Raw genomic sequence first — 230,686 nt, forward strand, 5'->3', positions numbered from 1 at the left:
CACCCGCCGCCTGGGCACACGCCCAACTGTCCGCCCACGGACACAACCGCCGCGAGCACCTCAGCGAGGAGGCCCCCTAATGTCCGCGCCGCCATTCGACGACGCACCGAGCACCATCGAGCAGGAGGACCGTCCCATCCCCACCGCCACCACCCACGGCGAGGCACCGGCCGCCACCGCCGCGCAACCCGCCACGCTCCGGATCACCCCCACCCAGACCCTCCCGCCCGACGTCGCCAACGGTGTGTACGACCAGGTCGTCGCGACCGAGCCAGTGCGCGAGATCCCCTATAGCTGGGTCCAGTTGGTACGGCCGGGCGGCGAGCTCGTGGTGTCCTGGCGCAATCCCTTCGCCGGCCCCGTACGCGCCCGCCTGTCGGTCAGCGAGGACGGCCGCGCGGCCGGCAACTTCGTCGAGTGGACCGGATGCCCCGAGGGCGACGAGCACGCGGGCGTCATCACCGAGGCGGAGAGCGCGGTGCCGTGGTATCGCACCACGACCAGCCTCGACCCGCACGCCGTCTGGTCCGACCCCGCGGCGCTGTTCGCGCTCGGGATCAGGTTGCCCCGGCTGCGGTGGGCACAGACCGGTTCCAGCTACGTCGGCTCCCCCCGAACCGACGTCGCACGGGCCGACGCCTCGAGCGACGTCCACGACACCATGGCGGACTCGACACCGCCGAGCGCCAAGGACGACCGCACGGGTTCGGGCCCGTTGCGCTACTGGATCCACGACGAGGCGTCCTGTGCGTGTGCGCGGAACCTTCCCTCCGGTGAGATCCAGGTCGAGCAGCACGGACCCCGGCTGCTGTGGCGGGAGGTCGAGGCCGCCTACAAGTGGTGGGAGGAGCAGGACCATCCGGCGTTCGACCGGTTCGGCATCAGCGTGACGTCGTTCGGCCAGTTCGCCTGGCTCGGCCACCGCTGCTCGGGACGAATCTGGCGGATCTAGCGCTTCGGGACGGCTCCCCCGAAATCCTCTGGTTTGCCACGGGATGATTCCGGACAGACTTCGCAGCGATATGCGCATTCGGACAACGATGATCGTCTGCGCCCTGCGCATGGGCGCGGCGATGGCGGTCCGACTTACTGCCGGGGAATGACAACCGTGGACACAACTGTCCGGCATGGCCGGGCCAACAAGAACACCCGCGCCGCAACGCAGCGGCATCAGACCCGTCCCGCGACGTCGCACCTCACCGAGGGCGACCAGGGGACGGTGGAGGTCTCGATCGTCCTGCCCTGCTACAACGAGCAGGAGCACGTCCTCGCCGAGATCGAACGCATCACGTCGGCGATGGACGCGAGCGTCTACCCCTACGAGGTGCTCGCCATCGACGACGCGTCGACCGACGAGACGCTGGAGATTCTCCGTCAGGCCGAGGCCCGTTTCCCGCACCTGCGGGTGCTCGCGTTCGCCAACAACGGTGGTTCCGGCACCGCTCGGCGGATCGGCACCCAGCAGGCGCGCGGTCAGATCGTGGTCTGGACCGACGCCGACATGTCGTATCCGAATGACCGAATCCCCGAACTCGTCGAGATTCTCGACAAGGACGAGAACATCGACCAAGTGGTGGGTGCCCGCACCAGTGAGCAGGGCACCCACAAGGTTCTCCGGGTTCCGGCCAAATGGGTCATCCGCAAGATCGCCGAGCGGTTGACCAACACCAAGATTCCCGACCTGAACTCCGGTCTACGCGCTTTCCGCCGCGAGGTTTCCCTGCCGTACCTGCGGTTACTGCCGGCCGGTTTCTCCTGCGTCACCACCATCACCATGGCGTTCCTGCACAATCAACACGCGATCCACTACATGCCGATCGGCTACGCCAAACGATCCGGCACCTCGAAGTTCCATTTCGTGAAGGACGCCTACCGATACATCCTCCAGGTGCTGCGCATGGTGATGTACTTCAATCCGCTGAAGGTGCTGATGCCGCCGTCGTTGGCCCTGCTCGCCGTCGGCACCGGCAAGGCCGCCTACGACGTCATCAGTCAGCCCGTCCGGCTGGCCAGCAACACCCTGCTGATCCTGCTGACCGGGCTGATCATCGCCTCGCTCGCGCTGCTCGCCGACCTGATCGTGCGATCCAGAACGAACTGACCGGTGACAGTCTCCGACCCCAAGACCAAGCCGTTGGTGACGGTACCCACCGACGGCACCGGCAAGAATGGCCGCGGGCGGCACACTCCCCAGCGGGAGCGCCGCGCCCGGGTGCCCGGCCCCATCCGGCGTGTCCAGGAGGCCGTTCGGAGGTTGCCGGAACGGCGTCGCGTCGCCCTCCTCCTCGACGGCCTGCTCGCGGCCTCGGTTGCCGTGGTCCTGCTGCTCTACCGCATCCCGCCGTTCCCCTCCGACCAACTCAACTACTTCGACGCCGCGCGTGACTTTCCCGCCGCTCCGACGTACGCCGGGATGCACCAGTTCCTGCGCATCGGCCTCACCCTGCCGCTCCGGCTGGCGCAGGAGGTCTTCGGCTACTCCCAGGTCGCCTACCTCATCGTCCCGATGCTGGCCGGGTTCGCTCTGGTCATGTGCGTCTACGCACTCGGCACCATGCTCTTCCACCGGGCAGTCGGGGTGGCGGCGGCGACCCTGACCCTCGCCAACACGTTGGTCTTCCCCGACCTCACCGTTCCACTACCCGACCTGATGGCGACCGCCCTGCTGACCGCCGCGCTCGTCCTCGCGCTCGCACTCCGGCAGCGCCGGCGCTTCGTGTCGGCGACCACGCGACGGCAGGTCCTCGCGCTGCTCGCGATCGGGGCACTGCTCGGCTGGAGCTACCTCACCCGCGAGTACATCGTCTTCTGCTGGCCACTGGTCGGCCTGCTGCTCCTGCGCCGGGTGCCGCTGCGCCGGATGCTGTGGATCCTGGCACCACTCGCCGTCGTGGGGCTCGGCGAGAGCGTGCTGAACGCCCTCATCTGGCATGACCCGCTGGCTCGGCTCCACGCCTCGGCCGAGCACGGGTCCGGCGGAGCCCCTCCGGTCACCGACTACCTCAACCGCAGTCCACGCTGGTACGTCACCCGAATCCTGGTGGTGTTGGGCACGACTCCGGAGGGCATCTGGCTCAAGCTCGCCCTGGCGGGCACCGTCCTCGGCGCCTTCTTCTCCCGCCGACTCGCGTTCCTGCTGGTCTGGGCCGCGCTGTTCTATGTGCCGATCGTGACGTTGGGCGGGTTGCTCAACCCCGAGGCGCCGAGCCTGCGGATCCTGAAGGAGCGCTACTGGCTCCCCCTCGTACCGGCGTTGACGCTCGCGGCCATCGGCGGGGTGTGGCTCCTGGTCCGGCACCGGGCGCGGGAGTTGGCGTTCCTGCGCCGCCGCGCCACGGTGCTCGCGGGCGTGGCCGCCGTGTTGGCCGCCGCCGTACCGTCCGGCGTCGCGCAGTACGCGCGGAGCACCGACCTCGCCGACCCGATCAACGCGACGTACGCGGCGAACGGTGGCACGCAGTTGGAGGAGTTCCGGTCCTGGCTGTCCACCCACGCCGACGGTGTGCACACGATCTGGGCCGACCGGCGGACCATCCGCCCCCTCGCCCTCTTCGTCCAGGGACCGGCCGGCGGAGACTTCTGGCAGGGGCGGCTGCGCACCTGGTCGAAGACCAGCGGAGCGCCGGCGACCGGCGACCACGTCGTCGTCTACAGCGCCTACTCCCACGTGTGTGGACAGTGCCGGCTCCAGGCCGAGGCCATACTCGGTCGTCCGGTCACCCCGCCCAGTTCCTGGAGGCGTGTCTTCAACAGCAGGGACCGCGTGGTCGAGGTCTACCAGGTGCACTGAGCAGACCGCACGCTCACCCCGCTGACCGAGGCGCCACCCTCACCACACCCTGAGCGCCTCGGTGAAGATCCCCTCGAGGAGTTCGGCGTTGACGTCGACGGGCGCGATCGTGAGCAACCGCTGCTGCTGCAGGGCGCCACCGATCAGGTCGGCCACGTCGTCCGCGGCGTACCCGACGCCGGACAGACCGTTGGGCATGCCGGTGTCGCGCATCAGTCGGCTGATCGCCTCGGGCAGCCGCTCCCGCTCCTCGCCCAGATCGTCGGTCGCGGGGTCGAGAGCGTGTGCCGCCCACAGGTGCCGCTCCGGGTTGGCGTCGAAGGTGTGCCGGAACGCCGCGGGCGCGGTGAGCACGACGGACATGCCGTGCGGCACCATCGGCTCCTCGTCGGGGTAGTCGACCGGATGGAATCCGCGCACCCGACCAGCGATCGGATAGGCGCAGGCGTGCGGGATGTGCACCCCGGCGTTCCCGAAGCCAAGGCCGGCGAACAGCGCCGCCTGGAGCATGTCGGTGCGGGCGGCGAGGTCGTCGCCGTCACGGTAGGCCGTGCGGAACGACCGGGCGAGCAGCGGAAGCGTGTGCTGGATCCACACGTCGGAGACGGGGTTCGCGCCGCAGTAGGCCACCCGCTCCTCCGGGCGTCGCTTCGGGTAGGAGTCGTAGGGCCGGGCGGTGTAGGACTCCAGCGCGTGGCACAGGATGTCGAAGCCCGTCGCGGCGGTGACGCCGGGCGGCAGGCTGAGGGTCACCCGTGGGTCGACGACGGCGAGCACAGGACGCAGCCGCGGGTGGCTGATACCGGTCTTCACCCGCAGGTCGAGCAGGTCCATGATGCACACGGTGGTGCTCTCGGCCCCCGTACCCGCTGTCGTGGGGACGGCCACCAGCGGCTTGACCGGTCCCGCGGGCGCCTTGCCCAAGCCGATCGGGGCGTTGATGTAGTCGTAGAGGTCGGCCGGGTACGACGTCATCAGGTTGACGGCCTTGGCCGTGTCGATGGACGAGCCACCCCCGACCGCCACGAAGCCGTCCCAGTCACCGCCCTGCGCGAATTCGACGGCCTCCTTCATGCTGGCGTCGGTCGGTTCGACGTGGACGCCGGCGAACAGTTCGGCGTTCAGACCGGCCTTCCGGAGCGTCTCGACCACCCGGTGTGGCAGCCCGGTCGCGGCCACGCCCGGATCGGTGACCACCAGGACCCGGCTCGCGCCGAGTTGGGCGACGTCGTACCCGATCTCGTCCACCGCGTCGACGCCGAACTTCAGCGCCGGCCCACCCCAGGTGAACACGGTCTCCGGACCGTGCTCGGTCCCTGTCCCGACCGGTGTACTGGTCATGCGTGGCCGCTCCCATCCCGTCGTCGTTCGATCGCTCCCCGCGACAGTGGCCTACCCGGCCGCGGCGCGCAAGCCCGGGGAAGCCCCGGCCACCGGCCGGCCCGCCGGGCTGGTCACCCACACCAGGTACGGTCGGTCAGCGTGACAGACACCTCACAAGCCGATCTCCGCCCCGAGGCGGCCACGCTCCTGCGCGCCGACGCCGTCCTCCTCGACCTCGACGGCACCCTGGTCAACTCCACCCCCGCCCTCACCCGCGCCTGGACCCGCTGGGTCGGCGAGCACGGCGTGACCAGCGAGCAGTTCGCCCGGGTCGCGGGCGGCCACGGCCTCACCGCCTCCGCGCTCATCGCGGCGCTGCTGCCCTCGGACCTGCCCGCCGAGCGGGTTGCCGCCGCGCAGCAGCGGATCAGCGATCTCGAGGTCGCCGACGTCGAGGACGTCACCGCGCTGCCGGGTGTTCAGGCGTTCCTCTCCGCGTTGCCGGCCGGACGCTGGGCGATCGTCACGTCCGGTAACCGAGCGGTGGCGACCGCGCGTATCCGTGCCGCCGGGCTACCGATGCCGGACACCCTGGTCAGCGCCGACGACGTACACCGCGGCAAGCCCGACCCCGAGCCCTTCCTGCTCGGTGCCAAGCTGCTCGGGATGGCGCCGGAACGCTGCCTCGTGATCGAGGACGCCCCGGCCGGTCTCGCCGCCGCGGCCGCTGCCGGCATGCGGTCCATCGCCGTCACGACGCACCACCAGCCGGCCGAACTCGATGCCGACGTCGTTGTCGAGGACCTACAGAACCTCCGCGTCGAGGTTGACGGTGACGCTCTCACCATCGGGGTGGCCGGAGCGGCATGATCGGGGTAGCTCGCCCGCGTGACCATCAGGCATGCAGGGCACACCCACAGGAGGTAGCGATGGGGAGTCTCCCCCGACGCTTCGCGATTCTTCTCACCCTCGCCGTACTCGCCCTCACCGCCGCATGCTCAGCCGGCAGCGGAACCACCGGCGAGACGGCCGGGTCGGACACGAGCCTCGACGTCGGTTTCATCGCCGAACCCGCGAGTCTCGACTTCACCCGCAACGACGGGGCGGCGATTCCGCAGGCCCTGCTGGTCAATGTCTACGAAGGCCTGGTCAAGCTCGACGCCGAAGGCCGGATCGTCCCGCTGTTGGCGAAGAGCTGGCAGGTCAGCCCCGACCGCCGGACCTACACCTTCACACTGCGGGACGGCGTGACCTTCAGCGACGGCAAGCCCTTCACCGCGCAGGACGCGGCGTTCAGCATCGATCGCGTCAAGACGAGCTGGACGACCTCGCTCAAGACGGGGATGGACGTCGTGGCCCGGGCCGAGCCGGTGTCGGCAACGACGCTGAAGGTCACCCTGAAACGGCCGAGCAACTCCTGGCTGTTCGCGATGACCACCCGGATCGGCGCGATGTTCTCCCGCACCGGCGTGGCCGACCTCGCCACCAAACCGATCGGGACCGGCCCCTTCGTCGTCGAGAAGTGGACCCGCGGCGACTCGATGGTGCTGACCGCCCGCGACGGCTACTGGGGCAAGGCACCTGCCGTGCAACGGATCACCCTGCGGTACTTCAAGGATCCGACCGCCATGAACAACGCCATGCGCACGGGCGGCATCGACGTGATCAGTACCGTACAGGCGCCGGAAAGCCTGCCGGAGTTCAGTGACACCTCGAAGTACCACGTCATCGAGGGCACCAGCAACGGCGAGGTCGTGCTGTCGTACAACAACAGCAAGCCGCCATTGACAGACCGCCGGGTGCGGCAGGCGCTGTCGTACGCCATCGACCGCAAAGCCGTCCTTGACACCGCGTGGGCCGGGCACGGCACGCTGATCGGTTCCATGGTGCCCCCGACCGACCCGTGGTACGAGGATCTCTCGCAGACCTATCCGTACGACCCGGCCAAGGCCCGGCAACTCCTCGCCCAGGCCGGCCACCCCACCCTCACACTGCGGCTGCGGATCCCCAACCTCCCCTACGCCGTGGCGAGCGCCCAGGTCGTCAAGAGCCAGCTCGCGCAGGTCGGTGTCACCGCGCGGATCGACGTGCTGGAGTTTCCCGCACGCTGGCTGGACGAGGTCTACACCAAGGCCGACTACGACATGTCGATCATCTCCCACGTCGAACCCCGTGACATCACCTCGTGGGGCAATCCCGACTACTACTGGCGCTACGACAACCCGCGGGTCCAGCAGTTGCTGGCGCAGGCCGACTCCGGCACCGCGCAGCAGCAGGTCGACCGGATGAAGCAGGTCGCCCGCACCCTCGCCGAGGACGCCGCCGCCGACTGGCTCTTCCTGCTGCCCAACCTCATGGTTGCCGACCCGGGGGTGAGGGGTCTGCCGACCAACGTCGTCTCCGAGGCGTTCGACCTCACCGCCGTCTCCGTCGCCCGGTCCTGACCACCGTGCTGCTCCGCTTCCTCACCCGCACCGGCGTGTTCGTCGGCAGCGTCGCGGCGGCGAGCGTCGTCGTGTTCGGCTTCATGGCCGTCCTGCCGGGTGACCCCGCCCGGATCGCGCTCGGGGTCAACGCCACCCCGGCGGCCGTCGCCCAACTGCGGCGGGAGTTCGGCACCGACCGGCCGATGCTCGCCCAGTACGCCGACTGGGCCCGCGGCCTGCTCGTCGGGGACTTCGGCGAGTCCTACGTCACCCGCGCGGCCATCGGCCCGCAGGTGCTCGACCGGCTGGGCGTGACACTGTGGCTGGTGGGCGCGGCGATGGTGGTGGCCGTCCTCGTCGCCGTCCCCATCGGCACGGTGATGGCCGTACGACACCGGCGGCCCAGTGGGCTGGCACTGTCCGCGCTCAGTCAGTTCGGGATCGCGGTGCCGGCGTTCCTCACCGGCGTGCTCGCGGTCGCGTTGTTCGCCGTCCACCTGGGGTGGCTGCCGGCCGGCGGCTACACCCCTCCCGCGCAGGACCCGGTCATGTTCCTGCGCCAGCTCGTCCTCCCGGCGGGGGCGCTCGGGCTGGCGCAGGCGGCGATCCTCGCGCGCTACGTCCGGACCGCCGTCCTCGACGTGCTGCGCGAGGACTACCTGCGCACGGCCCGCGCCAAGGGCCTGACCCTCACCCGGGCACTGGTGCGGCACGGCCTGCGCAACGCCGCCATCCCGATCAGCACGGTGCTCGGTCTCCAGCTCGCCACCCTGCTCGTCGGAGCCATCGTGGTCGAGCGGGTCTTCGTGATCCCGGGCCTTGGCAGCCTGCTTCTGGACGGCGTGGCCAATCGCGACCTGCTGCTCGTCCAGGGCGTCGTCATGGTGTTGGTGGTCGCCGTCCTGGTGGTCAACTACCTCGTCGACCTCCTCTACGCCGTCCTCGACCCGCGGCTGCGGAGGGCGACGTGAGCGCACGCCACAGGTCTGTCAACCCGTCCCTGCTCGCCGGCGGCGTCCTCGTCGGCCTGGTCGTCCTGCTCGCCCTGGTGTCGTTCCTGTGGACGCCACACGACCCGGACCGCGTCGACAGCGCCCACCGGCTGCTCGGACCCGACGGGTCCTTCTGGCTGGGCACCGACAAGTTCGGCCGCGACATCACCAGCCGGCTCATGGTCGGCGCCCGGACCACGTTGTTCGTCGGTGTCGTCGCGGTCGGTGTCGCCGCCGTCCTCGGGACGCCACTCGGCATCCTCGCCGGCATGGCCCGGGGGTGGCGCGGCGGACTGCTCTCGCGGGCCACCGACCTCGCGATGGCGTTCCCGGCGCTGCTGCTCGCGATCATGTTCGGTGCGGTGTTCGGGGCCAGCACGCTCACCGCGATGATCGCGATCGGTCTCGCCACGGTGCCGGCGTACGTCCGCATCGTCCGCGCCGGCACGCTCGCCGTGATGAGCACGGAATACGTTCTGGCCGCCCGCGCGGCGGGCCGGTGTCGGCTCGGGATCGCGCTGCGGCACGTACTCCCGAACGTCGCCGGACTGGTGATCGTGCAGGGCTCGGTGTCCTTCGCGATCGCCGTCCTGGCCGAGGCGGGGCTGTCGTTCCTCGGCTTCGGCACCGCGCCGCCGACGCCCTCGTGGGGCCGGATGCTGCAGGAGTCACAGGAACTGCTGTTCACCCATCCGCTGCTGGCGGTGTGGCCGGGCGCCGCGATCATGATCGCCGTCCTCGGCTTCAACCTCTTCGGCGACGGCCTGCGCGACCGCTACGACCCGAGGCTGGAGCGACGGTGAGCAACCCGACCTTGACAGTGGCCGGCCTCGGCGTCCGGGCCGGTGGCGGCCCACTCGTCGACGACGTGAGCTTCACCATCGACCCGGGCGAACGCGTCGGCCTGGTGGGCGAGTCTGGATCCGGCAAGTCGTTGACCGCACTCGCCGTGATGGGCCTGTTGCCCGAAGGGTTGGTCGCGCAGGGCTCGGTCCGGCTCGCGGAGGAGTCGACGGACCTGCTAGGGGCGGACGAGCGCGCGCTGTCGAAGCTGCGGGGCCAGGCGATGAGCATGGTCTTCCAGGAGCCGATGTCCGCGCTCAACCCGGTCATGCGGGTCGGCGACCAGGTGGCCGAGGTGCTGCGGATCCACCAGCCAGGCCTGCACCGGGCGGCGTCCCGGTCACGGGCGGTCGATCTTCTGGCGAAGGTCCGCCTCCCCGATCCCGCCCGCGCGGCCCGCGCCTATCCGCACCAGCTCTCCGGCGGCCAGCGTCAGCGGGTCGTGATCGCGATCGCCCTCGCCAACGACCCGGACCTGCTGATCTGCGACGAACCCACCAGCGCGCTGGACGTCACGGTGCAGGCGCAGGTCCTCGACCTGATCGTGGCCGCCACGTCGCGCTCCAACACGGGCCTGCTGTTCATCACCCACGACCTCGCCGTGGTGGCCACCGTGTGCAGCCGGGTGCTGGTGATGCACGACGGTGTCCTGGTCGAGAACGGACCGGTCTCCGACGTCTTCCGGCAGCCGCGCCACCCGTACACGCGAGCACTGCTCGACGCCGCGGAACCCAGCAGCCCGGCACCCACCCGGCACCTGAATCCGACGCAGCGCCCCAGCCCGACACAGCCCGATCCGACGCCGCGACCGGACGGGACGCGGCCGGACGGGACGCGGCCGGACGGGACGCGACCGGACGGGACGCGGCCGGACGGGACGCGTCGACCTGATCCAGACGGCCTGGATTCCGCAGTGGAGCCGGCGGAGCCGGCACCGCACCCGGGGCCGGCGCCCGTCATCGAACTCCGTGACCTCTCTCGCGTCTACCGGCGACCCCGCACCTCGTTGCGTTCGGCACCCAGCTCGGTACCCGCGCTGCGCGACGTCAGCTTCGACATCGCCTCCGGGCAGCGGTTCGGCATCGTCGGCGAGTCCGGGTCCGGCAAGTCGACGCTCGTACGCCTGCTCGCCGGTCTGGACCAGCCGACCGCGGGATCGGTCCGGTTCGCCGGACGCCGCGTCGACGGCGTACCGGAACGCCGGCTGCGGTTCCTGCGCGAGGACCTGCAGTTGGTGTTCCAGGACCCGAGCGGCTCCCTTGACCCAAGGATGCGGGTGGGTGACATCGTGGCGGAGCCGCTGGTCGCGATGCGCGACTCGCGGCTGCGGCGCACCCAGCGTTCCCATCGAACCCGCGTCGACGAACTCCTCGCCGCGGTGGGCCTGCCCGCCGACGCCGCCGAACGCTATCCGCACCAGTTCTCCGGCGGCCAGCGCCAACGCATCTCGCTGGCACGTGCTCTCGCCCCCGCTCCGAAGGTCCTGGTCGCGGACGAACCCGTGAGCGCCCTCGACGCCTCCGTGCGCGCGCAGATCCTCGACCTGCTCGCGTCCCTCGCCGACACCTTCGAACTCACCCTGGTCTTCGTCTCTCACGACCTGTCGGTGGTTCGCCAGGTCTGCGACACGGTGGCCGTCCTGCACGAGGGACGGGTGGTCGAACTCGGGCCGACCGAGCGGATCTTCACCGCGCCGGAACACCCCTACACCCAACGGCTGATCGCGGCGGTCCCCAGCGTCTCGAGAGCTCTCTCGGGCACGACCGTGCATGACCTGACCGGCGACAAGGCGAGGCTCGAGGCTTCGCCGTAGGGGTCACGGTGAACGCGGACCGCGGTGGTCCATCCGCCTGCCATCCGTTGGCGCTCCTCCCCCATTCGCGCCCCGTCACGTGGCTTCGGCGCGGACGCTTCACCTCGGCGCGTTCGTCCTTCTCAGAAGGGCGGCGGGCCTGTGTCGTCGTTGGACGCGGCGGCGTTGGTGGTGCGGGTGGTGGTGCGGGTGGTGGTGCGGGTGGTGGTGCGGGTTGTGGTGGTGCGGGGTCGGTGAGGTCGGGTGGGTGGGTGTGGTGGTGTCTGCCGTGTGGGTCGGTGAGGGTGTAGTGGCCTGGGGTTGTTTGGTGGAGGGTCCAGGCTGACTCGGTCTTCACTGAATGGTGGTGGGGGCACAGGGGTGCGGTGTTCGTGGGTGTGGTGGGTCCGCCGTCCGCGTGGGGGGTGTTGTGGTCGAGGTCGCAGGTGGGGGCGGGTCTTCGACAGGTGGGCCAGATGCAGCGTTGGTTGAGGGCGTGGACGAGTTCTGCTTGTAGTCCGCGTGGGAACCGTTGGGGTAGTGGGTGTAGGTGCAGTAGTTGTCCGGTGATGGGGTGTGTGACGCCGACGGTGTAGCGGGCGTCGGGGTTGGTGAGCTGGTTGAGGGTCAGTCGGCGGGCGACCTCGGTGACGATCGGACCGAACCCGCCGAGTTCACCTGGCCGCTGCGACAGTCCCATCAGCGTGGTCAGCGGAACGTTCAACTGGATCCGCGCCCGCACCCCCACCCTGGCCAGACCACTCCCTTGCTCCACACTCGCGGCTGCATCAGCCGTCGTCGACGGATCGACTGCGGGTTCGGAGGCGGCTGCGGTTGGTTGCGGTGCACGCGGTGCGGGGACCTTCACCACACCACGGCGAGCCTGCTCACTCGATTCGCCAGCGGCCCTGTCGCCGTCACCCGGGTTGGGGTTGTGGATGTGGCTGCGACCCGACAGCAGGCTGGTGGCGATGTCCGCGCGGAGCTGCCCAAGCCGACGAGGATCGCCTGACTGTTTCATGGTGCGAGCGATCGCATCCACATACCCGAACGCCTCCGCCGCCTGATCAGCCGGCACACCACGCACCGCCAGATCCGCGGCACCATCGATCGCGGGATAGATCTCCACCTCCCGATCACGCACCCGACGTCGATGCCGCGCCAGGGCGGCATCGGGGTCGACCTTGATGACCTCCGCCTCCACCCGCATGCGAAGCAACCCAGCCCGCAACCCCAACACATCCGGGAACAGAGCGTCCTCCACCCGACGCCTCTCCGCCCCAGTCTTCAGTTCGGCGAGACGTTCGGCGATCACCCGGACCTCGCCGACCTCAAGCTCACCCCGAGCAAGAGCAGCCCGCGTGCGCGGCAACTCGGACAAGGTCAGAGCCAACGCGACGTACCAGTCAGCGTGATAAGCAGTCCACCCCAACAACGGCTCCAACACCGCAGGCGTATGCGGATCAACCGACCCCACCCGCACCGCCGGGTCGTCGATCAGACCGGGCGGGGTGTGCGCCAACTCCACCACCTCACCCAGACACCCCTCCTCCAACCAACAAATCAACCGCCGCCGCGCACGAACCAACTCCTCCAACTCAACCCCGTTACAGTCCCCCCGCGACACCGCCAACAAAGCCGACAACAACCCAGGACCCGGCAGCATCTCAGCGAACCCAGCAGGCAGCGGAGACACCCGCACCGACACACCACCAGACTCGCCCATACGTTCGATCCTACCGGCGACGAAGGCCCGACGCGAACCAGAAACCCCTTATCCACAAGGCAAAACAGCCCACCATGAGCAACCGCCCACCTGTCGGCGCCATGTGGTAAGAGGTCCCGACGACACCACGAGGACCTGACAAAGAGGCGGCCGCCGCCCGGCACGCCCGACCGACCGGCGGCCGGGCTGCCAGCGGCGGTCGAGTCCTCAGCTCCCGGCGAACGCCATGCCGATCTCAGCGAGAGCCTGCCGAAGCTGTCGGATCGCCTTCGGCCCCACGCCGTGCAGGCGCAGCAACTCCTGCTCGCTGACCCCGGTGAGGTGCTCGATGCGGCTGTAGCCAGCCGCGATGAGAGCGCGGCGGGCGGGTTGGGAGAGTGCGGCCGGCAGATCCTCGCCGCCGCGCTGGTTCCGCTCAGCCGACATGAATGCCCGCTCTCCGGATCGGCATCAGCGTGGGTCGAGCTTCGCTGGTCAGGAAATCGGAGACCAACCGAACGCACTCGTCGGGGCGCCCGAGCAGCAGCAGGTGTGAGGTTCCTGGCACGATCGCCAGTTGGGCGTCCGGCAGTGCGTGGTACAGCGCCACGGTGTGCTCCAGCCGCACGAGATCATCGTCGCCGGCCATGACCAGGGTGCGGCAGTTCACACCGGCCAGGTCGGCGGGCTCGAGTCCGTCCTCCTCGGCCACCGCGTCCACCACCTTCGCGATCACCGCAGGGAAGTGTCCGGCGCCGTCCGGCGACACCTCGGCGTAGGCCGCGACGAGCAGCGGTGGCGGTTCCCCTTCCGCGCTTGGCCGCAGGATCAACCCGTCGGTGTGGAAGGCACCACTGACAAGGACGAGGCGCTCGACCAGGTCCGGCCGGTCAAGCGCCACCCGGAGCGCCACGCCCGCACCCGCGCTGTAGCCGACGAGGCGCGCAGGCCCGCCGACCACGCGCTCCAGGAAGGCGACGATGTCCTGTGCCATCACGGCAAGACTGAGCGGTCCGGGCACATCGGCGGTATGGCCGTGGGCTCGGCATTCGGGAAGGAGGAGCCGGAACCCGCCGGCCAGGGTGTCGAGGTTTCCCGCGAAGTCCCTCGCGTCGCTGAGACCGCCGTGCAGGAGCACAACGGGCTCGCCCGCGCCGCGATCGTCGTACCACATGGACACGCCGTTCACCCGTACGTAGTCCGCCATCTGTCGCCCTCGTGATCTCGTGAGGTAGGTCGCACGCCGGTCGGTCGTGCGCTCACCTGCTCCTACGGGGCGGGGCGACGGAACTCATCGCTCACCGGGCAAGAAACTCATCAGTCCGGGCCCAGGGCCTGTCGATGCCGGTGGGCAGGCCGAAGAGCGGGAACAGTCGCTCGGCGTCGAGACAGGTCGTGGTCTCGGTGATCAGCCCATCGGCGACCTCGAGAACGAGGAGGGCGAACGGCATGTAGCGTCCGTCCGGGCCGCCCGGGCGGTACTGCGCGAACGCCGGAGCGCCGTTCGCCACGCACGGCAGCAGGCGCGCGCCCTCGCACGGGTTTCCGGCCGCGATCAGCGTCCGGCGGATGTCCGCGCGGCCGCGAAGCCACCACACGAACGGCGGCATCGACATCGTGGCGTCTTCGTGCAGAAGCGAGACGAGGGTCGCGACGTCGTAGTGCTCGAAGGCCTCGCAGTAACGGCTCAGGAGCCGCCGCTGGTCGGCGCCCATCGGCCGGAACGTATCGGCGGGCGCGAGATCGACGCCCTCCATGGTGGACCGTGCCCGCTGCAAGGCACTGTTGACGGAGGCGACGGTGCTCTCCAAGAGCCCCGCTGTCTCGGCCGCCGTCCAGCACAGCACGTCGCGCAGGATGAGCACCACCCGCTGCCGGGGTGGAAGGTGTTGGAGCGCCGCGACGAACGCCAGCCGGATCGTCTCGCGGCGCGCCACGAGGTCGGCCGGATCGCCGCCCTCCGCCGGCCCGATGACCAGGCTGTCGGGGACCGGCTGGATCCAGACGTTCTCCGACAGCGGTACGCCGAGCGCTGCCCCGACGGGCGATGCGGGACCGAGGTCCATCGCCCGGGCCCGACGTTGGGTGCTGCGCAGCATGTCGAGACAGACGCGGGTCGCGATGGTGAACAGCCACGTCCGCAGGGACGCTCGGCTCTCGTCGTAGCGGCCGAAGCTTCGCCAGGCCCGGAGCAGCGTCTCCTGTACGGCGTCCTCGGCCTCGAAGCCCGAGCCGAGCATACGGTAGCAGAACCCGGTCAGCTCGACCCGGTGGGTTTCCAGGCGCGGTTCCGTCGGCGTGGTCAGTCGAGCGTCCACCGCATCGTCCATCGACGTAGCGGCTCGAGGCCTTCGGGATCCGCGGCATAGCGCGCGGACAGGTCGGCCAGCATCATCTCGCCCGCCCACCGGTGGCAGGCAGGCGGAATCGAGGCCGCCTGCGGGCCGTAGCCGGCGATCCAGCCCCGGGTCAGCTCGTCGAGGAACGCACGCTCCTGCGCGGTCAGCATCGCGAGCATCGGGTTGATCGTCATCAGCGCGTGCGTCCGGGCGACATCGAGCAGTGGATGACCCGCACGCGCGTTGACCCAGTCGACGACGCCGCTCACCTTGTCCCCGTCGACCAGGATGTTCAGGGGATGCCAGTCGAGATGCACCAACGCGCTGCCCACGGGTGGGCCGAGGCGGTCCGACGTGACCGCTCCCCCGGACGCTCGAGCATCGAGGGCGTGGCCGTGCCAGACGGGTACGCCGGGCAGACCGGCAGGCGCGGGCACCTCGTGGAGGGCACGCTGGGCCTCACCCATCAGCTCGCCGAGCCGGTGAGCTCGGCCCGGCTCCAGGCGGAGCGCCTCGAGCACGGTCGTCCCGGGCAGCCAACTCGACAGCAGGATGTCCGATCCACCGTGCTGGGCGCGTCGGAGGATCTCCCCCACCGGCAGCCCGGCACGCCCGGCCGCGACCATCGCGGCCACCAGGGCCGTCGTTCCGGCGCCCGCCGGTGCGCACCGCAGGGCGAGCAGACCGTCGGGCGTGCGCACCTTCCACATCTCTCCGGTCGCTCCGCCCGCCAACTCCACGGGCGTGTCCGGTGGAAGGTCGACGCTCGCGAGCACCTCTGGCGCCAACGCGTGGGTCATGACGGGTCAGGCTACCGGCTCGGACGGTGTGGACGGCCTGGAAGCGTGGTTCAGCCGAGCGCCCTGCCGAAGAACACGAGATCGTCGGTGGGGATCCCGATCGACTGGGGACGCAGCACCGAGAACAGACCGGGGCCCCCGACGCCCTGGCTCGTCCCGGTCAGAATCGTGACCGAGCCGCGTCCGGCGTCCTCGTTGTCGGCGGAGACGATCAGCTCCGCCCGACGGTTGCGGTTGAAGTCACGGAAGGCCGCCGGCGACCCGAACAGGTCCGCGGCCTCGGCCGAGTCGGGCACGCCGGCGGTGTCCTGCGTGATCTCCTGCACCCGGGTGAGATCGAGTCCCGCCGCACTTCCCCGGACAACGGTGACCAGGCCGGCGTCCTCCCTGGTCCCGACGTCTTCGTACGGGACTCCCACGGCGAGGTCGGCCTTCCCGTCACCCTCGACGTCGCCGAGCGCGACGCTCAGGCCGAAGAGGTCGTCCTCCTCCGCCACGGCGGGAATCCCGGCCGTGTCCTGGCTCAGTCCCGTCGGTCCGCGGCGCACGTCGAGTCCGGTACTCGAACCGAACCAGACGCGGACCCGGCCCGCTTCGGTCCGGCCGCTGACGGTCGAACGTGGGTTGCCGATCGCGACGTCGGCATACCCGTCGCCGTCGATGTCGCCGATCGCCGCGGCGTCGGTCGTCTCTGTCGAGATCTTCTGGAACAGCGTCGTGTCGATGCCGTCCGGACCTCCGCGGTAGAGCAGCAGTCGGGTGGTCTGGTTGATGAGCTGGACGGTGAAGAAGACGTCGTCATAGCCGTCTCCGGTGACGTCACCGACAGCGAGTACGCGCCTGCCGTTCAGGTCCAGTCCCGTCGGACCGAAGGGGTGCAGGATGGGCGCGGCGAAGCCTGCCCTGCCGTACATCACGTAGGCCTGTTCCCATCCGAGGATCGCGAGGTCGGGATAGCCGTCCTTGTCGAAGTCGCCCGCGCCGACCTCATGACAGTTCGCCACCACGCGTACGCCACGGTTGAGTCCCACGGCACTTCCGAACAGCACCGTGAGCGAGCCCACGAACTTGAAGCCCGGCTCACTCTCCATCGGCGTGCAGACGGCGAGGTCGGCGTATCCGTCGGCGTTGAAGTCGGCGGAGGCGAGCGAGCCCCCGAACCCTTCTTCGCTCGCCGCTCCACCCGGCACCCAGGACAGGTCCTGCGTGATGCGCTGGCGGTGGGAGGGGGTGAGAAGGTCGCCGGCGCCGTAGACGACCCCGACCATCCCGGCGAACGGCCGGTCGCCGAGGAAGGCGGGCATCCCGATCGCCAGGTCGGCGTTCCCGTCACCGTCGAAGTCCGCCGGCAGTGCCGGTGGCGCGGCCGAGGCCGGGGTGGGCGGCGCGGCCAGCACCGCCGAGCACACCAGGCCCGCGGCGAGCCCACCCGTGAGGAGAAACCGACGAAGGCGCATAGCGGTACCTCGGAACGACTTCGGAGTTGTGGACAGTACCGAAATCGTCACACGAGAATGGCGTATTACGGCGCCAGATGGGCAAGCTCTCCCGAAAGGGTCAGTTGGGTTCGATTCGCCTCGACTCGGGCGTCAGCGGACGATGTGCCCCGCGTCGCGCAGGGCCGTCTTGACGTCGCGGATGCGCAGGTCGCCGAAGTGGAAGACGCTGGCGGCGAGTACGGCGTCCGCACCGGCCTCGATCGCCGGCGGGAAGTCGGCCGGGGTGCCCGCTCCCCCGCTGGCGATCAGCGGGACATCCACGACCTTGCGAATCGCCTCGATCATCGTGATGTCGTAACCCGTCTTGGTGCCGTCCGCGTCCATGGAGTTGAGCAGGATCTCCCCAGCGCCCAACTCCGCTCCACGGGCCGCCCACTCCACCGCGTCGAGGTCGGCCCCGCGGCGTCCGCCGTGTGTGGTGACCTCGAAGCCGGAGGGCATGTTCGGTGCCCGGCGCGCGTCGACGGACAGCACCAGCACCTGCGAGCCGAACCGTTTGGCGATCTCGGCCAGAAGCTCCGGCCGGGCGATCGCCGCTGTGTTGACGCCCACCTTGTCCGCACCGGCCCGCAGCAGCCGGTCGACGTCCTCGACGGACCGGACGCCACCGCCGACCGTGAGCGGGATGAAGACCTGTTCGGCGGTCCGGCGTACGACGTCATGGGTCGTCGCCCGACCCTCCGCCGAGGCCGACACGTCGAGGAACGTGAGCTCGTCGGCACCTTCGGCGTCGTAGATCGTCGCCATCTCCACCGGGTCGCCCGCATCGCGCAGGTCGGCGAAGTTGACGCCCTTCACCACCCGTCCGGCGTCGACGTCGAGGCAGGGGATCACCCGGACCGCGAGGCTGTTGCTCATGCCGAGACCCTAGCGACCACCCGCTCGACAGTGACGCGCGGCGCCCGCGCTCGCGGGTCCGCATGACCCTGGCCGCCCCGGCGCCCGATCCGACTAGCCGATCCCACCGGCGCCCGATCCGACTGGCGCCCGATCCCGCTGGCCAGGCCCGGACATGCACGCTCTGACCACGGCCTGGCAGCGACCGGATACCCAAGGTGGAGCCCAAGATCCCATCAGGTCGCCGTCCGCTGTTCACCCGGCGGCCGCGACGGCAGGCCAACCTTGGCGCTCGATCGATCCCAGAAGGAGTGACATGCGCGCACCCGCCCGCTTTGGTGTCGCGGCGCTTGCCGCCGCCGCGACCGTCGCCGTCTCCGCGGTCATCCCGGCCGTCCGGGCAGCCGACCCGGCTCCCACCGCCCCGGCCGCCGACATCTCCGCCGCCGCACCTCCCGTCGTCCGGCCGAACGACGTTCGGATGAACCAGATCCAGATCATCGGCGCCCACAACGCCTTCCACCGGGAGATGCAGGGTGCCGAGCTCGCGGAGTCGATCAAGATCGACCCCGGCTATCCCCAGTGGGGCTTCTACTCCCACGCCTCCGTCGGCGACCTGCTCGAGCGGCAGAACGTCCGCGCCCTCGAGTTCGACCTGCTGCCCGACCCGGACGGCGGCCTCTACCGCAACCCGCTGGCCCGTCAGCGCGCCGGGCTCGGTCCGATCGAGGACCCGGACATGGCCCAGCCGGGCATGAAGGTCATCCATGTCGCCGACCAGGACTACAACTCGACCTGCCGGACCTTCGTGCGCTGCATGGAGCAGGTGCGCACCTGGTCCCGCGCCAACCCTGGGCACGTACCGGTCTTCCTGCAGATCGAGCTCAAGCAGACCGACGACCGGTGGGAGAAGCTCGGCGGCGCCGTGAGCCCGCCCTGGACTCCGGAGCTGCTGAACGACATCGACACCGAGATCCGCTCCGTCTTCACCGAGGACGAGCTGATCACCGCCGACGACCTACGCCGGCCCGGCATGACGTTGGAGCAGTCGATCCTCACCCACGGCTGGCCCAAGCTTTCCTGGGCGCGCGGCAAGTTCATGGTCTTCTTCGACAACGCCGCCGACATCCGCGACATGTACATCGCGCACCGCCCCAACCTCGAGGGGCGTGCGGTCTTCACCCGCGGTCCCGAGGGCGCACCGGACGCCGCGATCACCCAGGTGAACGACCCGCGCGGCGCCAACCAGGCCGTGATCCAAGACCTCGTACGCAAGGGCTACATCGTGCGGACCCGGTCCGACGAACCGCTCAGCACGGTGAAGAACCGCGAGTACAGCCGGGTGCCGATCGCCCTCGACAGTGGGGCGCAGCTGGTGACGACGGACTTCCCGACAGTCGGGATGGCCGCGCGGTACGACAGCGACCTGGTGGCCGAGCTTCCCGGCAACGTGCCGGTTCGGTGCAACCCGGTGTCGGTTCCGAATGCCTGCAAGGACACCGGGCTGGAGCACTGAGCTCGACGCTTCTCGTCGGGGCCGCCGCACGGCGGCCCCGACGACGTTCGCGACAGGTGCGGCTCAGGCCTCGTAGATGGCGGTCAGCGTGGCCCGCGCGAGCGTGTGCCCGAAGAGGTTGAAGCCGAGCAACGCCGGGCTCGCGCCCTCGGGAAGCTCGAGTTCGGCCACGTCGAGCGCGTGGACGACGAAGAAGTACCGGTGCGGACCGTGCCCGGCCGGCGGGGCCGCGCCGATGTACTGGCGCACGCCACCGTCGTTGGCCAGGGTGACCGCCTGCGACGGCAGCGCGGAACTGCCCGGGTCACCCGCACCGGTCGGCAGGTCGGTGACCGTCACCGGGAGGTTGTAGACGGCCCAGTGCCAGAACCCGCTCGCGGTCGGGGCGTCCGGGTCGTAGACCGTGACGGCGAAGCTACGCGTCTGCTCGGGAAAGCCCGTCCACGCCAGCTGGGGTGAGGTGTCGGTCCCGCCCGCGCCGAACAGCCCGGACAACTGCGGCGTGCTCAGCGTCTCGCCCGCCGCGATGTCCCTGCTCGTCAGGACGAACTCCGGCACCTTCGGCAACGCGTCGTACGGGTCGAAACCGGCAGGCCTCTTCGCCTCGGTCATGAATCCTCCAGCCCTGTGAGGTGAGTCGACAGCACATCCCCAGCAGCGAGAGTAGCGACCCTGCCTGGATGCTCCTGGTCAACGGCTACTTCCAGGCGCCCCGCCGCTGGCCTTCCTCCGGAGGAGCCGTCTGCGCCCAGATGCGCCGCCACGACGCCACCGGGGGTCCGGACGGGTCGGGGGTCTCACCTCGGGCCGCGCGCCGGGCGGCGTCCCACCAGGTCGTCGCGTCCTCGTCGAGGAGCCTGGCCACGCCCTGTTGGATGCGCGGTGCGAAGGTCCGCGGCGCCTCACCCTCGGCCGGCCAGATCGGCTCACCGAACCGGACCCGGACCGGCAGCCGCCCCGGCCGGGGCCAACCGCGGCCCCTGGGCATGGCGGCGTAGGAGCCACGGATCCCGATCGGGATGACCGGTACACCGTGCTCGACGGCGAGCCACGAGGCCCCCAGGCGGAAACGTCCGGCCCAGCCGTCGACCGAGCGGGTGCCTTCGGGGAAGACCACGACGTTCCAGCCCTGGTCGAGCAGGTCGCCCGGTGTCGTCGACATGGTGCCGCCGCGGCGTTCGATCGGGAAGGTGTTGAACACCATCGCCGAACCGCTCGCCCGCCACCAGGTGTCGAAGAAGTAGTCGGCGGCGGCAGCGACGGCGGTCTGCCGCCGCCACTCGTCGGGAAGCGAGCAGAGGATGAGCGGGGTGTCGAGGTGCGAGGTGTGGTTGGCCACGAACAACACCGGCGGCTTCACCCGGGTCAGCACGTCCAGGCCAGCCGCCTGCGGCGTGACGGTCGAACGCAGCAGCGGCCCGAGGCCGAAACGCTGCACCGCGTCGCGCACGGCGTTGGCCGTGGGTGTCCGGGCCCACGCGGTCGGGAAGACAGACTGCTGCTTGGGCGGCTGGAACGGCTCCGCGCTCCCCGGCACCAGCGGTCGGCGACCCCAGCGCCAACCGCGTGCGACCATGCGTACTTCCTGCGCGGTCTCCCTGACGAACCGCACCGGGTTCTTCTCGCTCATGCCACGCTCACCGCACATCCGAGATGAGGTGCGGCGGGTTGTGGGTGTAGGTGATGGACGGCGAACGTCCAACCGTTCCGCTGACCATCTCCAGCGCGTCGGCGAGGGTCGAGGCGGCCCGGAAGCCCATCCGCTCCACCGATCGGCGGTCGGCACCCACCCACACGACGTCGCCCACGTGGTCCATCGCGTGCGCCGCCCAGTACCACATGTAGAACGGGTGGACGCCGTGGTAGGCGTAGGACGTGCGGTAGAGGTGGATGTACCACGGGTCGGTGGCGTACTGCTTCTCGAAGCGCTGCTCGATGACCGCGGGGTCGGTCGACTCCGCGAGCACCTCCTCGAAGAAGTCGACGTAGCTCGGGTGGTGCAGCTGGCTGAACTCGTAGGGCACCGGGTGGTAGAGGATGACCGCCCCGCCCTGACGCACCACCGGCTTGCCGCGGTAGGAGTTGAAGAAGTAGCCGAGGCCCATGCACGTCGCGAGGATGGGATTCATCGGGGCGTTGACGTTGTAGGGGCCGAGGTAGGGCACGCCCATGATCAGAACGTCGGACTGTCCCTGCACCTCGACGGCCTGCTGGCGGAAGACGTTGGCCAGGGTCTTCTCGTGCACGGCCTCGGTCTCACCAGCATGGACGCCGGTGATGCCGTAGGGCGCCTGGACGTTCTGGAAGATCTTCCGCGTGAGCCTCGACGGCGAGACGGCCAGACCGCGCCGCGCGGCCAGCATGGACGCCTGGTCCTTGAGACTCCACTCCCACTCGCGCTTGTTGAGGAAGTCGAAGGGCGAGGGGAAGACGTCGTTGTTCAGCGTCGTCTCGATGGTGAAGATCTTGACGTGGTCCTTGAGCAGCCGGCCCATCCGCCAGGCGGAGTGGTGCATCGCGGACTTCTTGTGGTCCATGAACGAGCGCGAGTTCACCATCGTGTGCGTGTTGTGGTGATGGCGCAGCGAGCGGTAGGACGCGAGCCCGATCGGCACCGACTTGTGGCCACCGTCCATCGGGACGATGTTGATGTTGACGTAGACCAGCAGGTCGGACTCGGCCGCCCGCTTGTTGATCTCGACCTCTTCGCCGTGGTCGGTCGTCCCGATGAACGCCAGGTTGTCGGGGTCCTCGGCGTCGTGGTTGTAGAGCAGGCCATCGGGCGCGAACGAGCGGTAGACCCGCTCGCCCAGCGCGTGCTGCAACTCGCTCGGCATCATCCGTCGGTGCAGCGCGAGCGCCGCGATGATCTGCACGTCGTCGACACCGGCCTCGGCCGCCATCGTGAGCACCTGCTCGATGACCCGCTGCCGGATGTCCGGCCGCTTCATCGGCGGCAGGGGCAGCGACACGTCGTCGAAGGCGATCGTGAGCTTCATGCCGGGGCGCAGCAGCGCGCGAAGCGGCTCGGAGTTCTCCGGCTGCTCCAGTGCGTGCCGGATGGCACCGTCGACGTCGCGGAGCCCAGGCAGCGACTCCGGCGAGTAGACCACGCGGGTGCCGAGGGGGAACTTCTCCAGCCGGAATCCCTCGCCGTTGTGCACGACGAGGGGTGGCGTACGGTCGTCGACCTCGAGTACGAATCCTGGTCGGCTCACCTGCTGCTCCTTAGATCGAACGCCACTTTGACGGTTCCCAGTCGGCCGGCCGAGTGGGCGTGGTCGAGGGCTTCCCGCCAACGGTAGAGCGGATAACGTCCGCCGACGACCCCGTCGAGGGGTGCGGCGGCGGCCAACTCGAACGCCTTCTGGAAGGCGTCCCGGCCCTGTGTGGCGTAGGTGCCGGCGACCTCGAGTTCACGGAACCAGACCGGGGAAAGATCCGCGCCCGCGGAGGGCATGCCGGACAGCACGACCCGACCGCCGGCGCGGGTGACCCGCAGCGCGGTGCTGAGGGAGTCCTTGCTGCCCACGGCGTCGACCGCGACGTCGACCCCGCCGAGCAGGAACTCCCCGGTGCGCTCGGGCACCAGCCGGAACGCCTGGGTCGCGCGCCGGACCCGTGCGGGCACCTCGTCCGGCGCGATCACGTCGGTCGCGCCGAACGCCTTCGCAAGCTCACGTTGACGGGGGTGCTTGGCGACCACGCTGATCCGACCGGCTCCGGTCAGTTCGCGCAGCGCGAGCGTCGCGAAGAGGCCAACCGCGCCCGCACCGGACACCAGGACCGAACCTCCGTCGGGCACCTGCGCGCGCTTCGCGGTGTGCACGGCGCACGCGAGCGGCTCCACCAGCACCGCGCGCTCGTCGGAGAGGCCGTCGGGTACGGCGTGCAGCTGGCTGCGGTGGGCCATCAGCTGGCCGCCCCACCCACCGCCGGTGTCGGCGCAGTACCCGGTCTGCAGGCCGGGCGAGACGTGCCCGACCGTGATGCGGTCACACCGGTTGGTGTGGCCGCTCGCGCAGGACTCGCAGCGCTCGACGCCGCGAGCCGCACAGGACAACACCGGGTCGAGGACGACGCGGGTGCCGGCGGGCAGGTCCTCGCAGTCGTCGAGGAGTTCGCCGACCACCTCGTGGCCAGGGACGAACGGCATCGAGACCAGGGCCGAGAAGTACAGGCTGGTCTGGCCGAACAACGCGCCGAGGTCGGACCCGCAGATCCCGGACAGGATCGGCTTGACCCTGGCCCAGCCCGGACCACTCGTACGCGGCTCCTCGCGGTTCACCAGCCGGACCGGCGCGGCCGGCCCGGTCAGGATGCCGGGGATCCGGCCGCCGACCGCGCGCGCCGCGATGTAGCGGGGCAGCGAGCGGTACATCTCCAACGCCAGCATCATGAGCTGCTCCCACCGTTAGCGCCCGGAAGGGTGAGCCGGGAGACCGAGCTGGAGGTCTTCCAGTCCTCCACCGGCCACCGGCCCTTGCGCGCCTCGCGCCACAGGGTGACGTCCGGGCTCACCGCGACCGGACGCCCGACGGCCCGCAGCATCGGCAGGTCGGAGTGGCTGTCGGCGTAGGCGTAGGACTTGGCGAGGTCGAAGTCGTTCTGGAGCGCGAAGCGCCGAAGCCAGGCCGCCCGTGCCTCGCCCACCAGCGGCGGACGGGTGAGGAACCCGGTGCACCGGCCGCGGTCGTCGATCGCCAGGTCGGCCGCGATGATCTCGTCGAACAACGGCTCCAACGGGCGCGTCAGTGGCCGGATCGCACCGGTGATGAGGACGGTCCGGTGACCCGCCGCACGGTGCTCCCGGACGCGACGCAGCGCCGCCGCGGACACGCGTTCGAGCACGTGCTGGGACAGCGAGTCGTCGACCAGGCGCTCCAGCTCCTGGAAGTCGGCGCCGGCGTACCTGCGGTAGACCGCACGCAGGAACCGCCCGCGGTCCTTGCGTTCGGCGTTGAGGAATCCGGGCATCCGGCGCAGCAGCGCGCCGACCTCGCGCGCCCGGCCCTGTCCGTCCAGCTCGGGCATCCGCAGCCAGAGGTAGGTCTCGACGACGTTGGAGGACAGCAACGTGCCGTCCATGTCGAACGCCGCGACGATGCCCTCGCCCTGCGGCAGCTGCTTCGCGACCTGGGGGGCGGAACGACCGCGCCGGCGCCGGATCACGTCGTACTTGCGCATCGACTCCGTGACGGCGGGACAGTGCAGCTCGACCAGGTAGTAGTGCCAGTCGAACGTCGTGATGTCGAAGGAGAACTCCCGCTGGTCCTCGGGGTCGAGGCCATGGAAGAGCGCCCAGGTGTTGTCGTCGGTGAAGACGAGCTCGGTCTCGAGGTAGGCGCGGTAGAGGTCGTGGTAGCGGCGCAGGAAGTCCAGCCGGCGTTGCTGCTGGTCGAGCTCGCGCGCCAGCTTGCGCACCCGGTCACCGCGCGGCGCGTGCGTGACGAGGAAGTCGGCGGCCTTGTGCGCACGCTCACCGAGGACGAGTGTCCGCTCGACGCGTTCGCCGCCCGGGAAACGCCAGATGGGCAGCCGGACCGCACCGCGTTCGCCCATGTCGAACGGGTTCTTGTCGAAGTACTCCCGGATGAGGTCGAACAGCCGCGCGAAGATCAGCGGGTTGCGCGCGCCGGAGGTGACCTGGAAGTACGCCGGAGTGCCCGGCTCGGGGAGGACCGAGGCGGCGGCGAGCGTCGCGTTGACCACGTGGTCGACCGGCACGACGTCGCACTGGGAGTCGGGGCTCGCGGGGAACTCCGGCAGCTCGCCGCGACCGTAGGCCAGGATCAGCGGCTCGGCCATCTTGAAGCCCTCGATCCAACCCGGGAAGGGCGTCTCGAGCGCGCTCTCGATGATGCTGGGCCGCATGATGGTGACCGGCAGCGGCGCGCCGACCTCCTCGACGACCCGCTCGCCCAGCGCCTTGGTGAAGGTGTAGACGTCGGTCCAGCCAAGCGAACGCGCGCGTTCGCCGCCGGCCTCGACGAGCTTCTTGTCGACCCACTCCTTGCGCCGGCGCTCGGTGTCCTGGGCCGAGGTGATCGGCCCGGCCCGCAGGTGGTCACGCTCGGCCGCGCGACGAAGCTTCGCCAGCACGCCCGGCGCACGTGACGTCTCCTCGATGCGGTCGCGCATGGCGAGGCCCCAGTGGGCTTCGGTGCGCCAGTCGGCGTCGTGCTCGACCGGGCCCTCCGGGATCGCGCCGCGGCGTCGACCGGAGACGTAGGCCGTCGAGACGTGGACGTAGTGGGCGTTGCTGCCGCTGTCCAGGATGCGCCGGAGCAGTTGCTCGGTGCCGAGCACGTTGGTCTGGAACGCCTGGTTGATCGGCGGGTCGAACGAGACGTCGCCCGCGCAGTGGATCACGATGTCCAGGTCGTTCGGCAGCGCCGGCACGTCGGACAGGTCACCCTCGAGCACGGTGACGCGGGCGTCGAGGAGCGCGGACAAGTCGCCGGCGTACCTCTCGCGTACCTGCTCGAAGATCGGCTTGTTGAGCACCTGCTCCATCCGCGAGCGCCCGCTGAGCGATCCCTTCCGACGCACCAGTGCCACGACGTGGGTGTCGGGAAGGTCGCGGAGAATGCGGTGCAGCAGGGCTTCGCCGACGAAGCCGGTGACCCCGGTGAGAAGCATCCGCTTCCCCTCGAGTCGCTCCCTGAGCTTCAAGCGCTCCCCCTCTGTGGACACTATGGACGGGACTCCCCCCCTGACCTGGTTCGCACACCCTATCCGGATGCCCTCCGTCATCGGGCGAACCCGTCCGTAACTCACCGTGTGATCGTCTGGTTACGCAGTGGTCGCCTCGGCGTCGTCCGGCCGGGCATCACGTCGCGCCCGGCCGGTGCCGGGTGGAGGGCACGGACCGGATCGCCGACGCTATCTGCCCCGGCGGTCAGTCGCGGGTGGTGGCCAGCGCCTCTTCGAGCGTGAAGGCCCCGGCGTACAACGCCGTACCGACGATCGCGCCCTCCACGCCGAGCGGCACCAGGGCGGCGATGGCACGCAGGTCGGACAGGGTCGACACACCTCCGGACGCGATCACCGGCCGGTCTGTCGCCGCGCAGACGGAACGGAGCAACTCGACGTTGGGCCCCTGCAGCATGCCGTCCTTGTTGACGTCGGTGACGACGTAACGCGCGCAGCCTTCGGAGTCGAGCCGGGCAAGCGTCTCGAAGAGGTCGCCGCCCTCCCGGGTCCAGCCGCGTGCCGCCAGCGTGCGTCCTCGAACGTCCAGACCCACAGCGACGCGGTCGCCGTACTTCGCGATCGCGCGGGCGCACCATTCGGGGTTCTCCAGCGCCGCGGTACCGATGTTGACCCGGGCGCAGCCGGTGCTCATCGCCCAGTCCAGCGCGTCGTCGTCGCGGAGACCACCTGACAACTCCACCTTGACGTCGAGGCGGTCGATGATGTCGGCGAGCAACGTCCGGTTGTCGCCGCGCCCGAACGCCGCGTCCAGGTCGACCAGGTGGACCCAGTCCGCCCCGGCTCGCTGCCAGGCGAGGGCCGCCTCGAGCGGACTGCCGTACTGCCCGCCGGTACCGGCCCGGCCCTGTACCAACTGGACGGCCTGGCCATCGACGACATCGACCGCGGGAAGCAGCGTGAGGCTCATGGTCGCCGAGATTACCGTCGGCCCCGCGGGTCGAGCGCAGCGAGGACCGCCGCACTCGAGGTCACCGTGCCGAGGCGGGGGAAGATGCTGGCCACGGCGAACTCGTGCTCGTGCGCCGCGAGCCCGCTCATCGCGTCCTCGACCAGGACCAGGCGGTAGTCGCGCTCGTCGGCGGCCCGGGCCGTCGACTCGACGCCCATGTTGGTGGCGATACCCGCGAGAACGATCGTGTCGACGGCACGCGAACGCAGCACCTCCTCCAGCGGCGTCTCGTGGAAGGCGCCCCAGGTGTGCTTCACGATCAGCGGGTCGTCCGGTCGCGTACCGACCTCCGGGACGGGCAACTGGTCCGGATCACCCGGCTCGAGCGCCTGCCCGGGCTTCGACCGGACGGCCACCACCGGCACCACGAGCGCACCGGCCGCCCGGAAGCCGTCGACGAGCCGCCGGGCCACCGCGACCACCTCGGCGGGGTCCGCGGCGCGGTCGGGAGCCCTACGACAGCGGGCTGCAGGTCGATGAGGACGAGCGCGGTACGGCGGGGGTCCAGGGCGAGGTCGAGTGAGTCGGTCGCGGCAACGGTCACGTTGCGACGTTAACTCCCCCGCCGCGACCGTCGCCCAGACACCCTGGCGCTACCGGAGCGAGCCGACCCAGTTGGCCAGCAGGTGCGCGCCGGCGTCGCCGGACTTCTCCGGGTGGAACTGCGTGGCGCACAGTGGGCCGTTCTCGACGGCGGCGACGAACCGGTCGCCGTCGTACGGCGTCCAGGTCACGGCCGGCTGCCGGAACCCGCCGGTGGCGTGCAACTCCCACTCCCGCACGGCGTAGGAGTGGACGAAGTAGAACCGCTCGTCCTCGACCCCGGCGAACAGCGTCGAGCCTTCGGGGACCTCGACGACGTTCCACCCCATGTGCGGAACGATCGGCGCCTTGAGACGCTCGACCGTGCCCGGCCACTCGGCGCAGCCCTCGGTCTCGACACCGTGCTCGACGCCGCGGTCGAAGAGGATCTGCATGCCGACGCAGATGCCGAGCACGGGGCGGCCGCCGGCGAGGCGCCGGCCGATCAGCCGATCGCCGCGGACGCCACGCAGACCTGTCATGCAGGCCTCGAACGCGCCGACTCCGGGCACGACGAGCCCGTCCGCCTCGGTGGCGGCGTCGTAGTCGGAGGTCACCTCCACCTGCGCGCCGGCGCGGACCAGGGCGCGTTCGGCCGAGCGCAGGTTGCCGGTGCCGTAGTCGAGGACGGCGACGCTGGGCTTGGTCGGACTCATCGGGTCGTCTCCCGCAGCCCGGCCACGAGGAACAGGACCGCGAGCAGAAGTACGACCACGGTCGCCCAGATCGGCCGCTTCTGTTGCCGGGTCGCGATTCCTCCGCCCACCAGGATCCCGGCCAGGGCGAAGTAGAGATACTCCACTACAACGCTCCCTTTGTGCTGGGTACGCCGCTCTCCCGCGGGTCCAGGGCCACCGCGTCACGCAGTGCGCGGGCGAGGGCCTTGAACTGCGCCTCCACGATGTGGTGCGGGTCGCGGCCGGCCAGCACGCGAACGTGCAGGCAGATCGCGGCGTGGAAGGCCAGCGTCTCCAGGACGTGCCTCGTCAACGACCCGGTGAAGTGGCCGCCGATCATGGCGTAGGCCTGACCCTCCGGCTCACCGGTGTGGACGCAGTAGGGCCGCCCGGCGACGTCGACGACGACGTGCACCAACGACTCGTCCAGCGGAACGGTGGCGTCGGCGAACCTGCGGATCCCCCGCTTGTCGCCGAGTGCCTGCCGGAACGCCTGCCCGAGCACGATGGCGGTGTCCTCGACCGTGTGGTGGACGTCGATGTCAACGTCGCCTTGCGCACGCACCATGAGGTCGAACAGTCCGTGCCGGCCGAGCTGGTCGAGCATGTGGTCGTAGAACGGCACACCCGTCGAGACGTCGACGCGCCCGCTCCCGTCGAGGTCCAACTCGACGACGATCTTGCTCTCCTTGGTTTCCCGCTCGATCCGAACGGCCCGGCTTCCCGATCCGCCCAGCTCCCGCTCCGGTCCGCTCACTGTGCCAGTACCTCCTGCAACGCGGCCCGGAAGGCCGCCATCTCCTGCGCGGTCCCGATCGAGACCCGCAGCCATCCGTCCGGCCCGGTCTCCCGGATCAACACACCCCGGTCCAACAGCCCCTGCCACACCGTGTGCCGGTCCGGGAACGTCCCGAACAGGACGAAGTTGGCATCGGAGTCGGCGACCTGATGTCCCTGGCCGCGCAGCCACTCGACCGTCTCGTCCCGCCGTCCCCGCAGCTCGTGGACGCGGGCGAGCAGCGCGTCGGCGTGCTTCAGGGCGATCCGCGCGACCGCCTGGGTCACGGCCGACAGGTGGTACGGCAGCCGCACGATCCGCAGCGCGTCGACGATCGCCGCGTCGGCCGCGAGATAACCGAGCCGGCCCCCCGCGAAGGCGAACGCCTTCGACATGGTGCGGCTGACCACCAGCCGCGGGTAGCGCGGGAGGAGCGTCAGCGCGCTCGGCGTACCGTCCCGACGGAACTCGCCGTAGGCCTCGTCGACCACCACGATCCCGGGCGCGGCCTCGCAGATCCGCTCCACCACATCGAGCGGCAGCGCGGTCCCGGTCGGGTTGTTCGGGGAGGCGAGCAGGACCACCGACGGCTGGTGCGCCGCGATCTGCTCGAGGGCGTGGGTGACGTCGAGGGTGAAGTCCTCGGCGCGCCGGCCGGTCACCCAGGTGGTGCAGCTGTCCCGCGCGTACTCCGGATACATGGAGTACGTCGGCGCGAACGACAGCGCCGTCCGGCCCGGTCCACCAAAGGCCAGCAGGATCTGCAGCATCACCTCGTTGGACCCGTTGGCGGCCCACACCTGCGCGGCGGTGAGGTCGTGGCCGAGGTAGGCCGCGAGGTCCTTCCGCAGCTCCAGGGCCTCGCGTTCGGGGTAGCGGTTGAGCGTCCGTGCCGCCTCGGCGACGGCGGTGGCGATGTCGGCCACCACCTCCTCCGAGGGCGGGTAGGGGTTCTCGTTGACGTTCAGCACGACCGGAACGTCGAGCTGGGGTGCGCCGTACGGCTCCTCACCACGAAGATCGTCGCGCAGCGGCAGGTCGGCCAGCGTCTGGCCCATCAGATCACCTTGACCATTCCGACCAAGGTCTTGGTGACCTCTGGGGTGCCGGCGACCAGAACCTCGAGCCCGGTCGCTGTCGTGACCCACTCCGCCTCGCCGCCGGCAGCCTCGACGAGGGCGATGCCGGCCGCGACGTCCCAGATGTTGACCCCGAAGCCGAGGTAACCCTCCTGCGCACCGAGCGCGACGGACAGCAGCTCGCAGGCCGAGGATCCGGTGCGCCGGTAGTCGCGCGCCTGACGCATCAGCTCACCCACGAACGCGTGCACGCGCACGCGTTGGTCCATCGGGGTCGGCAGGCCGATCCCGACGAGGGAGTCGGCGAGGTCGACGGCGTCGGAGACCTGCGGCGTGCCCTCCCGGGCGAACGCCTCCGGTCCGCCGGCCGCCGCCCAGTCGCCGTCGGCCGGACGCACGATCGCACCCGCGACGATCTGGCCGTCGCGCTCCACACCCACCGAGACGGCGTAGTCGCGGCGGCGGTGCACGAAGTTCATCGTCCCGTCGAGCGGATCGACCAGCCAGCGCACTCCACTGTCACCGTCGTGGACCCCCGACTCCTCCGCGAGAACGGCGTCTCGCGGACGAGCGGCCGAGACCAGGCGCAGGATCGCCGCCTCGGCGGCCTTGTCGGCAGTCGTGACGAAATCGGCGGGATGCGCCTTGGTGGACACCTGCAGCGCTCCGCCGCGCACCTCCCGAAGAATCGCGTGGGAGCCGGCGTGCGCGGCGGCGAGCGCGAGGTCGCGCAGATCCTGGTCGACGCTTTGGGAGTCGTAGGAGTTGCCGTTGTGCACCGGTCTGGTCATGACTGACTCATTTCGTTCGGAGCGGTCGCCGAGGCCCCGCGCATGCGGCTGCGGGCCATCAGGCATACCCATCGGTGCCGGGACCGAAGCGCACCTGGACGGCCTGCCCGTGTGCCGGGAGATCCTCGGCCTCGGCCAGCGCGACGACGTGCTTGGCGACGTCACGCAGAGCGGCCTGGTCGTAGTCGACGACGTGGACAGCCTTCAGATAGCTGCGGACCGACAGCCCGGAGGAGTGGCAGGCGCACCCTCCGGTGGGCAGGACGTGGTTGGAGCCCGCGGCGTAGTCGCCGAGGGAGACCGGCGACCACGGCCCGACGAAGATCGCCCCGGCGTTGCGGACCCTGGCGGCCCAGCGCGCGGCGTCCGTGGTGTGGATCTCCAGGTGCTCGGCGGCGTAGGCGTCGACCACGGCGAGGCCCTGTTCGAGGTCGTCCACCAACACGACGCCCGACTGCTCCCCGCGCAGTGCCTCGCCGATTCGCTGCACGTGCTTGGTGGCCGGGACCTGCCGCTCGAGCTCAGCCTCGACCGCCGTCGCGAGCTCGACGCTGGGTGTGACGAGGACGCTCGCCGCCATCGGGTCGTGCTCGGCCTGGCTGATCAGGTCGGCGGCGACGTAGCTGGGGTCGGCGGTGTCGTCGGCGAGGATGGCGATCTCGGTCGGACCCGCTTCGGAGTCGATGCCGACGATCCCCTTGACCAGGCGCTTGGCGGCCACGGTCGTGATCCGGCCCGGACCGGCGACGAAGTCGACCGGCTGGCAGAGCACCTCCGTGTCGGGGCCTTCGCCGGCCCTGGCGCCGTAGGCGAACATCGCGATGGCACCCGCGCCACCAGCGGCGTAGACCTCGTCGACGCCGAGGAGCGCGCACACCGCGAGGATCGTCGGGTGCGGGAGCCCGCCGTACTCCTTCTGCGGCGAGGACGCGAGCGCGATCGACTCGACGCCGGCCACCTGCGCGGGCACGACGTTCATGACGACACTCGACGCGAGCGGCGCGACCCCGCCGGGGATGTAGACGCCGGCCCGCCGGTAGGGCACCAGCCGCTGCGTGACGGTGCCGCCGGGCACCACCCGGACCTCGGTGTCGGTCTCGAGTTCGGCCTCGCTGACCGCGCGGAGCCGTCGGATCGACTCCTCGAACGCCGCCCGGACGTCGGGGTCGAGCTCATGCAGCGCCCTCGCCATCGCCTCGACCGGGACCCGGATGTCGGTGAGTTCCACACCGTCCCAGCGGGAGGCGTACTCGCGCAGGGCCACCGCGCCACGATGGCGGACGTCGTCCAGAGTCGGGCGTACGGCGTCGACGGCAGCCTCCACGTCGAACGGCGCACGCGGCACCACGGCGCGGTAGTCCAGGGCGGGCTCGGATGCGCGGCGTCCGCGCAGGTCGATACGACGGATCACCCCACCGAGTCTAGAGGGGCGCCCGTCGCGCCCGCCCGCGCAGTCGATTCCCGAGGCGGCGCCCGAGATGCGGGGGTTTCGACCGCTGGTCGCGCTTCGTTCCGCCCTTGACTCTGACACCTATGTGAAGCTTTAGCGTCGGCCCATGCACATCGGGATCTTCATCGGAAGGACCGACGAAACAATCCGGCCGGCAGCGCTCGCGGCAGCGGTCGAGGAGCGCGGTTTCGAGTCGCTCTTCGTACCCGAGCACACCCACATCCCCGCCTCGCGTGAGACACCGTACGAGGGAGGCGGCGAGCTCCCCCGCCCCTACTACCGCGTGCTGGACCCGATCGCGACCCTGGCCGCGGCCGCGACCGCGACGACCTCCCTGCGGCTGGGTACCGCGATGAGCCTGGTGGCTCAGCACGACCCGATCATCCTGGCCAAGCAGATCGCGACCCTGGACCTGATCTCCGGCGGCCGGATCGAGGTCGGGGCGGGCGCGGGTTGGAACCGCGAGGAGATGCGCAACCACGGCACCGATCCGCGCACCCGGACCCGGGTCCTGCGCGAACGCCTCCTCGCCATGAAGGAGATCTGGACCAGGGACCAGGCGTCCTTCCACGGCGAGTTCGTGGACTTCGATCCAATCTTCTCCTGGCCCAAGCCGCTCCAACGTCCACATCCGCCGATCCTGCTGGGCGGTTGGGGACGTACGACGCACGCGCGCTTGGTCGACCACGCCGATGGTTGGCTCGCGCCGTTCGACCTTCCGGTGGCGGAACTCGGCCCGGGGATGCGATCGCTCGAGGCGCTGGCCGAGGAGGCCGGCCGTGGCCGACTGCCCGTCACCGCGACCTCGTTCTCACCGAACCGGGCGCTGCTGGAGGAGTTCACGGCACTCGGCGTCGCCCGAGCCCTGCTCGGGGTGTCGGCCGAGGAACCCGCCGAGGTTCTCCGTCAACTCGACGAGTACGCCGGACTCCTGAGCGTTCGGCCGCCTTCGACCACACCCGGGCCTCGGTCGACCTCCGCCGCCGACGCCGGGGCGACCTCCCCCGCCACGCCCGCCGCGCCAGGTCGGGGAACGGAGTGAGGCCAGCCGTCCTCACCAGGTGCGGGACGTGACAGGCTGAGCGACGTGGCGAAGAAGGACGGGGCGAAGAAGCGAGCCTCCCAGGGGACACCGGCTGTGCTGGTTCTCCAGGACGCCGACGTTTCCCACACCCTGCATCCCTACGACCACGAGGCGCCCAGCGCAGGCGAGCGGCCCAACTACGGGCTGGAGGCCGCGCAGGCCCTCGGTGTCCCACCCGACCAGCTCTTCAAGACTCTGCTCGCCCAGGTCGACGGCCAGCTCGCTGTCGGGGTCGTACCGGTCAGCTCCTCCCTCGACCTCAAGGCGTTCGCCGCCGCGGTCGGTGGCAAGCGCGCCCAGCTGGCCGATCCGACGGTCGCCGAGAAGACGACCGGCTACGTCGTGGGCGGGATCAGCCCACTCGGCCAGCGCCGCCGGCTCCCCACCGTCGTCGACGACAGCGCGCTCGGCCACCCCACCGTCTACGTGTCGGCTGGCCGGCGCGGCCTCCAGGTCGAGCTGGCGCCCCAGGACCTCATCCGGCTGTGTGAGGCGACCGCGGCCGCCATCTCGGCCTGACCGGCACTCGACCTGACCGGCACTCGACCTGACCGGCACTCGACCTGACCGGCACTCGTTCTGACCGGCACTCGTTCTGACCGGCAGGACAGCGGTGGCGGACCCACCGAGACGGCAGGTGGGGCGGTGCCGGGCCTGAGCCCAACACCGCCCCACCGCGGCTCGATGCGACCGACGCGTGTCAGTCGAGCAACACCCGGATCGTGAACGTCCCGCCGGTCTCGTCGGTCGTCCCGGACATCCCGATCGCCTTCAGCGCCGCGACGTCGGCCTTGCTGTCGGCCGGAAGCTGACTCGCGTAGAGCTTCTCCAGCTTGTTCAGGTCGACGAACAGCCCGAACTGCGCCTTGTCGGCCTGGTCCACAGCCTGCTTGAACGTGTCACTGCTCGCGAGGTCTCCGCCCTTCACCAGCTCGTCCGCGTAGGCCTGGGTGGACGCGAGCACCATCGCGCCGGACCCGGTCGCCTTGCCGAGCTGGAAGTCGAGCCCGAGCCCGCCGACCAGCTGGTCGAGCTTCGGCAGCAGCGCCTTGGCCTTGGCCTCGTCGGTGGTCGAACGGATGCCGACCAGCGGGAGCTGCGGAGCACCGGAACCGCTCGCCTGCATCATCGTGTCGAGGCCACGCTCGTCCACCGCGATGGTGGTGTCCGTGCCCAACAGGGTGCTGACGTCGTCGGGAACCTTGATCCCGAACTGCTGCTCAGCGGCCTGCAGGAAGGAGTCCAGCTGCGCGGTCGCCCCTGCCGACTCGAGGGTCTTGCGAATCTCGGGCCAGGACTGGGCGAAGGCTGGTCCCGCACCCGCGACCGAGATCGCCGCCGCGGTCGTGTTGGGGAGTTCGCCGAGCTTGATTCCGCTCTGCTTGAGAGCGGGGATCTTCGCGCCGCGAGCCTTGGCGACCAACTGGACGGAGTTGCTGGTGAAGCTCAGACCACCGACCACTCGCCCCTGGGCGGCGACCTGTGCCGGTGCCATGCCGCTCCCCGTTCCGGAGAGCTCAGCCAGCTTCGGCAGGTCGGCCCAGAAGGACATGACGCCTTCGTCGACGGACCCCATGTCGTCGGTGAACGTCTCGTTCTTGGCCAGCGAGTTGTCCGAGACCGTCTTGGCGAGGTCGTCGGCGCGGGCCTGGGAGTCGGCGAAGATCACGTAGTCGCCGGTGAAGGCGAAGTTCTTCGCACCGAGCTTCTGCAACCCGGCGCGGGCCTTGTCCTCATCGGTCATCTGCGCCGCGAGAACGGCCTCGGGCTCCTTGCCGTCGGTGCCGGGCACCACCGCGACACCGGCGCGGTCGCCGAGCCAGGTGTCGATGTCCTTGGTGTAGTCGACGTTCTTGAGCTCGGGATCGGTCTGCTTGATGGCCTCGAAGACCGCCTCGCGGAGGTCGTCGCCCTCACCGAGGCGCTTGCTGGCGTCGGGGAACTTCCGCGCGACGCTGAAGATCGCGGCCTTCTGCTCGGCAGAGGGGTCGAGGTCGATCCGGAAGTATGCGAAGGCGTTGGCCGGTAGCACGTCGGCAGGCTGCGCGCCGCCACCACTCAGCGTGGTGATCGCCGCCCAGGCCCCGCCGCCGACCGCTACCACCAGAACGGCGGCGAGCGCGACGATCAACCAGCGCGGGCCCTTGCGCTTGGGCTCCTCGGCGTAGAAGCCGGGGCCGGCGGGCTGGCCGCCACCAGGCGTCCACTGTCCGCCACCCTGCTCGCCCTGGCCGGTCGGCTGGCCGTAGCCGCCCTGCTGCTGGGCGCCGTAGCCGCCCTGCGAAGGCTGGCCGTAACCACCCTGCGGAGCCTGCCCGTAACCACCCTGCGGGGGCTGGCCGTAACCACCCTGCGGCTGTCCGTAGCCCCCTTGCGGAGCCTGTCCGTAGCCGCCCTGCGGCTGCGTTCCTCCTGGCTGACCAGGGCGACCGTGGTGCGGCGGAGGACCCGCCGGTCCGCCCGGCTGCTGCCCATAGGGCTGGCCACCCGGCGGCTGACCCTGCGGTCGGCCCATGGGCGGTCCCTGGCGGTGCCCACCGCCCGGCGGTGGCGCGCCGAACCGCCCCGATTCGTTTGGTGTGCGATCGTCAGACAAGAGGCACCCCCGAAGCAACGGAATGTGTCGCCACAAATTAGCGCATCGCGGAGACAGCTCCCAGGCCCACCCAACTGACCTGTGGATAACTTTCGCGCCTACTCCTCGTCGCGGCTCCACCCGAGCCAGACCAGCGGAATGACGGGAGCCAGGGCGCCGATCGGCCAACTGAACAGGACGCCGTAAGCGTGCAGGCCGAGCGGTGCGGTGAGCGGGCTTCCCGGCGTGGCCTGTGGGTGCCAGGTCAGGACCACGGCACCGTTGGCCACCAGGCTCCCGGTCACGAACGCCACCACGGCGGCGAGGACGGCTCCGACCAGCAGTGCCACGACGACCAGGACGCCGTGCCGGAGATAGACGGTCGCGAGGACCGCACCCAGAAGCAGGCCGGCGACGGCACCGAGGGCGGCGTACCACGCGTCCATCGACACCTGGCGCGCCGCCTCGAGCTCGGTGTTGGGGAAGGGGCCCAGGTCGGTCATCGTCATGGCGACGTGGGGATTGAGGCGCGTCCAGACGAGGCCGACGACGACGCCCGCCACCACCATCACGGCCACGATCACCAGGAAGGCACGTGCGCGCCCGGGCACGGACGCACGCGACGCGCGCATCGGCGGGGTTCCGGGCGAGGGTGTCGCCGAATCAGGCGGGGTCGTCGTGTTCACCGCCCCAGATCCTACGCACCCTTCCCCGGAGCCGATCCTGGGTCTGCCGCCTCAGGAGCGGACGCAGCCAGGCCCGAGCAGCGCCTTGAGATCGCCCATCAGCGCGGTCGAGGGGGTGACCCGCCAGCGATCCTCCAAGCGCATGACCAGCGTCTTGCTCTCCGAGCGCAGGTGAAGGTGGATCTGCGTCATGCCCGGGTGGGTGGCGAAGATCTCCTTCAGCCGGTCGACCACGGGCGGGGTGCACCGCTCGCGGTTCAAGGAGATGGCGAAGGGTCCCGACTGCTGGTCGGTGGTGATGTCGGGGACCGACAGCTCCATCGCGATCAGCTGGGGTACGTCGTCGCGTCGGTCGAGGCGCCCCTTCACCACCACCACCGCGTCCTCGGTGAGCTGGAGCGCGGTGAGCTGGTAGGTGGAGGGGAAGAACATCACGTCGATGCCACCCTCGAGGTCCTCCAGGGTGATGATGGCCCACGGGTCACCCCGCTTCGTCATCTTGCGGTTGATCGCGGTGATGAGGCCGCCGACGGTGACGACCGAGCCGTCCGGTCGGTCCTCCCCGGTCAGCAGCGACCCGATGGTGCAGTCGGACGCGTTCGACAGGACGTGCTCGATGCCGAAGAGCGGATGGTCGGAGACGTAGAGCCCGAGCATCTCCCGCTCGTGCGCCAGCAGGGTCTGCTTGTCCCACTCGCTGATGTCGGGCACCTGCGGGGACATGAGCGCCTCGTCGGTCGAGTCGTCACCGCCGAACCCGAACAGCGAGTCCTGACCGATCGCCTCCTGGCGCTTCTGGTCGATGAAGTACTCGACGGCGTCCTCGTGCCACTGCACCAGCGCGCGGCGGCGGTGTCCGAGCGAGTCGAACGCACCGGCCTTCGCCAACGACTCGAGCACCCGCTTGTTACAGACCGGGGCAGGCACCTTCGCCATGAAGTCGCTCGCGTCGTTGAACCGCCCCTTGGCCCCCCGCGCCGCGACGATGGCGTCGACGACGTTGGTGCCGACGTTGCGGATCGCGGTCAGACCGAACCTGATGTCGGTGCCGACCGGAGTGAAGTTGGACGCGGACTCGTTGACGTCGGGTGGCAGCACCTTGATGCCGGAACGACGGCAGGCGTTGAGGTAGACCGCCATCTTGTCCTTGTCGTCCTGGACGCTGGTGAGGAGCGCGGCCATGTATTCGGCCGGGTAGTTGGCCTTGAGGTAGGCCGTCCAGTACGACACCAGGCCGTACGCGGCGGTGTGGGACTTGTTGAACGCGTAGTCGGAGAAGGGGACCAGGATGTCCCACACCGTCTTGATCGCCGCGTCGGAGTAGCCGTTCTTGCGCATGCCCTCGCTGAAGGGGACGAACTCCTTGTCGAGGACCTCCTTCTTCTTCTTGCCCATCGCCCGCCGGAGCAGGTCGGCCTGGCCGAGGGAGTAGTCGGCGAGCTTCTGCGCGAGCCGCTGCACCTGCTCCTGGTAGACGATCAGGCCGTACGTCGGGCCGAGGATCTCCTCACAGGCGTCCTTCAGCTCGGGGTGGATCGGCGTGATCTCCTGCTGGCCGGTCTTGCGCAGCGCGTAGTTGGTGTGGGAGTTGGCGCCCATCGGACCCGGCCGGTAGAGCGCGCTGACCGCGGAGATGTCCTCGAAGTTGTCCGGCTTCATCAGCCGCAGCAGCGACCGCATGCCGGCACCGTCCATCTGGAAGATGCCGAGCGTGTCGCCGCGGGCGAGGAGTTCGTAGGTCGGCCTGTCGTCCAGCGGCAACGACAGCAGGTCGATCTTCTCGCCGCGGCTGATCTCGATGTTCTTGACCGCGTCGTCCATGATGGTGAGGTTGCGCAACCCCAGGAAGTCCATCTTGAGCAGCCCGAGCGTCTCGCACGTCGGATAGTCGAACTGCGTGATGACGGCGCCGTCGGCCTCCCGCTTCATCAACGGGATGTGGTCGGCCAGCGGTTCGGCTGACATGATCACGCCGGCCGCGTGCACACCGGTCTGGCGGATCAGGCCCTCGAGACCCTTCGCGGTGTCGATGACCTTCTTGACGTCCGGGTCCTGCTCGTACAGCGCCCGGACCTCGCCCGCCTCGTTGTGACGGGGATGGCTCGAGTCGAAGATCCCGGTGAGCGGGATGTCCTTGCCCATCACCGCCGGAGGCATGGCCTTGGTGATCTTGTCGCCGAGCGCGTACGGGTAGCCCAGCACCCGCGAGGAGTCCTTGATCGCGGCCTTCGCCTTGATCGTGCCGAACGTCGCGATCTGCGCGACCTTGTCCTCGCCGTACTTCTCGGTGACGTAACGGATCACCTCACCGCGCCGACGTTCGTCGAAGTCGATGTCGATGTCGGGCATCGAGACGCGTTCGGGGTTGAGGAACCGCTCGAACAGCAGTCCGTGCTCAAGGGGGTCGACGTCGGTGATGCCGAGCGCGTACGCGACCAGGCTTCCTGCCGCCGATCCTCGACCGGGACCAACGGCGATGCCGTTCTTCTTGGCCCACATGATGAAGTCCGCCGTGACCAGGAAGTACGACGGGAAACCCATCTGCAGGATGATCCCGATCTCGTACTCGACCTGCGCGCGATAGGTCTCGTCGTAACCGTTCGGGTAGCGGCGGTCCATCCCCCGCCACGCCTCTTCGCGGAACCACGACTCCTCGGTGTGACCCTCCGGCACGTCGAAGCGCGGCATCAGGTTGCGGAACTCGAACATCCCCGTCGTGTCGACCCGCTCGGCGATCGCGAGAGTGGTGCGGCAGCCGGCCTGCCAGACGTCGGAGTCGTCGAGTCGCCGCATCTCCTCGGCCGACTTGAGGTAGTAGCCCGACCCCTCGAACTGGAACGTCGGAGCGGCGAGGGTGGACGCGGTCTGGACGCACAGCAGCGCGGAGTGCGCGGCGGACTCGTGCTCGTAGGTGTAATGGGAGTCGTTCGTCACGACGTACTGCAGGCCAAGCTCCTGGGCGACCTTCTCCAGGCCGGCACGCGCCCGCCTGTCGATGTCGATCCCGTGGTCCATCAGCTCGACGAAGTAGTTTTCGCGGCCGAAGATGTCACCGAAGTCCGCCGCGGCGTCCAACGCCTCCTTCTCCATGCCGAGCCGGATCTTCGTCGAGACCTCCCCGGACGGGCAGCCGGTCGTCGCCATCAGGCCGGTGGAGAACTCCGAGAGCAGCTCCCGGTCGATGCGCGGCTTCCGGAAGAAGCCCTCCATCGACGCCCTGGTCTGCAGCTTGAAGAGGTTGTGCAGGCCGACCGCGTCGCGCGCCCAGATCGTCATGTGGGTGAAGGCGCCGCCACCGGAGACGTCGTCGCCCTTCTGGTGCTGCTGTCCCCACCGGACCGGCGCCTTGTGGAAGCGCGACTCGGGCGCGACGTAGGCCTCGAGGCCGATGATCGGTGTGACGCCGGCCGACTTGGCCTTGGTGAAGAAGTCGTAGGCGCCGTGCAGGTTGCCGTGGTCGGTGATCGCCACGGCGGGCATCTCCAGCCGCTGGGCTTCGGCGAACATGTCCTTGAGCTTCGCCGCGCCGTCGAGCATGGAGTATTCGGTGTGGACGTGCAGGTGGACGAACGAGTCCGACATGTGGGGAAAGCGCCTCCTGTTCCGCCGCCGCGCAAGGCGTTGGGGCGCCGACCGGGGGAAGGGCGGCGGCGCTGTCGCCAACCAGGTAGGGGTCCGACTTTAGAGCCGCGGCCGTAGGACCAAAAGTCGCCCCGCCGATGAGCTTGTGATCAAGTCCTGCTAGGGCCTGTTTTCCAAGCCAGCAGAGCCTTCCCCGGGTCGTTGCTCCACCGTCGGGTGCCTCGGGCTAGCGCCGGGAGGCGCTGCTCTCGGCGAGGTCGAGGCTCTCCTCGATGACGGTGGTCATGATTCTGGTGAGGCGCTCCGGCCCGAGCCGTGGTGCCCGGCGGGCCATGCCCGCGACGATCTCGGCCTCCCGGCCGGCGTCCCGGCCGGCGTGACCGCCGACAGGCTTCAACTGCTGGACACGCTCGGTGAGGCCGGCCCGGTACTCGAGCAGGGCGGCGAGTACGGCGTCGATCTCGTCGATCGCCGCCCGGCAGCCGCTGACTGTCGCGGGATGGGGACGCGCGATCAGGCTGGCGATCGACGTGTGCACGGCGGCTGAGGCCTCAGGCACCAGGTGCTCCTCTCCCCGGATGGCCGGACGCGCGAGGTGGCCCGGTCCGCCTGCCACGCTAGGCACACGGCTGACGGGCGTACAACATTTCGAGATCGTCGTCTCGTCAGCTGGACCGGTCGGTGTCCATCCGGGCGCGTTCGAGCGCGTGGGTGAGGTCGTCGGGATAGCGCGAGGTGAACGAGACCCACTCCCCCGTGTCCGGATGCGCGAATCCCAGCCGGGCCGCGTGCAACCACTGGCGAGTGAGCTCGAGCCGGTTGGCGAGAACCGGGTCGGCGCCGTAGGTCAGGTCACCCACGCACGGGTGCTTGATCGCGCTCATGTGCACCCGGATCTGGTGGGTACGGCCGGTCTCCAGCCGGACCTCGAGCAACGACGCGTGCCGCAGGGCCTCCAGCGTCTCGTAATGCGTCACCGACGGCTTGCCGTGGGCGACGACGGCCCACTTGTAGTCGTGGGTGGGATGCCGGTCGATCGGTGCGTCCACGGTGCCGCGGCTCGGGTCGGGGTGCCCCTGGACGAGCGCGTGGTAGATCTTGTCGACCTCGCGCTCCTTGAAGGCGCGCTTGAGCGCGGAGTAGGCGCGTTCGGATTTCGCCACGACCATCAGACCGCTGGTCCCGACGTCGAGCCGGTGGACCACGCCCTGACGTTCGGCGGCACCCGAGGTCGAGACCCGGAAGCCGGCGGCGGCGAGGTGTCCGATGACGGTCGGCCCGCGCCAGCCGGGACTCGGGTGCGCGGCCACTCCGACCGGCTTGTCGACGACCACGATGTCGGGGTCGTCGTGGACGATCCGCATGCCCTCCACGCGTACGGGAGCGATCGGCTCCTGCGGCCGGGGCAGCTCGACCTCGAGCCAGGAGCCGGCGCTCACGCGCTCGGACTTCATCGCCGACGAGCCGTCGAGGAGGACCTGGCCCTGCTCGACGAGTTCGGCTGCCTTCGTCCGGGAAAGTCCGAAGAGTCGGGCCAACGCCGCGTCGAGGCGTTCGCCCTCGAGGCCGTCGGGGACGGGAAGGCTTCGCCGGTCTCCCGCTCCGGTGGCGGGCGCCGCGCTCACTCCGACGTCCCGACTGACCGACCGTCGGTGGACTCCGGTGCGCCCCGGGTGACCTCGCGGGCGCTGCCGTCGTGGTCGTCCTGGGACGTCGACGTCTCCTTCGGCGTGCGCGAGGAACCCTCGATCGTGCCGTCCCAACGCCGACCGCGCAGCGCCATCAGGATGATCAGGGCCGCCGCCGCGCAGACCGACATGTCGGCGACGTTGAAGACCGGCCAGTTCGGCAGCTCCAGGAAGTCGACCACGTGCCCGCGCAGGAATCCCGGCTCGCGGAAGATCCGGTCGGAGAGGTTGCCCATCGCGCCGCCCAGCAGCAGGCCGAGCGCGATCGCCCAGGGGGTACTGCGCAGCTTCCGCGAAAGCCTCAGGACGACGATCACGAGACCGAGCGCGACGATCGACAGGCCGAGGGTGTAGCCCTCGGCGAGACTGAACGCCGCACCTGAGTTGCGGATCAGCCGGAGGGTCAGCAGGCCGCCGGCGAGGGGGACGGGATCGCGATCGGACAGGTACGCCATCGCCGCGATCTTGGTCGTGACATCGATCGCGAGGACGACGATCGCCACCGCCGCGAAGAGTCCGAGCTGGCGGCGTCGACGGCTGTCGTCGGCTTCGGTGGCGTCGTTCAGCGACGCTCTTCCTTCTGTTTGCATGACACGCACAGTGTCGCACGTGGGAATGCCAGTAACCGAGCCTTGCCGATGGGGTTCGCGCAGCCTTCGCACACGCCGTAGGTCCCGTTGCGGATTCTGGCCACCGCCCGCTCGGTCTGTTCGAGCATCTCCCGGGTGTTGTTGGCGAGTGACATCTCGTGCTCACGCTCGAAGGTCTTCGAGCCGGCATCGGCCTGGTCGTCCCCCGCTCCGTCGCCGCTGTCGCGGAGCAGGTCGGCCAGCTCGTCGGTGGCCGAATGGAGCTCGGCCTTCAACCGGGACACGTCGTCCGCGAGCTCGTGGTAGACCTCCGCGAGCTCCTCCGGCGTCCACGGCTCCTCCTCCGGGCGGACGACCAGCAGCCGAGCACTCTCCGCCAGGTCCGTGGCCGCGTTCGGCCGCTCCTCCGCCTGGGTCGGCGTCGCCTGTCCGGTCGATTCGGCACCGGCGGCCTGTTCGGCCGCGGTCTGCCTGCTCGACGCCCGCTTGGTCGTCGCCCGCTTCGTCGGTGCCTGCCTGCCCGACGTCCCCTCCGCCGTCGACCGCCTGGTCGACGTCCGCTTCCTGGCCGGCTGCGTCTTCTCCACCCCATCTCTCTTCACCGAAGAGTCCCCCTTCACCTGGCCGCCCCTGTCGGGCGAGCCCTTCTGCTCCTGAGCGCGCCCCCGCGTACCCGGCGAGGCGTCACTCGTCTTCGCGCCCGCGGCCTTCACGGAGGCACGCTTCCTGGCCGGCGCCGTCTTCCGGGTCGCGGTGGACTTCCTGGTCGTGGCGCGCCGCTCACTCGTCACGGACGTCCGATCCGCTCCGTCTGTCTGTTCCGCCACCCTCGCCTCCGGCTCGGCTCAGCCCCACTGTCGCGCGCGGTCCCGGGCTGTCCTGTCTGTCCTGTCTGACGTGTCTGACGTGTCTGACGTGTCCTGTCGCGGTCCGACTCCACCCGCCGAGCGGGGAAGCGGCTCGTCCTGGTCGGCGAGCAGGCACGCGAGCCGCTCGTCGACGTCGGGTGCGTCGATGTCGAACACCTTGTCCCGGCTGTGCGCGCCGGTGACCAGGGACACATCCGCGCCCGATACGCCGAACGCCGTGGCGAGGGCACTCACCACGGCGGCGGTAGCCCGGCCGTCCACCGGCGGGGCGCCGACCGCGACGACCAGCGCGACGCCGTTCCGGCCTTCGTACCGACCGCCCACGCGGGGCCGCCGGGCGCCTGGCTTGACCCGCACCGCGATCCGCCTACCCGTCCGCACCATGCCAGTGTGCACACCACTGCAACCCCCCTGTCGCAGGCCCGACCACGCGGCCGGAACGAACCTCGCGGATGCCTCGGATCGCCCCGTGGGCCTCCCGTCCCGGTCTCCACGGGTTACCGCCCACTCACCGTCGGCTCACCTGGCGGCACCGCCGTCACGTGGTCGCACCGGCGACGAACCGGCATGTAGACAGTCCCGAGGGTCGTCGGGCAGTACGCCTAGGATGACGCCGCGAGATGGACCCATCACGACGTCCGGAGCGACCGGTGACAACCAACGACGACCGCGCATACCGTCTGGTCGACAGCAACGTCGACCTTCCCTCGCTGGACCACGAGATCCTCGCGTGGTGGCACGAGCGCGACATTTTTGCCAGGACCCTCGAGGCCACCGCCGGCGCCGCTCCATGGACGTTCTACGAGGGGCCGCCGACGGCCAACGGGCGCCCGGGTGCCCACCACGTCGAGGCACGGGTGTTCAAGGACGTCTTCCCTCGCTTCCAGACCATGCGTGGACACCACGTGGTCCGCAAGGCCGGCTGGGACTGCCACGGCCTGGCCGTCGAGGTCGCGGTGGAGCGTGAGCTCGGCATCTCCGGCAAGCGGCAGATCGAGGAGTACGGCGTCGCCAACTTCAACGCGGCCTGCCGCGCCTCGGTCGAGCGGCACGTCGACGCGTTCACCGAGCTCACCGAGCGGATGGGCTACTGGGTCGACATGTCCAAGGCCTACCGCACGATGGACCCGGCCTACATCGAGAGCGTGTGGTGGTCCCTGCAGCGGGTCTTCGACCACGGCCTGCTGGTTCGCGACTATCGCATCAGCCCCTACTGCCCGCGGTGCGGCACCGGCCTGTCCGACCACGAGCTCGGCCAGCCCGACGTCTACCAGACCGTCTCCGACCCGTCGGTCTTCGTGCGCTTCCCGCTGACCTCCGGACCGCTCGTCGCCGACGGCTCCCGCGCGGCGTTGCTCGTGTGGACCACCACGCCGTGGACGCTCGTCTCCAACACCGCGGTCGCCGTCCATCCCGACGTCGAGTACGTCGCGGCCACCGACGGCGACGGCGACGAGACCCTGGTCGTCGCCGCCGACCTGCTCGGCGTCCTCGGCGAGGGTTGGCGGGTCACCGCATCGATGCGGGGCGCGGAGATGGAGCGGTGGACCTACACCCGCCCGTTCGATCTCATCGACCCACCGACCGACGCCGACGGCGCGAGCACGCCCGCGTGGTACGTCGTGGTCGACGACTACGTCTCGACCGAGGACGGCACCGGCCTCGTGCACCAGGCTCCCGCCTTCGGCGCCGACGACTACCGGGTGGGGCAGAGCTACGGCCTGGCGGTGCTGAACCCCGTTCGACGCGACGGCACCTTCGAACCCTCGGTGCCTCTGGTCGGCGGACTGTTCTTCAAGGAGGCCGACCCACAGCTGGTCGCCGACCTGGACGCCCGTGGACTCCTCTTCCGCGGCGAGGCCTACGAGCACAGCTACCCGCACTGCTGGCGCTGCGGCACCCCGCTGCTCTACTACGCCCTGCCGTCGTGGTTCATCCGGACGACCGCGATCAAGGACCAACTGCTCGCCGAGAACGCCCGCACCCAGTGGTATCCCCCGACCATCAAGGACGGGCGGTACGGCGAGTGGCTGCGCAACAACGTCGACTGGTCGTTGTCCCGGGACCGCTACTGGGGCACACCCCTACCGATCTGGGAGTGCCCGGACGGCCACTTCACCTGCGTCGGATCCCTCGCCGAGCTCGGCCGGCTCGCGGGCTCCGACCTGAGCGCGCTCGACCCGCACCGCCCCTACGTCGACGACGTCACCTTCGCCTGCCCGCAGCCGGCGTCCACCGGAAGCGCGGTGGCCGGTGACCGCGCTGCCTGCGGCCAGACCGCACGGCGGGTCCCGCAGGTGATCGACGCGTGGTACGACTCCGGTGCGATGCCGTTCGCGCAGTGGGGCTACCCGCACGTTCCCGGGTCGAAGGAACTCCTGGACGCCGCCTATCCGGCGCAGTTCATCTGCGAGGCGATCGACCAGACCCGCGGCTGGTTCTACTCGCTGATGGCCGTCGGCACGCTGACCTTCGACCGCTCGTCGTATGAGAACGTCGTCTGCCTCGGCCTCATCCTCGCCGAGGACGGCCGCAAGATGAGCAAGCATCTCGGCAACATCCTCGAGCCCATCCCGCTGTTGGACCGGCACGGCGCGGACGCGGTGCGGTGGTTCATGGCCTGCGCGGGTTCGCCCTGGTCGGCGCGGCGGGTCGGTGACGCGACGTTGCAGGAGATCGTTCGCAAGGTCATCCTCACGTACTGGAACACCGTCGCGTTCCACACGTTGTACGCCCGGCTCGCCGGCTGGACCCCCGACTCGCGGCAGGTCGCGGAGCCCAGCGCTCTCGACCGGTGGCTGCGTTCGGAGACCCATCGCCTCCTCGTCGACGTCGAGGAGGCCTATGAGAGCTACGACACCCAACGCCTCGGCCAGGTGCTGTCGCAGTTCATCGACGACCTGTCCAACTGGTACGTCCGCCGGTCGCGGCGCCGGTTCTGGGCGGGTGACACCGCCGCCTTCGCGACGCTGCACGAGACGCTGCGGATCCTCACCGGTGTGCTCGCACCGCTCACGCCGTTCGTCACCGAACGCGTCTGGCAGCACGTCGTGCGCCCGGTGACCCCCGACGCACCCGAGTCGGTGCATCTCGCGCCCTGGCCGAAGGCGGACCGTTCCGCCCTCGACCCCGACCTGGCCACACAGGTCACGCTCGCTCGCCGGGTCGTCGAGTTGGGGCGTGCCGCCCGAGCCGAGGCGAAGGTTCGCACCCGCCAGCCGCTCGGTCGGGCACTGGTCGGCGCCGGCGGCTGGGGCGAGCTGCCGGAGGAGCTGCGCCGCGAGGTCGCCGAGGAACTGAACGTCCTCGAGGTCCGCGGGCTCGCGGAGGCTGGCGACGACCTCGTCGACTACGCCGTCAAGCCCAACTTCCGGGCCCTCGGCAAGCGGTTCGGCAAGGACACCCCCCGGATCGCGGCCGCCGTCTCCGCGATCGACCCGGCCGCCCTCGTCGCCGCCCTCCGTGAGTCCGGCGAGTCCAGCGTCGACATCGACGGTGCCGTCGTGACGCTCCGATCGGAGGAGCTGGTGGTGTCGGAGCGACCTCGTGAGGGCTGGGCCGTCGCCAACGCCCAGGGCGAGACCGTCGCGCTCGACCTCACCATCACCGACAACCTGCGTCGCGCGGGCCTCGCCCGCGAGGTGGTGCGGCTCGTGCAGGACGCCCGCAAGAACGCCGGGCTCGAGGTGAGCGACCGGATCACCCTGTGGTGGTCCGCCGACGACCCGGACACCACGGCCGCCCTCCGCGAACACGGGAGCTTCGTCGCCGACGAAACGCTGGCGACCCAGATCAGCGAGGGAAAGCCGACATCGACCGGGAGCGAGCCGCATGAGGTCACGGCGGCCGAGTTGGCACTCCGGTTCTGGATCCTGGCCGGCTGACCCAGCCCACTGACCAGAGCCCTGGCCACTCCCGGCCGGGGCTCACCAGGTCACCACCCGCAGTCAGCCGGTCCACTGAACCCGTCTCGAACAGAATCCACCTGGCCGAACACCGTCGGCGGGGCTGGCACGCCCCTCACCCCCTCCGAACACACGAGTGCCCCGGGCCGCTGGAATGCGGCTCGGGGCACTCGATGTGCTTGCGGTGGTTACAGCGAGGACTCGTCGTCGTCGTCGAGCAGAGCGTTCAGGCGCGGCGTGCCGGCACCGGAACTCATCCGCTCGCCACCACGCTCGATCCGCTCACCCCCGCCACCCGCGGCGAGCGCGGCCGGCTTGTGGGAGTTGATCGGGCGTGGGCCGCTCGTGGGCTCGGAGGACATGCCGTTGTCCATGCCGCCCTGGCCGTTCAGAACACGCAGCTGACCCTCGAAGTAGGCCTTCAGGCGGCTGCGGTACTGGCGCTCGTAGGTGCGGAGCTCGTCGACCTCACGCTGCAGCCGCGACTTCTCCTTCTCGAGCTGTCCAAACAGCTGGTTGCGCTTCTCGGCCGTGTCGCGGTCGAGCTGCTCGGCCTTGGCACGCGCCTCGGACTCGAGCCGGCTCGCAAGGCCACGCGCTTCGTTCTCGAGCCGCTCGGCTCGGGCACGGGCGTCGCCCAGGATGCGGTTGGCCTGCTCCTTGCTCTCGGCAACGAGCTGGTCGGCGTTCTGGGTCGCGATCTCCAGCAACCGCGCCGCGGCGCTGGAGGCTTCCGCGACGCTCGACGGGCCGGGTGGAGGCGCCTGCCGGATGGGGGCCGGCACGGGCTCGTGCTGCTCGACGACGGGCTGCTTGGCGTATCCCCCGCCGTCACCACGCTGCGCGGCCGCCAGCTTCTGCCGAAGGTCCTCGTTCTCGTGGTTGAGGCGCTCAAGTTCGGATTCGACTTCGTCGAGGAACTGGTCCACCTCGCCCATGTCGTAACCCTCCCGCAAACGGACGGGCGTGAAGCGCTTGTTGCGCACGTCCTCGGGTGTCAACGGCATGACCTCACCTCAGGCTCGCAGGGGCTCGACAACGGATATCGGAGCAACCGTACCCGGTTTGGGTGGCAAAGGCCGACCCGGCTCCGAAAACTAGGTCTTTGGACCTATCCAAACAGGGTCAGCACAAGTGCCTGGAGCACGTAGATGATGACGATCAGCAACAGGAAGGACAGGTCGAGGGCGAAACCGCCCAATCGCAACGGTGGGATGACCTTGCGCAGCGCCTTCAGCGGCGGATCCGTGACGGTGTAGACGCCCTCGAGAGCGACCAGAAGGATCCCGCGAGGCTCCCAGGAACGCGCGAAGAACTGCACCCAATCCACGACCAACCGGACAAACAACAGGACCAGGAAGATCCACAGCAGCACGTAGAGTAGCTGGCCAATGATCTGCACACGCACTCCTTGGGATGGCCTTTACCTCGAGACTCTGAGCCTATCCCCCGCGTAACCAGGTAAGGCCGAGTGCGGCCAGCCTCCCAGCGAAAAGGGCACAGGAAACCGCGTTGACGACCTGAGGCGCGTCACCGGCGATGTGGGAACCGGCCACAGCAGGCCGTCTCCGCAAGCAGTCAGCTCTGGTTGAAGAAGCCGGCTTCGGCCATGCGTTCCTTGTCCTCGGCCCGAACGACGACGTTGGCGGGCGAGAGAAGGAACACCTTGGCGGTGACGCGCTCGATGCTCCCCCGCAGCCCGAAGATCAGCCCGGCGGCGAAGTCGACCAGCCGCTTGGCGTCGGAGTCGTCCATGCCGGTGAGGTTCATGATGACCGGCGTGCCGTCGCGGAAGTGTTCGCCGATGAGCCGTGCGTCGTTGTAGGTACGCGGATGCAGCGTCGTGATGCGGGACATCTCCGAGACCTCCGGCGCCACCTGGACCCGACGCCGGTCAGGGAACGCCGCGACGTTGGCGGCGCGCTCCTCCTGCGCGGGCTGCTGTTGCTGCGGGGCGGGCCGGGTGGTGGGGTAGCCGTCCTCAGCCTCGAAGTCGCCCTCGTAGGCACCGTCGTACTCGTCGTCGTAGCGGCCCTGGTCTTCTACGAGACCGAGGTACACCGCGACTTTGCGCATAGCGCCGGCCATGTGACCTCTCGCCTTCCGCTGTCAGCTGCGACGGGCCGAGCCATTTGAGTTTCCCCGTCCGGCGCCGACGCTACCGGTTGCTGGGGCGCTCACCTAGTAAGCGACGCCCAACCCGTACGTGTGTCGCGCCGTGTTCGACCGCTGCCTCCAGGTCTCCGCTCATCCCCGCAGAGATCCACGTCGCTTCGGCGTGTCGGGCTCGGACCGCGGCGGCGACCTCCGCCAGCCGGGCGAACGCGGGTCCGGGCGGAACACCGAGCGGTGCCACGGCCATCACTCCGGCGAGTTCGAGCCCGGGTGTCACGCTCACGACGTCAGCCATCTCGACCGCTTCCGCCGGCCCGACACCGCCGCGGCCGGTCTCGCCCGCGAGGTCGACCTGGACCAGGCAGCGCACCGACCGCTCGAGGTCGGTCGCGGCGCGCCCCAGGGCGGTGACCAGACGAAGCCGGTCGACGGAGTGGATCACCGAGGCGTACCGCACCACGGCACGCGCCTTGTTGACCTGGAGTTGCCCGACGAAGTGCCAGGTGAGGTCGAGGTCGGCGCACGCCGCCGCCTTCGCCTCGGCCTCCTGGTGGCGGTTCTCGCCGATGTCCCGCACACCGAGCCCGGCGAGAAGCCGTACGTCGGAGGCAGGGAACGTCTTGGTGACCCCGACGAGGGAGACCTCGCCGGGATCGCGGCCTACCCGTTCACAGGCCCGCTGGATCCGGTCCCGCACGACGGTGAGGTTCGCCGCCAGTTGGGAGCGCCGATGTTCGGCGCTCCCGGCGTCGGGCTCCGACGGCCGCGAGGCGTCGGAGTACACGTCAGGGCAGGGCATCCCTTACTTGAGGAAGTCGGGGATGTCGAGGTCGTCGCCCTCGTCGGAGGGGCGCCGCGCCGGCCGCGGGGTCACGGTCGGGAACTGGTAGGAGCCCGAGCCGTTGGAGTCGGAACGCTGCGTCCGCTCACCCGGCCTGCTGTCACCCGGTCGCCCCGCGGAGTTGCCGAGCAGCCGCTGACGTAGCTCCTGGGTCTGCGCCGCGAGGTCGGACTGCCCGGAGGACGGCCGGCTGGCCGGGGTGCTGGGCGAGGAGGCCGACGCGGCCGGGTGGTTTCCGTTGGAGACCGGCTCGCGGGTCGGCTGGGCCTCGGGCTGCGAGTGTGTCGGCGCGGTCCGCGACGCCTCCGAGACGGGCTGGGGCGTGGGCTGTGCCGGCGGGGGGACCGGCTGCGGGCGGCTCAGCTCGCCCGGTCGACGCCCCGGGGGCGTCACCGGCACACCCGGGGAGCTCGGGCTGCTCGCGGGCGCCTGCCCACCGGCGCTGGTCGCCTCGGCCTGCCGGCGCCGCGGCATCCCGCCGTCGAAGCCGGCCGCGATGACCGTGACGCGCACCTCGTCTCCGAGGCCGTCGTCGATCACCGCGCCGAAGATGATGTTGGAGTCGGCGTGTGCGGCTCCGGAGACGAGCTGGGCCGCCTCGTTGATCTCGAACAGGCCCAGGTCGGATCCGCCGGCGATGGACAGGAGTACGCCGTGGGCACCGTCGATGGAGGCCTCGAGCAGCGGGCTCGAGATCGCCATCTCCGCCGCGGCCACGGAGCGGTTCTCCCCGCGGGCCGAGCCGATGCCCATCAGGGCCGAGCCGGCGTTGGACATCACGCTCTTGACGTCGGCGAAGTCGAGGTTGATCAGCCCCGGGGTGGTGATGAGATCGGTGATGCCGGACACACCTTGGAGAAGCACCTGGTCGGCCTGCTTGAACGCGTCGAGCACGCTGACCTGACGGTCGCTGATCGACAGCAGCCGATCGTTGGGGATGACGATGAGGGTGTCGACCTCGTCGCGGAGGGCGTTGATGCCCTCCTCGGCCTGGCCGGCGCGCTTCCTGCCCTCGAACGCGAAGGGCCGCGTCACCACGCCGATCGTGAGGGCACCGAGGGAGCGCGCGATGCGCGCGACGACGGGCGCGCCACCGGTGCCGGTGCCGCCACCCTCGCCGGCGGTCACGAACACCATGTCAGCGCCCTTGAGCACCTCCTCGATGTCCTCCGAGTGGTCCTCGGCCGCCTTGTTGCCGACATCGGGGTTGGCGCCCGCGCCAAGCCCCCGGGTGAGTTCCCGGCCGATGTCGAGCTTCACGTCGGCGTCGCTCATGAGGAGCGCCTGCGCGTCGGTGTTGATCGCGATGAACTCGACGCCCTTGAGGCCGACCTCGATCATCCGATTGACCGCGTTGACACCTCCGCCGCCGATTCCGACGACCTTGATGACCGCGAGGTAGTTCTGCGGTGCCGCCACGACGCTCGCCTCTCGGTAGACATTTCTCTCGACCATGGAAGGCGACGAACTTAACCCTCATCCTCAAGTAAAGGGTTATAGTTATGTCAACCTCGGCCTGAGATGCAAGGTACGGAAGGCGCCGCGGGTGATTCAACGCAACACGCCGGAGCCGCGGCGTTCCTTGGTTCGCGTCCTCACGCCCGGGTCGTCGGGAAGGTCGGAACGCTCACGTCGTAGACCCTCGCCTTCCGCGGCAGCAGCGCGTCGAGAACACGCGCCTTGGCCTTCGACTCCTCCGCACTCCCCCAGAACACCGTCACGCCGTCGGCCAGCCGCAGGCTGATGGAGTCCGGCGTCGCCACCTGCACCGTTCGGAGCCGGGCGACGAGCTTCTTCGGCAGCGCGGCCGACACCGTCGCACCGGAGACGCGGAGTTCCTCCGCCCGGGCCGGGCTCGTCGGCGTCGCCGGCAACTGGACCACCGGTAGCGCGCGCCCCGCACTGGCAAGAGTGCGGAACGCGACACCTTCGGCGTCGAGCAGCCGGTACGTCGCGCCGTCGCGCCACACCGCGACACCCTTGCGTTCGGTGACCGTGACCCGCACCTCGTGCGGCCAGGACCGGGTCACGGTGGCGTCCTTCACCGGCGGAAGCTGGGCGACGATCCGGGTCCGCACGGCGTCGAGGTCGAGGCGCGCGAGCGGGCGACGAAGGGGGACCTCCGCGGCTGCCCGCACCTGCGCGACGGTCAGGCCCGAGGCCGTCGTCACGCCCTGGACCGCCACCGTCCGGGTGTCGAGCAGGCTGGAGAACCCCACGACCCACACACCGACACCGACCAGCACGACGAGTCCGGCGAGCACCAACAGCGGACGCATCCGGAGCAGTCGACCCGACCGCCGCCGGCGCTCGAACCTACGCGCCGAGGACGGTGAGACCCCCGTGGTCATCCGACCGCACCCGACTCGCTCTCCGACTCGAGCTGGTCACCGATCAACTCCAGCACCTCCGGACCGACCAGGGCCACGTCAGGCGCGCCGAGGGTGAGCACCAGGTCGCCAGGGCGAACGCGTTCGGCCACCCGGACCGGAGCCGCCGACCAGGAACGCTCGTAGACGATGCGTTCGGGTGGCAGCGGGATGTGCGGGATGATCAACGCGCCGGTGACGCCCGGGATGGGGTCGTCGCCGGTGGGATCCATCAGGATCACCTCGTCGGCCAGGCCGAGGGCCTCACCGAGCTCACGGAAGAAGAACTGCGTCCGGGTGTGACGCAGCGGCCGGAAGCACACGATGACCCGACCGTCTCCCACCGCCCCGCGGGCGGCTCGGAGGTTGACCAGCATCTCGGTCGGGTGGTGGCCGTAGTCGTCGTAGACGCGTACGCCGCCCGCCGCGCCCTTGTACTCGAACCTGCGCCGGGTACCGGTGTAGCTCGAAAGACCCTCGCGCAGCTCGCTGGAGGGGAACCCGAGCGCGAGTCCGGCGGCGTAGGCGGCCGCGGCGTTCCACGTGTGGTGTCGTCCGGCCACGTGCACGTCGATGCGGCCCTGCCGGCGACCGTGCACCACGACCTCGAAGCTCGAGCTGAGCGGCTGCACCGAAACGGCGTCGATGCGTACGTCGGCGTCCTCCGCCTCGCCGTAGGTGTGCACGTCGACACCGCGGGCGCGGGAGTCGGCGGCGAGCCGGCGGGCACCGGGATCGTCGATGCACGCGACCAGGCAGCCGCCCGGGACGATCCGGTCCACGAAGGCGTCGAAGGCCTGGTGGTAGTCGGCGGGCGAGTCGTACATGTCGAGGTGGTCGGGGTCGACGTTGGTGACGACCGCCACCTCCGGCGAGTACTGCAGGAACGCCCGGTCGGACTCGTCGGCCTCGACCACGAAGATGCTGCCGGTGCCGTCGTGGGCGTTCGTACCGGTGTCGTTGAAGTTGCCGCCGATCGCGAACGACGGGTCGGCGCCGCAGTGCTGGAGCGCCACGGCGAGCATCGAGGACGTGGTCGTCTTGCCGTGCGCGCCGGAGACCGCGGCCACCCGGCGGCCGTCCATGATCGAGGACAGCGCGGCCGCGCGGGAGTAGAGCAGCAACCCGCGCTGGCGGGCCTCGACCACCTCGGGGTTGGTCTCCTTGATCGCGGTCGACACGACCACCGTGTCCGCGCCGTTGACCTGCGCGGGGTCGTGCCCGACGTAGCAGGTGGCGCCGAGTGCGCGGAGCGCGGTGATGGTGCGGGAGTCCTTGGCGTCACTGCCACTCACGGTGATCCCGCGGGCGACCATGATCCGGGCGATGCCGGACAGGCCCGCGCCGCCGATACCGACGAAGTGGACATGGCCGAGCTTCTCCGCGGGGATCAGCTCCGACGGGGGAGGAACGATCATCGGGCACCCTTTCCGGCGTTCCCTCGAGTGCTGGTGGCGACCGAACGGACCAGCTCGGCGAGCCGGTCGTCGGCATCCGCGGGCATCAGATCGGAAGCGACCTTGGCCATCGTGGCGAGCCGGTCAGCATCCGTGACCAGCCCGACGACGTGCTCGCGCACCCACTCGGGAGTGAGTGCCGCGTCGTCGACGAGGAGCCCGCCTCCGGCGTCGACCACGGGTTGCGCGTTGAAGCGCTGCTCGCCGTTTCCGACCGGGTAGGGCACGAAGACGGCCGGCAGCCCGACCGCCGCGAGCTCGGTCACCGTGTTGGCGCCGGCCCGGACGATCGCGAGGTCGGCGGCAGCATAGGCCAGGTCCATTCGATCGATGTAGGGGACCGCGACGTAGGGCGGCGCGCCCTCCGGTCGCTCGGGTTCGACGACGTTGCGGGGACCGGTGGCGTGAAGCACCTGGACTCCGGCCTGCGCGAGGGCCGCCGCGGCGGCGGAGACCGCCTGGTTGAGGCGCAGGGCGCCCTGAGAGCCCCCGGTCACGAGGAGACACGGACGCTCGGGATCGAGCCCGAAGGCCGCCCGAGCCTCCTGGCGTCGGGCGAGCCGGTCCAGTGTCGCGATCTCCCGACGGATCGGCAGCCCGACGAAGTTGGCGTGGCGCAGCGGAGTCGCGGGGAAGCTCACCGCCACCTCGGAGGTGACGAACCTGGCCGCGAACCGGTTGGCGATGCCGGGCCGGGCGTTCTGCTCGTGCACGACCACGGGAACCTTCAGCCGGCGCGCCGCGAGGTAGGCGGGCATGGCGACGTAACCGCCGAGCCCCACCACCACGTCCGCGTTCACCCGCTGGATGACGGTCGCGGCGGCGCGCACCGCGCCCGCGAGCCGACCAGGCACGGTGAGGAGGCGGGGGGTGAGGTCGCGGGGCAGTGGCACCCGCGGAATCAGCGCCAGCTCGTAACCCGCGGCCGGGACCAACCTCGACTCCAGGCCCTCCTCGGTGCCGAGGAAGGTCAGGCCGACCTCCGGGTCGGCCCTACGTAGCGCGGCGGCGAGGGCGAGAGCCGGACTGACATGGCCGGCACTGCCCCCGCCGGCGAGAACGACGTGCACTAGCTCACCCTTCTTTGCTGCGACCCTTGGTGCTCCTGGCCCTGGCGGCCGCCCTGGACGCGGCCCGCTCGGCGAGCGCGGCACGGGCCCCTGGCTCGTTCCGCGCGAACGAAACGAGCAGGCCGAGCGCGAACAGGGTCGGAAGCATGGCGGACCCACCGTATGACACGAGGGGCAGCGGGATACCGGTGATGGGCAGCAGACCCAGGACCGCGCCCATGTTGACCAGTGCCTGGGCGGTCAGCCAGCCGACGATTCCCGCGGTGGCCAATCGGGTGAAAGTGTCCCGCGTCCGCAGCGCCACCCGAATCCCGACGTAGGCGAGGGTGAGGAACAGGCCGAGCACGATCAACGTGCCGACCAGGCCGAGTTCCTCCCCGATCACGGCGTAGATGAAGTCGGTGTGGGCCTCCGGCAGCCAGCCCCATTTCTCCCTGCTGTTCCCGATCCCGACCCCCCACCAGCCGCCGGTACCGAGCCCGAACAGCGAGTGCGCCGCCTGCCAGCCGGTGTTCCGGTAGTCGGCGAACGGGTCAAGGAAGCTCGTGAGGCGGTTCATCCGGACCGAACTGGTCACGGCCAGGTAGGTGACGAGCAGGCCGACCCCCGCGACGAAGATCCCGAAGAAACGCAGTGGCATCCCGACCACGAAGAGCAACACCAGGACGAGGGAGAACAACACCAGCGAGGTGCCGAGGTCACGCTGGCCGAGCACCAGCGCGAGGACGAGCGCCGAGCCGGGCACGAACGGCACGACGAGGTGCTTCCACTGCTCGAGCAGTTTCTCCTTGCGGGCGAGCACGTCGGCGCCCCACAGGACCAGCGCCAGCTTCGCCGCCTCACTCGGCTGCAGCATGAACGGACCGCCGAAGGACAGCCAGTTGCGGTTGCCGCTGACCTCCACCCCGAGCGGTGTGAAGGTGAGTGCGAGCAGCACGAAGGCGACGATCATCATCGGGTACGTGCAGGCGCGGAGCAACCGAAGCGGCAGCCTGGTCGCGAGGAAGGCGAGCGGAACGCCGGCCGCGACCCACAACAACTGGCGCAGGGCCATCGTGTAGGAGTTGCCGTAGGTCTCCAGCGAGTCGTAGCTCGACGCCGAGAGCACCATGGCCACGCCGAGTGCCAGCAGCAGGCCGCTGACGCCGATGATCAGGTGGTACGACGTGAGCGGCCGGTCCAGCGATCTGCGTAGCTCGGCCAGCCAGCCGGACCTGTCGAGCCCACCTTCGCGGTCCTGTGCCCCCGGTGTGGCGGTGGTCACGAGACGTCCGTGGGTGTACGCAAGAGCGGGCCCTCCCGTCAGCCGCTGCGGGTCACCCCCTGGCAAGCCGTCGCGCCGCCGCGGCGAACGCGTCGCCACGAGCGCCGTAGCTCGCGAAGAGGTCGAAGGATGCGCAGCCGGGCGCGAGCAGCACGGTGTCGCCTGGCCTGGCCAGCTGACGCGCGTGCGCCACGACGCGATCCATCACCTCAGTCTCGCCGTCGGCGACCTCCATGACGGGGACCTCGGGCGCGTGTCGCGCGAGTGCGTCGGAGATCAGTTGGCGGTCGCGACCGAGCAGCACCACGCCCCGCAGTCGGTCCTTGACGGCGTGTACGAGATCGTCGAAGTCCTGGCCCTTGGCGAGCCCGCCGGCGATCCAGACGACGGGGTCGTAGGCCATGAGGGAGGCGAGGGCGGCGTGGGCGTTCGTCGCCTTGGAGTCGTCGACGTAGGTGGCGCCGTCGATCTCGGCCACCTGCTGGATCCGGTGCGGCTCCAGCGCGAAGCCCATCAGACCCGCGCGCACCGCGCCCGGGCGGACGCCGTGGGCACGGGCGAGAGCCGCCGCGGCGAGCGCGTTGGCCACGTTGTGCGGGGCCGACGACGGCAGGTCCGCGACAGTGCACAGCTCCGCGGCGGAGGTCTGGCGTTGCTCGACGAAGGCCCGGTCGGCGAGTACCCCGTCGACCACACCGAGCATGCCCACCGCGGGGATACCGGCGGTGAAGCCGACCGCCCGGCAGCCCTCGACGACGTCGGCCTCCCGCACGAGCTCCTCGGTGGCGGCGTCGGCGACGTTGTAGACGCAGGCGATCTCGCAACCCTCGTAGATCTTGCCCTTGTCGGCGGCGTACTCCGCGAGTGAGGCGTGCCAGTCCAGGTGGTCGGGGGCGACGTTGAGCACCGCCGCGGCGCGTGGCGACAGCCGCCTGGACCAGTGCAGCTGGAAGCTCGACAGCTCGACGGCCAGGACGTCGTAGGGATCCGGGTCGAGGACGGCATCGACGACCGGCTCACCGATGTTGCCCACCGCGGCGGCCCGCAGGCCGCCCGCCCGCAGGATCGAGGCGAGCATCCCCACGGTCGTGGTCTTGCCGTTGGTGCCGGTCAGGGCGAGCCAGGGAGCGGGACGCTCCGGGTCGCGCAGTCGCAGCGCCAGGTCGATCTCGCTGAAGATCGGGACGCCGGTCGCCGCGGCCTCCGCGAGGATCGGCGCGTCCGGCCGCCAGCCCGGCGAGGTCACCACGACGTCGACCGGGCGGGGTGTCGCGGCGCTCGCCCCGGGCCCGAGGCGGACGTCGGCGCCGAGCGTCTCGAGGATGGTCGCCTTCTCGCGTTCGGCGTCGCCGTCACGCTCGTCGACCACGGTGACCTGGGCGCCCACGCTGAGCAGGCCGGCCGCGGCGGAGTATCCGGAGACCCCGATCCCGGTGACGAGCGCGTCGAGGCTCGGCCAGGGCGAGTGCCGGTTCGCTGTTTCCAGCCAGTCGGGAGTGCTCATGTGCCCGCCACCCATTCGGCGTAGAAGATTCCGATCGCGCCCGCCACGCAGATGCCACAGATGATCCAGAACCGGATCACGATCGTGACCTCGTTCCACCCCTTGAGCTCGAAGTGGTGGTGGATCGGTGCCATCCGGAAGATCCGTCGGGGCGTGCCGGTGCGCCATCGGGTGAACTTGAAGAAGCCGGTCTGCAGCATCACCGAGGCCACCTCGATGAGGAACAGCCCGCCGATGGCGATGAGCAGGAGCTCGGTGCGGGTGACGATCGCGAAGGCGGCCACCCCGCCACCGAGGGCGAGGGCGCCCGTGTCACCCATGATGATCTTGGCTGGTGAGGCGTTCCACCACAGGAAGCCGAAACAGGCCGCGGTGACCGCGAACGCCACCACGGCGAGGTCGTACGGGTCGCGCACCTCGTAACACTTGGCCGTCGGCTGGTTGAAGCAGGCCTGGTTGAACTGCCAGACGCAGATCAGGGTGTAGGCCGCGAACACCATCACGGACGCACCGGTGGCGAGGCCGTCCAGCCCGTCGGTGAGGTTCACGCCGTTCGACGTCGCGGCGATGAGGAAGAGCACCCACACCACGAACGCGATCGAGCCGAGTTCGAGCCACTCGATCTTGATGTCGCGGATGAAGGAGATGAACGGCGAACCCGGCGTGACCCCTCGGTTGTCGGGGAACTGCAGGGCCAGGATGCCGAAGATCACCGCGACCGACGTCTGACCGGCGAGTTTGGTCTTGGCCCGCAGGCCGAGGCTGCGCTGCCGGGAGACCTTGAGGTAGTCGTCGAGGAACCCGACCAGGCCGAGGCCGACCATCAGCAGGAGTACCAGCGCCCCTGACGCCGACGGCAGCCGCCAGGTGAACAGGTGCGCGGCGACGTAGCCGAGGACTGCCGCCACGATGATCACGACGCCGCCCATGGTGGGCGTGCCCCGCTTCGTGTGGTGCGAGGTCGGACCGTCGTCGCGAATGATCTGGCCGTACCCCCGTGCGGCAAGAATCCGGATCGCCACCGGCGTACCGAGAAGTGCGATCAGCAGGGAGACCCCGCCCGCGAGGAGGATGGCCTTCACGCGCCGCCCTCCACCGTCCGGGCTTCCTGGCGCAGCGCGTCGCCGAGGTGGCGCAGCCCGGCGTCCCTCGACGACTTCACCAACACCACGTCACCGGCACGAAGCTCCCGCTCCAGGAGCGCGAGCGCATGATCGGCGTCCGGCACGAAGACCGACTCCTCTCCAGACAGTCCTTCGCTGCGGGCGCCACGCTCGATCGCGCGGGCACCCTCACCCACCACCAGCAGCCGGGACACGCCCTGCCGCACCGCAAGTCTGCCGATCCCCTCGTGCTCCTCCGCCGACGCCTCCCCCAACTCGAGCATCTCGCCGAGAACGGCCCAGGAACGCCGGCCACGAGCGAGCACCGGCAGGGTCTCGAGGGCGGCCCGCATCGAGTCGGGGTTGGCGTTGTAGGCGTCGTTGACGATCGTCACGCCGTCAGGACGCTCCGTGACCTCCATCCGCCACCGGGACAGCGCGACCGCGCTCGAGAGCCGGCCGGCCACCGTCGCGAGGTCCATGCCCACCGCGAGTCCGACGGCGGCCACCGACAGGGCGTTGGCCACGTGGTGGCGGCCGACGAGGCCGAGCGCGACCTCGGCCGTGCCGTCCGGGGTCACCAGCTCGAACGTCGCCCGACCGGCACCGTCGAGCCGCACCTTCTCGGCGCGTACGGTCGCCGCGGCGGACTCGCCCACGAGGACCGTCCGCGCGGTGGTGCGGGTCACCATCGCCGCGACCAGCGGGTCGTCGGCGTTCAGAACCGCGACGCCGTCGTCGAGCAGGGCCTCCACCAGCTCGCCCTTGGCCCGGGCCGTCACCTCCTTGCCGCCGAACCCGCCGAGGTGGGCGAGGCCGACGTTGAGGACGACGGAGATGTCCGGCCGAGCGATCTCGGTGAGGTAGCGGATGTGGCCCAGGCCCTTGGCGCCCATCTCCAGCACCAGGAAGCGGGTCTGTTCGTCGGCTCGCAGGGCCGTGAGCGGCATGCCGAGTTCGTCGTTCAGCGAGCCCTTCGGCGCCACGGTCTCCCCGGCGGCCGAGAGCACCTGTGCGAGCAGGTCCTTGGTCGTCGTCTTGCCCTGTGAGCCGGTGACGGCCACGACGGTGACATCGGTCAGCCGCTCGAGCACCGCGTGGGCCAGCCGGCCCAGGGCCACCACGGAGGCGTCCACCCGGCGTGCGCCGCCCTCGGCCGCGGGCGCCACGACGCACGGCAGGCCCGGCAACGGGCGGCTGGCGAGCACCGCGACCGCTCCCCTGCCCACGGCGTCCGCGGCGAAGTCGTGGCCGGCGCCGTCGGCGACGAACAGCCCGCCGGGCTCGGCCGCCCGCGAGTCGGCGACCACGGGCCTCGTGACCATCGCGTCTGCCGCCGCTTCGTACAGCTCACCGCCGACCGCTTCCGCGATCTGCGCGAGTGTCATCCCGATCAACAGTCGGCACCCTTCCGTTCGGCAGCCGCCATCGTGTCGGACATCTCCGCAAGCACCTCCTGCACGACGATCCGGTCGTCGAATGGGTGGACCACCCCGGCTATCTCCTGCCCCTGCTCGTGGCCTTTGCCCAGGACCAGCACCGTATCGCCGGGCCGGGCGGACCGGACGGCGTGCCGAATGGCCTCCCGCCGGTCACCGATCTCGGCGATCTCCCCGCGTTCCGCGGCGGGAACGGTGTGGGCGCCGGCGAGGGCGGCGGCCCGGATCGCGCCCGGATCCTCCGAGCGCGGGTTGTCGTCCGTGATCACCACGACGTCGGCGTGCCGGGCCGCGGCGGCACCCATCAGGGGGCGCTTGCCGGTGTCGCGCTGTCCGCCGCAGCCGATGACCGCGATCAGCCGGCCACGAGTCGCCGGCCGGGACGCGTCGAGCACTCCGGCGATGGCGTCGGGGGTGTGCGCGTAGTCGACGATCACCACGAAGTCCTGGCCGCCGGGCACGCGCTCCATCCGGCCCGGCAGGCTGGCGGAGGCGAAGGCGGGGAGGAACTCGTCGAGTGGGACACCGGCCGTGGCGAGGACAGCGGTGGCGAGCAGCGCGTTCGCGACGTTGAAGTCGCCGGGCAGGCCGACGGTGACTTCGGCGTCGACGCCGCCCGGTCCGAGTACCCGGAAGCGACTGCCACCCTCCGACGTCGGCTCGACTCCCACCGCCCGCCAGTCGGCCTGGGCGGCACCGGCGGCCGAGAACGTCGAGACCTCGATCGGAGCGTGCTCGGCGAGTCGCACGCCGTAGGGGTCGTCGAGGTTGACCACGCCGACGCGGGCGCGTTCCGGGGTGAAGAGCGAGGCCTTCGCGGCGAAGTACGACTCCAGGTCACCGTGGAGTTCGAGGTGGTCCTGGGTGAGGTTGGTGAAGCCGGCCACGTCGTAGCCGATCCCGTCCACCCGGCCGTAGGCGAGGGCATGGCTGGACACCTCCATCGACACCGCGTCGACGCCACGCTCGCGCATCACCGCGAGGAGCGCCTGCAGGTCGGGAGCCTCGGGCGTGGTGCGTACGCTCGCGAGCCGCTCGTCGCCGATGCGGGTGCCGACCGTCCCCAGCAGGCCCGTGTGCCGGCCGGCGTGGCGCAGCGCCGCGTCCAGGAGGTGTGCGGTGGTGGTCTTGCCGTTGGTCCCGGTGATCCCGAGCATCAGCAGGTCGCGGGCGGGATAGCCGTAGATCCACGCCGACAGCCCACCCAGTACGGCATGGGGGTCGGGTACCACCAGCGTCGGCAGGCCGGCCGCCTCGCAGGGCGCGCGACCGGCCGGGTCCGTCAGGGCCGCGACGGCGCCGGACCGGGCCGCGGTCTGGGCGTAGGCGGCGCCGTGGGAGGACCCACCTGGCCGGGCGACGTACAGGTCTCCCCGCACGACCGCCCGCGAGTCCTGACTGACACCCGTGACGGCGATGTCGGGCCGATCGACGGACGTCCCGACGGCGAGCAGCGACGCGACCTCGGACAGCGACCGGCGAAGGGGATGCGTCGGACGCGGGGTCGTCGAACCTGTGGCGGGGACGGCCACGACGTCTTCCTCCCTCTCCATCAGCTTTCGCGCGGTATCTGGCCTTCGGCGAACCTCGGCTACTGCCCGGATGACCGGGAGCGGCGTCCCCCTTGCACGACTGTCTGGGGCGTGAGAGTACAGCGGTCACACAGAGAAATCGCCTCCGACCGGTTCACCAGGTGAGGGGCATCGTGGGCGATGTTGCCCCAGTGGGGGGAACGCCGTACTTCTGCAGGGTGAAGGCCATGATGTCGTGGAACACGGGGGCGGCGAGACCACTTCCGCTGTTGTCGCCACCCTTGGGATCCTGCAGGGCCACATAGACCACGAAGCGCGGGGCGTCCGCCGGAGCGAAACCCGCGAACGACGCTGTGTAACCGCGGTAGCAACCGCAGTCGGAGTCCGCACGCTGCGCGGTCCCGGTCTTACCGGCGATGCGGTATCCGGGGATCGCCGCCTTCTTCGACAGCGCGTCCTCGCCCTGCACGACCTGCTCCATCATCTGGGCGACCGTGCTGGCCGCCTTGGCGCTCACGACCCGCGTCCGCTTGGGTGCGGGGTTCGGCGTCAGCTTCCCCTCGTCGTCGACGAAGCCCTTCACCAGGCTCGGCTCGACCCGTACACCGCCGTTGGCCACCGTCGCCACCGCCGAGGCCATCTGGATGGCGTTCACCGACAGGCCCTGGCCGAAGGAGATCGTCGCCCGTCGCAGGGAGTTCCAGTCCTTGGCGTCGGCGAGCAGCCCCTTGGCCTCACCCGGGAGGCCGATGCCCGTGGGCTGACCGATCCCGAACTTGCGCAGGTAGTCCTCCTGGAGCTGCATCGGCATCCGCTCGGCGGCCAGGATCGTTCCGACGTTGCTGGACTTCGCGAGCGCGCCGGCGAACGTCAGGTTGATCGTCCCGTGGTCCCAGTAGTCACCGATCCGCCGCCCGTCCCGGACGAGGCTACCCGGCACGCGGATCCTGGTCTCCGGCGTCACGTACCCCGCGTCGATCAGGGACGCGGCCGTGAGCACCTTCTCCACGCTCCCGGGCTCGTACATCTCCTGCAGGGGACGGTTGACGCGGTCGAACGCGGTGGACTTCGTGGGTGCGTTCGGGTTGAACGTCGGCGCCGTCGCGGCCGCGACCACCTCACCCGTCCGGGTGTCGATCACGATCGCGTCGCCGCTCCTGGACTTGGTACGCCGGACCTGTTCGGTGATCGCCTTCTGGGCGGCCCACTGAACGTCCCGGTTGATCGTGAGGCGGACGTTGGCGCCGGGCACGGGATCCTGCTCGGTGCTGTTGGCGAGCGGGATCTGCTGGCCGTTCAGGCCACGCTCGTAGACCATGTGGCCGTCCTTGCCGGCCAGCTTGTCGTCGAGCGCGTACTCCAGGCCGGACAGGCCCTTACCCTCCGACCCGACGAAGCCCACGATGTTGGCGGCCACCGCACCGGAGGGGTAGGTCCGGAGCGGGTCGGGCTCGGTCAGGACACCGCCGGAGAGGCCTTCGGTCCGAAGGGCCTCCCGCGCCTTCTTCCAGGTCGCCGCCGGGACCTTCCGGGCGAGGTAGACGAACCGGCTGTTCGGCGTCCGCAGCTTCGGCACCAGATCCGCGGAGTCGACCTTGAGCACGGGCGCGAGGGTCTCGGCGATCTGGACGGCGTTGGGCCGGGTGAGCTTCGGGTCAGCGGTCACCGCGAGGGTGTCCACCGTCGTCGCGAGCGGTACGCCGGCGGCGTCGGTGATCTCCCCCCGGGTCGCGTGCAGGGTGACCTTGCTGATGCGTTCCTGGACCGCCGCGTGGGCGTACTGGGCTCCGTCGAAACCCTGCAACTGCACCAGCCGGCCGGCGAAGACCGACATCACGAAAGCCACCACGATGAAGCCGACCCGCAGTCGACGGTCGGATCCACCGAGTCGGAACGTCCGTCCCGGCCGGCGGGGCGAGGGGCGGACCACCCGGGCCTCCCGGGCCGGTCGGGGACGCAGGCCGGCCAGTCCCGCGGGGTCCGGCGGACGCCGACGCGAGGCGCGTGGGGACGCCGACGCGGTGAGCTTGGATCGCGACGTACCTGAGCCGGACGTGGCGGACCGCGGCTTGCCGGCCCGGCCGCTGCCCGCCCGGCCCGCGGCCTGACGGTCGCCCGTGCCTCGCCGCGACGTCGGCTCACTCCCCCGCTCGCCGGCCTTGCGGGCGCGCGGCTCGGGTGGGTCGGTCCGGCGAGTGGGCGACGGCTTCTTGCGTGGCACCTGACGCCGCTCCCCGCCGGCGGCGTCTCCCTGTCCGGGGCGCTTCGGGGGGCCGGCCGCGGTCATGGCTGACCTCCCGCCGGCGCCTGGTCACCGGTCGGCGCCTGGTCACCGGTCGGCGCCTGGTCACCGGTCGGCGCCTGGTCACCGGTCGGCGTCTGGTCGCCCGACTGGCCGGTCTGCCCCGTGGGCGCGTCCGGCGCCTGGTCCTGGGTCTGTCCCGTGGGCTGTCCGGCCGTCTGGTCCGTCCCGGGCTGGTCCGTCCCAGGCTGGCCCGGCACCCCGGTGGTCGGCGGGACCTTCGGGGGCTTTGGCGTCTCCGGGGCCTTCGCGGGTACGGCGTCGCCGAGGACCGCGCCGTCGCTGAGCCGAAGGAACACCGGGTTGGTGTTGGGAACCATGCCGAGCTTTCCGGCGCGGTTGGCGAGGTTGTCCGGCGCCCGGAGCGCGGCGACGCGTTGCTCGAGGGCCGCCTGGCGTTCCTCCAGCATCGTCGTACGCGACTTCAGGTCGTGCATCGTGAACGCACCCTGCTGCACCGTGGTGTTGAGCAGCAGCAGTCCGATCAGGCCGGCGCTCAGGATCACCACGACCAGGATGACGAACGGAGCCCGGGACGGCTGCCCCTCCGGCCGTGGGACCACCCGCAGCCAGCGTTCTCGCGGCTTGACCTCCCGCTGCGGTTGCTGCCGCGTAAGACTCTCCAGGACGCTCATACAGCTCCCCCTCCGCTGGACGACAGGCGACCCTCACGAATCCGTTCCGCTGCTCTCATCCGCGCCGACTGCGCGCGTGGGTTCGACTCCACCTCCGCCGCCGTGGGCTTCTCGGCGCCGCGCGTGAGGAGTCGCAGCACCTCCTCGTGACCAGCTGGGACGACCGGTACGGCCGGCGGCACGTCGGGCTGCGCCAGGGCGCTCAACGTCCGCTTCACCAACCGGTCCTCGAGCGAGTGGTACGACAGGACCACCACCCGCCCGCCCACGGCCAGGCGGTCCACGGCGGCCGGCAGCGCCCCCTCCAGGGCCGCGAGCTCACCGTTGACCTCGATCCGCAGCGCCTGGAACGTGCGCTTGGCCGGATGTCCCCCCACCTGGCGGTTCGAGGCGGGGATCGCCGCGCGCAGCAGGTCGACCAGGCGCCCGCTCGTCGTCAGCGGCTGCCGGGTGCGTTCGCGTACGACGGCGTCGGCGATCCGCCTGGCGTAGCGCTCCTCGCCGTAGACCCGCAGGATCCGGGCCAGCTCCGCCGCCGGGTAGGTGTTGAGTACGTCCGCCGCCGTGGGTCCCTGCGTCGGGTCCATCCGCATGTCGAGCGGGGTGTCACGGCTGTAGGCGAAGCCGCGGGAGGGCTCGTCGAGCTGCAGGGAGGAGACACCGAGGTCGAAGAGAACGCCGCGCACCTGGTGGTGCCCGAGCCGGTCCAGGATCGTCGGCAGTTCGTCGTACACCGCGTGGACCAGGGTCGCGCGCTCACCGAACCTCGCCAGCCGCTCACCGGCGGCCGCGAGCGCCTGCGGGTCGCGGTCGAGTCCGACCAGCCTGGCCTCCGGACACGCGTCGAGCAGGGCCTCGGCATGACCACCGAGCCCGAGCGTGGTGTCGACGACGACGGAGCCGGGATCGGACAGGGCGGGAGCGAGCAGGGCGACGACGCGTTCGGCGAGGACCGAGACATGGATGGAGTCGTCGGCAGCAGCATTCATGGGTTCGCTCTCTCAGCCTGGAAGAACCAGCAGGGCCGAGAGCATGACGGACACCGCCGTGCAGGCCGCGAGGGTGAAGCCGATCACGGCGAGGCGCGCGGACAGTTCGGCGCGTAGCGGCGCGGGCCCACTCTCGACGGACAGGGGGCGTGGGGGTCCTGACGACAGGTGACCTCCGTGGTCACCGTCGTAGCCGTGAGCCGGTTGGTTCACGTCGACCCCTTACTGCATGTTCGTCGTCGTGCGGCCAGGTCCCCGCCCGCCCGCCGGGGAAACCGCCGTCTGGCGCCGGGGAAGGTGCGTCAGAAGGCGCGGAGAGCGGACTGGAGACCTCGCCGCACGACCACATCGCTCGGTGGAAGTTCCTACGGTCAGCCGGGCTGACCGGTTTGCTGCTTCGTCGGGGCCTGGGCCACGCGGGTCCGGGCCGGTTTCCCGGTCGATCTCTGGGCCGATCGGCCGGCGGGTCGCGTGTAGGTCGGAGGATCAGAGGATCCCCGGTAGCACCTCCTCGCTGAGTTCGGAGAACACCTGCTCCTGGGCACTGGAGTAACTGGCCCAGGCCTCGGCGTCCCAGATCTCCACCCGGTTCATCGCGCCGATGACGACACAGTCACGGTCGAGCCCGGCGTACTGCCGCAGCATCGGCGGCAACGTGATCCGCCCCTGCTTGTCTGGCTTCTCGTCCGACGCCCCGGCGAAGAGCATCCGCAGATAGTCACGGGCGGCCTTGTTGGTCACCGGCGCCTGGCGCATCTGTTCGGTCAGCCGACCGAACTCCTCCAGCGGCCAGACATAGAGACAACGCTCCTGCCCCCGCGTGACCACAAGCCCCTCCGCCAGCTCGTCCCGAAACTTCGCTGGGAGGAAGAGCCGCCCCTTCTCATCGAGGCGCGGGGTGTGGGTGCCGAGAAACGTGGCCGCCACCTCCCCGTGAAGCCCCCTGGGTGCCGCTCTCCACCACTGTCCGCCACTTTACCCCACATCCCTCCACCGTCAACCCATTCTTGCCCGAAGCGCTCCCTCGACCTTCTCGGTCACATGGACAACGCCGCAGGTCAGAGGGGGTGGAGCGAAAGGGAGCACAGCGGGGGGCCCGGTGGAGCGCCCTGGGGCGGCGGGGTCGGGTCCAGCACCGCCGAACGCCTCCGGCCCGGCCTCGGAGCGGTCCGACCCGAGGTCGTCAAGAGGTGGGCGACACCTGCTCGGGAATCCGTGGGGGAAAGTGGTGAGCCCCCTCGGCACGCCTCGTGGGAGCGAAACGTTTCCTGTCCGATGAACCGACTGCCGCAGGCGGACGAGTAATTTGTCACCGAACGAGGACGCCGCCCCGGCGTGCACGTACGGTCGTTGCTGACGATGTTTCACAGTCGGTCTTGCGCTCGGCTCGCGCTCGTCGTCATATGTGAGACACCCGGCCATCCCCTGCGGCGGTAAGGACGACATGATCTGGGACCCGTGTCCGCGTCTGGCGGGAGGACGCGACGCGGCCCTGGTCAGCTGTTGCGAACCACCATCCCGTGCACTGCTCGAACCTGAGAGACTCAGACCCAACACGCCGCTTCGGCAGCAGCGGCCCTGGTGGTGAGGGAGGCCATGGTGTCGACCGGCCCGACAACCGAGCCGACAAGGCGACCAGAGGAGCGGTGGGCTCCGGCGGCTGATTTTCCTTATCTCGCCCAGACGGCCGCCCGCGTGCGCGACGCCGTCCAGAGCGTGATTGAGGGCAAGGCCGACGTCGTCAGGGTCGCGCTGACAGTCCTGCTCGCGGAAGGTCACCTCCTCATCGAGGACGTGCCCGGCGTCGGCAAGACGATGCTCGCCAAGGCACTGGCGCGTTCGATCGACTGCACCGTCCGTCGCGTGCAGTTCACGCCGGACCTGCTCCCGAGCGATGTGACCGGCGTCTCTGTTTACAACCAGGAGACGCACGACTTCGAGTTCCGGCCGGGCGGCATCTTCGCCAACATCGTGGTCGGCGACGAGATCAACCGGGCATCGCCCAAGACCCAGTCCGCCCTCCTCGAGTGCATGGAGGAGCGCCAGGTCACCGTCGACGGCACGACGTACCCCCTCGAAGCGCCGTTCATGGTCATCGCGACGCAGAACCCCATCGAGATGGAGGGCACCTACCCGCTGCCGGAGGCGCAGCGCGACCGGTTCATGGCCCGGGTCTCGATGGGCTACCCGAGCGCGCAGGCCGAACTCGAGATGCTCGACAGCCACGGCGCCAGCTCGCCCCTGGACGACCTCGAGCCCGTCACCGACTCCCGCGAGGTCGCCAAGCTGGTCGACATCGTCCAGGGGGTTTACGTCGCACCCGCGGTGAAGGAGTACGCCATCGCCCTCGTCACCGCGACGCGACACTCACCCGACCTCCGCCTCGGCGCCTCGCCCCGCGCCACCCTGCACCTGATCCGCGCGGCGCGGGCGGCAGCGGCGCTCGACGACCGTGAGTACGTGCTCCCCGACGACCTGCAGGCGCTGGCCATCCCCGTCCTCGCCCACCGGCTGCTCCCCGCCGCCGAGGCGCAGATCGCACGTCGTACGGCAGAACAGGTCGTCGCCGACCTGGTCCGCACCGTGCCGGTACCCGACCCGCAGCGCCGCAACCGGTGACCCGGATGCGAGGGCGGCTCTCATCCCTCACCACCCGCGGCCGTGCATTCCTGGCCGCGGGTGTCGCCGCGGCGGTCTGCGCCCTCGCCCTCGGGCAGAAGGACCTGCTCAGGGTGGCGGTGTTCCTCGTCGCCCTCCCGATCGTCACCGCGCTCGTCGTCACCCGCACCCGCTACCGCATCGCGGCGTCCCGGTCCATCCACCCGGTGCGGGTGCCGGTCGGCCAGCCCGCCGTGGTGCGGCTGCGCCTGGAGAATGTCGGCCGCATGCCCACCGGCCTCCTTCTGCTCGAGGACCAGGTGCCCTACCTCCTCGGCACCAGGCCACGTTTCGTCCTCGACCGCATGTCCGCGCGCTGGCGGCGCGACGTCGAGTACCCGGTGCGGTCCGACGTCCGCGGACGTTTTCCGATCGGCCCACTGACACTGCGCGTCACCGACCCGTTCGGGCTCGTCGAACTCACCCGGTCCTTTCGGGCGCAGGACGCCCTGCTGGTCACGCCGGAGGTACACGCGCTCCCCTCGACCAGGGTGGGCGGGGAATGGGCGACGAGCGGCGAACACAGCTCACGCGCCGTCTCCGCCGACGGCGAGGAGGACGTCACTGTCCGCGAATACCGTGACGGTGACGACCTGCGCCGGGTGCACTGGCGGTCCAGCGCCCGCCGTGGAGAGTTGATGGTGCGGCGCGAGGAACAGCCCTGGCAGAGTCGGGCGACGCTGTTCCTCGACACCCGCCGGATCGGCCATCGTGGCAGCGGTCCGGCTTCTTCGTTCGAGTGGGCGGTGAGTGGCACCGCCTCGATCGGCGCCCACGTGTTGCGACGCGGGTTCTCCGTCCGGCTCGTGACCGACGCGGGCGCGGCGGTCACGGCGACGGCTCGCGAGTCCGGAGCGTCGGTCGACGCCGAGGGTCTGCTGCTCGACGCCCTCGCGGTCGTCGGACCCTCCTCCGTCGGACAGCTGACCCACGCTTCCCTGACCCTCTCCCACGATGGTTCGCACGGACTGCTCATCGCGGTGCTCGGCGTTCTCAGCCCGGCCGAGGCGCAGGCCCTGGTGCGGCTTCGCCAGCGCTCCACGACCGGCCTCGCCATCGTCCTCGACTCGCCGTCGTGGGCCATGAGCAAGGAGCGCTCCCCGCAGGAGATCGCCGACCAGCTCGCGGAGAGCGTCCAGATGCTGCGGCGTGGCGGGTGGAAGGTGGCCGTCGCCAAGGCGGGCGCCTCCGTTCCCTCCGTCTGGGCCCAGCTCATGCTCGGCGACGGAGCGGCCGGCGCGGCCGGGGGCACTCCGGTGGCGGCCGGAGCGGCACCGTCGGGCCGAGATCCGTCCGCCGACCTCAGCCCCGGCGCCGAGTCACCCAACGGCTTCGCCGCGTCGACGCGGCCCCCGGACACCAGCGCGTCCGTACCAGACGACGAGTTCCTTGGAGGTCGAGCCTCGTGAGCGGAGCACTGCGAAGGACCATCGCCGGGCTCCTCGCCACGTTCCTCGCCTCGCTCGCGCTGATCCCCGCCTACAACGGCCAGGAATGGTTGAGCTCGACCGCCCTGGTGATCCTCTTCACCGCGATCGTCGGCTTCACCCTGCGGCGACTCGGCACCCCACGGCTCCTGGTCCCGGTCGGGCAGTTGGCCGCCCTCGGCTGGGCCTTCGTCCTGGTCTACGCCAACCAGGACCTGCGGTTCGGCGTCCTGCCGAGCGGGGAGTCGGTGCAGGCGCTCATCGAGCGGATCAACGACGGTCTGCTCATCGTCGTGCGCTACGCCGCGCCAGTCCCCTACGACGCCGACCTCGTGATGGTCACCGCCCTCGGTATCGGCCTGGTGGCAATTGCCGTCGACACCCTCGCGGCGACGTTCCGGCTGACACCGTGGGCCGGACTGCCGCTGCTCCTGCTCTACAGCATCCCCGCCACGACGGTCTCCGGCGGAGTCTCCGCCCTCGCGTTCATCCCCGCCGCCGTCGGTTACGTCGTACTCCTCGTCAGCGAGGGACGAGACCGCCTCGGCCGCTGGGGTCGGGTCATCGGTATCGCCGACGACGTGGCCGGGCCGCAGGAGTCCCCCGGTACCTCCGTCGTCGGACAGACGGGCCGGCGGGTGAGCGCCGCGGTGATCGGTCTCGCGGTCGTCGTACCCGCCCTGCTGCCCGCACTGCCGGAGAGCGTCCTCGGCCAGGGCGAGGGCAACGGCATCGGCACCGCGGGACGCACGATCAAGGTGGACAACCCGATCGTCGACCTGAAACGCGACCTGAAGCTGCCGCAGGACGTGCCGGTCATGAGCTACCGCACGGACACCAACACGCCCGACTACATCAAGCTCGTGACCCTCGATGACTTCGACGGGGAGTACTGGCGGCCCTCTCCGCGCAGCGTCAGCAACGTCACGAGCTCCCGCTCGGACTTCGCCCGGCTGCCCAACCCGCCCGGACTCCAGCCGAACGTTCCTCGCACGCGGGTGACCTCGCAGTTCGAGGTGACCGACGCGCTGCAGTCACGCTGGCTGCCCACGCCGTATCCCGCCAGCGCGGTGAAGACACCGGTCGACTGGGGCTACGACCCCGAGACCCTCGACATCGTGATCCGTGGCCAGAGCTCGGCCGGCCTGGACTTCGACGTCACGAGCCTCGAGGTCGGACTCACCCCCACCGAGCTCCAGGCCGCCGGACCCGCGCCGGCCGCCGTCTTCGACCGCTACACCAAGCTGCCTCCAGACATTCCCCGCCAGGTGATCAGCCTCGCCCGGTCGGAAACGTCCAAGGCGACCAACGCCTACGACAAGGCCGTGGCGTTGCAGCGGTGGTTTCGCAACGACTTCATCTACGACCTCAACGTCCAGCCGGGCCACGGCGGGTCGGCCATGTTGGAGTTCCTCGCCGACAAGCGGGGCTACTGCGAGCAGTTCGCCGCCACGATGGCCATCATGGCGCGCTCCCTCGGCATCCCGGCCCGGGTCGGCGTCGGCTACATGCCGGGGACGCGACAGCCCGACGGTCGCTGGCTCGTCACCGCGCACGACTCGCACGCGTGGCCGGAGCTGTACTTCGCGGGCTACGGCTGGGTGCGCTTTGAGCCCACACCACAGTCCCAGACGGGTGTCGCACCGGCCTGGACGGTGCCGGACTCGACCACGCCGACCGTGCCGATACCCGACCAGCGTGACAACCCCCAGGACCCGCAGCAGAACCGCCAGCAGTCCTCGTCGCCGGCTCCGATCCCGGGCCAGATGGACCCGCTCGGTCCCGCCACCCAGACTCCGGTCGGCTCGGGCTTCAACCCCATCCCGTTCATCACCGTCGGCGTCATCCTGCTCCTCGCGCTGGTGCCGTGTCTGGTCCGGGTGGGCATCCGCAGAAGGCGGTTGTCGCAGCGTGATCCGGGTCGCCTGGTCGAAGCCGCCTGGCGCGAGCTGTCCGACGTGACGACCGACCTCGGCGTGAGCTGGGACAACGCGACGACTCCCCGGGCCGCCGGCGCGAGACTCGGCGCACGACTTCCGGAGTCGGCACAACCCGCTCTGCGGCAACTCGTCGACACCGTGGAGCGAAACCGTTACGCCCCCGACCCGGGCGACGTCACCGAGGTACACGCCTTCGTCGACACCGTGACCAAGGCCCTGCGTGCGCGTGCGTCACGTGCGCGGCGGATCCTCGCGTGGGTACTCCCGGCCTCGCTGTGGCGGCGGCTGCCCATGCTCTGGTCGCCGGTCGCGGACCTGCTCGACCGCGCCAACGGCGTGGGTCCGCGGCTGACCCAGCGGATGCGTCGGGAACGCGTCGCCGGCGGCCGCTGAAAACCACACGTCAGGGCCCTCGACCTCACGCGGTCGAGGGCCCTGTCGGTCTGTCGGCCAGCTCGTCGTTTCGGTCTGCCGGCCAGCTCGTCGACGGCTTACGCGAAGGACTTCAGCGGCCCCCGCTCATCGACATGCGTTCCTCGGAAGCGTCTCGGTGCGCGACGCCGTCCTGTCGTCCGCCCCTACCCGGTGCCCTACCAACCGCGCCAGGGGCCACCCAGGACCGCTGCGACGGGGAGGGAGTACGGGAGTGCGGTGCTCGTTCCACGCGGGTGCGTACGCCCGTCAGACAACGAACACCGCGGGTCACTCGGAACGAGGGACCCGCGGTCGTCGAACCACGAACGGTCGGGGGCGCGACCTAGAAGCCGGTCTCGCGCCGGCGCCGCCAGCGCTCTTCCATGCGCTGCATGAAGGTGCCGCTGGGTTTGGTCTTGTTTCTTGCTCTGGGCCGCGGACCCCCGCGCGCAGGGGTCCGGCCACGTAAGGGGACCACCTTGGGCGCTTCGCCGGCGGCTGGCATATGCCGCAAGCTGGTCGCGACGTAGTAAGCGGACACCAGCATGACGAGGAAACCGAGCACGCTGACGGCGATGTAGCCGCCGACGCTCTGCCCGGTCGTCATCATGATCGCGCCGCCGAGCATCATCACCATGCCCACAATGAACACGGCGGCGCCGATGACAGCGCGACGGCGCTGCCGGGTGCGCAGATCGACCCCCCGCAACGCCGAGGCCAGCTTCGGGTCCTCGGCGGCAAGGGCCCGCTCCATCTGCTCGAGCAGTCGCTGCTCGTGGTCGGAGAGAGGCACCTGACCTCCAACGGGACACTGCCGTGTTTCGATCTCTAAACGGCCTAGCTGCAGTCTAGGCAGGCTGGGAACGGCACGGTAGCCGACCTTGCACGTTCGACGTTACCGGCCTCCAAAAGTCGGCTGAGACGACCTCTGTCCGCATGGCAACGTTCGAAACGATGCTTCCCGAAAGACACCGTACCTGAGATTGCCGAGCAAGCCTCTCAGACGGTCAGGGATGACGGGCCAAGAGGTGAATCTGGGTCGACAGCGCACGAAACTTCGGATGCACCGATGCACGCGCTTCCAGGTCGAGTAGGGCGGCGGCGGCCCCAGGTTCGTCAGCCAGCGCCGATGGGACCAAATCGGCAAAAACGCGGACACCACGTTCGGCGACCACCACGAGCCCGACGTCTTCGGCCAACTGCCTGAGCTGCTCGGCCGTGAACCGGCGCGGGGTCTGGTCGGGGGCCGGAAGGCCCTCTGGCTCGTCCAACGCCGCACGCGCCTGGTCGAGGTGCCCGCCGAGCACCTTGGCCAGGACGGCCGCGTAGCGATTGGCCGCGACCAGACTGAGCGCGCCACCGGGGCGCAGCACGGCCGCCATCGCCTGCATCGCGACCAGCGGGTCGTCGACGACCTCCAGGACGCTGTGGCACAGGACGACGTCCGTCGAGGCCTCCCCCACGATCTCCCGCAGCCCCACGGCGTCGCCCTGGATCGCGCGAACGCGGTGGGTGACCTGCGCCTCGGCCGCCCGGCGTTCGAGGGCGGCCAGGGAGTCCGGGCTCGGGTCGACGACAGTCACCCGGTGCCCCAGCAGGGCGATGGGTACAGCGAGGTGACCGGTGCCGCCGCCGGCGTCGACGACCTCGAGAGCGGCATGCTCGGAAGCCGCCGCCTGGTCGTCGAGGGCTCCGCGCACCAGGCGCCAGAGCACCTCGCTGCGCACGGACCGTCGGTGTCCGCCCACCGCTCCACTCGTCGGCTCGTTGGACGAACCTCCGGGTGGACCTGCGGCGCTCAGGCTGCGCTCCGGCACGGACGGCCTCCTCAGGGCTGGTTGACGGGCCCAGCCTAGGGCGTGACCCGTGCCGGTGCCGGAAAGGCCGGTGCCAGTGCCGGCGGAGCCTTCGCCCGGCCCTCCCCCGGCGCGGTCGCCGACGTCAGGCGGCGGCGCCGGGGTCCCGGGAGCGCAGAGCGTCGTAACCGGGGTGGCCGTGCTCGCCCGGGTCACTGTGGTGCGGGAGGGCCTGTTGGTGAGGGAGCTCCAGCAGGGCTTCGACCACCACGAGGAAGCGGTCGGCGTCCCGCAGCAGGTCGTCGGCTTCGCGAACGGTCACCGCTCCGGACAGGCCGGCCTCAGCGGCGGCCCGCTTGCCCGCGCCCGCCGCGAAGAACGCCGACCACTCCCCAAGCTCTGGCGCCACCCGCGTCAGGAGGGTCCAGGCGTCGCGCTGCCCACGACGCGGCGACGGTCGCGCCCGCGCGGCGAGCACAGCTGCCGCGGTGCGGAGCGCGGCGACATGCGCTGCCGCGTAGCGTTCGGCAGGCGTTGCGGCCATCCGCGCCTCGGCGAGCGAGGCCCGAGCGCGCTCGAGAGACACGAAGACGCTCGGCCCGAGGGGCGCCTGGAACGACGTGCTCCGTTGTGTCCGCATGAGAAAGTCCTTCCGGTTGGCTCAGGGCACCTCGACCGGTGCCGGGACTGCGACGACCCGGGTGCGCTGGGCTCCCGCGGAAACCCCGGCCATGGTGGTGGCCATGGAACCGGCCGGGGAGCCGGCGACGTCGGCTTCGCCGACGCGCCAACGAGCATTCGCACCCGGCCAGCGGTGCCGCCCGCGCAGCGCCGGCCAACAGCTGCCCACCTCGACCCAGCAGGTGAAACCATCGCCCGCGAGCCAGAGCCGGGCGCGCCACTCCTCCCCCGGAGCGGCTGTGGCCGCCACCGCGGTGCCTCGACTCGATCGGCAGGTCATCGGATCACCTCGCTCGCCTTGTCTCAACCGTCCTGTGAACGAACTTCCCTCGATCGACCCGGGCGTCGGCGATGCCGCCGAGCCATGGCCGAGTCCTGATGCCGGACCGGGCGGGATGCCTTCCCCTGCCCCTGCGCATCCCGCCCGGAGCCCACGGCAATCCGGCGCGACAGGGACGAGCTGCCTCGCCAGACTGGCCACCCGAGGCGTGGGACCGGACCACCCCACTCGAGCGAGCCTCGAACATATGTTCGAGCTACGGGACAAGCTAGTCGAGCGACTCGCGGACGTCAACACACCCCGCCCCATGGCCACATGGACCGTTTTCGTGATCGCCGATCCGCGAAGGGCCACCCGCCAGCGAGGCTCCGACGTGGACGGAGCCCGGCCCGGTGCGAGCTCGCCGCGGACCGCCGCGACCAACCGCACGTCGCCCCGTACGCCGCCCCAGGCGGCGACTGGGACCACGGCGATCACGTCGTTCTCGATCACGCCTCCCAGTGTCTCGGCCACCACCGACACTCGACCGTGACGACGGTTCGGGGGGACGGTTCGGGGCGACGGTTCGGGACGAGGAGACGGAAGCCCGGCCGGCGAAGAGGCGGCAAGGAGAAGGCATGGCCAGAAGGCGCTCCGAGCGACCAACCGTCGACCGTTGGTGATTTTCTGTGACGATTACGCCACCCATCGTGTCTAAGTTGCGGCATGATGCGGTTTGTGAAGCCCACCGACGGGTCCCCCAGCACGGGCTACCGCGGTGTGTTCCGAGACCGGGAGTTCACCGGGCTCTTCGTCGCGGACGTCCTGTCGCGCACCGGCAGCCAGCTCGGGAGGTTCGCCCTCGCGGCCCTCGTCTACGACCAGACCAACTCTCCGGCCCTCGCGGCCGCGACCTTCGCGGTCTCCTACCTGCCCGGCGTCCTGGGAGGACCGTTCCTCTCCACGCTGGCCGACCGCCTACCTCGCCGCCAGCTGCTGATCGCCTGTGACATCGCCCGCGGGGTTCTCACCGCGGCCATCGCGCTCGGGCACCCACGGGTCGAGGTCGCCCTCGGCCTGCTGCTCCTAGTGGAGTTCTTCCGGGTGCCGTTCGGCGCCGCGCGGATGGCGATCCTCGCCGACGTCCTGCCCGGCGACCGGTTCGCGGCCGGCAACGCACTGGTCGCCACCAGCCAGCAGGTCGTCCAGGTCGCCGGGTTCGTCGTGGGTGGCTTCGTCGTCGCCTCCGTCGGGGCGCAGCCCTCGCTTCTCCTGAACGCCGTGACGTACGCACTCTCCGCCGCGTTGCTCGTGACGTTCGTCGTTCGCCGACCGGCGCCCGCGAAGACCGGTGGCCACCGGCCCCACCTCATCCGGGACACGTGGGAGGGACTCCGCGTCGTCCGCGACACCGACCGGCTGCCGACGCTGCTCTGGTTGTTGTTCCTCGGGCCGACCGTCCTCGCCACCGCGGAAGGGCTCGCCATCCCGCTGGCCGAGGATCTCGGACTCGGTCACCAAGCCGCGGGGGTGTTCCTGGCCGCGGCCCCGCTCGGCAGTGCGGTCGGCCTCCTCGTCGTCGGCCGGATGTCGGAGCACCGCCGGGAGCGCATCCTCATCCCGTTCTCGGTCGGCGTCGGCGTCTGCGTCGCCGCCGTGGGCCTCGCGCCGGTCCCCATGCTGGTGATCGCGGAGCTGGTCCTGGCCGGTGTGGCGATGGGGCACGTCGCCCATCTGCAGGCCACGATCGTCGGGGTGGTCGCCCAGGAGGCGCGCGGTCGGGTGATCGGGTTCGCCAACACCCTCCTCCAGGTCGGCCAGGCTCTCGCGCTGCTCCTGGCCGGCGTGGTCGCCGAGGCCGCCTCGATCCGGACGGTCCTCGTCTGCTCGGGCGTGGCCGCCAGCGTCGCCGTGTGCGCGGTCGCCTGGCTCGGATCTCCCCACGGCCGGCGTGGGAGGCGTTCTCGATCGCACGGGGAGCGACAGTCCGGAGCTCCGGCCTCGTCCCGGCCGAAACCGGGCCCCGTCAGCACGGAGTCGCCGACGTCCGGGCAGTCGCTCGTCCGGGACGCTGGGCCGGTCGAGACGCAGGAGGGGCGGGAACCGACACGCGCGGAGCCGCGTACCGAACGACCTTCGCCGCGGCGTACCGGCCGGCCCACTTCGGCGAGGAGACGGCGATCAACCCGCCACACCGCGGAGTCGGACGGATCGGGTCGGCGTACGGCCATCGGCTGATCATCGACCGGGCAGCGACTGATCGACGACCGATCAGCGCAAGGGGCCCGAGAATCGAATGAACGCCGCTCGGGTGGGCCCCACCCCCGTGGGGGCCCACCCGGACCGGCGTTGCTCCACGACGGCACGTCCGGGCCAGGACTACCGTCGCGGTCTGGCGTCCACCGGCTGGCCAGGCCGCGAACGCGATGAAGAAATCCTGGCCCGTGAGGGGCCGGCCGAGCATCCGGCGTCCTACTCATTCCCAGCTAGGTACCCGTGACTCCTCGCGACCGGGACTTCCTGAGCACCTGGAACACCTACCGTGCGACACCACTCAAGGCGCTCCGGCGAACCGGGCCGGGCCGGTTGCCGTACGACCCGGTGGGCGACACTGACACCCGAGAGGAAGCACGGCGCGACCCGACCGAGAGGAGGCCGGAGTGGATCTTCTTCCGCTGGTCTTCACGAGTGGTTGGGCGAGCGGGGTCAACGCCTACGCGACCGTCCTGCTGCTCGGTCTCCTCGGCCGGTTCGGCGGCATCGACGGCATGCCGGCCGCCCTGCAGCGCACCGACGTCCTGATCGCCGCCGGCGGGTTGTTCGCGCTGGAGTTCGTGGCCGACAAGATCCCCTACGTCGACTCCGGTTGGGACGCCATCTCCACCGCGATCCGGCCAACGGTCGGAGCGATCCTCGGCCTGCTGCTCGCGGGCGATGCCTCCAGCCTCGAGCAGGCCCTGTCGGCGACCATCGCGGGGACGACCGCCCTGGGAAGTCACGCCGTCAAGTCCGGGCTGCGCCTCGCCGTCAACACCTCACCGGAGCCCGCGAGCAACATCGTCGTCAGCCTCGCGGAGGACTTCTCGGTGGCCGGCGCCGTGACGCTCGCGGTGCTCCAGCCGTGGACGGCGTTCGGCATCGCGGCGGGGCTCCTCGGCGGCGGCGCCCTCCTCACCCTGCTGCTGACCCGCCGGGTCCGACGCGGGTATCGCCGTTGGCGGGAACGCCGCCACCAGGCACTCGAGCAGCCCTGACGGCTCCGGACCCACGGGAACGCTAGGCTCCAGCGGTTGTGGCGCGGGTGGTGGTGGTCGGTGGTGGACTCGGCGGGCTCGCGGCGGCGGCCCGCCTCGCGAAGCTTGGCCACGACGTCAGCCTCTACGAGTCGTCACCGCACCTCGGCGGAGCCGTCCGCGACGTGACCCAGGACGGGTTCCGCTGGGACGCGGGACCCGCCGCCATGACCCTGCCCGCCACGGTCCGCGACCTGTTCCGCAAGTCCGGCCGTCCACTCGAACGCGTCCTCGACCTCACGCCGGTGACCAGTCCGCGCCGCCACGTCTTCGCCGACGGCACGGTGCTCGACCTCCCGGTGGCGAGCCGGGCCGGTCAGCGGCAGGCCCTGGAGGAGCACCTCGGACCCGCCGCGGCGGCCTCCTGGGAGGCCACCGTCGACGGCCTCACCCAGACCTGGGAGCTGCTGCGAACCCAGGCGTTGGAGGTGCCGTTCGGCGGCGCCCGCGATCTCGGCATCGGCGGGCTGCGGGCGCTCGGCCTCCCGCGCTCGCTGCGCTCCTTCGGCCGGGCGCGGCTGTCCGATCCGCGTGCCGTGCAGATCCTGGAGTACGCCGCGTTGCCGGAGGGTTCCGACCCGGCGCGGGCGCCGGCCTTCACCGCGGTGGCGGCCTACGTCGAACGCACCTTCGGCCTGTGGAGCTGCCCGGGCGGCTTCGCCGGGCTGGCCCGGGCTCTCGGTACGAGACTCGCCGAACGCGGCGTCGCGGTGCGGCTCGGCGCGGAGGTCGTCGAGGTGACCACCGAGGTGGACAGGGTCACCGGCGTCCGACTCGCGAACGGCGAGGAGGTGGCGGCGGACGTCGTCGTCACCGACGTCGACCTCCGCGCCCTTACCGACACGCTGCTGCCCCGCCCTCCCGGGCCGCTGCGGAAGCAGACACGCCGGATCCGGCTCGCGCCCGCGGCCTTCCCCGTCCTGCTGGGGCTACGGGACTCCGGAGGCGACCCGATGCCGGCCGAGACGGTCCTGCACGGGTCGCCCGGGTCCGGCGACCCGGCCCTGGTCGTCCGAGCACCCGAGGACCCCTCGGCCGCACCGGCCGGTCACCGCGCGGTGACCGTGAGCGTGCGGGGCGACCTCGGCGGACGCGACCCTGTCGAGGTGCTCGCCGGACGTGGCCTGGACCTACGCAGCCGGATCACCGTCCGGGTCGAGGGTCCGGCAACGTCGTACGGTCCCCGCTGGCGAGGCGCGTGGCGCGGTCTCGGCGTCCCCACGAACCGGACCGCGGTGCGTGGGTTGTTCGTGGTGGGGGCGACGGCACATCCGGGGCCGGGCGTGCCGTACGTCTTCCTCGGTGCCGCCGCGGTCGCCGAGCAGGTCGGCAAGGCCTAGCGCGGACGGCGAACCGCCTGGCGAGCCGGACGCTAGGAGACGCCCCGGGACCGCGGAGCCCCCGCCACGTTGGCGTAGATCTCCCGCGTCGCGGTCGACCGGTTGAGGGTGTAGAAGTGCAGGCCCGGTGCTCCCCCGGCCAGCAGCTTGAGACACAGGTCGGTGGCCACCTCGACCCCGATCGCGCGGACGGCGGCCGGGTCGTCCTCGACCGCCATCAGCCGGTCGGCCAGGTCGGTCGGGAAAGCCGCGCCCGACAGGGCGGCGAACCGCTGGATCTGCTTGACGTTGGTGACCGGCATGATGCCCGGGATGATCGGGATCTCGCAGGCGAACCGGTCGGCGCGTTCGAGCAGCGCGAAGTAGTCGTCGGCGTCGAAGAAGAACTGCGTCACGGCGAAGTCGGCGCCCGAGGTGGCCTTGCGGGCCAGGAACTCCGCGTCCGCGTCCAGGCTGACCGCCTCCGGATGTCCCTCCGGGAACGCCGCGACGCCGACGCAGAAGTCGCCGAGTTCGCGGACCAGGGAGACCAGCTCGTCGGCATGGTCGAAGCCCTCCGGGTGCCGGACCCACGGCATCCCGGGACCCCCTTCGGGGTCACCGCGCAGCGCCAGGATGTTGCGAACGCCGGCGTCGGCGTAGGCGCCGATCACCGAACGGAGTTCGGCCCGTGAGTGCCCCACGCAGGTGAGGTGGGCGACGGGGGTCAGGGTCGTGTCGGCGGCGATCCGGCCGATGATCCGGACCGTGCGGTCGCGGGTGGAGCCTCCGGCGCCGTAGGTCACCGAGACGAACGTTGGCGCCAACGGCTCCAGCTCGCGGATCGCCCGCCACAGCTGGACCTCGCCCTGGTCGGTCTTGGGCGGGAAGAACTCGAACGAATAGGAAAGATCGCCCCCTGAGAGCAGCTCACGGATCGTCGTGGACGCGCGGGGACTGGTGGACGGCGGTCCAAGAGCCATGCGCCCAGGCTATCGGTCCGGGATGTGGCCCCGTCTAGGCTGACGCGCGTGCAGGAAAAGACGCACACGCATCGTGAGGACCCCGAGCCCGCCGTACCCGGTCTGGATCTCCCCGGACTGCGGACCGACGTCGACCGGGCGTTGGAGGACTTCCTCCGGCAGCGGGCCACCGAGCTGGCGACCATCGACGAGGACCTCGTGGTCCAGCTCGACTTCGTGGTCGACCTGATCTCCGGGGGCAAGCGGCTGCGGCCCGCGTTCGCCTACTGGGGCTGGCGGGGTGCCGGCGGTGAGCCCGACGACACGCGCATGATCGTGGCCGCCGCCGCGCTGGAGCTGCTCCAGGCCGCGGCGCTCGTCCACGACGACGTGATGGACGACTCCGACACCCGTCGCGGCCGGCCGGCCGTCCACAAGCGGTTCGCGACGTTACACGGCGAACGGGGCTGGGAAGGGCCGGCGGAGCGGTTCGGGCTCGGCGGCGCGCTGCTGCTCGGTGACCTGTGCCTGTGCTGGTCCGACGAGATGCTCCGCGGTTGCGGGCTGCCGCCGGACCGCCTGCTTCCGGCGTTCGGCTACTTCGACACGATGCGCACCGAGGTGATGGCGGGGCAGTACCTCGACCTGGTGACCCAGGCGTCCGGGAGCACCTCGCTGCCGCGCGCGATGCGGGTGGTGAGGTACAAGAGCGCGAAGTACACCGTCGAACGCCCACTGCACCTCGGTGGGGCGCTCGCCGGTGCCAGACCAGACCTGCTCTCGGCGTACTCCGCCTACGGTCTGCCTCTCGGTGAGGCGTTCCAGCTACGCGACGACATCCTCGGCGTCTTCGGTGACCCGACGGTGACCGGCAAGCCCGCCGGTGACGACCTGCGGGAGGGCAAGCGGACGGTGCTCGCCGCCGAGGCGCTGGAGGCCGCCACACCCGCGCAGGTACGCAGGTTCGAACGGTGGTTCGGCGACCCCGCCACCGGCTCCCAGGGCGTGGCCGAGCTACGCGAGATCATCGTCGCCTCCGGCGCGCTGGCGGCCGTCGAACGCATGATCTCCGACCTCACCGCGCAGGCGTCGCAGGCCCTGGCCCGGGCACCCCTCGCTGACGAGGGCGCTCGGGACGCGCTCGCGCGTCTGGCCCGCGCCGCCACCGACCGGACCGGCTGAGACCGGGCGCCGCCGCCCAGGCTGTCCTAGTCGAACGTCGGAACGTCGAGTTCGGGTCCTGTTCCGGCGAGGATCACGACGAAGGTGCTCGCCTCGACGTCCGCCGCACGGGCGGCGAACGCCTCCAGCGCCATGGCCGTCGCCTGGGGGTTGAGCGCGGCCAACCCGGCCCACCCCTCCCACCAGACGAGCACGCCGTCGTCGTCGTGGACGTCGGAGAGGGAGTCGGCGAAGACGTCGAAGTTCCGTCCGTAGTAGGCCGGGAAACCGAACGTCTTCGCGACCGCGTCGAGCAGGCCCGCCTTGTCGACGACCGTGGTGGTGTCCATGGCGACGAAGCGCCAGGAGGCGTCCTCCACCACCGCCTTCACCTTCCCGGCGATCGGCGCCGAGAGCCACTGGTAGACACCCGGTGTGCGTTCACCGGCGAGCAGCATGTCGAGCTGCGACATCGCCGACTCCTTTCGAGCGTTCCGGGCCGAGGAAGCGGCGCGGGCACGATCGACCCACCCGCCTCTCGGTCCCGATCCGCGGCAGGCCGGGGCTGGTCCTTCGCAGGGCCCGGCCGTGTCGGGGGTGTGTTCGTGTGGCGCCTACCGGGGCAGGTCCGGGGACGTGGCCGGACCTGTCCTAGAAGGCGAGCACCTGGGCCTGCCGGCGTACTTCCTTGATGCGGTTGCCGACCAGCGCGTCGATCGGCGTGGTCTCCAGACCGTCGTCGGGCATGAACAGCCAGCGGACCGCCTCGACCGGCCCGAAGCCGGCGTCGTGGAGGACGGTGATGGTGCCGGTGAGTCCCTTGAGCACCCGGTCCTCGGTGAGGAACGCGGCCGGGACGTGCGGAGCGCCCCGCTCACCGTGGGGTACGGCGAGAAGCTCTCCCTCACGCAGCAGCTGGCGAACCCGGCTGACGTTGACCCCGAGGCGTTCGGCCACCTCGGGCACCGTCAGCCACTCCGGTACGAGGGCATCGAGGTCAGTCGGCATCGTCGGCGTTGTTGGTTCGTTCTTGCTCACTCTGCAGAGCCTGCCACGGACATCTTCACGCTAACCGTTGGGTTCGCGAGGAGTACGGGGTCGATCACGGCGCCGGAGTCCGCCAAGCGGCGGCCCTGAACGAAGTCACGCGGTTGATCGACCGCCAACAGCGCCGCGATCCGGTTGTCGAGCGTGAGCGAGAACACAGACCAGCGGGCGTCAGCGGAGGGGTCGCCGCGCCAGACCCACCGCGCCCCGGCGGCCGAGAGCCCGGCGTACTGGACCATCCGCCCGAACTGCTCACTCCAGACGTACGGCACCGGGTCGTAGGTCGCGTCCCCGCCGGCCAGGTTGGTGGCGGCGACGAGGGGTCCTCTCAGCGCGTCGTCCCAGTGCTCGCCCCGGATCCGGGCGTCGTACCGGGGAGACCAGCGCGCGGCGACGTCACCGACGGCGAGGACGCCGGGCAGGCTCGCACGCAGATCCGCTCCGACGGCGACACCGCCCGCGAGGTCGAGCCCCGAACCGGTGAGCCAGCCGGTCGCCGGGCGGACTCCCACCCCGACGACCACGACGTCGGCGGCGAGCCGGCGCCCGTCGGCGAGATCGACCGCGTCCGGATGGACGGCGGCGACCCGCTCGCCGAGGAGCAGCTCCGCTCCCGCCTCGGCATACCAGGGCGCGAGGTGCCGGGCGACCTCGGGTGGAAGGGCGTGGGAGACGGGGGTCGAGGCCTGTTCGACCACCGTCACCCGGCAGCCGTGCCCGCGCGCCGCGGTGGCGACCTCCGCTCCAATCCAGCCCGCGCCGACGATCACGACGGACGCGTCGGGTACCAGCGCGGCGCGAAGAGCGAGGGCGTCGTCGCGCGTTCGCAGGTAGCGGGCGCCCTCGCCGGGGAGGCGGACGGGTTCGGCGCCGGTGGCGAGGATCAGGCCGTCGTATCCGAGGTCGCCGGCGTCGGTCTCGAGCGTGCCCTCGCGCAGGCCGGTCGCACGGACGGCGGCGCGGAAGTCGACCTTGAGACCGGCGGGATCGAACGGCAGTGACGAACCGTCGCTCTTCCCCACCAGGATGGCCTTCGACAGCGGCGGCCGGTCGTAGGGCGCGTACGGCTCGGCTCCCAGCATGGTCAGCTCGCCTGCGTAACCCAGGTCCCGCAGGGCGATGACCGTCCGCAGGCCGGCCAGGCCGGCACCCACCACGACAACTCGTTCCACGACTCGCACCCTAGACCGTGGCCGATCCTCCCCGTTCCTCCTGGATCACGCTGTCCGTCCTGGCTCAGGATCGATCGGGAACGCCCTATCCTGCGACGATGACCGTGGATCACGCGGTGCTCACCGGGCAGGAGTACGCCGACGGTTCCCGGCTCTCGGCGCGGATCGCGATCTATGCCTGGCAGCGTCCTCGCGTCGATCTGGTCCAGCTCGCCCTCGACCGGCTGGGAGAGGTCGACGGGCCCGTCCTCGACGTGGGCTGGGGCGCCGGCGGCTACACCGGGGCGCTGCGGGCGGCGCGGCCGGAGGTGTGGGTGATCCCGGTCGACCTCGCGGCCGGTCTGGCACCGGAGGTCGTCGGCGAGGTGGACCGGCTGCCGTTCGCCGACGGTCGTGCCGGCGCGACTCTCGCGATGCACATGCTCTACTACGCGACCGACGTCCGTGCCGCGGTCCGCGAACTACGACGGGTGCTCCGGCCCGGCGGGCGGTTCCTCGCCAGCACCAACGGGCGCGCCGACAAGCCCGAGTGGGCGGACCTGCGGGCCGCCGCCCTGCGTGACCTCGGCGTCGCGGACCCGCCGCCATACCCGAAGGTCGACGAGCGGTTCACCCTGGAGGACGGCGCCGAGCTGGTGCGGGAGGTGTTCGGTGCCTGCACGGTCGTCGAACGCCGGTCCGAGCTCGTCGTACCCGACGCGGAGCCGGTGCTCGCCTATCTGCACAGCACCAGGGGCCACCACGCCCGCGCCCTGCCCACCGGCCTGACCTGGGCCGACTATCTCTCAGCCGCCGAACGCCGCATCCGGGCCGACATCGATCGCACCGGCGCCTTCCGGCTGACCGCGCACACCGGTATTCTCCTCGCCGCCGCCTGAACCAGTCCCCTGAACCAGTCCCCTGAACCAGCTCCCCGAGCCAGTCCCCTGAACTCCGTCGCACACCCCGGTTGACGTCGACTGGACCCCGTCCCTGAACCGCCGCCAGGGTCACGCCGGCATCGGACGCCCCTACGCCGGGTGACAGTGCGGGCCCGTGGTCGGCGCGGCCTCCCGACGTTCTCACGTGGTGTCTCTACACTCGTGAGGTCCGAACCGAAAACTCAGCGAGGACTCGCGTGGAAGTGACGGTGAGCGATCCCCTGGTTGGTCGCCTGCTCGACGGCAGGTACCGCGTGGGGCGCCGCGTCGCGCGCGGCGGCATGGCCACGGTCTACGAGGCTCTCGACACCCGGCTCGACCGCACGGTCGCGGTCAAGGTGCTGCACGCAGGACTGGTCGAGGACGCCGACTTCCTACGCCGCTTCCAACGTGAGGCCCGATCCGCCGCCCGCCTCTCCCATCCGAACGTGGTGGCGGTGTTCGACCAGGGCGAGGACGACGGCACGCCGTACCTCACGATGGAGTACGTCCCCGGCCGGACGCTGCGCCAGGCGCTGAGCGACGAGGGCCCGATGTCGCCCTCGCGCGCGCTCGGGTTCCTGGACGAGGTCCTGCAGGCCCTGGCGGTGGCACACGAGGCCGGACTCGTCCACCGCGACGTCAAGCCCGAGAACGTCCTGCTCAGCCTCGACAACTCCGTGAAGGTCGCCGACTTCGGCCTGGCGCGGGCGGTGTCGACAGCCACCAGCACGGCCACCCAGGGCCTGCTCATCGGCACCGTGTCCTACCTCGCTCCCGAGCAGGTCACCCACGGTGTCGCCGACGCCCGGGCCGACGTCTACGCGGCCGGCATCATGCTCTACGAGATGCTCGTCGGCGCGAAGCCGCACGAGGGGGAGTCACCGATCCAGGTGGCCTACAAGCATGTCAACGAGGACGTGCCCGAACCCTCCAGGTCCGCCCCCGGCATCCCGGCCTTCATCGATGCGCTGGTGCTCCGCGCCACGGCGCGCGACCCGGCGGTACGCCCGGCGGACGCGAGGGTCTTTCTCCACCACCTCCGCCGCGCCCGCACCGCGTTGCGAGAGGGAGTCGACGACCCCGAGCTGACCCAGGACCTCACGGTCTTCCGCCGACAGCCGACGCACGAACACACGCTGATCGCTCCGCTGGAGCAGCTCCGGGCGGCGTCGGTGGCGCCCGGATCCTCGACCGTCCTCAACCCCGACCGGCCGGACCCGGACGACACCTCCGACTCCGAGGTCCCGCCCGAGCCCCGGCGGCGCCGTCCCTGGTGGCAGCGGACGCCGGCCATCGGCGGCCTGGTCGTGCTGCTGTTCCTGGCGGCCGGAGGCGGCGCCTTCCTCACCGCCGTCGGCCCCTTCACGAGGGTGCCTCCGGTGGTCGACTTCGCCCAGGGTCGGCTCCGCGCGCTCGGCGAGCAGGCCGGCGTCCGGTTCGTCGTCGCCGGTCAGGTCTTCGACGAGAAGGTCGAGAAGGGACACGTCGTCCGCAGCGTGCCCACGCAGCACGAGCGGACCTGGCGGGGCGGTCCGGTCCAGGTCTGGGTGTCACTCGGACCGGAGCTCCACGACGTCCCCAAGCTCGTCGGCGTCTCCGAGGAACGGGCCCGTGACCTCCTCACCGAAGCCCGGTTGCGGGTCCAGGGCATCCAGGAGTCGTTCAGTGACAGCGTCGCCGAGGGCCGGATCATCTCCACCTCCCCCAGCGCGGACACACCGCTGCGCCGCAACAGCGGGGTGTCACTCGTCATCAGCAAGGGACGCCAACCCATCGACCTGCCCTCCGTCGTCAACACGCCGTTCGACCAGGCGAGGCAGACCCTCATGGGGCTCGGACTGACGGTGACGAACTCCGAGACCTTCTCCGACACGGTTCCGTCCGGTCAGGTCATCAGCCAGCAGCCAGTCCCGAGCCAGGTCTTCCGTGGCGACAACATCGCGCTGGTCGTCTCCAAGGGGCCGGAGTTCGCCCAGGTCCCCGACGTCGCGCGGATGCCCGAGGACCAGGCCCGCCAGACCCTCACCGACGCCGGGTTCCAGGTGGAGGTTCGCCAGAACGCCGTCTTCGTCGGGCTGCGGGTGGTCGTGAGCCAGGCGCCCAACCCTGGATCCATGGCGCGGGTCGGCTCCACCATCGTCATCGAGATCGTCTGAGCCGGCGGTCGCGCCGCCAGGCACCTCCGCGTCCACGCGCTCCAGCGGGCATCTGAGAGGGTGGGGTGGTGTCGCCGTCCCCGCCCTCCGCCCGGACCGCCCGGACCGCCCGGACCGCCCAACCCAGCAAGGCCGCCAAGCCGACGCGCACGGGTCGGTCGACCAAGGCCGCGCGGCCGAAGTCCACCTCGAAGTCCACGCCGGCGCCCGCCCGGACGCGGGCCAGGCAGGCGGCTCCCACCACCGCTGGTGACGACGCGTCCGCGCCACGTACCGCCCGCCGCCTGGATCCACCCGTCGGCTGCCACGTGGCCGTCTCGGGCGGCCTCGCCAAGGGTGCCTTCCGCAAGGCGGGCGAGATCGGCGCCGAGACGCTGCAGGTGTTCGTCGGCAATCCGCGCGGCTGGGCCATCGCGGCCGGCGACCCCGCCGAGGACGAGAGGTTCCGCTCGCTGTGCGAGGAGGCGGGCGTGCCGGCGTTCGTGCACACGCCGTACCTCGTGAACTTCGGCTCCCCCACGCCGGACACACTGCGGCGCTCCATCGACGTCGTGGCGCACAACCTCGCCCGCGCCCAGACGATCGGCGCACGAGGTGTCGTGGTCCACACCGGCTCCTGTGTGGCGGAAGGCGGCTACGACCAGGCGATGCGGCAGGTCCGGGAGGCGGTCCTGCCACTGCTGGACGCGCTCCCCGACGGCGCTCCCCCGCTGCTCCTCGAACCCACGGCCGGTCAGGGCCGGTCGCTGTGCGCCGGACTGGAGGATCTGCCCGCCTACTTCGACGCGCTCGACGGGCACCCCATGCTCGGCGTCTGCCTGGACACCTGCCACGTGTTCGCCGCGGGGGCACCGCTCGACGAGCCCGACGGGATGGCGCGGACGCTCGACCGACTGGTGGACCTCGTCGGCCCGGGCCGGCTGCGACTGGTCCACGCCAACGACTCCAAGGACCCGCGTGGCAGCCTCCGGGACCGGCACGAGCGCATCGGCCAGGGCCACATCGGCGTCCCCGCGTTCGACGCACTCGTCCGCCACCCGGCGATGAGCGGCGTGCCGATCGTCCTGGAGACCCCTGGCGGCGACCAGGCGTCGCGGGAGGACCTCGCGCTGCTCAAGTGGTCGAGGGACCGGTGAGCGCCGGGCAGGCGGGACAGCCGCGTTCCACGCACTCCGGATCCCCCGAGCACCCTGCCACGGTCCGAGGGCCCGCCCTGATGGCCGTCTTCGGGCTCCTGGCGGTCACCGCCGTGTGGGGCTCGACGTTCTTCCTCATCAAGGACCTGGTCACGCGGGTGCCGGTGCTGGACTTCCTCGCGCTGCGGTTCGCGGTTGCCGCGGTGGTCCTGCTGGTCTTCGCGTTCCCCTCCGTTCGCCGCCTGAGCCCGACCGCGCGCAGGCGCGGCATCGCGCTCGGCCTCGTCTACGGCCTCGCCCAGATCCTGCAGACGGAAGGGCTCGCACACACCTCCGCGTCGGTGTCGGGCTTCGTCACCGGGATGTACGTCGTCCTCACGCCGGTGCTCGCCGGTCTCCTCCTCCGACAACGGATCGGCCGCTTCACCTGGCTCGCGGTGGCCCTCGCAACCGCCGGGCTCGCCGTCCTCGCCCTGCGCGGGCTGTCGTTCGGCTTCGGCGAGACGCTGACGTTGCTGTCCGCCGCCCTCTACGCGCTCCACATCGTGGGCGTCGGCGCCTGGACGAACCATCGGGACGCCTTCGGGCTCTCGGTCGTCCAGATCGCGGTCATCGCGTGCGTCTGCGTGCTCGCGGCACTACCCGGAGGAATGACCGTACCGCACCGGGCAGGCGACTGGCTTGCGGTGCTGTACATGGCGCTGGTGGCCGGCGCGTTCGCGCTGGTCATGCAGACCTGGGCGCAGGCGCACCTCCCGCCGACCCGCGCCGCGGTCATCATGTGCATGGAGCCGGTCTGGGCGTCGTTCTTCGCCGTCCTGTTCGGCGGCGAACTCCTCACCTTCCGGATGGTGGCCGGAGGCGGACTCATTCTTGCCGCCATGTACACGGCCGAACTCGCTCCACGACGCCGGCTCGAGGACGAAACTCCGCACCTCCCGGTGTAGCCGACCTGCCTTTTACACAAAGCGTTCCACATCGGCTACCGCTAGTTGCCGGGGTTGATTCAAGCCCGGTTGCCCGTCATTCTCTGTCGCACGGACGTCAACGGAAGCTTCCCTGACCGTCGGGTCGGGGCAGCCGACTTGTCGTCACCACGGCACGAGCCCATCCGGTGCGGGTCCGCAGGGGCCAAGATCGGTAAGCGCCTGCCAATTCCCACGTTGTACGAGGAAGATGCCCCAATCGAACGACCCTGGAATCGCTCCCAGGCTCCCTGCGTAGGCGAAGAGTCCACACGGAAGGAGGGCAGGTCCCCAAGACGCACCCGACTCACCGGAGGAATGACTTTGACTGCAACAACGCAAGACGCGACGGGGACCACCGCAGTCCGGCAGGCACCGTCGCGGCGTGGGACCTGGAGTCCACGCGAAAAGGCCAACCTCACCAAGGGCCTGTTGTTCATCAGTCCGTGGATCCTCGGCACGCTCGCCTTTGTCGTGTTCCCCATCTTCTACTCGGCGATCATCAGCCTGACGAAATACAGCGGCATGCAGTCGCCGCAGTGGCAGGGTCTCGCCAACTACACCCGGATGTTCCAGGACCCACTGGCCTGGACATCCATCTTCAACACGCTCTTCTATTCGGGTTGGGCGGTTCCGGTAGGCCTGGTGGTCTCCCTGCTCCTCGCCCTCGCGATGAACCGCAACGTCCGTGAGGTCGCGGCCTACCGCACCATCCTCTACCTCCCGTCGCTGGCCCCGGTCTTCGCACTGTCGTTCATCTTTCTCGTGCTGGTCAATCCGGGCACCGGCATCGTCAACCAGGTCATCACGCTCTTTGGTGGCCAGGAACGCGACTTCCTGACCGGTAACGCGACCAGTGCCAAACTCGTCATCGTGGCGATGGCCCAGCTCGGGGCAGGAAACGCGGCCCTGATCTTCCTCGCGGGACTCAACAACATCCCGAGGACTCTCTACGAGGCGGCCCGTATCGACGGCGCCAGTGCGGCCCAGTCGTTCTTCCGGATCACCATGCCGTTGCTCACGCCGTCGATCCTGTTCAACCTCATCACCGGGATCAGCGCGGGTCTGCAGGTCTTCACCCAGGCCTACATCATGACCAACGGCGGACCCAACAACGGCACGATGTTCTACATGCTCTACCTCTACCGCAACGCGTTCAGCTATGCGGATCTCGGTTATGCGTCCGCACTCGCTGTCGTCCTCTTCCTCGTCGGCGTCGTCCTGGCACTGCTCGTCTACCAGGTCTCGCGACGTTTCGTTAATTACGAAGTCGCCTCCTGAGAAACGAGTACATCCGGCCACGACACTGAAGCTGCGAAGGACCCACCATGGCTACGCAAACCGAGACACCCACCGCTCGTAGCGGGGACACCGGCCCGGTGATGTCGACAGGAGCGCAGAACCTCCGCGTTCTCTGGGACCGCATTGGCGTACGCATCTTCCTCATCGCGATGTCGGCGCTCTTCCTCCTGCCGATCTACTGGATGCTCATCACTTCGTTGAAATCCAACGAAGAACTCGGTATCACACCCGCGACAATATTTCCGCACAATATCCAGTGGGGAAACTACGTAGAGGCTTTCCAGGCATTTCCGTTCGCGACGTACTTCGGCAACTCACTCCTCATCACCGTGCTGAGTGTGATCGGGTCGATCGTCTCCAACCTGATCGTCGCCTACGGTTTCGCCTGCCTGGACTGGCGTGGACGCGACCGGGTCTTCTACATCGTCCTGGCCACGCTGTTCATCCCGTTCCCGATCGCGCTGATCCCGACGTTCGACCTGTTCGCCTGGCTGCACTGGATCAACACCTTCCTGCCGCTGGTCGTTCCGCACTTCCTGGGCAGCGCGTTCTTCATCTTCCTGCTGCGACAGTTCCTGTTGCAGATCCCCCGTGAGCACCTCGACGCAGCACGCATCGACGGCGCCAGCGAGTGGCGCATCCTCTGGCAGGTCGTGTTCCCCATGGCACGACCCGCCGTCGCCGCGGTGGCCATCTTCACCGCCGTAGGGGCATGGAACGACTTCCTCGGTCCACTGCTCTATCTCCAGGACGAGGCCAAGCAGACGCTGGCGATCGGCATCCAGGCGTTCCGGAGCACCCACGACGTGCAGTTCAGCCTGCTGATGGCCGCGTCGCTGATGATCCTCGCTCCGCTGGTGATCCTGTTCTTCGCCGCGCAGAAGTACTTCATCAGCGGCATCACCCTCGGGAGCTTCAAGTGAGGGGCCGGGCGTCGAGAGGACGTGCACACATGAGGCTGTCATCGAGCCGCGGTCGGCGGGTCCTGCTCGCACTGCTCGCCATGCTGCTGGTGGCCGGGACCGCCGGGGCGTGTTCGGGAAGCAACTCCAACCAACACCTTCTCGTCTGGACCCAACTCGGCGGCGAGCGCGAACTCGCCGCACAAAAGTTGATCATCGACGCCTTCGAGAAGGCGAACCCGGGCGTCGAGGTGCAGATCGTGCCCAAGGCCGGACAGTTCACCGGGGACTCCGCGGCCCTGATCGCGGCGGTCCGCGGCGAGACACCGCCCAACGTCTACATCATCGACAGGTTCACCACCGCCCAGGCCGCCTCGGTGGGACTCTTCGAGGATCTGCAACCAAAGATTGACGCGGACGGCGAGAACCTCCGGAGCAAGTACCTGCCCTACGCCGCCGACGAAGCGACGTACAAGGGCGACATGTACGCGCTGCCGTTCGACACCGACGTGCGCGGTCTCTACTACAACAAGGCGGTTCTGCGCGACGCCGGCATCGACCCGGAGGTGCTCGACCCGAAGAACGGCCCGCCGACGGTCGACGAGCTCATCGCCATGGCCAAGAAGATCGACCAGAAGGACAGCCGGGGCAACTACACCCGGATGGGCTTCATCCCCTGGGACGGGCAGGGCTTCCACGCCACCTGGGCGATCATCAACAAGGCCGAGTGGTTCGACAACGACGACTGCGCGCTCACTCTCGACAGCCCGGGCTGGCTGACCACCATGCAGGAGTTCTCCACCTGGTCGAAGGAGTTCGACTACCAACGCGTGCAGGCGTTCCTGGCGAAGTACCGCCCGCCCAACCAGCCGCCCACCCAGTCGCCGCTGTTCACCGGCCGGATCGGCATGGCGATCGACGGCAACTGGAACCTCGGCAACATCAAGCAGTACGCACCCAAGCTCGACTACGGCGTGACCTACCTCCCGGTGCCGAAGGAGGGTGACGACCCCGTGACCTGGGCCGGCGGCTTCGCGCTGACCATGCCGAAGGGTGCCCCGAACCAGGAACTCACCTGGAAGTTCATGAAGTTCATGGCCGGCGAGCCCGGTCAACGCCTCTACGCGAAGGCAGCGAGCAAGATCCCGACCTGGCAGAGCCTGGTCGACGACAAGAGCGTGACAGGCGACCAGGGCATCTTCCCCAGCATGGTGCAGTTCACCACCTCCCGGCCGCCGTTGCCCGTCGGCGCCCAGATCTCCGACTCGATGGACGCCGCGCAGTCCGGTGTGCTCATCGGCGAGGAGACGCCGGCGAACGCGCTGGCCAAGGCACAGGACCGGGCCGGGCCGCAGATGGGTCAGTTCTGTCCGTTCACGCTCCCGACGCACACCGAGTAGCACCCGGACAACCGAACCTGCGAAGGTCGCAGGACACCTCCGGTGGGAAGGCCGGGCCCGGGTCAGTCACCGGGTCCGGCCTTCCGGTCGTCGCCGATTCCCACCTCGTCGCGCGTCCCGCTGTGACATCTGCGACCATGACAAGCGTGCAGAGCCGCCGCATGCGGACCCGCGTCACCACGGCCACCGGGGCCGAGATCGACGCCCGCCACGGTGTCCCGGCCGGACAACGCCGCGCCGAGACGTGGAAGGTCGTGCACTACGGGCCGGTTCCCAGGCGCACCGATCCGCAGTTGTGGGACTTCCGGGTGACCGGTGCGACGGCGAGCGGCGAGGAACACGTCCTCGATCGCGCCACGCTCGACCGGCTGCCCCACGTGACCGTTCGGGGCGACCTGCACTGCGTCAACGGCTTCAGCATGTTCGGCCTGTCGTGGACCGGTGTCCCGACGACCGCCCTGCTCGACCTGGTGCCCCCACGCGCGGACGTGTCTCACGTCATGGCCTGGGCGGAGTACGGCTACTCCGCCAACCTGCGGCTGTCCGACCTGCGGGTCGAGAGCACCCTGCTCGCCACCGGCGTCGACGGCGCCGCGCTCACACCCGAACGCGGGGGCCCGCTGCGTCTCGTCCTACCCCATCTGTACGCCTGGAAGGGGCCGAAGTGGCTCCGCGCGATCGAGTACCTCACCGAGGACCGGCGCGGCTTCTGGGAGGAACGCGGTTACCACAACATCGGTGACCCATGGTCCGGAGCGAGGTACTCCTACCAGGAGGAGGCGGGCGAGGGTCCCGCGTGAGCGCCTCCCCGGATGGCCGGACCGCGGTCCGGTTCCCGGTCCGGTGCTCGGTCTGGTGCTCGGTCTGGTGCTCGGTCTGGTGCTCGGTCTGGTTCGAGTCTGCCGAAGGCCGGACCGCCCACCAGGTGATCATTGACGTCCAGATCCCGGACGCACCTGTCAGGTCCACGCAGCGGACCGGTTACGCTCACCATCTCGACGGCCCGCTCGCGTAGCCGCGAGGATCGGAGGTTCGCCTCACATGGTCGTCGTCATGAACCCCGGCGCACCCCAGGCGCAGCTCGACGCCGTGGTGGCCCGGATCGAGTCGGCGGGCGCCCAGGCCTTCGTCAGCCGTGGGCTCGCCCGCACCATCATCGGTGTCATCGGCGAGCCCTCGCTGCGCACCGAGCTCAACCTGTCCGGCATGCCGGGTGTCTCGACCGTGCTGCAGGTGTCCGCGCCGTACAAGCTGGTCAGCAGCCAGGCCCAGGCCGAGCGGTCCACCGTGTGGGTGGGCCCGGAGGGCCGGGCGGTCCCGATCGGTCCGGGCACCTTCACCCTCGTCGCCGGGCCGTGCGCCGTCGAGAGTGCGCTGCAGACCCTCGGGGCGGCCCGACTCGCCGCGGGCGCGGGTGCGACCCTGCTCCGCGGTGGGGCCTACAAGCCGCGGACGTCACCGTTGTCCTTCCAGGGCATGGGCGAGGACGCGTTGAAGATCCTCGCCGACGTACGCGAGGCCACCGGGCTCTACGTCGTGAGCGAGGTGATCGACCCCGCCGACGTCGATCTCGTGGCGTCCTACGCCGACATGATCCTCATCGGCGCGACCAACATGCAGAACTTCGCCCTCCTGGACAGTGTGGGGCGGCGCGGCAAGCCGGTCATGCTCAAGCGGGGCATGCAGGCGACGGTCGACGAGTGGCTGCTCGCCGCCGAGTACGTCGCCCAGCGCGGCAACTGCCAGATCGTCTTGTGCGAACGCGGAATCCGCACGTTCGAGACCGCGACCAAGGCCACCCTCGACCTCTCCGCGATCCCGCTCGTCCAGCGACTCTCCCACCTTCCGGTCGTGGTCGACCCGACGCACTGCGCCGGCCGTCGCGACCTGATCGTCCCGCTCGCCCGCGCGGCGATCGCCGCCGGAGCCGACGGTCTGCTCGTCGACGTGCACCCCGACCCGGAGAACGCGCTCGTCGACGGCCCGCAGGCACTCGCCGGCGCCGAGCTACGTGAGCTCGCCTCCGCCGTGCGCCAGTTGCCGCCGCTGATGGGCCGGCTGCCCGCGCAGCCATGCGGCCAGATGGCGAGTCAGACCCTGAGCTGAGCGGACCCGCCCGAACCGACCTGCCTGGGCCAGGCACTGGACCGAACGGCCCGCGACCCAGGGGTGTCCCGGGCCGTGGTGCTGTTTCGGACCAGCGTCAGGACAGCGCTGCCGCGAGGACGTCGGCCGCCCGCCGGCAGCCCGCCTCGTCCACGTCGAGGTGCGTCACCAGCCGCAGGGCACGCGGGCCCAGCACGGACACCAGAACGCCCGCCTCCCGCGCCCGGCTCGCCACCTCGCCCGCGTCCGGGCCCACACCGGCCGCGGCCAGGTCGAGGACGACGATGTTGGTCTCCGCCGTGGCCGGATCGACGATCCCCGGCGCGGTCTGCGCCAAGCGTTCCGCGAGGAGCCGCGCGTGCGCGTGGTCCTCGGTCACCCGCTGCACGTGGTGGTCGAGTGCGTACAGCCCGGCCGCGGCGAGAACGCCGGCCTGCCGCCAGCCCCCACCGAGCCGCTTGCGCCAGACGCGGGCCTCCTCGATCTGGGCCGCCGTCCCCGCCACCAGCGAGCCCACCGGGGCGCCGAGGCCCTTCGACAGGCAGACCGAGGCGGTGTCGGCGAACTCGGCGTACTCCCCCGGTGTGATTCCGGTGGCCGCGCTGGCGTTCCACAACCGGGCACCGTCCAGGTGCACCCCGACGCCGACCGGCGCCACGATCTCCCGCAGCTTGCGCATCGAGTCCAGCGGCTGCACGCTGCCGCCACCGAAGTTGTGGGTGTTCTCGATCGAGACCGCGGCAGTCGACACGAAGTAGGGTCCCGCGTCGGGTGCCAGCAGGCTGTGCACCGCGTCCAGGTCGATCAGTCCACGTGGGTGTGCCCAGGTGCGGGTGGTGACGCCGAAGATCGCGGCGTGCGCACCGAGTTCGGCCCGCGCGATGTGGGCCCGGGACTCACACAGCACCTCCGACCCTGGCGAGACCAGGGCCCGGACGCCGAGCAGGTTGGCGAGAGATCCCGTCGCGGTGAAGAGGGCGGCCTCCTTGCCGAGCATGCCGGCGACCCGCTCCTCCAGGGCGCGGCAGGTCGGGTCCTCGGCGTAGACGTCGTCACCGACCTCGGCCCGCGCCATCGCGGCGCGCATGCCCTCGGTCGGTGCGGTCACGGTGTCGCTGCGCAGGTCGACAAGATCATCGTGCTGAGAGCTGGCCACCAGGGCACGGTAACCGATCGACCGCGACGGCCGGTCACCTGGAGCCCGGGCGCCCGCTCACCGCGTTCCTCGGGCCGAACGCCGCCGCAGACGTACGCGTTCGGCAACCCAGCGGTGAAGGGCGGGGAACGTCGGATTGGTCAGGAACGTCGACGTCGTCCTCGCCGCGTTGATCCGGCAATCTCGACCGACGGCCATGGATGGCGTCCATGGAAAAGGCGCCGGCGATCCCTGAAGTCCGTGGCCGCAATTCCCGTCCGATGTCGGACGTGGAGTCCCTGTGGCACTGGGACTTCTCGTTTCCGGCGGCCAGATCTGGTGCCGACGTTGTGTTCGTGTTGGGGCCACTCGTAATATCCGGAGAACGCCTTCCGGCCAAACGCCGCCGAACATTTCCCGACCAATTCCGGCGGGTTTATCGACAGTGCGGAGGTCCTTTTCACCCATGCGCATCCAACCCACTCCCGACGCCCTGGTCGAGCTCACCGCCTCCTGGGATGGCGAGCGTTTTCCTGACGGTCGGCCCCGGGTTCCCGACGACGTACTCGAACAACTACGACTGGCCACCACCGAAGAGGCGTGGGGCGTACTCCGCAGGGAGGGATACGACCGCCAGTTCTCCGGTGAGTGGCGCGAGACCCACCCCGGCACCATCCTGGTCGGCCGGGCGGTGACCTCGCAGTTCCTCCCGCACCGGCCCGACTACAACGCCGCCACCGTCGCGGCCGGCGCCCGTGAGGGACACCGCGAGCCCGACAAGCAGAACTCCTGGATCATCGCGACGCTGCAGCCCGGCGACGTGATGGTCACCGACATCTTCGGCAAGGTCCGCGACGGCACGGTCGTCGGTGACAACCTCAGCACCGCGGTCGCGGCCCGCACCGGTGTCGGCGCGGTGATCCACGGCGGCGTCCGCGACCTTCAGGGCATCGAGCAGCTCGGCGGCGGTGTCAACTTCTTCTTCCGCGACGCCCACCCCACGGCGATCCGCGACGTGACTCTCGCCGGCATCAACATCCCGGTCAAGATCGGCGAGGCGACCGTCCTGCCCGGCGACGTCGTCCTCGGCACCCCGAGCGGGCTGATCTTCATCCCGCCGCACCTGGCCGCCAGGGTCGCCGAACGAAGCGCGGACATCCGCGTCCGCGACGTGTTCGGCAAGCTCCGACTCTCCGAGCAGATCTACACCAGCGCGGAGATCGACGTCGGCACCTGGGCCTCGCACATCGAGGAGGACTTCCAGCGGTGGCGGAAGGAGAACGCGTGAGCGAGGAACTGCTGGATCGGGTCAACACCCACTCCCGGCCGAGCGACCTGCGGATCACCGACCTGCGGATCGCGACGCTGGTAGGCGTACCGTTCCGATCCAGCATCATCCGGATCGACACCAACCAGGGCATCACCGGCTACGGTGAGGTCCGCGACGGGGCGAGCAAGACGTTCGCCCTGCTGCTCAAGAGCCGGATCGTCGGCGAGAACCCGTGCAACATCGACAAGCTGTTCCGCCTGATCAAGCAGTTCGGCCACCACGGCCGGCAGGGCGGCGGCGTGTGCGGTGTCGAGATGGCGCTGATGGACCTCGCGGGCAAGGCCTACGGCGTTCCGGCGTACGCGCTGGCCGGCGGCAAGTTCCGCGACCGGATCCTCTGCTACGCCGACACCCCGCGCTCGCCCGACCCGCACGTCCTGGCCGAGCGGCTGCTCGGTCGGCGCAAGGCCGGCTACCAGTTCCTCAAGATGGACCTCGGCATCGACCTGCTGTGGGACGTCCCGGGTGCGCTGATCACGCCGCCCGGCGCACGGGGCACGACCGACGTGATGCACCCGTTCACCGGGATCCGGATCACCGACAAGGGCATCGCCCACCTCGTCGAGCACGTGGCGGTCGTCCGGGACACGGTCGGGTACGACGTGCCTCTCGCGGTCGACCACTTCGGCCACATCGGCATCGACTCCTGCATCCGCCTCGGCCGCGCTCTCGAGCCCTTCACCCTCGCCTGGCTCGAGGACATGATCCCGTGGCAGTTCACCGCGCAGTGGCGGGAGCTCACCACCGCGCTCGCGACGCCGACCTGCACCGGTGAGGACATCTACCTGGCGGAGAACTTCCGTCCGCTGCTCGAGGCCGAGGCCGTCCGGATCATCCACCCTGACCCGGCGACCTCGGGCGGCATCCTGGAGACCAAGCGGGTGGGTGACCTCGCCGAGGAGCACGGTGTGGCGATGGCCCTGCACATGGCCGCCACACCGATCGCCACCCTCGCGAGCGCGCACATCGCCGCCGCCACGCACAACTTCCTGGCGCTGGAGCACCACGCGGTCGACGTGCCGTGGTGGAGCGATCTCGTGACGGGCCTGCCCAGCCCGTTGATCGAGGACGGTCACCTGACCGTCCCGGACAAGCCGGGGCTGGGGTTCGACGACATCAACGAGGAACTCTTCCGCGAGCACCTCGACCCCGCCGACCCCGGTTTCTTCGAGTCGACGGAGAGTTGGGACACCGAGCACCGCCGGGACCGGCTCTGGAGTTAGCACGCGCTCCCAGGGACATCCCTGACACGACACCGGCCGCTCCGCGGGTCTCCTGCGGAGCGGCCGGTGTCGGCGTTTCGGCGTTTTCGTCGAGTCAGGTGAGTCAGGAGCGGTGCAACATCTCGGCGAGGAGAAAGGCGAGTTCGAGCGACTGCTCCCGGTTGAGGCGCGGGTCGCACACCGTCTCGTAGCGGTGCACCAGGTCGGCCTCGGCCAGCTCGTGACCGCCGCCGACGCACTCCGTCACGGCGTCACCGGTCAGCTCGACGTGCAGGCCCCCCGGGACGGTCCCGAGGGAGCGGTGGACCTCGAAGAAGCCCTCCACCTCCTCCAGAACGTCGTCGAACCGGCGGGTCTTGTAGCCGCTCGGGGTCTCGAAGGTGTTGCCGTGCATCGGGTCGCACACCCACGCGACGGTCGCCCCGCTCGCGGTGACCTTCTCCACCAGCTCCGGCAGGGCGTCCCGGATCTTCTTCGCGCCCATCCGCGTGATGAACGTCAGCCGGCCGGGTTCGCGGTCGGGATCGAGCTTCTCGATCAGGGTCAGCGCGTCCTGGGCGGTCGTGGCCGGCCCGAGCTTGACGCCGATCGGGTTGCGGACGTGCCGAACGAACTCGAGGTGGGCACCGTCCAGCTGACGGGTCCGCTCGCCGACCCACAGGAAGTGGCCGGAGGTGTCGTAGGGCAGGCCGGTGCGGGAGTCGATGCGCGTCATCGCCTCCTCGTAGTCGAGGAGCAGCGCCTCGTGGCTCGCGTAGAAGTCGACCGAGTGGAACTCTGCCGGGTCGGCGCCGCACGCGTGCATGAACGCGATGGCCCGGTCGATGTCACGGGCCATCCGGTCGTAGCGCTCCCCCACCGGGCTGTCACGCACGAAGTCGGTGTTCCACGCGTGCACCTGGCGCAGGTCGGCCTCACCGCCGATGACGAACGCGCGGGCGAGGTTGAGGGTGGCCGCGGAGGAGTGGTACATCCGGACCAGCCGAGCCGGATCGGGCACGCGCTCCTCGGGCGTGAACGCGAAGCCGTTCACCGCGTCGCCGCGGTAGGCCGGCAGCTCGACGCCCTCGCGGACCTCGGTCGGCTTCGACCGCGGCTTGGCGTACTGTCCCGCGATCCGGCCCACCTTCACCACCGGCACGCTGCCGGCGTAGGTGAGCACCACCGACATCTGCAGGATCGTGCGGAGCTTGTTGCGCAGCGCGTCGGCGCCGACACCGTTGAACGTCTCCGCGCAGTCGCCGCCCTGGAGGAAGAACGCCTTCCCCACCGCGACGTCGGCGATCCGCGCCTTGAGCGAGTCGCATTCACCAGCGAACACGAGGGGCGGGAAGGTCCGCAGCTCGGTGGCGGCGGCCTCGACCGCACTCTGGTCGGGCCATTCCGGCTGTTGGGCGGCTGGGAGGGCACGCCAGGCCTGGAGTGAGTTCACGCCAAGAGAGTAGGTGGCGCCGGTGCGAGGTCGTGCGTCGGGCCACCGCGAGCGGCCTCGATTCGGGCCGGCCCGCCCGCGCAGCACCGCCGGCCGCTCCCGGGCCCGGGGTCACCCGCCGCCGGGAGCGGCGGGACCCCAGTACCCGGTTCGGACGTGGATCGGCTCAGCCGAAGAGGACGCCGGCCTCGGCGTACAGCTCCGGGGTGACGACCTTCAGCTCGCGGGTGGCCTCGGCCAGCGGCGCGCGCACGATGTCGGTGCCACGGAGCGCGACCATCTGGCCGAAGTCGCCGTCGTGCACGGCCTCGATCGCGTGCAGACCGAAGCGGGTGGCGAGCCAACGGTCGAACGCCGTGGGCGTGCCGCCGCGCTGGGTGTGGCCGAGGACGACCGCCCGGGCCTCCTTGCCGGTCCGCTTCTCCAGCTCCTGGGCGATCATGTCGCCCACCCCGCCGAGGCGGACGTGCCCGAAGGAGTCGAGCTCCTCGTTGTGCAGGGCGTAGGTGCCCTCCTTGGGCGTCGCGCCCTCGGCGACCACGATGATCGGCGAGTAGTTGGTGCGGAAGCGGCTCTCGACGTGCTCGACGATCTTCTCGATGTCGAAGGGCACCTCGGGGATGAGGATGACGTTCGCGCCGCCGGCGAGACCGGAGTGCAGGGCGATCCAGCCCGCGTGCCGGCCCATGACCTCCACGACCACGATCCGGTGGTGCGACTCGGCCGTCGTGTGCAGCCGGTCGATCGCCTCCGTGGCGATGTTGACCGCCGTGTCGAAGCCGAAGGTGAAGTCGGTGGCGCCGAGGTCGTTGTCGATCGTCTTGGGAACGCCGACGACCTTGACGTCCAGCTCGGACAGCTTGGTCGCGACGCCGAGAGTGTCCTCGCCGCCGATGGCGACCAGTGCGTCGACGCCGTTGCTGGCGAGGTTTTCCTTGATCCGCTCGACGCCGCCCTCGACCTTGAAGGGGTTGGTCCGCGACGAGCCCAGAATGGTGCCGCCGCGCGGAAGAATGCCCCGGACCTGGGGGATACCGAGTTCGCAGGTGACGTTCTCGAGCGGGCCCTTCCAGCCGTCCCGGAAACCCAGGAACTCATAGCCGTACTCGCCCACGCCCTTGCGGACGACGGCCCGGATGACCGCATTCAGTCCGGGGCAGTCGCCACCACCAGTGAGCACACCAACGCGCATTGACAGTCCTTTCCAAGACTGCAAGAACAGGTCCTGTCGAGCCTAGTCCCGGCAGGTTCGGATCATCCCAGAGGGCCGAGGCCCGGGGCCTATCGTGCCCATTCGTCCGTCCCGCACCGGGGAACCGACCCGGAACCCGCCGGCAGATCCCCAACCGGGCGACTACCGGCGTCCCCCTTCAGCGTAGGCACCAGGACGCGTTTCGCTCAGGTCTCCTCGGCGTCGTCGAGGCCGCTCTCGAGGGCATAGCGGACGAGTTCCACACGGTTGTGCAGCTGGAGCTTGCGGAGGGTGTTCTGGACGTGGTTCTGGACCGTGCGGTGGGAGAGCACGAGCCGCTCCGCGATGTCCTTGTAGCTCAGTCCCTTGGCGACGAGCCGGAGCACCTCGGTCTCGCGGTCGGTGAGCTGGGGCGCGACAGGCTCCTCGACCCGGGAGGAACCGCCCGACAGGCGCCGGAACTCCCCCAGCACCAGGCCGGCCAGCCCGGGTGTGAAGACGGCGTCGCCGTCGGCGGTGCGGCCTACGGCGTCGAAGAGATCCTCCCGCGAGGCCGACTTCACGAGGTAGCCGGCGGCACCCGCCTTGACCGCGGCGAGGACGTCCACCTGCTCCGCGCTCGCGGACAGGATGAGCACTCGGACACCCGGGTCCGTCTCCACCAGTCGGCGGGTCACCTCGACCCCCCCGAGCACGGGAATCTGCAGGTCGAGCACGACGACCTGGGGGCGGCTCGCCTCGGCGCGGCGGAGCGCTTCGTCGCCCGCACCCGCCTCGGCGACCACCTCGAAACCGGCCTGCTGGAGGTCACCGGCGACGGCGCTGCGCCACATCGGGTGGTCGTCGACGACCATCACGCGGATCATGAGACGACCCTACGCAACCATCTGGTGGTTTCGTCACCTGATATCCGCTTTGGTTCGGGCCGAAGGCACCCGAAGCTCCCACTCGGTGCCCTTGCCCACGCCGCTGACCAGCGCGGCGGCGCCGCCGAGCTCCTCGATCCGACCGACGATCGACCGGCTCACGCCCATCCGGCCGGCCGCGACGGCCTCGGCCAGTCGGCCGTCGGGGATCCCCGGGCCGTTGTCACGGACGCTCACCGTCACGGCCTCGCCGTCGTCCTCCAACAGGATGTAGACCCGGGCCCCGGGCGCGTGCCGCGCGGCGTTGTCCAGGGCGGCCCCGACCGCGGCCACCAACTCCGCGGCGGCCGCCTGTGGCATCGGCACGGGATCGGCCGGGGTCGCGACCGAGATCCCGGACGCGGCGAACCCGGCGAGCTCCCGCCCGATGTCGACCTGGCCGTCGGAGCGGCTGGTCACGTCGGAGTGCCGGCCGTTGATGAGGACGCGCAGCCGCTCGCCCTGTTCGCCGGCCGCCCGGGCGAGGTCGGCCGCCTCGCCGCCCAGCTCGCTGCCGCGGCGCTCGACGTAGGCGAGAACCTGGAGGACGCCGTCGTGGACGACCCGGGCGAGGCGTTCGCGTTCGGCGGTGCGGGCGGCCAGCTCGGTGGCCCGGGCCCGGTCGGCGGCGGCTTGGCGGACCAACGACGACGCGTAGCCCACGACCGCGGCCGCGAGGATCAGCAGGAAGATGTTGCTGAACGTCGTGGTGTTGACGTGTGCCCGGCTCGCGATGTCGAACGGGCAGACGAGCAGGGCCGCGCAGACGCCGCCGATCCAGCCCTTGTGGATCGACCAGGCGATCACCGCGGCGGTGATCCAGTAGGTCGGCAGCGTGAAGTCGTGCCGGTTCAGCATCTCGGCGCTGAGGACGTACGGCGTGATCAGGATCGCGCCGATGGCGACCGCGAGGTCGGCGACGAGCACCGGCCAGCGGCGCCGGTCGGGCGAGTCGTAGATCCAGGTGACGATCAGGGTCCAGGCGGCGATGCAGGTGAGGACGAGCCACCCGGTCAGGGGGTGGTCGAAGCGCTGCCAGCGCAGCACGTTGACCGTGAGCGCGTGCGCCAGCAGGATGAAACGCAGGACGGCTAGCGCCTTCCACAGCGACGCGGTGGCGTCCGGCGCGACCGCGGTGGTCGCCGACATCAGCGGGGCCCTCCTCACGGCAGCCACGTCGCGGACCTCACCCCGAGTCGGTCGAGCGGGACCTCGGGGCCAGCCCCTCAGCTCGCTTTGCGGACGGCGGAGCCAGGCTCCTCGGGCCGGTCGGTGGTCGTTGCATCACCGCTACCCGAGCCGGACGCCGGTCGGTCACCCGACTCGACCGCGCGCCGCTTTGCCTGACTGTCCTCCTTGGACCGCTGGGCGTAGATGTCGACGTATTCCTGGCCGGACAGTTCCATCAGCTCGTACATGATCTCATCGGTGACCGAGCGGAGCACGAACCTGTCGTCCTCCATGCCTTCGTACCGGGAGAAGTCGAGCGGCTTGCCGATCCGGACACCCGGCCGCATCAGCTTGGGCAGCGCCTTGCCGGGCGGCTGCATCTTGTCGGTGCCGATCATGGCGACCGGGAGGACCGGCGCCCCGGAGGCCAGCGCGAGCCGGGCCACTCCGGTCTTGCCCTTGTAGAGGCGGCCGTCGGGCGAGCGGGTGCCCTCGGGGTAGATCCCGAACAGGTCACCACGCTGGAGGATGCGCAGCCCGGCGTCGAGCGCGATCTGGCTGGCCCGGCCGCCGGCGCGGTCGATCGGGACCTGGCCGATGCCGCGGAAGAACAGCGCCGTCAGCCGACCCTTGATGCCGGTGCCGATGAAGTACTCGATCTTCGCCGGGAAGGTGATCCGGCGGGGTACGACCAGCGGCAGCCACACCGAGTCGGAAAAGGACAGGTGGTTGCTCACGAGGATGGCTGGACCCTCGCGGGGGACGTTCTCCAGACCTTCCACCCAGGGCCGAAAAACCGTCTTGAGCAACGGGCCCAGGGCGAAGACCTTGAGGAACCAATAGAACAAACCCCACCTCCGTCTCTGCCCGATGACCCTAGGCCTCGAAAGACCCCAGGGCAACGGCGACCCTGTTCACCAGGATGTCGCGTATCGGTGGCCGCATCGTCAGCGCCGCGCCCGTTGGTGCTCACCGAAAGCCCTCGGGAGCCGACCCCGAGGATCTCGTGCGCCCCGATCCGCCCGGAGACCGGGCCCGGTGCGGCATCGGCGAGGCCCGCGACCGATACTCGGCGTGTCTCCTCCTCCTCCGCGCGAGCCACCAGGAAAAACGTCCTAGGAGCGTGCCTGTGCGAGTCCAGTCGTATGCCGAGCCCCTGGACGCCGGTACCGGCCGAACCGGTGTCCTGCTCTGTCACGGCCTGACGGGATCACCGGCCTCGGTCCGGCCCTGGGGCGAGTACCTCGCGGCGAACGGCTTCCGGGTCGCCGCGCCTCGCCTGCCGGGCCACGGCACCCGCTGGCAGGACCTCAACCGGACCGGCTGGCAGGACTGGTACGCCGCCCTGGAGCGGGCGTTCCTCGGCCTGCGGGAACACTGCGACGTGGTGGTCGTCGGTGGCCAGTCGATGGGCGGCTGCCTCGCCCTGCGGCTGGCGCAGGTCCACGGCCCGGCCGTCGACGGCGTGGTCCTCGTCAACCCCGCCCTCTGGAGTCGTGATCCGCGCCTGCTGGCCCTGCCGGTCCTGCACCGGTTCGTCCCCTCGCTCGCGGCGGTCGGCGGGGACATCCACAAGCCCGGCCAGCACGAGGCGTCCTATGACCGGACTCCCCTGTCGGCGCTGTACTCCCTCACCCGGCTCTGGCGCGTCGTCGCCGCCGACCTGGACCGGGTGGAACAGCCGCTCGTCATCTTCCACTCGCCGCAGGATCACGTCCTGGACGGTTCGAGCCTGCGTCTGTTACGTGCTCGAATCGGGTCCAGGGAGATCGAGGAACACACCCTGCCCGACAGCTACCATGTCGCCACGCTCGACTATGACGCGCAGACCATCTTCGAGGAGACTGCCGGCTTCGTCGAACGCCTGTGCCGGACACTGGTGGACAGGACCAACTCCGGGAGGTAGCGATGCGAGACAACGGTCTGCAGGCCGAGTCGTACGTCGCGATCGCCGACCTCGATCCCGAGGTGGCCGACGCCATGCTGGTCATCCTCGCCGGCGCCGAGGTGGCCGCGTACGCCGACCCGTGCCAACCGGTGACCGGGCCGTGTCTGGAGATCCGGGTTCCGGCGACGCCCTGTGACCGGCTCTACGTCGACGAGCGGGCGGAGGACCGGGCCCGTGCGCTCCTCAACGAGCAACTGCCACGGCTGCGCGGCGAGATCGCCGACACCGAGCCGGACGGGTCCGCCGACTTCGAGATCCGCGTCGAGACCGTCGAGGCCCTCGAGGGCGACCCCGACGGCCGGACCGACGGTGTCGAGCCGGACCGCGACACCTCCGACGCCGCGGCCGGCACCCCCGAGGCCGACGCCGACCCGTCGCGGATGGCGACCTTCGACGAGGAACGCGCGTGGGCCGACATCGTGGCCGGCTACGACCGCACCCCTGACGACGCGGTGCCCCGCTGGCCGGCGCTGGAGGACATCGGCGAGGACGACGCCGCGGGCCGCGGTCGCGCCGGCTCGAACGACGCCGACGGCTCCGGCGGCGGAGCGCGTCGCCGCGACTCCGGCGCGACGGGTGACGACCCTGAGTCCGGGGGCGGCGAGGACACCCGCGAGAAGCCACCGGCCGGCACAGAGGACCGTTTCGTTCCGCCCCCGCCGCCGCCGCTGCCCCAGCTCGACACGGTGGCGAGGGTCGGCTGGGCCGCCCTGCTCGGCGGCCCGGTGCTGCTCCTGCTCGCCGCCGTCGCGAGCTCCTACGTGCCGAGCTGGTTCACCGCGCTCGGCGTGGTGGCCTTCATCGCCGGGTTCCTCACCCTGGTCCTGCGAATGAAGGGTGGCCCGCCCGACGACGAGGACGGCGCGATCGTCTGAGCGGGTGGCCGCGGCCTGGGCAGCGCCCGGATCAGCTCCCGCACGGCGTCGACCGCCGGTGAGGGCGGCTGGTCCGAACGCCACCACAGGGCCACGTCGCGCTGGTAGTGCGCGTCAGCGATCGGGACCAGCCCCACGCCCTCCAGGTTCGACGTCGTCATCGCCAGCGCGTTGGTGACGCCGATGCCGAGCCCCCGGCGCACCAACGCGACCAGCGTCTGTGGCTGGTTGCTGCGGAAGACCACCTGCGGTGACAGTCCGGCCTGGTCGAAGGCGAGGTTGGTCTCGAACTGCGAGCTCGCCTCCTCCTCGCCCTCACCGATCGTGATCAGCCGCAGGCCGGCCAGCTCGGTCAGCTCCACACAGGCCTGCCGGGCCAGCGGGTCGCGGGCCCGGACGACGGCCACGAGTGGCTCGTGCCACAACACGCTGTGGTCCAGCTTCCCGCCCTCCACGGGAGGAAGCACCGGGCGTACGGCGAGGTCGGCGGCACCCCCCAGCACGAGTTCGTCCAGGAGGACCGTCGGGCCCTCCCGCAACCCGAGCTTGACCTGCGGGTGGAGCCGGCCGAGCTGGACCAGCAGGTCGGGCAACAGGAAGGCGGCCGCGCTGGGGTAGATCGCCAGGCGTACCTCTCCCCTGGCGCTCCCCTCAGGCGTCCCGCCGCACAACTGCTGGACGTGCAGCAGCACCGCCTCCGCGTGCGGAAGGAGCGCCCGCCCCTCGGGGGTGAGCACGATCGGATGAACCGACCGGTCGAAGAGTCGTACGCCCAACACGCGCTCGAGTTCCGCGACGTGGATGCTGATCCGCGGCTGCGAGCGGTAGAGCGCGGCCGCGGCGGCCGAGAAGCCACCGTGGCGCGCCACCGCGACGAAGCTCGTGATCCAGTCCAGCCGGAACCGGTGGATCTGGGACAGGTCCATGGCGGCTCACCGGATGAACTGGTCCACGAAATCGGCGCCCAGGCCGACCTTGGCGTAGTGGTTGCGGCAGAGTTCGATCTTGGTCCAGACGTCCTCGTAGCCGACCTGGCGACCTTCCTGGTCGAGGTAGATCATCGCGCCGGTGATGTTGAAGAAGGTCACCATCTCCTGGCAGTCCTCGGGCACGGTCAGCGTGTGGATCTCACCCGGCGGCTCGTACACGAAGTGTCCGGCCTCGGCCATCCACGGGTGCTCGTAGTAGTGCCACTTGCCCTTGATCACGTAGCCGTAGACGGCCGCGGGGTGGCGGTGGCGGGAGACGACGCCGGAGCGGGTGACCCGCAGCAGGTTGCACCACTGGCCCACGACGGTGTTGAACATCAGCGGCCGGAACCACACGTTCGGCTCCTGCTCCACCCAGACCCGATCGTCCTCCGGAATCGCCGCGACGGCGATCTCCGAAAGGACGCCCTCGGACTCGGTCACCTTCCCGAACACCAGGTCGCGGGCGTTGGCCTCGGTCATGTCGTGTGTCCTTTCTGGGGTACGGCGAAACGGACGGGACGACGGTCACGCCGCGAGGTAGCCCCCGTCAACCGGTACGACCGCACCGGTCATGAACGCCGCCTGCGGCGAGGCGAGGAACGTCACGACTCCGGCGACGTCGTCGGGGGTTCCCCACCGACGCAGCGGCGTGCGGTCGAGGATCCGGCGTTCGGCGTCGGGGTCCTCGCGGATCTCGGCGGTGAGATCGGTGCGGATCCAGCCGGGCGCGACCGCGTTGACCCGGATCCCGTCCTCGGCGAAGGCCACCGCGAGCGACCTCGTGAGGCCGACGACCCCGCCCTTGCTCGCGGTGTAGGCGGGTACCAGCGGGCCACCGAAGTAGCTCAACATCGAGGCCACGTTGACGATGCAGCCCCCGCTCTCGGCAAGGAGCGGACGCGCCGCCACGCACGCCCGCATCGTCCCGGTGAGGTTGACGTCGAGGACCTGGGTGAAGACCTCGACCTGGAACTCCTCCCGCCGCCGGATCATCCCCGCGCTGTTCACGAGGACGTCGAGCCGCTCCTGCCGCGCGAGAAGCGAGTCCAGCTCCTCCGAACGGGACACATCGACCTCGACCACCTCGGCGACGCTGGTCGAGGCCGGCAGGGGTTCCCGGGCGGGTAACCCGGCCACCGTCACCCGGGCGCCGAGCCGGCCGAAGTGTTCGGCGATGGCGCCACCGATGCCTCCGGTGCCGCCGACGACCACGACCTCGCGGCCGTCGTACGGCTTTGGATCCGATGAGCTCGCACTGCTGTCCGCCTGCACGCGAACGTCCCCTCTCCTGCCGGTCTACGGCAGCTGACCGGTCCGGGCGACCTGGGCGTACCAGCTCGCACTCGACTTGGGTGTGCGCACCTGGGTCTCGGCGTCGAGGTGCACCAGGCCGAACCTCTTGCTGAACCCGAACGACCACTCGAAGTTGTCGGTGAGCGTCCAGACGAAGTAGCCGCGCAGGTCGACGCCCTCGTCGATGGCCTGCCGGCAGGCACGCAGGTGTGCGTCGATGTAGGCGATCCGGTCCGGGTCCTCGACCCGTCCGTCGGCGTCCACGGTGTCGCGGAGTGCCATGCCGTTCTCGGTGACGTAGATCGGCAGCGGCCGGTAGTCCTGCCGCAGCCGCACCAGCAACCGGTGCAGGCCGTCCGGCTCGACCTCCCAGCCCATGTCGGTGCGGGGGAAGCCCTGCGGCACCGACTCCACGTCGTCACAGCCGATCCACGGCGAGGCGCCGCCGACCTTCTTCGCACCGGCGCGGACGTAGCTCGGGCTGTAGTAGTTGACGCCGAGCAGGTCGATCGGCGCGGCGATGGTCTCCTCGTCGCCGGGCTTGACGTGGGCCGTGTCGGTGATGTGGGCGACGTCGGCGAGCACGTCGGCCGGGTAGCCACCCTTGAGCACCGGATCGAGGAAGGCCCGGTTGTTGATGCCGTCCACCCGGCGGGCCGCCTCGACGTCTGCCGGCTCCTGGGTGACCGGGGTGACCGGCCAGAGGTTCAGCGTGATCCCGATCCGGTTGTCGGAGTCGGGCACCGCTGCCCGCATGCCCCGCACCGCGAGGCCGTGGCCGAGCAGCAGGTGGTGGGCGGCGTGCAGGGCGGCGCGTTCGTCACGCACGCCGGGAGCGTGCTGGCCGTTGCCGTAGCCGAGGTACGCCGAGCACCAGGGCTCGTTGAGCGTCGTCCAGTCGCCGATCCGGTCGTGCAGCCGCTCATAGACCGCGACGGCGTAGTCGGCGAACCGGTACGCCGTGTCCCGGGCGGGCCAGCCGCCCTCGTCCTCCAGCGCCTGCGGGAGGTCCCAGTGGTAGAGCGTCACCCAGGGCCGGACGCCCTTCTCCTGCAGCGCGTCCAGCAGCCGCAGGTAGAAGTCCACGCCGGCCTGGTTGAGCGGTCCGCGGCCGGACGGCTGCAGCCGCGGCCAGGCGAGGGAGAAGCGGTAGTGCGAGACACCGAGGTCCGCGAGCAGACCGACGTCCTCGGCGTAGCGGTGGTAGTGGTCGCAGGCCACGTCCCCGGTGGCGCCGTCGGAGATCTTCCCGGGCGTGTGGGCGAAGGTGTCCCAGACGGAGGGTGCCCGGCCGTGCTCCGCGACCGCGCCCTCGATCTGGTAGCTCGCGGTCGCCACTCCCCACACGAAGCCGTTGGGGAACGCCACGGTGGCCGCCGCGTCGGTGCTCTCGCTCATCGCTCATTTCCTCGTCTGTGCGGGGCGTGCTGGTCCGTTGGGCCGGTGGGGTCGGTCGGGTCGGTCGGGTCGGCGCTGACGCCCGCGAGGTCGGTGAGCTCGGCCCACAGCTCGTCCGGAATCGGCCAGGTGGCCCAGCGCACGGTCTGGTCGACGCGCTCCGGCGCGGAGATCCCGACCACCGTGGAGGCGATCAGGGGTTCGCGGATCGAGAACTGCAGTGCCGCGGCGCCGAGGGGTACGTCGTAGGCGGCGCAGCGCTCCGCCATCCGGCGGACGCGTTCCATCAGCGCGGCGTCGGCCTCGCGGTAGGCGTACTTCCGCGAGACGTCGGGGCCCTTCGCCAGCATCCCGCCACCGAACGGCGCGGCGTTGACCACCGCCACGCCCGCCTGGTGCGCCGTGCGGAGCAGGCCCCGCGCGGACTGGTCCACCAGCGTGTAGCGGTTGTGGGTCAGGACGACCTCGAAGACGCCGGTGCCGACGAAGCGTTCCAGCATGTCGACGGGTCCACCGGCCACGCCGAGGTGCTCCGCGACGCCCTCCTTCTTCAGCCTGACCAGTGCCTCGACAGCACCACCGGGTGCCATCGCCGCCTCGAAGCCGATTACCTCCGGGTCGTGGAGGTAGAGCAGCGGGAAGCTGTCCATGCCCAGGCGTTCGATGCTCTGCTCGGCACTTCGGAGCACCTGGGCGCCGGAGTAGTCGCGGGTCACCGGGTCGGGGTCGACCTTGGTCGCGAGGACGAAGCCCTCCGGCAGTCCACCCCGCGCGCGGACGGCGGCGCCCACGCGGCGTTCGCTCTCCCCGTTGCTGTAGCCCGCGGAGGTGTCGAGGAAGTTGACCGGGCTGTCGAGAGCCCGGCGTACGGTCGCGACACCCTGGTCGGCGGACACGTCGTAGCCGAAGATCGCGGACATCCCACCCAGGACGCCGCAGCCGAGGCAGACCGGGGTCACCCGCAGCCCGGTCGACCCGAGCGTCCGGAGTTCGAGCGCGCTCACGCGGCCCCCTGCCCGGTCGTTCCGGCGACGGTGCGGAGGTGCAACGGGACGTCACCTGGCCCGAGCGCGGTGCCGGGCTCGACACCTTCCCCGACACCCACGCCGACCGCGCGGATGCCCAACCGGTCCGATCCACCCACGCTCTCCCGGGCGTAGGTCTGTGGGGTGTAGGTGAAGACCTCCAGTGTGCCGTGGCCGGCGCGCAGGTTGGTGATGAGGAAGCCGCGCGGATCCTCCGGACGCACCAGTTGGCCGACGACCCCGAAGTCGAGACGGTCGCGGTAGTAGCCGAGCGCCTCGTCGAGGTCTGGAACGGTGACCGCCACATGGTCGAAGCGCGGCGTGCCGTCCCATCCCTCGTAGGTGTCAACCTCCGCCTGCGCGAGCTCGGCCGACCACAGCTCGTTGTGCTGCACGTACCCCTCGACGAACTCGAGGTAGGCACCGTCGGGGTCGAAGAAGAACGCGATCCGGACGCCGCCGAAGGCGTCGAAGGGACCGGCGGCAACCTCCACACCGGCCGCCTTCAACCGGTCGATCCAGGCGTCGACCCCGCGCACCTTGAGACCGAAGTGCCGGATCCCGCGCTGCAGGTCGTCCCGGTCCCACCCACTGGGGCGGCCATCCGGGCCCACCTCGACCAGCTTCACCCGGCCGTGCTCGGCGCCGCCGAGCCACCTGGCGCGGTGCCCGTCGGTGTCATCGGCGTCCGACCCGGCGCCGAGCCCGAGCAGCTCGCCGTAGAACTCCTCCGAACGTCCGAGATCGGACACGCCGATCTCGACGTACGACATTCCTGGCATCGTTCCCACCTGCTGTGGTCCCTTCTGTCCTGACGCTCTCCACTGCCGGCTCACGTCTTCAGCGCACCCATCATGAGGCCCGCGACGAACTGCCGCTGCATGCGAACGTAGACGATGACGATCGGCAGGACGGAGATGACGAGCGCGGCGGTCAGAACCGGCCAGTTCGTGGAGTACTGCCCCTGCATCGCGAACAACACCGGCTGCAGCGGCAGCTTCTCCGGCGTCTGCAACAGCGTGTTGGCGAGGATGAACTCGTTCCAGGTGAACATGAACTGGAAGATCACCAGGGTGGCCACCCCTGGACCGACCAGCGGGACCATCACGCTCCAGAAGATCCGGAACTCGTTCGCGCCGTCGACCCGGGCGCTGTCGCGCAGCTCCTTCGGCAGCGTCTCGAAGAACGCCCGCATCAAGAACATCGCGAACGGCAGGTTGGTCCCGACGTAGACGAGCACGAGTCCGGTGGCGGTGTCGAGCAGGTTGAACTGCTTCAGCTCGAGGAAGAGCGGGACGATCACCGCCGTACCCGGCAGCATCATCGTGCTGAGCAGCGTGAGGTAGATGGTCTTCTTCGCCGGGAAGTCCAGATGGGCGAAGCTGTAGCCCGCGAGCGTCGCGAGGAACACGACCGCCGCCACGGTCGCCGCGGTGATGAGCAGGCTGATCAGGAAGTGCCGCGGCAGGTCGACGCCGTGCCACACCTGCTCGTACGCCTCGAAGGTGAGGGTGCGCGGGATCACGCCCTCGGTGAAGACCGTGTTTCCCGGCCGGAGCGAGGTCAGCAGCATCCAGACGAACGGGAACGCCGTCACCACCGACAGGCCGGTCAGGACGAGGTAGCCGGCCGTACGGACCACCATCCGGCGGGTGCGCACGGCGCCTGGCACCGAAGGCCCGCTCCTCCGACCGGACATCGGGCTGGACGTCGGGCCGGACATCGGGCTGGACGTCGGACCGGACATCGGGCTAGACATCGCGGGCCCGCCTCGTCATCGCGAACTGCAGCCCCACCGCGGCCATGCCGAGGACGAACACGACCACGCTGACGGCCGTCGCGTAACCGACCGCCGGCGTCGAACCGGCCGTCGAGCCGAACGCGAGCCCGTACAGGTAGGTGCCGAGTACCTCCGAGGCATGGTTGGGTCCACCGCCGGTCATCACGTAGATGAGTTCGAACACCTTCACTCCACCGAGGACGTTCAGGGTCACCACCACGCCCGTCACCGGGGCCAGCATCGGCACCGTGATCCGGAGGATCTCCTGGATCTTGCTGGCACCGTCCACCCGAGCGGCCTCGTACAGGGTCTGGTCGATTCCCTGTAGGCCGGCGAAGAACACCAGCATGTAGAAGCCGGCAGACTGCCACAGCGACACCACCAGGATCGCCGGGAGCACGGTCCCGGGATCGGCGAGCCAGTTGTGGGCCAGGCCGCCCAGCCCGACGGATGTCAACATGCGATTGACGAGACCGAAGTTGCCGTCGTACATCATCTGCCACAGCAGGCCACTCACCACCAGCGAGACGACCTGCGGCATGAAGAACACCGTGCGGAACACCACGCTCCCCCGCCAGCCCGCAGCGAGCAGGATCGCGAGCGCCATCGGGAGCACCGTCTGCAGCACGGTGGACACGACGGTGAACACCAAGGTGGTGCGCAACGACTGCCAGAAGATCTCGTCGTCGAGCAGGTTCGCGAAGTTCATCAGGCCGACGAACCGCGGGACGCCGAACCCGGACCACTGCGTCAGGCTGATGTAGAACGACCGCAGGAACGGATACAGCACGAACGTCAGGAAGAACGCCACGATCGGAGCCACGAACGCGTAGCCGACGGCGTAGCGGGCGAGCCGGCTGGCCCGCCCGCTCCGGACGGGCCCGCCAGGGCCGGACCGGTCGGCTCGAAGACGCGGGGACCCTACGGTGGCGTTCACCGCGCCTGCGCCTTCTCCACCGCCTGCTGGATGCCTGCCGCGGCCTCGGTGGGCGCGGTATCACCCGCGATCACGGCGGCGAGCTGGTTGGCCGCGGCGTCGGAGGAGCCCTTGCCGAACAGGATGTGGGGGCACCCGTTGCCCTGCACCAGCCAGGACGTCATCGTCTTCATGAACGGGTCGCTGATCCGCTCGGCGGCGGCCACCGTCGACGGCATGCTGTGAGAGTCGTTCATCACCTTCGCGTAGCGTTCACTCTCATAGAGCCACTTGAGGAACTCCACCGCCGCCTCGGAGTTCTTGCTCGCGGCGCTCACCGCGAGTCCCGCGCCGGCCTGGTTGGCGCACCAGTGCTTCGCCCCGGCCTTCCACGCCGGTGTCTCCATCACCTTGTAGGTGTCGACGAACTCCTTCGGCGCGTTTTGCAGCATCCCCTGCGGGGTCCAGGAGCCGGAGTAGAGCATGGCCGCCTTGCCCGTGTAGAACGCGCTGCTCGCCTGGTCGCCGGTCACGCCGTTGATCCCGGGCTGGAAGACCTGAGCGTCGACCAGCCGCTTGACCATCTCCAGCGACTGGACCACGGGAGCGCTGTCCCACGAGGCGCCGCCGCGTTGCATGTCGAGGTCGAGAACCAGCTTGGGGTTGTCGGTCGCCTGGGTGATGAGCGGGAGCATGAAGTCGAGGCCGCTCGGCCCCGGGTTGTTCGACAACGAACAGGGCACCAGGCCGGCCTTGGACCGGATCGCGTCCGCGACGGTGACGAGGTCGTCCCACGTCTCAGGCGGCTCGACCCCGGCCTGGTCGAAGATCTTCGGGTTGTAGAAGATGCCGAAGGTCTGCGCCATCCAGCCCAGGGCGTACTGCTTTCCGGCATCGCTGTACTCGTCGTTCGTGGAGGGAAAGAAACCCTTCAGGAAATCGGCGCCGAGAGCTTCCTTGAGGTCGAGCGCGATCCCGGCCTTGCCGTATTCGATGGCGAGCACGTGCGGCGCGTAGATCTCGGGCGGATCACCACCGGAGACGCTGGCCTGCAACGCCGGGAGATAGCTGTCGGAGTCACCGAAGACACGGTTCTGGATGGTGATGTTCTTGTGGGTGTCCTGGAACTCCTTGATCAGGGTGGGCCACTGGTCACGTTGTTCGCCGTACCAGGTCCACACGCGGACCGTTGCCTTGCCGCCACCGCCGCCACCGCCGTCGGAGCAGCCCACCAGAGCTGGGATTCCGAGCGCCAATCCACTTACCGCCCCACCGCGCAGGACGTCTCGACGGGAAACCCGCCGTGCTGCCGGAGAGGTTGATTCGACGTGATTGACCGACATTCGTTCCTCCTGACATCAGGAGGAATACTCGGCGCGCCGGCGGATCATGGTCAAGGAAAGGCCGACATTATTCTGCTGGCGGATAACACCCATACGAATCGCATGAACCCAGGCGGTGGATAACGTCGCCGACAGGCTGTGTGGGAACGCGGCGGGCTGTGTGGGAACGCGGCGAGGGTGGCGCGGAGAACGGTCGGGACGGACGACGGTCCTGGGAGGCCGCTGCTCAGCCGAGGTCGAGCCCGGCCAGTACGGGAAGGTGGTCGGTCGCCCGCACCAGGTCGACTCGCAGGGCGGGATCGCCCGGAACGCCGTACTCCGTGCCGCGCATCCGGCCGTCGGTCGCGAACACCGCGTCGATCCGGGAGCGAGGATCGCCCGCCGGGAAGGTGGACTCGGCCCCCTGGTCGCCACCGAGGTCCCGCAGGCCGGCTTCGGCGAGGGCCCGCCAGGACGGCCCGCCCGGCTCCTCGTTCAGGTCTCCGGCCACGACGACCGGCAGCCCGGCGAAGGAGCGGACGACCGCGAGCACCTCCCGGATCTCGCGTTCCCGGCCGGCTGTCGACAGGCTCAGGTGCATGCCCACCACACCGAAGCGCGTCCGGCCGACGCCGAGGGTCGCTGAGACGACGCCGCGGACGGGGTCGCGCAGCGGCTGCCGGATCCGGTGCTCTCCCACGCCGTGAACGCTCACGCGCTGGTTCACCAGCAGCAGGTTGCCGCCCGCCGTCCGACCACCGGCCACGTAGACGAGGCCACACTCCCGGGCCAACGCCGCGCACCGGGACCGCCAGCGCAGCAGGATCGGCGCCTCCTGGACGAGGAGGACGTCCGGGTGACACCGGCGCACGACCTCGGTGAGGGCACGCACGTCGTCGCGCAGACCTCGAACGTTGTAGCTGAGCACCCGCACCTTCGACACGAGAGGACGTTATCCGGGCTGGTCCGGATGCCTTCGACCGGCCCGGCGCAACGCGGCGAGGTGGCGGCCCGGTGCTACAGGAGATCGGCGTCGTGGACGAGGATCGCCGCCTGGACACGGTTGTCCAACCCCAGCTTCGCCAGCGACCTGCTGACGTGCGCCTTCACCGTCGCCTCACTCATCGTCAGCTCACGACCGATCTCGGCGTTGGACAGGCCGCGGGCGATGGCGCAGACCACCTCGTACTCCCGCGCGGTGAGTTCGGTCAACCGCTTGCGTGCGTGTTCGGAGCGGGTGGGCCCGCGTTCGGCGAAGGAGCTGATCAGCCGCTTGGTGACGGCCGGCGCCAGCATGGCGTTACCGGCGGCGACGGTGTGGACGGCGGCCACCAGGTCGCGCGGCGGAGTGTCCTTGAGCAGGAAGCCGACCGCCCCCGCCCGCAGCGCGGTGTGGACGTACTCGTCGAGGTCGAACGTCGTCAGCATCACGACCTTCGGCGGCTCCGCCATCCGACTCATCTCCACGGCCGCGCTGAGGCCGTCCATGCCTGGCATCCGGACGTCCATCAACACCACGTCCGGGCGGTGCCGCGCCACCGCGGCCAGCGCCTCCGTCCCGTCGCGCGCCTCGGCCGCGACCACGATGTCGGACGCGACCTCGAGGATCATCCGGAGACCGGAGCGGACCAGCTCTTCGTCGTCGACGACCAGTACCCGGATCACGGCGCTTCTCCCGTCGTTTCCTCCGCCGGCTTGGTGGCGGTCTGGTCCGCCGCGCTCCCCGCGGGCACCCGCGGCGGCTCCTGCTCGGACGGCTCGGCCGCGGGCTCGGGAGGTGCGTCCCGATGTTCGGCGGGCAGGCGCGCGGTCACCGTGAACCCGCCGTCGGGATCGGCGCCGGCCCGGAACTCCCCACCCAGCAGGACGACCCGCTCGCGCAACCCCACCAGGCCGAAGCCACTGGCCGGCAGGTCGCTCCCGGTCGCGGTCCCCGAAGCCCCGCCAGCGGCACCACCCAGCGGGGCGTTTCGGACGGTCACCTCCAAAACATCCCGACCATAGGTCAACACCACCTCGGTCGGCGCCCCACCCGCATGCTTGTGCACATTCGTCAACGCCTCCTGCACAACCCGAAACGCCGTACTCTCCACCATCAACGGCAACGACCGAACCCCACCCACCACCCGCGACCCCACCACCACACCAGCCGCCCGCGACTGATCCAACAACCGCCCAAGATCCCCCACCCCCGCCTGCGGCCGCAACAAAACCCCACCCTCAGGCGAGCGCAACACCCCCAACACATCCCGCAAATTCTCCAACGCCTCCCGACCCGTACCACGAATCAAATCCGCAGCCCGAGCCGTCGCCTCATCCGGCGCATTCACCTCCAACGCACCCGCATGCAAAACCATCAACGACACCCGATGCGCCACCACATCATGCATCTCACGCGCAATCCGCTCCCGCTCCTGAGCCCGCGCCCGCTCAGCCTCCACCACCTGCTCCCGCTCCAACCGCGCCGCCCGCTCCCGCAACCCCACCAACACCTCACGACGAGCCCGCACCCACAGGCCCACGACCAGCCCCAGCCCGATGAAGAGCAGCACTGAGCCCTTGTTCGCGAGTCCGTCCATCTCCGGGGCGGTGCCAACACACGGTTGATTACAGCCGATCCGGTCGACATCGAGGTTGGCGACGACGGTGTACGCCGGAATCACGACAGCGAGTGTCGCGACGCCGAACAGGAGCAGCTCGCGTCGTCGACGCAGGGTCGTGCCGGCGTAGTAGGCGGCGACCAGGGCCGCCGGCCACAGGCCGAGCGACAACACGCTGACCGCCGCCGCCGCGAAGATCGGCCAGCGCCTGCGACGGGCCATCCACGCCGCGACCCCGGACACGCAGGCGACGCTCACCACCAGTGGCGTCCACCAGACCTGGACCGAGACCACGGACAGCGTGATGACCATGACGCCCAGCAACCAGGGCGCGGCCCGGTCATAGGCCCGCTCGGCCCAGCCCCACAGCCGGCCACCCAGCAGCGACGCCCCGATGCTGTCCACCCTCGGAGCCTAGGTGAGCCCTCCACCGGGCGCCTGCGACCATCGACTACCGACCCCCTACCTAAGTCGCAGGCTCAGGGACCGACGGCCGGCGAAGGCGCGTCAGCCCCGCGGCCGCGCGGCTCGACCCCACCCTCGGGCGGGAGCTCACCGTGCTCGGTGGGTAGGTGTGCGGTGACGGTGAAGCCACCATCTGGATCAGTGCCGGCACGGAACCAGCCGCCGAGGATCTCCACGCGTTCCCGAAGTCCGAGCAGACCGAACCCGCCGCCAGGCAGCCCGGCGCCAGGCAGTCCGGCGCCGGCGCCCAGCCCCTGATCCACCGCACCAGAACCCGGAGCAGATCTCCTCCCGCCTCCGGTCCCGGGTGGTGCGTTGCGGATGGTGATCTCGAGGTCGTCGGGTCGATAGGTCAGCACCACGTCGGTCGGCGCCCCACCCGCATGCTTGTGCACATTCGTCAACGCCTCCTGCACAACCCGAAACGCCGTACTCTCCACCATCAACGGCAACGACCGAACCCCACCCACCACCCGCGACCCCACCACCACACCAGCCGCCCGCGACTGATCCAACAACCGCCCAAGATCCCCCACCCCCGCCTGCGGCCGCAACAAAACCCCACCCTCAGGCGAGCGCAACACCCCCAACACATCCCGCAAATTCTCCAACGCCTCCCGACCCGTACCACGAATCAAATCCGCAGCCCGAGCCGTCGCCTCATCCGGCGCATTCACCTCCAACGCACCCGCATGCAAAACCATCAACGACACCCGATGCGCCACCACATCATGCATCTCACGCGCAATCCGCTCCCGCTCCTGAGCCCGCGCCCGCTCAGCCTCCACCACCTGCTCCCGCTCCAACCGCGCCGCCCGCTCCCGCAACCCCACCAACACCTCACGACGAGCCCGCACCCACAGGCCCGACATGAGTGCGAAGGCGAGGCAGGAAAGGAGCAGCACCCGGTTGGCCATGACGTCCATGCCGGTGCCGAGGCAGTACTCGCTACATCCGGCGAGGTCGGATCCAAGGTCGAGGAGGAGACCGTACGGCGGGAGCACGACAGCGCAGCACGCCACCGCGAACGCGAGGAGTTCGGCGCGGCGGCGTGAGCTCGTGCCGGCGTAGTAGGCGGCGACGAGGCCGGCGGGCCACAGGGCCGCCAGGAGGAAACCTACGACGGCCACGACGTAGATCGGCCAGCGCCTGCGGCGGGCCATCCACGCGGCGACCCCGGAGGCCGTCGCGAGGGTCAGGACCAGTGGGGTCACCCAGTTCCGCACCAGGCCCAGCGGCACCAGGAACGACGCGACCCCGACCAACCAGGGCGCGGCCCGGTCGTAGGCCCGGCCGGCCCAGCCCCACAGCCGGCCACCCAGTGGCGACGCCCCGATGCTGTCCACCCTCAGGAGCGTAGGCGAGCCCGCCACCACACGCGTGCGACCATCGACTACCGACCCGCTACCTAAGTAGCAGGTCGCGAAGCGACTGTCGGCCGACGCGTGACCAGGGGGTGGTCGGCCAGGGTCGTCCCATGGAGAAGACGACACCGCACCGCCTCCTTCGGAGACGGCGATGACCGAGGCCATCCTGCACGTCGCCCACGACGTGATGGGTTCCCCGTGGATCTACCTCATCCTGTTCCTGCTCGCCGCCTTCGACGCTTTCGTGCCCGCGTTCCCCAGTGAGAGCGCCGTGATCACCGCGGGCGTCTTCGCCGCCAGCGGAGCCCCGGACCTGTTCCTCGTCATCGTGTGCGCCGCGCTCGGAGCGTTCGTCGGCGACCACATCTCCTACGCGATCGGGCGGACCGCCGGCGCCCGACTGCTCGCCCGGGTCCGGCCCGGCACCCGGCGACACCGCGCCTTCGACTGGGCGGCGCGCACCCTCACCGAACGCGGCGGCCTGCTGCTGGTGGTCGCGCGCTACATCCCCGGCGGGAGGACCGCCGCCACGCTGACCATGGGCGCCGTCGGGTACCCGCGCCGGTCGTTCGCGATCTTCGACGCGATCGCCGCCGTCTCCTGGGCCGTCTACTCCGCGCTGATGGGGTACATCGGCGGCATCGCGTTCGAGAACGACCCGATCAAGGGCGTGCTGCTCGGCGTCGGCCTCGCGGTGGCGCTCACCGTCGTCGTCGAGAGCGTACGTCACCTGCACTCACGCTCCCGGTCGCGGGCGGCGAGGAGCGCGAGCGCCAAGGATCCCGATGACGGCGATGACGACGGGCTGGCGGCGGACGACGCCCTCGCCGCCACGGGCGACCCACGGGGGAACTGACGCCGGGCGAGCAGAGGAACGATCGACGAAGTGACCCTGGGGCGGCACACGCGCCCCGGGGTCACAGCGGGTCAGCGCGACTCGTACAGGTCCGGACGCTTCTCCAGGTCGACCGGGACCGGACCAGCGCTCTCCAGCGCCGCCACCCCGGCCGTCGCGGCCACCGTCGCCGCGTATCCGTCCCAGGCGCTCGCGCCGCGCTGCTCCGCGGCGGCCACGCCGCTCACCCAGTCCTGGAGCTCCCGCCGGTAGGCCTCGGCGAACCGGTCCCGCCAGTCCAGCGACACCCGGCTGGACCGGCTCCGGGAACTCCGCCGGCGCACCTGCTCCGGCTCGTCCAGCAGCAGCGTGCCGTACTCACCGACGAGCTCGCAGCGAACCTCGTAGCCGTACTGCGCGTTGACGAAGACCTCGACGTCTGCGAGCAGGCCACTGGTCGTCTCCACCAGGACGAAGAGCGGGTCGCTCGTCCCGCCCACGACCAGCGAGGAGGACCGCGGACGGTGCACCGTCACCCGGGTGATCTCCTCCTCGAGGAGCCAGCGCACGACGTCGAACTCGTGCACCGCGGACCCGGTGATCAGCCCGGAGGTCGCCGTCCCAGGAGCCGAGAAGCCGTTGCGGTGAACGCAGTGCAGCATCAGCGGAGCGCCGATCACCTTGTCCCGCAACCCGGCCTTGACGTCGACGTAGCCCGGGTCGTACCGGCGCATGAAACCGACGCTCACCAGCCGGCGGCCGCCTCGTACCTCGGTCTCGACGATCCGCAGCGCGCCGTCGGACGTGGGCGCCAACGGCTTCTCGCACAGGACGGGCTTGCCGGCCTCCAGGCAGGCGAGGACGAGTTCCTCGTGGGTCGAGTCGGCGGAGGCCACGAGTACGGCGTCCACCCCGGCGTCGTGCACCAGCGCCAACGGGTCGGACAGCACCCGCGCACCAGGGACCTCGACCGCCACGGCCTGCGCGCGCTGCTCGTCCAGGTCGCTGATCGCACTCACCCGCACGCCGGCGACGGAAGTTGTGAGCGTGCGTACGTGGTCGGCACCCATGATCCCGGTGCCGATCACACCCACCCGAACGGTCATGCCCGCCTCCCCGCCGCGAGGGCCGGCACGACGGTGTCGCGCAGGAAGTCGATGCTGCGGCGCACGTCGAGGATCGGTCCCTGCCCGGCCGCCGGAATGCCGGGCAGCGCGGTGTCCTGCTCGAGGACGTACCAGCCGTGGTAGCCCGTCTCCTCCAGCGCGAGGACGACGCCGGCGATGTCGAGATCGCCGTCACCCAGGGGGGCGAACAGGCCGCCGCGTACGCCGTCGACCCAGCTCACCGCGCCCTTCTCCACCGAGGTGGCGACGTCGGCGCGGACGTCCTTGAGATGGACGTGTCCCACCCGTTCCGGCGCGGACCTCGCAAGGTCCACCGGGTCCGTCCCGCCGATGGCGAGGTGCCCGGTGTCCAGGCAGAGAGGGACGTCGCTGTCGTGGAGGAGCCGCCGCACGGTCTCGGCCGACTCGATCGCCGTACCGACGTGTGGATGCAGGGTCGTACGCAGGCCCAGATCGGCGACGAGCGCGCGTACCCGTGCCAGGTTCCGCAGCAGGTGGCGCCACTGGTCGTCGTCGAGTTCGACCTTGCTGTCGTAGCCGGACGGACCGGCGTCGGCCGCGAGGACGACGACCTCCGAGCCGGCCGCCGCGAGCGTGCGGATCGCCGCTTCGGCCGCGGCGAGGTCGACGTCGGCGTCCAGGTGCAGGGTCACCGGAAGGAAGCCACCGATCAGGCTGAGGTCGTGGCTTTCCAGGGCCGCGCGGACCGCGTCCGGTGTGGCGCCGAGGTAGCCGGTCGGCCCGAGTTCGGTAGCTGCCAAGCCGACTTCGGCCATCTGCGCCAGGACGACCGGTGCGGGGAGTTCATGGCCCCAGTCCGGCGCCTCCGACACCCCCCAGGAGATCGGTGCACCGGCCACCCGGCCGGTCAGGGGTCCCAGGTCCATCACGTGTCAACTCCTTGTTGCGTACTTCTGGCCGGGTCGGGGTCCGCGAGACCCGGTCGCACCGCCCGCTCGGAGGATTCGAACGGGACTCGTCGCTTCGGCTCGGTGGCTCAGCCCGAGCTCGGAAAGTGGAACGCCGCGTCGGAGAGGCCCTCGACGTGCGGCCACCGGGACGTGACGGCCTTGGCGCGGGTGTAGAAGCCGACGCCCTCAGGACCATGCACGTGCCGGTCACCGAAGAGCGAGTCCTTCCAGCCACCGAAGCTGTAGAACGCCATCGGCACCGGGATCGGCACGTTGATCCCGATCATCCCGACGGTGACCTTCCGCTGGAAGGTCCGGGCTGCCTCACCGCTACCGGTGAAGATCGCGGTGCCGTTGCCGAACGGGTTGGCGTTGACGATCTCGATCGCCTCCGCGAGGGTGTCGGCGCGCAGGACCACGAGCACCGGCCCGAAGATCTCGTCCTGGTAGACGCGCATCGCCGGCGTCACCTTGTCGAGCAGGCTCGGCCCGACGAAGAAGCCGCTCTCGTGGCCCTCGACCCGCAGCCCGCGCCCGTCGACGACGAGCGCGGCGCCCTCGGACTGGCCGTTCTGGATGGCGGCGACGATGCGTTCCCGCGCCTGGTCGGTGACGACCGGCCCCATCTCGGCGCTGTCGTCCGTTCCGACCCCGACCCGGACGTCAATGGCGCGTTGACGCAGCTTCTCCACCAGGGTGTCGCCCGCGGACCCGACCGTCACGACGGCCGAGATCGCCATGCAGCGCTGGCCGGCCGAGCCGTACCCCGCCGCGGTGATGTGGTCGGCAGCGAAGTCGAGGTCGGCGTCCGGGAGCACCACGGCGTGGTTCTTCGCCCCGCCGAGCGCCTGGACGCGCTTGCCGGTCCTGGTGGCGGTCTCGTGGACGTACTTCGCGATCGGCGTCGAACCGACGAACGAAACGGCGGCCACGTCTGGATGCTCGAGCAGTCCGTCGACGGCTTCCTTGTCGCCGTTCACGACGTTGAACACCCCGTCGGGCAGGCCGGCCTGCTGCCACAGTTCGGCGACCAGCCGGGACGCGGAGGGGTCCCGCTCGGACGGCTTGAGCACGAAGGCGTTGCCGCAGGCGATCGCGATCGGGTGCATCCACATCGGCACCATGACCGGGAAGTTGAACGGCGTGATGCCCGCGACGACGCCGAGCGGCTGCCGGAAGGAGTAGGCGTCGACGCCGGTGGACACCTGGTCGGAGAACTCGCCCTTCAGCAGTTGCGGAATGCCGCAGGCGAACTCCACGACCTCAAGACCCCGCAGCACCTCGCCACGGGCGTCGGAGAGCACCTTGCCGTGCTCGGCCGTGACGATCCGGGCGAGGTCGTCGACGTGCCGGTCGACGAGTTCGCGGAACGCGAAGAGGATCTTCGCCCTCCGGGTGACCGACACCTCCCGCCAGGACTCGAACGCCTTGGCCGCGGTCTGGACGGCGAGATCGACGTCAGCGCGGCTGCCGAGGACCACCTCGGCCTGGCGTTCGCCGGTGGCGGGGTTCCATACCGGACCCCGCCTGGTCGAGGAACCAGGCGTCGGGGATCCGGCGATCCAGTGTTCGACCAGGCCTCGCGCACCGTCGGCGGTGCCGGGGCTCGTGTTGGCGGTCGCGACACCCGCGGCGCTCGTCGCGTCGGTCGCGGAGCCGGTGCTCGCGGACTGGTTGGTGGACATGGTCAAAACCTTTTCTCGTGATCGTTGTCTACAGGTAGTGCCGCTGGGCGGGCTTGTGCTCGTCGTACTCCTCGCGGGCGCGGCGGGTCGCCTCGAGGGTGGAGACGCTGGCGACCGGAACGTCCCACCACGCCTGTGAGGACGGGGCCTCCCCCAGCGGGTCGGTCTCGACGTGCACGAGGGTGGTTCGGGTCGCCTCGCGGGCCTTGTCCAGCGCCGAGCGGAGCTCGTCGATGGTGCCCGCCCGGATGACGTCGGCACCTAGGCTCGCGGCGTTGGCCGCCAGGTCGACGGGCAGGACGTCGCCGTCCAGCGCGCCGGTCTTCGGGTTGCGGTAGCGGTAGCTGGTCGCGAACCGTTCCGAGCCGACCGACTCCGACAGCGAGCCGATCGAGGCGTACCCGTGGTTCTGCACCAACACGATGGTGAGCTTCACACCCTCCTGGACGGCGGTGACGATCTCCTGCGCGAGCATGAGGTAGGAACCGTCGCCGACGAGCACGATGACCTCGCGGTCGGGGTCGGCCATCTTGACGCCGAGACCGGCCGCGATCTCGTAACCCATGCAGGAGTAGCCGTACTCGACGTGGTACTGCTTCGGGTCGCGGGTGCGGAACAGCTTGTGCAGCTCGCCGGGCATGCTCCCGGCGGCGTTGATGACGACGCCGCGCTCACCGGCCGCGTCGTTGACCGCGCCGAGCACCTCGGTCTGGGCCAGCAACTGACCGGGCTTCGCGGCCTTCGCGGCCTCGCGGCCGATGCCGTACGCCTCGTCGACCGTCTCCTGCCAGCGCGCCGACAGTTCGGTGGCCCGCGTGCGGTAGGCGGGATCGACGGCCCAACCCGCAAGACGTCCGGACAGCGCGGTGAGCGCGGCCCGGGCGTCGGCGACCACGGACTCGCCCGCCTGCTTGGCCGCGTCGAAGCCGGTCACGTTGATGTTGACGAACCGGACGTCGGGCCGGGCGAAGATCGTCCGGGACGCGGTCGTGAAGTCGCTGTAGCGGGTGCCGATGCCGATCACCACGTCCGCCTCGCGGGCGAGCTCGTTGGCCGCGGTCGTTCCGGTGGCGCCGATCGCACCGACGCTGGAGGGGTGGTTCCACGGCAACGAGCCCTTGCCGGCCTGGGTCTCCGCGACAGGTACGCCGGTCAGCTCGGCGAACTCCCGCAGCTGCTCGGTGGCCTCGGAGTAGATCACACCGCCACCCGCGACCACCAGCGGTCGCTGGGCCGTGCGGATCACCTCGACGGCCCGGTCCAGAGCGCCCGGCTCCGGGACGGGGCGTCCCACGTGCCACACCCGACGGGCGAAGAACTCCTTCGGCCAGTCGAAACTCTCGGCCTGGACGTCCTGCGGCAGTGCCAGGGTCACCGCGCCGGTGTCCGCCGGGTCGGTGAGCACGCGCATCGCCGCGAGGGCGGCCGGGATCAGCTGCTCCGGCCGGTTGATGCGGTCCCAGTACCTCGACACCGGACGCAAGGTGTCGTTGACGGAGACGTCGTAGGAGCGCGGGTCCTCCAGTTCCTGCAGGACCGGGTTGGCGACGCGGGTGGAGAAGATGTCGCCGGGCAGCAACAGCACCGGGATGCGGTTGATCGTCGCGAGGGCCGCGCCGGTCACGAGGTTGGTGGCGCCCGGGCCGATGGAGGTCGTGCACGCGAACGCCCGCAGGCGGTTCTTCATCCGGGCGTAGCCGACGGCCGCGTGCACCATCGCCTGCTCGTTGCGGGCCTGGAAGTAGGGCAGTTCGGCGGGGTCACGGTGGGCCGACTCCGCGAGCGCCTGCCCGAACCCCGCGACGTTGCCGTGTCCGAAGATCCCGAAGCAGCCGGCGAAGAACCGTTGCTCGACGCCGTCGCGTTCGGCCCACTGCTGGGCCAGGAACCTGACGAGGGCCTGCCCCACCGTCAACCGGACCGAGGACTCGCCTGCGCTCATCGCTCTCCTCCTGTGCTCGTCATCGGCAGTCGCGGGTCGACCGACTGGTCGTCCCAGGTGTCACGGATCCAGCCGTGCGCCGGGTCGTCGCGGATGAGCCAGGCCCGGTCCGGACTGGGCCCGGCCATGACGTTGAGGTAGTACAGGTCGTAACCCGGCACCGCCATCGACGGGCCGTGCCAGCCGTGTGGAATCGTGACCACATCGCCGCTGCGGACTTCGGCCAGCACGTCGATCGGACGATCCACCGTGCCGTACACGCGCTGGTAGGCGACGCCGGGGCCGGCGGGGCCTTCGGCGACCTCGAAGTAGTAGACCTCCTCGAGCGGGCACTCCTCGCCCGGGCGATCCTCGTCGTGCTTGTGCGGTGGGTACGACGACCAGTTCCCGCCCGGTGTCAGTACCTCCACCGCGATCAGCTTGTCGGCGTCGAAGACTCCCGCGGCCGCGAAGTTGTGCACCTCCCGGCTGCACTGGCCGGTGCCGCGCAGCTCGACGGGCACCTTCTCGGCCGGACCGTACCGCGCCGTCAAGCGCCGGTTGCATCGCGCCGATGGCAGGGCGATCTTGGCACCGCCCGGAGCGGACACGCTGACCTCGGCGTCCCGCGGGACGTAGGCGAAGTCGGTGACGCCGGAGAAGACGTCGCAGCGGCCGGCCAACTCGAACGACGTGCCGTCGCACTCGACTCCCACGCCCTCACCGGAGAGCGGGAGGACGACCATCTCCTCCTCGCCGGTCGCGAAGGTGAGCGAACCGCCCGGCGCGAGCTCCAGGACCCGCAGCCCGCTGTAGGCCCAGCCCGCCCGATCCGGCGTGAGCCGCAGGCTCCAGTCACCCTCGGCCAGCGATCCGGCCGGCAGGTGGTGCTTCACGATTCCCCTTCCGTCGGCAGCAGGCTCACCGCGGTGTCGACCGCCGCCGCCACGTCGTCGTCAGGCGGGTAGAGCAGCGTCCGGCCCACCACGAGGCCACGGACGGTGGGCAGCGCGAGCGCCTTCTCCCACCGGGCGTAGGACTCGTCGGGGTCCCGGGAGACCTCGCCGCCGAGCAGCACGATCGGGAGCGTCGTCGCGGCCGCCACCCGCTCCATCTCGGTCGCGTCCGCGACCACCGGCAGCTTCAGCCAGGTGTAGGCACTGGTGGCGCCCAGCCCTGCGGCGATCACCGCCGAGCGGATCACGGCGTCGGCGCTCAGGTCGTTGCCGAGCCGGCCGTCGACCCGGCGGGACACGAACGGCTCGACCACGGCGATCCGGCCACGCCGCGCGAGAGCGCTAACCGCGCGGGCGCAACTCTCGATCGTCGCCGCGGTCGCGGAATCGGCGTAGTCGATCCGCACCAGCATCTTGCCGGCGTCCAGGCCGAACCGGTCGATGCTGTCCGCGTCGTACGCCGTGAACCGGTCGTCGACCTCGAACGCCGCACCGGGCAGCCCACCCCGGTTCATCGAGCCGATGACGACCTTGCCCTCCAGCGCGCCGAGCAGCAGCAGGTCCTCGATCACGTCGGGCGCCGCGAGGACCCCGTCGACGCCGGGTCGGTCGAGGGCGACCAGGAGGCGCGCGAGGAGTTCGGCCCGGTCCGCCATCGCGTGGACCCGGTCGCCCGCGGCCAGGGAGCCACGGGCCGGGTGATCTGCCGCGATGATCATCAGCCGGCCACTGGGCCCGACGATCGGCCGGCGACGGCGCGCGGCGTAGGCGTCGCCCACGGCGGCGGGATCGCGGAACCGCGTCTCGGCCAACCGGGCGACGTCCACCATGGGACCTGGATCAGCCATCCGACGCCTCCGCCAGCAACTCCTCGACCTCGGCGTCGTTCGGCATCGCGTCGGCGCAGGCGAGGCGAGCCGCGACGTAGGCACCCGCCGCGTTGGCGAAGCGCATGATCCGGTGCAGGTCCCAGCCGGACAGCAGGCCGTGGCACAGCGCACCCCCGAACGCGTCCCCCGCACCGAGTCCGTTGACGACCTCCACCATGACGGGGGGCACGACGGTCTCCTCGGTGCGGGTACGCGCGAGAACGCCCTTCGGTCCCTGCTTCACCACGGCCAGTTCGACGCCCCGGTCGAGCAGTGCCCGCGCCGCCTTGTCGGGATCCCGGGTGCCCACGGCGATCTCGCACTCGTCGAGGTTTCCCACCGCCACGGTGGCGTGCTCGACCGCGGCGCCGATCACGGACCGGGCCTCGTCGGGCTCGGACCAGAACATCGGGCGGTAGTCCAGGTCGAGCACGGTGTGCGCCTGGTGCGCGCGAGCCCGCAGCGCCGCCATCGTCGTGGACCTGCTCGGCTCCTCCGACAGACCGGTGCCGGTCACCCAGAAGATCCGCGCCGCGGTGATGGCCTCGAAGTCCAGTTCGGCCTCGTGGATCTCGAGGTCGGGCGCCTTCGGGTACCGGTAGAAGTAGAGCGGGAAGTCGTCGGGCGGGAAGATCTCGCAGAACACCACGGGTGTCGGAAGTCCCGCGACGGGTGTGACGTACCTGTCGTCGACCCCGAAACCACACAGCGCCTGGTGGATGTAGTCGCCGAAGGGGTCGGCCCCGGTCCGGGTGATCACCGCCGAACGTCGACCGTGTCGGGCCGCGGCCACCGCGACGTTGGTCGCGCTGCCGCCGAGGAACTTGGCGAACGACGTCACGTCGGGAAGTCGGACCCCGATGTCGTTCGGATAGATGTCGACGCTCACCCGGCCCATCGTGATCAGGTCGAAGTTCACCCGCGTACCTCCTCGATCCGCACGGGACGTCCGTCCCGGCGAGACAACTCGCACGCCTCCGCGACGTACAACGCCTCCAGCGCGTCCTCTCCCCCGCACGGCGAGGGCGCCCGCCCGGCGGCAACCTCGAGGAACGCCCTGAGCTCGGCGACGTAGGCCTCCTTGAACCGGTCGGCGAACCCGACGTAGGGCGAGTCGGACGGCCAGGTCACGTCGCGCTCGGTCGAGGTCATCGGAGTCCGGTCGGACAGGCCGATGACCGCGGTCCCGCGGGACCCGTGCAGTTCGGTACGGACGTCGTGTCCGCCGCCGTTGTACCGGGTCGCGACGGTGGTGACGAGTGTCCCGTCGCCGAGGGTCAACAGGGCCTGTCCGGTGTCGACGTCGCCGGCCTCGGTGAAGAAGCTCGCACCCCGGTTGGCTCCGACCGCGCGCACCTCGACGACCTCCGCGCCGGTCAGCCAGCGGATCGCGTCGAAGTCGTGGACGCTGCAGTCCCGGAAGATTCCCCCCGAGCCCGGAATGTAGGACGCCGGCGGAGGTTCGGAGTCCAGGGTGCAGGCGAGGATCGAGTGCAGCCAGCCGAGCTCGCCCGAGCGCAGCCGCTCCCGCGCGGTGCGGTAGCCGGGGTCGAAGCGGCGCTGGAAGCCCATCTGCAACGGCGTACCCGTGGCGGCGACCCGCGTCACCGCGGCCCGGGTGCCCGGGACGTCGATCGCGAGCGGCTTCTCACAGAAGACCGCGACACCGGCCTGGGCGACCGCCGCGACCAGGTCCGCGTGGGTGTTGGTGGGTGCCGCGATCACGACCCCATCGGGTTTGCTCGCGAGGAGCTCCTGGACGCTCCCGGCGCTCGACACGCCGAGCTTGTCGGCGCTCGCGCGAGCGAGCTCCACGTCGGCGTCCGCGATGTACAGGTCGTCGATACCCGGCAGATCACGAAGATTCGCCGCATGCATGGCGCCGATCCGCCCGACGCCGATGAGTCCGATCCGCATTCCACCCTCCGTGCGTTTCCCCCGGTCGAGTTTTCCGCCGTGCTTCTGGGGTGTCAATAGTTTGTAAGGACATTCTGACGTTAGGCTTTCCTCGTCGGCGTACGGCACACTGGTACGCATCCGACGGCGGGCACTGACACCCGACCCTTCCCACTATTCACCGAGGAGCGAGCGTGACACCACTCGCCGTGACGGTGGACCGTCGAAGTCCCGTGCCGCTCTACTTCCAGGTGGCCGAGCAGATCGAGCGGGAGATCATCTCCGGCGCCCTCGCCCCGGGCACCCGGCTGCCCAACGAGATCGTTCTCGCCGACCAGCTCACGCTGTCCCGGCCCACGATGCGGCAGGCCATCCAGTACCTCGTCGACAAGGGCCTGCTCGTGCGCAAGCGCGGAGTCGGCACCCAGGTCGTCCAGTCGCAGGTGCGCCGCTCGATCGAGCTGTCCAGCCTCTACGACGACCTCACCCGTGCCGGGCAGCACCCGAGCACCATCGTCCGGGACCTGCGGGTCTGCCCCGCGCCCGAGGACGCCGCCGGCGCGCTCGGCGTTCCGGTCGGCTCCGACCTGCTGCGGGTCCGGCGGTTGCGCTGCGCCCAGAACGAGCCGCTCGCCCTCATGACCAACTACCTGCCCACCGGTCTGCTCGACCTCACCACCGAGCAGCTCGAGGAGCACGGGCTCTACGGCCTGCTGCGGTCGGCGGGCGTCCAGCTCCGGGTCGCGCGGCAGACGATCGGGGCCTGCACGGCGACTGCGAGCCAGGCGAAGGACCTGCACGAGGCCAAGGGCGCGGCCCTGCTCACCATGACCCGAACGGCGTACGACGACGTGGGACGTGCCGTCGAGTACGGCTCGCACGTCTACCGGGCGTCGCGCTACTCCTTCGAGCTCACCCTGATCGAGCGCTGACCCGGGCTGACCGAACCTGATCCGAAGCTGACCCGAACCTGACCAGTCCCGACCGCCACCCCGACCAGGGTGGTGGGTCAGAGGTCGGCGAGCCGGTCGACACGCTCCCGCAACCGCTCGGTGGCGGGACGGCGACGACGACGGCGCCGGCGGAACAGCCGGATGTTCTCCCGGGCGAGGTCGGCGGCGCCCACGAGACCGGCCTCGTTGCCGAGCGCCGCCCGCAGGATCTGCGCCTCCGGCCGGAACCCCCGACCGGTGAGTGACCGCTTGAACGTCTCACGTGCCGGCCCGAGGAAGAGGTCACCCGCCTCGGAGACGCCACCGCCGACGACGAACGTTCCCGGGTCGAAGGCCGCGGCGAGGTTGGCCAGGCCGACTCCGAGCCAGCGGCCGACCTCCTCGAGCAGCTCGACCGCGACCGGGTCGCCGTCCTTGGCCGCCTCGGTGACCGAAGGGCCGGTGATCCGGCCCGGGTCGCCGCCCACCCGGTCGAGCAGGTTCTGCGCCACCGGCGAGCCGGAGGCCGCGAGCTCGCGCGCCTCGCGGACGAGGGAGTTGCCGCTGGCGTACTGCTCCCAGCAGCCGCGGTTGCCGCACTCGCAGCGGTGTCCGCCGGGTACGACGGTCATGTGGCCGAACTCACCCGCCACGCCGTACTTCCCGCGCAGCATGACCCCGTCGGTGATCACCGCGCCACCGATCCCGGTGCCGAGTGTGACGCAGACGAGGTGGCTCTCCCCCTGGCCGGCGCCGAACCGCCACTCGGCCCAGGCCGCGGCGTTCGCGTCGTTCTCGATGATCACGGGGAGCCGGACCCGGCGGCGGACGGCGTCCCGAAGGGGCTCGTGCCGCCAGGCGAGGTGGGGTGAGAAGAGGACGGAGGACCCCGTGACGTCGATCCAGCCGGCGGCGCCGATACCGACCGCGGTGACTTCGTATCGGCTACGCAGCTCGGCCACCACGTCGGCGATCGTGTCCTCGGTCGCCTGCGGGCTGGTCGAGGGGGTGTCCCGGCGGAGGCGTTCGAGGACGTGCCCTTCGGGGTCGACCACGCCGGCGGCGACCTTCGTCCCGCCGATGTCGACGCCGACCGTCAGTGCCTGGATGAACGCCATCAGCGCCGCCGGGCCAGGTCGGCCGCTCCGATGATGCCGGCCTCGTTGCCGAGCAGGGCGGGTCGGATCTGCAGGACGGGCCGGTGTCCACGGGCGGTGAGCTGCCGTGCGAACGCCGCGCGTGCCGGCTGGAGGAGCAGGTCGGCGGCCTCGGAGACTCCGCCGCCGATCACGACCACGGCCGGGTCGAGCACCGCGGCGAGGGTCGCGATGCCCTCACCGAGCCAGCGGCCGAGGTCCTCCAGCAGCTCCACGGCGGCGGTGTCGCCGGCGGCCGCGGCCTCGGTCACCATCGGTCCCTCGACCATGGTCCAGTCACCGCCGGCCCGTTCGAGGAGCGCCTCGGCCTGGGACGGGCTGGACTTCACGAACTCCCGGGCCTCCCGAACGAGCGCCCGGCCGCTGGCGTACTGCTCCCAGCAGCCGCGGTTGCCGCACCCGCAGAGGTGACCGTTGGGGACCACGCGCAGGTGGCCGACCTCGCCGCCGACGCCGAACGCGCCGCGGTAGAGCTCGCCGTTCAGCACCAGGCCGCCACCGAGGCCGGTTCCGATGGTGAGCAGGATCATGTCGTCGACGTCGCGCCCGGCTCCGAACTGGAACTCCGCCCACGCCGCGGCGTTCGCGTCGTTCTCGACCACGGTCGGCAGGCCGGTGCGGGCCTCGACCTCACGCTTGAGCGGTTCCTGGCGCCAGGCGAGGTTGGGGGCGAAGAGGACGTCGGCGCGGTTGGCGTCGACGAAGCCCGCGGCGCCGACACCGATCGCCTCGGCATCGAACTCCGAGCGGAGGTCCTTCACCACGTCGGCGATGGCGGCGACGATCTCGGGAGGGCTGGTGGCGGGTGTCTCGCGCCGTGCCTCGCCGACGATCCGACCGGACTCGTCGACGACGCCACCGGCGATCTTGGTGCCGCCGACATCGACTCCGATCGTCAGTCCTGTGGACCCGCCGACCCGCATCGCAGCGGCGGTCTCACCAGCCGTCACGTCCCCGTGAGCAGCCTCAGGCACATCTGTCACGCCGCCCTGCCCTTCTCACCCTCTGCTGCCGATGCTGACGCACGCCGCTGTCCTGCCGACACCCGGGCACCAGCGGCGGACCCGAACTCCGGCAGAGGGTACCGGGTCGCACGCACGCCGCGACCGAGCGCCCACGGCCCCCGGCCGGCCGTACCGGTCAGCCCTGCTCGACCTTCTTCCTGAGTTCCTTCAGGGCGGTGTCGATGATCACCTTCTCGGCCTTGCGCTTGATCAGGCCGATCATGGGAAAGGTCACGTCGACCGCGAGGCGGTAGGTGACCTCGGTGTTGCCTCGACCCCGGTCGCGCAGGGTGTAGGCGCCGTCCAGGGACTTGACCACCTTCGCCTCCACCAGGGTCCAGCGGACCTCGCGGTCGCCCTCCCAGGTGTAGGCCAGGGTGTAGTCGTCCTTGATCGCGCCGGCGTTGAGGACGAAGTGCACGTGGTCGGGTCGTCCGGTCCGGTCGTCGACGGTGACGACCTGGACCTCCTTCACCGCCGCGGCCCAGCTCGGATAGGAATCGAAATCGGCGATGACGGACATGATGTCCGCCGGCGTCGCCTTGATGGTGACGCTCGAGCTCGTGTGCTCTGCCACTGCCCTACCCTTCCGCCCACCAAGAAGTGTGTCCCGCCCAGGCAGGTTATCGAAAACGCGTGCTTCACACCCCACACTGGCACGCGCGTGGTCGGACACCGGCCCTCGAGTCGTCCCACCGCCGCATTACCGGGCCGAACCACCGCGCCTAACCACCGCGCCTAACCACCGGGCCGAACCACCGGGATCGCACGCGGCCGGTGCGGCCCGAGATCCGTCGTCCACGACCGGGCGAGCGTGATCGTCCCGACCGGCTGGCCGGGGGCCGCCCGGGCGCACGCCCAACCGCGGGAGTGCACCGGCCGCGGTACGTCGGATCGGGAGCCGGCGACCGCGGGTGGCGCGCTCAGTGCTGGCGCGCGTAGTGGGCGGCCAGGAGATCCTCGCCCCAGTCGTGGCGAAGGTCCCGCCAAACGGTGTGGATGTGGTTGTTGTCGTTCTGGGTGTTGTCGTACTCGAGCAGGAAGGGCGGGGCGGTCAGGGCGTAGTAGTGGCCGAGTCCGCGCTGCTCCGAACCCGCCCAGCAGAACGTCACCTGTTCCAGCCCGGCCACCACGAGTTCCTGCCAGGACTCCTCCGCGACCTCGGGAGTCAACCGGTCGAGGTAGTGCCGCAACAGCGTGGTCAGGTGACCCTGCTGCGGCTCGGTCATGTCGGCGTACGCCAGTCCGCGTGGGACCCGGCCGATGTCGGCCACCGGGTCGTGCCGCGTGAGGATGTCGCCCGGCGCGATCGGGTCGACGATCGCGACGGCCCGCCGGTCGGCGTCGAGGGAGCCGAGCAGTACCCGGGCCAGGTCCTCCGACTCCGGCAGGGTCCGGAGCCCGGCGTGCGGGCCGGAGGGGACGAGGGCGGGGTTCGCGCCGAAGAACTGCGGCGTCCCGGCCACCCGGTCACCCACCACCGTGAGGTGCACGGCGAGATGGTGGCCGTTGACCCGCCAGGCCCAGGGCGCGTCACCGCCCGGGTCGCCGAGGACCCGGAACCAGTAGCGCTTGGCGTCCCGCCGCTCCCAGTTGCTCACGCCGGCCTCCCGCTCGAGCTCCCGGAGGACGGCGTCCAGCGCCATGATCGCGCCCGCCCGGTCGGTACCAGCCGCGCTCAGACCCGTGGCGAGGAGCTCCATGGCGAGGCCCTGCTGGGCGTCGTCCATGTCCGCGAGCGGAAGCCCCGGCCGCGAACCGGGCAGGTAGGTCCAGTCCCGGTGGTCGCCGGTGTCGAACGGCGCGGTCGCGGCCGCCCGCTGCTCCGCGCTCAGCGCCGCCAGGAACGTCGTCGCCGCCTCTGTCATCCGCGCCGCCGCGCCCGCCTGGGATCCGGCCATCGGTCCTCCACCCGCTTCGTCCACCACTTCGCCACCACGGTCCCCGTCAGGCTAGCGGCGCGGATCGACCAGGCCCGAGCCCACGGCCGTGGCTGTCCCCGATCGGTCTGTGGCATCCGCCGATCTCGCCCCCGTCGAGCGGTCTCCTGATCGGGCCGGCCCCACTCGCGTGACCGCGGGTCGGGCGGGTAAGCCAGTGGGGTGGCCCGAAAGCCAGCCCGTACCGCCGCCGACTTCCTGCCGGAGCGCACCGACCTGACCGCGCTGCGCGAGGCGGCCGGGTCGTGCCAGGGTTGCGACCTGTATCGCGATGCGACCCAGACGGTGTTCGGCGCGGGCGACCCGAACGCCAGGGTGGTGCTCGTCGGAGAGCAACCAGGCGACGTGGAGGACCGGCGGGGCGAGCCCTTCGTCGGTCCCGCGGGCGGCGTCCTCGACCGGGCCATGGCCGACGCCGGTATCGACCGGGTCGGAACGTACGTCACCAACGCCGTGAAGCACTTCAAGTTCGTCCCTGCCGAGCGCGGCAAGCGCCGGCTGCACAAGACACCTGGCCGGACCGAGATCGTGGCCTGCCGGCCCTGGCTGAGCGCCGAACTGGCCGCGGTTCGACCAGAACTCCTGGTCTGCCTCGGTGCCACCGCGTCGAAGGCGGTGTTCGGGCCGGCGTTCAAACTGACCGAGCGGCGGGGCGTGCTCCTGCCACCACCGGAAGAGGAACTCATGGCCGGGCAGTCGGAGGCAGGCGAGCACGTGCCCTCCGCGATCCTGGCCACGATCCACCCGTCGGCGGTGCTGCGCGCACTCGACCGGGACGAGGCCTACGCGGGCCTCGTCGCCGATCTGCGGGTCGCCGCGGAGTCTCTGTCCTGACCCGCCTCGGCGACCTGAGCGGTCTTCGCGGCGCGGCCGGTATCAGGGGCCGCGCCGGCCGCGTCCGGGCGCTCGTCGATCCGGACCTCGGTAGTGACCTCGGTGTGGACCTCGGCAGGGGCCTCGGCGCCGGTCGCGGCAGGGATGTGGAGTTCGTCCGGACCCCTGGTCGAAGGCCTGGCCGGGATCGGAATCCGGCTCGTACCCACGGCGCGGCCGGACTCCATCTCGTCCTTCAGTGCGAACAACGCCGTCTTCAGCGACACGGCGTAGTCCCGCCGTAGCCGGGCCAGCCGGCGCGGAGGTGAGGTTCCCCGCGCCGGATCCGCCCGCAGGAAGACGTGCACGACCGTGCCGTCGCGGTAGGGCTCGAGCCACAGCTCGGCGGTCCCGGAGAGGGCGCCGCCGGCGTACCACCGCATGCCCTCCGCACCACGGTCGTGGTAGGGACTGAGCTCGATCGCCGGCCAGCACGTACGCCAGAAGGCCAGGCCGGCGAGCCTGGCCGCCAGCTCCTCGGCCGGCGCGACGACGAACGTGTCGTCGGCGAGGTCCACCTCCGGCACCTCGCTCACCTCCCCATCACCCGGACCGTGCGGATAGATTCAACCGCACGCGCGGGCCAGGGACGCCGGGTCCCGGCCCCCCGCGCCGGAGGAGGGACCATGAGGGCCGGGGTCCGGATCACGCTCGCCGGCGCCCAGGTCACCCTGCTCCTGCTCTCCCTTCCCCGCTGGGTCACCTCGCACGGACTCCTGCTCGAACGCCTCCCGACCGCGGTCACCCTGGCCGCCCTGCTCGGTGCGGGTGTCGGGCTGCTGCGATCGACCCGAACGACCAGACGGGTGGCGTACGGCCCGACCGTGCTCGCCGTCCTGGTCCTCGCACTCACGTTCCTGCCGCTGCCGTCGGTCCGGGTCATGGTGCCGGTCGTGGCGCTGGCGGGGGCGGTGGCGATGGCGGGGTACGCCGAGTTCGCTGGACGCGTGCTGCACGAGACGGGCGGGCGAAGCTCCCGGCCTCGTCGCCCGGCGGTGCTCACCACGACCGGCGCCCTCGTGCTGCTCGCCCTCGGCGCGCTCGGCGGGGTCCTGCTGGACATGCTGCTGACGTTCGCCGGCGTGCCCCCGGTCGGCTGGGCGGTGCTCCTCGCCGTGGGTTCGGCCATTCTGTGGCCGCGGCCCGGGCTGCCGATCGGGCTGGTCGTGGTCCTCGCGCTGCCGCCGCTCGTCCTCGGCGTACGAGGGATGACCGTGGGGGCGACCTGGTCGCCGTACGGCCTCGTCACCGAGCGGACACCGATCGACGGCCAGACGACCGTCAGGCGGGACGGCCTACCGCTGCCGGCCCCACGCGCCGCTGCGGAACTCGCGCGGGACGAGCCGACGTCGCTGGCGCCGTTCGACTGGGTACCAGGCGGGCATCCGCGGCGGGTTCTGGTGCTCGGCGCCGGGACCGGCAACGACACCGCGCTCGCCCTGGCCCGGGGCGCCGAGCACGTCGACGCGGTGGAGGTCGACCCGGCCCTGGTCGACCTCGGGGCGCGCCGGCATCCCGACCATCCCTACGCCGACTCCCGGGTGAGCGTGCACGTGGCTGACGCCCGGGCGTTCCTCAACGGGGCGACGGACCGCTGGGACCTGATCATCTTCACCCCCGAGGTCGCCCGGCTCGGCCTACCCGGTACCAGCACACCCGGCTCGTCCTACGCCCTCACCACGGAGGCGTTCGCCCGCGCGCGCACGCTCCTCGACCCGAACGGCGCGGTGGCGGTGATCTACGAAGGATCTGGGTGGGTGGTACGCCGGCTCGAGTTGACCGTGGTGGCGGCCATCGGTCCGGCCTGCACCTTGTCTGGCGAGCGAACGACCACGCTGGTCGCCCCGAGCGCCGGCATGGCGCGGACCGCCCCGACGGTTCCACTCGCGTCGCGCGACTGCGCCCTGAGAGCGGCCATGCTCAACGAGTTGTACGACGTCCCGGTCACCGACGATCAGGCGGCGCTGAGCCGGCACGGCTGGCCGTGGTCGACGGAGACGGTCGCCGCACTGCTCGGGTTCGCCGTCGCGGTCCTGCTCGTCGCGGTCGTCCTCGGCGGCCGGCGCGGCGTCCGGAGGCAACCGCGCCTGGCCGGCCTCGGCACCGGAGCCGCGGCCTGGCTGGTCGGACTCTGGGCGCTCAGCGCCGCGTCCCTCCGGTTCGGCTCGACCTGGAACGTACGTTCCGTCGCTCTCGCCCTGCTGCTCCTCGGCGCGATCCTGCTCATCGCGGTCGGTGGGCCGGTCGCCCGCAGGCTCGGCCGGCGGCTGCCCCCTGCCGATCCCGCCCGCACGACCGGCTTGGCCGTGCTCGGTGCGCTCCTCGGCGCACTGGTCGGCTACGCCGTTCCCGTCCTCGGCAGCCCGGTGCTGTTCGGCGCCCTGGCGGTCGCGGTCGTCGTCGCCGCCGGATCGAAGCTGCTCGCTCTCCGGCGGGCGGGACGCCCGGCCACGCCCAGCGCCGACCAGCCCCAGAAAGACCCGGCGCAGCAGGACCCGGCCCAGAAAGACCCGGCCCGAAGTGATCAGCCCGGGAGCGGCCCGCGTCCGACCGATCCGGCTGATCCGCCCGATCCGGCTGATCTGACCGACGAGCCAGCTCCCGCGGGCGTAGCCGGCAGTGACGAGCGCCCGTCCGGACCGGAAGGGCCTACTGGTTCGCCGCGGTAGGGAGGCGCCGAGCGGGCAGCCCGGTCAGTCCCTGCTCACCGCGGGGTAGTCGAGGAGCGCCCGCAGCTTCGCGACGGAGGCCTCCCAGGTCCAGTTCTCCCGGACCCAGGCCCGGCCGCGCTCCCCCATCACCCGCGCCCGCTCCGGGTTCTGGAGCAGCGGAACGATCTTCGCGGCGACCGCGACAGGGTTGTACGGGTCGACGACGTACCCGGTCTCCTCGTGCAGGACAGCGTCCGGTGCCCCGCCCGAATCACCGACGATCACCGGGAGGCCACTCGCCTGGGCCTCGAGGAACACGATGCCGAGCGCCTCTGGTTCGAGCCCGCCGAGCCGGGTCCGACACGGCATCGCGAAGACGTCCCCGGCGTCGAAGTACGGCGGGATGTCGGTCCATGGAATCGCACCGGCGAACACCACCTGGCCGCGCACTCCAGTCTCCTCGGCCAGCTTCTCCAGCGTCGCGCGATGCGGACCGTCGCCGACGATGAGCAGGGTGGCGTCGGGTACGTCCCGCAGGACGTGCGGGAAGGAGCGGATCAGGATGTCCTGGCCCTTACGCTCGGTGAGCCGGGCCACACACACCACGACGGGTGCGTCGGAGGCGATGCCGAGCTGCTTGCGGACGACCTCGCCTCCCGTACCGGGCCGGAACGCCCTGATGTCGACACCGGGAGTGAGCTGGGCCATCCGGGCGGCGTCCTGCGGCGCGAGCGCCTTCGCGATCATCGACCGGGTGTAGTCGCCCAGGTAGGTGAGGGCGTCGGTGGAGCGGCCGATCCGGCGCAGCAGACCCTTCGGCCCCGGAACCCGCGCCCACCAGGTCTCGTGACCGTGGGTCAGCCCGACGATCCGCCGCGCGCCGGCCTTACGGAGCGCGGGCGCGAGCAGGCCGAGCGGCGCGGCGGCCCCGAAGACCACCCGGTCACAGCCTTCCGCCCGCAGAACCTCACTCGTCCGCCGGGCCACCTGCGGAGTGGGCAGCAGGGTGCCGGAGGGATCCCGGACCACCGGGAACGGCAGGGTCGCGTCGTACTCGCGGTCGCCCTCCATCGAGGCGGTGTAGACCACGATCTCGGCCGGTGGCATCCGCTGGCAGAGTGCGAGCACGAATGCCTCGATACCACCCTGACGGGTCGGGAAGTCGTTGGTCACAACGAGTGTGCGCGCCACACGGTGACCCTATCCGGCGCGCGACACCCGGCCAGGGGCACCTGCACCCGCGCCGTGTTCGGCTCCCGCCGGCGACCCGTCTCAACGGGCCGCCATCGCCGGAATCCTCGGCAGGCCCTGTCGGTGGGACCAGGAGCGGGCGAGCGCGATGCGCTGCGGCGCGGTCGGGTGGGTCGAGAACAACGCGAACCACACCGGAGCAGGCGTGAGGTCGCTCCGGTTGGCCACGGCGAGCCAGCGCTGGGTCTGCGCGTAGCCGGTCGGGTCGTGGCTGAGGTCCAGTGCGTGCACGTCGGCGCGCGCCTCGACCCGGCGGGAGATCATGTTCTGTAGCGGCATGCTCACCTGCACGCCGAGCGCGGTCAGCGCGAGCACGAGCGCGACCACGCGCGGGTCGGCGGCCGACCTCACCCCGGCGCGCCGCCGGATCCAGGCGGTGTCGAGCAGTAGCGCGAGCGCGATGACGGCGGCGCCCGCCCCCACCGCGCCGACCACGGTGCCGCGCAACACGTCCCCGTGCTTGGCGTGACCGAGTTCGTGGGCGACGATCAGCTGGACCTGTCCGGGGGTGGCCTCCGCCAGCAGAGTGTCGTAGACGACGATGCGCCGCGTCGGACCGAAACCAGAGACGTAGGCGTTCAACCGCGTCGTTCGCCGGGACGCGTCGGCGACCAGGACGTCCTCGACGGGCACGCGGTCGCGCTGTGCGAGCTGGAGCAACGACGAACGCAGCTGACCGGCCGGCATCGGGGTGAACTGGTTGTAGATCGGCTCGACGAGCACCGGATAGATCGACGAGCCGACCATGACCGTGAGCGCGGCGACGGCCGATCCCGCCATCCACCACCGCCGCGGATATCGCCGGATCAGCGCCATCATGACGAGTACGAGCGTGGCGGTGACGAGGAAGGTCACGGCGTACGTCATCGCGAGGTCGGCCGCCCAACCGCCCAGGCTCTGGGTCGACACGCCGCTTCGCCGGCGCGCGAGCTCGAGCCACAGGTCGAAGGGCAGGACGGCGATCCGGACCGCGAGCGTCACCGCGAAGGTCCCGAGGAGTACCCGGGCCCACCACGGGCTTACGCGGGGCAGAATCCGTGCGCTCAGTCGGGCGCCGACCCGGGTGAAGCCAAGCCATAGCGCCGCGAGCAGGCCCACCCCACTGGCGACGTAGATCGGCATGCGCACGACCTGCTGGAACGCCACGCTGCTGGCGATCTCGGCCGGGGCGAAGTCCTCGGTCAGCGGGGCCGGCGCCCCGAAGGCCCCGGCGACGTGGCGGCCCCAGGGGTTCCAGGGGGTCGTGAGGAGGATGAGCAGCACCAAGCAGACAGACACCACCAGCAAGGTGATGGCCGCCCCCCGCCGATCGATCCCCCGTTGGCGCACGCGTTACCCGTCCTTGCTCCGCGCCTCGACGTACTCCCTCCAACCCTGCACGAAGTCTTGCTCGGTGGTACGGAGAACCCGGCGATAGACATCGGCCTGGTCAGCCGCCGAGGCCGCGCGATCCATCGCGACGTAAAACTCGACCAGCTTGGCCTGACTCCACCGGGCGGCGACGTAGCTGCACGCGGTCCAGGCTGATTCGTAGGCCTCGTCGAGCGCCTTGGCCTGCGGATCGAACTGCGGGCCGCCCGGGAGCGCGTCCGGAGCGCCGCCCTGGCGTACCTGCTGGAGGAACTCCTCCGCGATGACCGAACTCGCGAGGCCGGATCCCCGGAATCCGACATAGTCGGCGAAGCCCTCCGACAACCAGACGGGCATGCTGCTCATGGTGGCGTTCGCGGCGACGTGGGTCGCCTCGTGGGTGAGGACGACGAGCCGGCCCAGGCTGCCGATCTGGTCGAACGTCCGCGGGTTGATGACGATGTGCGAGGCGAGGTTCGGATCGGAACGCCCCACCGAGGTCGTCACGGCGGCCACCGCCGCCTGGCTGTCGCTGTCGGCGCCGATGAGGCGTTCCATCTGGCCCTGGGTGGCGGGCACGAGCACCACGACGTACTGGTCCCAGTTCCGGCCCCAGACCGAGGTCACCCGTGGGACGGAGCGGTCGGTGGTGAGGGCGTACCGCTCCAGTCGCGTGCGGGAGCCGACACCGACCACGAGGCTGTGCTTGCCGCGTACGACGTCGACCTTGTCGATCAGCCACAGCGGCATCGGATCGGTCGCGGCCTGGTTCTCCCGGTCGCCCGCGACGTAGGTCCGTCCACCACGTTGGACGAAGGCCATCCGCAGGCTCGTCTTCCACAGTTGCGTGTCGCCCTGCCGCAGCCGGAACGTCATCTCGACGTCGGCGGCCCAGGCCGTGGGGCCGAGAGCGCTTCGCCGGTCCGCCGTCAGCGCGCCGTCGTCGAGGGACGGCGTGCCGAACCGGACCTGGACGACCTGCATCCGCGCGAGGTTGTCGTAGGTGCGGGCGGCGACGGCCGCGAAGTCCGGCGAGGCCGGGTCGATGGTCGCGAGGTAGCTGGCTCGGTCACCCGCACGGACCGCCGCGGCCTGCCGGCCGAGGACCTTCCCGGCGAGGGTCACGCGCTCGGCGGCGAGGTCCGCGGTGGGCCCGGAGATCATCGGCGCGCCGTCGGCCGCGCCGGCTGACCGGTCCAGTCCGGCCACCCCCGCCGAACGCATGTTCGCCGCGGAGGGCACCTGGGCGGGACCGAGTGCGGGGATAGTCAGGGCCACGGCGCCAGACAGCGCCAGACCCCCACAGGCCAGGACGGCGAGAATCCGGACCACCGCCCGCCGGCGCGTGGCGGCGTGACGTCGGACGCGCTGCGGAGGGTCGCCGATCACCCCCGCATCGTACGGAAGAACGACTCCGCCTCTCCCCATGAAACGGGGAGAGGCGGAGTGTGCGTCACTATGTGTGAAGTGTCGAACACTAACCCGGTCGCACCGCTCCCGCGAAAGGCATGTACTTCATCTGGATGTATTCCACGCTCTTACCGGGGCGCGGCGCGTGGATCACCATGCCGTCGCCGGCGTAAATGCCGACGTGGTGCATGTCGCTGTAGAAAATCACCAGGTCGCCGGGCTGCAGCTGCGAGCGGGACACCTTGGCGGAAACGGCGTACTGCTGGCGGGACGAGTGCGGAAGGGACACACCGGCCTCGCGCCAGGCCATCATCGTGAGACCCGAGCAGTCCCAGCTGTTGGGGCCGGCCGCCGCGAAGACGTAGGGCTCGCCGAGCTGAGCGCGCGCGAAGTTGAGGGCGATCGCGCCGCGGCCACTGCCGGAGGGCGGCGGCGGAATACGCTCGTCGCCGCGGGTCGTGCGGTTTCTGGCCCGCTCCCGCTCCTCCGCGGCCTGCAGGCGGGCCCGCTCGGCTGCGGTGAGGCGGTCGAGTACGGCCTTCGCCTTGGCCGCGCTGGTGTCGGCGGCCTTCTTGCGCGCGGTCGCCGCGTCCCTGGCCTCGCGGTAGCGGGTCAGCTCGGCCTCGCGCGCGGCCCGCTGCTCCGAGAGTCGCTTCTGCTCCGACTGCAACTGACGGAGCAGGTCGCCCTGTTGGCCCGCGAACGCCTGCGCGGTGCTCATCTGGGCGAGGAATTCCTTGGGGTCGTCGGCGACGAGCAGCTGCACGGTGGTGTCGACACCACCGGTGCGGTATTCGGCCGCCGCGAACTCGCCGATGCTGGTGCGGAGCGCGTCGAGCCGCCCCTGCTGCCGACCGATGTCGGTGTTCAGCTTGCGGACGCGACGGTCGATGGTCTGCATCTGAGCTCTCAGCTCATTGGCCTGCTCGGTGACCTTCTCGGCCTTCGCGTAGAGGTCGTCAACCTGCTGACGCACCTCGTCAATGCTCCGGGTGGGCTCGGCATAGCTCGACCCGGGGATGGCCGCGACCATGGCGATCGTGGCCGTGCCGACTGCTAGCAACGCACGCCCTGGAGGGCACTTGCGGCGGTTCGACACGGGCAGTGAGCCCCTTCCTTCCTCAGACGCATACCGGGTCAGCTGACGGGTTCGGGCCGGGAAGTCGCCCTACGGAAGGTTTGCCGGCTTGGTGGCCGACCAACCCCGATTCACCCCGGGATTGTTTGGGTCCCCGGCTCCCCGTCGGTGGTCTCCGACGAGGACTAAGCGAAGCGTCTGCCGCCGGCCCGGTGGACGGCTCACACAAAACAGACACTTGGCGCGGGACTCTAGTGATCACATCGTGATCTTTCAAATCCCCACGGCGTGTTGCGTGCAAAGTTGAAGGAACCGCGTCGACACATCGTCGGATTTGCCACGACATTCCGTACGAATCGTGACAGCTTCCTGGCCGAACGTGAGAATACCTTTACTGTGCGATCGGCATCACGTCCGAAATGTGGGGTTCGATCACCACTGTCGGGGGATTGTCCGGTGACCAGAGGCCGGCCTCGGCCAACACCCGAAGTGCCCTGCGATCGGCCTCGTCCAGACCCGCCCCGACCGGCGGTGCGCCGAGGATGACCGTCACCACGCAGTCGCCGCAGTGTCGCCCCCGCGCCGCGCAGTGGTCGCAATCGATGCGCATGCTGCCTGCCTCCCGTCGTGCCCGACTGTTGCGGTGCGTAGGACGTTAGACACGACCACCGACAGCCCCGGAGCGGTCTCAGCGCGCGAGCAGTCGGACGAGCGCCTCGGCGGGGACCGGCCGGGCCCCCGAACGCCGGATCCCGTCGGCGATCTCCCGGTCGCTCGAGACCACCACCACCGGCCGTCCGACCGGCTCCGCGGCCACCAACTGGCGGATCACGTCGTCCGCGCTGACGCCGGCCGGGCTGAAGCGGACCCGCACTCCGCGCGGCGCCGACACCGGCGGTGGAGCGGGCAGCTTGGCGCCGTCGAACACGCAGGTGATCTCGGCTCCGGTGCGCGCCGCGAGCCCGCCCAGCATCGTCACGAGGCGGGTCCGCTGCGTCTCCAGCGGCAGCACCGGCCACGCGGTCTTGGTCACGTTGTAGCCGTCCACGACGAGGTGGACCTGCGGGAGCGCGACCAGCGTCTCCAGGGAGACCACGTCCTCCGGACCGGAGATGGAGCCACCCGCGGCCGGCTCACGCGCCAGGACGGTGTCGGCGGGGCGGGACAGGGCGGGTGGCAGCGCGAGCTCCCGCCGGAGTCCCTGCGCGGCGTCGACCAGTGTGTCGAGGAGGAGACGCAGCCGGACGCTCGCCACGTCGCGATCCTCACGGCTGGAGCGTCGGCTCGCCTCGATCGCCGCCTCGGCGTCGGCGATCCGAGCCCGTAACCGCCGCAGCTCGGCATCCGCCCGCGCGCTGTCGGCCGCCGCCTGGTCCCTGGCCAGCGCGGCCAGGCCGGCCTGGCGCTCGGCCTCCTCCTCGGCTGCCTTGGCCCGGTCGCGGGCCTGTCGGAGCGTCCGGCGCAGGGTGGTGTTCTCCTCCTTCAGCGCGGCCAGCTCGGCTCGACGACGCTCACGTTCCTGACGAGCGCTCGCCCGCGCCTCGGTGACCTGATCGCGCAGGCGGGTGACCGACTCGGCCTCGCGGCCTCCCGCGAGCACCGCCGACTCCCGGTCGAGCAGGTCGAGGACCTCACCGACGACCGACGTCCACCCACTCGGGCGCAGGAGGTAGGCCGTGGCCGCGACGTCGAGCGGATCGACCGCGGCGGGCCGGCGGCCCTCGTCCAGCGCCGCGGCGAGCTCGGGCACCAGTGCCCGCACCCGGTCGGCGACCCGGGCCCGGAAGTCGGCGTCCGCGTCCACGGCGGCCGCGATCGGTATCGCCGCGAGCCGGGCGCGTCGGGCCGGGGCGAACCGCGCGAACGGTCGCAGCGGGGCCGGCACCTCCTCGGCCGCCAGGCCGCCGAGGGTGTCCGACGCCAACCCGACGACCCGTTGGCGCACCGGCTCGGGCAGTGGCCGGGCGAGGTCGTCGGTCCGATCGTCGTCGGACCCGGCTCCGTTGCTCACGGCTGCGAGCGTAATTGCCCGCCGGCGGTCGCCACGTGGAGCCCGGTGACACGGCCGCTGACCAGTGGGAACGCCGGTCCGAACGAGCGCGACCCAGGTGAGGTGAACGTGTCCGGCAGCTGGAAGCGTGGTTAACTTCCGCAGCGTGACGACGAAGAACCGGGCCAACCCGCTCTACCAGATCCAGTACGCCGTACGAAATCCGGGCAAAGTGGCGCCATACGCCCGGCGTCTGGCCCGCGACCTCGTCCTACGGGTCCGCGCCCGCGACCACGTGAGCTACTACCGCGCCGTGATGAAGTCCGACACTGCGCGCAGTGCCGAGGCGGCCGTGGGCAGCAAGTCACACGACCGCTGGCTCGCTCTCGGCACGATGCAGTTCGACTACCTCGTCGAACACGGCCTCAAGCCCACCGACCGGATGCTCGAGATCGGCTGCGGCAACCTGCGTGCCGGACGGCTGTTCATCGACTACCTCGACGCCGGCAACTACTACGGCATCGACATCTCCCCCGACATCCTCATCGCCGCCCAGCAGACGCTCGCCACCCAGGGGCTCCAGGACAAACTCCCCCATCTCACCCCCACCCGTGACCTGACGTTCGCGTTCCTGCCCGACGCCCACTTCACCGTCGCGCACGCCCACAGCGTGTTCTCCCACTCACCCCTGCACGTCATCGAGGAGTGCTTCGCGCACATCGGCCGGGTGCTGGCTCCCGGCGGCTTCTTCGACTTCACCTTCGACCGCACCGAGGGACGCGAGCACCAGGTACTGCACGAGGACTTCTACTACCGCACCGAGACGCTGGTGAAGCTCGCCGAGCGGTACGGCCTGCGCGGACAGTTCATGGACGACTGGGAGACGCGCCCGCACGGCCAGTCCAAGATCCGCATCACCCACGGCTGAGGTCGACGACCGCACCCGGCCGAGGCCCGGACCGCCCGCCGGTGCGGTGTTGTCGTCGTCACACCAGGGCGTCCCCGCCGGGGCGAGTCGCTGCTCCGACATGTCGGTGGGCGCCCGTAGCTTCTGAGACATGACCGCCGAGGAGACTTCCTGGCCCGCCGCCGGCACGCCGTACGCCCAAGCGCCGGCGCCTGTCCCGGCAAGGTCCCCGGCGATGCATCAGGTGGCGCCCCAGGCGAGCCTCACCTCGGCCCCGAGACCGGTCCCGGTCGGCGTCCAGGCGAGCTTCGACGAGCTCGGCACCCCGCTGCGCGACGTCACCTTCTGCGTGGTCGACCTCGAGACGACCGGCGGGTCGCCGCAGTCCGCGGAGATCACCGAGATCGGGGCCGTGAAGGTCCGGGCCGGCGAGATCCTCGGCGAGTTCCAGACCCTGGTCAACCCGGGCAACTCCATCCCACCGTTCATCGCGGTCCTGACCGGCATCACCGACGCCATGGTGGCCTCGGCGCCCGGGCTCTCCTCGGCTCTTCCGGCGTTCCTGCAGTTCGCCGAGGGCTGCGTGCTGGTGGCCCACAACGCACCCTTCGACGTGGGGTTCCTCCGGGCCGCGGCACACGCGCACAGCCAGCGCTGGCCGTCGTTCGAGGTGCTCGACACCGCCCGGCTCGCCCGGCGCGTGCTCACCCGCGACGACGCGCCCGACTGCAAGCTCGCCACCCTGGCCCGATACTTCCGCTCGGGCACCACTCCGAAGCACCGCGCACTCGGTGACGCGCGCGCCACCGTCGACGTTCTCCACGGCCTGTTCGAACGCCTCGGGCCACTGGGCGTGCACACGCTCGAGGAGCTGTCGGCGTTCAGCTCCCGGGTCTCCCCCGCCCAACGCCGCAAGCGGCACCTCGCCGACCACCTCCCGCACGCCCCTGGCGTCTACATCTTCACCGACGACCGCGGCCGGGTGCTCTACGTCGGCAAGTCCAAGGACCTGCGCGCCCGCGTCCGCACCTACTTCACCGCCTCCGAGACGCGCTCGCGGATGGGTGAGATGGTCGGCCTCGCGAGCAAGGTGACCGGCATCGAGTGCGCCACGCCGCTGGAGGCCGAGGTCCGCGAGCTCCGGCTGATCGCGGCGCACAAGCCCCGCTACAACCGCCGTTCGCGGTTCCCCGAGCGAGCCACCTGGTTGAAGGTCACGGTCGAGCCCTTCCCGAGGCTGTCCCTGGTCCGGGAGGTGAAGGCCGACTCCGGCACCTACCTCGGACCGTTCGGCTCCCGCCGGGTCGCCGAGCAGGCGGTCGCCGCGATCCACGAGGCGTTCCCCATCCGGCAGTGCACCCAACGGCTCTCCCGCTTCCCCCGGTCGGGCTCGGCCTGCGTCCTCGCCGAGATGGGCAGGTGTGTGGCTCCGTGTGTGGGCGCCGTCGACATGGAGACCTACGCCGCCCACGTCGCCGACGTGCAGGCCGCCATCGCCGCGGACCCCGCGCGCGTCGTGGAGGCGGCCAGCCGGCGGATCGGAACCCTGGTGGTCGAGACCCGGTTCGAGGAGGCAGCCGTGCACCGCGACCGGATGGCCGCCTTCGTGCGAGCCGCTGCCCGCACCCAACGCATGAGCGCACTGGCCCGCTGTCCGGAGGTGGTCGCGGCCCGGCGAACTCCCGAGGGCGGCTGGGAGGCCCACGTGGTGCGCCACGGCCGGCTGGCCGCGGCGGGCGTCGTCCCACGGGGTACGCCGGCACGGGCGGCGATCGACGTCATCGTCAGTGCTGCGGAGACCGTCGAGCCGCCGCCACCCCCGGCCCCCGCGGCCACCGCCGAGGAGACCGAACGCGTGCTGGCCTGGCTCGAGCTGCCAGGCGTCCGACTGGTCGAACTCTCGGGTGAGTGGAGCTGTCCCGTCGGTGGCGCGCAGTCGCGGCTGGAGTGGCTGGACACCGCGTACGCCGCTCGCGACGACGTCGTACTCTGCGAGGACCGCAGGCGTCTGCGACCGGTGCACCGACCGGCGCGATGAGCCACCCATCCGTCCGCGGCACCGTCCGCCCAGCATCCAGCAGGCGCCCGAGGAGGCACCCGTGATCACGGCCATCGTGTTCGTCCAGGCAGACGTCGACCGCATCCCTGAGGTCGCGCAGCAGATCGCCGAACTCGACGGTGTGAGCGAGGTCTACTCCGTGACCGGCGAGATCGACCTGATCGCGCTGGTCCGGGTGCGCGAGCACGACGAGATCGCCGACGTGGTGGCCGACCGACTCAACAAGGTGCCCGGGGTCACCGCGACCGAGACGCACATCGCCTTCCGGGCCTACTCCCGCCACGACCTCGAGGCCGCCTTCAGCCTCGGCATCGAGGACTGACCCTCAGCGCTGCCGACGGGTGACGCACGGCCGCACGCCACGGTGGCGGATCGGCCCGACGTCCGCTCCGCACCGCGCTGCGCGTGCTCGCGGAGGCGCCGACCTGTGGTCCGGATCCGTTCGACGGCCCGTCTCCCTCATGTGATCAGGACCCTTTAATCTTTGCGCATGACGGAGAAGGCGCCCGGCTGGTACACCGACCCGTCCGGCATACCGCGAGCGTTTCGCTGGTGGGACGGACGCCAATGGACACAGGCGATCAGCGAGGACCAGCAGGCACCGCCGCCGGCCTCCGCCCCGCCTGTCGTGCCACCCGGCACCGGACAGCAGGACACGCGGGAAGCCCGACCCGGCACCGGTTCGTCGTCCGGTCCCACGGGACCCGACTCATCCGTCCCGCCCGGGTCCAACCAACCGGACCAGTTCGGCGCCGCCGCCCCCTCCACGCCACAGGGAGCCGGGTTTCCACCGCACGGAACCCCGGCGTACGGCGCCCCGTCGCACGGCCTCTCCGCGTACGGCGCACCGTCCCGAGGTCCGGCGGTCCCGCCGCCCGCGGGCGCGCCCGGACCGGGTTACCTCCCGCCGTGGGGCGAACGCCAGGGCGGCCCGGCCGGCCCCTCGGCGCCCGGCGGCCCGACCGAGGTCCTCACCCACGGGGCCGATCCGACCTCCCGCCGGGTGGGAGTCATCCTCGTCGGCGTGGCGATCGTCGCCGTGGTCGCCGCCGTCGTGAGCTACCTCACGTTCGTTCGTGGTGACGACCCTGCCGTCGACGCGGCCGCGAGCCCCACCCCGATCCCGACCCAGCCAGCCACGCCGCCGGCCATCGAACCACTGCCGTCCGACGAGCCCACGACACCGCCTGCCACGCCGTCGCCGACCGCCCCGGCGTCGCCGTCCGGCACGCCCACTCCGTCGGTCACCGCGGGTGAACCCGACCCGAGTGTGAGCTCCCGCCTGGTGTTCGCTCCGTTGCCCAACCCGTGGACCAGGGACGACGGGGCGGCCATGATCCTCCTCCAGGGCGTGGCCCAGACCCAGGTCACCGAGGAGCGCTACGACGGCGAGGAGAACTGGGTCGCGTTCATCGGCACCGGCGCCGCGAGTCCCGACTGGTACTCCCCCTCGGACTCACTCGCGGCCAACGCCGAACGCGCCGCGACGTGGTTCGCGAGGGCCGGCTTCCCCACGCCCAACGTCGACCGGGCCACCCAGACGAACCGTTCACTGCAGGTGGACGGGCACAACGCGCATCTCCTGCGACAGCACTTCACCTATCGCATTCCGCAGCTGCGGTCGCAGGGCGAGACGGTCTCCATCGTGGTCGTCGACCTGGGCGCGGACAAGGCCGGCATCCTCGTCGCCTCGATCCCCGACACCAACCCCGAGCTCAGGCAGGACGCGGAGAAGGCGATCAGCTCGCTGCGGGTCGTCGACTGAGGACGGTCCCGCCGTTTCGCTTCGGCGATCTGCCGCGGACCGGTACCCGGACGCGGCAGATCGTGACGAAGCGACATCGCCGAGGAGGAGAAGCGTTGCGGGGGTGGCCCGCCGCCCTCCGCCGATCGGACGGACCTACCGACGTGCCGCCTCGACCCAGCGGTCGAGGATCGCCGCGGCGCGCCCTTCGTCGACCGACGAGACCGCTCGCGCGTAGGCCTTGCGAATCCGCTCCGCCAGCGGAGCCTCGGATGGCTCGTGGACCGCGAGCGCCGCGGCCGCGTTGAGCAGGACCGCCTCGCGGACGGGGCCGGACTCCCCGGCCAGCACCCGTCGGCAGACGTCGGTGTTGAAGGCGACGTCGCCGCCTCGCAACGCCCCGGGCGGGGCGGGCGGAATGTCGAGTTCGGCGGGGTCGAAGTGCTCCTGGCTCACCGTGCCGTTCTGGACCACCCAGACGGCCGAGGTGGTCGTGGTGGTGAGCTCGTCCAGGCCGTCGTCCCCGCGGAACACGAACGCGTCCACGCCGCGGGCGGCGAACACGCCGGCGACGATTCCGGCCATCCGCGCGTCGGCCACGCCGACCGCCTGCGCCTCCGGCCGGGCGGGGTTGGACATGGGGCCGAGGATGTTGAACGTCGTCGGCACCCCGAGCTCGCGCCGCGTCTGCGCCGCGTGCCGCATCGCGGCGTGGAACTGCGGGGCGAAGCAGAACGTGATCCCCACCTCGGTAGCGATCTCCGAGACCCGCTGGGGCGGCAGGTCGAGTGGGATGCCGAGAGACTCGATCAGGTCGGCGGCGCCGCACAGGGACGAGGCGCTGCGGCTGCCGTGCTTGGCGACCCGGGCGCCCGCGCCCGCGGCGACCAGCGCCGCCATCGTCGAGATGTTGACGGTGTGGGCTCCGTCACCTCCGGTGCCCACCACGTCGACGGCACGACCCGGCACCTCGATGGTGGTCGCGTGGTCGTACATCGCCTGGACCATCCCGTCGACCTCTTCGACGGTCTCGCCCTTCACTCGGAGGGCGACCGCGAAGCCAGCGACCTGGACGGGAGTGACCTGGCCGGCGAGGATCTCGCCCATCGCCCAGGACGCCTGCTGCGGGGTGAGGTTCTCGCCGCGGAGCAGGAGGGAAAGCAGTTGTGGCCACACCAGGGCCGGCTGATCTGCCATGTCAGCTCCGGAGTCGGGCGGAGGGAGTCGCCTGGTCAGTCGGTGGTGGCGGCGAGCCGCTGGCGGGCGAGCTGGACGGTCGTCCGGCACAGCGCCACCGGGTCGATCGGGTAGGGCACCGCCGCCTCGGCCCGCGACCAGGTGGCGAGCCAGGCGTCCTGCACCCGTCCGGTGAGCACGAGCACCGGAGGGCACTGGTAGATCTCGTCCTTCAACTGGCGGGCGACGCCCATGCCGCCGGCGGGCACCGCCTCGCCGTCCAGGATCACCACGTCGATGCCGCCGGCGTCGAGGGTCTTGAGCACGGCGTACTGCGTGGCGCACTCGACGAACTCGAACGGCGGAAGGTCGCGCTCCGGCCGCTTGCCGATCCCGAACTTGACCTTGTCGCGGGTGGTGCGGTCGTCGGAGTAGACAAGGACACGCACCGAACGCGGGGCGGATCCCGAGTCCGATCCGGAGTGGGACGCGGCGGCTTCAACGCTCATCGAGGTGTCCTCTGGCGTGAGAGTTCGTCATTGACATGAACGGCGTACGGCGTGATGTTACCCGGCGGCCGTCCCACCGCTGCCCTCGGCCGTGCGCCGCCGGACCGGCCAGAAGCCGTATCCTCAGGACCGCCCGGGGCGCACCGCGGTGCCGGCCGACATTTCCGGCCGGCACGCCTGCCTTTGGGGGTCGGCCAAAGGCTGCGCAGATCGACCGACATAATGGCCGACGTGGCGACAGCAACCGTAGAACCGACCGCCCGCTTCCACGGCCATCCCAACCGGCCTTCAATGGTCAGTGTCGGGACGATCGTGTGGCTCGCGAGCGAGCTGATGTTCTTCGCCGCCCTCTTCGCGGCATATTTCACGATTCGGGCGGTTTCCCCCGAACTCTGGGCGCAGGAAACGAAGCTGCTCAACGTTCCCTTCGCGTTCGTCAACACGACCATCCTGGTGCTGTCGTCGGTGACCTGCCAGATGGGCGTTTTCGCGGCGGAGCGGGGCCAGCCGGGCCGTACGGGCCGACTCTTCGACGTCTCCAGGTGGGGGCTGCGTGAGTGGTTCGTCCTCACCTACGTGATGGGCTCGTTCTTCATCGGTGGCCAGACCTATGAGTACGCCGAGCTGATCCACGAGGGCGTCACGCTCTCCTCGTCGGCCTACGGCTCGGTCTTCTACCTCACCACCGGCTTCCACGGCCTGCACGTGACGGGCGGCTTGATCGCCTTCCTGCTGGTCCTCGGCCGCACCTTCATGGCGAACCGCTTCACGCACGAGCAGGCCGTGAGCGCGATCGTGGTGTCCTACTACTGGCACTTCGTCGACGTCGTGTGGATTGGCCTGTTCGCGACCATCTATCTCATTAAGTAGGACGGAGCAGGCAGACGTGCCTTTCGGCGTCCGGGGTCGGCCCCGGTTCCACACTGTCGGGTTTCGGGCTCGTCCCCGGTTGAGCACCATCCTGGGCGCTCGGCGCCGGCACCGTTTCGCGGGCCCTGTGGTCGTGCTGATGGCCCTCGCGGCCTTCGGCGGTATCTACGCGCTCGCTTCCCCGTCGTCGCAGGCCTCCGCCGACGCGGCGCAGTCGACGCAGATCGAGCAGGGCAAGAAGCTCTTCTCCGTGAGCTGCTCCTCCTGCCACGGCCTGAACGCGCAGGGCACCAACGCGGGGCCGCCGCTCATCGGCGTCGGTGCCGCCGCGGTCGACTTCCAGGTCGGCACCGGCCGCATGCCGGCCCAGCAGCCCGGTCCGCAGATCCCCCAGAAGAAGGTCGCCTTCTCCGACGAGGAGATCTCGGCGCTCGCGGCGTACGTCGCCTCGCTCGGGCCCGGGCCCGCGATTCCGGCGGACACCAGCTCGGAGGGTCTCTCCGACGCGGAGATCGCCGAGGGCGGTGAGCTCTTCCGCACCAACTGCGCCTCCTGCCACAACGTCGCGGGCAAGGGCGGCGCCCTCACCTGGGGCAAGTTCGCGCCGAACCTCGACAACACCTCCTCGCGGCACATCTACGAGGCCATGCTCACGGGCCCGCAGCAGATGCCGGTCTTCTCCGACGCCGTGATCACGCCCGAGAACAAGCGGCAGATCATCGGCTACCTGGAGACCCTCCGCGAGGAACCAAGTCACGGTGGGTTCGCCCTCGGCGGACTCGGACCGGTGACCGAGGGCCTCGCGGCGTGGCTCGTCGGAATCGCCGGACTGGTGATCATCGCGGTCTGGATCGCGGCGAGGACCGCCAAGGGAAAGCGAGCATAGGTAAATGAGCGACATGACCGAATCTCGCGGCGAGGTCGCGGTCACCCGGTCGACCGACACCGGCGACCCGTACCCCGACCCGGGGCTCCCTCCGCACGAGCCCCGTCCGACTGACATCGACGAGGCCGCCGCCAAGCGGGCGGAGCGCCAGGTGGCCACGATGTTCGGCGTGGCCACCCTGCTCGGCCTCGGCTTCGTGGTCTCCTACTTCGCGGTCCCCCGCGACGCGTCCTTCCTGGGCTTCGGCGCCTCCAACTTCGCGCTGGGCGGCACGCTGGGCCTCGCCCTCCTCCTGATCGGCATCGGCGCGGTCCAGTGGGCGCGCAAGCTGATGAGCGACCACGAGATCGTGGAGGAACGCCACTCCGCGAGCTCCTCCGACGAGGACCGGGCTGAGGCGATCGCCGCCGTCCGGCTCGGTGCCGAGGAGAGCGGGATCGGGCGCCGGAAGCTGATCCGTAACTCCCTGATCGGCGCCCTCGCGGTGCTCGGCCTCCCGGTCGTCGTGCTCCTGCGCGACCTGGGACCGCTGCCGGGCAACGGGTCCGCCCACACGATCTGGCGGCGCGGCACCCGCATCGCCAACGACGTGACCTTCAAGCCCCTGCGCCCGGAGGACCTCGAGCTGGGCCAGCTCGTCAACGCCGTTCCGGCGAGCCTGGAAGACCAGCCGGAAGGCGCCGAGCGTCAGAGCGCCCGCGCCAAGTCCGCCGTCCTCCTGGTCCGGATGGAGGAGAACGACATCCGGACCGTGCCGAACCGGCGCGAATGGGGCGTCTCCGGCATCCTCTGCTACTCCAAGGTCTGCACCCACGTCGGCTGCCCGGTCAACCTGTACGAGCAGCAGACCCACCACGTCCTGTGTCCCTGCCACCAGTCGACGTTCGATCTCGCGAACGGCGGACGGGTCGTCTTCGGCCCGGCCGCGCGGTCACTGCCGCAGCTGCCGATCATGGTCGACTCCGAGGGATACCTCGTCGCCCAGAGCGACTTCACCGAGCCGGTCGGGCCGAGCTACTGGGAGCGCGGATGAGCAGCGCCACACCAAACGCGGTCGCCAAACCGCTGGAGTTCCTCGACGAACGTGTGGGACTCGCCAAACTCGTCAAGAAGAACCTTCGCAAGGTCTTCCCCGACCACTGGTCGTTCCTGCTGGGTGAGATCGCCCTCTACAGCTTCATCATCCTGTTGCTGTCGGGGACGTTCCTGACGCTGTGGTTCAAGCCGAGCATGCAGGAGGTCGTCTACAGCGGCCCCTACGGCCCGCTGCAGGGCGTGCACATGTCGGAGGCCTTCGCCTCCACGCTGCACATCTCCTTCGACGTCCGCGGCGGTCTGCTCATGCGGCAGATCCACCACTGGGCGGCGATGCTGTTCATCGGCGCGATGACCATCCACATGCTGCGGGTCTTCTTCACCGGGGCGTTCCGCAAGCCGCGCGAGATCAACTGGCTGATCGGCACGATCCTGCTGCAGCTCGGTCTGATCGAGGGCTTCACCGGCTACTCGCTCCCCGACGACCTGCTGTCCGGCACCGGTCTGCGCTTCATCGAGGGTCTGGTCCGGGCGATCCCGGTGGTCGGCACCTACGTCTCGTACTTCGTCTTCGGCGGGGCGTTCCCCGGCGACACGATCGTTCCGCGCCTGTACGGCGTCCACATCCTGTTGCTGCCCGGCCTGATCCTCGCGATGGTCGCGGCCCACATCGGGTTGGTCGTCTACCACAAGCACACCCAGTGGGCCGGTCCCGGACGGACCAACAAGAACGTCGTCGGCTACCCGCTGATGCCGGTCTACATGGCCAAGGCCGGTGGCTTCTTCTTCATCGTGTTCGGCGTCACCGCCCTCATGGGTGCGCTGTTCCAGCTCAACCCGGTCTGGGTCTACGGCCCCTACAACCCCTCCGAGGTCGGTGCCGGCACCCAGCCTGACTGGTACATGGGTTGGGTCGAGGGCGGTCTGCGCCTCATGCCCAACTGGGAAAGCCATATCGCCGGCTTCACCATCAGTTGGAACATCTTCATTCCAGGCTTCGGCCTCCTGGGTCTGCTCGCGATCGTGCTCGGGTTGTACCCGTTCATCGAGCGCTGGGTGACCGGTGACAACCGCGAGCACCACCTGCTGGACCGCCCGCGCAACCAGCCGACCCGTACGGCGTTCGGCGTCGCCGGGATGACGTTCTACGGCCTGCTGTGGGTCGGCGGTGGAAACGACATCCTCGCCACCACGTTCCACCTGGCCATCAACGACATCACCTGGTTCCTGCGGTTCGCGATCTTCATCGGCCCGGTCATCGCGTTCCTGGTGACCAAGCGGATCTGCATCGGGTTGCAGCGACGCGATCGCGACCGGCTGCTGCACGGCCGGGAGACAGGCATCGTCATGCGCGCTCCCAACGGCGAGTTCACGGAGGTCCACGCGCCGATCGACACCGAGGAGGCGTACACGATCTCCCAGCACGACCGGCAGGAGCCGCTCGCGGTCGGCGACGGGGTGGACGCCAACGGCGTCGTGGATCCCACGCACCGCGTTCGGAAGCTGCGGGCCCGCGCCTCCCGGTTCTACTTCGGCGACGACGTGCAGAAGCCGACGCGGGAGGAGATCGAGGACGCGCACAGCCACGGTCACGGCCACGAGGAGCTCGCGGGCAGCAACGGCCACGAGCAGCTCACCGACGGCAGCCACGAGGCGCTCAGCAACGGCAACGGCCACGAGGTGAAGGGGGTCGGTGCAGGAAGCTCGAAGTCCCGCTCCGAGCACTGACCCTCGGCGTTACGTCAGCACTGTGCCGCGGCCACCACTGGTGGCCGCGGCACAGTGCTTTTCAGGGGCCGGACAGAGGCCTTCCAGGGCCCGGTGAGAGGCGCCGAGGCGTTCTGATCGAAGGATGCACATCGGCTCCCCCGCTCTGGCCCGGTCAGGGGCCAGGGATCCAGCCCCGGGAGGCTGCCGGAGGACGACCCAGCGGCTGCGACGGCGTACGCCGGGGAACCCACCGGCGAGGTCGACGAGCCGACCGCTGATCTCGAGCACCCAGTCGGTGCCGGCTCCCTAGCTCCACGTGCGGGCGTCGTCGGCCGCGCGGCTCCAGGGACAGCCCGGCCGGGCCCGAGGGTGGGAGGTAGTCGACCTCTTCACAGGTAGCGATCACCATGGCCCGCAGGGCCTGGACGAAACGTTTCGCGCCGGCCTGGATCGCGGCCTCCCGCCCCCAGGCGTCGCCGCTCCGGGAGCACTGGGATCGCCCTCTGGCGGGGCGCACGTGGGACGAGCCTGGCAGGAGCGGAGATGGACCAGCAGTTGGCCCGTGTACGAGCCGATCTCGCGGGCTGGGTGGACGTACGCGGCTTCGTCCCCGAGGAGGCTCTCCCCTGGCTCCACACCGCGGCCGGCATGGACCCGGTCACCCCTGCACTGGACTGGCCCTCCGACGCGCTCCCACGCCGCGCTGGGTGCCCGCCGGACCGACTCGGGAGGTGCGGCTGGTCACCGTCCTGTCCGTACCCTCCATCGAGCTCCTGAGCGGGCCCCTACCGCGCGCGGTTGCTCGCCTGCAGCCCCCTCGCTGCGTGCGGCACCTCGTCAAGGCGCACGGCCGGCAGCAGTGATGCAAGCCGTCGCGTGGCAACCGTGCGCCAGCTACTCGCCGCTGAAGGCGCCACCGCGGTCCTGCGCTGGTCGAGCATGCGAGCGGCCCCGCATCTGTCACAGATGCGGGGCCGCTTCAGGAACGACGCGCGGGCCGCTGCGGGCCGGCGAGAGAGTCAGCTCAGCGCGCTGCCGGCCTTCCATTCGTTCCAGGACACGTTCCAGTCGCCGTAACCGTTGCCGGTGGCCGGCATCTGGGCACCACTGCTGCTGACCACCTCGACCGGGTCGCCGACGTGGGAGACCTGCCAGAGCCAGTCGGAGTTGCTGAGGCTCATGCCGACGCAGCCGTGGCTGGTGTTGGAGTATCCCTGGGACCCCACCGACCAGGGCGCCGAGTGCAGGAACTCACCGCTCCAGGTCACCCGAAGTGCCCACCGGCCGGTCAGCCGGTAGTGCTCCGGAGCCCCGATGGCTTCGTTCGTGAAGTCGACGTTCTGACGCTTCTCCAGGACCACCTTGGTGCCGTTCCGCGTCTCCCAACCGGACTTTCCTCCGGTCACCGGGATCGAACGGGCCAGGTCGCCGTTGATGTAGACGCGCGCCTTGTGGGAGTTGTCCAGGTCGACCTTGGTCACCACCGAGTTGGCGATGGTGAAGTGCCGCACCTTGTCCTTGATGCCCCACGCACCGTCGCCAGCGTTGACGTCCTTGGTGTTGATCCTCAGCGTGACGTCGGTGTGGGCCGGCCAGTACGTCTTCGGACGGTAGTGGATCTCCTCCGAGCTGAACCAGTGCCAGGCCCCCTCGACCGGCTTGGAGGTCTCGACCACCAGCCGCTTCTCGACTTCAGCTCGGTCCTTCACCGGAACGGTGAACTTGATGACGATCGGCATGCCCACGCCGACCGTGCTGCCATCCAGCGGTTCGATGCTGGTGCCGAGCACCTTCGCCGGCTTCGCCGTGGTGAAGGTCTGGTTGGTCTGGGTCTCCTGCCCGTCGGCGTTCTTCGCGACGGCGTGGACCTGGTAGACCCGGTCCGGGAGGAGACTGCCCTGCGCCACCGACCATGAGGTCTTGGCCGTGTTGAGAGTCCCCTCGACAGGCTTGCCGTCGTTGGTGACCTCTACCTGGGTCAGACTTCCGCCGCCGGCCGTCACCGTCACCGGGGCGTCCACCGCCACGTTCTCCGCCCGGTCCGCGGGCGAGACGGTGACCTTGGTCGGAGCCACGGTCTTCTTCGGCGTCGCCGCCCCCTTGCCCGGGTTGGCGTTCGCCTGGATCGGAGAGCCCGACCCCGAGTCGGCCTGGCAACCGGCCATCAACACCATGGCCAGCATCACCACCAAAGCCCCGACCCCGCGCACCGCTGACCGCGTGCGCCCCCGCTTCCTCATGTGCACTCCTTGTGCCGGCGACCTACAGGCGTGTGCGGCCCCTAACGAAAGGGACCTCCGGTGGAATGACGCCCTGTGGCCCCGACAAGTTGCATGCCGGCCCCTATCACGTGAAAGAGTACTGAATCGCTCGCCGCGCCGGACGCTCGGTGAGCGTGCTCTCTCTCGGAGTAACCGGTCCTCAGTGGGCGTGCTCGCCTCGGTAGTACTCGAAGACGAAGCCGAGTACCGAGACGATGCCGAAGCCGACACCGATGATGAACAGCCACCAACCGAAGACGATGCCGAGCACGACGACCGACAGCGACAACGCGCAGAAGAGCGGCCACCAGCTGTGCGGGCTGAAGAAGCCGAGCTCGCCGGCTCCTTCCTCGATCTCGGCATCCTTGCGGTCTTCGGGACGGGGCCCGATCCGCCGAGCCGTGAGCAGGGCGTAGAAGCCCACCAGGAGCGCGAGGAGCGTCGTCAGGACGAGCGCGCTGGTGCCGGTGGGGTCATGCGACATGAACCAGTAGATCGGCGTGATGACTGCGAAGAACACAGCCAGGATCGCGAAGATGAACCCCTCGGCCTTCACGAACGGTCCTTCCGGCTCTGCTGGGTGTTGTCGTGGAGGAGACCGGCCCGGCCACCGTGCTCGGGCAGGTCGGCGAGACCGTGGTCGTCGTTCTCGTGGAGTTCGAGCAGCGCGATCTCAGGGTGGCGCAGGTCGAAGGCCGGGCTCTCGGACCGGATCCGCGGGATCGAGGTGAAGTTGTGCCGCGGCGGCGGGCAGGAGGTCGCCCACTCCAGCGACCGGCCCCAGCCCCACGGGTCGTCCACCAGGACGCGCGGCGACCGGCGCGACTGGATGACGTTGAGGATGAACGGCAGGGTCGACATGCCGAGCAGGAAGGCACCGACCGTGGAGACCGAGTTGAGAACGGTGAAGCCGTCCTCGACCGGGTAGTCGGCGATCCGGCGCGGCATACCCTCCACGCCCAGCCAGTGCTGGATCAGGAAGGTCAGGTGGAAGCCGAAGAACAGGGTCCAGAAGTGGATCTTTCCGAGCCGTTCGTTCAGCATCCGGCCGGTCATCTTCGGCCACCAGAAGTAGAAGCCCGCGAACATCGCGAAGACCACGGTGCCGAACACGACGTAGTGGAAGTGGGCCACCACGAAGTAGGTGTCACTGACGTGGAAGTCCAGCGGCGGCGCGGCCAGGATCACGCCGGTGAGGCCACCGAACAGGAACGTCACGAGGAAGCCGACCGCCCACAACATAGGCGTGTCGAAACTGATCGACCCTCGCCACATCGTCCCGATCCAGTTGAAGAACTTCATACCTGTCGGTACGGCGATCAGGAACGTCATGAACGAGAAGAACGGCAGGTTGACGTTGCCGGTGACGAACATGTGGTGCGCCCACACCGCCACCGAGAGCGCGGCGATCCCCATGGTCGCGAGGACCATGCCGACGTAGCCGAACAGCGGCTTACGACTGAAGACCGGCAGGATCTCGGTGATGATGCCGAAGAACGGCAACGCGATGATGTAGACCTCTGGGTGACCGAAGAACCAGAACAGGTGTTGCCAGAGCAGCGGCCCGCCACTGGCCGGGTCGAACACGTGGGCGCCGAATCTGCGGTCCGCCTCGAGCATCAGCAGCGCGCCGGCGAGGATCGGGAACGCGATCAGCGCGAGGATGCTCGTCACCAGGATGTTCCAGGTGAAGATCGGCATCCGGAACATCGTCAGGCCCGGTGCACGCATGCAGAAGATGGTGACGACGAAGTTGACGGCACCAAGGATCGTGCCGAGACCGGCGATGTAGAGACCCATCACCCACAGGTCGCCACCGACGTTCGGTGAACGTACGGCGTCTGACAGCGGCGTGTAGGCCGTCCAGCCGAAGTCGGCGGCACCGCCCGGGGCGAGGAAGCCGGAGAGCACGATCAGCCCGCCGAACAGGAACAGCCAGTAGCTGAACATGTTCATCCGCGGGAACGCCACGTCGGGCGAACCGATCTGCAGCGGCATGATCACGTTGGCGAAACCGACGAACAGCGGCGTCGCGAAGAGCAGCAGCATGATCGTGCCGTGCATGGTGAAGAGCTGGTTGAACACCTCTTCGCCGTTGCGGGCGCTGAGCACCTGCATGCCCGGTCGAGCGAGCTCCGACCTCATGACGAGCGCCAGAACGCCGCCGATCAGGAAGAACGCGAACGACGTGATGAGGTAGAGCTGGCCGATCACCTTGTGGTCGGTGGTCGTGAGCCACGACACCACGATCTTGCCGGTGCTGCGCTTCCGCTCCGGTGGCGCGGTTACGTTTGCCGCCTGCTGGCGTTCACTGAGAATCGTCACTTGGCCACTTCCTCAGTACCGCCCTCTCCGCTTCCCAGGCCCGCCTGGGTCCTGGTGATGGCGCCGCCTGTCGCTTCGCCGGTCTGGCCCTTCGCCCTGAGCGCCCTGAGGTGGGCGTCGTAGTCCTCCCGGCTCACGACGTGAACCGTGAAGAGCATCCGCGCGTGGTAGACGCCGCAGAGCTCGGCGCACTTGCCGGTGAACTCACCCTCCTTGGTGGGGGTCAGCTCGAAGTAGTTGGTCTTGCCCGGGATGACGTCCATCTTGAAGAGGAACGCCGGGATGAAGAACGAGTGGATCACGTCCGGGGAGTTGAGCCGGAAGCCGACCTTCTCCCCCACGGGCAGGTAGAGCGTCGGCAGCTTCTCCGGCGTACCGCCCTCCCAGACCGTCCCGACGTCGGGGTTGTCGACGTAGTTGAACGTCCAGCTCCACTGCTGACCAATGACGTTGACGACGTTGGTCGGCGGGTCGTTCTTGTCGACCTTCAGGATGGCGTTCTGGTCCCGGACGGTGAAGAAGAACAGCACCGCGACGATCACGAACGGCACCGCGGAATACAGAATCTCGATCGGCAGGTGGTAGCGCGTCTGCGGCGGAATCGAGTTGTCCCGGCGGCGGTAGGCGATGACCGCCCAGATGATGAGGCCCCACACGAGAGCACCGACCGCGAAGGCGGCGATCCACGCGCCCTGCCACAGGCTCAGCGTGTGCGTAGCCCGGTCGCTTGCCGGAGCCGGCATACCGAGGCGTTTGAAGGTGGCGACTTGATCGGTGGAGCACCCGCTTGCGACGAGTATCACCGCGCCCACCAGCGACGCTACGGACGCCCTACGCAGGATTCGGCGCGGCGCACGTTCGTCAGCTTTCGACGTCACGGGGTGCCTTTCTCCCTCTGGCCCTCCGCATCGGCGAACCTGGAACAGCCCGATGCACAGCGGCGCAACCTCGTATCAGCGACAGAACCCTACTCGCTGGGCCTGTCGGCACTGCGACGCACCCTCCGCCCCGGGCGGAGGGCTGGGTCACGCCCGGGTGATCTCCTCCTGGGCACAGCGGACGATCGGCTCCACGTCGGCGGCGGCCTCGTCGCCGTACGCCTGCGCCATCCGGGTGACGAAGTCGCGGTGCGTCAGGTGGTACTCCTGCGGGCCTGTGGTCTCGATCACATGCGCGGCGAGTAGGCAGCCGACCTGGGCCGAACGCTCCACGCTCAGTCCCCAACCGATTCCGGCCAGGAATCCCGCCCGGAAGCCGTCGCCGACGCCGGTCGGGTCGGTCTTGCTGCGCTCGGGCGCGCACGGGACGTGAATGGTCTCCTCGCCCTTTCGATGGATCCGAACGCCCTGGTCACCGAGTGTGGTGACGAGAACCTGCACCCGGGACAGGATCTTCTCGGTGCTCCAGCCGGTCTTCTGCTCGGTGAGCGCGGCTTCGTACTCGTTGGAGAAGAGGTAGGTGGCACCGTCGATGAGGGAACGGATCATCTCTCCGTCGGACCAGGCGAGCTGCTGGGAGGGGTCGGCGGCGAACGCGTAGCCCCGGTCACGGCACTCGTCGGTGTGCCTCCGCATCGCCTCCGGGTCGTTGGCACCGATCAGGACCAGGTCGAGCCCGTCGAGCCGGCCGGCGACGGGCGAGAGCTCGATCTGGCGCGCCTCGGTCATGGCGCCCGCGTAGAAGCTCGCGATCTGGGCGTGGGACTTGTCGGTCGTACACACGAACCGCGCGGTGTGCCGCAGCTCACTGGTGTGGATCGAGTCGCAGTCGACACCGTGTCGCTCGAGCCACGCCCGGTAGTCGCCGAAGTCGCGACCGACGGCGCCGACCAGCACCGGGCGCAGCCCGAGGCAGGCCAGGCCGAAGGCGATGTTGGCGGCGACGCCGCCTCGGCGCACCTCGAGGTCCTCCACCAGGAACGACACCGAGATCTTGTCGAGCTGCTCGACCACGAGCGAATCGCGGAACCTGCCGTCAAAGGTCATGAGGTGGTCGGTGGCGATAGACCCGGTAACCGCGATTCGCACGGAGGGCTCCACTTCGTTCGTGTTCGGGACCTGGCTGGCCGCGTGCCACGATACCCAGCGCGCGCCTCCTGGACCGGCACAGCGCACGGTGTCGGAACCCGCTCACCGAGGGCGACGTCTCACCAGGTGAACGCACGTCAGCTACGCCGTTGATCGCCCCGGGGGACCACATGAGGCTTCGCATCACACCCACTCACGCCGCCGCTCTGGTCACCGTGACCGCACTGACCGCCCTGACCGCGTCGTGCGGATCCACCACGACGGGCACCTCCTCCGGCGAGCCCGCCGCACCGACCACGGCCTCGCCGGCGCCGCCCTCCGGGGCGCCGTCCCCGACGCCCTCCCCCTCCACGCCCTCGACGCCCTCGACGCCCGGGAAGGACGTGCCCGGCATGCCGCCCGCGACGCCGGCGGACGACACCTGGTCCCCGCTCATCCGTGTCGACTCGGCGCAGGCCACGCCGGCGACTCGCACGGTGACGGTCCATTTCACGCTGCCGACCCCCTGCGCGCCCGGCCTGCGCCGTGCCGAGGTCACAGAACGCCGGGACGCCGTGGTGGTCACCCTGCGGCGGATGCCGTCCGGCACGCAGAAGGGCGGCATCTGCGCCCAGGTGATCAACCGCCGCACCGTCGACGTCCAGCTCGACGCACCGATCGGCGACCGTCCGGTCGTGGACGGCTCCTCCGGCAGGGAGGTCAAGCTCGGGCGCTGACCGCCCAGGCGGGGCCGTCGGGGAAGCGGTAGTGCGCGAGCGTCTCCGGACGCAGCTCGGCGGACATGCCGGGCGCGGTCGGCGCCGCGTAGGCCCCGCCGACCAGGCGGACCGGGTCGACGAAGTGCTCGTGCAGGTGGTCGACATACTCCACCACCCGGTCCGGATGGTGGCCCGAGACCGCGACCTCGTCGAACATCGCGAGGTGCTGGACCAGCTCGCACAGCCCGACGCCGCCGGCGTGCGGGCAGACGGGAACGCCGAACTTCGCGGCCAGCAGCAGGATCGCGACGTTCTCGTTGACGCCGCCGACCCGGGCCGCGTCGAGCTGGAGGACGTCGATCGCCCGCGCCTGCAGGAGCTGCTTGACGACGATGCGGTTCTGGGCGTGCTCGCCGGTCGCGACCTTCACTGGCGCGATCGCCTGCCGGATCGCGGCGTGGCCGAGGATGTCGTCGGGTGAGGTGGGCTCCTCCACCCACCACAGGTCGAACTCCCGCAGCCGGTCGATCCAGGCCACCGCGCTGCCGACGTCCCAGATCTGGTTGGCGTCGACGGCGACCCGGATGTCGGCACCGACGGACGCGCGAGCGATGGCGAGCCGGCGCCGGTCGTCCTCGACGTCGCGGCCGACCTTGAGCTTGATCTGCCGGAAGCCCTCGTCGACCGCCTCCTTGGACAGGCGGGCGACGGTCTCGTCGTCGTAGCCGAGCCAGCCGGGCGTCGTGGTGTAGGCGGCGAGCCCTCGTTCGCGGAGGTGTTCCTCGCGCGCCGCGCGGCCGGGTTCGGCCTCGCGGAGCAGGTCGAGCGCCTCGGCCCGGGTGAGCGCGTCGGAGAGGTAGCGCCAGTCGACCAGGTCGACCAGCTGTTCCGGGGTCATGTCGGACAGCAACTTCCAGACGGGCTTGCCGGCGCGCTTGCCGGCGAGATCCCACACGGCGTTGACGACGGCGCCGATCGCCATGTGCATGAGGCCCTTCTCGGGCCCGAGCCAGCGGAACTGCGAGTCGTCAACCAGCTCGTGGTAGACCCGGCCGAGGTCGGCGCACATCTCCTCGACGTCCCGCCCGACAAGAGCGGGCGCGAGCGCCTCGATGGCGGCGCACTGGACCTCGTTGCCCCGGCCGATGGTGAAGGCGAAGCCGTGGCCGTCCGGGCCGTCGCTGGTGCGCAGGACGACGTAGGCGGCGGAGTAGTCGGGGTCGGGGTTCATGGCGTCCGAGCCGTGCAATCCGACCGAGGTGGGGAACCGCACGTCGTGGACGTCGACCGCAACCAGCTTCGTCACAGGGTCTCCTTTTCCGAGCCCGGGCCGGGTGGCCTACCGGAGCCGGCCAGCACCTGGGCAGCCGCCGACCCATCTGATGACTACTAGGATCCGGTGTCAGCTTGCCACGAGGCTGGGAGGGACCGGCCGACCGATCGCGGCGAGCGCACCTTCGGACAGCGCGCATCCCCGTCGCGCGCGGTGAGCAGAGCGAGGCAGGGCATGGGCAAGCGTGCGACGCAACGACACAAACTGGGCCGAAGCGACGTCGAGGTCACCAGGCTGAGCCTGGGCACGGCGCCCCTGGGCGGGCTGTTCACCCACGTCGAGGACGACACGGCGACCGCCGTGGTCAGGGCGGCGCTGGCCGCGGGCCTCAACTACGTCGACACGGCGCCGTTGTACGGGCACGGTGTCGCGGAGCGACGCGTCGGGTCGGCCCTGACCGGTGCCGGCCGCTCCTCCTACGTTCTGTCCACCAAGGTGGGCCGGCTCATCGTCGACAAGCCCGGCGCCGAGGCTGATGGCTACGCCGACGCCCCGCCGTCCGAGGCACTCTTCGACTACTCCCGGGACGGCATCCTCCGCTCGGTGACCGACAGTCTGGAGCGGCTCGGACTCGACGCCGTCGACGTCCTCTACATCCACGACCCCGACGACTACGAGGACGAGGCGCTCACCGTCGCCTACCCGGCGGTCCGGGAGCTGCGCGACCAGGGGATCGTCCGCGCGATCGGTGTCGGCATGAACCAGTCCCGCATCCCGACCAGGTTCGTCCGCGAGACCGAGGTCGACGCCGTCCTGCTCGCCGGCCGCTACACGCTGCTCGACCAGTCCGGCAACGCCGACCTGCTGCCCGCCTGCCTCGAGCGGGGCACCTCGATCGTGATCGGCGGCGTCTACAACTCCGGTCTGCTCGCCGACCCCCGCCCGGGTTCGACGTACAACTACGTCGAGGCGCCGGCCGACCTGGTGGCGCGCGCCCAGGAGCTCGGCGAGATCTGTGCGCGGCACGACGTCCCCCTCAAGGCGGCCGCCATCCAGTTCCCGCTGACCCACCCGGCCGTGGCGACGATCCTCACCGGCGCCCGCACCGTGGCGGAGCTGGACGAGAACCTCGCGATGCTGGAGTACGACGTTCCCGACGCGCTCTGGGAGGATCTCGCCGCGGTCGGAGCCAGGCGCTATGGCGTCTGAGCCGGAGTCGCTCACCGGCTCGCGGCCGCTCTCCCTGCCCGGCCTGGAGGCCGGCGCGGTCGACGCACACCACCACGTGTGGGACCTCGCCGTACGGCCCGAACCCTGGATCACCGGCGCGGAGATGGCGCCGATCAACCGTACGTTCGGGCTCGTCGACCTCGCGCCCCACGCGAAGGCGGCGGGCGTCACCAGCACGGTGCTGGTACAGACGCTGCCGGACCTCGCGGAGACCCGTGACTTCCTCGCCCTGGCCGCCGAGGGCGACCTCGTCGGCGCGGTCACCGGCTGGGTCGACCTCACCTCGCCGTCGGTCGCCGACGACCTCGCCGCCCTGCGGGAGGCGCCCGGCGGTGGGTTCCTCCGCGCCATCCGGCACGGCGTGCAGAGCGAGGAGGACCCGGCGTGGTTGTGCCGGCCGGACGTACGCCGCGGTCTCGCCGCGGTGGCCGATGCAGGACTGCGCTACGAGCTGTTGACGATTCCGGTGCAGCTGCCCGCCGCGGTGGACACCGTCGCCGCGCTGCCGGACCTCCCGTTCGTGCTCGACCACTGCTCCAAGCCGGTGATCGCGCGGGACGAGCTCGACCCCTGGGCGGCACCGATCCGTGAGCTCGCCGCCCGTCCGAACGTCACCTGCAAGCTGTCGGGTCTGGTGACCGAGGCCGACTGGGCGACATGGGACGTCGCGACCCTGCGTCCCTACGTCGAGGTCGTGCTGTCCGCTTTCGGTCCCGAGCGGGTGATGTTCGGGTCCGACTGGCCGGTCTGCCTGCTGGCCTCGTCGTACGCCGAGTGGGTGGAGGCCGCGGCCGAGCTCACCGCCGGCCTGGGAGCAGACGAACGCGCCGACGTCTTCGGCCGGACAGCCCGTCGGGTCTACGCCCTGGACTGACCACCGGACTGGGCATTGGATCGCGCACGGCCTGGTGTAGAACCTTCCCCCATGACTTACCGCATCGCCATTGCCGGCATGTCCACGGAGTCGAGCACCTTCGCCCCGCACCGGACCGGTCTCGACGACTTCAGGATCGGCCGGGGCGAGGAGCTCGCCGACCGCTACCCGTTCCTCGTCGACTGGCGCCTTCCGGAGCACCCGGACATCGAGTTCGTCCCACTGCTCCAGGCGTCGGCCATGCCGGGCGGCCAGGTGTTGCCCGAGGTGTACGACACGATCGAGGCCGAGATCCTGGAGCGCCTGCGCGCGGCGCTGGCGGAGGGGAGCCTCGCCGGCTTCTACTTCGACATCCACGGCGCGATGGCGGTCGCGGGGCGCCGCGACGCCGAGGCTGGTCTCGCCGCCAGGATCCGCGAGCTGGTCGGACCGGACTGCCTGATCTCGGCGTCGATGGACCTGCACGGCCAGGTGTCGGCCGACCTCGCCGGCAACGTCGACCTGCTGACGGCCTACCGGACGGCTCCGCACATCGACTACGTCGAGACCCGCGAACGCGCGGTCCGCAACCTCGTCCGTTGCCTGGTCGAGGACATCACGCCGGTGCGGGCCTGGGTGCGCGTACCCGTGCTGCTGCCGGGTGAGAAGACCAGCACCCGGGTCGAGCCCGCCCAGTCGATCTACGCCACGCTGGAGCCGACCGAGCGCCTGCCCGGGGTGCTCGACGCCTCGCTGTGGGTCGGCTACGCCTGGGCCGACGAGCCGCGTTCGGCGGCCACGGTCCTGGTCTCGGGCACTGACACCGACACCGTGCGCGCCGAGGCCGAACGCATCGCCCGCGCGTGGTGGGACGCCCGGCACGACTTCGAGTTCTGCGCGCCCGCGGGCCAGGCCGACTGGTGCGTCGCCCAGGCCTTCGAGTCCAGCCAGCGGCCGTTCTTCATCAGCGACTCCGGCGACAACCCCACGGCCGGCGGTTCCAACGACGTCGCCTGGCTACTCGGCCACCTGCTCGCCACTCCTGCCCTCGCCTCCGGTGAGCGCACGGCCATCTGGGCCAGCTGTGTCGCACCGGACGCCGTCCGCACCTGCGTCCAGGCCGGCGTCGGAGGCGAGGTCGACGTCGAGGTCGGTGGCGTGTTCGGCGGCGGCGACCCGGTGGCGCTGCACGGCGAGGTCACCCACCTCACCTCGGGCGACCGGGGCGGCGACATCGCCGTCGTACGGTCCGGAGGTGTCTTCGCGGTCCTCACCAGCCGGCGGCGGGCCTACCACTACGTCAAGGACCTGGAAGCTCTCGGACTCGACCCGGCGGCGGTCGACATCACCGCGGTGAAGATCGGCTACCTCCAGCCCGACCTCTACCAGGCCGCGAAGGGCTGGGTGCTCGCGCTCACACCAGGTGGCGTCGACCAGGACCTGCTCCGGCTCGACTATCAGCACGTCGTCCGCCCGGTTCACCCGCAGGACGACTTCACCGACCCGGACCTCACCCCGGTGATCTTCGGCCGATAGAGGTCTTTGATCACGGCTCCGTAGGGCGGGTGGGTTCGGCAAAGCACCCATCGTCACCTAAGGTGGGCTGTCTGTCCGGTGCTGTGACACCACGCGTTCGGGGCGCGGCCAGCAATACGAGCCAGCAACACGGGCCGGCAAGGCGACCGCGAACACGGGCCAGGAACGACCTACGACACCGGATACCGAGTCGGGATCGGAATGGCAACGGGGCCCTTCCCCGCGGGAGCGGCATGGTCGGCTTGAGGCTGGACGACCTCACGGTTGCTGGCGTGTGCACGTCGGTGTCTCTCGACGTCGACGTCGGCAGGGTCCGCGCGGTGGTCGTACGCGACCAGCAGTCCGTCCGCCAGTTGGTCGATGTGCTGGTGGGGCTGCAGGACCCCAAGGGCGGGCGGGTGCTCGTCCAGGGCGTCGACGTCCGTGAGCAGAAGGAGGACCACGACGAACGTCGTCGGCACCGAGCAGGCAGTCACGACGACCAGTGCTGGGTACGCGAGGTCTCGGCCTCGGGTGGCCTCCTCCCCTTCCTCACCCTCGAGCAGAACCTCGCGGGCGGCCCGTGCCGGACGAGCCAGGTCTCCAAGTCCACGGCGACAAGGCGGGCTCGGGAGACCGCTTCCCCACTCGGCCTGCGTGGTCTCCTCCACCGCTATCCGCAGAATCTGACCACGCGCCAGCGCCAACTCGCGGGGCTGGCCATCGCCCTGTGCTGGCGGCCGTGCGCGATCGTGCTGGAGGACTCGCCGGAGCGACCGACCTGGGACGACGCGCTGGAGATCGAGCGTCGCTGGCTCGACCAGACCGTGCCGGACACCGCCGAACTGCTCGCGGAGGTGTCGACCCTCGTGATCACCACCGACCCGGCCCGCGTCCGGCATCTCGATCCGGATCCGGTCGGGGTCGACCCACCGGACGAGGCGCGCGGGGGCGCGCATGGGTAGTTCGGCCGCGGAGACCGGTACCACGCCGATGCCGGCCCTCCGTCGGCGAGCTCTCCTGCGCGCCGCGGCCCTCGCACCGCTCGCGCCCGTCGTCGCGGGATGCGGCATCTTCGGCAGGCCTCCGGTCCGCGTCGCCGTCAGCTGGAGTGGTGGCGAGCTCGCCGCGTTCCGCAAGGTACTGGCCGGCCTTGGCGCCCTTCGCGGCTTCGAACCGATGGCCTACGACGTGCAGCCGGTTCCGTTCGGCGACGACATCTCGACCGCGCTGGCCGCGCGCGGGGCCGGTCGACTCGACGTCGTGATGTTGCCGGTGCTCGGCGAGCTGCGGCGGTATCGGGACATCCTGGCACCGGCCCCGATCGCCCCCTGGCCGAAGGACTCGAAGACGTACACCAGCCTCTGGCATGACCTGCTGTTCGAGCCGGCGCCGGGAGCGAGGAGCGAGGCAGGACCGCGCGTGCCGTACGGCGTTCCGTTCAAGCTCTCCAACAAGTCCTGCGTGTGGTACAGCCGGGACCTGTTCGAGAAGCACTCCCTCAGACCACCCGATACCTGGGACGACTGGCTCGCACTCAACCGCACCCTGGTCAAGCGCCGGATCACCCCGCTCGCACTGGGCGCTGCGGACGGATGGGCGCTGACCGACTTCTTCGAGAACGTCCTGCTCGGCACCTCACCCGATACCTACGACTGGCTCACCACCGAAGCCGACCGCCAACCGCTGTGGAGTGGCGAGACGGTGCGGACGGCGTTGCGGCGGCTCGCCCAACTGTGGGGCGCGCGCGACGTGCTGGCGGGCGGCGTGAAGGGCTCGCTGGTCCGACAGTTCCCGGACGCGGTGCTCGAGGTGTTCCGCTACCGCCGCGCGGCCATGGCGGTCGCCCCCGACTTCGCCGAGCCCTACGCGCGCCGGTTCCACCACGCCGACGGGGCGCGCCGCGAGCACGACATCGCCACCTTCCCGTTCCCCACGATCGCGGAGCGCCGTCCCGCGCCACTCGTGGCCGGTGGCGACGTCGCCGTCCTCACCTCGCCCTCGCGAGAGGACGCGAAGGACCTCGTGCGGCGGCTCGCGCATCCGCTCGCACCCCTACCGTGGATCGAGTCACCGGGCGGCTTCCTCGCCGCCAACCGCGAGACCCCCGTCAGGTCCTACACGAAGCAGGCCGAGGCCCTCGCCAGCCCGATGATGCCCTCGCCCTCGACGTTCCGTTTCGACCTGTCCGACCAACTCGGCGCGGTCGGCGGCCGGGACGGGATGTGGCGGGCGCTGCGGAACTTCCTCGTCGACATCGGTGGCTCGGCGGAGTCGGCGGGATCGGTGGAGTCGGCGGCCGACCGCTTCGTCGCTCACATGATCGCGATCGAGGAACGCGAGAGCGAAGCCGGCGACGATCGCGGAGGCACCGATGCCGGTTGAGACCCACCGAGGGCTGCGACTCGAGGTCACCAGCCGACGGATGTCCGGGCCGCTCGTGCCGGGCGGGCGGCCCAACATGAAGCTGTACGGCGCCCTGCTCGTCACGGCGGTGACGCTGATGCTGGTGCTCCTCGTCGTACCGACCGTGTGGACCGGGGTCCTGGCCTTCAGCGAGAACGGCCGGCCCTCCCTCGCTCACTTCGCGAGCGTCTTCACCGATCCTGGGTCCCTGCGCGCGTTCCTCCACACCGGTATCTGGCTGCTCATCGCGGGCCTGATGCTGGTGGTGGGATTCGGGCTGGCGGTACTCAGCCAGCAGCACTTCGGACGCTGGTCAGCGGCGTTCGTCAACGTCATGATGCTTCCGTTCGGCCTGTCCGCCCTCGCCTCGGGCGCGGCGTTCCGGATCATCTTCGACCCCGCACCCGAGCGGGGTTCGGCGACCGCGCTCACGACCCTGCTCACCGGCTCGAGCCCGGTCTGGCTCGGTCCCAACCTGATCTGGTTGGTCCTCATCTCGGCGTTCGCCTGGACCTGGCTCGGCTTCGTCGTCTCGCTCTATCGTGCCGGCCTGGAGGCCATCCCGCGGGAACACATCCGCCGCGCCCGCGCCCAGGGGTCCGGCGGCTGGCTGCGCGGCATGTTGAACCTGCAGTGGCGACTCCTCCGGCCGGTGACCTGGGTCGTCCTTCTCACGCTGTGCGTCGCCGCCGCCCGGATCTTCGACCTGGTCCTCATCGTCGCGCCCGGTCCGATGCAGGACGAGGTGAACGTCGTCTCGGTGCACTGGTGGCGGCTCGCCACCTCCTCGGCCGACCAGGGGCCGTCCGCGGCGGTCGCCGTCGTCCTCCTCGCCGGGGTCGCCGGCGTCGCCCTGCTCTGCCGCAAGATGATGCGCCAGCCACACTCGGTCGTCCCGCAACCGCCGCGCCGGCCGCTCCGTCATTGGCCCCGGCGAGGTGTGCCCTTGCTGAGCACCGTGATCGGGCTCGCCGTCAGCCTGCTCTGGGCGTTCCCGATGTTCGTGCTCGTGGTGACCGCCGTCCGCAGCCCGGACGACGCTGGTGCGGTCGGCTGGTGGCGACCGGCCACGGCGCTCCTGAGCACCGCGTCGCTGGCCGAGGTCCTGGGCGCCGGCCTGCCCGGCGCCCTCTGGTCCACGCTCATCGTCGCCGGCGGGTCCGCCCTCATCGTGGCGAGCGCCGCGCTCGTTCCCGCCTACGCCCTGGCCGCCGCGCGGCACCGCGCACTGGTGACCGCCCTGACCATCGTGCTCAGCATCCTCGCGGTGCTCCCCGTTCAGATGTACGTCGGACCTCTGCGGCAACTGATCGACGGCTGGGGACTGAGCGGACGAACGATTCCCCTCATCCTGATGCACGCGGCGGCCGGTCTGCCGTTCGCCATCCTGCTGCTGCGCGGAGCGCTGGCCTCGGCGGCCGAGAGCCGTGCCGGCGACACGCTCGGAAGGCGAGCAGGTTCTCGCACCGACGCCGCCCGCCACCTCTGGCGTACGACTGGCCGGGCCCTGGTCGCGGTGGCGGTCCTGGAGTTCGTCCTCGTGTGGGACGACTTCATCGTGAGCTTCCTGGTGAGCGGTCCAGGGTCCAGTCCACTCACCCTGGTCCTGTGGGGTGAGGCCCGCCAGTTCGGGATCTCGACCGGGCCGGTGGCCGCCGCGGCAGTGCTCTCCGCGCTGGTTCCGGCAGGACTCCTGATGGGGACCTGGCGGCGTTGGGTGGTCCCAGGCCTCACGGGCGGGGTGTTCCGGTGAGCACTCCGCCGGTGAGCGAACGCCGCCCGAACCAACCCACCGGGAGAGCGCCCGGGACGCAACCTGGTGTCGGCCAGCCTGGTTCTGCCTCGTCCCCGTCGCAGCGCCCCGATCCGGCAGGTGGCACGGCGTCTGATGCCCCGCTGCTGCGGGAGCCCCGCTCGGGCCCGGTCCTGCGCGTGGTGCGATGGATGGGCGCGGGCGCGATGGGCCTCGTCGGCGGCGTGGTCATCAACATCGTGAGCGAGATCATGACCGGCGCCTCGCGCAGCGCGGTGCTGCTCGGGGCTCCACTGCTGCTGGTCATGATCGTCGCCCTCTGGGACCGCTGGCGCCGGTACCGGCAGCGCCGGACCCAGGACCTCGGCCTGGTGGCTCCCGACACGCCCATCCGGCCTACGTGGTTTCGCGAGTCGCGAAAGCTGCACGGTCGCGACGATGCCGTCCAGCTGGGGGCCAACCACCTGAAGCTCCGCGGCGCCGCTGCCGTCGTCGGTCCACCCGGTACCGGCTCCTCGGCGGTCGCCGCGGCGGTCGTCGACAGGCTCATCGAGGACGGCATCTCCGCCGCCAAGGTCGCGCCCTTCGACCTGCGGGGCTGGGCGTGGGAGCCGGACAGCGCGCTCACCCTGGCGAGCCATCTGCTGCCTGCGTTCGGGCTCACCGCCCCCGTCACCGAGGAGGAGCTCGCCCACGCCGGCGAGCGATTGGGGAACACGCTCGTCAACCAGCGTGTGCTGCTGGTGCTGGACAACCTCGCGGAGCCGAGTCAGATCGACTGGCTGGTACGAGGGCTGGCGCGACCACTCGCGGGCGCGTCGATTCCTCAGCCGACTCTTCTGGTCGTGGGGCGGCCCACCCTCGTGGAGGCCTTCGGCCACCGGGATCATGTGCACCTCGGCCCGCTCCCCGACCACGACCTGCGCTCGATCTGGGCCAAGCGACTGGACGACGCCGCCAGAGCCGGGTGGTCCGCACCCTGGTCGTTTGACGAGCGTTTTCTCGCGGCCGTGATCCACTACTGCGCCGGACTCCCGAAAGCCGTCCATGACCTGGCCCGGGAGTTCACCCGGGCCGGCGCCCTGCTGACCCCGGACGACCTCGTGGATCCCCTCGCGAGGACGTTCGTGACCGGCCCCACCATGGCCGCGGTGTGGACCGCCATCCTCGAACGCACCACCGACAGCCTCTCGCGTCGGGGCACGTTGCTCCTCGAGGAGCTGGCCGAGCTGCCGGTCACCGAGCTCACCGTGGAAGCGATCGAGGCCGTGCGCGGCAGCCTCGACGAGCTGATCCGGATCCGCGAGCGGGACGTGGGGTCCGCCGACGCGGGGTCAGCGGACCCCCCACCCGCGGATCCGATCGCCGAACTTCTCGACCGTCGGCTGATCAGGCAGACCGCGTCCGGACGCTACCGGCTGCCACAGGAGATCCGATCGGTGGTCCAAGCCCCCGGCCCTTCCGCGCAGAGTCGGGCCAGTGCGCTGATGGGGATGCAGGCGCTCGTTCGCCACTACGCCGGACTGGCGCGGACGTGGATGTTCGCCCTCGACACACCGGAGGAAGCCGCCGCCGCGGCACGGTGGTTCCACACGACGGAGCCGTTGCTGCAGGCGCTCCTGTCCGGGGCGGCGGATGCCAACGCCACGGTGTGGGATGCGGCCTCCGACGCGAAGACCTACGTGGCGGAGGACGCGGACACCGTCGCGGGCGACGCGACGTTCGATGAGCGGCGCAGGCTCCTCGGCGACGCACGGGACCGCCTGGTCGACGACCTGTGCCTCCTCACCGACGCCCTCGACCGGTGGCGGAGCCGCGCCTCGCGCCCGATGCCGATGGGTGAACCACCCGTGGCGTTCCTGGACACCGACCGCCAGGCCAGGCGCCCAGAGCTCGAGCAGCTCGCCGCGATCCGTGCGGCCACGGCTCTGCGCGAGGCGGGCCGACCGGCCGACGCCGACGGTGCCCTCGCCCGAACACCGGCCACTCCCCTGCGCTTCTGGCGTCGCTGGCCCCCGTGGCGGCACTGGCGTCGCAACTGCACCAACGCCCTTCGGGCTCGGCGGCACCACGAGACCGCGCTCAACTACGTCGCACTCGCCGGCACCACCGATGATCCCACCGCTGCCGGCGACCTCCTCCGGCGTGCCGAGGACGAGCTCCAGCTGGCCTGGAACGCGCTCCCTGCCAAGGACCTCCACGGCCATGTGACCACGCTGTTGACGATGGCCGAGGTCTTCCTCCGCCAGGGCGTACCGGACTCTGCCCTGGAGCGGCTCGACATCGCCGAGTCCCGGGCCGCCGAGGGCCCGGACCCGTGCGGGCTGGCACAGGTCGCGGAACTCCGCGGCGTCGCCGCCTGGATGCAGGGCCGCTCCTCAGCCGCCGTGGTCCTGTGGCAGCGGGCGCTGACGGCGTTCAACCGGCTGGCCGACCGACAGGGACAGGCGCGCTGCCTGCAACACCTCGGGTCGGCCGTCCTCGTCGCCCCGGAGCTCACCGGGCTGGTCCTCGACGAGCGTCGGCGACCACACGACGAGGCCGCGGCCGTCCAACACGCGCTCGCCTGGCTGGAGCGCAGCCAACGGTTGCGGACGGGCCCGGTCTCCGAGGTGGCCCAGACGTATCTCGATCGGGCGCGCACGCGCGCTCGTCGGGTGGCCGTCACGACACCGGCGGACCTGCCACCGTCACCGACCGAGAGTGAGGCCGAGGAACTCCCGGCGGAGTCCGGACCGTCGTGGACCGAGCGCCCGAGGGGCCTCGTCGCCCGACTGCTCGCAGTCTTCGGCCGGGCCACACCGTGAGGCGGCCATACTCGGTGCCGTGACGTTCACATCCGCAGACCATGCCGACGACCACACCGCGGTGGAGACCAGGATCATCGAGGGCCGTCTGGAGCCGGGAGCACCGGACTGGGTGTACATACCCGTCGACGTCCCTCCCGGCGTGGCCGAGATCGGCGTCCGCTACAGCTACGACCAGCCCGAGCCGACCATCGGCGTGCCCGGCAACGCCCTCGACATCGGCATCTTCGACCCGCGCGGCCACGAACCCCGCCAGGCCAAGGGCTTCCGCGGCTGGTCCGGCGGGGCCCGCGACTCCTTCTTCCTGAACGACACCGAGGCGACGCCCGGCTACCTGCCCGGGCCGATCCGCGCGGGCACCTGGCACATCGTGGTCGGCCCCTACACCGTCGCGCCGCGGGGCCTGGCGTACCGGCTCGAGGTGACACTGCGCCGGGGCGCGCCCGGTCCGGCGTTCACACCGCGACCGGCGCCGACGCGCGCGACCGGCCGGGGCCCGGCCTGGTACCGCGGTGACCTCCACCTGCACACCGTGCACTCCGACGGACGCCGCGAGCCGGCCGAACTCGTCGCCGCCGCCCGCTCGGCCGGGCTCGACTTCATGGTCTCCACCGATCACAACACCCCCTCCTCCACCGGGATCTGGGGCCACCACGCACCGGAGGATCTGCTGATCATCAACGGCGAGGAGGTGACCACCCGCAACGGCCACCTCATCGCCGCCGGACTACCGGCCGGGACGTGGATCGACTGGCGCTTCCGCGCCGTGGACGGGGTCCTCCCCCGCGTCGTCGGCGAGTTGCACGAGCACGGTGCGCTCGCCATCGCCGCGCATCCCTTCTGCCCCGACGTCGGCTGCGCGTGGAAGTTCGGCTTCGCCGAGGTGGACGCCGTCGAGGTGTGGAACGGCCCGTGGACGCCTGACGACGAGATGTCACTGCGCCAGTGGGACGCGGCCCTGGTCGCGTCGGACCGCAGGTGGCTGCCGGCCGTCGGGAGCAGCGACTCCCACGACCACAGCGACGCGCCCGGTCTCGGCCAGACGGTGGTGTGGGCGGACGATCTCAGTCCGGAGGCGATCCTCTCCGGGGTCCGAGCCGGACGCAGCTACGTCGCCGAGTCCGCCGCGGTGGAGGTCACGTTCGAGGCGCGGGCGAACGCGCGTACGGCCCGGATCGGCGAACGCCTCGCGGTCGCTCCCGACGTGACCGTGGAGTGTGTGGTGCACGTCCGCGGCGTTCCCGACGGTTTCGTCCGGTTCGTGACCGACGAGGGATCGCTGGCGCAGTTGCCGCTGCCGGTGGGTGGCGAGGGGGCCGTCAGCTGGACCACCACCGCGGCCGTCTCGAAGTACGTCCGGGTCGAGGTGCGTCACACCCCGCCGCAGCCGACGGTGTTCGAGGGGATGGCGGCGTTCACCAACCCGATCTTCCTCGACCCACAGGCCAGCTGACCGGCACCGGCCCGGGTCTGGGGCCTGGGACGGGCCCGACAACACGCGCGATACCGACAACCGGTCCAGACAGCACGAAGCGCCGGCGGCCCCCGGGCCGGACCAGTGAAGAGGTCCGGCCCGAGGGGTCGTCGGCGCTAGGGGCGCTGACGGTGGCTCAGTGGAAGGAGTCGCCGCAGGCGCAGGAGCTGGTCGCGCTCGGGTTGTCGATCGTGAAGCCCTGCTTCTCGATCGTGTCAACGAAGTCGATCACGGCGCCCTGCAGGTAGGGAGTGCTCATCCGGTCGACGACCACGCCGACCCCGCCGAACTCCCGAACGCTGTCGCCGTCAAGCTCGCGCTCGTCGAAGAAGAGCTGGTAGCGCAGACCCGAACAGCCGCCAGGCTGCACGGCCAAGCGCAGCCGGAGGTCGTCGCGCCCCTCCTGATCGAGGAGGCTCTTGACCTTCGCCGCCGCCGCGTCGGTGAGGGACACGCCGTCAGTCTGGGCCTGCTGGGTCACGTCGCTCTGAATGGTCATCCGTCGGACTCCCAAGGTCGTCCTGTATCAGTACATGTCGCAGGCTCAACGCCTGTGGCGGCACCGACATTCCGATGCACCGCTCCATGGTTGCATAGTTCGGGCGCTCCGAAGCTCAGCGGGACCAGGTCCGCGCGACTCTGGCACCCAGCGCGACCAGGCTCTCCCGAGGCTGCCCCATCGCACGGTCGGCACCGACGAGATCCACCAGGGAATAGGCGGATTCGACCCCCATCGTCCGCATTTCCCGGATTCCGACCAGCACCCTCCCGGCCAGGACGACGCAGGGCCGGATCGCCTCACCGGCCGTCGCGGCGACTCCGGAGACCACCTTGCCGCTCGCGGACTGGAAGTCGAAGGCGCCCTCGCCGGTGAGGACCAGGTCGGCCCGCCGCGCGTGTGCGTTCAGATCCACCGCGTCGATGATCGTCTCGATTCCGGGTACGCGTTCGCCACCGAGCAGCAGCAGCACGTAGCCGAGACCGCCGGCCGCTCCGGCGCCCTTGGCGTCAGCCAGCGGCCGATCGGACAGGTCGGCGAAGCGTTCGAGGGCCGCGTCCAGCACTACCCTGCGGTCGTCCTGGACACCTTTTTGTGGGCCGAAGATGTTGGTTGCCCCCCGCAGTCCGAGCAGCGGGTTGTCGACATCGGTCGCGGCCAGCACCTCGACGCCGGCAAGGCGTGCCCGCGCGGCGGTCAGGTCGACCTCGGTCAGGTCGGCGAGCGCGGCGCCTCCGGAACGGAGCGCGCCCTCCGGCTTCGCCGTCGCTCCGAGGGCCGCCAGCATGCCCGCACCGGCGTCGTTGGTCCCGCTGCCACCGAGTCCGATCACCAGCTTGCGCGCACCGGCGTCCAACGCCGCCGCCACCAACTCCCCGACGCCGTAGGTGGTGGCGCGCTCGGGGTCCCGCTCCTTCTCGGGCACCAGCGTCAGACCGCAGGCCTGCGCGGACTCGATATAGGCCGTTTCCTCGTGCATCAGCAGCGTCGCGGGCGTGGGCTCACCGAACGGTCCGCTGACCGTCACCGCCAGGAGTTCGCCGCCGAGTGCCGCGTGCAGGACGTCGACGAAGCCGGGCCCGCCGTCGGACATGGGAACGGTGACCACCTCGTCGTCGGGCGCCTGCTGGCGCCATCCGGCGGCCATCGCTTCGGCTGCCTCCACGGCGCTGAGGGTGCCGGCGAACTTGTCTGGGGCGATCAGCACATGCACGATCGACATCCTCCCGCGTACGTCACTGGCCGGCCGCTCTGGGGTACGTCGCGTCGTGGGACGACCGGAATCCGTACGACATGGCTAAGGTCACAACGTGCTGATCAGGCCCATGCATGACGACGACATCGACGCGGCTCGCGGCCTCACCCACGAAGCCATGGAGCTCGTCCGGGCGACCACGCGTCCGGCGGGTGTCCCCGGCCCGCCACCTGGTCCCGCCACTCCGGAGTGGAGCTCGCTGTGGGAACGCCGGGCGAAACACCTGCTCCGACACGATCCGGACGGTTGTTGGGTGGCTGAGCTCGATGGTGCGGTGGCCGGTGTCGGGATGGCGTTGCGCCGCGAGAAGCTCTGGGCGCTGTCCGCGTTCTTCGTCCGGCCGACCAGCCAGGGTGCGGGCATCGGCGCCGCTCTCCTCGACGCGGTCCTCACCTACAGCCAGGGCTGCCTGCGCGGCATCATCATCTCGACCAGCGACCCGCGCGCGGCTCGCCGCTACCGGCTGGCGGGTTTCACCCTGCACCCCACGATCCGGATCTCCGGAACCGTCCGGCGCTCGGCGCTCCCCCTGGTCGAGGCGGTACGCGAGGGTGGGGTCGGAGACCGCGACCTGTGCGACTCGATCGACCGCCGGACCCGGGGAGCGGCCCACGGCGTCGACCACGAGTTTCTCTGCGCGGAGTACGGCCTGCTCGTGTGTGACACGCTGACCGGCAGCGGCTACTGCTTCGTCGACCGGACCGGTTCGCCCGTCCTGCTCGCCGCCACCAACCGCAAGGTCGCCCAGCGGCTGCTCTGGACGGCGCTAGCCAGCGCACCCGAAGAGTCCACGGTCCGGATCGACTACCTCACCTCCGACCAGGAGTGGGCTGTCGACGTGGCGCTGGCGGCCGGGCTCTCACTGCGTACCGAGGGCTACGTCTGCCTTCGCCACATGCGTCCCCCGGCGCCCTATCTGCCGTCCGGCGCCTTTCTCTGACACCCAGACCTGACGCCAGACCCTGGACACCCCGGAGACCCTGGCCGCCGGCTGCAGGATTCACCAGCCGCGGCCCAGGGCACGGCCTAGAGGCCGGGAGCACCCCAGACGGGGAACCAGCGCGACAGGTCGTCCTCGAGGCGAAGGTCGTTGGTGACGAGCCCGCGGACCTGAAGCTCCTGGGCGTTGTCGCGCCGCTCGTGGGCAACGGGGGCGAACGGGTAGAACGACCCGCGCTTGTAGAGGTAGACGAGCGCGAGCCGCCGCCCGTCCAGGTCCCGGAAGGCAACCAGCGAGCACAGTAGGGACGGTCCGAACCCAGCCGCCTCCAGTGAGGAGTTGACCGCGTGCAGGTCCGTGACCAGTCCGGTCGTGTCCGACGGGTCGTGCTGGAGGACGAGCCAGGTGTAGCCGTAGGAGTCCTGGGTGCGCTCGACCTTGGGTCCCTCGTCGGCGTCCAACAACTCCTGGATGTCGGCCTGGGTGCTCGCGAAGGCACCACCCTCCGCCGCCCGATAACACACCGACCCCACCCCGGTGGGCCGATACGCCGACGCCGCCTCGAGCGTCAGGGCCGCCTGCGGCAAGCCGAACAGCTGGTCGAGGTTCGGCTTCTTCGGCTGGGTTCGCCCGAGGAGCACGTCGAGGAATTTCATACGGGGGGCAGCCTTTCGGATCGAGGGGGTTTCGGCCTCAGACCATCGGCTTGCCGAGTTCGGCGCTGATCTTGGCCAGCTGAGCCAGTCGGACCTCGGTCGACGGGTGGGTCGAGAAGAGCCGGCCGAGCGACTTGCCGACCGCGGCCGGGGCGAAGAAGAACGCCTGTGCCGGCTGGGCACGTCGCAGGTCCTGCTGGGGGATCTGCTGCATGTCGTCGGAGATCCGGGTCAGGGCCGACGCCAGCGCCGACGGCTGGCCGGTGAGGTGCGCGGCCGCCCGGTCAGCGGCGAGCTCACGGTAGCGGGACAGCGCCCGGGTGAGCAGGAAGCTGATCACGTAGACCACGATGCTGGACAACCAGACCACGGCGAAGACCAGCGCAGCGTTGTTGTCGCGACTGCGGCCGATGCCGGAGTACATCCCGAACCGCGCGATCAGTCCGGCCAGGACACCCAGGAACGACGCGATGGTCATCACCGCGACGTCGCGGTGCGCGATGTGGGAGAGCTCGTGGGCGAGCACACCCTCGAGTTCGTTCTGGTCGAGCCTGCGGAGCAGACCCGTGGTGACGCACAGAACGGAGTTCTTCTGGTTACGCCCGGTCGCGAAGGCGTTGGGCAGCGCCATGTCGGCGACCGCCACCCGAGGTTTCGGCATGTCGGCGAGCGCGCACAGCCGGTCGACGATGGCGTGCAGGTCCGGCGCCTCCTCCGGAGACACCACCCGCGCCCGCATCGCGGCCAGCGCGATCTTGTCCGAGAAGAACCACTGAGCGATCAGGAAGCCGCCAGCGATGATGATCACCCAGGCGATGGCCACTCCCGCGGCGATCACCGCGCCGATGGCCACGACGTAGAGCAGGCCCAGGAAGAACATCACCAGGACCATGCGAGAGGTCAGACCTCGGTCGGGTTGGAATCGAGTGCTAGCCATGTTGCTTCACCGCTCCTTGAAGAGTCACTCCATACGACGACGCGCGAGCGCCCAAATGTTCCCGGCGCTCGCGCGTTTGGAGGTATGACTTCGACCACCCGCCGTGGCCCCGGTTGGGCTCTAACCGGGGATTAGTCCCTCTTCGCCCAGGATTTCCTTCACCTGCTCGACCGTGGCGTCCTCCGGCGGAAGGAACAGATCGGACTCCTCCAGGGAGTCGTCCGGCAGCTTGCTGCCGACCGCGCGAACCTGGGCGAGCAGAGCCGCCAGGGCGGCCCGGAAGGCCTCCTCGTCACCCGCGTTGACCGCGGACTCGAGGCGACCGTCGAGTTCGTTCAGGGAGTCGAGGTGCTCGTTGGCGACCTTGAGCTGCCCTTCGCCGAGAATCCGGACGATCACGATCCCTCACCTTGCCTCTGCGGCTGCTCCGGCGCGGGCTGAGTCGACTGCTGCGACGTGGACGGCGTGGCCTGACCGGGGGTGCCCTGACCCTCGATCTGCCTCGGCGCCTCGGTGCTGCCGCCGCCGAGCTGCGCCTTCATCGCGGCCAACTCGCTTTCGACGTCGTTGCCAGACGCCATCCGCTCGAGTTCGAGCGAAATGTCGTCCTTGCTCGTTCCGGTCACGTCGTCCAGAGCGCCCGAGGCGAGCAGCTCGTCGATCGCACCGGAGCGGGCCTGCAGCTCGGCCGTCTTGTCCTCGGCGCGTTGGACCGCGAGGCCGACATCGCTCATCTCCTCGGAGATGCCGGTGAACGCCTCGCCGACCCGGGTCTGCGCCTCGGCGGCCGTGTAGGTCGCCTTGATGGTTTCCTTCTTGGTGCGGAAGGCCTCCACCTTGGTCTGCAGGCGCTGTGCCGCGAGGGTGAGCTTCTCCTCTTCACCCTGCAGGGTCGCGTGCTGGGTGCTCAGGTCGGTGACCTGCTGCTCGACCCCGGAGCGGCGGGTGAGTGCCTCGCGGGCGAGGTCCTCACGGCCCATGGACAGGGCCTTCTGCGCCTGGTCCTTCAACTTCGAGCTCTGCTGGTGCAGCTGGTTCATCTGGAGCTCGAGACGCTTGCGGCTGGTCGCGACGTCAGCGACACCACGCCGAACCTTCTGGAGCATCTCCAGCTGCTTCTGGTACGAGTAGTCGAGAGTCTCGCGCGGGTCCTCGGCACGGTCCAACGCCTTGTTGGCTTTCGCGCGGAAGATCATCGCGAAGCGGTTGAGAATACCCATCGAGGTCGGCCGCCCCCTTCGTCTCCAGGCCGGTCGTGCTCCCCGTGCCGGTCGGCACGGGACGGCGTCGTGTGTGCGATCACCCTATTCCGGAGAACGAACGAGGGCGACCCCGCCTCCCCGGGCATACCCAGGAGATACCGGTAATGCTGGACGCCTTCGCCGACGTCCGTTATCAAGGGGACTCCGTGGAGGCACGAAAAGCAAGCGTCCCTCGCCGGCCCGGCCCCCGGGAGGGTCGCAGGACCCTCTCTGTACGGGGAAGGTAACACCAGGACCCTTCCCGGCCAGGGAGGGGGCGTTCATACCTTTGCCAAGCCGTTACTCTGTGGAACGTGTTCCGACGCCGTACGACCACTGAGCCGGCCCCCGCCGAGACGGTCACCGAGCCCGCGCCCTCCGACAGGGTGGGTGGCAAGGGACGACCGACTCCCAAGCGCCGAGAGGCCGAGCAGGCCCGCAAGACCCGGGTCAGCGCGCCGCGCGACCGCAAGGAAGCGATGCGGCAGCAACGGGACAAGTCCCGCGCGGAGCGCTCCAAGATGCAGCAGGCCATGGCAACGGGCGACGACCGTTACCTGCCTGCCCGTGACAAGGGGCCCGTCCGCCGGTTCGTCCGCGACTTCGTCGACTCGCGGCGCACCCCGGCGGAATACCTCCTGCCCTACTTCCTCGTGATCTTCATCTTCATGACGCTGCCGATCCCGTCGGTCCGGGTCATCGCGACCTACCTCTGGCTGGTCGCGATCATCGTCGTCCCGCTCGACCTGATCTTCCTGTCTCGTCGACTGAAGAAGCAGCTGCGCGAGGAGTTCCCCAACGAGAGCCACCGCGGGGCGGTCTCCTACGGCGTCATGCGGTCGACCCAGATCCGCCGGCTGCGCCTGCCCAAGCCGCAGGTCAGGCCGGGTGGCAAGCCGATGAACAAGGACTGAGCACGGACGCGGGCCGGACGCGCAACCGTCCGGCTCCCGACCGGGATGCCGCCGGTACGGATCTCACTCCTGCGGGTGCAGGCTCATCGGGCCGTAGACCTCACGTCCGGCCTCGAGCAGAGTCACCTGGTCGACGCCGGTTTGGACCAGGTCGCGCCAGATCTCGCCGATCCAGCTCTCGGCGTCGCTTTGGGATGGGAACTCGCTGCGGGCGAGCTCGCCGGCGTCGACAGGATTGCCCTCGGTGTCTTCGAGTCGCCACGTCCACGTCATGAAAGCCGAGCTTAGAGGCTGCGCGGTCCACGAGGGCCGACGCCGACCGGGCCCGGCCGCCCGCCTCCGGCGCGGCAGGACGGTCAGGTCCCCCATTGGTAGCGGTGCCCGCGCGACGCGCGATCAGCTTTGACTTCCAGACCCTGCCGTGAGACCGTCCGTCCTGCACGACGTCATCGGTCGAGGCCACGGCCTCGCTCCAGGGGAAGCCGGTCGAAGTCCGGCGCTGACCCGCAACCGTAGGCCGCGTGCCCGGCGTTCGATCAGACCCGGGTTTGCGCGCGGCGAGCCGGAGCACTTGGCGGTGACGACCGGCTCCACGACACCCGTCGAGGTCTACGGGCGGAGCGCGGGTCAGGCACCCGAGCCCTGCCCTCGGCTGCGGCGTTCCCCGCCGTTTCAGCCGGGGGCGTTCTCGTGTCCGGTCCCCCTTCGCTCGGCCGTGACCGAACACCTGGGAGGACACCCGATGAGGCGGAGCAGCACGGCCCGGACGGGCCGCATCGCCGGCCCTCTCTCCACCGCGCTCCTGACCACGCTGACCCTGGCACTCGCCGTGGGCCTGCTCACCACGACCGTCGGCGCCGGCGTCGCGCAGGCGGCGGCCTACCGCTACTGGGGCTACTTCCAGTGGAAGGACGGCGCCTGGACCCTCGCGAGCGTCGGTCCGGCGTCGGTGACCCCCGCGGACGGCGCCGTCGAGGGTTGGCGTTTCGCCGTCTCGCCCGAGAACAGCGCCCCTCGCGTCCCCCGGGCAGCCGGCGACTTCGGGCAGATCTGCGGGAGCACCCCTGCCCAGGCCGGCCACAAGCGCGTCGCCCTCGTGGTCGACGCCGGCCTCGCTGCGGACGCGCCGTCCGGTGAGTCCGCACCGAAGCCGCGCGGCGCCTGCGCCGTCGTCGACCCGAAGGCGACGTCCGCCCAGGTCGTCGCCGCGGTCGCCGAGGTCCGGGAGCAGAAGGGCATCATCTGCGCGATCGACTCCTTCCCGTCGACCGGATGCGGCGACCCGGTCGACAAGGTGCCCGCGGTGCCCTCGCCGGAGCCGACGGTGCAGTTGGTCCTGCCCGCGGCCGCGACACCGAGCCCGACCGCGACCGCCCGCAACGCCGCCGACCAGAGACCCGACGGGGCCACCCCGAGCGCCGCGTCCGACTCCGACGGCGACAGCTTCCCGATCCTCCCCGTCCTCGCCGTGGTCCTGGTGATCGTGCTGGTGGCGGGCGGTGTGGCCGTACGCCGGCATCGCGCGGCCGAGCAGGACAGCTGACCAGATGCGTTCCGTCCACCGCCCCACGCTCCCGCGAAACCTGCATCCGGGAGCCTGGTGGCTGTGGGCGCTCGGCCTCGCGACCGCGGCGAGCCGCACCACCAACCCGCTGTTGCTGGTTCTGGTGCTCGCCGTCGCCGGCTACGTCGTCACGGCCCGCAGGAGTTCGGCTCCCTGGGCCCGTTCCTACACGGCGTTCCTCAAACTCGGCCTGGTCGTGATCGCAATCCGGGTGGTCTTCCAGTGCCTGTTCGGCGCCGCCGTGACCGGACGCGTCGTCCTCTTCACCATCCCGCAGGTGCCGCTGCCGGGGTGGATGGAGGGGATCCGGCTCGGCGGGGCGGTCACGGCGGAGGCGCTGGCGTCCTCGGCGTACGACGGCCTGCGGCTCGCCACGGTCCTCGCGTGTGTCGGCGCGGCCAACGCCCTCGCCAACCCCAAGCGGCTGCTGGCCACGATGCCCGGCGCGTTGTACGAGCTCGGCGTGGCGGTCGTCGTGGCGATGACGTTCGCGCCGCAACTCGTCACCGACGCCACAAGAATCCGCTCCGCGCGGCGGCTGCGCGGCCAGGTCGACCGCGGTCCACGGATGCTGCGGTCCACGGCGGTTCCGCTGCTGGAGGGAGCGCTCGAGCGCTCGCTCGCGCTGGCGGCGGCGATGGACTCGCGCGGCTACGGCCGGCTCGGCACGGTCTCGCGCCGTACCCGGCTCGTGACGGGCATCCTCGTAATCGGCGGCCTGGTGGGAGTCTGCGCCGGCACCTACGGACTGCTCGACGCGAGCGGCGGACCGTTGTTCGGGCTACCGGTCCTGGTGGCCGGCGCGCTCGCCGCCGTGGCCGGCCTCGCGCTGGGCGGCCGGCGCGCCATCCGCACGAAGTACCGCCCCGATCCGTGGGCGCTTCCGGAGTGGCTGGTCGCGGCGAGCGGCGCCGCCGTCGCGGCCGCGTTCGTCTGGTCCGCGTCGACCGGAGTCGACGGTCTCGTCGTCCCCACGGTGCCGCTCGGCGTCCCCACACTTCCGCTCCTTCCCGCCGGTGGGGTCCTGGTGGCGCTGCTCCCGGCCTGGCTCGCGCCGCCGCCACCGAGGTCCGTCCCCAGCCCCGCGACGGAGGTGCTCGCGTGATCAGGTTCGAGTCGGTGTCGATGCGGTACCCGGACAGTACGAACCCCGTCCTGCACGACGCCACCTTCGAGATTCCGGAGGGTGAGCTGTGCCTGGTGGTCGGGCAGACCGGCACCGGGAAGACGACGTTGCTCCGGGCGATCAACGGCCTCGTGCCGCACTTCACCGGCGGCACCCTGAGCGGGCGGGTACTCGTGGACGGCCGCGACACCCGGACTCATCGCCCCCGTGATCTCGCCGACGTGGTCGGCCTGGTCGGACAGGACCCGCTCGCGAACTTCGTCACCGACACCGTCGAGGACGAGCTCGCCTACGGCATGGAGTCGCTCGGCCTCCCGCCCGACGTGATGCGGACCCGGGTGGAGGAGACCCTCGACCTGCTCGGCCTGGCCGGCGTGCGCGGTCGGCCGATCGCGACCCTCTCCGGCGGGCAGCAGCAGCGGGTCGCGATCGGCGCCGTCCTCACCACGCACCCCCGGGTGCTCGTCCTGGACGAACCCACCTCGGCGCTCGACCCGCAGGCCGCCGAGGAGGTCCTGGCCGCGCTGCAACGCCTGGTCCACGACCTCGGCGTGACCGTCGTCCTGGCCGAGCACCGGCTGGAACGCGTGGTGGAGTACGCCGATCGCGTCGTTCTCGTTCCAGGGGACGGGCGGGCGCTCGAGGTCGGCCCACCGGCCCAGGTCCTGGCCTCCTCCTCGGTCGCGCCGCCGGTCGTCGAGCTCGGCCGGCTGGCCGGCTGGGATCCGCTTCCGCTGAGCGTCCGCGACGCCCGCCGGCTGGCCGGACCCCTGCGCGAGCGCCTCGCCGCGATCCCGCCGCCGGTCCGTGGTCGCGACGGCAATCACGGGATCGACCGTACGCACGGGACCGACGGGGATCCGCCTGCCGTCGCGTCGGCGCGCGGCCTCATCGTGACGTACGGCGGCGGCCGGACGGCACGCTCCGGGCGGCGCCCGGCCCTGCGCGACCTCGACCTCGACGTCGCGCCGGGTGAGGTGGTCGCGTTGATGGGTCGCAACGGCGCGGGCAAGTCGACCCTGCTGAACGCGCTCGTCGGGCTGGTGCGCCCCACCGCCGGCACGCTGCGCGTCGCGGGCATCGACCCCACGCGGCACAAGCCGCGGGAGATCGCGCGGGCCGTGGGTCTGGTGCCGCAGGACCCGGGCGCACTGCTGTACGCCGAGACCGTCGCGCAGGAGTGCCGCCAGGCCGACCGCGACTTCGGCGCCGAGCCGGGACGCTGCGCCGAGATCCTCGCGCGCCTCGCGCCGGGCGTACCCGACGACCGGCATCCCCGGGATCTCTCGGAGGGCCAGCGGCTGTGTCTGGCCCTCGCCGTCGTCCTCACCGGACGCCCACCCCTGCTCCTCCTCGACGAACCCACCCGTGGTCTCGACTACCTCGCCAAGGCCCGACTCGCCCGGATCGTCGAGGACCTCGTGGCGGAGGGCCGTGGAGTCGTGTTCGCGACCCACGACGTCGAACTCGTCGCCGAGATCGCGAGCCGGGTGGTCGTCCTCGCCGAGGGCGAGGTCGTGGCCGACGGACCGGTCGGCGCCGTGATCGCGGCCTCTCCGACGTTCGCCCCGCAGGTCGCGAAGATCCTCCGCCCCCTGCCCTGGCTCACCGTCGCCGACGTGGCGGCCGCCCTGGAGCACGCGTCGTGAGCCGGGCGGTCGCGGTCCCTCGGTCGGTGCCGTGACGAGCGTCCTCGCGCTGCGGCCCAGGTCCGCGCTCGCGCTGTTCCTCGCGTCGGTGGTGGGTCTGGTCGGCTTCGGGTGGCCGTTCCTCACCGGCGCCACGAGCACGCTCGCCGGCCACTCCGCGGACTCGCCGTACCTCTTCCTGCTTCTGCTGCCCCTGGTGGTCGGGGTCGTCCTGGCCGAGCTCAGCGAGGGCGGGATGGACGCCAAGGCCGTCGCCATGCTCGGTGTCCTCGCCGCGGCCGGGACCGCCCTGCGTGCACTCAGCCCGGGGACCGGCGGGCTCGAACCCACGCTGTTCCTCGTCGTGGTGGCGGGGCGCGTCTTCGGGGCGGGGTTCGGCTACGCGCTGGGGACGACCGTGATCCTGGCGAGCTCGCTGGTGACCGCGGGCGTGGGTCCGTGGATGCCGTTCCAGATGGTCGGCCTGGCCTGGGTCGGCCTGCTCGCGGGACTCCTGCCGGTCGTCACGGGCCGGGCCGAACGCGTGCTGCTCGCGGTGTACGCCGGGGTCGCCGGCTTCGGTTACGGCGCCCTGCTCAACCTGTCGTTCTGGCCCTTCTCCCGCTCACTGCCGGAGGCGATGGCGTACGTGCCCGGCGACTCGACGGCCGCGAACCTGCGCCACTACGCGGCCTTTTACGTCACGACGTCGTTCGGGTGGGACTGCGTACGAGCGCTCGTGAACGCCGTCCTCGTGCTGGTCGCGGGACGGGTGGTGCTGGCGACCCTGCGACGGGCGGCACGGCGGGCGGCGTTCGCGGCCACCACGTCCTTCGACGCACCCACGACGTCTCGTGGCGCGCCCCGCCTCCGTGAGCCCAGCCCGGAGGAGGACGCTGGTGATCCGGAACGGCATGGTGGAGCGGGGCCTCAGGTGACGGGGCGGCCGGACACCACTTCCTGGACGAGCCCGTAGCCGACCGCCTCCTGCGCCGTGAGGAAACGCCCCGCCCGCAGGTCCCGCAGGACCGCCTCGCCCTGACGGCCGGTCGCTTCGGAGAGCAGTTCGACGAGGGCGTCCCGCTGCCGGAGGTGCTCCTTCGCGTAGGTGTCCACCTCGCTCGCCGTCGCCTTGATCTCGGCCACCTTCGGTTCGCTGAGCTGGAAGCGCGCGTGCGGATAGGCGGTGCGTCGGGGAGCGGCCGCCAGCGCGCCGACAGCCGCGCCGCTCACCTCGCCAACGGCGACGGCGGTCAGCTCGGCCCGCAGGACGCGAAGCGTGTCGGCCAGACTCAGCGCCGCGCCGAACGTCCCGCCCGGGCAGGACAGGTGGAGCCGGATCGGGCTCCCGTCCATCGCTTCCAGGGTGAGCAACCGCGCGGCGGTCCGGGTCGCGCACTCGTCGTCAAGAAATCCTTGCGCCACCACGATCCGGCGTTCGAAGAGCTGTTCCTGAATGTAGGTGTCGAACGTCATCCGGTCGTCCCTCATCTTCACTCCTCGCTGCCTCGGGTCGGAACTCGACCACCGAGCCGGACGTCGAGGTGATGACCGACCGCGGCGGCGTACCGCTCCAGGGTCGACAGGCGCACGTCCACCTCACCGGCCTCCAGCCGGGCCACCGCCGACTGGGACGTACCCATCCGCGCGGCGACCTGGGTCTGGGACAGTCCGGACTCCCGGCGTAGCTCGACCAACGTCGCGGCGAGCTCCCGCCGCCTGATCGCCATCTCCCGGAAGCCGGGCATCACCGGCAGGTCGTCGGAGACCTCCCGCGCGGGGTCCGGACGCCTCGACTCGGTCGCCATACCGGAAACGCTATCTCGAAAATGAGATAGCCGCCGAGGAAGCGCTCAGCCCGTGGGCGAGGACTTCACGAACGGCGGACGCACGACCTCGAAGAGCTCCCGGCGCCCACGTACGTCGACCGCGACCTCGCTCTCCTCGGCCACCCCCGCGTCGAGCAGGGCCAGGCCGACACCGAGCCGCCGGGTCGGCGAGAACGTCCCGCTCGTCACCGTGCCGACCGGAGTGCCGGCAGCGTCGACGACGGTCATACCGGGCCGCGGGATGCCCCGCCCGCGGGCCTCCAGTCCGAGCAGCCGCCGCGCCGGACCGGCCTCCCGTTCGGCCGACAGGACCGTGCGCCCCCAGAACGCCGGCTTCTTCCAGCCGACCGCCCATCCGATCCGGGCCTGCACCGGCGTGACGTCCAGCGAGATGTCCTGCCCGTGCAGGGGGTAACCCATCTCGGTGCGAAGCGTGTCGCGGGCGCCGAGTCCGCACGCCGCGACGTCGAGGCCCGCGCCAGCCTCGAACAACGCGTCCCAGAGTTCTCCCGCCGCCGACACGGGCGCCACGAGCTCGTATCCCCGCTCGCCGGTGTAGCCGGTACGACAGATGGTCACCGACACCCCGCGCCAGTCGGTGTCGACGAACGACATGTACCCGTGACCGGCCGGCAGTCCGGCACCCGTGAGCAGCTCGTCACTGCGCGGTCCCTGGACGGCGAGGATGGCGTACTCCTCGTGCAGGTCGACGACGTCGACGCCGGCCGGAGCGCGCGCGGCGAGCCGGCGCACGACCTCAGCGGTGTTGGCGGCGTTGGGGACGAGGAAGATCTCCTCCGGACCCCGGTGGTAGGCGATCAGGTCGTCGACGATGCCGCCCGTCGCGTCGTCACAGCACAGCGTGTACTGCGAGCGGCCCGGACCGATCTTGGCGAGGGAGTTACTCAGCGTCGCGTCGATGTAGTCCGCCGCCCCCGGGCCGCTCACCCGCGCCTTGCCGAGGTGGCTCACGTCGAAGATCCCGACGGCGCTACGAACGGCCGCGTGCTCCTTGAGCACCCCACCTCCGGCGTACTCGAGCGGCATCTCCCAGCCCCCGAACTCGGCGAACTTCGCACCGCGGGCCAGGTGGCGATCATGGAGTGGCGAGCGCTTCATGACCGCGAACCTACCTCCCCCGCCAGGCGTTGACGGCGTAGCATCCGCCGAGCAACGGACGCGCGCCGGCATCCTCCGACCGCCGGTATGCGCCGCCGTCGCCCCCCGTATGTTCGACGGCCAGATTCTGGCCACCAGCCAGCCATCAGGTACCGGCCCACATCAGTTGGCCCAAAGGAGACGATCAAGCGTGAGTGTCACAAGTCCCAGCATCTCCGCACGCAAGACGGCGGCACCCTCGGCCAAGGTCGACGCGCTGGTGGTCGGCGTGTCCCCGGGCGAGAAGGGTGTGACGCTCGCCCCTGGCGCCGAGGACATCGACAAGGCGTTCGGCGGCAAGCTCGCGGAGACCCTCGGCGCCCTCGGCGCCAAGGGCAAGGCCGAGGAGGTCACGCTCGTGCCCTCCGGCGGTGCCGTGAGCGCCACGATCGTCGCCGCGGTCGGGCTGGGCGGCGGCGAGCCGACCACGGAGACGCTGCGCCGGGCCGGCGGTGCCGTCGTACGGCGGCTCACCGGCCGGGCCGAGTCCGTGGCGTTCGCGCTCGGCGACGGCGAGGCCGCACACCTCGGCGCTCTCGCCGAGGGCGCGCTGCTGGGCGGGTACTCCTTCCATCGCTACCGCACCCAGTCGGACAAGCAGCCCAAGGCCATCTCGGCGTTCACGCTCGTCACCGGCAACGCCCGCGACAAGAACGTCAAGACGGCCCTGGCGCGAGCGGAGGCCGTCGCCCGCGCCGTCAACCTCACCCGCGACTGGGTCAACACCGCTCCTTCCGACCTCTACCCGGCGGTCTTCGCCGAGGAGGCCAAGGCCGAGGGCAAGCGCGCCGGGCTGAAGGTCGAGGTGCTCGACAAGAAGGCGCTCCTCGCCGGCGGGTACGGCGGGATCATCGGCGTCGGCCAGGGCTCGGAGCGGGAGCCGCGGCTGGTGCGGTACAGCTACCGCCCGAGCAAGGCCAAGCGTCACCTGGCGTTCGTCGGAAAGGGCATCACGTTCGACACGGGCGGCATCTCGCTCAAGCCGAACGAAGGCATGATCACGATGAAGTGCGACATGGCCGGCGCGGCGGCCGTCCTCGCCGCGGTGACCGCGATCGCCGAACTCGAACTCCCGGTGGCGGTCGACGCGTGGGCGCCCCTGGCCGAGAACATGCCGTCGGGGTCGGCACAGCGTCCCTCCGACGTCCTGAACATCTACGGCGGCAAGACGGTGGAGGTCCTCAACACCGACGCCGAGGGCCGACTGGTGCTCGCCGACGGAATGGTGCGCGCCGCCGAGGAGAAGCCCGACATCCTGATCGACGTCGCGACGCTCACCGGCGCCTGCGTGGTCGCGCTCGGAAACCGCGTCTTCGGGATCATGGGCAACGACGAGGAGTTCCAGAACAAGGTCCGGGAGACCGCGGAGCGGGCCGGTGAGACCGGCTGGACGCTCCCGATCCCCGAGGGCACCCGTGAGCGCCTCGACTCCAAGGTCGCCGACCTCGCCAACGTCGCGAGCGGGCGCTACGGCGGCGCGCTCGTCGCCGCGGCGTTCCTGCAGGACTTCGTGGCCGACGGGATCCGGTGGGCGCACCTCGACATCGCGGGTCCGGCGTACAACGACTCCTCGCCGTGGGGCTACACCCCGGTCGGCGGCACCGGCAGCAGCGTGCGCACGCTGGTCGGGCTCGCCGAGGCGGCCGTCGCGGGCGAACTCTAGGAATGTCTCGCACCGAGCCGTGACGTGAGCTCGGGAGCCTGCGCGAGACGGTAGTGGAGCCCCCTGACCGAGGTCAGGGGGCTCCACTCACATTCACGCGGCTCGCCACGCCCCGTGCGCACGGCTCGTGCGCACGCCGGTCGCGCGGTCCGGGCGGGTCAGCTGCCCTTTTCCCCGGGTGTCGTCGGTCCGAGGCGGTTCTTCTCCGCTTCGGCGCGTCGGGCGTTCCACGCCCGCATGCGCTGCGGATAGCCGACGACCTGCGCGTCGTAGCTCGGGATGCCGTGCTTGTTGGCGAACTCGTGCGCCTTGGCCGCGCTCGGCACGCGGCGCCGGGTCCATTCACCGTCGTGGGCGACCAGCAACAGTGTGGTCTCCGTCACGGTCGTCCGGGGTTCCACGAATCCCTCCACCCCGCGGCGGGTACGCGCGAACTCGGTGAGGTGCGCAAGATCCTCGCTGGCCCGCTGCCGACGCACATCCGACCGGGCATCACCAGCGCGCGAACGGCGCCGGAACCACCGCAGCATCCGCCGACCTCCTTGCGAAGCGGCACCTTGTGACGGACTGATCGCTGCATGAGCAAACGCGCCGAGTGTGCCGTAGGTTCCTGAACCTCAGAAAGTGGGTCGCCACCGTGCGGCCCGGGCACGTCCGACCCGTCGCCGGAGCGCCCTCATACCGCCACCAACCGGTACCAATCGGCGGCGCATATCGTGCATCGACCCGCGCGAGGAGGACCCTTTGGGCACTTACGCGCGGAGGGTGGAAAGATGACGGTGACGTGACGACCTCGTGCTGGCACGAGATCGTCGACACAACGTTCTCGATCAACGGCACGGAGGACCCCGTGGCGGACAACGCCGGCACCTCGTTCGACCTGGTGATCCTTGGTGGAGGCAGCGGCGGATACGCGTGTGCCCTGCGCGCGTCCGAGCTCGATCTTCGGGTCGCGCTCATCGAAAAGGACAAGCTGGGCGGCACGTGCCTCCACCGTGGGTGCATTCCCACCAAAGCCCTGCTGCATGCCGGCGAGATCGCCGACAACGCCCGTGACGGCGCCGACTTCGGCATCCGCACGACGCTGGAAGGCGTCGACATGGCCGGGGTCAACAAGTACAAGGACGGGGTCGTCAACCGCGCCTTCCGAGGGGTGACCGGGCTGATCAAGAGCCGGCGCATCACCATCGTCGAGGGCGAGGGCCGGCTCGTCGCCCCCAACGCGGTCCAGGTCAACGGCACCCGCTACGAGGCGCCCAACATCCTGCTCGCCACCGGCTCCTACTCCAGGTCGCTGCCCGGCCTCGACATCGACGGCGAGCGGATCATCACCAGCGAGCACGCGCTCCAGCTCGGCGACGTTCCCAGGTCGGTCATCGTGCTCGGCGGTGGCGTGATCGGGGTGGAGTTCGCCAGCGTCTGGCGTTCCTTCGGCGCCGAGGTCACCCTCATCGAGGCCCTCCCCCGGCTGCTCGCCGTGGAGGACGAGGCCTCCTCCAAGATCGTCGAGCGCGTCTTCCGACGCCGCGGGATCAACTACAAGACCAACACCCCGTACAAGAGCGTCGAGCGGACCGAGAACGGCGTCCGGTTGACCGTCGAGTCCGGCGAGACGTTCGAGGCCGACCTCCTCCTCGTGGCGGTGGGCCGCGGCCCGAGCACCACGGGCCTCGGGCTTGAGGAGGTGGGTGTCGCGACGGAGCGCGGCTTCGTCCGCACCGACGAGCGCCTGCGCACCAGCGTCGAGGGCGTTCGCGCCGCCGGCGACATCGTGGCCGGACTCCAGCTCGCGCACCGCGGCTTCCAGCAGGGCATCTTCATCGCCGAGGACATCGCCGGGCTCGACCCCGCGGTGATCGACGAGAGCGGGATTCCGCGGGTGACCTACTGTGATCCCGAGGTCGCCTCCATGGGGCTCACCGAGGCCGCCGCCACGGAGAGGTACGGCGCCGACGGCATCGAGACCTTCACCTACGACCTCGCCGGCAACCCCAAGAGCCAGATCCTGAAGACCCAGGGCTTCGTCAAGCTCGTCCGGGCCAAGGACGGCCCCGTCGTCGGAATCCACATGGTGGGCGCCCGCGTTGGGGAACTCGTCGGTGAGGCCCAGCTCATCTACAACTGGGAGGCGTTCCCTGAGGACGTCGCCCAGCTGATCCACATGCACCCAACCCAGAGCGAGGCGATCGGCGAGGCACACCTCGCACTCGCCGGCAAGCCGCTGCACGTGCACGGCTGACCGTCTCGCCATCACCTACGGCTCGGAACCAGGACAAGGAGCAAGGATGCCGGTCTCCGTCACCCTCCCCGCACTCGGGGAGAGCGTCACTGAGGGAACCGTCACGCGGTGGCTGAAGCAGGTGGGCGAAACCGTCCAGGCTGACGAGCCGCTGCTCGAGGTTTCTACCGACAAGGTCGACACGGAGATCCCGGCACCGGCCACGGGCGTTCTGCTACAGATCACCGTCGGCGAGGACGAGACCGTCGAGGTCGGCGCCGAACTCGCCGTCATCGGTTCGGAGGGCGAGCAGCCCGAGGCGGGTGACGCCGGCCAACCGCAGGCGCAGGAGCCCGCGGAGTCCCAGCCCGAGCCCGCCGCGCCGGCGCCCGAGCCGGAGCCCGTGCAGGAGGCGCCCCAGGCGACTCCCGAGCCTGAGCCCGTGCCGGCCAACGCCTCCGCCAACGGTTCCGGTGAAGGCACCTCGGTGACCCTGCCCGCCCTCGGGGAGAGCGTCACGGAAGGAACCGTCACCCGCTGGCTGAAGCAGGTGGGCGACTCGGTCGAGGCCGACGAGCCGCTGCTCGAGGTCTCCACCGACAAGGTCGACACCGAGATCCCCTCGCCGAGCGCTGGCACCCTCGTCCAGATCACCGTGGGCGAGGACGAGACCGTCGAGGTCGGCGCCGAACTCGGCATCATCGCGAGCGGTGCCGCGGCGACTGCCCGGCACGCGGCGCCCGCTCCGAGCGAGCCCGCGAAGGAGCAGGCGCAGCAGCCCGCCGCACCGGCGCCGACACCGCAGCCCGCCGCGCAGCCGGCACCGCCCGCACAGCCGGCACCGCCCGCACAGCCGGCACCGCCCGCACAGCCGGCACCGCCCGCACAGCCGGCCCAGCCCGCCGCGCCGACACCGCAGCCCGCCGCCCAGCCGGCCGCCGACGGGGCGCCGCAGTACGTCACCCCGCTCGTCCGCAAGCTGGCCGCCGACAACAACGTCGACCTGTCGGCCGTGACCGGCACCGGCGTCGGTGGTCGCATCCGCAAGCAGGACGTCCTCGACGCGGCCAAGGCCCGCGAAGAGGCCGAGCGCGCCGCTGCGCAGCCGGCCGCACCCGCCCCCACGGCCGCGCCCGCGGTGCAGGCGACGGCTCCCGCCGCGCCGAGCCCGCTCCGCGGGACCACGGAGAAGCTCAGCCGCGCCCGCCGGGTGATCGCCCAGCGCGTCCACCAGTCGCTGCAGGACACCGCGCAGCTGACCACGGTGGTCGAGGTCGACGTGACCGCCATCGCCCAGATCCGCGACCGTGTGAAGCGGTCGTTCCAGCAGCGCGAGGGCGTCAAGCTGTCGTTCCTGCCGTTCTTCGCGAAGGCCGCGCTCGAGGCGCTCAAGGAGCACCCGAAGCTCAACGCCACGCTCGACATCGAGAAGGGCGAGGTCACCTACCACGGCAGCGAGCACCTCACGATCGCGGTCGACACCGAGCGCGGCCTGATGGTGCCGGTCATCCACGACGCCAGCGACCTCAGCGTCACCGGGCTCGCGAAGCGGATCACCGACCTCGCGGAGCGCACCCGGACCAACAAGATCACGCCGAACGAGATCTCCGGTGGGACCTTCACGCTCACCAACACCGGGAGCCGTGGCGCGCTGTTCGACACGCCGATCTTCTTCGAGCCTCAGGTCGCGATTCTCGGCACCGGCTCGGTCGTGAAGCGTGCGGTCGTGGTCGACACGCCGCTCGGCGAGACGATCGCCATCCGGCACATGGTCTACCTCGCGCTGAGCTACGACCACCGCCTGATCGACGGTGCCGACGCGGCCCGGTTCCTCGGTGCGGTGAAGAGCCGCCTCGAGGACGGCAGCGTCGCAGCGGAGTTCACTGGCTGACCTCACGAGGATCGGGCATGCTGCCGTCATGAGATACGTCCTCGCGGGAGCATCCGGATTCCTGGGTCGTGCGCTGCGGGAGCGGCTCATCAGTGAGGGTCACGAGGTGACCCAACTCGTGCGCCGCGCACCGCAGTCGCCCGACCAGATGTGGTGGGACCCGGCCCGGGGCCAACTCGAGGCCGGAGTCCTCACCGGCGCCGGAGCGGTCATCAACCTCTCCGGCGCCACCGTCGGGCGGGTCCCCTGGACCAGCGGCTATCGCCGCACCCTGCGCGAGAGCCGGATCGGTCCGACGACGACACTGGCCACGGCTCTCGCCGCCATGTCGGAGCCGCCGGTCTTCGTCTCCCAGAGCGCGACCGGCTACTACGGCATGGACCGTGGTGCGGAGGAACTCGACGAGGATTCGCCGTCCGGTGACGGGTTCCTGGCCGGGCTCGCCCGCGACTGGGAGGCAGCCACCGAACCGGCCGCCAAGGCCGGTGCTCGCGTCGTGAAGCTTCGTACCTCAGCCGTCTTCGACCAGTCCGGCGGTGTCCTTCGGCTGTTGCAGGTCCCCTTCCGGCTCGGCGTCGGCGGCCGGCTCGGATCCGGCCGGCAGTACATGCCGATGGTCTCCCTGGACGACTGGTTGGCGGCGGTGCGCTTCACGGTCGACCGTGCCGACGCCCAGGGCTCCTACAACGTGACGCTCCCCCACCCGGCGACCAACGCCGAACTCACCTCCGCGCTCGGGGCCGCCTTCCACCGGCCGACGCTTCTCCCCGTGCCCGGCCTCGCGCTGCGGACAGGTCTCGGCGAGTTCTCCGCCGAACTCGCCGGCAGCCGACGGCTGGTGCCGCGACGCCTCCTCGAGGCTGGGTTCTCCTTCTCCGCCCCGGACGTCACGAGCATGGTCACCGCCGCACTGCACCGGTCATAGAGCGACGGCGTGACAGTCACCGCGGACCGCTGGGCCGTCTGACCTCAGCGCTCGTCGATACGGGAGATCAGCCAACCACCGGTCCCGGCACGGGCGAGCGTGATCTCACGGGTCTTCGGCTCGCCCGCGGGCTGCGACACGCGCTCCCCGTCAGCGCCCACCACGGTGTACGCCTGCAACTGGTCGACCACCCGTAGCACCGTCTGGTTCCGCCCCGCACTGACCACGTCGAGCGTCCTGACCGCGAACCGCAGCCCTTCCAGGTGGCACCCGCTGGGTATGCACTTCTCGATCTGCGTGGTGTCCTTGGCCACGAGGTCCGAACCTGGCGTGTAGACAGTGCCCAGCAGCGTCGGGTCGGAGGCGGCGAAGGCCTGTGCCCGCCGCTGGTCGAGGTCGGCCAGCACCCCTCGCCATCTCGCCTCCTGGGCATCGGGGGCAGGCGGTCGCGGCGGCGAGGTCGTCCCGCTCGGCGCGCTGGGGTTGGCGGTGGCCGGAGGCGTCGACGGGCCCCGCTCCTGCCCTGACGTCGGCGCGGCACTGGGGCGGGGGCTGCGGGTGCCCTCAGGCGTCGCGTCGTCGGAGGCGACCGGAGGTGGCTCCGGCCTCGACCGGCCGGCCCAGACGACGCCGCCGACGACACCACCCGCGACCACGACGATCGCGACCACGACGGTGATGATCAGGCCGACGCGTCGACGGGGCTCATCGTCGTCGACGTCGGCATCGGCCGTCTCGACCACGCGCGGACCGACCGGAACGCGTTGGGCGCTCGGGCTCGTCAGCGGGTCGGCCGCGGCACCGGCCCCGGCGCCGGTCGTTCCACCTGGGCCTGGCTGGTTGCCGGCCGGGGGCGTTTCCCGGTCCGCTGGGCCGGCGGGTGGGGCCGGCTTCGGGGTGTCGCGGGAGGCGGCCGCGATCGCCGAGGCGACGTCCGCGTCACTCAGCACCAGGCCGATCGGGAAGCGTACGGGAGCCGGGGGACACGCGCCGTAGAGCAGGTCGGCGAACTGGGCGGCCGTGGGTCGCCGCGCGGCGACCGGCTGCAAGCCGACAGCGACGGCGTGGGCAAGCCCCTGGGGCACGTCCGGCACCGCCTCGGGAAGCGGCGGGCGGGGCTGTCCCGGGCGAGGCGGGATCCCGGTGAGGGCGGTGTAGCAGACGGCGGCGAGGCCGAAGACGTCACCCGCCGGGGTCCGTCCGCCCGGACCGGCACTCGGATCGGCGTAGCCGAGCGTGCCGAGCGCCTCGCCACCTTCGATCAGGCCGAGCAGGCCGAGGTCGGCGAGCAGCGGCCGGCCGTCCGCGGTGAAGAGGATGTGCTCCGGCGTCACGTCGCCGTGCACGAGCCCGCGTTCGTGGGCGGCGGCCAGGGCCTCCGCCAACGGTGCCACGGCCGTGACCACCTCGCCGGGATCGAGCGCACCTCGGCCGTTCAGGAGCTGGTCGAGACTGCCTCCGTCGGCGTGGTCCAGGACGAGGACGAGTTCGTCGCCGAAGGGCAAGGAGTCCTGGATCCGCAACAGGTGTGGATGTCTGAGGATGTCGAGCAGTGACACCAGCCGCCGCACCTCGTCGCGCGCTCCCTGGTCGCGGGGGCTTAGTCGCTTGAGGGCGACCGGCGCCCCGGAGCCGTGCCGGCGGGCGAGCCAGACCTCGCCGGTGGCGCCCGCGCTCACGAGCGCGTCGATGTCGTAGCCCTGGACCCGGAACTCCCCCCGCATGATCGCCAAGCCTCTCAGACCGCGGTCGGACGAGCGACCGCGTCGTCCCCGACGCGGTCTCCAGCGCTGAGCGACGTCGTCGGCGTGGGCACCCTCACCTCGCCGGTTCCGTTGGCGCCGGGCCGATCTGTCTGCTCGCCGCTATCAGCCATCCGCCCGATCCGTTCGGCTCGAGAGTCATGCGGAACCGCTTCGCCGTTCCGCCGTCGTGCGGGTACAGGTTGCCACCGATCTCGAGGCGATAGGGCTGCAGCTGGCTCACGGCGTCGACCACCACCCGACCGGGGCTTTGCGAGACCACGTCCAACGACAGGATCGGGGTGCGCAGGTTGACGACACTCGTGACGTTCTGCTGCGCGTAGTCGCGCATGTTGTCGAGGTCCTCCCCCAGTGCGTCCGAACCCGGTTTGTAGACCTCGCTGAGTACCTTCTGGTCCCATGTCCGGTAGGCCTCGGCGCGCTTCTGGTCGAGCTGGTCGAGGACGGCGGTCCAGCGCGCCTCCGCGGCATTGCGTGGGGTACTGCTCGGCACCGGTGGCTGCGGCGGTGGAGCCGGAACGCTCGGCGTCGTCCGCGCCTGCGACGTCGGCGTCGGCGTCGGTGTCGGATCCGGCGGCGCGTCGTCGCTCAGCGCTCGCCATCCGAAGACCCCGGCAGCCCCGACCGCGACGAGCAGGACCGGAACACCGATCGCCAGCAGCAGGAGGCGGGGGCGCCGGGACGTCTCCTCGTCGTCGCCTTCGTCACGATCCCGGTCGTCGCGGGCGTTCCGCCCGTCGCCGCCACCTGAAGGCACGCCCTGGTGGGGGGCCGGAAAGCTGGGCGGCGGGCCTGGGAAACCCTCCGGCAGGCCGGACGTCGCGGGGTCACCATCCGAACGCGGGTCGGCCATGGGACCCGGACCCGGACCTGGACCCGGGCCAGGTCCCGCACCAGAACGGGGACCGGGCGCGGGTCCTGATCCTCGTTCTGGTGCGGGGCCCCCTCCTCCGATGACGAAGGGATCCTGCTCCCCGAACGGCGACGAGGACCCAGTACCCAGATCTCCCGCGAACGGCGAGGAGGAGTCGCCGAGAGTCGTCGGCATGGAGGGAAAGCGGACTGGCGCACTCGGACAGGCGGCGGCGAGCTGTGCCCCGAACTGTGCGGCGTTCGGGCGCAGGTTGGGCTTGCTCTGCAGGCCGGCCTCGACGATGTGCGCGAGTGCGGACGGAACCCCTGGTGCCACCTGGTGGAGCGGCCGGTGGCCGTACCCCGGCTCCGGAGGCGCGCCGGTCAGGGCGGTGTAGCAGACGGCGGCGAGACCGTAGACGTCGCCCGCGGGCGAGGCCGGTGAGCCGTCCTGGCCGGCTGGATCGGTGTAACCGACGGTTCCGGACTCGCCTCCCTCCACCAGGGCCAGCAGGCCGGCGTCGGCCAGCAGTGGACGGGCGTCGGCGGTGAAGAGGACGTTCTCCGGTGTGACGTCGGCGTGGGTGACGCCGCGGCGGTGGAGTACGTCGAGCGCGCCGGCAAGCGCGGTGGCGACCGTGACGACCTCGCCAGGATCAAGGGTCGCCCGGGCGAGCAGCAGTTGGCCGAGGCTGCCGCCCTCGGCGTAGTCGAGAACGAAGACCAGCTCACCGCCGTACGGCAGCATCTCCCGGATCCGCACCAGGTGCGGGTGTGCGAGGGACTCCAGCGCAGCGACGATCCGGCGCGCCTCGTCCTGCGCGTCGGTGTCGCGGGGGCGGACGCGCTTCAGCGCCGCGTGGGCACCCGAGGACTGCTCACGGGCAAGCCACACCTCGCCCGCCAGGCCCGCGCCCAGCAGCCCTTCGATGTCGTATCCCTCGACGTGGAAGTCGCCCTGCATGGTCGCTCAGCCTTCCAGAACGCGGATCCGCGGTTCCGCCGGGTCACACCGGATCTCGGTGGCTTGGCAGCGGCACGTCACACCCGAACGTCAGCGGCTCGAGCTGCCCGCCTGACACACCTGGAGTTCCGGTGAGACCTCACCGCCGACCTGCCACTCCTTCGAGATCCGCCACGCGGTCGTCCCCTTGAGCGGGACGGCCTCGATCCGCACGGTCTTGACGGGCCCGCCCGGGCACTGCAGGCGACGGCCGTCCCGCATCACCATGGTGTAGGGCTGCTCCTGGCGGAGGGCCTCGAACCTGATCGCCGTCGGCGTCTTCGAGACCAGCGTCAGCCGAAGAATGGGGCGGCTCAGACCGATCACCCGCGCCGCCTTGTTCGTCGCCATCGCCGCCATGTACTGGTGGTTCTCCTGGTAGGACGGCGAATGGGGCGCGTAGAGCTGCAGCAGGAGGTCCGGATCGCGGTGCGCGAACGCGTTGGAGCGCCGCTGGTCGAAGACCTTGAACGTCTCGAACCACTGCTTGGTGAGCGGATCGGTCGGGACGGTCACGCTCGGCGTCGGCGTGGGCTTCGCCGTCGCGGTCCGGGTGGGTGTGGCAGTGGGATCGGCGACCGGCGTCGTCCCGGCCGACGACCGCCAGATGACGACACCGACGATCACGGCGACCACGAGCAGAACCACACCACCGATCAGGACGTACGGCGGCCTCCGGGAGTCGCCGCGTTCGGCGGAGTCGGGGTCTCCGGAGGGTCGGCCCGGTGGCCCGGACGTTCGTCGCGGAGGCGCTCCCGGTGGGGGCGGGCCGACCGGTCGAGCAGCGTGCGGATCCGGACCCGACGACGGCGGCAGGCCCGGACCGCGCCCAGGCAACCACGGCTGTCCGGCTGGAGCGCCCGGCCTCCCTCCGACACCTGAGCCAGCGATGCCCGGACCACCGACTACCTGGCCACCGGCAACCTGGCCACCGACTACCTGGCCACCGACACCCGGACCCTCGCGGACCGGGGTGCGTTGCTGGTGCGGACGGTCGCTCGGCGACCCGTCGCGAGAGGGACCGGGTGGGCCCTGGTGTGCCTCACCGCCCGGGGCGCCGCCAACCCGAAGTCCGCCGGCCCCGGCGCCGCCCTCGTCGGTGTGCCGGGCGTCACCGCCGAGCCTGGTGAAGTCGGGCGCCGTGGGCTCGGCCACTGGTGTCGAGTCGGGCAACCGGACGGGTACCGCGGGACACGACGTCGTGAGCAGGGTGCCGAACTGACTCATGTGCGGCCGCATGTCCCAGGCGCGTTGCATGCCGGCCTCGATCGCGTGGGCGAGACCGGGGGGCACACCGGGTGAGACCTGGTGGATCGGCCGGTGCCGCTCGCCCGCAGGCGGGAGGAGCCCGGTGAGGGCGGTGTAGCAGATGGCGGCGAGGCTGTAGACGTCGCCGGCCGGGCTTGGTTCGGACTCCCCCGCCTCGGCTGGGTCGGCGTACGCGTCGGACGGTTCGTCGTCGGGCGCGGCCAGCTTCGCCAGGCCGAGGTCGGCGAGCACCGGCTGGCCGTCCGCGCTGAAGAGGATGCTGTCGGGTGTGAGGTACCCGTGCACGAGGCCGCGTTCGTGGGCCGCCGCGAGCGCCCGGGCCACGGTGCTCGCGATCGTGACGACCTCACCGGGGTCGAGCACTCCGCGCACCAGCAGCAACTGCTCGACACTGCCGCCTTCGGCATGGTCGACGACCAGGACGAGTTCCCCGTCGTAGGGCAGGAGCTCCTTGACCCGACGCAGGCGAGGATGCCCGAGCGCGTCCAGCCGCTCGACCAGCCGACGGGCCTGGTCGACAGCCGTCGCGTCCCGCGGCCGGATCCGCCGCAGGGCCACCTGCTCACCGTTCGCCTCATCGCGGGCGAGCCACGTCTCCCCGATGGGCCCGGCACTAAGCAGCCCCTCGATCTCGTACCCGTCAACGTCGAAATCGCTCCGCACGTATCCAAGCCTTTCAGACCTTGGGCGACAATACGATCTCAGCGGGTGCCGGCCACGACGACAAGGAGCGACCACGTCAGCGCCGGCGGCGATACTTCGCGGGCCGAACACTGCTCGCCGATGCCTTGCGATGCCCACGACGCCACACGTTCTAAGCTGCAGGATATGGGTTCACTGCGGTTTCTCAGGGCTGGGTTCGGACCCCGCGCCCTGGACTACGAGGTGGCGTGGGCGCGACAGCGCGAACTCCACGCCGCGCGGGTGGCCGGTGAGGCGCCCGACACCGTGCTTCTTCTCGAACACCAGGCCGTGTTCACGGCCGGTAAGCGCACCGAGCCGCACGAGCGACCGATGGACGGCACCCCGGTCATCGACGTCGACCGCGGCGGCAAGCTGACCTGGCACGGACCCGGGCAGTTGGTCGGCTACCCCATCGTCAAGCTGCCCGAGCCGATCGACGTCGTGGCGTTCGTCCGCGACCTTGAGCAGGCGTTGATGAACGTCTGCTCCGACGTCGGACTCGCGACGACCCGCATCGAGGGCCGTAGCGGCGTCTGGGTTCCCGCCGACGAGCGGGGCCCTGCCCGTAAGGTCGCCGCGATCGGGCTCCGCGTCGCCCAGGGCGTGACGATGCACGGCTTCGCGCTCAACTGCGACTGTGACCTTTCCGCCTACGGCCTGTTCGTGCCGTGCGGCCTCGCCGACGCCGGCGTCACGTCACTCACGACAGAACTCCGACACCGCGTGAGCGTCGACGACGTGCTCGAGATCACCGAACGCCGAATCAGCGAGGTACTCGACCACTCCTCCGCCCAGGTCGCCTGAGCGGGCCTCCGCATCCCGGCCGGCGGCGTTGTCGTCGGCGCCGAGAGAACACCGCTATCGGCTTCTCCTCCGCCTTGCCAACCGGGCGCGGGCGACCCGCTCACCCCACGCGTTCCGGCATCCCGGCCGGCGGCGTTGTCGTCGGCGCCGAGAGGCGAGGAGGACAACGTGACCAGCGTGGATGCAGGGGTATCGCGAGTCAGGCGGGAGGTGGGAGACGCACCCTAGTTGGCCGATCCCGCGGCCGGCTCGGGAGCCGGCGGGAAGCTGAGCCCGGCGTTGCGGAACGGCACCAGGGCGAGCACCATCGCGTGGGCGTAGTAGGCAACCCGGTCGATGACACCGCCCGTGAGCGGACCGACCGTACCGGTGCTCGACTTGGTGTCCTTCCCGCCCATGATCGCGTCGGTCGCCTCGCCGAGTTCGACACCCCGGCGTACCAGGTCGGCGATCTCCGACGGCAGCGCGAACGTCGCCGTCCGGCTCTCGCCCCTGGTCAGCTGGGCGTCCGGACCGCAGCGCCCGAGCACGACGATCCAGGCCATGCACTCGAGGTTTCCGTCGCGTTCGAGCACGCCGCCCTCGAGGCCGACCCAGAAGTCGGCCTCCGGCAGCACCGTCCGCGCGGCGTCGACGCGGTTGCGGGCCCCACGCAGCGTCTCCTCGTCACCGACCGGCTGGTCGGGGACACCCGAATCGACGTCCACCACGATCGCCTCGACGTCGTCATGACCGAGCGCGACCCGGACGGCTTCGAGCGTGGCGCGGCGCTTGACCGGGTTTCCCGAAGCGATAGCTACACGTATGGACACGACGCACAACCTAACCCGCGGTGGCCCCAGGCCCCACGCCACCGTCCGCCCCCGGACCGGACGGATGGGTACGAAGTCACCTGGACCGGCCCGCTACCGGCCGCGACGAGGCCCGAAGACAGACTCGCGGACCCTGATCGACGGCGCCGGACGACGGCGCCGGACGACCCGACATCGGCGGTTTGGCCGCCGGTACGCCAGTTCACCCCGTCCGCGCGCGGCAACGTACGCTGAGGGAGTGACTGTGGTGGTTCCGGAGGGACGCAAGCTGCTGCGCATCGAGGTGCGCAACAGCCAGACCCCGATCGAGAAGAAGCCCGAGTGGATCAAGACCCGGGCGAAGATGGGCCCCGAATACACCGAACTCCGCGCACTGGTCAAACGTGAGCAGCTGCACACGGTGTGCCAGGAGGCCGGCTGCCCCAACATCTACGAGTGTTGGGAGGACCGCGAGGCGACGTTCCTCATCGGTGGGGACCAGTGCACCCGGCGCTGCGACTTCTGCCAGATCGAAACCGGCAAGCCGGTCGACCTCGACCGCGACGAGCCCCGCCGGGTGGCCGAGAGCGTACGCACGATGGGCCTGCGCTACGCCACCGTCACCGGCGTCTGCCGGGACGATCTCGAGGACGAGGGCGCCTGGATCTACGCCGAGACCGTCCGGGAGATCCACGCCCTGAACGACGGTGTGGGCGTCGAGCTCCTCGCCCCCGACTTCTCCGGCCGTCCCGAGCTGCTCAACCAGATCTTCGAGGCGCGGCCCGAGGTCTTCGCCCACAACGTCGAGACCGTCCCGCGGATCTTCCGCCGGATCCGCCCCGGTTTCCGTTACGAGCGCTCCCTCGACGTCCTGCGCCAGGCGCGGTCCTTCGGCCTGGTCACGAAGTCCAACCTCATCCTCGGCATGGGCGAGGAACGCGAGGAGATCAGCCAGGCGATGCGCCACCTGCTCGACGCGGGCTGTGAGCTGCTGACGATCACGCAGTACCTCCGTCCCTCGGTGCGGCACCACCCGGTCGAGCGGTGGGTCAAGCCGGAGGAGTTCGTGGAACTGCGCGAGGAGGCACTTGGACTAGGCTTTGCGGGAGTGATGTCCGGACCGCTCGTCCGCTCCTCCTACCGCGCCGGCCGGCTCTACCGCCAGGCGCTGGAGTCGCGGAAGCTTCCGGCAGCGCCCACGAACTGACCGAACTGACCCGATCGGTTCGCGCTGTCTCGATGTGACCCGGATTCCGCACAGCTCCTGAGGAAGGAACGCAGCCGCCGACCATGGCCAAGCGCGACGACAGCCCCGAGAACAAGCCCGGGCGGGTTGCCCAGATCCGGGCCGCTTACTCGATCACCAAGGAAGTCCAGCCGCTGATCGGGCTGATCCTGCTGGGGATCTTCCTCGGCGTGATCGTGATCTTCGTCGCGGTCGGGTTCATTCTCGACAACCCGATCCTCTGGGGTGTCACGGGCATCCCGTTCGGTGTGCTCCTCACCGTGATCATCTTCGGGCGCCGGGTGGAGAAGGCCGCCTACTCCCGCCTCGAAGGGCAGCTCGGAGCGGGCGCCAACGCTCTGTCGACGCTGCGCCGGGGCTGGAAGGTCGACCCCGCGATCGCGGTGACCCGAAACCAGGACGTCGTGCACCGCGTCGTCGGACGTCCCGGCATCGTGCTCGTCGGCGAGGGTGCGCCCAACCGGATCAGCAACCTGCTGGCCAACGAGAAGCGCAAGCACTCCCGGGTCGCACCCGACACGCCGATCTACGACGTGGTCGTCGGCGACGGCGAGGGCCAGGTCCCGCTGCGCCGGCTGTCCGGCCACGTCATGAAGCTCCCCCGCAACCTCCGTCCGGCGGAGGTCACCGAGGTCCTCAACCGGCTCAAGGCGCTGTCCGCCAACCGTCAGCAGTTGCCGATCCCCAAGGGTCCGCTGCCCAAGAACGCCAAGCTCCCGCCGGGCGCGTCGCGCCCCCGTTGAGCCGTTCGACCCGACTGGCCTCCGAAGAAGGCTGATCCCCGCGGTGTCGCGGGGATCAGCACGGGTGGCGCCAGGGGGATGCGGCGCAAGGGACTCGGTGCGCGTACCCAGGTCTCAGCGGGCGTGGACGAGCACAGTGCCGGCCAGCCGGTCGTGCAGGCCTCGCCCGTCGCCGTCCACGATCAGGACGGGAATCACCAGGAGGATCAGCGCCGCCCGTACCAGGCCGCGGAGCAGGCCCACCGGCTGTCCGTCCAGCCGGGCCACCACGAGGTGTCGGAGGCGGTGCCCGATGCTCGCCCCGACAAAAGCGGTCATAAGCCAGCTCTCGATCCCGAACACCGCGAGCGGCAGATAGTCACGGCCGGTGACCGGCGCCTGCCAGATCGTCGGGTCGCGGACGAGCGCGAACGCCACGAGGTTGGCCAGCAGCCAGTCGATCACCAGGGCGGCGATCCGCGGCCCCCAGGTCGCCATCGCCCCGCGCCCGGTCTCGGGCAGGCCGAGCCGGTAGCCGGCGTACCGCTCCCGATCGCCGCTGCCGTCCCGCGCGGCGCCGGCCTCTCCGCGCTCCTCCTGCTCGGTCACCCCATGAGGCTATCCTTCGCGGGACACGCCAGTGCGCGGGTCGGCGTCAACGCCCGAGGCCACCTCCGTCAGACTGGTCGTAACACGGGCGCAACACCGGTGATACGGCAGGGAAACGGCCAGCTCCTAGCGTCGCCTGCCAAGAGACGGAGGAGGGCCGAATGTTCCGAAGCGCCGACGAGCTGTTGGCTTTCGTACGTGACGAGGGCGTCGAGTTCATCGACGTTCGCTTCTGCGACCTGCCGGGCGTCATACAGCACTTCAACGTGCCAGCCGCCTCGTTCACCGAGGACGACATCGCCAACGGACTGATGTTCGACGGATCCTCGATCCGCGGCTTCCAGGCAATCCACGAGTCGGACATGAAGCTGGTCCCGGACCCCACGACGGCGTTCGTCGACCCCTTCCGAGAGCGCAAGACGATCGCCCTGAACTTCTCGATCGTCGACCCCTTCACCGACGAGGCCTACAGCCGCGACCCGCGTAACGTCGCCGCCAAGGCCGAGGCCTACCTCAAGAGCAGCAACATCGCCGACACCGCCTACTTCGGGCCGGAGGCGGAGTTCTACGTCTTCGACGACGTGCGGTTCGAGACCAAGCAGAACGCCGGCTACTACTTCATCGACTCCATCGAGGGCGCCTGGAACACCGGCGCCGAGCAGGTCGGCGGCAACAAGGGCTACAAGCCGCGCTACAAGGGCGGCTACTTCCCGGTCTCCCCCAACGACCACTTCGCCGACCTGCGCGACCAGATGGTCGCCCAGCTGCTCGAGTCCGGCATCCAGGTCGAGCGGTCCCACCACGAGGTGGGCACGGCCGGCCAGGCGGAGATCAACTACAAGTTCGACTCGCTGCTGCACGCGGGCGACCAGCTGATGCTGTTCAAGTACATCATCAAGAACGTCGCCTGGCAGGCCGGCCACACGGCCACCTTCATGCCGAAGCCGCTCTTCGGCGACAACGGTTCCGGCATGCACTGCCACCAGAGCCTGTGGAAGGACGGCCAGCCGCTCTTCTACGACGAGCTCGGCTACGGCGGCCTTTCCGACCTCGGCCGGTGGTACATCGGTGGTCTGCTCAAGCACGCACCAAGCCTGCTGGCGTTCACCAACCCGACGGTCAACTCCTACCACCGTCTGGTCCCGGGCTACGAGGCTCCGGTCAACCTCGTCTACAGCCAGCGCAACCGTTCGGCCGCGGTGCGGATCCCGGTCACCGGGACGAGCCCCAAGGCCAAGCGGATCGAGTTCCGGGTGCCGGACCCGTCCTGTAACCCCTACCTCGCGTTCGCCGCGATGCTGATGGCCGGCGTCGACGGCATCCGCAACAAGATCGAGCCGCCGGAGCCGATCGACAAGGACCTCTACGAGCTTCCGCCCGACGAGCACGCCGCCGTCAACCAGGTGCCGGGCTCGCTCCCGGCGGTGCTCGACCGGCTCGAGGTCGACCATGACTACCTCCTCGAAGGTGGCGTGTTCACCCCCGACCTGATCGAGACCTGGATCGACTGGAAGCGCACCAACGAGATCGACCCCGTGCGTCTGCGTCCGCACCCGCACGAGTTCGAGCTCTACTTCGACATCTGATCCACGCGGGTCCCTGACCTGCATCAGCCCGACGAAAACGGCGGCTGGCCTGCGGAAACGCCTCTCGGCGTCTCTCACGGTCTGCCGCCGTTTTCCATGATCATGTGTACCGGATGTGTACCGACGCCCTCAGGGACTAACAGCTTGGGAAACGTAGGGATCACGCCGCCTAGGCTGGCCGGTGGCGTGGATCAGTGGCCTGGAGTGACCAGGATGAGCCCTCTCTGGCCCGCGCTAATGGCACGTGGATGGCACGCGCCGACCCTCTTATCCGTAGGAACGGGCACCGTGATCACGAGCTGCTCGTCCGCGCCGTGGAGGTCGTCGGCCTGGTGCTCATCGTCGCCCGGTGTTGCAGCTCGTTGGGGTCAGGCTGGGGTCAGTGGGAGTTACGCATACAAGTGGGGATTCTCGCGCGCAGGCGGGCCGCTGACGCCGATCCGTAGCATGGGATGGCCCGGTCCCCCCGCACGCGCTAACCCGTTCGACGCCCATGGTTACGACGAGGATGATTCGGCGGATGACTACGAAGCGCACAGTCGCCGAGCGTGACCACTTGGCGGATATCGCCCGTGCGGCCTTTGGACCTCAGCGCCGCGTGGCCGACGTGAAGCGAGTGGAGGGCGGCACCAAGAAGGGTGTGTACCGCCTCACCTTCGACGACGCGTCCACCGCGATCGTTTACAGCTGGGACCCAGCCGAGAACTACTGGCCATCCGGACCCGCCGACAAGCTGGATGACCATACGGATCCGTTCTCCCACGCCTCAGGCTTCGACCTCTTCGAGGCCGCCCATGCACGCCTGAGCGCTCTCGGGATCCGAACGCCCCACATCTACCTGGCAGACCAGAGCAAGGACACGTTCCCGGCCGAGGTCGCGGTGGTCGAGGACGTAGCGGGTGGCACCCTGGCCATGCTGCTTGATGAAGACCCGCGGGCAGCCACGATGGTGCTGGCGCAGCTTTCGGATGCCCTCGAGAAGATGCATCTGCACGAGGCATCCAGGTTCGGCAAGGTCGCCTTAATCGACAGCGGCGGCACCTCGCGCGGGAGCTCGTGTGAGCAGATCGTGCTGGAGGCCGCGCTCGCTGATCTCGCTGACGCCGCTCCGCGCGATCCGCGTGTCGCCCATGCCCGCGACCGGTTGGCTAACGCTCTCCACGAGCTGGCCGCCGCAGTGCAACCGCGCTCGCACTACCGCCTCATTCACGGCGAGCTCGGACCCGAGCACGTGCTGGTCGACCACCAGGGTCATCCCGTCATCATCGACATCGAGGGCCTCATGTACTTCGACGTCGAGTGGGAGCACGTGTTCCTACGGCACCGCTACAACGACCAGTACCCGCTGCTAGGCAGAAATGATCTCGACGAGCGGCGACTGAGGCTCTATCAGTTCGCGATGCACATCTCGCTCGTGGCGAAGCCGCTGTCCATCCTTGACAGCGACTTCCCTCACCGTGAGGGAATGATTGGCATCGCTGAGTCCAACCTCGAGAGGGCCCTCAGCCTTGTGAACTAGGTTCCCTTCAAAGGGAGCGCCAGCTGCAAATCCACGCCCATATCTCCCGCTGAGGGTTCTTCTCCCGTCAGTCGGACAGCTTGTCCGCACCCGGGTTCTGCGCAGGGTCGCCAGGCTCGCTCGTCGACCGCTTGCGGCTTGGCCTGGCGACCCTGTGCAGGTTCCGGGTACGCCGCCTGCGGTGGCCGACCGGCGGGAGAAGAACCCGGCGCTCCACTCCCCGAGGAGGACCGGGGGTCAGGGGGCAGCGCCCCTGGAAAGACCTCAGCTTGAGATGACCTCAAGCAGCCATGCGAACCGTCAGTGGCCGCGCCGGCCCGTCCGAGGACGGCCGCCAGGCCGCCCGCAGGACGAGGACGGGGCGGTGCGCGCCGCTTGCGGCGCGCCTTGACTTCCAAGAGGTCAACACAGCAACGCAGAGGTCGGCCGCGCGTCGAGTGCCACCTGATGCGCGACACTCGCGCGCCAGAGATGATCCCGAGCTAGGGCTTGACGTGCTCTCCGTCGTGGGTGCGAATAGCGGGTCGCGGTTCGTCTGTTGGGAGAGCATCAAGGAGGCGAACCGCGTAGGCCTCACTCATGCGGTTCCGGACCTCGTCAGGGGTGAGCCAGGCGACGCGATCGGTCTCAGAGCTCGTGTGTTCAGATCCACCGACGAGGTAGCAGCGGAAGACGAGGGCGACGATCCCGCGGTTCATGTTCTTGTAGACCCCGGTCAGGGCATCAGGCTCGACAACCAGCCCAGTCTCTTCGTTCACTTCCCGGCGTAGGCCGTCGTGGATAGTCTCGCCTAGCTCTATGACACCGCCTGGTGGCTCCCAGTGGCTGTTGTCACGGCGCCGGATCGCCAGGATCCGCCCGTCGTCATCGATGACGGCCGCAGCGACGCTGACCGAGTGGAGCGGGGCTGGGGACATGGGAACTCCTCGGGGCTACAGTGACCCTGAGTGTACGAACTCAGGTAGAGGAGTGCAGGAGGCGGCATGGTCGAGGGCGGGGTGGATACGGCCAGTGACCGGCCTGTGTACAAACAGATCGCCGACCTGCTGCGATCCGCGATCGAGCGTGGAGACCTGGGTCCCGGCGAACGCCTGCCGAGCGAGACCGAGTTGATGAAGCGGTACGGCGTGGCGCAGGGCACGGTGCGCCAGGCGGTTGGCCTGCTCCGTAGCGAGGGCGTGGTCGTCGCGGAGCACGGCCGTGGAGTGTTCGTGCGTGCGCGTCCTCGGTTGCGTCGTCTAGCGCATGACCGGTTCGCACGCCGGCACCGCGAGGCCGGTAAGTCCGCTTACGATGCCGAGGCCGAGGCGGAGAAGGTAACCGCCTTGGTCGATTCGATCCGGGTCTACCCCGACAAGGCGAAGGACGAGATCGCGAGGCGTCTTGGCCTGCGTAAGGGCGCCAAGGTGCTCGTTCGTAGCCGGCGATACCTCAGCGATGGCCAACCCACCGAGACTGCGACCTCCTACATTCCCTGGGATCTGGCCAAGGGCACGCCCATGGTGGAGACCAACCCCGGACCGGGAGGCATCTATGCCCGGATCGAGGAGAGCGGCCACAGACTCGGCCGCTTCGCCGAAGAGGTCACTGCGAGGATGCCTACGCCGGACGAGGTGACGGCGCTTCGTCTTGCACCTGGATCGCCAGTGATCGGGCTCGTCCGCACCGCGTACGACGTGGACGACCTGGCGGTGGAGGTGTGCGACACCGTGATGTCGGCCGAGCTGTACGTCCTGAGTTACGAGCTGCCCGCGACCTGATCACCTGGTCGACTCCCAGGTGTGCGCCCTTTGCTCGCGGCGCGCCGCGAATCGCCGTTGCGTCCCACTCCTGTAGAGGAGTCATCATTTTGTGCATACTCCTCTACAGGACTACAGGACCAACGTGAGGAGTAGCCGACATGGCTATGGAGACGCGGTTTTCGGTGCCGATGGAGGAGGCGTTCCCGCACGGGGTGTACGCGTTCGCCTCGACTGAGGTGAAGGTGGCGCGGGACTTTGAGAAGTCGACGCGGGAGAACACGGTGCAGATGATCGACCGGGACACCGAGTTGCCGGTGTGGACCTTCGACGTGTTGGACGCGGACCCGAACGCGGAGGGGAAGAACGCGGCGATCACGGTGCGGATCCTGTCCAAGCTTCAGCCGACGTTGCCGGATGCTCCGGCGGGGTTCCCGTTCCGGCCGGTGGAGTTCGAAGGGCTGACCGGCACCCCGTATGTCGACAGCCAGCGCTGCACCGGTAACGGCCCGGGTCCGCACCGGTGTCGGTCGCGGCTCGCGTGGTCCTGGCGTGCGTCGGGGATCGTGGCGCCGCAGCCCAAGAGCGCGGCGCGTGGCCCAGCCTCGAAGGCCGCCAAGGACGAGGCGGCCGCCTGATGAGCCGGCGCAGGAGCAGCACCCCCGGCCCATCCCCCCGGCTGCTCCCGCGCCTTCCCACCCCGACCGGCGTCGTGGAGGAGGACTGACCTGTGGCGATTCGTGAGCGGGCCGCGCATCCGGGTGAGGTGTGCACCTGCGGGCGCCCGGCGCTGGTCGTGCACACCGGCACCAAGTGGGGTCCGATCGGCTGGTGCGGACTCAACGACGGCGGCAACCTGTCCGGCCCCTGCCCGTTCTGCGGCGGCCCCCGGCACGACCTGGGCCGCTGCCCCCACTACGAACTACGCCCCGACTGGGCGCAACCACCCAAGTAACCGATGAGCCGGCGCGGGAGCGGCGCAGGCTGGACACCCGCCGCTCCCGCGCCTTCCAACCCGACCCCTGGAACGGAGTGGAGTGGTATGGGCGAGCGTAACGTCCCCGGACAGCTGGGGCTGTTCCATCTGACCAAGCACGACTCGGGCGCCGCTGGCGTGGCGCACTGGATGTATCCGTGCGGGCTGTGCAACGGCGCGGACGTGGCCGAGGCGGGCGGGCTGTGTTCGTCGTGTGCGCCGGTTCCGGTGCGGAAGGCGACCCGCCGCCGCACCACCGCAACCACCAAGGCGGCCTCGAAGACCACGGCCAGGACGACGAGGACAAAGGCGGCGGCGAAGACGTCGGCGCGGCCGGTGCATAAGGGCACGCCTCGGAAGGTGTCGCCGGCGCAGGTGAAGACGGCGATGCGGGCGATGCGGTGGTGTGCCTGATGGGCCGCACAGGCATGGATCCGAAGGTCCGTACCGAGGCGTTCAAGATCGGCTTCGCCACCGTCCTCCTCCTCTGGCTGGGGCGGCATCTCGGTGGTGCGGTGTGGTGGCTGGTCCGCCAGCCGGCGCTGTGGGTCGCGGCCGTCTCCTGGTATGTGGCGTGGCGGCTGTGGACCGGTTCCGGGCCGCTGGTCCTGGTGGGCGTGGCCGTGGTCCTGGTGCTGTCCCTCATCGCCTGGCGGGTCACCTCGCCCGGGTCGTTCCGGGGTGTGGTCGCCTGGCCGGTGCGGTCGTGGTGGCGGCGCGTCACCGTCTACCGGAGCGACTGGCAACCCCTCATGACCACCCTCAAACTCACGGCCAAGGACAGCGGGGACGAGCTGCTCGTGCCGGAGCTGCTGCGCGTCCGGTCGACAGCCACGGTGGACAAGGTGCGGGTGCGGATGCTGCCCGGCCAGGTGCTCGCGGACTTCGCGAAGAACGCGGACCGGTTCGCCACTACCTTCCAGGCCATCGACTGCCGCGTCCGCTCCATCCACCGCCCGCAGGTGCTGAGGATGCTGGTCTTCCGGATCAAACGCGCCACCGGCCGCATCGTCGAACCGCCCGCCCCGCGCCCGTCCCGGGTGCTGGAGCTGTGGTTCCTGGTCGAGGACCCCCTCAACACCCCGACCCCGATGTTCGCCGTCCCGGACCGCCCGAACCTGAAAGCACTCGGCCTGGCCGTCGGCGAGGACGGCCTCACATGGAACCTGCGGCTGCTGGCGAACCACCTGCTGATCATCGGCGCGACCGGCGCCGGCAAAGGGTCGGTGCTGTGGTCCCTGGTGCGATCGCTGGGGCATGGGATCCGGGTCGGGCTGGTCGAGTTGTGGGTGGTCGACCCCAAAGGCGGGATGGAGTTCGCCGCAGGCCAGTCCCTGTGTGCCCGCTACTGCTACGGCGACGACGACACCACCAACACCGACGCGAAGCGGTCCTTCGAGCTGACCTACGCCGAATTCCTCGAAGCCGCGGTGGCCAAGCTACGGGAACGGCAGCGGCGGCTGCGGGGGATCTTCCGGATGCACCGCCCCGCACCCGGAGACCCGCTGCTGGTGATCCTCATCGACGAGATCGCCTCCCTCACCGCCTACGTCACCGACCGCGACGCCAAGAAGCGGATCGAGGCCGCTTTGAACCTGCTGCTGTCCCAGGGTCGGGCGGTCGGTGTCGTCGTCGTGGGTGCCGGCCAGGACGCCCGCAAAGAAGTCGTCGCGATGCGCGGGCTGTTCCCCACCCGGGTCGCTCTCCGGCTCAACGAGGCCGACGAGGCGGACATGGTGCTCGGCACCGGCTCCCGGGACCGGGGGGCCCGCTGTGAAGAGATCCCCACCGCCCTGCCCGGCGTCGGCTACGTCCGGGTGGAGACCAACCCCGAACCCATCCGCGTCCGGTTCGCCTACATCGACGACGACGAGATCCACACCATGTGCTCCCTGTATGCACCCGGCGCGAAGCAGGCGGCTGGGCTGCGCATCCCCGCACATGCCAGCCATACCGACACCGAGGAGGTGACGGCATGAACCACCCTCACGACGAGGACCAGGCGGAGGACCTGGTGGTGGAGCGGTGCTGGCTGTGCCTCGGGTTCACCGACCTCGCGAACCTCGGCCCGTGCCCGGCCTGCCAGCCGGACCGGTTCGCCGAGTATCTGGCGATGCTCGCCGCGACCGCCCGCCACCACCACGAGACGACCGAGGAGGGGTTGTGAGGGCTTCGAGCTTGAACCGGTCGAGGGTTCCCCATCTGGCGGAGGCGACGGTGCGGGCGGGTGCGGTGCAGGCCGGGGTGTGTGTCCGCCCGATCGTCCGCCAGCTCGTCGACACCCAGACAGGGGACGTGCGCCTGGTGCCGATCCCGTGCCAGTCCACCCTCGCCTCCCAGTGCCCGCCGTGCGCGGACAAGGCGCGCCGGCTACGGATGCAGCAGTGCCGGGAGGGCTGGCACCTCGAGCACGAACCCGAACCCCCGCACCGGACCTCGCCGTTGTGGTGGCTGGCACATCCGGAGGTGTTCGGCGCCGTCGCCCTGGTCGCCACCGTCGCCGCCGCACTCCGCGCCAACACCGAGCGGCGGAAGCGGTCCACCCGGCGTCGGGACGACGTGCCCGAGCTGCCTCGGTTGAAGGTGGAGGACCGCACCCTCGGGCGTACGTTCACCGGCCGGGACGGGAAGACGTGGCGGCCCTCGATGTTCGTCACCTTCACCATGGGCTCCTACGGACCCGTCCACTCCGACGGCACACCGCTGGACCCGGCCCGCTACGACTACCGCCGCGCCGCCCTCGACGCCCTGCACCTGTCGAAGCTGTGGGACCGCCTCACCCAGAACCTGCGCCGTGCCGTGGGCTGGGAGGTGCAGTACTTCGCCGCCATCGAACCCCAGAAGCGGCTCGCGCCGCACATCCACGCCGCGATCCGGGGTGCGATCCCCCGGGAGATCCTGCGGCAGGTCATCGCCGCCACCTACGCCTCCGTCTGGTGGCCCCGGCACGACCGCATCGTCTACCGCGGTGACCACATCCCCGTCTGGGACAGCGACACGGGCGGCTACGTCGACCCGCACACCCACCAACCGCTGGCCACCTGGGACCAGGCGCTGGACGACCTGGACGCCGACGAGACCGCCGAGCCGGCCCATGTGGTGCGGTTCGGCCGCCAGTCCGACATGCAAGGACTGGTCGGCGGCACCGACAAGGCGGACCGTCGGGTCGGGTACCTGACGAAGTACCTCACCAAGGCCATCGTCGACCCCCTCGACGACCAGGAGAACGGGGCCGTTTCGCCGGCGAGGGAGGCCCACATCGACCGGCTACATGCGCAGGTGCGGTGGTTGCCGTGTTCGCCGCGCTGCTGGAACTGGCTGGCCTACGGCATCCAGCCCAAGGACGCCGCCGACGGTGCCGCGCCCGGAGCGTGCCCCTCCAAGGCCCATGACCGGGAACACCTCGGCTGCGGTGGCCGCCGCGTCCTGGTCTCCCGCAAGTGGACCGGCAAGACCCTCAGCGGCCACAAGGCCGACCGACTCCACGCTGTCCGCGCGGTGTTGGAAGCCGCGGGCATCGACGCCCCCGACGTCGACCGCTGTTCAGCAACCACCCTCGACGAGACCGGGCGGCCCCGCTACATCTGGCAGGCCATCGACATCGAAGACCTCCCCACCTACACCGAAGTCATCGCCCAAACCGTCACCGAACGACAACGCTGGCGCACCCAATACGAAGCGGCCAAGGAACGCGCCAGTCCCAACCCACACAGCGATTCGGCAACCGATGACGCGGCATGACGAGAGGGGACAATTTGATGTCACGGAGGAGGAACGATGCGGGTGATGTCGTCCCGTTGTGGACTGTCGAGACGGTATCGAGATACCTCGGCGTGCCGGTAGCAACGCTCTACCAGTGGCGGCATAGGGGCGTAGGACCGCGTGCCTACCGCGTCGGTCGGCACCTGCGGTATGACCCCGACGTCGTTCGGCAATGGCTCGAAAGTGAGGCGGCCTAGCCATGGCAAGTGTTGAACGTAGGGTCCGAGATGGTCGCGTCTCTTGGCTCGCTCGCTGGCGTGATCCTGACGGCCGGCAGCGCACGAGATCGTTCGCCCGTCGTGTAGATGCAGACCGGTTCCGTAGCACGGTCGCAGCCGACCTAGTTCGCGGTCACTACCGCGACCCTGACGCGGGTAGCGAAGCCTTCGGACCGTACGCGTTGGCGTGGCTGGCGGCGCAGACCTTCGATGCATCGACGGCTGAGGCAGTAGAGTCGCGCCTGCGGCTGCACGCCTTGCCCACCCTGGGGTCAATGGCCCTCAGGCAGGTCAGACCATCGACCATCCAGTCCTGGATTCGTGGCCTTGAGCACTTGGCACCGACCTACCGCAAAGTGATCTACGCCAACGTATCGACGATCTTCACTGCGGCAGTTGATGACGAGCTGCTGACCAAGAATCCCTGCCGGGCGCCGTCTGTACGCAGGCCGAGGGCGGAGCGTGCCAGCGTGGTTCCTTGGTCGCGAGATCAGGTACTCGCTGTGCGTGCGGCTCTGCCCGACCGGTACGGCATCGTTGCGACGCTCGCGGCTGGGCTCGGGCTGCGCCAGGGCGAGGTGTTCGGGCTCTCCCCCGTCGACGTGGACTTCCTGCGGGGCCAGGTCAAGATCGTCCGGCAGGTGAAGCTCTTCAGTAGGAACCGTCAGGTCTTCGCGCTGCCCAAGGGCCGCAAGACTCGAACGCTTCCGTTGCCGGCCTCAGTCCGAGACGAGCTTGCCGCGTACTTGACGCAGCATCCGGTGAAGGCGGTCACGTTGCCTTGGTTGCACCCCGGCGGCGAGGAACACACGGTGTCATTAGTCGTTACGAGTCGCGAGTCGAAGGCGATCAATCGCAACTACTTCAACACGTACGTCTGGAAGAAGGCACTTCGCGAGACAGGGGTCGACCCGTCACGCGAGAACGGGTGCCATGCGTTGCGGCACTTCTACGCAAGCGCGCTCCTCGACGCCGGCGAGTCGATCAAGGCCGTCAGCGCCCATCTGGGCCACTCCGACCCAGGCTTCACGCTGAGGACGTACACCCACCTGATGCCCTCGAGTGACGAGCGAACTCGCCGCGCGATCGATGCTGTCCTCGGTGTAACGGAGGTGTACCCAGCCGCTGAAGAGCAAGCGTCTCCCCAGGCCAAAGGCACTTTCTAGGCTCTACTTCGACATCTAGGTCGACCACCCGCCTGTCCAGCGGTCTCTTGTCCAGCGTCGTCCTCGCCCTCGCGGCGAAGGCGGCGCTGGACCGCGTCTGGGGCGGCTGATCCGCGAAGCCGCTTGACGCGGGCGATGGGACGGGCAGGATCAGTGGAATGCGCGACGACTCACTGCTGGCGTTCGAGGACGAGGCCCGTACCTTCGACGCGGTCCTCTGCGATCTGACCGAGGACGACTTCGCCAAAGCGACCAACTGTCCACCGTGGAACGTCAAGGAGTTGGTCGTCCACGTCGGGGTCGTGCTGCCGACGCCGGGAGCACTCGGCGACGCGCCTCCGGGCGACCCCGACCTCAGGGAGCCCGCCGACTACTACCGCCGCCTCGAACGCGGTACGACCGGCTACCGCGACGACATCGTGAAGAGGACGCAGGACTTCGCCGTCGGGCTCGCCGACGGAGCCGCCGCGGCGGCGTTCCTCACGCAGCGCTGGCGTACGTCACTCGCGGAGTGGACGGCACGCGACCTCGACCGGCTGGTGACCTCGCGAGGGGGTGTGACCAGGCTCCGCGACTACATCGTGACCCGGGTGATCTCCCACGCCGCGCACGGCCTCGACCTCGCGGTGAGCCTCGGTCGTGCGCCGTGGACGACGGAGACCGCGCTCGCCATCATGCGACCGGTGTTCGTCTCGCTGCTGGGTGGTGAGCCACCGGCCGCCCTGCGCTGGACCGACGCCGACCTGTTCGCCCGAGGCACCGGGCGCCGCGCCCTCGACCCGGCCGACCGCGACCTGCTGGGCTCGTGGGCCGCTCGTTTTCCGCTGCTGTCGTGACGCGTCACCCCCTCGCTCCGTCCGTGCGGGTGGTCGGCAAGTCAGCGTGGTCAGCAGGGTCGGCGTGGTCGTCACGGCGGCGCTCGACGGCCGGCGTGAATGGCGTTGGCCTCGGCGAACGCGCGGGCGATCCGTACCGCCTGGTCGCGGAGACCGTCGGGGCTCACCACGATGACGTCGTCGCCGCCGAGCAGCCTGATCACGCCCAGGGCATGGTCCTCGTCCTCCAGCACGAGTTCGACGTCGACCCAGCCGTCCGGGTCCGGTTCGCCGATCGTTCGCTCCCGCGCCTGCACCCACCAGGCGCGCTGGACGGCGTCGCCGCGCAACCGAAGCCGGACGACGGTACGGGGAAAGGCCGAGGCGTAGCGCACCGACGTCTCCCGCCAGTGTGAAGCCAGATCGAAGTCCGCGGGACGCTCGAACGCCTGGTCGGTGACCGTGACGTCGTGGACGCGAGCCACGCGGTACGTGCGGTAGTCGGTGCCGCGGAGGGCGACGAGATACCAGTTGGTCCCCTTGCAGACGAGACCGAGCGGCGCGAGCACGACAGTCGACCTCGAGGTGCCGTATCTCAGCCGGACCAGGTGGTCGGCGAAGACCGCCTGCTGCAACGACGGAAGCGCCGGATCGGACGACGCCGCCTCGCCCCACGGACTGCGATCCACGTGCACGCGTTGCCGGGCGTGCTCGGCCCGGTCGCGGGCGGTGGGTGCCACCGCGGCCAACAACTTGAGGATCGGACCCTCACCCGGGTCGTCCAGGCCGAGGTCGGCCATCACCCCGCCGGTCTGGCCGACGACCAGTGACAACGCCTCCGTCGTGGTCAGCGAGGTGAGCCGGTTCCGGTAGGAGTCGACCAGCGACCAACCCCCGCCACCGCCGCGGGTGGAGTAGACCGGGATGCCGGCCCCGCTCAGGGCCTCCATGTCGCGCTGGATGGTCCGCGTCGACACGTCCAGGTCGCGAGCGAGCGCACCAGCGGTCGCCTGGCCGCGCGACTGGAGCAGCAACACGATCTGCAGAAGGCGTTCCGCGCGCACACCGAACTCCCTCCGACGAATATGACAGCGGATGTCCGAGACGGCTGCCACGGTAGCGGCACAGTCACGAACTCCGGAGGCACCATGAACGAACAGGCCACGACCGTGCCGGTCGGTGTGTCCCTGACCGGCGTCGTCCTCGACTCCCCCAAGCCGCGGGCGTTGCGGACTTCTACCGCCTGCTGCTCGGTTGGACGATCGGTTCGGAGGAGGACACCTGGGTGACGCTGCACGGTCCGGACGGCGGAACGCACCTGTCGTTCCAGCTCGAGCCGGCCTACCAGCCACCGACCTGGCCGTCGGCGCGAACTCACCAGCAGATGATGCTGCACCTGGACTTCCAGGTCGGCGACCTCGACGCGGCACACGCACACGCGCTCGCGGTAGGTGCCACACCGACGCCCTGGCAGCCGCAGGTCTCGGTCCGCGTCTACACCGACCCCGACGGCCACCCGTTCTGTTTCTTCACGGACTAGGTGCCTTGCTCTTAACGGACTCGGCGTCCATTCACGATCTGGTCATGGCATCGTTGCCGCTCGGCCCCGCATTCTTCGCCGCACGGACCTCGGGAATTCATGACCGCGTAGACATGCGTTCGCCACCTGGATCCCGACGATTCACGGCCCGCACCGCCGCGGCCATCGCGGTCCCCCGGGTGTCCGGCGGCGGGTGGCCGCGGTCAAACGGGCATCCGGTGATCAACAGCGACAAGCCGGCTAGTAGTCTTTCTTCCGCGTAGACGTCAGGACGGGTTCTCTCTGACGAGAAACTCGACGATGGCGCGGGCATTGGCGATGTAGGCGATGCGGTCGATCTCCTCCGCCGAGAGCCAGCGGCGTCCGGTGCGAGCCTCGTAGAGCAGGGCGGCGACCTGATCGATGGTGTTCGGGTGGCGAAGCCACTTCGAGGAGCGCGCGGCGTACTCCGCCTGTCCCTCCTCGCGCGCGGCAACGACCGCTTCGTCCAATGGACGTTCGCGTTCCGGAGCGACTGGCTCTCGGCCAGCGGCATGCCGGCCCCAGCTTCTTCGCCGGTTACCTGCCACAGGCAGGAGGGTAGCTCGCCACGCATCGTGTTCTGTTGGTTCTATCCGAACGTGCATCCTTCGGACACAGTCATCGGACACAGTCATCTGTTCCACGAGCACTACCGCCGCGAGCTGCACAGACCAGCGAGTCCACTCCGGTACCTTGTCCAGTCATGGCCAGCGTGGACGACGATTTCGAGTTCGACGACCGACCCGGTCGCATCGACCTGGACGCGCTCTGGGAGTTCCTCTCGACGCAGGCCTACTGGGGTCGGTGGCGCACCCGCGACGACGTACGACGGCAGCTCGACTCGGTCTGGCGGGTGGTCGGCGTCTACGAGCGTGCGAGTGGGCACATGGTCGGCTTCGCGCGGGCTGTCTCCGACGGCGTGGCCATCGCCTACCTCGCCGACGTCTACGTCTCCCCCTCGGTCCGGGGCAGGGGCCTGGGCAAGCGCCTCGTCGCGGCGATGATCGAGGACGGACCGGGCGCCGACTTCCGCTGGATGCTGCACACCGCCGACGCCCACGGACTGTACGCGGCTTCGGCCCTCCCCCGTCCCACCGGTATCTCGAGCGGCCCAGCCGGGTCGACCGCATCGCGGGGGCGCCCTCGGCACCGGGACCCGACCCCGTCCTGGCCGACGGCTGACCTGTCCCCGGTACCGATTTCGGCTGTCTGCCGGATGGTTGCCAACTGTTCCCGAATCGTCCCGGACCGTATGTCAAGACTTTCCTGACGCCGCGTTGCCGGGGCTCGGTGACGGCCGCTAAGGTAGCGGCCATGCAGCGGTGCTATTGGTTTAGCGAGCCGGCCCTGGGTGGGCCCGGCAGCGCGAGCATCCGCTGATCCCACCCCCACCCAGAGCCGGCAAGGCAGCGTCCACGGGGACTCTGCCTTTTTTCATGCCCCGAAGAGGGGGCCGGCCCGGGTGGTGCCACGGGGCGGTTCCCCAGAGGAAAGGACCTCCGACCGTGTCATCCACTCCCCCTCCCTCATCCACGCGGACCGTGCGCGACCTCCGGATCAGTCAGTCCCGTCCGCTGCTGTCCCCGGCCCTGCTGCGGGAGGAACTGCCGCTGAGCGACGAGGCCGCCGCCGTGGTCGTTCGGGGCCGCGAGGACGTCACGCGCATCCTCGCCGGTGACGACGACCGGTTGCTCGTGGTCGTGGGACCCTGTTCGATCCACGACCCGGCCGCTGCGCTGGACTACGCCCACCACCTCGCCGGAATCGTCCCCGAACTCGCGGACGACCTGTGCGTCGTGATGCGGGTCTACTTCGAGAAGCCTCGTACGACGCTCGGCTGGAAGGGTCTGATCAACGACCCCGACCTCGACGGCAGCTTCAACGTCAACAAGGGGCTGCGGACCGCGCGCAAGGTCCTGCTCGACGTCCTGGAGCTCGGACTTCCGGCGGGCTGTGAGTTCCTCGACCCGATCACTCCCCAGTACATCGCCGACACGGTGAGCTGGGGCGCGATCGGTGCGCGGACGGCGGAGAGCCAGGTGCACCGTCACCTCGCGAGCGGCCTGTCGATGCCGGTCGGCTTCAAGAACTCCACGGGCGGCGACGTGCAGGGTGCCATCGACGCCATCGGGGCGGCCGCGGTGAGCCACGTGTTCACCGGAGTGACCGAGGACGGCGTCGCCGCGATCCTCACCACCCGAGGCAACCCCGACTGCCACGTGATCCTGCGCGGTGGCCAGGCCGGGCCCAACTACGACGCGGCCAGCGTGGCGGACGCCCTGGGCCGCCTCGCCAAGGCCGACCTGCCCGAACACGTGGTCGTCGACGCGAGCCACGGCAACAGTGGCAAGGACCACCTGCGCCAGCCCCTCGTCGTGACGGACGTCGCGAACCAGGTCGCGGGCGGACAGCACGGAGTCATCGGCATGATGCTGGAGAGCTTCCTCGAGCCCGGCCGGCAGAACCTCGTCGAGGGCCAGGCCGACCAGCTGCGCTACGGCCAGAGCATCACCGACGCCTGCATGGGCTGGGAGCCGACGGCCGAGGTGCTGCGAGAGCTCGCTGCCGCGGTTCGTACCCGCCGGACCCGCTGACCGGGTGGCCCGGCGTCCACGCGTGGTGAGCAGCCTCCCCCGCCCTGTCGGTGATCTCTGGGAACCTCGACACGGTCGCCCAGCCGTCACAGGGAGGTCCCGTGGGGAACAAGCCCACCGGCACGTCGGGAAGAAGTAGCGATTCGCAGGATGCCGGACTCCTCTTCGGCATCCTGCGCGCGGCCGTCGACGCGGCCGCCTCGGGTGCGACCGAGGCGGCCGCGGCAAGGGCACGCACCCTCGCCGACCCGCGGCTCGGCGACGCGACGGGAGCTCTCCTCGACGGCGGTGTCGGCACGCTGCTCGACCACGGCCTCCGCGGGTTGTGGGAGTGCGGGTGGCAGCCGCGCGACGTCGCCGAGTACGCCCGCCGCCTGTCGCCCGTGGCGCGCGCGTACCTGCTCGACGCGATGGTGGCGCGGGCAGATCGGCACCACCCGCGGGAGGGCCGTGATCCGCGCTGGCAGGCACAACTCGACGAGCTCGCCCCGACCCCACCCACGTCCGCGGACGACGTCGTCCTGTCCCGGTGGTCGTCCCGGCGGCGGCTCGACCGTCCGAGCGCTCTCGAGATGGTGGTGAGTGTCCTCGGGCTGCTCGCGGCCGCCCCGGCGTTGACGCCGATCCTCCCGCCACCTGGTGGCGCCGGCGCTCCCGGTGTCCGCGGCACGCGTGGCAACGCGGTCGAGGTGAAGATTCTCGGGCGCATCCGTGCCCTGCTCGCCAAGGCCGAGTCGACGGAGTTCCCCGAAGAGGCCGAGGCACTGTCCGCCAAGGCGCAGATGCTGATGACGAGGTTCTCCCTCGACGACGCGCTCCTGGAGTCCGCCGGGTCCGCGCGAGCTCACACCGCCGCGGCAGGTGTCCGTCGGATCTGGCTGACCGCGCCGTACGTCGGCGCCAAGGCCCTGCTGGCCCACGTCGTCGCCCGCGCCAACCGGTGCCGCGCCGTCTCCGACGACCGGATCGGTTACGTCAACATCGTCGGCGCCGACCTCGACCTCGAACTGGTCGAGATCCTCACCACCTCCCTGCTCCTGCAGGCCAACCGCGCCATGCTCGGCCACGGCCGCCAGGTCGACGGCCGGGGCGCCTCGCGAACCCGGTCCTGGCGGCAGTCGTTCCTGGTCTCCTACGCGACGAGGATCGGAGAGCGGCTGACCGAAGCCGGCGCGGCGTCCCAGGCCACGCTGGACGAGGACCAATCCGCCCGCCTGCTGCCCGTCCTCGCCGCGCGCGAACAGCAGGTCGAGCACCTCTTCGCCGAACTGTTCCCGCGTACGAGGACCCACGCGGTCTCCGTCTCCAACCCCTCCGGTTGGGCCGCGGGGCGGGTGGCGGCCGACCTGGCCGACCTGCGGCAGGGCCGGCAGGCGGTCGACCAGCGAACGTCCGCGTAGCCGCGCGGCCGGGTCACTCCCAGAAGACGCGCTCCACGACCGCGCGCGCGTGCCGGGTGATGCGGCGGTAGTCCTCCAGGAAGAGTCCCGACTCGTGCGGTGCGTAGCCGAGCAGCCGGGAGACCGCGGCGAGCTCGCGCGGGTCGCGCGGCAGCGAGTCCGACGGCCTGGCTCGGACCAGCATCATGGCGTTCCGCGCCCGCGTCGCGAGTCGCCATGCGGCGATCAGCGCGTCCGCGTCGGCGCGGGTCAGCAGGTCCGCGTCGGCGGCGGCACTCAGCGCGCGCACCGTGCGGGTCGTCCGCAGCGCCGGCACACTCGCGGCGTGCCGCAGTTGGAGCAACTGCACCGTCCACTCCACGTCGGCGAGGCCGCCTCGGCCGAGCTTGGTGTGGGTGGTGGGGTCGGCGCCACGCGGGAGCCGCTCCGCGTCCACCCGGGCCTTGATGCGGCGGATCTCGCGTACGTCCGCGGCGGACACGCCGGCCTCGGGCCAGCGGTACCGGTCGATGAGCTCCACGAACCGCTGCCTCAGCCCGTCCTCGCCACACACCACGTCGGCGCGCAGGAGTGCCTGCGCCTCCCAGACGTGCGACCAGCGCTGGTAGTAGGCGGTGTAGGACGCGAGCGTCCGGACGAGCTGTCCCTGCCGACCCTCCGGTCGAAGGCTCGCGTCGACCGTGACCGGCGGGTCCGGCGCCGGGACGGCCAGCAGTCTGCGCATCTCGGTCACGACGGCGGTCGCGATCTCGGCGGCCTGCTCCTCGCCGGCGCCCTCGAAGGGTTCGTGCACGAAGATCACGTCGGCGTCGCTGCCGTAGCTCATCTCGTGGCCCCCGAACCGCCCCATCGCCACGATCGCCAGCCGGGTCGGGAGGGTGGGCCGGCCCTGTGCGGCGACGCTGCGGACGGCGGCGGCCAGGCCAGCGGTGAGCGTCGCGATCGCGATGTCGGTGAGTGCCTCGCCCACCACGTCGATGTCGATGAGCTCGAGGACGTCGGCGGTGGCGACCCGGAAGAGTTCGCGGCGCCGGATCCCGCGGATCGCGGCCACGGCCGCCTCCGGGTCCGCGCCGCGGCGGACGGTCGCCAGCATCTCGGTCTCGAGCTGCTCCCGGCCGCGCGGCTGGAGTTCCTCGTCGTGGCCGAGCATGGCGACGGCCTCCGGCGCCCGGCGGAGCAGGTCGACGACGAACTTGCTGGACGCGAGGACCTTGGCCATCCGCTCGGCGGTGATCCCCTCGTCGCGCAGCAGCCGGAGGTACCACGGCGTGGAGCCGAGCTCGTCCGACACCTGACGGAAGGCCAGCAGCCCCGCGTCCGGGTCGGGGGCGTCGGCGAACCATTCGAGCATCACCGGCAGCAGCGTGCGCTGGATCGCGGCCCGGCGGGAGACACCGGCGACCAGTGCCTCGATGTGTCGGAGGGCGGCGCTGGAGTCGGTGTAGCCGAGTGCGGTCAACCGCGCCCGCGCCGCCTCCGGCGTGAGCCGCGCCTCCTCGGAGGGGATTCTGGCCACGGCGGCCAGGAGCGGCCGGTAGAACAGCTTCTCGTGCAGCCGGCGCACCTCACGGGCGTGCCGTCGCCAGGCCAGGGTGAGCTCGTTCACCGGCTCCGACCACAGGTGGAGCGAGCGACCGAGCGCGCGGAGATCACCGACGTCGTCGGGCAGGAGGTGGGTACGCCGCAGTCGGGCCAGCTGGATGCGGTGTTCGAGGGTACGCAGGAAGCGATAGGCCTCGGCCAGTTCGGCGCCGTCGGGGCGACCGACGTAGCCGCCTGCGGTCAGCGCGTCCAGTGCCTTCAGGGTGGACGGGCTGCGCAGGTTCGGGTCGGTGCGTCCGTGGACCAGCTGGAGCAGCTGGACGGCGAACTCCACGTCCCGCAGGCCGCCCGGGCCGAGCTTGAGCTGCCGGTTGAGCTGGTCGGCCGGGATGTGGTCGACGATCCGCCGGCGCATCGCCTGGACGTCCTCCACGAACCCCGTCCGCTCGGCCGCCTTCCACACCAGTGGGTCCACCAGAGCGATGAACCCCGCCCCGAGGTCCCGGTCGCCGGCCACGGGGCGTGCCTTCAGCAGGGCCTGGAACTCCCAGGTCTTCGCCCAGCGCTGGTAGTAGGCCTCGTAGCTGGCGAGTGAACGGACCAGCGGACCGTTCTTTCCCTCCGGCCGAAGCGCCGCGTCCACCGGCCACAGCGTCCCCTCACGGGTGTGGTCGGAGCAGATCCGGATGACCTGGGACGCGAGCCGGGTCGCCGTCCGCAGCGCGTCCGCCTCGGCGTCGGTGTCGGTGTCGGCCGGCTCGGCCGGCTCGGCCGGCTCGGCCACGAAGAGTACGTCGACGTCGCTCACGTAGTTGAGCTCGTGACCACCGGCCTTTCCCATGCCGATGATGGCGAGGCGGCAGGGGGTGGACTTCTCCGGCAGTCGCGCGCGGGCGATCGCGAGCGCCGCCTCCAGGGTGCCGGCGGCGAGGTCCGCGAGCTCGGCAGCCACGTCGTCGACCCGGATCTCATTGCTGAGGTCGCGGACGGCCAGCCGGAGCAGCAGCCGGTGGTAGGCGACCCGGAGGGCGTCGGCCACGTCCGGCTCGGCGGAGGCGGCCACCGGCTCACTCGCCCGGGGATCGGCGCCCACGGATTCGACCAGGGTGGCACGCAGTGCCCAGGCCGCCGGTCGGACCGCGGCGAGGTCGGGGTCGGCCAACTCCTGGACGTTCTCCGGATGACGGATCAGATGCTCGGCCAGGCCGGTGCTGGCGCCGAGTACCCGTAGGAGTCGCCCGCGTAGCAGCGGATCCGCGCGCAGCCCGGCTTCCAGCTCCTCAGGGTCGGGGCTCGCCGCCAGCAGGTCGAGAAGGAGCGCGAACGCCTGGTCGGGATCGGCGGCCTGCCCGGCGCTCTCGAGGCACGGCAGCGGGTCGCCGCGCAGCTCCTCGATCCGCCATAGCGCGGCCTCCGGCTCGGTGAAGCCCCACCGCACCAGCGTGCCCATGCTGGGAAGCGTCCCGTGTTCCGTCACCGATTCACCCTATGCGAGGCGGCGGGTCGCGCCGGCGAGGTCCTCCCCGACCGGAGCGGTGGCGTCAACCACGGTGGGAGCCCGGCGACCGGGGCGCTTCGGTGCGGTTTGTCGGGCGAGCTCCTCCCGCTCGTCCCCTCGGCTGGCGGGCCGGCCGGTGGCCGACCGACCAGCTCGGCTGGGGACCCCGGTCTGTCGCGACGCGGTGATCAGGCCGAGGTCGCCGCGGCGGCGCGGACCTGGCCGGCGAAGTCCAGCGCGAACGAACGCCAGGTGCGGGCCGGGTCCAGCCTCGGGGTGGAACTGCACGCCCCACGCACGCTCGCCGACGCAGACGGCGTACGGCGTGCCCCTGTCGTCGGTCGCCAGCAGGCTCGCCTTCGGTGGGAGGTCGACGACGATGTCCTGGTTCCAGCGCACCGCGGCAGCACCGTCCGCGACCTGACCGAACATCGGGTCGCCGTGCGCGGCGTCTGCCAAGCTCAGCTTGACAAGGCCGATCGTCCGCCCGTCGGGATTACGGTCGACCCGTCCGCCGCAGGCGACGGCGAGGAGCTGGTGTCCGAGGCAGATGCCGAGGGTCGGCAGCCTCCGCGCCACCGCCTCGCGCAACAGAGCCTTGACGGGACCGAGCCATGGGCACGTCGCGTCGTCGTAGGCCCCCATGGACCCACCCAGCACGAGGAGTCCGGCGTGGCCGTCCAGGCCGGGCAGCGGATCGCCCGCGTAGGGGCGTACGACGTCGACGGCGATCCCGCCTTCGGCGAGCCACGGTCCGAACCACCCGAGCGGGCAGTCGTCCTCGTGCTGGACCACCAGCAGCCGGTCACGTTCGAAGGCGGTCATCGCTGGCGGTATTCCTCCCACTCGGCCTGCTTGTTGCGCAGGAACTGTTGTGCCGCGTCTACCAGGTGCGGCGCCGCGCGTGCACTACTCGCTGACCTGCGGGCGGAGCGGTCGTCATTGGTCGTTGTCGGTCACCGTTGGCTGACCTCCCACGGCCCACGAACGGCCCGGTGCCAACTTAGATTGAAGCTTTGGCTACCTGTGACCGGGGCCGTGTTTGCGAAGGAGTTGTCCTTCCCAGACGTCAGCCTGTTCTCACCGGGCCGGACGGCGACGGCTGGGAGCCGATCTGAGTGGGGTTGGTGACCCGGAGCGAACGGCGCCAGACACGGACCGGCCGGGGCCCGGGCCGCGTCGCCCGGAGACCCCGACCGGTCACGTCGGCTCGACGGTGGACCGCCGGTTAGCGACCCTGGATCAGGCCGACCGCCAGGTCCGGAGAAAACTCCCCGGCCGTCGTCGTGGCGCCGGCACCACACGTGCCGTCGGACTCACCCGGCGCCTTGATCCAGAGCTCGAACTCCTTGGGTTCGCCGAGGCCGACCAGCCGGGGCGGGGTGCCTAGCTTGCGGCCGGCGGGGTTGCACCATTCGCCGTTCGCTGAGCCGTTGCCGTTCCGGCTCGTGTCGACGACGTACGACTTGGTGAGGCCGTACTTGGATGCCAGGGCCTTACGGATCGCTCCGCCGTAGGTGTCGCTCTCGGCCGTCGAGTAGAAGTTGGAGACGTTGACACTAAAGCCGCGGGCCTTGGCCACACCCGCTGCGGCCAGCCGATCGGCCATCGTCGCGGGCGGGATCCAATTGGCGTTGCCGCCATCGATGTACGTCATTGCATGGGGCGCGTGCTCGGCCAGCTGGTCCACGCCGTACTTGATGAGATCGAGCCGGGTCTTCTTGCCGGCCTCGTCGGGAATGCAGTCGATCTGCGCCAGCGTGTCGGGCTCGAGGATGACCACCACGGGGTTCGATCCGATGCCCTTGGCGAACGACGTGATCCAGGTGCGGTAGTCGTCCGGGCTCTTGACGCCACCGGCACTGTACGACCCGCAGTCGCGCCCATAGATGTTGTAGGCGACGAGTACCGGGAGGCTGCTGGCGTCGGCGGCCGCCTCGACGTACTCGCTCGTCTCCGCCGTGATGTCCTTGTTCCAGTCGCCGAACCAGCGCGCCGCGGGCTCGTTGGCGATGGTTTCCTCGATGGTCTTGGCGCGCTCGTCGGAAGGATTCTTCTTGGCCCACAGAGCGGACTGCTGGGTGGGATCGGCGTACAAACGCTCGGGTAGGGCCCCCGACGCGGTACGTGCCGGACGGTCATGGAGTTGGCGTGGCGCGGACGCGTTCTGGGACAGTTCCTTCAAAGGCGCCTCGGAGCAACCGACCAGTAAGCCGATTCCTGCAATGAGGCTGACACCCCATACGCCAGCTTTCATAACTTTATCCCGCATCGTCTAGGCTCTTCCGATCTTGCTGCCGATAGTGAAATTAGTGCTGCCCTAACTACCTGTGAGGTATTCGCAGGCATCGACAGAGTTTGCCGATCTCTTCAGGCCTTGTCAAAAAAGGGCGCCGGAATTGTTCTCAAGGTCCTATAAAGAATGACATGACGGGAGGGCCGAGCCAAAAAGCTCATAATGTTATTTCGTATTACTTCGTAATTATCGGACACACCAGGACCGGAGACGACCACGCCCGCGACGCTCAGGGCGACGAGCGGTACCTGCTGTGCCAGTTCCCCGGCTACTCACGCCGGATCGCGTACTCGGGGAAGGGGCGGCCGCCGGCGTACTGCGGGCAGACGATCGGTGGTGTGCCGCATACCCGGCTCACCGTGCATCGGATGAACCGCCGGTAGAGGTCACCCTGCTGTGGCTCCGGCCGGACGGTCCGCTTGTCACGAGGCGGCTGCTGTTCGCCCGCCTCGAGGGTGCGGGAGCGATTCGGCGGACCGACTTCAATGACCGCGCGTGGAAGCCCGCTCTCGTCGCGGCAGGAGTCATCCCCGCGCCGAAGCGAGGCGAGCGTTACCAGGCCGCCCGCGAGCACGGCATGCACGCCCTCAGCCCGGAAGGCCGTGGACAGCCTGTACGAGGGCACCGATCCGGCGCCGGAC

At 70.5% G+C, this 230,686-nt stretch carries 206 protein-coding genes, 2 pseudogenes and 1 riboswitch; of the genes and pseudogenes, 83 read left to right on the forward strand and 125 right to left on the reverse strand.

All coding sequences use genetic code 11. The annotated features are described in order from the left end of the window. The first annotated feature begins 79 nt into the window (after positions 1-79). The 3 genes from HEB94_RS36715 (at position 80) to HEB94_RS36725 (ending at position 3,790) form a co-directional block, all read left to right on the forward strand. Positions 80-952: a hypothetical protein gene (locus tag HEB94_RS36715; protein WP_192754097.1), complete on the forward strand. Its 873-nt coding sequence runs from the start codon at positions 80-82 to the stop codon at positions 950-952. A 156-nt stretch (positions 953-1,108) separates the two neighbouring features. Continuing rightward, complete coding sequence (locus tag HEB94_RS36720) at positions 1,109-2,101, forward strand: glycosyltransferase family 2 protein (protein ID WP_337918169.1); 993 nt, start codon at positions 1,109-1,111, stop codon at positions 2,099-2,101. 3 nt (positions 2,102-2,104) lie between these two features. Then, the gene (locus HEB94_RS36725; RefSeq protein ID WP_192754099.1) at positions 2,105-3,790 is read left to right on the forward strand and encodes a glycosyltransferase family 39 protein; all 1,686 of its coding nucleotides are present in this window, start codon (positions 2,105-2,107) and stop codon (positions 3,788-3,790) included. Between the two features lie 39 nt (positions 3,791-3,829). Here the strand turns inward: HEB94_RS36725 and HEB94_RS36730 are convergent, their stop codons facing one another. Further along, positions 3,830-5,131 (reverse strand): hydroxyacid-oxoacid transhydrogenase, encoded by a 1,302-nt coding sequence (locus HEB94_RS36730; RefSeq protein WP_192754100.1) that lies wholly within the window; start codon positions 5,129-5,131, stop codon positions 3,830-3,832. Positions 5,132-5,272: 141 nt separating this feature from the next. Between HEB94_RS36730 and HEB94_RS36735 the strand changes: the two genes are divergently transcribed. From HEB94_RS36735 to HEB94_RS51600, 5 genes are read left to right on the forward strand one after another with little or no spacing between them, the layout of a single operon-like run. Then, positions 5,273-5,983, forward strand: coding sequence for an HAD-IA family hydrolase (locus HEB94_RS36735; RefSeq protein WP_337918170.1), 711 nt, complete (start codon positions 5,273-5,275; stop codon positions 5,981-5,983). Positions 5,984-6,042: 59 nt separating this feature from the next. Next, positions 6,043-7,557, forward strand: a complete 1,515-nt coding sequence (locus tag HEB94_RS36740; RefSeq protein ID WP_192754101.1) for an ABC transporter substrate-binding protein — start codon at positions 6,043-6,045, stop codon at positions 7,555-7,557. Beyond that, positions 7,554-8,510 carry an ABC transporter permease gene (locus tag HEB94_RS36745; RefSeq protein ID WP_420481615.1) on the forward strand — a complete coding sequence of 319 codons (957 nt, stop codon included), beginning with the start codon at positions 7,554-7,556 and terminating at the stop codon, positions 8,508-8,510. Before HEB94_RS36740 ends, HEB94_RS36745 begins: the two co-directional genes overlap by 4 nt. Further along, entirely contained in the window at positions 8,507-9,334 is an 828-nt protein-coding gene (locus HEB94_RS36750) for an ABC transporter permease subunit (RefSeq protein WP_192754103.1), read from the forward strand. The genes HEB94_RS36745 and HEB94_RS36750 overlap by 4 nt, the downstream gene beginning before the upstream one ends. Further along, positions 9,331-11,187 carry a dipeptide ABC transporter ATP-binding protein gene (locus tag HEB94_RS51600; RefSeq protein ID WP_192754104.1) on the forward strand — a complete coding sequence of 619 codons (1,857 nt, stop codon included), beginning with the start codon at positions 9,331-9,333 and terminating at the stop codon, positions 11,185-11,187. Before HEB94_RS36750 ends, HEB94_RS51600 begins: the two co-directional genes overlap by 4 nt. Positions 11,188-12,181: 994 nt before the next feature. Here HEB94_RS51600 and HEB94_RS51605 read toward each other — a convergent pair. From HEB94_RS51605 to hisF, 7 genes and pseudogenes are all read right to left on the reverse strand, one after another. Further along, positions 12,182-12,892, reverse strand: a pseudogene (locus HEB94_RS51605) (DUF222 domain-containing protein); the annotation flags it as partial. A 207-nt stretch (positions 12,893-13,099) separates the two neighbouring features. Further along, a complete protein-coding gene (locus HEB94_RS36760) occupies positions 13,100-13,318 on the reverse strand; it encodes a helix-hairpin-helix domain-containing protein (RefSeq protein WP_192754105.1) in 219 nt (72 codons plus the stop codon). Next, positions 13,308-14,078, reverse strand: coding sequence for an alpha/beta fold hydrolase (locus HEB94_RS36765; RefSeq protein WP_192754106.1), 771 nt, complete (start codon positions 14,076-14,078; stop codon positions 13,308-13,310). Before HEB94_RS36765 ends, HEB94_RS36760 begins: the two co-directional genes overlap by 11 nt. 91 nt (positions 14,079-14,169) lie before the next feature. Continuing rightward, positions 14,170-15,189 (reverse strand): sigma-70 family RNA polymerase sigma factor, encoded by a 1,020-nt coding sequence (locus tag HEB94_RS36770; protein WP_337918172.1) that lies wholly within the window; start codon positions 15,187-15,189, stop codon positions 14,170-14,172. Continuing rightward, positions 15,174-16,010 carry a phosphotransferase family protein gene (locus HEB94_RS36775; RefSeq protein WP_192754108.1) on the reverse strand — a complete coding sequence of 279 codons (837 nt, stop codon included), beginning with the start codon at positions 16,008-16,010 and terminating at the stop codon, positions 15,174-15,176. The genes HEB94_RS36770 and HEB94_RS36775 overlap by 16 nt, the downstream gene beginning before the upstream one ends. A gap of 50 nt (positions 16,011-16,060) precedes the next feature. Next, positions 16,061-17,467 carry an FG-GAP-like repeat-containing protein gene (locus tag HEB94_RS36780; protein WP_192754109.1) on the reverse strand — a complete coding sequence of 469 codons (1,407 nt, stop codon included), beginning with the start codon at positions 17,465-17,467 and terminating at the stop codon, positions 16,061-16,063. A 132-nt stretch (positions 17,468-17,599) separates the two neighbouring features. Further along, positions 17,600-18,367, reverse strand: coding sequence for an imidazole glycerol phosphate synthase subunit HisF (gene hisF / locus HEB94_RS36785; RefSeq protein WP_192754110.1), 768 nt, complete (start codon positions 18,365-18,367; stop codon positions 17,600-17,602). A gap of 295 nt (positions 18,368-18,662) precedes the next feature. Between hisF and HEB94_RS36790 the strand changes: the two genes are divergently transcribed. Continuing rightward, positions 18,663-19,862 carry a phosphatidylinositol-specific phospholipase C1-like protein gene (locus HEB94_RS36790; protein WP_192754111.1) on the forward strand — a complete coding sequence of 400 codons (1,200 nt, stop codon included), beginning with the start codon at positions 18,663-18,665 and terminating at the stop codon, positions 19,860-19,862. 63 nt (positions 19,863-19,925) lie between these two features. Here the strand turns inward: HEB94_RS36790 and HEB94_RS36795 are convergent, their stop codons facing one another. From HEB94_RS36795 to hisD, 13 genes are all read right to left on the reverse strand, one after another. After that, complete coding sequence (locus HEB94_RS36795) at positions 19,926-20,474, reverse strand: YbhB/YbcL family Raf kinase inhibitor-like protein (RefSeq protein WP_192754112.1); 549 nt, start codon at positions 20,472-20,474, stop codon at positions 19,926-19,928. Between the two features lie 85 nt (positions 20,475-20,559). Further along, complete coding sequence (locus HEB94_RS36800) at positions 20,560-21,492, reverse strand: lysophospholipid acyltransferase family protein (RefSeq protein ID WP_192754113.1); 933 nt, start codon at positions 21,490-21,492, stop codon at positions 20,560-20,562. Positions 21,493-21,499: 7 nt separating this feature from the next. Then, a complete protein-coding gene (gene larAH, locus HEB94_RS36805; protein WP_192754114.1) occupies positions 21,500-23,080 on the reverse strand; it encodes an NPN-dependent hydroxyacid isomerase, LarAH14/15/16 family in 1,581 nt (526 codons plus the stop codon). Next, positions 23,077-24,261, reverse strand: coding sequence for a zinc-dependent alcohol dehydrogenase (locus HEB94_RS36810; protein WP_192754115.1), 1,185 nt, complete (start codon positions 24,259-24,261; stop codon positions 23,077-23,079). Before HEB94_RS36810 ends, larAH begins: the two co-directional genes overlap by 4 nt. After that, positions 24,258-26,537: an HAD-IB family hydrolase gene (locus HEB94_RS36815; RefSeq protein ID WP_192754116.1), complete on the reverse strand. Its 2,280-nt coding sequence runs from the start codon at positions 26,535-26,537 to the stop codon at positions 24,258-24,260. The genes HEB94_RS36810 and HEB94_RS36815 overlap by 4 nt, the downstream gene beginning before the upstream one ends. A gap of 226 nt (positions 26,538-26,763) precedes the next feature. Continuing rightward, the gene (gene priA / locus HEB94_RS36820; protein WP_192754117.1) at positions 26,764-27,486 is read right to left on the reverse strand and encodes a bifunctional 1-(5-phosphoribosyl)-5-((5-phosphoribosylamino)methylideneamino)imidazole-4-carboxamide isomerase/phosphoribosylanthranilate isomerase PriA; all 723 of its coding nucleotides are present in this window, start codon (positions 27,484-27,486) and stop codon (positions 26,764-26,766) included. Between the two features lie 11 nt (positions 27,487-27,497). Beyond that, positions 27,498-27,941: an isochorismatase family protein gene (locus HEB94_RS36825; protein ID WP_337918174.1), complete on the reverse strand. Its 444-nt coding sequence runs from the start codon at positions 27,939-27,941 to the stop codon at positions 27,498-27,500. 180 nt (positions 27,942-28,121) lie between these two features. Then, positions 28,122-28,766 carry an imidazole glycerol phosphate synthase subunit HisH gene (hisH, locus tag HEB94_RS36830; protein WP_192754118.1) on the reverse strand — a complete coding sequence of 215 codons (645 nt, stop codon included), beginning with the start codon at positions 28,764-28,766 and terminating at the stop codon, positions 28,122-28,124. Continuing rightward, positions 28,763-28,912, reverse strand: coding sequence for a hypothetical protein (locus tag HEB94_RS36835; protein WP_192754119.1), 150 nt, complete (start codon positions 28,910-28,912; stop codon positions 28,763-28,765). Before HEB94_RS36835 ends, hisH begins: the two co-directional genes overlap by 4 nt. Further along, positions 28,912-29,544, reverse strand: a complete 633-nt coding sequence (hisB, locus tag HEB94_RS36840) for an imidazoleglycerol-phosphate dehydratase HisB (protein WP_192754120.1) — start codon at positions 29,542-29,544, stop codon at positions 28,912-28,914. Before hisB ends, HEB94_RS36835 begins: the two co-directional genes overlap by 1 nt. Further along, a complete protein-coding gene (locus tag HEB94_RS36845; protein WP_192754121.1) occupies positions 29,541-30,623 on the reverse strand; it encodes a histidinol-phosphate transaminase in 1,083 nt (360 codons plus the stop codon). The genes hisB and HEB94_RS36845 overlap by 4 nt, the downstream gene beginning before the upstream one ends. Continuing rightward, positions 30,623-31,435 (reverse strand): inositol monophosphatase family protein, encoded by an 813-nt coding sequence (locus HEB94_RS36850; RefSeq protein ID WP_192754122.1) that lies wholly within the window; start codon positions 31,433-31,435, stop codon positions 30,623-30,625. Before HEB94_RS36850 ends, HEB94_RS36845 begins: the two co-directional genes overlap by 1 nt. 58 nt (positions 31,436-31,493) lie before the next feature. Further along, positions 31,494-32,846, reverse strand: a complete 1,353-nt coding sequence (gene hisD, locus HEB94_RS36855; protein WP_192754123.1) for a histidinol dehydrogenase — start codon at positions 32,844-32,846, stop codon at positions 31,494-31,496. A 145-nt stretch (positions 32,847-32,991) separates the two neighbouring features. On the opposite strand from hisD, the gene HEB94_RS36860 reads away from it, so the two are divergent. Together HEB94_RS36860 and ybaK are read left to right on the forward strand one after the other, a co-directional pair. Then, a complete protein-coding gene (locus HEB94_RS36860; protein WP_192754124.1) occupies positions 32,992-33,927 on the forward strand; it encodes an LLM class F420-dependent oxidoreductase in 936 nt (311 codons plus the stop codon). A 45-nt stretch (positions 33,928-33,972) separates the two neighbouring features. Further along, positions 33,973-34,488, forward strand: coding sequence for a Cys-tRNA(Pro) deacylase (gene ybaK / locus HEB94_RS36865; protein ID WP_192754125.1), 516 nt, complete (start codon positions 33,973-33,975; stop codon positions 34,486-34,488). Positions 34,489-34,669: 181 nt separating this feature from the next. On the opposite strand, the gene HEB94_RS36870 is transcribed toward ybaK, so the two are convergent. From HEB94_RS36870 to HEB94_RS36905, 8 genes are all read right to left on the reverse strand, one after another. Next, on the reverse strand, positions 34,670-36,484 hold the full coding sequence (locus HEB94_RS36870; RefSeq protein ID WP_192754126.1) for a DUF3352 domain-containing protein: 1,815 nt from the start codon (positions 36,482-36,484) through the stop codon (positions 34,670-34,672). 179 nt (positions 36,485-36,663) lie between these two features. Continuing rightward, positions 36,664-37,230, reverse strand: coding sequence for a hypothetical protein (locus tag HEB94_RS36875; RefSeq protein WP_192754127.1), 567 nt, complete (start codon positions 37,228-37,230; stop codon positions 36,664-36,666). Positions 37,231-37,281: 51 nt separating this feature from the next. Continuing rightward, positions 37,282-40,812 carry a DNA polymerase III subunit alpha gene (gene dnaE / locus HEB94_RS36880; RefSeq protein ID WP_192754128.1) on the reverse strand — a complete coding sequence of 1,177 codons (3,531 nt, stop codon included), beginning with the start codon at positions 40,810-40,812 and terminating at the stop codon, positions 37,282-37,284. A gap of 226 nt (positions 40,813-41,038) precedes the next feature. Continuing rightward, a complete protein-coding gene (locus HEB94_RS36885) occupies positions 41,039-41,371 on the reverse strand; it encodes a chorismate mutase (protein WP_337918175.1) in 333 nt (110 codons plus the stop codon). Between the two features lie 106 nt (positions 41,372-41,477). Continuing rightward, the gene (locus HEB94_RS36890) at positions 41,478-42,437 is read right to left on the reverse strand and encodes an RluA family pseudouridine synthase (protein WP_192754129.1); all 960 of its coding nucleotides are present in this window, start codon (positions 42,435-42,437) and stop codon (positions 41,478-41,480) included. Beyond that, entirely contained in the window at positions 42,434-43,090 is a 657-nt protein-coding gene (lspA, locus tag HEB94_RS36895; RefSeq protein WP_192754130.1) for a signal peptidase II, read from the reverse strand. The genes HEB94_RS36890 and lspA overlap by 4 nt, the downstream gene beginning before the upstream one ends. Further along, positions 43,063-43,881: a TraR/DksA family transcriptional regulator gene (locus tag HEB94_RS53875; RefSeq protein ID WP_337918176.1), complete on the reverse strand. Its 819-nt coding sequence runs from the start codon at positions 43,879-43,881 to the stop codon at positions 43,063-43,065. The genes lspA and HEB94_RS53875 overlap by 28 nt, the downstream gene beginning before the upstream one ends. Positions 43,882-43,935: 54 nt before the next feature. Next, the gene (locus HEB94_RS36905) at positions 43,936-44,340 is read right to left on the reverse strand and encodes a DUF167 family protein (RefSeq protein ID WP_202896753.1); all 405 of its coding nucleotides are present in this window, start codon (positions 44,338-44,340) and stop codon (positions 43,936-43,938) included. A gap of 239 nt (positions 44,341-44,579) precedes the next feature. On the opposite strand from HEB94_RS36905, the gene ileS reads away from it, so the two are divergent. Beyond that, a complete protein-coding gene (ileS, locus tag HEB94_RS36910; RefSeq protein WP_192754133.1) occupies positions 44,580-47,843 on the forward strand; it encodes an isoleucine--tRNA ligase in 3,264 nt (1,087 codons plus the stop codon). A 209-nt stretch (positions 47,844-48,052) separates the two neighbouring features. Here ileS and HEB94_RS36915 read toward each other — a convergent pair whose 3' ends face one another. From HEB94_RS36915 to mraZ, 18 genes are all read right to left on the reverse strand, one after another. Next, positions 48,053-48,871, reverse strand: coding sequence for a DivIVA domain-containing protein (locus HEB94_RS36915; RefSeq protein WP_192754134.1), 819 nt, complete (start codon positions 48,869-48,871; stop codon positions 48,053-48,055). Positions 48,872-48,975: 104 nt separating this feature from the next. After that, positions 48,976-49,266 (reverse strand): YggT family protein, encoded by a 291-nt coding sequence (locus HEB94_RS36920; RefSeq protein WP_192754135.1) that lies wholly within the window; start codon positions 49,264-49,266, stop codon positions 48,976-48,978. A gap of 176 nt (positions 49,267-49,442) precedes the next feature. Continuing rightward, positions 49,443-49,952 carry a cell division protein SepF gene (locus HEB94_RS36925; protein WP_192754136.1) on the reverse strand — a complete coding sequence of 170 codons (510 nt, stop codon included), beginning with the start codon at positions 49,950-49,952 and terminating at the stop codon, positions 49,443-49,445. A gap of 70 nt (positions 49,953-50,022) precedes the next feature. Then, positions 50,023-50,778, reverse strand: coding sequence for a YggS family pyridoxal phosphate-dependent enzyme (locus HEB94_RS36930; protein ID WP_192754137.1), 756 nt, complete (start codon positions 50,776-50,778; stop codon positions 50,023-50,025). A 3-nt stretch (positions 50,779-50,781) separates the two neighbouring features. Then, complete coding sequence (gene ftsZ, locus HEB94_RS36935; protein WP_192754138.1) at positions 50,782-52,239, reverse strand: cell division protein FtsZ; 1,458 nt, start codon at positions 52,237-52,239, stop codon at positions 50,782-50,784. Positions 52,240-52,415: 176 nt separating this feature from the next. After that, positions 52,416-53,171: a cell division protein FtsQ/DivIB gene (locus HEB94_RS36940; protein WP_192754139.1), complete on the reverse strand. Its 756-nt coding sequence runs from the start codon at positions 53,169-53,171 to the stop codon at positions 52,416-52,418. Next, on the reverse strand, positions 53,168-54,607 hold the full coding sequence (murC, locus tag HEB94_RS36945; RefSeq protein WP_192754140.1) for a UDP-N-acetylmuramate--L-alanine ligase: 1,440 nt from the start codon (positions 54,605-54,607) through the stop codon (positions 53,168-53,170). The genes HEB94_RS36940 and murC overlap by 4 nt, the downstream gene beginning before the upstream one ends. Then, positions 54,604-55,716: an undecaprenyldiphospho-muramoylpentapeptide beta-N-acetylglucosaminyltransferase gene (gene murG, locus HEB94_RS36950; RefSeq protein WP_192754141.1), complete on the reverse strand. Its 1,113-nt coding sequence runs from the start codon at positions 55,714-55,716 to the stop codon at positions 54,604-54,606. The genes murC and murG overlap by 4 nt, the downstream gene beginning before the upstream one ends. A 4-nt stretch (positions 55,717-55,720) precedes the next feature. Next, complete coding sequence (gene ftsW, locus HEB94_RS36955) at positions 55,721-56,980, reverse strand: putative lipid II flippase FtsW (protein WP_192754142.1); 1,260 nt, start codon at positions 56,978-56,980, stop codon at positions 55,721-55,723. Positions 56,981-57,032: 52 nt separating this feature from the next. Then, a complete protein-coding gene (gene murD, locus HEB94_RS36960) occupies positions 57,033-58,484 on the reverse strand; it encodes a UDP-N-acetylmuramoyl-L-alanine--D-glutamate ligase (protein ID WP_238361732.1) in 1,452 nt (483 codons plus the stop codon). Then, positions 58,481-59,566 (reverse strand): phospho-N-acetylmuramoyl-pentapeptide-transferase, encoded by a 1,086-nt coding sequence (mraY, locus tag HEB94_RS36965; protein ID WP_192754144.1) that lies wholly within the window; start codon positions 59,564-59,566, stop codon positions 58,481-58,483. Before mraY ends, murD begins: the two co-directional genes overlap by 4 nt. Continuing rightward, positions 59,563-60,975, reverse strand: coding sequence for a UDP-N-acetylmuramoyl-tripeptide--D-alanyl-D-alanine ligase (locus tag HEB94_RS36970; protein ID WP_202897661.1), 1,413 nt, complete (start codon positions 60,973-60,975; stop codon positions 59,563-59,565). Before HEB94_RS36970 ends, mraY begins: the two co-directional genes overlap by 4 nt. Positions 60,976-60,980: 5 nt before the next feature. Continuing rightward, entirely contained in the window at positions 60,981-62,558 is a 1,578-nt protein-coding gene (locus tag HEB94_RS36975) for a UDP-N-acetylmuramoyl-L-alanyl-D-glutamate--2,6-diaminopimelate ligase (RefSeq protein ID WP_475554659.1), read from the reverse strand. A gap of 154 nt (positions 62,559-62,712) precedes the next feature. After that, positions 62,713-64,845, reverse strand: coding sequence for a peptidoglycan D,D-transpeptidase FtsI family protein (locus HEB94_RS36980; protein ID WP_238361733.1), 2,133 nt, complete (start codon positions 64,843-64,845; stop codon positions 62,713-62,715). Further along, on the reverse strand, positions 64,842-65,495 hold the full coding sequence (gene ftsL, locus HEB94_RS36985) for a cell division protein FtsL (RefSeq protein ID WP_192754147.1): 654 nt from the start codon (positions 65,493-65,495) through the stop codon (positions 64,842-64,844). The genes HEB94_RS36980 and ftsL overlap by 4 nt, the downstream gene beginning before the upstream one ends. Next, a complete protein-coding gene (gene rsmH, locus HEB94_RS36990) occupies positions 65,492-66,484 on the reverse strand; it encodes a 16S rRNA (cytosine(1402)-N(4))-methyltransferase RsmH (RefSeq protein WP_192754148.1) in 993 nt (330 codons plus the stop codon). Before rsmH ends, ftsL begins: the two co-directional genes overlap by 4 nt. Positions 66,485-66,496: 12 nt before the next feature. Beyond that, a complete protein-coding gene (locus tag HEB94_RS36995; RefSeq protein WP_192754149.1) occupies positions 66,497-66,697 on the reverse strand; it encodes a hypothetical protein in 201 nt (66 codons plus the stop codon). Between the two features lie 273 nt (positions 66,698-66,970). Beyond that, positions 66,971-67,411, reverse strand: a complete 441-nt coding sequence (gene mraZ / locus HEB94_RS37000; RefSeq protein WP_192754150.1) for a division/cell wall cluster transcriptional repressor MraZ — start codon at positions 67,409-67,411, stop codon at positions 66,971-66,973. Positions 67,412-68,080: 669 nt separating this feature from the next. On the opposite strand from mraZ, the gene HEB94_RS37005 reads away from it, so the two are divergent. Genes HEB94_RS37005 through HEB94_RS37015 form a run of 3 tightly spaced genes read left to right on the forward strand, consistent with a single transcriptional unit; the run spans position 68,081 to position 72,902 of the window. Next, positions 68,081-69,103 carry an AAA family ATPase gene (locus HEB94_RS37005; protein WP_202896755.1) on the forward strand — a complete coding sequence of 341 codons (1,023 nt, stop codon included), beginning with the start codon at positions 68,081-68,083 and terminating at the stop codon, positions 69,101-69,103. Positions 69,104-69,108: 5 nt separating this feature from the next. Further along, positions 69,109-70,551 (forward strand): DUF58 domain-containing protein, encoded by a 1,443-nt coding sequence (locus HEB94_RS37010; protein ID WP_192754151.1) that lies wholly within the window; start codon positions 69,109-69,111, stop codon positions 70,549-70,551. Next, positions 70,548-72,902, forward strand: coding sequence for a transglutaminaseTgpA domain-containing protein (locus HEB94_RS37015; RefSeq protein WP_192754152.1), 2,355 nt, complete (start codon positions 70,548-70,550; stop codon positions 72,900-72,902). Before HEB94_RS37010 ends, HEB94_RS37015 begins: the two co-directional genes overlap by 4 nt. 364 nt (positions 72,903-73,266) lie before the next feature. Here HEB94_RS37015 and HEB94_RS37020 read toward each other — a convergent pair whose 3' ends face one another. The 4 genes from HEB94_RS37020 to HEB94_RS37035 all read right to left on the reverse strand — a co-directional run bounded on the left by HEB94_RS37020 (position 73,267) and on the right by HEB94_RS37035 (position 75,680). After that, positions 73,267-73,716 carry a DUF3040 domain-containing protein gene (locus tag HEB94_RS37020; RefSeq protein ID WP_192754153.1) on the reverse strand — a complete coding sequence of 150 codons (450 nt, stop codon included), beginning with the start codon at positions 73,714-73,716 and terminating at the stop codon, positions 73,267-73,269. A gap of 214 nt (positions 73,717-73,930) precedes the next feature. Beyond that, positions 73,931-74,740 carry a methyltransferase domain-containing protein gene (locus tag HEB94_RS37025; RefSeq protein ID WP_192754154.1) on the reverse strand — a complete coding sequence of 270 codons (810 nt, stop codon included), beginning with the start codon at positions 74,738-74,740 and terminating at the stop codon, positions 73,931-73,933. Between the two features lie 124 nt (positions 74,741-74,864). Continuing rightward, positions 74,865-75,359: an SAV_6107 family HEPN domain-containing protein gene (locus tag HEB94_RS37030; protein WP_192754155.1), complete on the reverse strand. Its 495-nt coding sequence runs from the start codon at positions 75,357-75,359 to the stop codon at positions 74,865-74,867. Between the two features lie 21 nt (positions 75,360-75,380). After that, positions 75,381-75,680, reverse strand: a complete 300-nt coding sequence (locus HEB94_RS37035; protein ID WP_192754156.1) for a hypothetical protein — start codon at positions 75,678-75,680, stop codon at positions 75,381-75,383. A gap of 717 nt (positions 75,681-76,397) precedes the next feature. Here HEB94_RS37035 and HEB94_RS37040 point away from each other — a divergent pair. The 3 genes from HEB94_RS37040 to HEB94_RS37050 all read left to right on the forward strand — a co-directional run bounded on the left by HEB94_RS37040 (position 76,398) and on the right by HEB94_RS37050 (position 80,292). After that, positions 76,398-77,897 carry an MFS transporter gene (locus HEB94_RS37040; protein WP_192754157.1) on the forward strand — a complete coding sequence of 500 codons (1,500 nt, stop codon included), beginning with the start codon at positions 76,398-76,400 and terminating at the stop codon, positions 77,895-77,897. Positions 77,898-78,319: 422 nt separating this feature from the next. Continuing rightward, the gene (locus HEB94_RS37045) at positions 78,320-78,913 is read left to right on the forward strand and encodes a DUF4126 family protein (RefSeq protein WP_192754158.1); all 594 of its coding nucleotides are present in this window, start codon (positions 78,320-78,322) and stop codon (positions 78,911-78,913) included. 38 nt (positions 78,914-78,951) lie between these two features. After that, positions 78,952-80,292 carry an FAD-dependent oxidoreductase gene (locus HEB94_RS37050; protein ID WP_192754159.1) on the forward strand — a complete coding sequence of 447 codons (1,341 nt, stop codon included), beginning with the start codon at positions 78,952-78,954 and terminating at the stop codon, positions 80,290-80,292. 32 nt (positions 80,293-80,324) lie between these two features. Here HEB94_RS37050 and metF read toward each other — a convergent pair whose 3' ends face one another. Then, positions 80,325-81,254 carry a methylenetetrahydrofolate reductase [NAD(P)H] gene (gene metF, locus HEB94_RS37055; protein ID WP_192754160.1) on the reverse strand — a complete coding sequence of 310 codons (930 nt, stop codon included), beginning with the start codon at positions 81,252-81,254 and terminating at the stop codon, positions 80,325-80,327. A 48-nt stretch (positions 81,255-81,302) separates the two neighbouring features. On the opposite strand from metF, the gene HEB94_RS37060 reads away from it, so the two are divergent. Continuing rightward, a complete protein-coding gene (locus tag HEB94_RS37060; RefSeq protein WP_337918177.1) occupies positions 81,303-82,415 on the forward strand; it encodes a polyprenyl synthetase family protein in 1,113 nt (370 codons plus the stop codon). Between the two features lie 26 nt (positions 82,416-82,441). Here the strand turns inward: HEB94_RS37060 and HEB94_RS37065 are convergent, their stop codons facing one another. The 3 genes from HEB94_RS37065 to HEB94_RS53880 form a co-directional block, all read right to left on the reverse strand. Then, on the reverse strand, positions 82,442-82,867 hold the full coding sequence (locus HEB94_RS37065; RefSeq protein WP_192754161.1) for a barstar family protein: 426 nt from the start codon (positions 82,865-82,867) through the stop codon (positions 82,442-82,444). Positions 82,868-83,045: 178 nt separating this feature from the next. After that, positions 83,046-83,432, reverse strand: a complete 387-nt coding sequence (locus tag HEB94_RS37070) for an Rv2175c family DNA-binding protein (protein ID WP_337918178.1) — start codon at positions 83,430-83,432, stop codon at positions 83,046-83,048. Next, positions 83,429-84,613 carry an FAD-dependent oxidoreductase gene (locus HEB94_RS53880; RefSeq protein ID WP_192754162.1) on the reverse strand — a complete coding sequence of 395 codons (1,185 nt, stop codon included), beginning with the start codon at positions 84,611-84,613 and terminating at the stop codon, positions 83,429-83,431. The genes HEB94_RS37070 and HEB94_RS53880 overlap by 4 nt, the downstream gene beginning before the upstream one ends. A 98-nt stretch (positions 84,614-84,711) precedes the next feature. On the opposite strand from HEB94_RS53880, the gene HEB94_RS37080 reads away from it, so the two are divergent. The 9 genes from HEB94_RS37080 (at position 84,712) to aroF (ending at position 95,482) form a co-directional block, all read left to right on the forward strand. Further along, positions 84,712-85,491: a class I SAM-dependent methyltransferase gene (locus HEB94_RS37080; protein WP_192754163.1), complete on the forward strand. Its 780-nt coding sequence runs from the start codon at positions 84,712-84,714 to the stop codon at positions 85,489-85,491. A 251-nt stretch (positions 85,492-85,742) separates the two neighbouring features. Beyond that, positions 85,743-87,671 carry a Stk1 family PASTA domain-containing Ser/Thr kinase gene (gene pknB / locus HEB94_RS37085; protein ID WP_337918179.1) on the forward strand — a complete coding sequence of 643 codons (1,929 nt, stop codon included), beginning with the start codon at positions 85,743-85,745 and terminating at the stop codon, positions 87,669-87,671. Between the two features lie 68 nt (positions 87,672-87,739). Then, on the forward strand, positions 87,740-88,807 hold the full coding sequence (locus tag HEB94_RS37090) for a deoxyribonuclease IV (protein WP_337918180.1): 1,068 nt from the start codon (positions 87,740-87,742) through the stop codon (positions 88,805-88,807). Then, positions 88,804-89,754, forward strand: a complete 951-nt coding sequence (locus HEB94_RS37095; protein ID WP_337918181.1) for a DMT family transporter — start codon at positions 88,804-88,806, stop codon at positions 89,752-89,754. The genes HEB94_RS37090 and HEB94_RS37095 overlap by 4 nt, the downstream gene beginning before the upstream one ends. A gap of 336 nt (positions 89,755-90,090) precedes the next feature. Next, on the forward strand, positions 90,091-91,053 hold the full coding sequence (locus tag HEB94_RS37100) for a carbohydrate ABC transporter permease (RefSeq protein WP_192754164.1): 963 nt from the start codon (positions 90,091-90,093) through the stop codon (positions 91,051-91,053). Between the two features lie 47 nt (positions 91,054-91,100). Continuing rightward, a complete protein-coding gene (locus tag HEB94_RS37105; RefSeq protein ID WP_238361734.1) occupies positions 91,101-91,997 on the forward strand; it encodes a carbohydrate ABC transporter permease in 897 nt (298 codons plus the stop codon). A 29-nt stretch (positions 91,998-92,026) separates the two neighbouring features. Then, entirely contained in the window at positions 92,027-93,376 is a 1,350-nt protein-coding gene (locus tag HEB94_RS37110) for an ABC transporter substrate-binding protein (RefSeq protein ID WP_192754165.1), read from the forward strand. Positions 93,377-93,513: 137 nt separating this feature from the next. Beyond that, positions 93,514-94,176 (forward strand): molybdopterin-dependent oxidoreductase, encoded by a 663-nt coding sequence (locus HEB94_RS37115; RefSeq protein WP_192754166.1) that lies wholly within the window; start codon positions 93,514-93,516, stop codon positions 94,174-94,176. Positions 94,177-94,417: 241 nt separating this feature from the next. Next, entirely contained in the window at positions 94,418-95,482 is a 1,065-nt protein-coding gene (aroF, locus tag HEB94_RS37120; RefSeq protein ID WP_192754167.1) for a 3-deoxy-7-phosphoheptulonate synthase, read from the forward strand. A 97-nt stretch (positions 95,483-95,579) separates the two neighbouring features. On the opposite strand, the gene HEB94_RS37125 is transcribed toward aroF, so the two are convergent. Next, entirely contained in the window at positions 95,580-96,638 is a 1,059-nt protein-coding gene (locus tag HEB94_RS37125; RefSeq protein ID WP_337918182.1) for a threonine aldolase family protein, read from the reverse strand. A 445-nt stretch (positions 96,639-97,083) separates the two neighbouring features. Here HEB94_RS37125 and HEB94_RS37130 point away from each other — a divergent pair, with 445 nt between their 5' ends. Next, positions 97,084-97,905 (forward strand): RraA family protein, encoded by an 822-nt coding sequence (locus HEB94_RS37130; protein ID WP_192754168.1) that lies wholly within the window; start codon positions 97,084-97,086, stop codon positions 97,903-97,905. Then, positions 97,902-99,170, forward strand: a complete 1,269-nt coding sequence (locus HEB94_RS37135; protein ID WP_337918183.1) for a mandelate racemase/muconate lactonizing enzyme family protein — start codon at positions 97,902-97,904, stop codon at positions 99,168-99,170. The genes HEB94_RS37130 and HEB94_RS37135 overlap by 4 nt, the downstream gene beginning before the upstream one ends. Before the next feature lie 103 nt (positions 99,171-99,273). Here the strand turns inward: HEB94_RS37135 and HEB94_RS37140 are convergent, their stop codons facing one another. From HEB94_RS37140 to HEB94_RS37160, 5 genes are all read right to left on the reverse strand, one after another. Further along, positions 99,274-100,602, reverse strand: coding sequence for a class II 3-deoxy-7-phosphoheptulonate synthase (locus HEB94_RS37140; protein ID WP_192754169.1), 1,329 nt, complete (start codon positions 100,600-100,602; stop codon positions 99,274-99,276). Positions 100,603-100,768: 166 nt separating this feature from the next. After that, positions 100,769-101,794 carry a 6-phosphofructokinase gene (locus tag HEB94_RS37145; protein WP_192754170.1) on the reverse strand — a complete coding sequence of 342 codons (1,026 nt, stop codon included), beginning with the start codon at positions 101,792-101,794 and terminating at the stop codon, positions 100,769-100,771. 206 nt (positions 101,795-102,000) lie between these two features. Continuing rightward, complete coding sequence (locus HEB94_RS37150) at positions 102,001-102,660, reverse strand: response regulator (protein WP_192754171.1); 660 nt, start codon at positions 102,658-102,660, stop codon at positions 102,001-102,003. Positions 102,661-102,693: 33 nt separating this feature from the next. Beyond that, positions 102,694-103,848, reverse strand: coding sequence for a MacS family sensor histidine kinase (gene macS / locus HEB94_RS37155; protein WP_192754172.1), 1,155 nt, complete (start codon positions 103,846-103,848; stop codon positions 102,694-102,696). A 77-nt stretch (positions 103,849-103,925) separates the two neighbouring features. Then, positions 103,926-104,717 (reverse strand): lysophospholipid acyltransferase family protein, encoded by a 792-nt coding sequence (locus HEB94_RS37160; protein WP_238361735.1) that lies wholly within the window; start codon positions 104,715-104,717, stop codon positions 103,926-103,928. Positions 104,718-104,998: 281 nt separating this feature from the next. On the opposite strand from HEB94_RS37160, the gene HEB94_RS37165 reads away from it, so the two are divergent. Beyond that, a complete protein-coding gene (locus HEB94_RS37165) occupies positions 104,999-105,775 on the forward strand; it encodes an alpha/beta fold hydrolase (protein ID WP_192754173.1) in 777 nt (258 codons plus the stop codon). A gap of 2 nt (positions 105,776-105,777) precedes the next feature. Then, positions 105,778-106,692 carry a hypothetical protein gene (locus HEB94_RS37170; RefSeq protein ID WP_192754174.1) on the forward strand — a complete coding sequence of 305 codons (915 nt, stop codon included), beginning with the start codon at positions 105,778-105,780 and terminating at the stop codon, positions 106,690-106,692. Here the strand turns inward: HEB94_RS37170 and HEB94_RS37175 are convergent. The 13 genes from HEB94_RS37175 to HEB94_RS53885 form a co-directional block, all read right to left on the reverse strand. Continuing rightward, entirely contained in the window at positions 106,575-107,618 is a 1,044-nt protein-coding gene (locus tag HEB94_RS37175; protein ID WP_192754175.1) for a LysR family transcriptional regulator, read from the reverse strand. The genes HEB94_RS37170 and HEB94_RS37175 overlap by 118 nt on opposite strands. A gap of 6 nt (positions 107,619-107,624) precedes the next feature. Beyond that, positions 107,625-108,143, reverse strand: a complete 519-nt coding sequence (locus tag HEB94_RS37180; protein WP_192754176.1) for a 2,4'-dihydroxyacetophenone dioxygenase family protein — start codon at positions 108,141-108,143, stop codon at positions 107,625-107,627. Between the two features lie 45 nt (positions 108,144-108,188). Next, positions 108,189-108,935 carry an SDR family oxidoreductase gene (locus tag HEB94_RS37185; RefSeq protein ID WP_192754177.1) on the reverse strand — a complete coding sequence of 249 codons (747 nt, stop codon included), beginning with the start codon at positions 108,933-108,935 and terminating at the stop codon, positions 108,189-108,191. Between the two features lie 24 nt (positions 108,936-108,959). Then, complete coding sequence (locus HEB94_RS37190) at positions 108,960-110,354, reverse strand: GH1 family beta-glucosidase (RefSeq protein WP_192754178.1); 1,395 nt, start codon at positions 110,352-110,354, stop codon at positions 108,960-108,962. Next, positions 110,351-111,358 (reverse strand): aldo/keto reductase, encoded by a 1,008-nt coding sequence (locus HEB94_RS37195; RefSeq protein ID WP_202896757.1) that lies wholly within the window; start codon positions 111,356-111,358, stop codon positions 110,351-110,353. Before HEB94_RS37195 ends, HEB94_RS37190 begins: the two co-directional genes overlap by 4 nt. Further along, on the reverse strand, positions 111,355-112,152 hold the full coding sequence (locus HEB94_RS37200; protein WP_192754179.1) for a VOC family protein: 798 nt from the start codon (positions 112,150-112,152) through the stop codon (positions 111,355-111,357). The genes HEB94_RS37195 and HEB94_RS37200 overlap by 4 nt, the downstream gene beginning before the upstream one ends. A 59-nt stretch (positions 112,153-112,211) precedes the next feature. Beyond that, positions 112,212-113,051, reverse strand: a complete 840-nt coding sequence (locus tag HEB94_RS37205) for an ABC transporter permease subunit (RefSeq protein WP_192754180.1) — start codon at positions 113,049-113,051, stop codon at positions 112,212-112,214. Between the two features lie 79 nt (positions 113,052-113,130). Next, positions 113,131-114,096 carry an ABC transporter permease subunit gene (locus HEB94_RS51615; protein ID WP_192754181.1) on the reverse strand — a complete coding sequence of 322 codons (966 nt, stop codon included), beginning with the start codon at positions 114,094-114,096 and terminating at the stop codon, positions 113,131-113,133. Beyond that, positions 114,093-115,307, reverse strand: a complete 1,215-nt coding sequence (locus HEB94_RS37215; protein WP_192754182.1) for an extracellular solute-binding protein — start codon at positions 115,305-115,307, stop codon at positions 114,093-114,095. The genes HEB94_RS51615 and HEB94_RS37215 overlap by 4 nt, the downstream gene beginning before the upstream one ends. Before the next feature lie 337 nt (positions 115,308-115,644). After that, positions 115,645-116,340 (reverse strand): endonuclease/exonuclease/phosphatase family protein, encoded by a 696-nt coding sequence (locus HEB94_RS37220; protein WP_192754183.1) that lies wholly within the window; start codon positions 116,338-116,340, stop codon positions 115,645-115,647. Between the two features lie 74 nt (positions 116,341-116,414). Then, on the reverse strand, positions 116,415-117,062 hold the full coding sequence (locus tag HEB94_RS37225; RefSeq protein ID WP_192754184.1) for a response regulator: 648 nt from the start codon (positions 117,060-117,062) through the stop codon (positions 116,415-116,417). Then, entirely contained in the window at positions 117,059-118,402 is a 1,344-nt protein-coding gene (locus HEB94_RS51620; protein ID WP_202896758.1) for a histidine kinase, read from the reverse strand. Before HEB94_RS51620 ends, HEB94_RS37225 begins: the two co-directional genes overlap by 4 nt. A gap of 74 nt (positions 118,403-118,476) precedes the next feature. Further along, complete coding sequence (locus tag HEB94_RS53885) at positions 118,477-119,808, reverse strand: histidine kinase (RefSeq protein WP_202896759.1); 1,332 nt, start codon at positions 119,806-119,808, stop codon at positions 118,477-118,479. A 172-nt stretch (positions 119,809-119,980) separates the two neighbouring features. On the opposite strand from HEB94_RS53885, the gene HEB94_RS37240 reads away from it, so the two are divergent. Continuing rightward, the gene (locus tag HEB94_RS37240; RefSeq protein ID WP_192754186.1) at positions 119,981-120,685 is read left to right on the forward strand and encodes a DedA family protein; all 705 of its coding nucleotides are present in this window, start codon (positions 119,981-119,983) and stop codon (positions 120,683-120,685) included. A gap of 71 nt (positions 120,686-120,756) precedes the next feature. Here the strand turns inward: HEB94_RS37240 and HEB94_RS37245 are convergent, their stop codons facing one another. The 8 genes from HEB94_RS37245 to HEB94_RS37280 form a co-directional block, all read right to left on the reverse strand. Then, a complete protein-coding gene (locus HEB94_RS37245) occupies positions 120,757-121,770 on the reverse strand; it encodes a Gfo/Idh/MocA family protein (protein WP_192754187.1) in 1,014 nt (337 codons plus the stop codon). Continuing rightward, complete coding sequence (locus HEB94_RS37250) at positions 121,767-122,678, reverse strand: TIM barrel protein (RefSeq protein ID WP_192754188.1); 912 nt, start codon at positions 122,676-122,678, stop codon at positions 121,767-121,769. Before HEB94_RS37250 ends, HEB94_RS37245 begins: the two co-directional genes overlap by 4 nt. Before the next feature lie 110 nt (positions 122,679-122,788). Then, positions 122,789-124,387: a CoA-acylating methylmalonate-semialdehyde dehydrogenase gene (locus HEB94_RS37255; RefSeq protein WP_192754189.1), complete on the reverse strand. Its 1,599-nt coding sequence runs from the start codon at positions 124,385-124,387 to the stop codon at positions 122,789-122,791. 28 nt (positions 124,388-124,415) lie between these two features. Further along, positions 124,416-126,329 carry a 3D-(3,5/4)-trihydroxycyclohexane-1,2-dione acylhydrolase (decyclizing) gene (iolD, locus tag HEB94_RS37260; RefSeq protein WP_192754190.1) on the reverse strand — a complete coding sequence of 638 codons (1,914 nt, stop codon included), beginning with the start codon at positions 126,327-126,329 and terminating at the stop codon, positions 124,416-124,418. After that, entirely contained in the window at positions 126,326-127,204 is an 879-nt protein-coding gene (gene iolB / locus HEB94_RS37265) for a 5-deoxy-glucuronate isomerase (RefSeq protein ID WP_192754191.1), read from the reverse strand. The genes iolD and iolB overlap by 4 nt, the downstream gene beginning before the upstream one ends. After that, a complete protein-coding gene (locus HEB94_RS37270; RefSeq protein ID WP_192754192.1) occupies positions 127,201-128,112 on the reverse strand; it encodes a Cgl0159 family (beta/alpha)8-fold protein in 912 nt (303 codons plus the stop codon). The genes iolB and HEB94_RS37270 overlap by 4 nt, the downstream gene beginning before the upstream one ends. Then, on the reverse strand, positions 128,105-129,052 hold the full coding sequence (gene iolC / locus HEB94_RS37275) for a 5-dehydro-2-deoxygluconokinase (protein ID WP_337918184.1): 948 nt from the start codon (positions 129,050-129,052) through the stop codon (positions 128,105-128,107). The genes HEB94_RS37270 and iolC overlap by 8 nt, the downstream gene beginning before the upstream one ends. Further along, positions 129,049-130,050 carry a Gfo/Idh/MocA family protein gene (locus tag HEB94_RS37280; RefSeq protein WP_192754193.1) on the reverse strand — a complete coding sequence of 334 codons (1,002 nt, stop codon included), beginning with the start codon at positions 130,048-130,050 and terminating at the stop codon, positions 129,049-129,051. The genes iolC and HEB94_RS37280 overlap by 4 nt, the downstream gene beginning before the upstream one ends. 173 nt (positions 130,051-130,223) lie before the next feature. On the opposite strand from HEB94_RS37280, the gene HEB94_RS37285 reads away from it, so the two are divergent. Next, the gene (locus HEB94_RS37285) at positions 130,224-130,961 is read left to right on the forward strand and encodes a UTRA domain-containing protein (RefSeq protein WP_192754194.1); all 738 of its coding nucleotides are present in this window, start codon (positions 130,224-130,226) and stop codon (positions 130,959-130,961) included. A 77-nt stretch (positions 130,962-131,038) separates the two neighbouring features. Here HEB94_RS37285 and HEB94_RS37290 read toward each other — a convergent pair whose 3' ends face one another. The 4 genes from HEB94_RS37290 to HEB94_RS37305 form a co-directional block, all read right to left on the reverse strand. After that, positions 131,039-132,079: an ROK family glucokinase gene (locus tag HEB94_RS37290; protein WP_192754195.1), complete on the reverse strand. Its 1,041-nt coding sequence runs from the start codon at positions 132,077-132,079 to the stop codon at positions 131,039-131,041. Next, a complete protein-coding gene (locus tag HEB94_RS37295) occupies positions 132,079-133,068 on the reverse strand; it encodes an ROK family glucokinase (RefSeq protein WP_337918185.1) in 990 nt (329 codons plus the stop codon). The genes HEB94_RS37290 and HEB94_RS37295 overlap by 1 nt, the downstream gene beginning before the upstream one ends. Before the next feature lie 190 nt (positions 133,069-133,258). Beyond that, entirely contained in the window at positions 133,259-133,699 is a 441-nt protein-coding gene (locus tag HEB94_RS37300) for an SRPBCC family protein (protein WP_192754196.1), read from the reverse strand. A 346-nt stretch (positions 133,700-134,045) separates the two neighbouring features. Continuing rightward, entirely contained in the window at positions 134,046-135,023 is a 978-nt protein-coding gene (locus HEB94_RS37305) for a DUF3500 domain-containing protein (protein ID WP_192754197.1), read from the reverse strand. A 201-nt stretch (positions 135,024-135,224) separates the two neighbouring features. On the opposite strand from HEB94_RS37305, the gene HEB94_RS37310 reads away from it, so the two are divergent. Then, positions 135,225-135,896 carry a UdgX family uracil-DNA binding protein gene (locus tag HEB94_RS37310; RefSeq protein WP_192754198.1) on the forward strand — a complete coding sequence of 224 codons (672 nt, stop codon included), beginning with the start codon at positions 135,225-135,227 and terminating at the stop codon, positions 135,894-135,896. Here HEB94_RS37310 and HEB94_RS37315 read toward each other — a convergent pair. Next, positions 135,845-136,462 carry a hypothetical protein gene (locus tag HEB94_RS37315; protein WP_192754199.1) on the reverse strand — a complete coding sequence of 206 codons (618 nt, stop codon included), beginning with the start codon at positions 136,460-136,462 and terminating at the stop codon, positions 135,845-135,847. The genes HEB94_RS37310 and HEB94_RS37315 overlap by 52 nt on opposite strands. A 99-nt stretch (positions 136,463-136,561) precedes the next feature. On the opposite strand from HEB94_RS37315, the gene HEB94_RS37320 reads away from it, so the two are divergent. Further along, positions 136,562-138,604: a polyamine aminopropyltransferase gene (locus HEB94_RS37320; protein ID WP_192754200.1), complete on the forward strand. Its 2,043-nt coding sequence runs from the start codon at positions 136,562-136,564 to the stop codon at positions 138,602-138,604. A 24-nt stretch (positions 138,605-138,628) separates the two neighbouring features. On the opposite strand, the gene HEB94_RS53890 is transcribed toward HEB94_RS37320, so the two are convergent. From HEB94_RS53890 to HEB94_RS37350, 6 genes are all read right to left on the reverse strand, one after another. Next, the gene (locus tag HEB94_RS53890; protein WP_192754201.1) at positions 138,629-139,777 is read right to left on the reverse strand and encodes a glycosyltransferase; all 1,149 of its coding nucleotides are present in this window, start codon (positions 139,775-139,777) and stop codon (positions 138,629-138,631) included. Positions 139,778-139,858: 81 nt separating this feature from the next. Next, positions 139,859-141,115 (reverse strand): M48 family metalloprotease, encoded by a 1,257-nt coding sequence (locus HEB94_RS37330; protein ID WP_202896760.1) that lies wholly within the window; start codon positions 141,113-141,115, stop codon positions 139,859-139,861. A gap of 54 nt (positions 141,116-141,169) precedes the next feature. Further along, positions 141,170-142,576 (reverse strand): hypothetical protein, encoded by a 1,407-nt coding sequence (locus HEB94_RS37335; RefSeq protein WP_192754202.1) that lies wholly within the window; start codon positions 142,574-142,576, stop codon positions 141,170-141,172. Positions 142,577-142,664: 88 nt separating this feature from the next. After that, positions 142,665-143,573 (reverse strand): C40 family peptidase, encoded by a 909-nt coding sequence (locus HEB94_RS37340; protein WP_337918186.1) that lies wholly within the window; start codon positions 143,571-143,573, stop codon positions 142,665-142,667. 135 nt (positions 143,574-143,708) lie between these two features. Beyond that, a riboswitch (cyclic di-AMP (ydaO/yuaA leader) is annotated at positions 143,709-143,877 on the reverse strand. Positions 143,878-144,066: 189 nt separating this feature from the next. Further along, positions 144,067-144,285, reverse strand: a complete 219-nt coding sequence (locus HEB94_RS37345) for a hypothetical protein (protein ID WP_192757217.1) — start codon at positions 144,283-144,285, stop codon at positions 144,067-144,069. 78 nt (positions 144,286-144,363) lie between these two features. Beyond that, positions 144,364-145,686, reverse strand: a complete 1,323-nt coding sequence (locus tag HEB94_RS37350; RefSeq protein ID WP_192754204.1) for an NYN domain-containing protein — start codon at positions 145,684-145,686, stop codon at positions 144,364-144,366. Positions 145,687-145,831: 145 nt separating this feature from the next. On the opposite strand from HEB94_RS37350, the gene HEB94_RS53895 reads away from it, so the two are divergent. The 4 genes from HEB94_RS53895 to HEB94_RS37370 all read left to right on the forward strand — a co-directional run bounded on the left by HEB94_RS53895 (position 145,832) and on the right by HEB94_RS37370 (position 150,396). After that, positions 145,832-146,593, forward strand: a complete 762-nt coding sequence (locus HEB94_RS53895; protein WP_192754205.1) for a methyltransferase — start codon at positions 145,832-145,834, stop codon at positions 146,591-146,593. Between the two features lie 130 nt (positions 146,594-146,723). Next, positions 146,724-148,610, forward strand: coding sequence for a DEDD exonuclease domain-containing protein (locus HEB94_RS37360; protein WP_420481556.1), 1,887 nt, complete (start codon positions 146,724-146,726; stop codon positions 148,608-148,610). 61 nt (positions 148,611-148,671) lie between these two features. Beyond that, positions 148,672-148,953, forward strand: coding sequence for an Lrp/AsnC ligand binding domain-containing protein (locus tag HEB94_RS37365; protein ID WP_192754206.1), 282 nt, complete (start codon positions 148,672-148,674; stop codon positions 148,951-148,953). A 168-nt stretch (positions 148,954-149,121) separates the two neighbouring features. Next, a complete protein-coding gene (locus HEB94_RS37370) occupies positions 149,122-150,396 on the forward strand; it encodes a DUF2510 domain-containing protein (protein ID WP_192754207.1) in 1,275 nt (424 codons plus the stop codon). A gap of 135 nt (positions 150,397-150,531) precedes the next feature. On the opposite strand, the gene trpD is transcribed toward HEB94_RS37370, so the two are convergent. Then, positions 150,532-151,572, reverse strand: a complete 1,041-nt coding sequence (trpD, locus tag HEB94_RS37375; RefSeq protein WP_192754208.1) for an anthranilate phosphoribosyltransferase — start codon at positions 151,570-151,572, stop codon at positions 150,532-150,534. A gap of 35 nt (positions 151,573-151,607) precedes the next feature. Further along, a complete protein-coding gene (locus tag HEB94_RS37380; RefSeq protein WP_192754209.1) occupies positions 151,608-152,060 on the reverse strand; it encodes a response regulator in 453 nt (150 codons plus the stop codon). A 222-nt stretch (positions 152,061-152,282) separates the two neighbouring features. Between HEB94_RS37380 and ctaE the strand changes: the two genes are divergently transcribed. From ctaE to HEB94_RS37405, 5 genes are all read left to right on the forward strand, one after another. Then, a complete protein-coding gene (gene ctaE / locus HEB94_RS37385) occupies positions 152,283-152,930 on the forward strand; it encodes an aa3-type cytochrome oxidase subunit III (RefSeq protein ID WP_192754210.1) in 648 nt (215 codons plus the stop codon). A gap of 79 nt (positions 152,931-153,009) precedes the next feature. Further along, positions 153,010-153,816: a cytochrome bc1 complex diheme cytochrome c subunit gene (qcrC, locus tag HEB94_RS37390; RefSeq protein ID WP_475554679.1), complete on the forward strand. Its 807-nt coding sequence runs from the start codon at positions 153,010-153,012 to the stop codon at positions 153,814-153,816. Positions 153,817-153,829: 13 nt separating this feature from the next. Continuing rightward, complete coding sequence (qcrA, locus tag HEB94_RS37395) at positions 153,830-154,849, forward strand: cytochrome bc1 complex Rieske iron-sulfur subunit (RefSeq protein WP_238361737.1); 1,020 nt, start codon at positions 153,830-153,832, stop codon at positions 154,847-154,849. Continuing rightward, positions 154,846-156,579, forward strand: a complete 1,734-nt coding sequence (qcrB, locus tag HEB94_RS37400) for a cytochrome bc1 complex cytochrome b subunit (RefSeq protein ID WP_192754212.1) — start codon at positions 154,846-154,848, stop codon at positions 156,577-156,579. Before qcrA ends, qcrB begins: the two co-directional genes overlap by 4 nt. 525 nt (positions 156,580-157,104) lie before the next feature. Then, entirely contained in the window at positions 157,105-157,338 is a 234-nt protein-coding gene (locus tag HEB94_RS37405) for a hypothetical protein (RefSeq protein WP_192754213.1), read from the forward strand. A 242-nt stretch (positions 157,339-157,580) separates the two neighbouring features. On the opposite strand, the gene HEB94_RS37410 is transcribed toward HEB94_RS37405, so the two are convergent. From HEB94_RS37410 to HEB94_RS37435, 6 genes are all read right to left on the reverse strand, one after another. Continuing rightward, the gene (locus tag HEB94_RS37410; RefSeq protein WP_192754214.1) at positions 157,581-158,801 is read right to left on the reverse strand and encodes a L,D-transpeptidase; all 1,221 of its coding nucleotides are present in this window, start codon (positions 158,799-158,801) and stop codon (positions 157,581-157,583) included. A gap of 181 nt (positions 158,802-158,982) precedes the next feature. Beyond that, on the reverse strand, positions 158,983-159,378 hold the full coding sequence (locus HEB94_RS37415) for an aa3-type cytochrome oxidase subunit IV (RefSeq protein ID WP_192754215.1): 396 nt from the start codon (positions 159,376-159,378) through the stop codon (positions 158,983-158,985). Continuing rightward, positions 159,375-161,147, reverse strand: coding sequence for an aa3-type cytochrome oxidase subunit I (ctaD, locus tag HEB94_RS37420; RefSeq protein ID WP_192754216.1), 1,773 nt, complete (start codon positions 161,145-161,147; stop codon positions 159,375-159,377). Before ctaD ends, HEB94_RS37415 begins: the two co-directional genes overlap by 4 nt. Next, on the reverse strand, positions 161,144-162,025 hold the full coding sequence (gene ctaC, locus HEB94_RS37425; protein WP_475554682.1) for an aa3-type cytochrome oxidase subunit II: 882 nt from the start codon (positions 162,023-162,025) through the stop codon (positions 161,144-161,146). Before ctaC ends, ctaD begins: the two co-directional genes overlap by 4 nt. Before the next feature lie 147 nt (positions 162,026-162,172). Then, the gene (locus HEB94_RS37430; RefSeq protein WP_192754217.1) at positions 162,173-163,174 is read right to left on the reverse strand and encodes a PfkB family carbohydrate kinase; all 1,002 of its coding nucleotides are present in this window, start codon (positions 163,172-163,174) and stop codon (positions 162,173-162,175) included. Between the two features lie 193 nt (positions 163,175-163,367). Continuing rightward, positions 163,368-163,649 carry a hypothetical protein gene (locus HEB94_RS37435; RefSeq protein ID WP_192754218.1) on the reverse strand — a complete coding sequence of 94 codons (282 nt, stop codon included), beginning with the start codon at positions 163,647-163,649 and terminating at the stop codon, positions 163,368-163,370. A 1-nt stretch (position 163,650) separates the two neighbouring features. Here HEB94_RS37435 and HEB94_RS37440 point away from each other — a divergent pair, with 1 nt between their 5' ends. Then, positions 163,651-163,890 (forward strand): hypothetical protein, encoded by a 240-nt coding sequence (locus HEB94_RS37440; RefSeq protein WP_192754219.1) that lies wholly within the window; start codon positions 163,651-163,653, stop codon positions 163,888-163,890. Here HEB94_RS37440 and HEB94_RS37445 read toward each other — a convergent pair. Then, positions 163,874-165,178 (reverse strand): enolase C-terminal domain-like protein, encoded by a 1,305-nt coding sequence (locus HEB94_RS37445; RefSeq protein ID WP_192754220.1) that lies wholly within the window; start codon positions 165,176-165,178, stop codon positions 163,874-163,876. The two genes, HEB94_RS37440 and HEB94_RS37445, sit on opposite strands and share 17 nt — an antisense overlap. Before the next feature lie 201 nt (positions 165,179-165,379). On the opposite strand from HEB94_RS37445, the gene HEB94_RS37450 reads away from it, so the two are divergent. The 8 genes from HEB94_RS37450 (at position 165,380) to HEB94_RS37485 (ending at position 177,162) form a co-directional block, all read left to right on the forward strand. Beyond that, the gene (locus HEB94_RS37450) at positions 165,380-166,354 is read left to right on the forward strand and encodes an aldo/keto reductase (protein ID WP_192754221.1); all 975 of its coding nucleotides are present in this window, start codon (positions 165,380-165,382) and stop codon (positions 166,352-166,354) included. Further along, positions 166,344-167,249 (forward strand): amidohydrolase family protein, encoded by a 906-nt coding sequence (locus HEB94_RS37455; protein WP_192754222.1) that lies wholly within the window; start codon positions 166,344-166,346, stop codon positions 167,247-167,249. Before HEB94_RS37450 ends, HEB94_RS37455 begins: the two co-directional genes overlap by 11 nt. A gap of 51 nt (positions 167,250-167,300) precedes the next feature. Further along, positions 167,301-168,764, forward strand: coding sequence for a M81 family metallopeptidase (locus HEB94_RS37460; RefSeq protein WP_192754223.1), 1,464 nt, complete (start codon positions 167,301-167,303; stop codon positions 168,762-168,764). Between the two features lie 233 nt (positions 168,765-168,997). Next, entirely contained in the window at positions 168,998-169,708 is a 711-nt protein-coding gene (locus tag HEB94_RS37465) for a P-loop NTPase family protein (protein ID WP_192754224.1), read from the forward strand. Continuing rightward, positions 169,701-171,128, forward strand: a complete 1,428-nt coding sequence (locus HEB94_RS37470) for an ABC transporter substrate-binding protein (protein WP_192754225.1) — start codon at positions 169,701-169,703, stop codon at positions 171,126-171,128. The genes HEB94_RS37465 and HEB94_RS37470 overlap by 8 nt, the downstream gene beginning before the upstream one ends. After that, on the forward strand, positions 171,118-172,902 hold the full coding sequence (locus HEB94_RS37475) for a sugar ABC transporter permease (protein ID WP_192754226.1): 1,785 nt from the start codon (positions 171,118-171,120) through the stop codon (positions 172,900-172,902). The genes HEB94_RS37470 and HEB94_RS37475 overlap by 11 nt, the downstream gene beginning before the upstream one ends. Before the next feature lie 191 nt (positions 172,903-173,093). Continuing rightward, positions 173,094-175,709, forward strand: coding sequence for an ATP-binding protein (locus HEB94_RS37480; protein ID WP_192754227.1), 2,616 nt, complete (start codon positions 173,094-173,096; stop codon positions 175,707-175,709). Positions 175,710-175,728: 19 nt separating this feature from the next. After that, positions 175,729-177,162 (forward strand): CehA/McbA family metallohydrolase, encoded by a 1,434-nt coding sequence (locus HEB94_RS37485; protein ID WP_192754228.1) that lies wholly within the window; start codon positions 175,729-175,731, stop codon positions 177,160-177,162. Positions 177,163-177,319: 157 nt separating this feature from the next. Here the strand turns inward: HEB94_RS37485 and HEB94_RS37490 are convergent, their stop codons facing one another. Both HEB94_RS37490 and HEB94_RS37495 read right to left on the reverse strand, forming a co-directional pair. After that, positions 177,320-177,682 carry a HesB/IscA family protein gene (locus tag HEB94_RS37490; protein WP_192754229.1) on the reverse strand — a complete coding sequence of 121 codons (363 nt, stop codon included), beginning with the start codon at positions 177,680-177,682 and terminating at the stop codon, positions 177,320-177,322. Positions 177,683-177,797: 115 nt separating this feature from the next. Continuing rightward, positions 177,798-178,904 (reverse strand): glycerate kinase family protein, encoded by a 1,107-nt coding sequence (locus tag HEB94_RS37495; protein ID WP_202896762.1) that lies wholly within the window; start codon positions 178,902-178,904, stop codon positions 177,798-177,800. 88 nt (positions 178,905-178,992) lie between these two features. Here HEB94_RS37495 and HEB94_RS37500 point away from each other — a divergent pair, with 88 nt between their 5' ends. Next, positions 178,993-179,877, forward strand: a complete 885-nt coding sequence (locus tag HEB94_RS37500) for a GNAT family N-acetyltransferase (protein ID WP_192754231.1) — start codon at positions 178,993-178,995, stop codon at positions 179,875-179,877. 86 nt (positions 179,878-179,963) lie between these two features. Here the strand turns inward: HEB94_RS37500 and pspAB are convergent, their stop codons facing one another. The 4 genes from pspAB to HEB94_RS37520 form a co-directional block, all read right to left on the reverse strand. Further along, positions 179,964-180,533, reverse strand: coding sequence for a PspA-associated protein PspAB (pspAB, locus tag HEB94_RS37505; RefSeq protein ID WP_192754232.1), 570 nt, complete (start codon positions 180,531-180,533; stop codon positions 179,964-179,966). A 37-nt stretch (positions 180,534-180,570) separates the two neighbouring features. Beyond that, on the reverse strand, positions 180,571-181,470 hold the full coding sequence (htpX, locus tag HEB94_RS37510; protein ID WP_192754233.1) for a zinc metalloprotease HtpX: 900 nt from the start codon (positions 181,468-181,470) through the stop codon (positions 180,571-180,573). A 120-nt stretch (positions 181,471-181,590) separates the two neighbouring features. Beyond that, positions 181,591-181,869 carry a PspA-associated protein PspAA gene (gene pspAA, locus HEB94_RS37515; protein ID WP_192754234.1) on the reverse strand — a complete coding sequence of 93 codons (279 nt, stop codon included), beginning with the start codon at positions 181,867-181,869 and terminating at the stop codon, positions 181,591-181,593. Beyond that, positions 181,866-182,690, reverse strand: a complete 825-nt coding sequence (locus tag HEB94_RS37520) for a PspA/IM30 family protein (protein WP_192754235.1) — start codon at positions 182,688-182,690, stop codon at positions 181,866-181,868. The genes pspAA and HEB94_RS37520 overlap by 4 nt, the downstream gene beginning before the upstream one ends. Before the next feature lie 335 nt (positions 182,691-183,025). Here HEB94_RS37520 and HEB94_RS37525 point away from each other — a divergent pair, with 335 nt between their 5' ends. Continuing rightward, positions 183,026-183,625 (forward strand): DUF3043 domain-containing protein, encoded by a 600-nt coding sequence (locus HEB94_RS37525; protein ID WP_192754236.1) that lies wholly within the window; start codon positions 183,026-183,028, stop codon positions 183,623-183,625. A gap of 63 nt (positions 183,626-183,688) precedes the next feature. Here HEB94_RS37525 and HEB94_RS37530 read toward each other — a convergent pair whose 3' ends face one another. Next, positions 183,689-183,898, reverse strand: coding sequence for a hypothetical protein (locus tag HEB94_RS37530; RefSeq protein WP_192754237.1), 210 nt, complete (start codon positions 183,896-183,898; stop codon positions 183,689-183,691). A 469-nt stretch (positions 183,899-184,367) separates the two neighbouring features. Here HEB94_RS37530 and HEB94_RS37535 point away from each other — a divergent pair, with 469 nt between their 5' ends. From HEB94_RS37535 to HEB94_RS37550, 4 genes are read left to right on the forward strand one after another with little or no spacing between them, the layout of a single operon-like run. Continuing rightward, positions 184,368-185,168, forward strand: coding sequence for an SCO2322 family protein (locus HEB94_RS37535; RefSeq protein WP_238361739.1), 801 nt, complete (start codon positions 184,368-184,370; stop codon positions 185,166-185,168). A gap of 4 nt (positions 185,169-185,172) precedes the next feature. Beyond that, positions 185,173-186,294, forward strand: a complete 1,122-nt coding sequence (locus tag HEB94_RS37540) for an energy-coupling factor transporter transmembrane component T (RefSeq protein ID WP_192754238.1) — start codon at positions 185,173-185,175, stop codon at positions 186,292-186,294. After that, the gene (locus HEB94_RS37545) at positions 186,291-187,964 is read left to right on the forward strand and encodes an ATP-binding cassette domain-containing protein (RefSeq protein WP_192754239.1); all 1,674 of its coding nucleotides are present in this window, start codon (positions 186,291-186,293) and stop codon (positions 187,962-187,964) included. Before HEB94_RS37540 ends, HEB94_RS37545 begins: the two co-directional genes overlap by 4 nt. A 31-nt stretch (positions 187,965-187,995) precedes the next feature. Continuing rightward, positions 187,996-188,919: an ECF transporter S component gene (locus HEB94_RS37550; protein WP_192754240.1), complete on the forward strand. Its 924-nt coding sequence runs from the start codon at positions 187,996-187,998 to the stop codon at positions 188,917-188,919. On the opposite strand, the gene HEB94_RS37555 is transcribed toward HEB94_RS37550, so the two are convergent. The 3 genes from HEB94_RS37555 to gcvT are packed head-to-tail and all read right to left on the reverse strand — an operon-like array spanning position 188,874 to position 190,891. Continuing rightward, a complete protein-coding gene (locus HEB94_RS37555; protein ID WP_192754241.1) occupies positions 188,874-189,434 on the reverse strand; it encodes an ATP-dependent Clp protease proteolytic subunit in 561 nt (186 codons plus the stop codon). The genes HEB94_RS37550 and HEB94_RS37555 overlap by 46 nt on opposite strands. Positions 189,435-189,436: 2 nt before the next feature. Then, the gene (locus HEB94_RS37560) at positions 189,437-189,751 is read right to left on the reverse strand and encodes a helix-turn-helix domain-containing protein (RefSeq protein WP_202896763.1); all 315 of its coding nucleotides are present in this window, start codon (positions 189,749-189,751) and stop codon (positions 189,437-189,439) included. Positions 189,752-189,796: 45 nt separating this feature from the next. Next, positions 189,797-190,891: a glycine cleavage system aminomethyltransferase GcvT gene (gene gcvT / locus HEB94_RS37565; RefSeq protein WP_192754242.1), complete on the reverse strand. Its 1,095-nt coding sequence runs from the start codon at positions 190,889-190,891 to the stop codon at positions 189,797-189,799. A 190-nt stretch (positions 190,892-191,081) separates the two neighbouring features. On the opposite strand from gcvT, the gene HEB94_RS37570 reads away from it, so the two are divergent. After that, entirely contained in the window at positions 191,082-192,593 is a 1,512-nt protein-coding gene (locus HEB94_RS37570; RefSeq protein WP_337918187.1) for a leucyl aminopeptidase, read from the forward strand. A 158-nt stretch (positions 192,594-192,751) separates the two neighbouring features. Here the strand turns inward: HEB94_RS37570 and HEB94_RS37575 are convergent, their stop codons facing one another. Next, positions 192,752-193,123 (reverse strand): hypothetical protein, encoded by a 372-nt coding sequence (locus tag HEB94_RS37575; protein ID WP_192754244.1) that lies wholly within the window; start codon positions 193,121-193,123, stop codon positions 192,752-192,754. Positions 193,124-193,377: 254 nt separating this feature from the next. Here HEB94_RS37575 and lpdA point away from each other — a divergent pair, with 254 nt between their 5' ends. The 3 genes from lpdA to HEB94_RS37590 are packed head-to-tail and all read left to right on the forward strand — an operon-like array spanning position 193,378 to position 197,627. Then, positions 193,378-194,832 carry a dihydrolipoyl dehydrogenase gene (lpdA, locus tag HEB94_RS37580; RefSeq protein WP_425550421.1) on the forward strand — a complete coding sequence of 485 codons (1,455 nt, stop codon included), beginning with the start codon at positions 193,378-193,380 and terminating at the stop codon, positions 194,830-194,832. A 46-nt stretch (positions 194,833-194,878) separates the two neighbouring features. Then, the gene (gene sucB, locus HEB94_RS37585) at positions 194,879-196,702 is read left to right on the forward strand and encodes a 2-oxoglutarate dehydrogenase, E2 component, dihydrolipoamide succinyltransferase (RefSeq protein WP_192754245.1); all 1,824 of its coding nucleotides are present in this window, start codon (positions 194,879-194,881) and stop codon (positions 196,700-196,702) included. Between the two features lie 28 nt (positions 196,703-196,730). After that, a complete protein-coding gene (locus tag HEB94_RS37590; protein WP_192754246.1) occupies positions 196,731-197,627 on the forward strand; it encodes a TIGR01777 family oxidoreductase in 897 nt (298 codons plus the stop codon). A gap of 44 nt (positions 197,628-197,671) precedes the next feature. Here the strand turns inward: HEB94_RS37590 and HEB94_RS37595 are convergent, their stop codons facing one another. The 3 genes from HEB94_RS37595 to HEB94_RS37605 form a co-directional block, all read right to left on the reverse strand. Further along, complete coding sequence (locus HEB94_RS37595; protein ID WP_192754247.1) at positions 197,672-199,351, reverse strand: serine/threonine protein kinase; 1,680 nt, start codon at positions 199,349-199,351, stop codon at positions 197,672-197,674. A gap of 94 nt (positions 199,352-199,445) precedes the next feature. Next, entirely contained in the window at positions 199,446-201,206 is a 1,761-nt protein-coding gene (locus HEB94_RS37600; RefSeq protein WP_192754248.1) for a serine/threonine-protein kinase, read from the reverse strand. Between the two features lie 90 nt (positions 201,207-201,296). Then, positions 201,297-203,177, reverse strand: a complete 1,881-nt coding sequence (locus tag HEB94_RS37605) for a protein kinase domain-containing protein (RefSeq protein ID WP_192754249.1) — start codon at positions 203,175-203,177, stop codon at positions 201,297-201,299. Positions 203,178-203,342: 165 nt separating this feature from the next. On the opposite strand from HEB94_RS37605, the gene lipB reads away from it, so the two are divergent. Next, a complete protein-coding gene (lipB, locus tag HEB94_RS37610) occupies positions 203,343-204,002 on the forward strand; it encodes a lipoyl(octanoyl) transferase LipB (protein ID WP_192754250.1) in 660 nt (219 codons plus the stop codon). A 224-nt stretch (positions 204,003-204,226) separates the two neighbouring features. Here the strand turns inward: lipB and yjjX are convergent, their stop codons facing one another. Next, complete coding sequence (gene yjjX / locus HEB94_RS37615) at positions 204,227-204,814, reverse strand: inosine/xanthosine triphosphatase (RefSeq protein WP_192754251.1); 588 nt, start codon at positions 204,812-204,814, stop codon at positions 204,227-204,229. A 244-nt stretch (positions 204,815-205,058) separates the two neighbouring features. Here yjjX and lipA point away from each other — a divergent pair, with 244 nt between their 5' ends. Continuing rightward, complete coding sequence (gene lipA, locus HEB94_RS37620; protein WP_337918579.1) at positions 205,059-206,000, forward strand: lipoyl synthase; 942 nt, start codon at positions 205,059-205,061, stop codon at positions 205,998-206,000. Positions 206,001-206,083: 83 nt separating this feature from the next. Beyond that, positions 206,084-206,782, forward strand: coding sequence for a DUF4191 domain-containing protein (locus tag HEB94_RS37625; RefSeq protein WP_192754253.1), 699 nt, complete (start codon positions 206,084-206,086; stop codon positions 206,780-206,782). Between the two features lie 114 nt (positions 206,783-206,896). Here HEB94_RS37625 and HEB94_RS37630 read toward each other — a convergent pair whose 3' ends face one another. Further along, the gene (locus HEB94_RS37630) at positions 206,897-207,370 is read right to left on the reverse strand and encodes an RDD family protein (RefSeq protein ID WP_202896764.1); all 474 of its coding nucleotides are present in this window, start codon (positions 207,368-207,370) and stop codon (positions 206,897-206,899) included. A 161-nt stretch (positions 207,371-207,531) separates the two neighbouring features. On the opposite strand from HEB94_RS37630, the gene glnA reads away from it, so the two are divergent. Then, on the forward strand, positions 207,532-208,956 hold the full coding sequence (gene glnA / locus HEB94_RS37635) for a type I glutamate--ammonia ligase (protein WP_192754254.1): 1,425 nt from the start codon (positions 207,532-207,534) through the stop codon (positions 208,954-208,956). 520 nt (positions 208,957-209,476) lie between these two features. Continuing rightward, positions 209,477-210,475, forward strand: coding sequence for a phosphotransferase (locus HEB94_RS37640; RefSeq protein ID WP_192754255.1), 999 nt, complete (start codon positions 209,477-209,479; stop codon positions 210,473-210,475). Positions 210,476-210,957: 482 nt separating this feature from the next. Here HEB94_RS37640 and HEB94_RS37645 read toward each other — a convergent pair whose 3' ends face one another. Beyond that, entirely contained in the window at positions 210,958-211,392 is a 435-nt protein-coding gene (locus HEB94_RS37645) for an NUDIX hydrolase (protein ID WP_192754256.1), read from the reverse strand. Positions 211,393-211,458: 66 nt separating this feature from the next. Between HEB94_RS37645 and HEB94_RS37650 the strand changes: the two genes are divergently transcribed. The 10 genes from HEB94_RS37650 (at position 211,459) to HEB94_RS37695 (ending at position 219,172) form a co-directional block, all read left to right on the forward strand. After that, positions 211,459-212,235: a GntR family transcriptional regulator gene (locus HEB94_RS37650; RefSeq protein ID WP_192754257.1), complete on the forward strand. Its 777-nt coding sequence runs from the start codon at positions 211,459-211,461 to the stop codon at positions 212,233-212,235. A 140-nt stretch (positions 212,236-212,375) separates the two neighbouring features. Further along, positions 212,376-212,852, forward strand: a complete 477-nt coding sequence (locus tag HEB94_RS37655; protein WP_192754258.1) for a plasmid replication, integration and excision activator — start codon at positions 212,376-212,378, stop codon at positions 212,850-212,852. 92 nt (positions 212,853-212,944) lie between these two features. Further along, on the forward strand, positions 212,945-213,169 hold the full coding sequence (locus HEB94_RS37660; RefSeq protein WP_192754259.1) for a hypothetical protein: 225 nt from the start codon (positions 212,945-212,947) through the stop codon (positions 213,167-213,169). Positions 213,170-213,256: 87 nt separating this feature from the next. Beyond that, positions 213,257-213,604, forward strand: coding sequence for a hypothetical protein (locus tag HEB94_RS37665; RefSeq protein ID WP_192754260.1), 348 nt, complete (start codon positions 213,257-213,259; stop codon positions 213,602-213,604). Beyond that, positions 213,604-215,169 carry an FtsK/SpoIIIE domain-containing protein gene (locus tag HEB94_RS37670; RefSeq protein ID WP_192754261.1) on the forward strand — a complete coding sequence of 522 codons (1,566 nt, stop codon included), beginning with the start codon at positions 213,604-213,606 and terminating at the stop codon, positions 215,167-215,169. The genes HEB94_RS37665 and HEB94_RS37670 overlap by 1 nt, the downstream gene beginning before the upstream one ends. Further along, complete coding sequence (locus HEB94_RS37675; protein WP_192754262.1) at positions 215,166-215,357, forward strand: hypothetical protein; 192 nt, start codon at positions 215,166-215,168, stop codon at positions 215,355-215,357. Before HEB94_RS37670 ends, HEB94_RS37675 begins: the two co-directional genes overlap by 4 nt. Then, the gene (locus tag HEB94_RS37680; RefSeq protein ID WP_238361742.1) at positions 215,354-216,931 is read left to right on the forward strand and encodes a replication initiator; all 1,578 of its coding nucleotides are present in this window, start codon (positions 215,354-215,356) and stop codon (positions 216,929-216,931) included. Before HEB94_RS37675 ends, HEB94_RS37680 begins: the two co-directional genes overlap by 4 nt. Positions 216,932-216,948: 17 nt before the next feature. After that, the gene (locus HEB94_RS37685; RefSeq protein WP_192754263.1) at positions 216,949-217,149 is read left to right on the forward strand and encodes a helix-turn-helix domain-containing protein; all 201 of its coding nucleotides are present in this window, start codon (positions 216,949-216,951) and stop codon (positions 217,147-217,149) included. A 2-nt stretch (positions 217,150-217,151) separates the two neighbouring features. Further along, complete coding sequence (locus tag HEB94_RS37690; protein ID WP_192754264.1) at positions 217,152-218,336, forward strand: tyrosine-type recombinase/integrase; 1,185 nt, start codon at positions 217,152-217,154, stop codon at positions 218,334-218,336. A gap of 158 nt (positions 218,337-218,494) precedes the next feature. Then, positions 218,495-219,172, forward strand: a complete 678-nt coding sequence (locus tag HEB94_RS37695; RefSeq protein WP_192754265.1) for a maleylpyruvate isomerase N-terminal domain-containing protein — start codon at positions 218,495-218,497, stop codon at positions 219,170-219,172. A 71-nt stretch (positions 219,173-219,243) separates the two neighbouring features. Here the strand turns inward: HEB94_RS37695 and HEB94_RS37700 are convergent, their stop codons facing one another. After that, the gene (locus HEB94_RS37700; protein ID WP_192754266.1) at positions 219,244-220,215 is read right to left on the reverse strand and encodes an HTH domain-containing protein; all 972 of its coding nucleotides are present in this window, start codon (positions 220,213-220,215) and stop codon (positions 219,244-219,246) included. 158 nt (positions 220,216-220,373) lie between these two features. Between HEB94_RS37700 and HEB94_RS37705 the strand changes: the two are divergent. Then, positions 220,374-220,691: pseudogene (locus tag HEB94_RS37705) on the forward strand (VOC family protein); the annotation flags it as partial. Between the two features lie 266 nt (positions 220,692-220,957). Here HEB94_RS37705 and HEB94_RS37710 read toward each other — a convergent pair. Beyond that, positions 220,958-221,182, reverse strand: a complete 225-nt coding sequence (locus HEB94_RS37710) for a hypothetical protein (RefSeq protein WP_192754267.1) — start codon at positions 221,180-221,182, stop codon at positions 220,958-220,960. 233 nt (positions 221,183-221,415) lie between these two features. Between HEB94_RS37710 and HEB94_RS37715 the strand changes: the two genes are divergently transcribed. The 3 genes from HEB94_RS37715 to HEB94_RS53900 all read left to right on the forward strand — a co-directional run bounded on the left by HEB94_RS37715 (position 221,416) and on the right by HEB94_RS53900 (position 224,706). Next, positions 221,416-221,982 carry a GNAT family N-acetyltransferase gene (locus HEB94_RS37715; RefSeq protein ID WP_192754268.1) on the forward strand — a complete coding sequence of 189 codons (567 nt, stop codon included), beginning with the start codon at positions 221,416-221,418 and terminating at the stop codon, positions 221,980-221,982. A gap of 271 nt (positions 221,983-222,253) precedes the next feature. Beyond that, the gene (locus HEB94_RS37720) at positions 222,254-223,306 is read left to right on the forward strand and encodes a 3-deoxy-7-phosphoheptulonate synthase (protein WP_337918189.1); all 1,053 of its coding nucleotides are present in this window, start codon (positions 222,254-222,256) and stop codon (positions 223,304-223,306) included. A gap of 101 nt (positions 223,307-223,407) precedes the next feature. After that, a complete protein-coding gene (locus HEB94_RS53900; RefSeq protein ID WP_192754270.1) occupies positions 223,408-224,706 on the forward strand; it encodes a DUF2786 domain-containing protein in 1,299 nt (432 codons plus the stop codon). A 13-nt stretch (positions 224,707-224,719) separates the two neighbouring features. Here the strand turns inward: HEB94_RS53900 and HEB94_RS37730 are convergent, their stop codons facing one another. The 4 genes from HEB94_RS37730 to HEB94_RS37745 all read right to left on the reverse strand — a co-directional run bounded on the left by HEB94_RS37730 (position 224,720) and on the right by HEB94_RS37745 (position 230,670). After that, positions 224,720-227,728, reverse strand: a complete 3,009-nt coding sequence (locus tag HEB94_RS37730; protein WP_337918190.1) for a bifunctional [glutamine synthetase] adenylyltransferase/[glutamine synthetase]-adenylyl-L-tyrosine phosphorylase — start codon at positions 227,726-227,728, stop codon at positions 224,720-224,722. 9 nt (positions 227,729-227,737) lie between these two features. Continuing rightward, on the reverse strand, positions 227,738-228,574 hold the full coding sequence (locus HEB94_RS37735) for a type 1 glutamine amidotransferase (protein ID WP_192754271.1): 837 nt from the start codon (positions 228,572-228,574) through the stop codon (positions 227,738-227,740). 403 nt (positions 228,575-228,977) lie between these two features. Next, positions 228,978-230,006, reverse strand: coding sequence for a glycoside hydrolase family 6 protein (locus HEB94_RS37740; protein ID WP_192754272.1), 1,029 nt, complete (start codon positions 230,004-230,006; stop codon positions 228,978-228,980). Positions 230,007-230,313: 307 nt separating this feature from the next. Beyond that, a complete protein-coding gene (locus HEB94_RS37745; RefSeq protein WP_192754273.1) occupies positions 230,314-230,670 on the reverse strand; it encodes a hypothetical protein in 357 nt (118 codons plus the stop codon). Positions 230,671-230,686 lie beyond the last annotated feature (16 nt).

The sequence above is a fragment of the Actinopolymorpha pittospori genome, assembly GCF_014873875.1.
Taxonomy (GTDB): Bacteria; Actinomycetota; Actinomycetes; order Propionibacteriales; family Actinopolymorphaceae; genus Actinopolymorpha; species Actinopolymorpha pittospori.

What these genes read in the sequence shown, in the direction of transcription:
- murD (WP_238361732.1), bottom strand. Translation starts at nt 58,484, where the DNA reads ATGAGCACTCCCGACTGGCTGGAAACAGCGAACCGGCACTCGCCCTGG.
- hisF (WP_192754110.1), bottom strand. Translation starts at nt 18,367, where the DNA reads ATGAGCAACAGCCTCGCGGTCCGGGTGATCCCCTGCCTCGACGTCGAC.
- HEB94_RS36760 (WP_192754105.1), bottom strand. Translation starts at nt 13,318, where the DNA reads ATGTCGGCTGAGCGGAACCAGCGCGGCGGCGAGGATCTGCCGGCCGCA.
- ileS (WP_192754133.1), top strand. Translation starts at nt 44,580, where the DNA reads ATGGACCCATCACGACGTCCGGAGCGACCGGTGACAACCAACGACGAC.
- HEB94_RS36940 (WP_192754139.1), bottom strand. Translation starts at nt 53,171, where the DNA reads ATGACCACGGGGGTCTCACCGTCCTCGGCGCGTAGGTTCGAGCGCCGG.
- HEB94_RS37595 (WP_192754247.1), bottom strand. Translation starts at nt 199,351, where the DNA reads ATGCGGGGGGAGTTCCGGGTCCAGGGCTACGACATCGACGCGCTCGTG.
- HEB94_RS37250 (WP_192754188.1), bottom strand. Translation starts at nt 122,678, where the DNA reads ATGGACCTGGGACCCCTGACCGGCCGGGTGGCCGGTGCACCGATCTCC.
- HEB94_RS37100 (WP_192754164.1), top strand. Translation starts at nt 90,091, where the DNA reads ATGACTTTGACTGCAACAACGCAAGACGCGACGGGGACCACCGCAGTC.
- HEB94_RS37245 (WP_192754187.1), bottom strand. Translation starts at nt 121,770, where the DNA reads ATGACCGTTCGGGTGGGTGTGATCGGCACCGGGATCATGGGTGCCGAC.
- HEB94_RS37360 (WP_420481556.1), top strand. Translation starts at nt 146,724, where the DNA reads ATGACCGCCGAGGAGACTTCCTGGCCCGCCGCCGGCACGCCGTACGCC.
- priA (WP_192754117.1), bottom strand. Translation starts at nt 27,486, where the DNA reads ATGAGCCTCACGCTGCTTCCCGCGGTCGATGTCGTCGATGGCCAGGCC.
- HEB94_RS37735 (WP_192754271.1), bottom strand. Translation starts at nt 228,574, where the DNA reads ATGACCGCCTTCGAACGTGACCGGCTGCTGGTGGTCCAGCACGAGGAC.
- HEB94_RS36970 (WP_202897661.1), bottom strand. Translation starts at nt 60,975, where the DNA reads ATGACACTCGCGCAGATCGCGGAAGCGGTCGGCGGTGAGCTGTACGAA.
- HEB94_RS37675 (WP_192754262.1), top strand. Translation starts at nt 215,166, where the DNA reads ATGAACCACCCTCACGACGAGGACCAGGCGGAGGACCTGGTGGTGGAG.
- HEB94_RS37460 (WP_192754223.1), top strand. Translation starts at nt 167,301, where the DNA reads ATGACTTACCGCATCGCCATTGCCGGCATGTCCACGGAGTCGAGCACC.
- HEB94_RS37180 (WP_192754176.1), bottom strand. Translation starts at nt 108,143, where the DNA reads ATGACCGAGGCCAACGCCCGCGACCTGGTGTTCGGGAAGGTGACCGAG.
- HEB94_RS37655 (WP_192754258.1), top strand. Translation starts at nt 212,376, where the DNA reads ATGGCTATGGAGACGCGGTTTTCGGTGCCGATGGAGGAGGCGTTCCCG.
- ftsL (WP_192754147.1), bottom strand. Translation starts at nt 65,495, where the DNA reads ATGAGCGTCCTGGAGAGTCTTACGCGGCAGCAACCGCAGCGGGAGGTC.
- rsmH (WP_192754148.1), bottom strand. Translation starts at nt 66,484, where the DNA reads ATGAATGCTGCTGCCGACGACTCCATCCATGTCTCGGTCCTCGCCGAA.
- HEB94_RS36800 (WP_192754113.1), bottom strand. Translation starts at nt 21,492, where the DNA reads ATGAGCGAGAAGAACCCGGTGCGGTTCGTCAGGGAGACCGCGCAGGAA.
- HEB94_RS37255 (WP_192754189.1), bottom strand. Translation starts at nt 124,387, where the DNA reads ATGTCCACCAACCAGTCCGCGAGCACCGGCTCCGCGACCGACGCGACG.
- HEB94_RS36715 (WP_192754097.1), top strand. Translation starts at nt 80, where the DNA reads ATGTCCGCGCCGCCATTCGACGACGCACCGAGCACCATCGAGCAGGAG.
- HEB94_RS37170 (WP_192754174.1), top strand. Translation starts at nt 105,778, where the DNA reads ATGCGAGACAACGGTCTGCAGGCCGAGTCGTACGTCGCGATCGCCGAC.
- HEB94_RS37665 (WP_192754260.1), top strand. Translation starts at nt 213,257, where the DNA reads ATGGGCGAGCGTAACGTCCCCGGACAGCTGGGGCTGTTCCATCTGACC.
- HEB94_RS37320 (WP_192754200.1), top strand. Translation starts at nt 136,562, where the DNA reads ATGAGGGCCGGGGTCCGGATCACGCTCGCCGGCGCCCAGGTCACCCTG.
- HEB94_RS37520 (WP_192754235.1), bottom strand. Translation starts at nt 182,690, where the DNA reads ATGGGTATTCTCAACCGCTTCGCGATGATCTTCCGCGCGAAAGCCAAC.
- HEB94_RS37150 (WP_192754171.1), bottom strand. Translation starts at nt 102,660, where the DNA reads ATGATCCGCGTGATGGTCGTCGACGACCACCCGATGTGGCGCAGCGCC.
- HEB94_RS36775 (WP_192754108.1), bottom strand. Translation starts at nt 16,010, where the DNA reads ATGACCCACGCGTTGGCGCCAGAGGTGCTCGCGAGCGTCGACCTTCCA.
- HEB94_RS37035 (WP_192754156.1), bottom strand. Translation starts at nt 75,680, where the DNA reads ATGACCTGCCGATCGAGTCGAGGCACCGCGGTGGCGGCCACAGCCGCT.
- HEB94_RS37450 (WP_192754221.1), top strand. Translation starts at nt 165,380, where the DNA reads ATGGGCAAGCGTGCGACGCAACGACACAAACTGGGCCGAAGCGACGTC.
- HEB94_RS37715 (WP_192754268.1), top strand. Translation starts at nt 221,416, where the DNA reads ATGGCCAGCGTGGACGACGATTTCGAGTTCGACGACCGACCCGGTCGC.
- HEB94_RS37065 (WP_192754161.1), bottom strand. Translation starts at nt 82,867, where the DNA reads ATGTCGCAGCTCGACATGCTGCTCGCCGGTGAACGCACACCGGGTGTC.
- HEB94_RS37380 (WP_192754209.1), bottom strand. Translation starts at nt 152,060, where the DNA reads ATGAGCGTTGAAGCCGCCGCGTCCCACTCCGGATCGGACTCGGGATCC.
- HEB94_RS36790 (WP_192754111.1), top strand. Translation starts at nt 18,663, where the DNA reads ATGCGCGCACCCGCCCGCTTTGGTGTCGCGGCGCTTGCCGCCGCCGCG.
- HEB94_RS37130 (WP_192754168.1), top strand. Translation starts at nt 97,084, where the DNA reads ATGCGCATCCAACCCACTCCCGACGCCCTGGTCGAGCTCACCGCCTCC.
- HEB94_RS37370 (WP_192754207.1), top strand. Translation starts at nt 149,122, where the DNA reads ATGACGGAGAAGGCGCCCGGCTGGTACACCGACCCGTCCGGCATACCG.
- aroF (WP_192754167.1), top strand. Translation starts at nt 94,418, where the DNA reads ATGGTCGTCGTCATGAACCCCGGCGCACCCCAGGCGCAGCTCGACGCC.
- macS (WP_192754172.1), bottom strand. Translation starts at nt 103,848, where the DNA reads ATGTCGGCGACCACCGCGGTCGCGCCGGACGCCACCGCGTCGCTGTGG.
- HEB94_RS36810 (WP_192754115.1), bottom strand. Translation starts at nt 24,261, where the DNA reads ATGATGCTGGCGTTGGAGATGTACCGCTCGCTGCCCCGCTACATCGCG.
- HEB94_RS37690 (WP_192754264.1), top strand. Translation starts at nt 217,152, where the DNA reads ATGGCAAGTGTTGAACGTAGGGTCCGAGATGGTCGCGTCTCTTGGCTC.
- HEB94_RS36780 (WP_192754109.1), bottom strand. Translation starts at nt 17,467, where the DNA reads ATGCGCCTTCGTCGGTTTCTCCTCACGGGTGGGCTCGCCGCGGGCCTG.
- HEB94_RS37115 (WP_192754166.1), top strand. Translation starts at nt 93,514, where the DNA reads ATGACAAGCGTGCAGAGCCGCCGCATGCGGACCCGCGTCACCACGGCC.
- HEB94_RS37405 (WP_192754213.1), top strand. Translation starts at nt 157,105, where the DNA reads ATGGACCAGCAGTTGGCCCGTGTACGAGCCGATCTCGCGGGCTGGGTG.
- HEB94_RS37575 (WP_192754244.1), bottom strand. Translation starts at nt 193,123, where the DNA reads ATGCTGCGGTGGTTCCGGCGCCGTTCGCGCGCTGGTGATGCCCGGTCG.
- HEB94_RS36730 (WP_192754100.1), bottom strand. Translation starts at nt 5,131, where the DNA reads ATGACCAGTACACCGGTCGGGACAGGGACCGAGCACGGTCCGGAGACC.
- HEB94_RS37240 (WP_192754186.1), top strand. Translation starts at nt 119,981, where the DNA reads ATGACCGAGGCCATCCTGCACGTCGCCCACGACGTGATGGGTTCCCCG.
- HEB94_RS37270 (WP_192754192.1), bottom strand. Translation starts at nt 128,112, where the DNA reads ATGGCTGATCCAGGTCCCATGGTGGACGTCGCCCGGTTGGCCGAGACG.
- HEB94_RS37175 (WP_192754175.1), bottom strand. Translation starts at nt 107,618, where the DNA reads ATGGACCTGTCCCAGATCCACCGGTTCCGGCTGGACTGGATCACGAGC.
- HEB94_RS37030 (WP_192754155.1), bottom strand. Translation starts at nt 75,359, where the DNA reads ATGCGGACACAACGGAGCACGTCGTTCCAGGCGCCCCTCGGGCCGAGC.
- HEB94_RS37740 (WP_192754272.1), bottom strand. Translation starts at nt 230,006, where the DNA reads ATGAAAGCTGGCGTATGGGGTGTCAGCCTCATTGCAGGAATCGGCTTA.
- HEB94_RS37005 (WP_202896755.1), top strand. Translation starts at nt 68,081, where the DNA reads ATGGTGTCGACCGGCCCGACAACCGAGCCGACAAGGCGACCAGAGGAG.
- HEB94_RS36925 (WP_192754136.1), bottom strand. Translation starts at nt 49,952, where the DNA reads ATGGCCGGCGCTATGCGCAAAGTCGCGGTGTACCTCGGTCTCGTAGAA.
- HEB94_RS36850 (WP_192754122.1), bottom strand. Translation starts at nt 31,435, where the DNA reads ATGACCAGACCGGTGCACAACGGCAACTCCTACGACTCCCAAAGCGTC.
- HEB94_RS36930 (WP_192754137.1), bottom strand. Translation starts at nt 50,778, where the DNA reads ATGCCCTGCCCTGACGTGTACTCCGACGCCTCGCGGCCGTCGGAGCCC.
- murC (WP_192754140.1), bottom strand. Translation starts at nt 54,607, where the DNA reads ATGATCGTTCCTCCCCCGTCGGAGCTGATCCCCGCGGAGAAGCTCGGC.
- HEB94_RS37490 (WP_192754229.1), bottom strand. Translation starts at nt 177,682, where the DNA reads ATGACCATTCAGAGCGACGTGACCCAGCAGGCCCAGACTGACGGCGTG.
- HEB94_RS37530 (WP_192754237.1), bottom strand. Translation starts at nt 183,898, where the DNA reads ATGACGTGGACGTGGCGACTCGAAGACACCGAGGGCAATCCTGTCGAC.
- HEB94_RS37145 (WP_192754170.1), bottom strand. Translation starts at nt 101,794, where the DNA reads ATGCGCGTTGGTGTGCTCACTGGTGGTGGCGACTGCCCCGGACTGAAT.
- HEB94_RS37590 (WP_192754246.1), top strand. Translation starts at nt 196,731, where the DNA reads ATGAGATACGTCCTCGCGGGAGCATCCGGATTCCTGGGTCGTGCGCTG.
- iolD (WP_192754190.1), bottom strand. Translation starts at nt 126,329, where the DNA reads ATGAGCGCAGGCGAGTCCTCGGTCCGGTTGACGGTGGGGCAGGCCCTC.
- HEB94_RS37540 (WP_192754238.1), top strand. Translation starts at nt 185,173, where the DNA reads ATGCGTTCCGTCCACCGCCCCACGCTCCCGCGAAACCTGCATCCGGGA.
- hisH (WP_192754118.1), bottom strand. Translation starts at nt 28,766, where the DNA reads ATGAGTCCGACCAAGCCCAGCGTCGCCGTCCTCGACTACGGCACCGGC.
- htpX (WP_192754233.1), bottom strand. Translation starts at nt 181,470, where the DNA reads ATGGCTAGCACTCGATTCCAACCCGACCGAGGTCTGACCTCTCGCATG.
- HEB94_RS37190 (WP_192754178.1), bottom strand. Translation starts at nt 110,354, where the DNA reads ATGAGCGAGAGCACCGACGCGGCGGCCACCGTGGCGTTCCCCAACGGC.
- HEB94_RS37280 (WP_192754193.1), bottom strand. Translation starts at nt 130,050, where the DNA reads ATGCGGATCGGACTCATCGGCGTCGGGCGGATCGGCGCCATGCATGCG.
- HEB94_RS36795 (WP_192754112.1), bottom strand. Translation starts at nt 20,474, where the DNA reads ATGACCGAGGCGAAGAGGCCTGCCGGTTTCGACCCGTACGACGCGTTG.
- HEB94_RS37600 (WP_192754248.1), bottom strand. Translation starts at nt 201,206, where the DNA reads ATGCAGGGCGACTTCCACGTCGAGGGATACGACATCGAAGGGCTGCTG.
- HEB94_RS37685 (WP_192754263.1), top strand. Translation starts at nt 216,949, where the DNA reads ATGTCACGGAGGAGGAACGATGCGGGTGATGTCGTCCCGTTGTGGACT.
- lspA (WP_192754130.1), bottom strand. Translation starts at nt 43,090, where the DNA reads ATGCAAACAGAAGGAAGAGCGTCGCTGAACGACGCCACCGAAGCCGAC.
- HEB94_RS37455 (WP_192754222.1), top strand. Translation starts at nt 166,344, where the DNA reads ATGGCGTCTGAGCCGGAGTCGCTCACCGGCTCGCGGCCGCTCTCCCTG.
- trpD (WP_192754208.1), bottom strand. Translation starts at nt 151,572, where the DNA reads ATGGCAGATCAGCCGGCCCTGGTGTGGCCACAACTGCTTTCCCTCCTG.
- HEB94_RS37200 (WP_192754179.1), bottom strand. Translation starts at nt 112,152, where the DNA reads ATGTCGTACGTCGAGATCGGCGTGTCCGATCTCGGACGTTCGGAGGAG.
- HEB94_RS37290 (WP_192754195.1), bottom strand. Translation starts at nt 132,079, where the DNA reads ATGGCGTTCATCCAGGCACTGACGGTCGGCGTCGACATCGGCGGGACG.
- sucB (WP_192754245.1), top strand. Translation starts at nt 194,879, where the DNA reads ATGCCGGTCTCCGTCACCCTCCCCGCACTCGGGGAGAGCGTCACTGAG.
- HEB94_RS37670 (WP_192754261.1), top strand. Translation starts at nt 213,604, where the DNA reads ATGGGCCGCACAGGCATGGATCCGAAGGTCCGTACCGAGGCGTTCAAG.
- pspAB (WP_192754232.1), bottom strand. Translation starts at nt 180,533, where the DNA reads ATGAAATTCCTCGACGTGCTCCTCGGGCGAACCCAGCCGAAGAAGCCG.
- HEB94_RS37305 (WP_192754197.1), bottom strand. Translation starts at nt 135,023, where the DNA reads ATGGCCGGATCCCAGGCGGGCGCGGCGGCGCGGATGACAGAGGCGGCG.
- HEB94_RS36765 (WP_192754106.1), bottom strand. Translation starts at nt 14,078, where the DNA reads ATGGCGGACTACGTACGGGTGAACGGCGTGTCCATGTGGTACGACGAT.
- HEB94_RS36870 (WP_192754126.1), bottom strand. Translation starts at nt 36,484, where the DNA reads ATGGGCCGACCGCAGGGTCAGCCGCCGGGTGGCCAGCCCTATGGGCAG.
- HEB94_RS37495 (WP_202896762.1), bottom strand. Translation starts at nt 178,904, where the DNA reads ATGTCGATCGTGCATGTGCTGATCGCCCCAGACAAGTTCGCCGGCACC.
- HEB94_RS37625 (WP_192754253.1), top strand. Translation starts at nt 206,084, where the DNA reads ATGGCCAAGCGCGACGACAGCCCCGAGAACAAGCCCGGGCGGGTTGCC.
- HEB94_RS37695 (WP_192754265.1), top strand. Translation starts at nt 218,495, where the DNA reads ATGCGCGACGACTCACTGCTGGCGTTCGAGGACGAGGCCCGTACCTTC.
- HEB94_RS36915 (WP_192754134.1), bottom strand. Translation starts at nt 48,871, where the DNA reads ATGCCGTTGACACCCGAGGACGTGCGCAACAAGCGCTTCACGCCCGTC.
- HEB94_RS37080 (WP_192754163.1), top strand. Translation starts at nt 84,712, where the DNA reads ATGACCGTGGATCACGCGGTGCTCACCGGGCAGGAGTACGCCGACGGT.
- qcrB (WP_192754212.1), top strand. Translation starts at nt 154,846, where the DNA reads ATGAGCAGCGCCACACCAAACGCGGTCGCCAAACCGCTGGAGTTCCTC.
- glnA (WP_192754254.1), top strand. Translation starts at nt 207,532, where the DNA reads ATGTTCCGAAGCGCCGACGAGCTGTTGGCTTTCGTACGTGACGAGGGC.
- HEB94_RS37480 (WP_192754227.1), top strand. Translation starts at nt 173,094, where the DNA reads ATGGGCGCGGGCGCGATGGGCCTCGTCGGCGGCGTGGTCATCAACATC.
- HEB94_RS36980 (WP_238361733.1), bottom strand. Translation starts at nt 64,845, where the DNA reads ATGACCGCGGCCGGCCCCCCGAAGCGCCCCGGACAGGGAGACGCCGCC.
- HEB94_RS37535 (WP_238361739.1), top strand. Translation starts at nt 184,368, where the DNA reads ATGAGGCGGAGCAGCACGGCCCGGACGGGCCGCATCGCCGGCCCTCTC.
- qcrA (WP_238361737.1), top strand. Translation starts at nt 153,830, where the DNA reads ATGACCGAATCTCGCGGCGAGGTCGCGGTCACCCGGTCGACCGACACC.
- HEB94_RS37645 (WP_192754256.1), bottom strand. Translation starts at nt 211,392, where the DNA reads ATGTCCCCAGCCCCGCTCCACTCGGTCAGCGTCGCTGCGGCCGTCATC.
- HEB94_RS36845 (WP_192754121.1), bottom strand. Translation starts at nt 30,623, where the DNA reads ATGGGCCAGACGCTGGCCGACCTGCCGCTGCGCGACGATCTTCGTGGT.
- HEB94_RS37470 (WP_192754225.1), top strand. Translation starts at nt 169,701, where the DNA reads ATGGGTAGTTCGGCCGCGGAGACCGGTACCACGCCGATGCCGGCCCTC.
- HEB94_RS37110 (WP_192754165.1), top strand. Translation starts at nt 92,027, where the DNA reads ATGAGGCTGTCATCGAGCCGCGGTCGGCGGGTCCTGCTCGCACTGCTC.
- lipB (WP_192754250.1), top strand. Translation starts at nt 203,343, where the DNA reads ATGGGTTCACTGCGGTTTCTCAGGGCTGGGTTCGGACCCCGCGCCCTG.
- HEB94_RS37345 (WP_192757217.1), bottom strand. Translation starts at nt 144,285, where the DNA reads ATGCGCATCGATTGCGACCACTGCGCGGCGCGGGGGCGACACTGCGGC.
- HEB94_RS36860 (WP_192754124.1), top strand. Translation starts at nt 32,992, where the DNA reads ATGCACATCGGGATCTTCATCGGAAGGACCGACGAAACAATCCGGCCG.
- HEB94_RS37555 (WP_192754241.1), bottom strand. Translation starts at nt 189,434, where the DNA reads ATGAGGGACGACCGGATGACGTTCGACACCTACATTCAGGAACAGCTC.
- HEB94_RS36740 (WP_192754101.1), top strand. Translation starts at nt 6,043, where the DNA reads ATGGGGAGTCTCCCCCGACGCTTCGCGATTCTTCTCACCCTCGCCGTA.
- HEB94_RS37560 (WP_202896763.1), bottom strand. Translation starts at nt 189,751, where the DNA reads ATGGCGACCGAGTCGAGGCGTCCGGACCCCGCGCGGGAGGTCTCCGAC.
- HEB94_RS37640 (WP_192754255.1), top strand. Translation starts at nt 209,477, where the DNA reads ATGACTACGAAGCGCACAGTCGCCGAGCGTGACCACTTGGCGGATATC.
- metF (WP_192754160.1), bottom strand. Translation starts at nt 81,254, where the DNA reads ATGGCTCTTGGACCGCCGTCCACCAGTCCCCGCGCGTCCACGACGATC.
- gcvT (WP_192754242.1), bottom strand. Translation starts at nt 190,891, where the DNA reads ATGAAGCGCTCGCCACTCCATGATCGCCACCTGGCCCGCGGTGCGAAG.
- HEB94_RS37410 (WP_192754214.1), bottom strand. Translation starts at nt 158,801, where the DNA reads ATGAGGAAGCGGGGGCGCACGCGGTCAGCGGTGCGCGGGGTCGGGGCT.
- HEB94_RS37475 (WP_192754226.1), top strand. Translation starts at nt 171,118, where the DNA reads ATGCCGGTTGAGACCCACCGAGGGCTGCGACTCGAGGTCACCAGCCGA.
- HEB94_RS37010 (WP_192754151.1), top strand. Translation starts at nt 69,109, where the DNA reads ATGCGAGGGCGGCTCTCATCCCTCACCACCCGCGGCCGTGCATTCCTG.
- dnaE (WP_192754128.1), bottom strand. Translation starts at nt 40,812, where the DNA reads ATGTCGGACTCGTTCGTCCACCTGCACGTCCACACCGAATACTCCATG.
- HEB94_RS37650 (WP_192754257.1), top strand. Translation starts at nt 211,459, where the DNA reads ATGGTCGAGGGCGGGGTGGATACGGCCAGTGACCGGCCTGTGTACAAA.
- ctaE (WP_192754210.1), top strand. Translation starts at nt 152,283, where the DNA reads ATGGCCGACGTGGCGACAGCAACCGTAGAACCGACCGCCCGCTTCCAC.
- HEB94_RS37465 (WP_192754224.1), top strand. Translation starts at nt 168,998, where the DNA reads ATGGTCGGCTTGAGGCTGGACGACCTCACGGTTGCTGGCGTGTGCACG.
- HEB94_RS37105 (WP_238361734.1), top strand. Translation starts at nt 91,101, where the DNA reads ATGGCTACGCAAACCGAGACACCCACCGCTCGTAGCGGGGACACCGGC.